At 60.8% G+C, this 227,823-nt stretch carries 215 protein-coding genes, 5 tRNA genes and 1 riboswitch (1 of these 221 only partly in view); of the genes, 117 read left to right on the top strand and 103 right to left on the bottom strand.

The features are described from left to right. The 55 genes from lolB to ISP18_RS11940 form a co-directional block, all read left to right on the top strand. Positions 1-152, top strand: partial view of a lipoprotein insertase outer membrane protein LolB gene (lolB, locus tag ISP18_RS12210; protein WP_380011998.1) — the final stretch only. It extends 460 nt beyond the left edge of the window; only the last 152 of its 612 coding nucleotides appear in the window; its start codon lies beyond the left edge, outside the window; it ends in the stop codon at positions 150-152. A gap of 41 nt (positions 153-193) precedes the next feature. Beyond that, on the top strand, positions 194-715 hold the full coding sequence (locus ISP18_RS12205) for a GNAT family N-acetyltransferase (protein WP_380011995.1): 522 nt from the start codon (positions 194-196) through the stop codon (positions 713-715). A gap of 152 nt (positions 716-867) precedes the next feature. Continuing rightward, positions 868-944, top strand: a tRNA-Gln gene (locus tag ISP18_RS12200). A 203-nt stretch (positions 945-1,147) separates the two neighbouring features. Next, positions 1,148-2,086 (top strand): ribose-phosphate diphosphokinase, encoded by a 939-nt coding sequence (locus tag ISP18_RS12195; protein ID WP_380015821.1) that lies wholly within the window; start codon positions 1,148-1,150, stop codon positions 2,084-2,086. 261 nt (positions 2,087-2,347) lie between these two features. Beyond that, on the top strand, positions 2,348-3,007 hold the full coding sequence (locus tag ISP18_RS12190) for a 50S ribosomal protein L25/general stress protein Ctc (RefSeq protein ID WP_380011992.1): 660 nt from the start codon (positions 2,348-2,350) through the stop codon (positions 3,005-3,007). An 84-nt stretch (positions 3,008-3,091) separates the two neighbouring features. After that, positions 3,092-3,676, top strand: coding sequence for an aminoacyl-tRNA hydrolase (pth, locus tag ISP18_RS12185; RefSeq protein WP_380011989.1), 585 nt, complete (start codon positions 3,092-3,094; stop codon positions 3,674-3,676). A 57-nt stretch (positions 3,677-3,733) separates the two neighbouring features. Next, positions 3,734-4,825 carry a redox-regulated ATPase YchF gene (gene ychF, locus ISP18_RS12180; RefSeq protein ID WP_380011986.1) on the top strand — a complete coding sequence of 364 codons (1,092 nt, stop codon included), beginning with the start codon at positions 3,734-3,736 and terminating at the stop codon, positions 4,823-4,825. 69 nt (positions 4,826-4,894) lie between these two features. Then, positions 4,895-5,392, top strand: a complete 498-nt coding sequence (locus ISP18_RS12175) for a GNAT family N-acetyltransferase (RefSeq protein WP_380011983.1) — start codon at positions 4,895-4,897, stop codon at positions 5,390-5,392. A gap of 37 nt (positions 5,393-5,429) precedes the next feature. Next, the gene (locus ISP18_RS12170) at positions 5,430-5,918 is read left to right on the top strand and encodes an acyl-CoA thioesterase (protein WP_380011980.1); all 489 of its coding nucleotides are present in this window, start codon (positions 5,430-5,432) and stop codon (positions 5,916-5,918) included. Between the two features lie 103 nt (positions 5,919-6,021). Further along, positions 6,022-6,107, top strand: a tRNA-Tyr gene (locus tag ISP18_RS12165). A 93-nt stretch (positions 6,108-6,200) separates the two neighbouring features. Beyond that, positions 6,201-6,274 (top strand) — tRNA-Gly (locus ISP18_RS12160). A 24-nt stretch (positions 6,275-6,298) separates the two neighbouring features. Continuing rightward, a tRNA-Thr gene (locus ISP18_RS12155) sits at positions 6,299-6,374 on the top strand. An 87-nt stretch (positions 6,375-6,461) separates the two neighbouring features. Further along, complete coding sequence (gene tuf, locus ISP18_RS12150) at positions 6,462-7,652, top strand: elongation factor Tu (RefSeq protein WP_404559524.1); 1,191 nt, start codon at positions 6,462-6,464, stop codon at positions 7,650-7,652. Between the two features lie 116 nt (positions 7,653-7,768). Then, positions 7,769-7,844, top strand: a tRNA-Trp gene (locus ISP18_RS12145). Positions 7,845-7,918: 74 nt separating this feature from the next. Beyond that, a complete protein-coding gene (gene secE / locus ISP18_RS12140; RefSeq protein WP_380006784.1) occupies positions 7,919-8,311 on the top strand; it encodes a preprotein translocase subunit SecE in 393 nt (130 codons plus the stop codon). An 11-nt stretch (positions 8,312-8,322) separates the two neighbouring features. Beyond that, positions 8,323-8,883: a transcription termination/antitermination protein NusG gene (gene nusG, locus ISP18_RS12135; RefSeq protein WP_380006787.1), complete on the top strand. Its 561-nt coding sequence runs from the start codon at positions 8,323-8,325 to the stop codon at positions 8,881-8,883. 185 nt (positions 8,884-9,068) lie between these two features. Further along, positions 9,069-9,497 (top strand): 50S ribosomal protein L11, encoded by a 429-nt coding sequence (gene rplK / locus ISP18_RS12130; protein ID WP_380006790.1) that lies wholly within the window; start codon positions 9,069-9,071, stop codon positions 9,495-9,497. A gap of 3 nt (positions 9,498-9,500) precedes the next feature. Further along, the gene (rplA, locus tag ISP18_RS12125) at positions 9,501-10,211 is read left to right on the top strand and encodes a 50S ribosomal protein L1 (protein WP_380006793.1); all 711 of its coding nucleotides are present in this window, start codon (positions 9,501-9,503) and stop codon (positions 10,209-10,211) included. 339 nt (positions 10,212-10,550) lie between these two features. Beyond that, complete coding sequence (gene rplJ / locus ISP18_RS12120) at positions 10,551-11,072, top strand: 50S ribosomal protein L10 (protein WP_380006796.1); 522 nt, start codon at positions 10,551-10,553, stop codon at positions 11,070-11,072. 44 nt (positions 11,073-11,116) lie between these two features. Further along, positions 11,117-11,488, top strand: a complete 372-nt coding sequence (gene rplL / locus ISP18_RS12115; RefSeq protein ID WP_284400503.1) for a 50S ribosomal protein L7/L12 — start codon at positions 11,117-11,119, stop codon at positions 11,486-11,488. 360 nt (positions 11,489-11,848) lie between these two features. Further along, positions 11,849-16,009 (top strand): DNA-directed RNA polymerase subunit beta, encoded by a 4,161-nt coding sequence (gene rpoB / locus ISP18_RS12110; RefSeq protein WP_380006800.1) that lies wholly within the window; start codon positions 11,849-11,851, stop codon positions 16,007-16,009. 25 nt (positions 16,010-16,034) lie between these two features. After that, the gene (rpoC, locus tag ISP18_RS12105) at positions 16,035-20,246 is read left to right on the top strand and encodes a DNA-directed RNA polymerase subunit beta' (RefSeq protein WP_380006802.1); all 4,212 of its coding nucleotides are present in this window, start codon (positions 16,035-16,037) and stop codon (positions 20,244-20,246) included. Positions 20,247-20,419: 173 nt separating this feature from the next. Beyond that, on the top strand, positions 20,420-20,794 hold the full coding sequence (rpsL, locus tag ISP18_RS12100) for a 30S ribosomal protein S12 (RefSeq protein ID WP_115479997.1): 375 nt from the start codon (positions 20,420-20,422) through the stop codon (positions 20,792-20,794). A 16-nt stretch (positions 20,795-20,810) separates the two neighbouring features. Further along, a complete protein-coding gene (gene rpsG, locus ISP18_RS12095) occupies positions 20,811-21,278 on the top strand; it encodes a 30S ribosomal protein S7 (protein WP_380006804.1) in 468 nt (155 codons plus the stop codon). Between the two features lie 38 nt (positions 21,279-21,316). Next, positions 21,317-23,443 carry an elongation factor G gene (fusA, locus tag ISP18_RS12090; protein ID WP_380006807.1) on the top strand — a complete coding sequence of 709 codons (2,127 nt, stop codon included), beginning with the start codon at positions 21,317-21,319 and terminating at the stop codon, positions 23,441-23,443. A 49-nt stretch (positions 23,444-23,492) separates the two neighbouring features. Beyond that, complete coding sequence (gene tuf / locus ISP18_RS12085; protein ID WP_404559524.1) at positions 23,493-24,683, top strand: elongation factor Tu; 1,191 nt, start codon at positions 23,493-23,495, stop codon at positions 24,681-24,683. A 387-nt stretch (positions 24,684-25,070) separates the two neighbouring features. Continuing rightward, on the top strand, positions 25,071-25,382 hold the full coding sequence (gene rpsJ, locus ISP18_RS12080) for a 30S ribosomal protein S10 (protein WP_014402136.1): 312 nt from the start codon (positions 25,071-25,073) through the stop codon (positions 25,380-25,382). 20 nt (positions 25,383-25,402) lie between these two features. Then, positions 25,403-26,044, top strand: coding sequence for a 50S ribosomal protein L3 (rplC, locus tag ISP18_RS12075; protein WP_380006235.1), 642 nt, complete (start codon positions 25,403-25,405; stop codon positions 26,042-26,044). Positions 26,045-26,055: 11 nt separating this feature from the next. Beyond that, positions 26,056-26,658: a 50S ribosomal protein L4 gene (gene rplD / locus ISP18_RS12070; RefSeq protein ID WP_380006238.1), complete on the top strand. Its 603-nt coding sequence runs from the start codon at positions 26,056-26,058 to the stop codon at positions 26,656-26,658. After that, on the top strand, positions 26,655-26,948 hold the full coding sequence (rplW, locus tag ISP18_RS12065; protein WP_380006241.1) for a 50S ribosomal protein L23: 294 nt from the start codon (positions 26,655-26,657) through the stop codon (positions 26,946-26,948). Before rplD ends, rplW begins: the two co-directional genes overlap by 4 nt. Before the next feature lie 17 nt (positions 26,949-26,965). After that, positions 26,966-27,787, top strand: a complete 822-nt coding sequence (gene rplB / locus ISP18_RS12060) for a 50S ribosomal protein L2 (protein ID WP_380006243.1) — start codon at positions 26,966-26,968, stop codon at positions 27,785-27,787. A 12-nt stretch (positions 27,788-27,799) separates the two neighbouring features. Beyond that, a complete protein-coding gene (gene rpsS / locus ISP18_RS12055; RefSeq protein ID WP_188792860.1) occupies positions 27,800-28,072 on the top strand; it encodes a 30S ribosomal protein S19 in 273 nt (90 codons plus the stop codon). A gap of 1 nt (position 28,073) precedes the next feature. Continuing rightward, positions 28,074-28,409, top strand: coding sequence for a 50S ribosomal protein L22 (gene rplV, locus ISP18_RS12050; protein WP_380006247.1), 336 nt, complete (start codon positions 28,074-28,076; stop codon positions 28,407-28,409). Positions 28,410-28,422: 13 nt separating this feature from the next. After that, a complete protein-coding gene (gene rpsC / locus ISP18_RS12045) occupies positions 28,423-29,184 on the top strand; it encodes a 30S ribosomal protein S3 (protein ID WP_380006249.1) in 762 nt (253 codons plus the stop codon). Between the two features lie 11 nt (positions 29,185-29,195). Beyond that, positions 29,196-29,609, top strand: coding sequence for a 50S ribosomal protein L16 (rplP, locus tag ISP18_RS12040; protein WP_380006252.1), 414 nt, complete (start codon positions 29,196-29,198; stop codon positions 29,607-29,609). Continuing rightward, positions 29,609-29,794 carry a 50S ribosomal protein L29 gene (gene rpmC / locus ISP18_RS12035; protein ID WP_128899626.1) on the top strand — a complete coding sequence of 62 codons (186 nt, stop codon included), beginning with the start codon at positions 29,609-29,611 and terminating at the stop codon, positions 29,792-29,794. Before rplP ends, rpmC begins: the two co-directional genes overlap by 1 nt. 12 nt (positions 29,795-29,806) lie before the next feature. Continuing rightward, positions 29,807-30,067 carry a 30S ribosomal protein S17 gene (rpsQ, locus tag ISP18_RS12030; RefSeq protein ID WP_284400476.1) on the top strand — a complete coding sequence of 87 codons (261 nt, stop codon included), beginning with the start codon at positions 29,807-29,809 and terminating at the stop codon, positions 30,065-30,067. Between the two features lie 15 nt (positions 30,068-30,082). Then, entirely contained in the window at positions 30,083-30,451 is a 369-nt protein-coding gene (gene rplN, locus ISP18_RS12025) for a 50S ribosomal protein L14 (protein WP_115477106.1), read from the top strand. Positions 30,452-30,465: 14 nt separating this feature from the next. Further along, positions 30,466-30,780 carry a 50S ribosomal protein L24 gene (rplX, locus tag ISP18_RS12020; protein ID WP_284319937.1) on the top strand — a complete coding sequence of 105 codons (315 nt, stop codon included), beginning with the start codon at positions 30,466-30,468 and terminating at the stop codon, positions 30,778-30,780. Between the two features lie 12 nt (positions 30,781-30,792). Next, entirely contained in the window at positions 30,793-31,332 is a 540-nt protein-coding gene (gene rplE, locus ISP18_RS12015; protein ID WP_126673165.1) for a 50S ribosomal protein L5, read from the top strand. 15 nt (positions 31,333-31,347) lie between these two features. After that, the gene (gene rpsN, locus ISP18_RS12010) at positions 31,348-31,653 is read left to right on the top strand and encodes a 30S ribosomal protein S14 (RefSeq protein ID WP_284400473.1); all 306 of its coding nucleotides are present in this window, start codon (positions 31,348-31,350) and stop codon (positions 31,651-31,653) included. Positions 31,654-31,964: 311 nt separating this feature from the next. Beyond that, positions 31,965-32,360 (top strand): 30S ribosomal protein S8, encoded by a 396-nt coding sequence (rpsH, locus tag ISP18_RS12005; protein ID WP_380006259.1) that lies wholly within the window; start codon positions 31,965-31,967, stop codon positions 32,358-32,360. 10 nt (positions 32,361-32,370) lie between these two features. Beyond that, complete coding sequence (rplF, locus tag ISP18_RS12000; RefSeq protein WP_380006262.1) at positions 32,371-32,898, top strand: 50S ribosomal protein L6; 528 nt, start codon at positions 32,371-32,373, stop codon at positions 32,896-32,898. Between the two features lie 49 nt (positions 32,899-32,947). Then, positions 32,948-33,301, top strand: a complete 354-nt coding sequence (gene rplR, locus ISP18_RS11995) for a 50S ribosomal protein L18 (protein ID WP_380006770.1) — start codon at positions 32,948-32,950, stop codon at positions 33,299-33,301. 84 nt (positions 33,302-33,385) lie between these two features. Next, positions 33,386-33,895, top strand: coding sequence for a 30S ribosomal protein S5 (gene rpsE, locus ISP18_RS11990; protein WP_380006266.1), 510 nt, complete (start codon positions 33,386-33,388; stop codon positions 33,893-33,895). Further along, a complete protein-coding gene (gene rpmD / locus ISP18_RS11985) occupies positions 33,888-34,076 on the top strand; it encodes a 50S ribosomal protein L30 (protein WP_380006269.1) in 189 nt (62 codons plus the stop codon). The genes rpsE and rpmD overlap by 8 nt, the downstream gene beginning before the upstream one ends. A gap of 5 nt (positions 34,077-34,081) precedes the next feature. Then, on the top strand, positions 34,082-34,513 hold the full coding sequence (gene rplO / locus ISP18_RS11980) for a 50S ribosomal protein L15 (protein ID WP_380006272.1): 432 nt from the start codon (positions 34,082-34,084) through the stop codon (positions 34,511-34,513). A gap of 3 nt (positions 34,514-34,516) precedes the next feature. Beyond that, positions 34,517-35,842 (top strand): preprotein translocase subunit SecY, encoded by a 1,326-nt coding sequence (gene secY, locus ISP18_RS11975; RefSeq protein WP_380006274.1) that lies wholly within the window; start codon positions 34,517-34,519, stop codon positions 35,840-35,842. Between the two features lie 121 nt (positions 35,843-35,963). Then, positions 35,964-36,320 carry a 30S ribosomal protein S13 gene (gene rpsM, locus ISP18_RS11970; protein ID WP_284333564.1) on the top strand — a complete coding sequence of 119 codons (357 nt, stop codon included), beginning with the start codon at positions 35,964-35,966 and terminating at the stop codon, positions 36,318-36,320. A gap of 12 nt (positions 36,321-36,332) precedes the next feature. Continuing rightward, complete coding sequence (gene rpsK / locus ISP18_RS11965) at positions 36,333-36,719, top strand: 30S ribosomal protein S11 (RefSeq protein ID WP_115495826.1); 387 nt, start codon at positions 36,333-36,335, stop codon at positions 36,717-36,719. Positions 36,720-36,730: 11 nt separating this feature from the next. Next, a complete protein-coding gene (rpsD, locus tag ISP18_RS11960; protein ID WP_380006279.1) occupies positions 36,731-37,357 on the top strand; it encodes a 30S ribosomal protein S4 in 627 nt (208 codons plus the stop codon). 16 nt (positions 37,358-37,373) lie between these two features. Continuing rightward, complete coding sequence (locus tag ISP18_RS11955) at positions 37,374-38,372, top strand: DNA-directed RNA polymerase subunit alpha (RefSeq protein ID WP_192678518.1); 999 nt, start codon at positions 37,374-37,376, stop codon at positions 38,370-38,372. A gap of 313 nt (positions 38,373-38,685) precedes the next feature. Then, positions 38,686-39,066 carry a 50S ribosomal protein L17 gene (gene rplQ, locus ISP18_RS11950; RefSeq protein WP_380006282.1) on the top strand — a complete coding sequence of 127 codons (381 nt, stop codon included), beginning with the start codon at positions 38,686-38,688 and terminating at the stop codon, positions 39,064-39,066. Positions 39,067-39,218: 152 nt separating this feature from the next. Then, a complete protein-coding gene (locus tag ISP18_RS11945) occupies positions 39,219-39,731 on the top strand; it encodes a disulfide bond formation protein B (RefSeq protein ID WP_380006285.1) in 513 nt (170 codons plus the stop codon). Continuing rightward, entirely contained in the window at positions 39,728-41,092 is a 1,365-nt protein-coding gene (locus tag ISP18_RS11940) for a class II 3-deoxy-7-phosphoheptulonate synthase (protein ID WP_380006287.1), read from the top strand. The genes ISP18_RS11945 and ISP18_RS11940 overlap by 4 nt, the downstream gene beginning before the upstream one ends. A 16-nt stretch (positions 41,093-41,108) precedes the next feature. Here the strand turns inward: ISP18_RS11940 and bla are convergent, their stop codons facing one another. Next, positions 41,109-41,999: a subclass B3 metallo-beta-lactamase gene (gene bla / locus ISP18_RS11935; protein WP_380006290.1), complete on the bottom strand. Its 891-nt coding sequence runs from the start codon at positions 41,997-41,999 to the stop codon at positions 41,109-41,111. A gap of 85 nt (positions 42,000-42,084) precedes the next feature. Continuing rightward, positions 42,085-43,701 carry an amidase gene (locus tag ISP18_RS11930; RefSeq protein ID WP_380006293.1) on the bottom strand — a complete coding sequence of 539 codons (1,617 nt, stop codon included), beginning with the start codon at positions 43,699-43,701 and terminating at the stop codon, positions 42,085-42,087. A gap of 93 nt (positions 43,702-43,794) precedes the next feature. Here ISP18_RS11930 and ISP18_RS11925 point away from each other — a divergent pair, with 93 nt between their 5' ends. Next, positions 43,795-44,538 (top strand): c-type cytochrome, encoded by a 744-nt coding sequence (locus ISP18_RS11925; RefSeq protein ID WP_380006772.1) that lies wholly within the window; start codon positions 43,795-43,797, stop codon positions 44,536-44,538. Further along, a complete protein-coding gene (locus tag ISP18_RS11920; RefSeq protein WP_380006296.1) occupies positions 44,535-45,827 on the top strand; it encodes a c-type cytochrome in 1,293 nt (430 codons plus the stop codon). Before ISP18_RS11925 ends, ISP18_RS11920 begins: the two co-directional genes overlap by 4 nt. Before the next feature lie 41 nt (positions 45,828-45,868). Here ISP18_RS11920 and ISP18_RS11915 read toward each other — a convergent pair whose 3' ends face one another. The 3 genes from ISP18_RS11915 to ISP18_RS11905 all read right to left on the bottom strand — a co-directional run bounded on the left by ISP18_RS11915 (position 45,869) and on the right by ISP18_RS11905 (position 51,004). After that, entirely contained in the window at positions 45,869-47,041 is a 1,173-nt protein-coding gene (locus ISP18_RS11915; RefSeq protein ID WP_380006299.1) for an efflux RND transporter periplasmic adaptor subunit, read from the bottom strand. Between the two features lie 9 nt (positions 47,042-47,050). Further along, positions 47,051-50,236, bottom strand: a complete 3,186-nt coding sequence (locus ISP18_RS11910) for an efflux RND transporter permease subunit (RefSeq protein ID WP_380006302.1) — start codon at positions 50,234-50,236, stop codon at positions 47,051-47,053. 243 nt (positions 50,237-50,479) lie between these two features. Next, positions 50,480-51,004: a mismatch-specific DNA-glycosylase gene (locus tag ISP18_RS11905; protein ID WP_380006305.1), complete on the bottom strand. Its 525-nt coding sequence runs from the start codon at positions 51,002-51,004 to the stop codon at positions 50,480-50,482. 106 nt (positions 51,005-51,110) lie between these two features. Here ISP18_RS11905 and rng point away from each other — a divergent pair, with 106 nt between their 5' ends. The 3 genes from rng to tldD all read left to right on the top strand — a co-directional run bounded on the left by rng (position 51,111) and on the right by tldD (position 58,253). Further along, positions 51,111-52,592, top strand: coding sequence for a ribonuclease G (rng, locus tag ISP18_RS11900; protein ID WP_380006308.1), 1,482 nt, complete (start codon positions 51,111-51,113; stop codon positions 52,590-52,592). Positions 52,593-52,874: 282 nt separating this feature from the next. Beyond that, a complete protein-coding gene (locus ISP18_RS11895) occupies positions 52,875-56,726 on the top strand; it encodes a YhdP family protein (RefSeq protein ID WP_380006311.1) in 3,852 nt (1,283 codons plus the stop codon). A gap of 87 nt (positions 56,727-56,813) precedes the next feature. Further along, complete coding sequence (gene tldD, locus ISP18_RS11890) at positions 56,814-58,253, top strand: metalloprotease TldD (RefSeq protein WP_380006314.1); 1,440 nt, start codon at positions 56,814-56,816, stop codon at positions 58,251-58,253. A 53-nt stretch (positions 58,254-58,306) separates the two neighbouring features. Here tldD and ISP18_RS11885 read toward each other — a convergent pair whose 3' ends face one another. The 4 genes from ISP18_RS11885 to ISP18_RS11870 all read right to left on the bottom strand — a co-directional run bounded on the left by ISP18_RS11885 (position 58,307) and on the right by ISP18_RS11870 (position 61,896). Then, positions 58,307-60,232 carry an AI-2E family transporter gene (locus ISP18_RS11885; RefSeq protein ID WP_380006316.1) on the bottom strand — a complete coding sequence of 642 codons (1,926 nt, stop codon included), beginning with the start codon at positions 60,230-60,232 and terminating at the stop codon, positions 58,307-58,309. Between the two features lie 174 nt (positions 60,233-60,406). Then, positions 60,407-60,676 carry a hypothetical protein gene (locus ISP18_RS11880; protein ID WP_380006319.1) on the bottom strand — a complete coding sequence of 90 codons (270 nt, stop codon included), beginning with the start codon at positions 60,674-60,676 and terminating at the stop codon, positions 60,407-60,409. A 438-nt stretch (positions 60,677-61,114) separates the two neighbouring features. Further along, positions 61,115-61,645: a ribosome biogenesis factor YjgA gene (gene yjgA, locus ISP18_RS11875; protein ID WP_380006322.1), complete on the bottom strand. Its 531-nt coding sequence runs from the start codon at positions 61,643-61,645 to the stop codon at positions 61,115-61,117. Continuing rightward, the gene (locus ISP18_RS11870; protein WP_380006325.1) at positions 61,642-61,896 is read right to left on the bottom strand and encodes a DUF1653 domain-containing protein; all 255 of its coding nucleotides are present in this window, start codon (positions 61,894-61,896) and stop codon (positions 61,642-61,644) included. Before ISP18_RS11870 ends, yjgA begins: the two co-directional genes overlap by 4 nt. A gap of 111 nt (positions 61,897-62,007) precedes the next feature. On the opposite strand from ISP18_RS11870, the gene pmbA reads away from it, so the two are divergent. After that, positions 62,008-63,378, top strand: a complete 1,371-nt coding sequence (gene pmbA / locus ISP18_RS11865; protein ID WP_380006328.1) for a metalloprotease PmbA — start codon at positions 62,008-62,010, stop codon at positions 63,376-63,378. A gap of 93 nt (positions 63,379-63,471) precedes the next feature. After that, a complete protein-coding gene (locus ISP18_RS11860; RefSeq protein ID WP_380006332.1) occupies positions 63,472-63,906 on the top strand; it encodes a DUF4870 domain-containing protein in 435 nt (144 codons plus the stop codon). A 97-nt stretch (positions 63,907-64,003) separates the two neighbouring features. Here ISP18_RS11860 and ISP18_RS11855 read toward each other — a convergent pair whose 3' ends face one another. Then, positions 64,004-64,261, bottom strand: coding sequence for an exodeoxyribonuclease VII small subunit (locus ISP18_RS11855; RefSeq protein ID WP_380006334.1), 258 nt, complete (start codon positions 64,259-64,261; stop codon positions 64,004-64,006). Positions 64,262-64,463: 202 nt separating this feature from the next. Here ISP18_RS11855 and ISP18_RS11850 point away from each other — a divergent pair, with 202 nt between their 5' ends. Next, positions 64,464-65,759, top strand: a complete 1,296-nt coding sequence (locus tag ISP18_RS11850; RefSeq protein ID WP_380006337.1) for an MFS transporter — start codon at positions 64,464-64,466, stop codon at positions 65,757-65,759. Positions 65,760-65,874: 115 nt separating this feature from the next. On the opposite strand, the gene ISP18_RS11845 is transcribed toward ISP18_RS11850, so the two are convergent. Both ISP18_RS11845 and ISP18_RS11840 read right to left on the bottom strand, forming a co-directional pair. Further along, positions 65,875-67,158: an MFS transporter gene (locus ISP18_RS11845; protein WP_380006340.1), complete on the bottom strand. Its 1,284-nt coding sequence runs from the start codon at positions 67,156-67,158 to the stop codon at positions 65,875-65,877. Between the two features lie 141 nt (positions 67,159-67,299). Continuing rightward, positions 67,300-68,454, bottom strand: a complete 1,155-nt coding sequence (locus ISP18_RS11840) for an ROK family transcriptional regulator (RefSeq protein WP_380006343.1) — start codon at positions 68,452-68,454, stop codon at positions 67,300-67,302. 169 nt (positions 68,455-68,623) lie between these two features. On the opposite strand from ISP18_RS11840, the gene ISP18_RS11835 reads away from it, so the two are divergent. From ISP18_RS11835 to ISP18_RS11825, 3 genes are all read left to right on the top strand, one after another. Beyond that, on the top strand, positions 68,624-71,194 hold the full coding sequence (locus ISP18_RS11835; RefSeq protein ID WP_380006346.1) for a TonB-dependent receptor: 2,571 nt from the start codon (positions 68,624-68,626) through the stop codon (positions 71,192-71,194). A gap of 182 nt (positions 71,195-71,376) precedes the next feature. Then, the gene (locus ISP18_RS11830) at positions 71,377-72,117 is read left to right on the top strand and encodes a DUF1868 domain-containing protein (RefSeq protein ID WP_380006349.1); all 741 of its coding nucleotides are present in this window, start codon (positions 71,377-71,379) and stop codon (positions 72,115-72,117) included. Positions 72,118-72,248: 131 nt separating this feature from the next. Next, positions 72,249-74,999 (top strand): glycosyl hydrolase family 18 protein, encoded by a 2,751-nt coding sequence (locus tag ISP18_RS11825; RefSeq protein ID WP_380006352.1) that lies wholly within the window; start codon positions 72,249-72,251, stop codon positions 74,997-74,999. A 161-nt stretch (positions 75,000-75,160) separates the two neighbouring features. Here ISP18_RS11825 and tilS read toward each other — a convergent pair whose 3' ends face one another. The 19 genes from tilS to pyrH all read right to left on the bottom strand — a co-directional run bounded on the left by tilS (position 75,161) and on the right by pyrH (position 96,820). After that, on the bottom strand, positions 75,161-76,465 hold the full coding sequence (gene tilS, locus ISP18_RS11820) for a tRNA lysidine(34) synthetase TilS (RefSeq protein ID WP_380006355.1): 1,305 nt from the start codon (positions 76,463-76,465) through the stop codon (positions 75,161-75,163). A 28-nt stretch (positions 76,466-76,493) separates the two neighbouring features. After that, positions 76,494-77,240, bottom strand: a complete 747-nt coding sequence (locus tag ISP18_RS11815; protein WP_380006358.1) for an NYN domain-containing protein — start codon at positions 77,238-77,240, stop codon at positions 76,494-76,496. Between the two features lie 51 nt (positions 77,241-77,291). Next, entirely contained in the window at positions 77,292-78,830 is a 1,539-nt protein-coding gene (locus ISP18_RS11810; RefSeq protein WP_380006361.1) for an adenosine deaminase family protein, read from the bottom strand. A 60-nt stretch (positions 78,831-78,890) separates the two neighbouring features. Continuing rightward, positions 78,891-79,847, bottom strand: coding sequence for an acetyl-CoA carboxylase carboxyltransferase subunit alpha (locus tag ISP18_RS11805; protein WP_380006364.1), 957 nt, complete (start codon positions 79,845-79,847; stop codon positions 78,891-78,893). Positions 79,848-79,949: 102 nt separating this feature from the next. After that, positions 79,950-80,252 carry a type II toxin-antitoxin system RelE/ParE family toxin gene (locus ISP18_RS11800; protein WP_380006367.1) on the bottom strand — a complete coding sequence of 101 codons (303 nt, stop codon included), beginning with the start codon at positions 80,250-80,252 and terminating at the stop codon, positions 79,950-79,952. Next, the gene (locus tag ISP18_RS11795; protein WP_380006370.1) at positions 80,249-80,539 is read right to left on the bottom strand and encodes a YlcI/YnfO family protein; all 291 of its coding nucleotides are present in this window, start codon (positions 80,537-80,539) and stop codon (positions 80,249-80,251) included. The genes ISP18_RS11800 and ISP18_RS11795 overlap by 4 nt, the downstream gene beginning before the upstream one ends. An 85-nt stretch (positions 80,540-80,624) precedes the next feature. Beyond that, positions 80,625-84,170: a DNA polymerase III subunit alpha gene (gene dnaE / locus ISP18_RS11790; RefSeq protein WP_380006373.1), complete on the bottom strand. Its 3,546-nt coding sequence runs from the start codon at positions 84,168-84,170 to the stop codon at positions 80,625-80,627. A 269-nt stretch (positions 84,171-84,439) separates the two neighbouring features. Then, positions 84,440-84,631: a hypothetical protein gene (locus ISP18_RS11785; protein ID WP_380006376.1), complete on the bottom strand. Its 192-nt coding sequence runs from the start codon at positions 84,629-84,631 to the stop codon at positions 84,440-84,442. A gap of 221 nt (positions 84,632-84,852) precedes the next feature. Then, complete coding sequence (rnhB, locus tag ISP18_RS11780; protein WP_380006379.1) at positions 84,853-85,515, bottom strand: ribonuclease HII; 663 nt, start codon at positions 85,513-85,515, stop codon at positions 84,853-84,855. Between the two features lie 99 nt (positions 85,516-85,614). Beyond that, positions 85,615-86,817: a lipid-A-disaccharide synthase gene (gene lpxB / locus ISP18_RS11775; RefSeq protein ID WP_380006382.1), complete on the bottom strand. Its 1,203-nt coding sequence runs from the start codon at positions 86,815-86,817 to the stop codon at positions 85,615-85,617. Between the two features lie 51 nt (positions 86,818-86,868). Continuing rightward, positions 86,869-87,642, bottom strand: coding sequence for an acyl-ACP--UDP-N-acetylglucosamine O-acyltransferase (gene lpxA, locus ISP18_RS11770; protein WP_380006385.1), 774 nt, complete (start codon positions 87,640-87,642; stop codon positions 86,869-86,871). Continuing rightward, a complete protein-coding gene (gene fabZ / locus ISP18_RS11765; RefSeq protein ID WP_380006388.1) occupies positions 87,639-88,112 on the bottom strand; it encodes a 3-hydroxyacyl-ACP dehydratase FabZ in 474 nt (157 codons plus the stop codon). Before fabZ ends, lpxA begins: the two co-directional genes overlap by 4 nt. Beyond that, positions 88,105-89,133 carry a UDP-3-O-(3-hydroxymyristoyl)glucosamine N-acyltransferase gene (gene lpxD / locus ISP18_RS11760; protein WP_380006391.1) on the bottom strand — a complete coding sequence of 343 codons (1,029 nt, stop codon included), beginning with the start codon at positions 89,131-89,133 and terminating at the stop codon, positions 88,105-88,107. The genes fabZ and lpxD overlap by 8 nt, the downstream gene beginning before the upstream one ends. A 134-nt stretch (positions 89,134-89,267) precedes the next feature. Continuing rightward, a complete protein-coding gene (gene bamA / locus ISP18_RS11755; RefSeq protein WP_380006394.1) occupies positions 89,268-91,712 on the bottom strand; it encodes an outer membrane protein assembly factor BamA in 2,445 nt (814 codons plus the stop codon). A 176-nt stretch (positions 91,713-91,888) separates the two neighbouring features. Then, a complete protein-coding gene (gene rseP, locus ISP18_RS11750; RefSeq protein WP_380006397.1) occupies positions 91,889-93,238 on the bottom strand; it encodes an RIP metalloprotease RseP in 1,350 nt (449 codons plus the stop codon). Positions 93,239-93,421: 183 nt separating this feature from the next. Further along, positions 93,422-94,249 (bottom strand): phosphatidate cytidylyltransferase, encoded by an 828-nt coding sequence (locus tag ISP18_RS11745; RefSeq protein WP_380006400.1) that lies wholly within the window; start codon positions 94,247-94,249, stop codon positions 93,422-93,424. A gap of 188 nt (positions 94,250-94,437) precedes the next feature. Then, positions 94,438-95,184 (bottom strand): polyprenyl diphosphate synthase, encoded by a 747-nt coding sequence (gene uppS, locus ISP18_RS11740; protein ID WP_380006403.1) that lies wholly within the window; start codon positions 95,182-95,184, stop codon positions 94,438-94,440. Positions 95,185-95,449: 265 nt separating this feature from the next. Then, positions 95,450-96,007, bottom strand: a complete 558-nt coding sequence (frr, locus tag ISP18_RS11735; RefSeq protein WP_380006406.1) for a ribosome recycling factor — start codon at positions 96,005-96,007, stop codon at positions 95,450-95,452. A 90-nt stretch (positions 96,008-96,097) separates the two neighbouring features. Next, positions 96,098-96,820, bottom strand: coding sequence for a UMP kinase (gene pyrH / locus ISP18_RS11730; protein WP_380006409.1), 723 nt, complete (start codon positions 96,818-96,820; stop codon positions 96,098-96,100). Between the two features lie 227 nt (positions 96,821-97,047). Between pyrH and ISP18_RS11725 the strand changes: the two genes are divergently transcribed. Then, the gene (locus tag ISP18_RS11725) at positions 97,048-97,443 is read left to right on the top strand and encodes a VOC family protein (protein ID WP_380006411.1); all 396 of its coding nucleotides are present in this window, start codon (positions 97,048-97,050) and stop codon (positions 97,441-97,443) included. 81 nt (positions 97,444-97,524) lie between these two features. Here ISP18_RS11725 and tsf read toward each other — a convergent pair whose 3' ends face one another. Next, on the bottom strand, positions 97,525-98,406 hold the full coding sequence (gene tsf, locus ISP18_RS11720; RefSeq protein ID WP_380006414.1) for a translation elongation factor Ts: 882 nt from the start codon (positions 98,404-98,406) through the stop codon (positions 97,525-97,527). Positions 98,407-98,469: 63 nt separating this feature from the next. Continuing rightward, positions 98,470-99,366, bottom strand: a complete 897-nt coding sequence (gene rpsB / locus ISP18_RS11715; RefSeq protein WP_380006417.1) for a 30S ribosomal protein S2 — start codon at positions 99,364-99,366, stop codon at positions 98,470-98,472. 309 nt (positions 99,367-99,675) lie between these two features. Here rpsB and map point away from each other — a divergent pair, with 309 nt between their 5' ends. The 6 genes from map (at position 99,676) to dapE (ending at position 106,384) form a co-directional block, all read left to right on the top strand. Continuing rightward, positions 99,676-100,440, top strand: a complete 765-nt coding sequence (gene map / locus ISP18_RS11710) for a type I methionyl aminopeptidase (RefSeq protein WP_380006420.1) — start codon at positions 99,676-99,678, stop codon at positions 100,438-100,440. A gap of 174 nt (positions 100,441-100,614) precedes the next feature. Next, on the top strand, positions 100,615-103,263 hold the full coding sequence (glnD, locus tag ISP18_RS11705; protein ID WP_380006423.1) for a [protein-PII] uridylyltransferase: 2,649 nt from the start codon (positions 100,615-100,617) through the stop codon (positions 103,261-103,263). 129 nt (positions 103,264-103,392) lie between these two features. Continuing rightward, positions 103,393-103,896, top strand: a complete 504-nt coding sequence (locus ISP18_RS11700; protein WP_380006425.1) for a PepSY domain-containing protein — start codon at positions 103,393-103,395, stop codon at positions 103,894-103,896. Positions 103,897-104,017: 121 nt separating this feature from the next. Then, a complete protein-coding gene (dapD, locus tag ISP18_RS11695) occupies positions 104,018-104,845 on the top strand; it encodes a 2,3,4,5-tetrahydropyridine-2,6-dicarboxylate N-succinyltransferase (protein WP_380006427.1) in 828 nt (275 codons plus the stop codon). A gap of 1 nt (position 104,846) precedes the next feature. After that, the gene (locus tag ISP18_RS11690; RefSeq protein ID WP_380006430.1) at positions 104,847-105,212 is read left to right on the top strand and encodes a Spx/MgsR family RNA polymerase-binding regulatory protein; all 366 of its coding nucleotides are present in this window, start codon (positions 104,847-104,849) and stop codon (positions 105,210-105,212) included. Positions 105,213-105,223: 11 nt separating this feature from the next. Further along, positions 105,224-106,384: a succinyl-diaminopimelate desuccinylase gene (gene dapE, locus ISP18_RS11685; RefSeq protein WP_380006433.1), complete on the top strand. Its 1,161-nt coding sequence runs from the start codon at positions 105,224-105,226 to the stop codon at positions 106,382-106,384. Between the two features lie 187 nt (positions 106,385-106,571). On the opposite strand, the gene ISP18_RS11680 is transcribed toward dapE, so the two are convergent. Further along, complete coding sequence (locus ISP18_RS11680) at positions 106,572-108,986, bottom strand: penicillin acylase family protein (RefSeq protein WP_380006436.1); 2,415 nt, start codon at positions 108,984-108,986, stop codon at positions 106,572-106,574. Next, positions 108,983-109,786, bottom strand: a complete 804-nt coding sequence (locus ISP18_RS11675; RefSeq protein ID WP_380006439.1) for a phosphodiester glycosidase family protein — start codon at positions 109,784-109,786, stop codon at positions 108,983-108,985. The genes ISP18_RS11680 and ISP18_RS11675 overlap by 4 nt, the downstream gene beginning before the upstream one ends. Before the next feature lie 95 nt (positions 109,787-109,881). Here ISP18_RS11675 and ISP18_RS11670 point away from each other — a divergent pair, with 95 nt between their 5' ends. Further along, on the top strand, positions 109,882-110,370 hold the full coding sequence (locus ISP18_RS11670; protein WP_380006442.1) for an NUDIX hydrolase: 489 nt from the start codon (positions 109,882-109,884) through the stop codon (positions 110,368-110,370). Positions 110,371-110,472: 102 nt separating this feature from the next. Here the strand turns inward: ISP18_RS11670 and ISP18_RS11665 are convergent, their stop codons facing one another. The 7 genes from ISP18_RS11665 to parC all read right to left on the bottom strand — a co-directional run bounded on the left by ISP18_RS11665 (position 110,473) and on the right by parC (position 116,977). Further along, complete coding sequence (locus ISP18_RS11665) at positions 110,473-111,687, bottom strand: beta-ketoacyl-[acyl-carrier-protein] synthase family protein (RefSeq protein ID WP_380006445.1); 1,215 nt, start codon at positions 111,685-111,687, stop codon at positions 110,473-110,475. A gap of 1 nt (position 111,688) precedes the next feature. Next, positions 111,689-111,943, bottom strand: coding sequence for an acyl carrier protein (locus ISP18_RS11660; protein WP_380006448.1), 255 nt, complete (start codon positions 111,941-111,943; stop codon positions 111,689-111,691). Positions 111,944-112,192: 249 nt separating this feature from the next. Continuing rightward, positions 112,193-112,627 (bottom strand): DMT family transporter, encoded by a 435-nt coding sequence (locus ISP18_RS11655; protein WP_380006451.1) that lies wholly within the window; start codon positions 112,625-112,627, stop codon positions 112,193-112,195. Beyond that, positions 112,624-112,983, bottom strand: coding sequence for an EamA family transporter (locus tag ISP18_RS11650; RefSeq protein ID WP_380006453.1), 360 nt, complete (start codon positions 112,981-112,983; stop codon positions 112,624-112,626). Before ISP18_RS11650 ends, ISP18_RS11655 begins: the two co-directional genes overlap by 4 nt. A 16-nt stretch (positions 112,984-112,999) precedes the next feature. Further along, positions 113,000-113,839: an alpha/beta hydrolase gene (locus tag ISP18_RS11645; RefSeq protein WP_380006456.1), complete on the bottom strand. Its 840-nt coding sequence runs from the start codon at positions 113,837-113,839 to the stop codon at positions 113,000-113,002. A gap of 132 nt (positions 113,840-113,971) precedes the next feature. Then, positions 113,972-114,460, bottom strand: coding sequence for a hypothetical protein (locus ISP18_RS11640; RefSeq protein WP_380006459.1), 489 nt, complete (start codon positions 114,458-114,460; stop codon positions 113,972-113,974). A 276-nt stretch (positions 114,461-114,736) separates the two neighbouring features. Next, a complete protein-coding gene (gene parC, locus ISP18_RS11635) occupies positions 114,737-116,977 on the bottom strand; it encodes a DNA topoisomerase IV subunit A (RefSeq protein ID WP_380006462.1) in 2,241 nt (746 codons plus the stop codon). A 105-nt stretch (positions 116,978-117,082) separates the two neighbouring features. On the opposite strand from parC, the gene ISP18_RS11630 reads away from it, so the two are divergent. After that, entirely contained in the window at positions 117,083-117,544 is a 462-nt protein-coding gene (locus tag ISP18_RS11630) for a hypothetical protein (RefSeq protein ID WP_380006465.1), read from the top strand. A 52-nt stretch (positions 117,545-117,596) separates the two neighbouring features. On the opposite strand, the gene ISP18_RS11625 is transcribed toward ISP18_RS11630, so the two are convergent. The 10 genes from ISP18_RS11625 to ISP18_RS11580 all read right to left on the bottom strand — a co-directional run bounded on the left by ISP18_RS11625 (position 117,597) and on the right by ISP18_RS11580 (position 124,784). Continuing rightward, positions 117,597-118,472, bottom strand: a complete 876-nt coding sequence (locus ISP18_RS11625) for a TraB/GumN family protein (RefSeq protein WP_380006467.1) — start codon at positions 118,470-118,472, stop codon at positions 117,597-117,599. An 8-nt stretch (positions 118,473-118,480) separates the two neighbouring features. Further along, positions 118,481-119,599 carry a cyclopropane fatty acyl phospholipid synthase gene (gene cfa / locus ISP18_RS11620; protein ID WP_380006470.1) on the bottom strand — a complete coding sequence of 373 codons (1,119 nt, stop codon included), beginning with the start codon at positions 119,597-119,599 and terminating at the stop codon, positions 118,481-118,483. Next, positions 119,596-119,958: a DUF190 domain-containing protein gene (locus ISP18_RS11615; protein ID WP_380006473.1), complete on the bottom strand. Its 363-nt coding sequence runs from the start codon at positions 119,956-119,958 to the stop codon at positions 119,596-119,598. The genes cfa and ISP18_RS11615 overlap by 4 nt, the downstream gene beginning before the upstream one ends. A gap of 19 nt (positions 119,959-119,977) precedes the next feature. Then, complete coding sequence (gene crcB / locus ISP18_RS11610; RefSeq protein ID WP_380006476.1) at positions 119,978-120,364, bottom strand: fluoride efflux transporter CrcB; 387 nt, start codon at positions 120,362-120,364, stop codon at positions 119,978-119,980. Between the two features lie 62 nt (positions 120,365-120,426). Next, a riboswitch (Fluoride riboswitch) is annotated at positions 120,427-120,514 on the bottom strand. A 92-nt stretch (positions 120,515-120,606) separates the two neighbouring features. After that, a complete protein-coding gene (locus tag ISP18_RS11605; RefSeq protein ID WP_380006479.1) occupies positions 120,607-121,698 on the bottom strand; it encodes a glycosyltransferase family 9 protein in 1,092 nt (363 codons plus the stop codon). A gap of 31 nt (positions 121,699-121,729) precedes the next feature. Further along, on the bottom strand, positions 121,730-122,200 hold the full coding sequence (locus ISP18_RS11600) for a hypothetical protein (protein ID WP_380006482.1): 471 nt from the start codon (positions 122,198-122,200) through the stop codon (positions 121,730-121,732). Between the two features lie 40 nt (positions 122,201-122,240). Beyond that, positions 122,241-122,516 carry a cell division topological specificity factor MinE gene (gene minE / locus ISP18_RS11595; RefSeq protein ID WP_380006485.1) on the bottom strand — a complete coding sequence of 92 codons (276 nt, stop codon included), beginning with the start codon at positions 122,514-122,516 and terminating at the stop codon, positions 122,241-122,243. A 5-nt stretch (positions 122,517-122,521) separates the two neighbouring features. Further along, positions 122,522-123,337 carry a septum site-determining protein MinD gene (gene minD / locus ISP18_RS11590; protein WP_380006488.1) on the bottom strand — a complete coding sequence of 272 codons (816 nt, stop codon included), beginning with the start codon at positions 123,335-123,337 and terminating at the stop codon, positions 122,522-122,524. A gap of 59 nt (positions 123,338-123,396) precedes the next feature. Then, positions 123,397-124,164, bottom strand: coding sequence for a septum site-determining protein MinC (minC, locus tag ISP18_RS11585; RefSeq protein ID WP_380006491.1), 768 nt, complete (start codon positions 124,162-124,164; stop codon positions 123,397-123,399). Then, positions 124,161-124,784, bottom strand: coding sequence for a GNAT family N-acetyltransferase (locus ISP18_RS11580; protein WP_380006494.1), 624 nt, complete (start codon positions 124,782-124,784; stop codon positions 124,161-124,163). Before ISP18_RS11580 ends, minC begins: the two co-directional genes overlap by 4 nt. A 233-nt stretch (positions 124,785-125,017) precedes the next feature. On the opposite strand from ISP18_RS11580, the gene ISP18_RS11575 reads away from it, so the two are divergent. The 4 genes from ISP18_RS11575 (at position 125,018) to ISP18_RS11560 (ending at position 129,693) form a co-directional block, all read left to right on the top strand. Beyond that, entirely contained in the window at positions 125,018-126,241 is a 1,224-nt protein-coding gene (locus ISP18_RS11575; RefSeq protein ID WP_380006497.1) for a sensor histidine kinase, read from the top strand. A 55-nt stretch (positions 126,242-126,296) separates the two neighbouring features. After that, positions 126,297-126,938 carry a response regulator gene (locus ISP18_RS11570; RefSeq protein ID WP_380006500.1) on the top strand — a complete coding sequence of 214 codons (642 nt, stop codon included), beginning with the start codon at positions 126,297-126,299 and terminating at the stop codon, positions 126,936-126,938. Between the two features lie 234 nt (positions 126,939-127,172). After that, entirely contained in the window at positions 127,173-128,564 is a 1,392-nt protein-coding gene (locus ISP18_RS11565; RefSeq protein ID WP_380006503.1) for an SRPBCC family protein, read from the top strand. Positions 128,565-128,748: 184 nt separating this feature from the next. Then, a complete protein-coding gene (locus tag ISP18_RS11560; RefSeq protein WP_380006506.1) occupies positions 128,749-129,693 on the top strand; it encodes an ABC transporter ATP-binding protein in 945 nt (314 codons plus the stop codon). On the opposite strand, the gene ISP18_RS11555 is transcribed toward ISP18_RS11560, so the two are convergent. Next, positions 129,585-129,812, bottom strand: coding sequence for a hypothetical protein (locus ISP18_RS11555; RefSeq protein ID WP_404559614.1), 228 nt, complete (start codon positions 129,810-129,812; stop codon positions 129,585-129,587). The genes ISP18_RS11560 and ISP18_RS11555 overlap by 109 nt on opposite strands. Between ISP18_RS11555 and ISP18_RS11550 the strand changes: the two genes are divergently transcribed. The 3 genes from ISP18_RS11550 to ISP18_RS11540 all read left to right on the top strand — a co-directional run bounded on the left by ISP18_RS11550 (position 129,711) and on the right by ISP18_RS11540 (position 133,645). Then, positions 129,711-130,424, top strand: coding sequence for an ABC transporter permease subunit (locus tag ISP18_RS11550; RefSeq protein WP_380006778.1), 714 nt, complete (start codon positions 129,711-129,713; stop codon positions 130,422-130,424). The genes ISP18_RS11555 and ISP18_RS11550 overlap by 102 nt on opposite strands. A 268-nt stretch (positions 130,425-130,692) precedes the next feature. Further along, the gene (locus ISP18_RS11545; protein WP_380006509.1) at positions 130,693-132,612 is read left to right on the top strand and encodes a GldG family protein; all 1,920 of its coding nucleotides are present in this window, start codon (positions 130,693-130,695) and stop codon (positions 132,610-132,612) included. 160 nt (positions 132,613-132,772) lie between these two features. Further along, the gene (locus ISP18_RS11540) at positions 132,773-133,645 is read left to right on the top strand and encodes a cytochrome c oxidase assembly protein (RefSeq protein ID WP_380006512.1); all 873 of its coding nucleotides are present in this window, start codon (positions 132,773-132,775) and stop codon (positions 133,643-133,645) included. 3 nt (positions 133,646-133,648) lie between these two features. On the opposite strand, the gene ISP18_RS11535 is transcribed toward ISP18_RS11540, so the two are convergent. Genes ISP18_RS11535 through ISP18_RS11525 form a run of 3 tightly spaced genes read right to left on the bottom strand, consistent with a single transcriptional unit; the run spans position 133,649 to position 135,480 of the window. Continuing rightward, positions 133,649-134,407: a metallophosphoesterase gene (locus tag ISP18_RS11535; RefSeq protein ID WP_380006515.1), complete on the bottom strand. Its 759-nt coding sequence runs from the start codon at positions 134,405-134,407 to the stop codon at positions 133,649-133,651. Positions 134,408-134,419: 12 nt separating this feature from the next. Beyond that, a complete protein-coding gene (locus ISP18_RS11530; protein ID WP_380006518.1) occupies positions 134,420-134,863 on the bottom strand; it encodes a copper chaperone PCu(A)C in 444 nt (147 codons plus the stop codon). Continuing rightward, a complete protein-coding gene (locus tag ISP18_RS11525; RefSeq protein ID WP_380006521.1) occupies positions 134,860-135,480 on the bottom strand; it encodes an SCO family protein in 621 nt (206 codons plus the stop codon). The genes ISP18_RS11530 and ISP18_RS11525 overlap by 4 nt, the downstream gene beginning before the upstream one ends. 84 nt (positions 135,481-135,564) lie before the next feature. Between ISP18_RS11525 and ISP18_RS11520 the strand changes: the two genes are divergently transcribed. Continuing rightward, entirely contained in the window at positions 135,565-135,942 is a 378-nt protein-coding gene (locus ISP18_RS11520; protein ID WP_380006524.1) for a DUF423 domain-containing protein, read from the top strand. 61 nt (positions 135,943-136,003) lie between these two features. On the opposite strand, the gene ISP18_RS11515 is transcribed toward ISP18_RS11520, so the two are convergent. Continuing rightward, a complete protein-coding gene (locus ISP18_RS11515) occupies positions 136,004-137,524 on the bottom strand; it encodes a transglutaminase domain-containing protein (protein WP_380006527.1) in 1,521 nt (506 codons plus the stop codon). A 113-nt stretch (positions 137,525-137,637) separates the two neighbouring features. Here ISP18_RS11515 and purT point away from each other — a divergent pair, with 113 nt between their 5' ends. Both purT and ISP18_RS11505 read left to right on the top strand, forming a co-directional pair. Continuing rightward, the gene (gene purT / locus ISP18_RS11510) at positions 137,638-138,819 is read left to right on the top strand and encodes a formate-dependent phosphoribosylglycinamide formyltransferase (RefSeq protein WP_380006530.1); all 1,182 of its coding nucleotides are present in this window, start codon (positions 137,638-137,640) and stop codon (positions 138,817-138,819) included. 68 nt (positions 138,820-138,887) lie between these two features. After that, positions 138,888-140,402 (top strand): FMN-binding glutamate synthase family protein, encoded by a 1,515-nt coding sequence (locus tag ISP18_RS11505; protein WP_380006533.1) that lies wholly within the window; start codon positions 138,888-138,890, stop codon positions 140,400-140,402. 16 nt (positions 140,403-140,418) lie between these two features. Here the strand turns inward: ISP18_RS11505 and ISP18_RS11500 are convergent, their stop codons facing one another. Genes ISP18_RS11500 through ISP18_RS11485 form a run of 4 tightly spaced genes read right to left on the bottom strand, consistent with a single transcriptional unit; the run spans position 140,419 to position 143,061 of the window. Further along, on the bottom strand, positions 140,419-141,129 hold the full coding sequence (locus ISP18_RS11500) for an arginyltransferase (RefSeq protein ID WP_380006536.1): 711 nt from the start codon (positions 141,127-141,129) through the stop codon (positions 140,419-140,421). A 49-nt stretch (positions 141,130-141,178) separates the two neighbouring features. Further along, positions 141,179-141,577: a hypothetical protein gene (locus ISP18_RS11495; RefSeq protein WP_380006539.1), complete on the bottom strand. Its 399-nt coding sequence runs from the start codon at positions 141,575-141,577 to the stop codon at positions 141,179-141,181. 9 nt (positions 141,578-141,586) lie between these two features. Next, positions 141,587-142,453 (bottom strand): acyl-CoA thioesterase, encoded by an 867-nt coding sequence (locus ISP18_RS11490; RefSeq protein WP_380006542.1) that lies wholly within the window; start codon positions 142,451-142,453, stop codon positions 141,587-141,589. 47 nt (positions 142,454-142,500) lie between these two features. Further along, on the bottom strand, positions 142,501-143,061 hold the full coding sequence (locus ISP18_RS11485) for an N-acetylmuramoyl-L-alanine amidase (RefSeq protein WP_380006546.1): 561 nt from the start codon (positions 143,059-143,061) through the stop codon (positions 142,501-142,503). A gap of 136 nt (positions 143,062-143,197) precedes the next feature. Here ISP18_RS11485 and ISP18_RS11480 point away from each other — a divergent pair, with 136 nt between their 5' ends. The 3 genes from ISP18_RS11480 (at position 143,198) to ISP18_RS11470 (ending at position 146,368) form a co-directional block, all read left to right on the top strand. Then, the gene (locus tag ISP18_RS11480; RefSeq protein ID WP_380006549.1) at positions 143,198-143,725 is read left to right on the top strand and encodes an alpha/beta hydrolase; all 528 of its coding nucleotides are present in this window, start codon (positions 143,198-143,200) and stop codon (positions 143,723-143,725) included. Continuing rightward, the gene (gene rlmKL, locus ISP18_RS11475) at positions 143,722-145,908 is read left to right on the top strand and encodes a bifunctional 23S rRNA (guanine(2069)-N(7))-methyltransferase RlmK/23S rRNA (guanine(2445)-N(2))-methyltransferase RlmL (RefSeq protein WP_380006552.1); all 2,187 of its coding nucleotides are present in this window, start codon (positions 143,722-143,724) and stop codon (positions 145,906-145,908) included. Before ISP18_RS11480 ends, rlmKL begins: the two co-directional genes overlap by 4 nt. A 64-nt stretch (positions 145,909-145,972) precedes the next feature. Continuing rightward, complete coding sequence (locus tag ISP18_RS11470; protein ID WP_380006555.1) at positions 145,973-146,368, top strand: hypothetical protein; 396 nt, start codon at positions 145,973-145,975, stop codon at positions 146,366-146,368. Between the two features lie 56 nt (positions 146,369-146,424). Here the strand turns inward: ISP18_RS11470 and ISP18_RS11465 are convergent, their stop codons facing one another. Continuing rightward, positions 146,425-146,868 (bottom strand): DUF6491 family protein, encoded by a 444-nt coding sequence (locus tag ISP18_RS11465; protein WP_380006558.1) that lies wholly within the window; start codon positions 146,866-146,868, stop codon positions 146,425-146,427. A 171-nt stretch (positions 146,869-147,039) separates the two neighbouring features. Between ISP18_RS11465 and egtB the strand changes: the two genes are divergently transcribed. Together egtB and egtD are read left to right on the top strand one after the other, a co-directional pair. Beyond that, on the top strand, positions 147,040-148,287 hold the full coding sequence (gene egtB / locus ISP18_RS11460) for an ergothioneine biosynthesis protein EgtB (RefSeq protein WP_380006561.1): 1,248 nt from the start codon (positions 147,040-147,042) through the stop codon (positions 148,285-148,287). Then, on the top strand, positions 148,284-149,255 hold the full coding sequence (gene egtD, locus ISP18_RS11455) for an L-histidine N(alpha)-methyltransferase (protein WP_380006564.1): 972 nt from the start codon (positions 148,284-148,286) through the stop codon (positions 149,253-149,255). Before egtB ends, egtD begins: the two co-directional genes overlap by 4 nt. Before the next feature lie 77 nt (positions 149,256-149,332). Here the strand turns inward: egtD and mfd are convergent, their stop codons facing one another. Beyond that, positions 149,333-152,782 (bottom strand): transcription-repair coupling factor, encoded by a 3,450-nt coding sequence (gene mfd, locus ISP18_RS11450; RefSeq protein ID WP_380006567.1) that lies wholly within the window; start codon positions 152,780-152,782, stop codon positions 149,333-149,335. Between the two features lie 208 nt (positions 152,783-152,990). Here mfd and ISP18_RS11445 point away from each other — a divergent pair, with 208 nt between their 5' ends. After that, positions 152,991-153,671, top strand: a complete 681-nt coding sequence (locus ISP18_RS11445) for a class I SAM-dependent methyltransferase (protein WP_380006570.1) — start codon at positions 152,991-152,993, stop codon at positions 153,669-153,671. 155 nt (positions 153,672-153,826) lie between these two features. Here the strand turns inward: ISP18_RS11445 and ISP18_RS11440 are convergent, their stop codons facing one another. The 5 genes from ISP18_RS11440 to ISP18_RS11420 form a co-directional block, all read right to left on the bottom strand. Further along, positions 153,827-154,432, bottom strand: a complete 606-nt coding sequence (locus ISP18_RS11440) for a GNAT family N-acetyltransferase (protein WP_380006573.1) — start codon at positions 154,430-154,432, stop codon at positions 153,827-153,829. 144 nt (positions 154,433-154,576) lie between these two features. Next, positions 154,577-155,485, bottom strand: coding sequence for a cation diffusion facilitator family transporter (locus ISP18_RS11435; RefSeq protein ID WP_380006576.1), 909 nt, complete (start codon positions 155,483-155,485; stop codon positions 154,577-154,579). A gap of 3 nt (positions 155,486-155,488) precedes the next feature. Beyond that, positions 155,489-155,998, bottom strand: coding sequence for a Slp family lipoprotein (locus ISP18_RS11430; protein WP_380006579.1), 510 nt, complete (start codon positions 155,996-155,998; stop codon positions 155,489-155,491). A 40-nt stretch (positions 155,999-156,038) separates the two neighbouring features. Next, a complete protein-coding gene (locus tag ISP18_RS11425; protein WP_380006582.1) occupies positions 156,039-156,971 on the bottom strand; it encodes a 23S rRNA (adenine(2030)-N(6))-methyltransferase RlmJ in 933 nt (310 codons plus the stop codon). Between the two features lie 197 nt (positions 156,972-157,168). Next, on the bottom strand, positions 157,169-157,810 hold the full coding sequence (locus tag ISP18_RS11420) for an NAD(P)-dependent oxidoreductase (protein ID WP_380006585.1): 642 nt from the start codon (positions 157,808-157,810) through the stop codon (positions 157,169-157,171). 111 nt (positions 157,811-157,921) lie between these two features. Here ISP18_RS11420 and ISP18_RS11415 point away from each other — a divergent pair, with 111 nt between their 5' ends. Then, positions 157,922-158,815: a LysR family transcriptional regulator gene (locus ISP18_RS11415; protein ID WP_380006588.1), complete on the top strand. Its 894-nt coding sequence runs from the start codon at positions 157,922-157,924 to the stop codon at positions 158,813-158,815. A gap of 66 nt (positions 158,816-158,881) precedes the next feature. On the opposite strand, the gene ISP18_RS11410 is transcribed toward ISP18_RS11415, so the two are convergent. The 4 genes from ISP18_RS11410 to ISP18_RS11395 form a co-directional block, all read right to left on the bottom strand. Then, a complete protein-coding gene (locus ISP18_RS11410; protein ID WP_380006591.1) occupies positions 158,882-159,808 on the bottom strand; it encodes a DMT family transporter in 927 nt (308 codons plus the stop codon). Positions 159,809-160,078: 270 nt separating this feature from the next. Continuing rightward, positions 160,079-162,193: an AsmA family protein gene (locus tag ISP18_RS11405; protein ID WP_380006594.1), complete on the bottom strand. Its 2,115-nt coding sequence runs from the start codon at positions 162,191-162,193 to the stop codon at positions 160,079-160,081. Positions 162,194-162,348: 155 nt separating this feature from the next. Further along, positions 162,349-163,296 (bottom strand): peptidylprolyl isomerase, encoded by a 948-nt coding sequence (locus ISP18_RS11400; protein ID WP_380006596.1) that lies wholly within the window; start codon positions 163,294-163,296, stop codon positions 162,349-162,351. 106 nt (positions 163,297-163,402) lie between these two features. After that, positions 163,403-164,041, bottom strand: coding sequence for an HD domain-containing protein (locus tag ISP18_RS11395; RefSeq protein WP_380006599.1), 639 nt, complete (start codon positions 164,039-164,041; stop codon positions 163,403-163,405). A 118-nt stretch (positions 164,042-164,159) separates the two neighbouring features. Between ISP18_RS11395 and ISP18_RS11390 the strand changes: the two genes are divergently transcribed. Then, complete coding sequence (locus ISP18_RS11390) at positions 164,160-165,143, top strand: GlxA family transcriptional regulator (protein WP_380006602.1); 984 nt, start codon at positions 164,160-164,162, stop codon at positions 165,141-165,143. A 104-nt stretch (positions 165,144-165,247) separates the two neighbouring features. Then, positions 165,248-166,510 (top strand): NAD(P)/FAD-dependent oxidoreductase, encoded by a 1,263-nt coding sequence (locus tag ISP18_RS11385; RefSeq protein ID WP_380006605.1) that lies wholly within the window; start codon positions 165,248-165,250, stop codon positions 166,508-166,510. Between the two features lie 119 nt (positions 166,511-166,629). Here the strand turns inward: ISP18_RS11385 and ISP18_RS11380 are convergent, their stop codons facing one another. Beyond that, on the bottom strand, positions 166,630-169,002 hold the full coding sequence (locus tag ISP18_RS11380; RefSeq protein ID WP_380006608.1) for a TonB-dependent receptor family protein: 2,373 nt from the start codon (positions 169,000-169,002) through the stop codon (positions 166,630-166,632). Positions 169,003-169,462: 460 nt separating this feature from the next. On the opposite strand from ISP18_RS11380, the gene ISP18_RS11375 reads away from it, so the two are divergent. From ISP18_RS11375 to ISP18_RS11365, 3 genes are all read left to right on the top strand, one after another. After that, positions 169,463-169,915: a DUF3574 domain-containing protein gene (locus ISP18_RS11375; RefSeq protein ID WP_380006611.1), complete on the top strand. Its 453-nt coding sequence runs from the start codon at positions 169,463-169,465 to the stop codon at positions 169,913-169,915. 205 nt (positions 169,916-170,120) lie between these two features. Beyond that, positions 170,121-171,716 (top strand): hypothetical protein, encoded by a 1,596-nt coding sequence (locus tag ISP18_RS11370; RefSeq protein WP_380006614.1) that lies wholly within the window; start codon positions 170,121-170,123, stop codon positions 171,714-171,716. Positions 171,717-171,952: 236 nt separating this feature from the next. After that, positions 171,953-172,945: a hypothetical protein gene (locus ISP18_RS11365; RefSeq protein ID WP_380006617.1), complete on the top strand. Its 993-nt coding sequence runs from the start codon at positions 171,953-171,955 to the stop codon at positions 172,943-172,945. A gap of 69 nt (positions 172,946-173,014) precedes the next feature. Here ISP18_RS11365 and ISP18_RS11360 read toward each other — a convergent pair whose 3' ends face one another. Beyond that, positions 173,015-175,384 carry a TonB-dependent receptor gene (locus ISP18_RS11360; protein ID WP_380006619.1) on the bottom strand — a complete coding sequence of 790 codons (2,370 nt, stop codon included), beginning with the start codon at positions 175,382-175,384 and terminating at the stop codon, positions 173,015-173,017. Between the two features lie 311 nt (positions 175,385-175,695). Then, the gene (locus ISP18_RS11355; protein WP_380006622.1) at positions 175,696-176,802 is read right to left on the bottom strand and encodes a hypothetical protein; all 1,107 of its coding nucleotides are present in this window, start codon (positions 176,800-176,802) and stop codon (positions 175,696-175,698) included. A 151-nt stretch (positions 176,803-176,953) separates the two neighbouring features. On the opposite strand from ISP18_RS11355, the gene ISP18_RS11350 reads away from it, so the two are divergent. Both ISP18_RS11350 and ISP18_RS11345 read left to right on the top strand, forming a co-directional pair. Beyond that, positions 176,954-177,853: a LysR family transcriptional regulator gene (locus tag ISP18_RS11350; protein WP_380006625.1), complete on the top strand. Its 900-nt coding sequence runs from the start codon at positions 176,954-176,956 to the stop codon at positions 177,851-177,853. A 138-nt stretch (positions 177,854-177,991) separates the two neighbouring features. Then, entirely contained in the window at positions 177,992-178,975 is a 984-nt protein-coding gene (locus ISP18_RS11345; protein ID WP_380006629.1) for an aldo/keto reductase, read from the top strand. A 267-nt stretch (positions 178,976-179,242) separates the two neighbouring features. Here ISP18_RS11345 and ISP18_RS11340 read toward each other — a convergent pair whose 3' ends face one another. From ISP18_RS11340 to ISP18_RS11315, 6 genes are all read right to left on the bottom strand, one after another. Continuing rightward, complete coding sequence (locus ISP18_RS11340) at positions 179,243-180,514, bottom strand: MFS transporter (RefSeq protein ID WP_380006632.1); 1,272 nt, start codon at positions 180,512-180,514, stop codon at positions 179,243-179,245. 54 nt (positions 180,515-180,568) lie between these two features. Further along, positions 180,569-180,802 (bottom strand): tautomerase family protein, encoded by a 234-nt coding sequence (locus ISP18_RS11335; protein WP_380006635.1) that lies wholly within the window; start codon positions 180,800-180,802, stop codon positions 180,569-180,571. Positions 180,803-180,837: 35 nt separating this feature from the next. Continuing rightward, entirely contained in the window at positions 180,838-181,548 is a 711-nt protein-coding gene (locus ISP18_RS11330) for an SDR family NAD(P)-dependent oxidoreductase (RefSeq protein ID WP_380006638.1), read from the bottom strand. A gap of 103 nt (positions 181,549-181,651) precedes the next feature. Then, entirely contained in the window at positions 181,652-182,623 is a 972-nt protein-coding gene (locus ISP18_RS11325) for a LysR family transcriptional regulator (RefSeq protein ID WP_380006641.1), read from the bottom strand. 272 nt (positions 182,624-182,895) lie between these two features. Further along, on the bottom strand, positions 182,896-183,969 hold the full coding sequence (locus ISP18_RS11320) for an NAD(P)H-dependent flavin oxidoreductase (protein ID WP_380006644.1): 1,074 nt from the start codon (positions 183,967-183,969) through the stop codon (positions 182,896-182,898). A 133-nt stretch (positions 183,970-184,102) separates the two neighbouring features. After that, complete coding sequence (locus ISP18_RS11315) at positions 184,103-185,023, bottom strand: LysR family transcriptional regulator (RefSeq protein ID WP_380006647.1); 921 nt, start codon at positions 185,021-185,023, stop codon at positions 184,103-184,105. Positions 185,024-185,129: 106 nt separating this feature from the next. Here ISP18_RS11315 and ISP18_RS11310 point away from each other — a divergent pair, with 106 nt between their 5' ends. From ISP18_RS11310 to ISP18_RS11300, 3 genes are all read left to right on the top strand, one after another. Then, positions 185,130-186,014, top strand: a complete 885-nt coding sequence (locus ISP18_RS11310; protein ID WP_380006650.1) for an aldo/keto reductase family oxidoreductase — start codon at positions 185,130-185,132, stop codon at positions 186,012-186,014. 106 nt (positions 186,015-186,120) lie between these two features. Beyond that, entirely contained in the window at positions 186,121-186,525 is a 405-nt protein-coding gene (locus ISP18_RS11305; protein WP_380006653.1) for a GFA family protein, read from the top strand. A 216-nt stretch (positions 186,526-186,741) separates the two neighbouring features. Further along, a complete protein-coding gene (locus ISP18_RS11300; protein WP_380006656.1) occupies positions 186,742-187,371 on the top strand; it encodes a phosphatase PAP2 family protein in 630 nt (209 codons plus the stop codon). Positions 187,372-187,397: 26 nt separating this feature from the next. Here ISP18_RS11300 and ISP18_RS11295 read toward each other — a convergent pair whose 3' ends face one another. The 6 genes from ISP18_RS11295 to ISP18_RS11270 all read right to left on the bottom strand — a co-directional run bounded on the left by ISP18_RS11295 (position 187,398) and on the right by ISP18_RS11270 (position 193,221). Continuing rightward, positions 187,398-189,107, bottom strand: a complete 1,710-nt coding sequence (locus ISP18_RS11295) for a hypothetical protein (protein ID WP_380006659.1) — start codon at positions 189,105-189,107, stop codon at positions 187,398-187,400. 183 nt (positions 189,108-189,290) lie between these two features. Further along, the gene (locus ISP18_RS11290; RefSeq protein WP_380006662.1) at positions 189,291-190,184 is read right to left on the bottom strand and encodes an SDR family oxidoreductase; all 894 of its coding nucleotides are present in this window, start codon (positions 190,182-190,184) and stop codon (positions 189,291-189,293) included. 239 nt (positions 190,185-190,423) lie between these two features. Next, positions 190,424-190,855 (bottom strand): hypothetical protein, encoded by a 432-nt coding sequence (locus ISP18_RS11285; protein ID WP_380006665.1) that lies wholly within the window; start codon positions 190,853-190,855, stop codon positions 190,424-190,426. A gap of 4 nt (positions 190,856-190,859) precedes the next feature. Continuing rightward, the gene (locus tag ISP18_RS11280; RefSeq protein ID WP_380006668.1) at positions 190,860-191,762 is read right to left on the bottom strand and encodes an FAD:protein FMN transferase; all 903 of its coding nucleotides are present in this window, start codon (positions 191,760-191,762) and stop codon (positions 190,860-190,862) included. Further along, positions 191,737-192,264, bottom strand: a complete 528-nt coding sequence (locus ISP18_RS11275) for an FMN-binding protein (protein ID WP_380006671.1) — start codon at positions 192,262-192,264, stop codon at positions 191,737-191,739. The genes ISP18_RS11280 and ISP18_RS11275 overlap by 26 nt, the downstream gene beginning before the upstream one ends. Positions 192,265-192,276: 12 nt before the next feature. Beyond that, complete coding sequence (locus ISP18_RS11270; protein WP_380006674.1) at positions 192,277-193,221, bottom strand: DUF6662 family protein; 945 nt, start codon at positions 193,219-193,221, stop codon at positions 192,277-192,279. Between the two features lie 502 nt (positions 193,222-193,723). Between ISP18_RS11270 and ISP18_RS11265 the strand changes: the two genes are divergently transcribed. Beyond that, complete coding sequence (locus ISP18_RS11265) at positions 193,724-194,170, top strand: hypothetical protein (RefSeq protein WP_380006677.1); 447 nt, start codon at positions 193,724-193,726, stop codon at positions 194,168-194,170. A gap of 13 nt (positions 194,171-194,183) precedes the next feature. On the opposite strand, the gene ISP18_RS11260 is transcribed toward ISP18_RS11265, so the two are convergent. After that, positions 194,184-197,060, bottom strand: coding sequence for a ligand-binding sensor domain-containing diguanylate cyclase (locus ISP18_RS11260; RefSeq protein WP_380006680.1), 2,877 nt, complete (start codon positions 197,058-197,060; stop codon positions 194,184-194,186). Between the two features lie 321 nt (positions 197,061-197,381). On the opposite strand from ISP18_RS11260, the gene ISP18_RS11255 reads away from it, so the two are divergent. Beyond that, complete coding sequence (locus ISP18_RS11255) at positions 197,382-197,570, top strand: DUF1737 domain-containing protein (protein WP_380006683.1); 189 nt, start codon at positions 197,382-197,384, stop codon at positions 197,568-197,570. Here ISP18_RS11255 and ISP18_RS11250 read toward each other — a convergent pair whose 3' ends face one another. Next, positions 197,571-198,359, bottom strand: coding sequence for a LytR/AlgR family response regulator transcription factor (locus ISP18_RS11250; RefSeq protein ID WP_380006686.1), 789 nt, complete (start codon positions 198,357-198,359; stop codon positions 197,571-197,573). Then, positions 198,356-199,471, bottom strand: a complete 1,116-nt coding sequence (locus tag ISP18_RS11245; protein ID WP_380006689.1) for a sensor histidine kinase — start codon at positions 199,469-199,471, stop codon at positions 198,356-198,358. Before ISP18_RS11245 ends, ISP18_RS11250 begins: the two co-directional genes overlap by 4 nt. Positions 199,472-199,688: 217 nt before the next feature. Between ISP18_RS11245 and ISP18_RS11240 the strand changes: the two genes are divergently transcribed. Then, positions 199,689-200,096, top strand: a complete 408-nt coding sequence (locus ISP18_RS11240) for a hypothetical protein (RefSeq protein WP_380006692.1) — start codon at positions 199,689-199,691, stop codon at positions 200,094-200,096. A 178-nt stretch (positions 200,097-200,274) separates the two neighbouring features. Then, positions 200,275-201,099: an alpha/beta fold hydrolase gene (locus ISP18_RS11235; RefSeq protein ID WP_380006696.1), complete on the top strand. Its 825-nt coding sequence runs from the start codon at positions 200,275-200,277 to the stop codon at positions 201,097-201,099. 278 nt (positions 201,100-201,377) lie between these two features. On the opposite strand, the gene ISP18_RS11230 is transcribed toward ISP18_RS11235, so the two are convergent. The 3 genes from ISP18_RS11230 to ISP18_RS11220 all read right to left on the bottom strand — a co-directional run bounded on the left by ISP18_RS11230 (position 201,378) and on the right by ISP18_RS11220 (position 205,818). After that, positions 201,378-203,219, bottom strand: coding sequence for a CHASE3 domain-containing protein (locus ISP18_RS11230; protein WP_380006699.1), 1,842 nt, complete (start codon positions 203,217-203,219; stop codon positions 201,378-201,380). A gap of 159 nt (positions 203,220-203,378) precedes the next feature. Next, positions 203,379-204,542, bottom strand: a complete 1,164-nt coding sequence (locus ISP18_RS11225; RefSeq protein ID WP_380006702.1) for a M23 family metallopeptidase — start codon at positions 204,540-204,542, stop codon at positions 203,379-203,381. A 226-nt stretch (positions 204,543-204,768) separates the two neighbouring features. Then, positions 204,769-205,818 carry a lactonase family protein gene (locus ISP18_RS11220; protein ID WP_380006705.1) on the bottom strand — a complete coding sequence of 350 codons (1,050 nt, stop codon included), beginning with the start codon at positions 205,816-205,818 and terminating at the stop codon, positions 204,769-204,771. Positions 205,819-206,349: 531 nt separating this feature from the next. Between ISP18_RS11220 and ISP18_RS11215 the strand changes: the two genes are divergently transcribed. Next, positions 206,350-207,015, top strand: coding sequence for a DUF1223 domain-containing protein (locus ISP18_RS11215; protein WP_380006708.1), 666 nt, complete (start codon positions 206,350-206,352; stop codon positions 207,013-207,015). A gap of 124 nt (positions 207,016-207,139) precedes the next feature. Next, a complete protein-coding gene (locus ISP18_RS11210) occupies positions 207,140-208,027 on the top strand; it encodes an EamA family transporter (RefSeq protein ID WP_380006711.1) in 888 nt (295 codons plus the stop codon). Positions 208,028-208,048: 21 nt separating this feature from the next. On the opposite strand, the gene ISP18_RS11205 is transcribed toward ISP18_RS11210, so the two are convergent. From ISP18_RS11205 to ISP18_RS11190, 4 genes are all read right to left on the bottom strand, one after another. Further along, the gene (locus ISP18_RS11205; protein WP_380006714.1) at positions 208,049-208,312 is read right to left on the bottom strand and encodes a hypothetical protein; all 264 of its coding nucleotides are present in this window, start codon (positions 208,310-208,312) and stop codon (positions 208,049-208,051) included. Between the two features lie 334 nt (positions 208,313-208,646). Further along, positions 208,647-210,422 carry a tetratricopeptide repeat-containing diguanylate cyclase gene (locus ISP18_RS11200; protein WP_380006717.1) on the bottom strand — a complete coding sequence of 592 codons (1,776 nt, stop codon included), beginning with the start codon at positions 210,420-210,422 and terminating at the stop codon, positions 208,647-208,649. A gap of 11 nt (positions 210,423-210,433) precedes the next feature. Beyond that, positions 210,434-210,730 (bottom strand): hypothetical protein, encoded by a 297-nt coding sequence (locus ISP18_RS11195; RefSeq protein WP_380006720.1) that lies wholly within the window; start codon positions 210,728-210,730, stop codon positions 210,434-210,436. 201 nt (positions 210,731-210,931) lie between these two features. Beyond that, a complete protein-coding gene (locus ISP18_RS11190; RefSeq protein ID WP_380006723.1) occupies positions 210,932-211,759 on the bottom strand; it encodes an SAM-dependent methyltransferase in 828 nt (275 codons plus the stop codon). A 283-nt stretch (positions 211,760-212,042) separates the two neighbouring features. Between ISP18_RS11190 and ISP18_RS11185 the strand changes: the two genes are divergently transcribed. Beyond that, positions 212,043-212,567 carry a hypothetical protein gene (locus ISP18_RS11185; RefSeq protein ID WP_380006726.1) on the top strand — a complete coding sequence of 175 codons (525 nt, stop codon included), beginning with the start codon at positions 212,043-212,045 and terminating at the stop codon, positions 212,565-212,567. 152 nt (positions 212,568-212,719) lie between these two features. Here ISP18_RS11185 and ISP18_RS11180 read toward each other — a convergent pair whose 3' ends face one another. The 3 genes from ISP18_RS11180 to ISP18_RS11170 form a co-directional block, all read right to left on the bottom strand. Beyond that, positions 212,720-212,896 (bottom strand): SDR family NAD(P)-dependent oxidoreductase, encoded by a 177-nt coding sequence (locus tag ISP18_RS11180; RefSeq protein WP_380006729.1) that lies wholly within the window; start codon positions 212,894-212,896, stop codon positions 212,720-212,722. 27 nt (positions 212,897-212,923) lie between these two features. Beyond that, positions 212,924-213,778: an alpha/beta fold hydrolase gene (locus tag ISP18_RS11175; protein ID WP_380006732.1), complete on the bottom strand. Its 855-nt coding sequence runs from the start codon at positions 213,776-213,778 to the stop codon at positions 212,924-212,926. A gap of 61 nt (positions 213,779-213,839) precedes the next feature. Next, on the bottom strand, positions 213,840-214,532 hold the full coding sequence (locus ISP18_RS11170; protein ID WP_380006736.1) for an alpha/beta fold hydrolase: 693 nt from the start codon (positions 214,530-214,532) through the stop codon (positions 213,840-213,842). Positions 214,533-214,686: 154 nt separating this feature from the next. Here ISP18_RS11170 and ISP18_RS11165 point away from each other — a divergent pair, with 154 nt between their 5' ends. Beyond that, positions 214,687-215,310, top strand: a complete 624-nt coding sequence (locus tag ISP18_RS11165) for a CGNR zinc finger domain-containing protein (RefSeq protein ID WP_380006739.1) — start codon at positions 214,687-214,689, stop codon at positions 215,308-215,310. Between the two features lie 124 nt (positions 215,311-215,434). Here the strand turns inward: ISP18_RS11165 and ISP18_RS11160 are convergent, their stop codons facing one another. Then, complete coding sequence (locus ISP18_RS11160; protein WP_380006743.1) at positions 215,435-216,199, bottom strand: SDR family oxidoreductase; 765 nt, start codon at positions 216,197-216,199, stop codon at positions 215,435-215,437. Between the two features lie 210 nt (positions 216,200-216,409). Here ISP18_RS11160 and ISP18_RS11155 point away from each other — a divergent pair, with 210 nt between their 5' ends. Continuing rightward, positions 216,410-217,315, top strand: coding sequence for a LysR family transcriptional regulator (locus ISP18_RS11155; RefSeq protein ID WP_380006746.1), 906 nt, complete (start codon positions 216,410-216,412; stop codon positions 217,313-217,315). Between the two features lie 33 nt (positions 217,316-217,348). Here the strand turns inward: ISP18_RS11155 and ISP18_RS11150 are convergent, their stop codons facing one another. Both ISP18_RS11150 and ISP18_RS11145 read right to left on the bottom strand, forming a co-directional pair. Then, on the bottom strand, positions 217,349-217,873 hold the full coding sequence (locus ISP18_RS11150) for a hypothetical protein (protein WP_380006748.1): 525 nt from the start codon (positions 217,871-217,873) through the stop codon (positions 217,349-217,351). A gap of 11 nt (positions 217,874-217,884) precedes the next feature. Then, the gene (locus ISP18_RS11145; RefSeq protein WP_380006751.1) at positions 217,885-218,715 is read right to left on the bottom strand and encodes a class I SAM-dependent methyltransferase; all 831 of its coding nucleotides are present in this window, start codon (positions 218,713-218,715) and stop codon (positions 217,885-217,887) included. Between the two features lie 130 nt (positions 218,716-218,845). On the opposite strand from ISP18_RS11145, the gene ISP18_RS11140 reads away from it, so the two are divergent. The 6 genes from ISP18_RS11140 to ISP18_RS11115 all read left to right on the top strand — a co-directional run. After that, complete coding sequence (locus tag ISP18_RS11140) at positions 218,846-219,817, top strand: LysR family transcriptional regulator (protein ID WP_380006754.1); 972 nt, start codon at positions 218,846-218,848, stop codon at positions 219,815-219,817. Positions 219,818-220,258: 441 nt separating this feature from the next. Continuing rightward, positions 220,259-220,960, top strand: coding sequence for a DUF4386 domain-containing protein (locus ISP18_RS11135; RefSeq protein ID WP_380006757.1), 702 nt, complete (start codon positions 220,259-220,261; stop codon positions 220,958-220,960). A 25-nt stretch (positions 220,961-220,985) separates the two neighbouring features. Further along, on the top strand, positions 220,986-221,582 hold the full coding sequence (locus ISP18_RS11130) for a hypothetical protein (RefSeq protein WP_380006760.1): 597 nt from the start codon (positions 220,986-220,988) through the stop codon (positions 221,580-221,582). Positions 221,583-221,772: 190 nt separating this feature from the next. Next, on the top strand, positions 221,773-223,122 hold the full coding sequence (locus ISP18_RS11125) for a hypothetical protein (protein WP_380006763.1): 1,350 nt from the start codon (positions 221,773-221,775) through the stop codon (positions 223,120-223,122). Positions 223,123-223,577: 455 nt separating this feature from the next. Continuing rightward, positions 223,578-225,533: an alpha/beta hydrolase family protein gene (locus ISP18_RS11120; RefSeq protein ID WP_380006766.1), complete on the top strand. Its 1,956-nt coding sequence runs from the start codon at positions 223,578-223,580 to the stop codon at positions 225,531-225,533. 242 nt (positions 225,534-225,775) lie between these two features. Beyond that, positions 225,776-227,823 (top strand): hypothetical protein (locus ISP18_RS11115; RefSeq protein ID WP_404559523.1); only part of this gene is annotated, 2,048 nt, incomplete at its 3' end.

Genomic DNA, 227,823 nt, shown 5'->3' with positions numbered 1-227,823 from the left:
ACCGCCTGCCTTCGGCCTTGCAGCAGGACGGTTGGACGGTGACGTATCCCCTTTGGGATACCACGCGTCAACCGCCATTGCCGGCGAAGGTGTTTGCCGAGAAACCGCCGTACAAAGTGCGGCTGGCGATCGAGTCGTGGAGCATGCAATGAACGCTTTGCTTTTTGCTTTTCCATCCCGGGAAAACTGATCCGTGTCATTTCATATCCAACGCGCTACCGCTGCACATGTCGACGCCATCTGTGCCATCGAACGCACGGCCGTGGAGCTGTTTCGCGACCATCCGGCATGGCGGTTCTATTCCCGCATGTCGATTCCCGCGGACCTGCTGGCGGAGGAAATCCGGCGCGGCTTCGTGTGGGTAGCGGTGGATGAAGAAAGCAGCGAGCCGGTGGGTTTCATCTGGCTCGATGTGGAATTGCATGGCGATGTGGTCGGCATCGCCGAGATCGACGTGCTGCCGGCGTTTCATCGGCGGGGCATCGGCTCGGCGTTGCTCGAGCACGCCTGTGCCTGGGCGAGTGAGAAGGGCTATCGCCGCGTCGATCTGGGCACGCTGCCCGACGTGCCGTGGAACGCGCCGTTCTATACCCGGCATGGTTTCGTTGTCGTCGACAAGAATGATCCGGCGTACGCCTACGCACGCGAGCGCGATCGCGAAAATGGCTTTCCGGAAGCGTTGCGGGTGTTCATGTCGCGCACGCTTTCGCCCTGAATGCGTGGGCGGGCCAGTCGTGCGGAGTGTGTTTTTGAATTGACACGCATGGCGCTCCCCGCCACAATTTTCCTTCTTTGCTTCCGGCGGCTCCTGCTCGTCGCACCCGAGCGGGGCGGGCTGTGCTGGAGGCAAAATGCCAAAACGAATACTGGGGCGTCGCCAAGCTGGTTAAGGCACGGGATTTTGATTCCCGCATGCGTAGGTTCGAATCCTACCGCCCCAGCCATTTCGAACAGGGGCTAAGTGGCCCCCTGTTTGCGCAATCCGAAACGGATTGCCATCGTATCGGGCACTTGTGTGCCCGATGTTTTTCGAGCTCCACTCGGGCATGTACCGAAGGGGCAAGTTGAAAGGCGCAAAACACCTTTCATGCTGAGCTGACTCAATTGGCCTGGTTCTGAGGAAACAACCGTGGATACCTCCAGCCCGATGCTGTTTACCGGCAATGCGCACCGAGCCCTGGCCGAAGATATCGCTCACCGCCTGGGCATACCGCTGGGCAAGGCCCTGGTCGGCAAGTTCAGCGATGGCGAAGTGCAGATCGAGATCGAAGAGAACGTTCGTCGCCAGGAAGTGTTCGTGCTGCAGCCCACGGGCGCGCCGAGTGCGGAGAACCTGTTTGAGCTGCTGGCTTTGGTCGATGCGCTCAAGCGGGCCTCGGCAGCCAGCGTCACCGCGGTCATTCCCTACTTCGGCTATGCCCGTCAGGATCGTCGCCCACGCTCGGCGCGCGTGCCGATCACCGCCAAGCTGGTGGCCCGCCTGATCGGCACTGCCGGCGTGGATCGCGTGCTGACGGTAGACCTGCATGCCGACCAGATCCAGGGCTTCTTCGACGTGTCGGTGGACAACGTCTACGCCTCGCCGATTCTGCTGGCCGACATCTGGCGCAGCTACAGCATGGACGACCTGATCGTGGTCAGCCCGGACGTGGGTGGTGTGGTGCGTGCGCGCGCCATCGCCAAGCGCTTGGATGACGCCGATCTGGCCATCATCGACAAGCGCCGTCCCAAGGCCAACGTGGCCACGGTGATGAACATCATCGGTGACGTGGAAGGCAAGACCTGCGTGATGGTGGACGATATCGTCGATACCGCTGGCACCTTGTGCGCCGCCGCCGCCGCCCTGAAGGAGCGTGGCGCTCGCAAGGTCGTTGCCTATTGCGTGCATCCGGTGCTGTCCGGCGCGGCGATTCGCAATATCGAAGGTTCCCAGCTCGACCAGCTGGTGGTCACCAACACGTTGCCGCTGCGCGAGGATGCCCGGAACTGCGCCAAGATCCGCCAGCTTTCGGTGGCTGAACTGTTGGCCGAGACGATCCGCCGCATCGCCTTCGGTGAGTCGGTCAGCTCGCTCTACATCGACTGATTGCGTTGTCTTTCCTCCTCCCCCCTCCGGGGAGAGTGCCGAGGTGAGGGGCAAAGCTTTGCCCTCAACTCCCATGGCGCCGCGCTTCACATGCTTCCTGCTCTCCCTCCGACGGGGAGAGGGAGTGGGCCTCGGCCCCCCGATTTTCTGTATACTTACACGCTTTTCCGTCCGCATCCGCGGGCGTTCCGGCTCTTCTGGTCGCGGGAGAGTCAGTCCGGTCGCCGTGAGGCGGCTTTCAACACTCAAGGCAATACCAACATGGCCAAGACTCATGAAATCGCGGCACAGGCCCGCAAAGACGAGGGGAAAGGTGCGAGCCGCCGCCTGCGTCACGCGTCCTTCGTGCCCGCAGTAGTTTACGGTGCGGGTCAGCCCGCGCAGAGCATCCAGATCGAGCACAACACCATCCTGCTCGCCGCCAAGCACGAGTGGTTCTTCTCCTCGGTGCTCGACCTAAACGTCGACGGCAAGGTGCAGAAGGTGCTGGTGCGCGACTGGCAAAAGCACCCGTTCAAGCAGCAGATGCTGCACATGGACTTCCTGCGCATCAACGAGAACGAAGCGATTCGCGTGAATGTGCCGATCCACTTCCTGAATCAGGAAAAATCCCCGGCTGGCAAGACCGCTGGCGTGGTGATTTCGCACAACCTCAACGAAGTGGAAGTGTCCTGCCTGCCGAAGGATCTGCCGGAGTTCATCGAACTCGACCTGGCCGACCTGAAGCCCGGCGACATCATCCACCTGTCGCAGCTCAAGCTGCCGACGGATGTGGAAATTCCGGCGCTGCACCTGGGCGCCGACCACGACGTGACGGTGGTTTCGGCCGTGACCGTGCAGGAAGAAGTCGAAGAAGCTCCGGCTGCCGAAGGCGACGCTGCTCAGCCTGCTGCTGACGCTTCTAAAGAAACCAAGAAGTAAGCCGTTTTGGCCTCCCGCCCTCCCTCCTCTCCGGAGCGAGGGCCGGGTAGGGACCACATCTTGCGGCCAACTCAAACCTGATCCATGGCAGGTCTACGACTCATCGTCGGGCTGGGCAATCCCGGTACCGAATACCTCAGAACCCGGCACAACGCCGGGTTCTGGTTTGTTGACGCCCTAGCATCCGGCGCGGGCGAGCGCTTCGGTTTCGACGGCAAGCTGCATGGCGAAACCTGCAAGCTGCGCATCGGTGGCGAGCCGGTGTGGCTGCTCAAGCCCAGTACTTTCATGAACAAGAGCGGCGCCGCGGTCGCAGCGGCGCTGCGCTATTACAAGATCGAGCCAGAGGAATGCCTGGTTGCGCATGACGACCTGGACCTGCCTGCCGGTACGGTGCGCCTGAAGTTCGATGGCGGCCACGGCGGCCAGAACGGCTTGCGCGATATCGTGGCTCATCTGGGCCACGGCAAATTCCATCGACTGCGTCTGGGCATTGGCCATCCTGGCCACAAGGATCAAGTCACGCCGTGGGTATTGGGTCGCCCTTCGGCCAAGGACGAAGACGCCATGCTTGAGGGTGTCGCGCGCGCGCTGAACGTGCTGCCGATGGCAGTCGAAGGGCAGTTCGACAAGGCCATGCAGCAGTTGCACACGCCAGCGAAGCCCTGAACAGCCCGTTGCCGTTTACTATTTCGTTTTTTACTTCCATTTCCGGATCAAGAAACCATGGGCATCAAATGCGGCATCGTCGGCTTGCCTAACGTCGGCAAATCCACCTTGTTCAACGCGCTGACCAAGGCGGGCATTGCCGCAGCCAACTTCCCGTTCTGCACAATCGAGCCGAACGTAGGCGTGGTGCCGGTACCCGATCTGCGCCTCAACGAGTTGGCCGCCATCGTCAAACCGCAGAAGCTGGTGCCGACCGCGGTGGAATTCGTCGACATCGCCGGCCTGGTTGCCGGCGCGTCGAAGGGCGAGGGCCTCGGCAACAAGTTCCTTTCGCACATTCGCGAGGTGGATGCGATCGCGCACGTAGTCCGTTGCTTCGAACACACAGATATCGTGCACGTGGCCGGCAAGGTTGATCCCATCGCTGACATCGAAACCATCGATACCGAACTGGCGCTGGCGGATCTGGATTCGGTCGAAAAGGCGCTCAATCGCGCCGAACGCGCCGCGAAGGCCAACGATAAGGAAGCGCTGGCCAAGAAGCCCGTGCTGCAGAAACTTGCCGCCGCGCTCAACGAAGGCAAATCCGCACGCAGTCTCGGTTTGGATGACGAAGAAAAGGCGCTGGTACGTGATCTGTTCCTGCTCACGCTCAAGCCTCTGATGTACATCGCCAACGTGCGCGAGGACGGCTTCGAAAACAACCCGCATCTCGATGCCGTGCGTCAGCGCGCGGTAGAGGAGGGCGCTGAAGTGGTGCCGGTTTGCGCAGCCATCGAGGAAGAATTGGCTCAGCTCGAAGATGCCGACCGTGATGAATTCCTCAAGGATCTTGGTCTGGAAGAGCCTGGCCTCAACCGCGTAATCCGCGCTGGCTACAAGCTACTCAACCTGCAGACCTATTTCACCGCTGGCGAAAAAGAGGTGCGTGCCTGGACCGTAAAGCGCGGCTCCACCGCACCGCAAGCGGCGGGCGTCATTCATACCGATTTTGAACGCGGCTTCATCCGTGCCGAAACGGTCTCGTATGACGATTTCATCCAGTACAAGGGCGAAGCCGGTGCCGCCTCGGCCGGCAAGCTGCGCAAAGAAGGCAAGGACTACATCGTCAAGGATGGCGATGTGTTGCACTTCCTGTTCAATGTTTGAGTTCATGAGCCCCGCACAAGCGGGGCTTTTTTCATGCGAGCATGCGCGTGTTGCATGGAGCGGATGTTCATGTCTCAAGGTGTATTGCGCATGCGACTCGCGCGTGCTGATGATGCTCGCGCCATTGGCGTATTGAGCCGCCGCGTAGTGCGTCAATGGGTGTTGCCCGATCAGCCGCGCAAGGCCGGACGGGAATTGCTCATGCGCCTGACGGCCAAGGCGATTCGACAGAAGATCATCGAAGGCCAGCGGTCTCATCTGGCTTTTCTGGGTGAGGTGCTGGTTGGAGTCGCGAGCATGCGAGATGATCATCATCTTGTGCACTTTTTCGTGAGCACGCGCTACCAGGGACGGGGTATTGCCAAGCGCCTTTGGCAGCGTGCGTGGCGAGACGCAATGCATCGCGCAGGTACCTGTCGCTTCACGCTCAACTCTACACGCTGTGCGGTGCCGGTTTATCTTCGTCTGGGCTTTCGCGCGGATGGTCCGGAAAGACCTTCGCCAAACGGTGTACTCAGCACACCCATGACCCTGCGGCTGCCAGCGAAGGTGGTCAAGCGGGCATAATGTCGCCTTCACGTTGGGCGTATCCGCCGGAGACCGCATGTCAGGCCAGCAGCATGAAGTAACTTTCCGCTTCCTTGCCCAGCCTACCGATGTCAATTTCGGCGGCAAGGTGCACGGCGGCATGGTGATGAAGTGGATCGATCAGGCTGGCTACGCCTGCGCGGTGGGTTGGAGCGGGGCGTATTGCGTGACGGCGGCGGTGAGTGGCATTCAGTTCGTCAAGCCGATCTTGATTGGCGACCTGGTCAGCGTGCGGGCTAAGTTGATTTACACCGGCACGTCCAGCATGCAGATGGCGGTGGATGTGCTGGCTCGCGATCTGCGTACCGGCGAAGAACGTCTGGCCACCAGTTGCGTGATGGTGTTCGTGGCGCTGGACAAACCCGACGGCAAACCCACGGCGGTGCCGTCGTGGACACCGCGCGACGACAACGAACGCCGGCTGCAAGAGCAGGCGCGACACTTACTGGAGCTTTCCAAGAGCATGGGGCAGCTGGTGGATACGCGCGCTGCGGGAAACGACTGAATAGCACTTCGCTTCGTCCGGAAAATTCTCGAAAAACCGGCCGTTTCGCTCGTCAAGGTGTTGACACATCAAGCCCCGATCCACACAATAGCCGTTCTTTGTTGGAGGGATACCCAAGCGGCCAACGGGGGCAGACTGTAAATCTGCTGGCTTACGCCTTCGGTGGTTCGAATCCACCTCCCTCCACCAGCCGATTCTGCGGGTATCCGTGGTCAGGGCTGGAAGGCAGAACGCAAAAGCGGTTGTATGCTGATGCGGTTCGACAGACGAGTTCCGCGTTGGGCGGGAGTAGTTCAATGGTAGAACCTCAGCCTTCCAAGCTGATGGTGCGGGTTCGATTCCCGTCTCCCGCTCCATTGATCTCGTCGCTGTGTTTTTGTGCTCATGTAGCTCAGTCGGTAGAGCACTTCCTTGGTAAGGAAGAGGTCGCTGGTTCGATTCCAGTCATGAGCACCACCGCATGCGGCCACCGCGGTATCGCCTGATAGCTCGCTGGGTTTCCTTTAATCACTTCACTCATTGACTCCTTGGGATTTGGCGCTCATGGCAAAGGGTAAATTCGAACGCACCAAGCCGCACGTGAACGTGGGCACGATTGGTCACGTGGACCACGGCAAGACGACGCTGACGGCGGCGCTGACGAAGATCGGTGCAGAGCGTTTTGGTGGTGAATTCAAGGCGTACGATCAGATTGACGCGGCGCCGGAAGAGAAGGCGCGCGGGATTACGATCTCGACGGCGCACGTGGAATACGAATCGCCGACGCGCCACTACGCGCACGTGGATTGCCCAGGCCACGCCGACTACGTGAAGAACATGATCACGGGTGCGGCGCAGATGGATGGCGCGATCCTGGTGTGCTCGGCGGCCGACGGCCCGATGCCGCAGACGCGTGAACACATCCTGCTGAGCCGCCAGGTGGGCGTGCCGTACATCGTGGTGTTCCTGAACAAGGCCGACATGGTGGACGACGCCGAGCTGCTGGAGCTCGTCGAGATGGAAGTACGTGAGCTGCTGAGCAAGTACGACTTCCCGGGCGACGACACACCGATCATCAAGGGCTCGGCGCTGAAGGCGCTGGAAGGCGACCAGTCGGAGATTGGCGTGCCGGCGATCATTGCGCTGGTGGATGCGCTGGACACCTACATTCCCGAGCCGGTGCGCGTGCTGGACAAGGCGTTCCTGATGCCGGTGGAAGACGTGTTCTCGATCTCCGGTCGCGGCACGGTGGTAACCGGTCGCGTGGAGACGGGCATCATCAAGGTCGGCGATGAAGTCGAGATCGTGGGTCTCAAGGCCACCGTCAAGACCACGGTGACCGGCGTGGAAATGTTCCGCAAGCTGCTGGATCAGGGCCAGGCGGGCGACAACGTGGGCCTACTGCTGCGCGGTACGAAGCGTGAAGACGTGGAGCGCGGCCAGGTGCTGGCCAAGCCGGGTTCGATCACGCCGCACACGGACTTCGAAGGCGAGATCTACGTGCTGTCGAAGGAAGAGGGTGGCCGTCATACCCCGTTCTTCAGCAACTACCGCCCGCAGTTCTATTTCCGCACGACGGACGTGACCGGTGCGATCAAGCTGCCGGAAGGCACCGAGATGGTGATGCCGGGCGACAACGTGAAGATCACGGTGACCCTGATCGCCCCGATCGCGATGACCGAAGGCCTGCGTTTCGCGATTCGCGAAGGCGGCCGCACGGTGGGTGCGGGCGTCGTCGCCAAGATCGTCAAGTAATATCATTGCGGGAATCGGGGCTTGGGACTCGGGACTCGGAAGGTAGCGAAAGCCTTTACTCACGCCCTTCCGAGTCCTGGGTTCCGAGTCCCGGGTCCCGTTAACTTTTTTTACGTACGCCAGTAGCTCAATTGGCAGAGCAGCGGTCTCCAAAACCGCAGGTTGGGGGTTCGAGTCCCTCCTGGCGTGCCATCTTCTTCGAGGAATGATGGCGGATGTGTCGTAACGGCCTGATGGCCGGTGTTTGAGGCATCCGCTTGACGCGCATGAATACCAAGGCTGAACAGTCCAAAGGCACAAGCGGTGCCGATATCGGCAAGCTGGTGCTGGCCGTACTGGTGCTGGCGGCCGGTATCGTCGGCTACACCTACCTCGGCAACATCGGCGCCGCGTCGCCGCTGCGTCTGATCACGATCCTCGCCGCTGTGATCGTGGCCCTGGCTATTGCCGCCTTCACGGCGCCGGGCCGCCGCGCGCGTCATTTCCTTGCCGAGTCGCAGTTCGAAATGCGCAAGGTGGTCTGGCCCACGCGGGACGAGACCATCAAGACCACCGGTATCATCATTCTCGTGGTCATCGTGCTCTCGCTACTGCTGGGCCTGATTGACCTCATCCTGAAGTCAGTCGTGCTCGACTGGCTTCTAAAGCTGGGTTCATAAGGAGCGCCGCAATGAGCAAACGTTGGTACGTCGTCCATGCTTATTCCGGGTTCGAGAACCAGGTCAAGAAGTCCCTGACCGAACGCATTCACCGTGCTGGCATGGAAGAACGGTTCGGCGAAGTGCTGGTGCCCACCGAGGAAGTGGTGGAAATGCGCAGCGGCCAGAAGCGGCGCAGTGAGCGCAAGTTCTTCCCCGGCTACGTGCTTGTGCAGATCGAAACCGACACCGAGGGCAAGGCGCCGCGCATCGACGACGAGTGCTGGCATCTGGTCAAGGAAACCCCGAAAGTGATGGGTTTCATCGGCGGCACCGCTGATCGTCCCATGCCGATCCGCGACAGCGAGGCCGACACCATCCTCAGCCGCGTCCGTGAGGGCGTGGACAAGCCCAAGCCCAAGGTATTGTTCGAGCCGGGCGAAATGGTGCGAGTCATTGACGGTCCGTTCAATGATTTCAATGGCGTAGTCGAGGAAGTCAATTACGAGAAGAGTCGCCTGCGCGTGGCGGTGCTGATCTTCGGCCGTTCCACTCCGGTGGAGCTGGAATTCGGGCAGGTCGAGAAAGCCTGAGCGAGCCTTTCGGCACAGGGCTTGCTTAAAGTCCGTTTCATCTCTAAACTGCGCGGTTCACGCCGGAGTCTTTCGACTCGGCGTGTCCGTATTTCTGGAATCCGCAGGATCGCGGGTTTCCCTCTCACCATGGAATGTGCACGGCGAGGAGCCGCAAGGCGCTTGAACTCGCGAGGAAACCTCTAATGGCAAAGAAAGTTGTCGGTTATATCAAGCTGCAGGTCAAGGCCGGTCAGGCCAACCCGTCGCCGCCTGTGGGTCCGGCCCTCGGTCAGCGCGGCCTGAACATCATGGAGTTCTGCAAGGCGTTCAACGCCGCCACGCAGAAGATCGAGCCGGGTCTGCCGATTCCGGTGATCATCACGGCCTACTCGGACCGTACCTTCACCTTTATCACCAAGACCCCGCCGGCCACCGTGCTGATCAAGAAGGCCACTGGTGTCGCCAAGGGTTCGCCCAAGCCGAACACCGACAAGGTCGGCAAGATCACCCGCAAGCAGCTGGAAGACATCGCCAAGCAGAAGGAGCCGGATCTCACAGCAGCTGATCTGGACGCTGCAGTGCGCACCATCGCCGGTAGCGCGCGCAGCATGGGCCTGGTGGTGGAGGGTTAAGACATGGCAAAGCTCACGAAGCGTATGAAGGCGGCTCAGGCCGCGGTGCAGCCGGGCAAGATCTATGCCCTGGACGACGCCCTCAACATCATCAAGAACAACGCCAAGGCTAAGTTCGCCGAATCCGTCGACGTCGCAGTGCGTCTGGGTATCGATGCCAAGAAATCCGACCAGGGCGTGCGCGGTTCCTCGTTGCTGCCGCATGGTACCGGCAAAACCATCAAGGTCGCGGTGTTCTGCCCGGCCGGTGAAAAGGCTGAAGCTGCCAAGGCGGCCGGCGCCGACGCCGTCGGCATGGACGATCTCGCTGAGCGCATGCAAGCGGGCGACCTCGACTTTGGTCGCGTGATCGCCACGCCGGACGCGATGCGCGTGGTCGGCAAGCTGGGTCAGTTGCTCGGCCCCCGCGGCCTGATGCCGAACCCCAAGGATGGCTCGGTTACCGCCGACGTCGTCACGGCTGTGAAGAACGCCAAGGCCGGCCAGGTGAAGTTCCGCAATGACAAGGCGGGCATCATTCACGCCACCATTGGCAAGGCCAACTTCGAAGCCTCGCAGCTGGCTGACAACCTGAATGCGCTGATCGCCGACCTGATGAAGGCCAAGCCGTCTACGGCCAAGGGCCAGTACCTGCAGAAGGTTGCGCTGTCCAGCACGATGGGCGTGGGCGTACCGGTCGATACCTCGACCCTGGTTGCGGCCTCGGCCAAGTAAGCAAATTCAAGTCCTGCGTGGGCCTAGGTCCGCGCAGGCATCTTTTGAGGGTAGCCCGGTCGCGTGCCGGAGCCGCCGTCAAAGACCGCAGGTGCGATCCTGCAAGCAATGACGACGGGCAGGGAGCTCGTTATGGCAAAGGAATCGCCGTCACCGTTCGTTGGATCGCTTAATCGGGCCTTCGAGCCTCGCCTGCGTAGATGGTGTTGCCCCTTCTGGAATTGCGTTTTATCTGGAAAGGCCACCACCCGGGACTTTAAGTCCCCGACGTCACGGACGACGTTGCTCAGGACCGCAAGCGGCAGGAGCCGTAAGCGGAGTTCATAAGAGGAGTGAAACATGGCTCTGAATCTCTCTCAGAAGCAAGAAGTAGTCGCCGAACTGGCCGCTGTGGCCGCGAAGGCTCACTCCTTGGTCGCTGCCGAGTATGCGGGCACCACGGTCGAACAAATGACCGCGATGCGCAAGAAGGCTCGTGAATCCGGTGTGTTCTTGAAGGTTGTGAAGAACACGCTCGCTTCGCGCGCCGTGGTTGGTACCGAGTTTGAGGTCGTCAAGGACGCCCTTACCGGTCCGCTGCTGTACGCATTCTCGACCGAGGAACCCGGTGCTGCCGGGCGCCTGATCAAGGAATTCGCCAAGGGCAACGACAAGCTGAAGGCGAAAGTCGTGTCGGTGGAAGGCAAGCTGTTCCCGGCCGCGCACGTTGAAGTGCTGGCCTCGTTGCCGACCCGCGAGCAGGCCCTCGCCATGCTGGCCCGCGTGTTGGCCGAACCCGCTGCGATGTTCGCGCGCGCCGTCAAGGCCGTGGCCGACAAGCAGGGTGGCGGCGAAGCTCCGGCCGAAGCTGCGTCTGCCTAAGTTCGACGCGATCCAACTGAATCCATTTCCAGAGGTAAATCAAAATGTCCCTTACCAACGAACAGATCGTTGAAGCCGTTGCCGCGAAGTCGCTCATGGAAGTGATGGACTTGGTGAAGGCCATCGAAGAAAAGTTTGGCGTGTCCGCCGCTGCCCCGGTCACCGTGGCTGCTGGCCCGGCCGCTGCCGGCCCGGTTGCCGAAGCGCAGACCGAGTTCGACGTCATCCTGATCAACGCCGGCGAGAAGAAGGTCGACGTGATCAAGGCTGTCCGCGCGATCACCGGCCTGGGCCTGAAGGAAGCCAAGGACCTCACCGAAGCTGGTGGTGTCGTGAAGGAACAGGCTTCGAAGGAAGACGCCGAGAAGTTCAAGAAGGACCTCGAAGCCGCCGGCGCCAAGGTCGAACTGAAGTAATTGGCGCCCTTGCGCGCCGTCAGTTTGATCCAGCGTTACGCAAGCCTGGGGGCGTAAGTCCCCGGGCTTTGCCCGCTTCAGATGGTTGCATGGCAGTCATCTGAGAACCAAGGATGGCTCTTCGTGAATCAGGTGCCTGGCGCACCTGATTCATCGGAGCCAAGACCCTTGGATTTGGCGATTCAGAAAAGGGCAGGAGCCTTTTTCAGAACATTAGGCAAGGACGCATTGGATATAGGGCATCGCGAATAGGACTTTGTGACTCGAGAGTCTCTATTCACGATCCCCCAGATCCAAGTTTTCCCAATTTAGCCGGTGTGTGCACCACCGGCGCCACAGCGAACCGAGGCGTCACCGACCATGACCTACTCGTTTACCGAGAAGAAGCGCATCCGCAAGGATTTCGGCAAGCGTCCGCCCGTACTGGGCGTGCCCAACCTGCTGACAATCCAGACCGATTCCTACCGTGAATTCCTGCAGGAGGACGTTGCTCCCAAGCAGCGCGAAGACAAAGGTCTGCACGCCGCCTTGAAGTCCGTGTTCCCGATCGTGAGCTATTCGGGCAACGCGGCCCTTGAATACGTCGATTACCGCCTCGGTGAACCGCCGTTCGACGAACGCGAATGCCGCAACCGCGGCATGACCTTCGGCGCACCACTGCGCGTGACCGTGCGTCTAGTGATCTACGACAAGGACAGCCCGGCCTCGAGGAAGGCCGTCAAGTACGTGAAGGAACAGGAGGTCTACATGGGCGAAATTCCGCTCATGACCGACACCGGTACCTTCATCATCAACGGCACTGAGCGCGTGATCGTGTCGCAGCTGCATCGCTCGCCGGGCGTGTTCTTCGATCACGATCGCGGCAAGACGCACAGCTCGGGCAAGCTCTTGTTCTCCGCGCGCGTGATTCCTTATCGTGGTTCCTGGCTCGACTTCGAGTTCGACCCGAAGGATGCGCTGTTCACCCGTATCGATCGTCGCCGCAAGCTGCCGGTGACGGTGCTGCTGCGCGCGCTCGGTTATACCAACGAAGAGATGCTGTCGATCTTCTTCGAGCACAACGTATTTCATCTCGGCAAGAAGGGCGGCACCACGCTCGAACTGGTCGCTGAGCGCCTGCGCGGCGAAACGCTGAGCTTCGATCTGATGATCGGCGACAAGGTGCTGGTGGAAGCCGGCAAGCGCATCACGGCGCGTCATGTGCGCCAGCTCGCAGCCGAGAACATTACTGCGTTGGAAGTGCCGGACGACTATCCGATCGGCCGTATCCTGGCCATTGACATCGTCGATCCGAAGACCGGCGAGCTGCTGGCCTCGGCGAACGACGAAATCTCTGCCGAGCAGTTGGAAAACTTCCGCAAGGCCGGTATCGAAACGCTGCCCACGCTGTACGTGAACGATCTCGATCGTGGCGCGTACATCTCGCATACCCTGCGCATCGACAACACTAAGACGCAGCTCGAAGCGCTGGTGGAAATCTATCGCATGATGCGTCCGGGCGAACCGCCGACCAAGGAAGCTGCGCAGAATCTGTTCTTCAATCTGTTCTTCACCTTCGACCGTTACGACTTGTCGGGTGTAGGCCGTATGAAGTTCAACCGTCGCGTCGGCCGCAAGGAGATCCTCGGCCCCGGCGTGTTGTATGACCGCAAGTACTTCGGCGAGCTGAAGAATGAAGACGCACAGGCGCTAGTTGTTGCGCAGGGTGAACAGTCCGACATCCTCGATGTGCTCAAGGTGCTGATCGACATCAAAAACGGCCACGGCACGGTCGATGACATCGACCACCTCGGCAACCGTCGCGTGCGCTCGGTCGGCGAGATGGCCGAAAACACCTTCCGCATCGGCCTGGTGCGCGTGGAGCGCGCCGTGCGCGAGCGTCTGTCGCTGGCGGAGGCCGAAAGCCTCACGCCGCAGGATCTGATCAACGCCAAGCCGGTTGCGGCGGCGGTGAAGGAATTCTTCGGTTCCTCGCAGCTCTCGCAGTTCATGGATCAGAACAACCCGCTGTCGGAAGTGACGCACAAGCGTCGCGTGTCCGCGCTGGGGCCGGGCGGTCTGACGCGCGAGCGTGCGGGCTTCGAAGTGCGCGACGTGCATCCCACGCACTACGGTCGCGTCTGCACTATCGAAACGCCGGAAGGTCCGAACATCGGTCTGATCAACTCGCTCGCCGTGTACGCGCGCACCAATCAGTACGGCTTCCTCGAGACGCCGTACCGCAAGGTCGTGAACGGTAAGGTCACCAATCAGGTGGATTACCTGTCGGCGATCGAAGAAGGCGACCACGTGATCGCGCAGGCGAACTCGCCGCTCAGCAAGGATGGTGGCTTCGTCGAAGACTTCGTGTCTTGCCGTTTCCGTGGCGAATCCGAGCTGCGTCCGTCGTCCGAGATCAATTACATGGACGTCTCGCCGATGCAGACGGTGTCGGTCGCGGCGGCGTTGGTGCCGTTCCTGGAGCACGACGACGCAAACCGCGCGCTGATGGGCGCGAACATGCAGCGTCAGGCCGTGCCGACGCTGCGTTCGCAGACACCGCTGGTGGGTACGGGCATCGAGCGGGCCGTGGCGCGCGATTCGGGCGTCATCGTCACAGCCAAGCGCGGCGGTGTGATTGACCAGGTTGACGCGGGCCGTATCGTGGTGCGCGTTAACGAGAGCGAAGTCGGCGAAAGCGATGCCGGCGTCGATATCTATACGCTGACCAAGTACACCCGTTCCAACCAGAACACCAACCTCAACCAGCGCCCGTTGGTGAACGTGGGTGACGTGGTGGCGAAGGGCGACACGCTGGCCGACGGTTCGTCAACGGACCTCGGCGAGCTCGCGCTCGGCCAGAACATGCTGATCGCCTTCATGCCGTGGAACGGCTATAACTTCGAAGACTCGATCCTGCTCTCCGAGCGCGTCGTGCAGGAAGATCGCTACACCTCGATCCACATCGAGGAGCTGTCCTGCATCGCGCGCGACACCAAACTGGGTGCGGAAGAAATCACCGCCGACATCCCGAACGTGGGTGAACAGGCGCTGGCCCGTCTGGATGAATCCGGCATCGTGTACATCGGCGCAGAAGTGAAAGCCGGCGACATCATGGTCGGTAAGGTCACGCCGAAGGGTGAGAGCCAGCTCACGCCGGAAGAGAAGCTGTTGCGTGCGATCTTCGGTGAGAAGGCGTCCGACGTGAAGGACAGCTCGCTCCGCGTGCCACCTGGCATGGACGGCACGGTGATCGACGTGCAGGTGTTTACGCGCGATGGTATCGAGAAGGACAAGCGCGCGCGTCAGATCGAAGAAATGGAAATCAAGCGCATCCGCAAGGACTTCGACGACCAGTTCCGCATCCTCGAAGGCGCCATCTACAACCGTATGCGCGCGCAGCTCGTTGGCAAGGTCGCCAACAGCGGTCCGGCTGGCCTCAAGCGTGGTGTGGAAATCACCAACGACTACCTCGACGGCCTGAAGAAGGACGATTGGTTCAAGGTCAACGTCAAGGACGAGGACGTCACCGAATTCCTCGAGCGTGCGTCCGAGCAGGTCAAGCGCCACAAGGAAGAGTTCGACAAGCGCTTTAAGGAGAAGCAGGCGAAGATCACGCAAGGCGACGATCTCGCGCCGGGTGTGCTCAAGATGGTTAAGGTGTTCCTGGCCGTGAAACGCCGTATCCAGCCGGGCGACAAGATGGCTGGCCGCCACGGTAACAAGGGCGTGGTGTCCAACGTGGTGCCAGTGGAAGACATGCCGTACATGGCTGACGGTACGTCGATCGACATCTGCCTGAATCCGCTGGGCGTGCCTTCGCGTATGAACATCGGCCAGATTCTGGAAGTGCACTTGGGCTGGGCCGCAAAAGGCCTGGGCAAGAAGATCCAGCAGATGCTCGAAGCGCAGGAGAAGGTGGCGAAGGTCCGCGAGTTCCTCGACCAGATCTACAACCACCACGTTGCAGGCGCCGTGCAGCACGTCGACCTGAAGTCGCTCACCGATGGGGAAATCCTCACGCTGGCGAAGAATCTTCAGGAAGGTGTGCCGATGGCCACGCCGGTGTTCGACGGTGCCGAGGAGCAAGAAATCAAGGCAATGCTGAAGCTAGCGGATCTGCCCCAGTCGGGTCAGACCATGCTGTACGACGGCCGCACCGGCGAGGCGTTCGATCGTCCGGTCACCGTCGGCTACATGCATTACCTGAAACTCAACCACTTGGTCGACGACAAGATGCACGCCCGCTCGACCGGTCCGTACTCGCTCGTCACCCAGCAGCCGCTGGGCGGCAAGGCGCAGTTCGGCGGTCAGCGTTTCGGCGAAATGGAAGTCTGGGCACTGGAAGCTTACGGCGCGGCGTACACCCTGCAGGAAATGTTGACGGTGAAGTCCGACGACGTGCAGGGCCGCAACCAGATGTACAAGAACATCGTCGACGGCAACCACGAGATGGCGGCAGGCATGCCGGAATCCTTCAACGTGTTGGTGAAGGAAATCCGTTCGCTCTGCATCGACATCGACCTGGAAGAGATCAAGTAACCCGCGGGTTACAGGAGCTTATGCAATGAAAGATTTGCTCAATCTGTTCAATCAGCAGCGCACAACGCCGGAGTTCGATTCGATCAAGATCGCTCTGGCGTCGCCGGAGCTGATCCGTTCCTGGTCGTACGGCGAGGTGAAGAAGCCCGAAACGATCAACTACCGCACCTTCAAGCCGGAGCGTGACGGCCTGTTCTGCGCCGCCATCTTCGGTCCGGTGAAGGACTACGAGTGCCTGTGCGGCAAGTACAAGCGCATGAAGCACCGCGGCGTGGTCTGCGAAAAGTGCGGCACCGAAGTTACGCTGGCCAAGGTGCGCCGCGAGCGCATGGGCCATATCGAGCTGGCCAGCCCGGTCGCGCACATCTGGTTCCTCAAGTCGCTGCCCTCGCGCATCGGCCTGATGCTGGACATGACCCTGCGTGATATCGAGCGCATCCTGTACTTCGAAGCCTTCGTGGTGATCGATCCAGGTTTGACCGCGCTTGAGCGCGGTCAGCTGCTCAGCGAAGATCAGTATCTGGAAGCGGTGGAAGAGCACGGTGACGAGTTCGACGCTCGCATGGGTGCCGAGGCTGTCTTCGAGTTGTTGAAGTCGCTCGACCTGCCGGGCGAAGTGATCCGCCTAAAGGAAGAGATCGCTTCCACCAACTCCGAGACCAAGCTCAAGCGTCTTACCAAGCGCGTGAAGCTGATCGAGGCCTTCATCGAATCCGGCAATCGTCCGGAATGGATGGTTATGACCGTGCTGCCCGTGCTGCCGCCGGACTTGCGTCCGCTGGTGCCGCTGGATGGTGGCCGTTTCGCAACCTCAGATCTCAATGATCTGTATCGCCGCGTCATCAACCGCAACAACCGTCTGAAGCGTCTGCTCGAACTCAATGCACCCGACATCATCGTGCGCAACGAAAAGCGCATGCTGCAGGAATCGGTCGACGCGCTGATGGACAACGGCCGTCGCGGCCGCGCCATCACCGGCACCAACAAGCGCGCACTGAAGTCGCTCGCCGACATGATCAAGGGCAAGCAGGGACGTTTCCGCCAGAACCTGCTCGGCAAGCGCGTGGACTACTCCGGTCGTTCGGTGATCGTCGTCGGTCCGACGCTGCGCCTGCATCAGTGCGGCCTGCCGAAGAAGATGGCGCTGGAGCTGTTCAAGCCCTTCATCTTCGCCAAGCTGCAGGCGCGTGGCGAAGCCACCACCATTAAGGCGGCCAAGAAGCTGGTCGAGCGCGAAGAGCCGATGGTGTGGGATATCCTCGAAGAGGTGATCCGCGAACATCCGGTCCTGCTCAACCGCGCTCCGACGCTGCATCGTCTCGGTATCCAGGCGTTCGAGCCGAAGCTGATCGAAGGTAAGGCCATCCAGCTGCATCCGCTGGTGTGTACCGCGTTCAACGCCGACTTCGACGGCGACCAGATGGCCGTGCACGTGCCGCTGTCGATCGAAGCGCAGTTGGAAGCGCGCGCGCTGATGATGTCGTCCAACAACATCCTGTCGCCAGCGAACGGCGAGCCGATCATCGTGCCGACGCAGGACGTGGTGCTGGGTCTGTACTACATGACGCGCGAGCTGGTGAATGCGAAGGGCACTGGCATGGTGTTCTCCAGCATCACCGAAGTACGTCGTGCCTACGACAACCGCGTGATCGAACTGCACGCCAAGATCAAGGTGCGCCTGAAGCAGGTGCATGTGCACGAAAACGGTGAGCGCACCAGCAGCATCTCGCTGGTGGAAACCACCGTTGGTCGCGCGCTGCTGGCCGAAATCACGCCGGAAGGTCTGCCTTTCGAGCTGGCCAACACCGAGCTCACCAAGAAGAACATCTCGCGCCTGATCAACGCGTGCTATCGCCGTCTGGGTCTGAAGGACACGGTGATCTTCGCCGACCAGCTGATGTACACCGGCTTCCGTTTCGCGACGCGCGCCGGCATCTCCATCGGCATCGACGACATGATCATTCCGGACGAGAAGAAGCCGATCCTGGAAGAAGCCGAGAAGGAAGTGGTCGAGATCCAGGAGCAGTACCAGTCCGGTCTCGTCACCGCCGGCGAGCGTTACAACAAGGTCGTGGACATCTGGTCGCGCACTAACGAACTGGTCGCCAAGGCGATGATCGACGGTATCGGTACCGAGAAGGTGACCGATGCCGAAGGCAAGACGGTCAACCAGAAGTCGATGAACTCGCTGTACATCATGGCCGACTCGGGCGCGCGTGGTTCGGTGGCGCAGATTCGTCAGCTCGCCGGCATGCGCGGCCTGATGGCGCGTCCGGATGGCTCGATCATCGAGACGCCGATCAAGGCGAACTTCCGCGAAGGCTTGAACGTGCTGCAGTACTTCAACTCCACGCACGGTGCTCGTAAGGGCCTTGCGGATACGGCGTTGAAGACGGCGAACTCCGGTTACCTCACCCGTCGTCTGGTCGACGTGGCGCAGGACGTAGTCATCACCGAAACCGATTGCGGCACCGAAAACGGCCTCACCATGCAGCCGATCGTGGAAGGCGGCGACGTGGTCGAACCGCTGCGCGAGCGCGTGCTCGGCCGCGTGGTGGCCGAAGACGTATACGGTCCGGGCGAGAGCGACGAGCCAATCGTCACTCGCGACACGCTGCTGGACGAAGCGCTGGTCGAGAAGCTCGATAAGGCCGGCGTGCAGTCCATCCAGGTGCGTTCGTCCATCACCTGCGGAGCGCGTCACGGCGTTTGCGCGCTGTGCTACGGCCGCGACCTCGCGCGCGGTCACCTGGTGAACATGGGCGAAGCCGTGGGCGTAGTTGCCGCGCAGTCGATCGGTGAGCCGGGTACCCAGCTGACTATGCGTACGTTCCACATCGGTGGTGCGGCGTCGCGTGCGGCTGCGGTGGACAACGTGTCGGTGAAGACCACCGGCGCAGTAAAGTTCAACAACTTGAAGACCGTGCAGCACACCCAGGGTCATCTGGTGGCGGTGTCGCGTTCGGGCGAAGTGTCGGTCATCGACGCCAACGGCCGCGAACGTGAGCGCTACAAGGTGCCGTACGGCGCCACCATCACCGTCAAGGATGGTGCGCCGGTCAAAGCTGGTCAGACGATTGCCAACTGGGATCCGCATACCCATCCGATCGTGTCGGAAGTGGCGGGTGTGGTGCGCTTCATCGACTTCATCGATGGCGTCACCGTACAAAGCCAGACCGACGAGCTCACCGGCCTGGAATCGGCGGTGGTGACCGATCCGAAGCGTCGCGGTACCGCGGCCAAGGATCTGCGTCCGATCGTGCGTCTGGAAGACAGCAAGGGTCGCGAGCTCAAGCTGCCGGGCACCGACGTGTCGGCGCAGTACTTCCTGCCGGCCGGTGCGATTGTGTCGATTCAGAACGGTGCCGAAGTGGGTGTGGGTGACGTGGTCGCCCGTATCCCACAGGAAACCTCCAAGACCCGCGACATCACCGGTGGTCTGCCGCGCGTGGCTGACTTGTTCGAAGCGCGTAAACCGAAGGAGCCGGCGATCTTGGCCGAGCGTTCAGGTGTGATTAGCTTCGGCAAGGACACCAAGGGCAAGCAGCGCCTGATCATCAAGGACAGCGACGGCAACGAGCACGAAGAGCTGATTCCGAAGTGGCGTCAGGTCATCGTGTTCGAAGGCGAACACGTGGAGAAGGGCGAAACCGTGGTAGACGGCGAGCCGAATCCGCACGACATCCTGCGCCTCTTGGGTGTCGAGCAATTGGCTGCGTACCTGGTCAAGGAAATCCAGGACGTCTACCGCTTGCAGGGTGTGAAGATCAACGACAAGCACATCGAAACGATCATCCGTCAGATGTTGCGGAAGGTCGAGATCACCGAGACGGGCGAAAGCCACTACCTGCGTGGTGAGCAGGTGGAGCGTGTGCGGATCAACCTCGAGAATGATCGCGCAGCAGCCCGTAACGAGCGTCCGGCCGAGTTCCAGTCAGTGTTGCTGGGTATCACCAAGGCATCGTTGGCGACCGAGTCGTTTATTTCGGCAGCCTCGTTCCAAGAGACCACTCGCGTCCTCACCGAAGCGGCGGTCCGTGGTACGCGTGATACCTTGCGTGGTCTGAAGGAAAATGTTATTGTCGGCCGTCTGATTCCGGCAGGTACGGGTCTGGCTTATCACGCACAGCGTCATCGCCAGGGCGGGTTGACCGCCTCGGAACTGGAAACCCTTTCCGGTTCCTCTCAAGTCTCCTTCGCGGAGGCGCCGGTAGGCACTGATGCAGGTATCGAGTAAGCCACGCGGCTTACTCGCCGACATACGAAATGAGGCGCATGGAATGCGCCTCGTGTTCGAGTCAAGGATGGCGGGCGTTTTCTTGCCTGAGGTAAGGCGCCCATGTTAAATTCCCGCTTCTCGGCAGACCGGTTTATTCGGTCTGCCTTTATGTTTCCCAGGAATAGCTAGGCATGACGACAGTCAATCAGCTGGTGCGCAAATCCCGCAGCCCGAAGAGCTACAAGAGCGCTTCGCCGGCTCTGCAAAGCAGTCCGCAACGCCGCGGCGTCTGCACGCGCGTTTACACCACCACCCCCAAGAAGCCGAACTCGGCCCTGCGCAAGGTCGCCAAGGTGCGCCTGACCAACGGTTACGAGGTCATTAGCTACATCGGCGGTGAAGGTCACAACCTCCAGGAGCACTCGGTGGTGCTTATCCGCGGCGGCCGTGTGAAGGATCTGCCTGGTGTGCGTTACCACACCGTACGTGGCAGCCTCGACTGCGCCGGCGTCACCAAGCGCCGCCAGGCTCGTTCGAAGTATGGCGCCAAGCGCCCGAAGAGCTAATTGAAGGACATCTACTATGTCGCGTAAAGGTTCCCATCCCGCCCGTCTGGTCCTGCCCGATCCCAAGCATGGCAGCCAGCTTATCGCCCGCTTTATCAACATGGTGATGAAGAGCGGCAAGAAGTCCGTCGCTGAAGCCATCGTCTATGGCGCGCTGAATCACCTCGGCGAAAAGCACGCCGAGCCGGTGCAGCTGGTCGAGAAGGCGCTCGGCAACATCGCTCCTGCCGTCGAGGTGAAGTCCCGTCGCGTCGGTGGCGCCACCTATCAGGTGCCTGTCGAAGTGCGTCCGGGTCGCCGTATGGCGTTGGCCATGCGCTGGGCGATTGAGGCTGCGCGCAAGCGCGGTGAAACGTCCATGCCGCGCAAGCTGGCTGCCGAGTTGCTGGAAGCATCGGAAAACCGTGGTGGCGCCATCAAGAAGCGTGAAGAAACGCATCGCATGGCCGAGGCCAACAAGGCCTTCTCGCACTACCGCTGGTAAGCAAGGCAGCAAGACAGCACGGATTCGAGGTTAGTATCGTGGCACGCACTACTCCCATTGAGCGCTACCGCAACTTCGGCATCATGGCCCACATCGATGCTGGTAAGACCACCACCACGGAGCGCATCCTGTTTTACACTGGCGTCAGTCACAAGATTGGCGAGGTGCATGACGGTGCCGCGACCATGGACTGGATGGAGCAGGAGCAGGAGCGTGGCATCACCATCACGTCGGCGGCAACGACGGCGTTCTGGAAGGGTATGGATCGCTCTCTGCCCGAACACCGGTTCAACATCATCGACACGCCAGGCCACGTGGACTTCACCATCGAGGTGGAGCGTTCGTTGCGCGTGCTCGATGGTGCGGTGTTCGTGTTGTGCGCAGTGGGTGGTGTGCAGCCGCAATCCGAAACCGTGTGGCGCCAGGCTAACAAGTACGGCGTGCCGCGCCTTGCGTTCGTCAACAAGATGGACCGCACCGGCGCCAACTTCGAAAAGGTCGTGGACCAGCTGAAGTCGCGTCTGGGTGCCCATCCCGTACCGATGCAGGTGCCGATCGGCGCTGAAGAGAACTTCGAAGGCGTGATCGATCTGCTCAAGATGAAGGCGGTCGTCTGGGATATGGAATCCCAGGGTATGAAGTTTGAATACCAGGATATCCCTGCCAATCTGAAGGATGCTGCCGACAAGGCGCACAGCTTCATGGTGGAGTCGGCCGCCGAGACGTCCGAAGAGCTGATGAACAAATACCTGGAAGAGGGCGACCTCTCCGAGGCAGAAATCATAACCGGCCTGCGTGCGGGTACGCTGTCCAATGCCCTGATTCCGGTCTTCTGCGGTAGTGCGTTCAAGAACAAAGGCGTGCAGGCTATGCTGGACGCCGTGATTCAGTTGCTGCCGTCGCCGGCCGATCGTCCGCCGGTGAAGGGCATCGATGAGAGTGAGAAGGAGGCTAGTCGTCCTGCGGATGACAGCGCGCCGTTCTCCTCACTTGCGTTCAAGATCATGACCGACCCATTCGTCGGCTCGCTGACCTTCTTCCGCGTCTACTCCGGCACGCTCAATGCAGGCGACCAGGTGTACAACTCGGTCAAGGGCAAGAAAGAGCGCATCGGTCGCATCTTGCAGATGCACGCTAACGAACGCCAGGAAATTAAGGAAGTGCGCGCGGGCGACATTGCCGCTGCGGTGGGTCTGAAGGACGTCACCACTGGCGATACGCTGTGCGCACAGGACCACGTCATCACTCTGGAGCGTATGACGTTCCCGGAGCCGGTGATCTCCATGGCGGTCGAGCCGAAGACCAAGTCCGACCAGGAAAAGATGGGTATCGCGCTTAGCCGTTTGGCAGCGGAAGATCCGTCATTCCGCGTGCGCACCGACGAAGAGTCCGGCCAGACCATCATCTCCGGCATGGGCGAACTGCATCTGGACATCATCGTCGACCGTATGCGTCGCGAGTTCAACGTCGAGGCGAACGTCGGCAAGCCGCAGGTGGCCTATCGCGAAACGATCCAAGGCTCTTACAAGGCGGACTTCAAACACGCAAAGCAATCCGGTGGTAAGGGTCAGTACGGCCACGTGGTGATCGAGTTCTCGGCGATGACCGAGGATGATCGCAAGAACTCGGATGTGAAGGACGACTTCCTGTTTGTCAACGACATCACGGGTGGCGTAGTTCCGAAGGAGTACATCCCGTCTGTCGAGAAAGGCCTGCGCGAGTCCATCACCAGCGGACATCTGGCCGGCTTTCCGGTAGTGGGTGTGAAGGCAAAGCTGGTGTTCGGTTCGTACCACGACGTTGACTCGTCCGAAATGGCCTTCAAGATCGCTGCCTATGGCGCGTTCAGGGAGCTCTTCAAGGAAGGTGCGAAACAGTCTAAGCCGATCTTGCTTGAGCCGATCATGAAGGTGGAAGTCGTGACGCCGGAGGACTACCTCGGTGACGTCATGGGTGACATCAGTCGTCGTCGTGGCGTGTTGCAGGGCTCTGACGACACCCCGTCTGGCAAGGTCATCAATGCGATGGTCCCGCTGGGGGAAATGTTCGGTTACGCAACTGCGCTCCGTTCGCAGACGCAGGGCCGCGCCACCTTCACGATGGAATTCGATCATTACGAGCCGGCGCCGAACAATATCGCCGAACAAGTTATGAAGAAGGCCTGAGAAGGTTTTCTTTACTAAACAACATCGTTCTTTTTCAGAGGTTCAAACCATGGCAAAGGGTAAATTCGAACGCACCAAGCCGCACGTAAACGTGGGCACGATCGGTCACGTGGACCACGGCAAGACGACGCTGACGGCGGCGCTGACGAAGATCGGTGCAGAGCGTTTTGGTGGTGAATTCAAGGCGTACGATCAGATTGACGCGGCGCCGGAAGAGAAGGCGCGCGGGATTACGATCTCGACGGCGCACGTGGAATACGAATCGCCGACGCGCCACTACGCGCACGTGGATTGCCCAGGCCACGCCGACTACGTGAAGAACATGATCACGGGTGCGGCGCAGATGGATGGCGCGATCCTGGTGTGCTCGGCGGCCGACGGCCCGATGCCGCAGACGCGTGAACACATCCTGCTGAGCCGCCAGGTGGGCGTGCCGTACATCGTGGTGTTCCTGAACAAGGCCGACATGGTGGACGACGCCGAGCTGCTGGAGCTCGTCGAGATGGAAGTACGTGAGCTGCTGAGCAAGTACGACTTCCCGGGCGACGACACACCGATCATCAAGGGCTCGGCGCTGAAGGCGCTGGAAGGCGACCAGTCGGAGATTGGCGTGCCGGCGATCATTGCGCTGGTGGATGCGCTGGACACCTACATTCCCGAGCCGGTGCGCGTGCTGGACAAGGCGTTCCTGATGCCGGTGGAAGACGTGTTCTCGATCTCCGGTCGCGGCACGGTGGTAACCGGTCGCGTGGAGACGGGCATCATCAAGGTCGGCGATGAAGTCGAGATCGTGGGTCTCAAGGCCACCGTCAAGACCACGGTGACCGGCGTGGAAATGTTCCGCAAGCTGCTGGATCAGGGCCAGGCGGGCGACAACGTGGGCCTACTGCTGCGCGGTACGAAGCGTGAAGACGTGGAGCGCGGCCAGGTGCTGGCCAAGCCGGGTTCGATCACGCCGCACACGGACTTCGAAGGCGAGATCTACGTGCTGTCGAAGGAAGAGGGTGGCCGTCATACCCCGTTCTTCAGCAACTACCGCCCGCAGTTCTATTTCCGCACGACGGACGTGACCGGTGCGATCAAGCTGCCGGAAGGCACCGAGATGGTGATGCCGGGCGACAACGTGAAGATCACGGTGACCCTGATCGCCCCGATCGCGATGACCGAAGGCCTGCGTTTCGCGATTCGCGAAGGCGGCCGCACGGTGGGTGCGGGCGTCGTCGCCAAGATCGTCAAGTAAGTTGATGGTCGAAAGCCGCCCGCACGCGGGCGGCATTTCTTAAGATGCTTGTCACACGCCCGTAAATCGGCTATAGTTGTCAAGTTCTAGTTGCCGGATATGTCCGGCGACCTACCGCGAAATGAGGCACAGGAAGTGCTTCGAGTTCGCTAACAAGGATGTTGCGGGTCCCGGGGATTGAGTCTAAACCTCTGTCGCCAAATGGGTTCCGCATAACGTTACCTGTCTGGGCAGGCCGCAAAACGGCCTGCCCGGCGTTTTAAGGTCTCCTGAGCATCGAAATGCCTGGTGCTCCTTGTAGGGTTTGCAGTGCAATTAAGGGTTGTGCGAGGTGGTGAGAAGCCACTTCGATTCACAAATTCGTTCTTTAGATAACAGGACACGGTTATGGCGAACCAAAAGATTCGCATTCGACTCAAGGCGTTCGATCATCGTCTGATTGACCGTTCGGCCAGTGAAATCGTCGAGACGGCCAAGCGCACCGGCGCTACGGTTCTTGGTCCGATTCCGCTTCCGACCAAGATTGAGCGTTACACCATTCTGGTGTCGCCGCATGTCGACAAAGACGCTCGCGATCAGTACGAGACCCGCACCCACAAGCGTGTGCTGGATATCGTCGATCCCAACGACAAAACCGTGGACGCGCTTATGAAGCTCGATCTCGCCGCTGGCGTTGACGTTCAGATCAAGCTTGGTTAAGTGATAGACAGGATACGAACATGAGTATCGGACTGGTTGGCCGCAAATGCGGCATGAGCCGACTCTTCACTGAAGACGGGCGCTCGATTCCGGTGACGCTGATCGAGGCGACACCGAACCGCGTGACACAGGTGAAGACGGAAGATAACGATGGTTACAGCGCGGTGCAGGTCACCGCGGGCGTCAAGCGCGCCAGCCTGCTAACCAACCCGGAAAAGGGCCATTACGCCAAGGCGAAGGTCGAGCCGGGTCGTGGTTTGTGGGAATTTCGCCTGAATTCGGCTGACGCCGGCAAGTATGTCGTTGGCGCCGAAATCAAGGCTGAGGAAGTGTTCACGGTTGGCCAGGTCGTTGATGTGGCCGGTGTCAGCAAGGGTAAGGGCTTCCAGGGCACGATCAAGCGCCATGGTTTCACCATGGGCGACGCGACCCACGGTAATTCGCTGTCGCATCGCGCGCCGGGTTCGATCGGTCAGCGTCAGACCCCAGGTCGCGTGTTTCCGGGCAAGAAAATGTCGGGCCACATGGGTGCGGTGAACCGCACCGTGCAGGGTCTGGAAGTGGTCAAGGTTGACGCCGAGCGTCATCTGATCGCGGTGAAGGGCGCGGTGCCGGGTGCAACCGGCGGCGACGTCGTCATCCGCCCGACCACCAAAGGTTGAGGAGAGACGGCATGGAACTGAATGTTATTGGCGCCAAGCCGCTCAGCGTGTCGGACGAAGTGTTCGGCGGTGAGTTCAAGCAGGCCCTGGTGCACCAAGTCGTGGTTGCTTACCAGGCTGGTGGTCGTGCCGGTACGCAGTCGCAGCTTTCGCGCAGCGACGTGTCTGGTACTACCAAGAAATTCAAGAAGCAGAAGGGCGGCGGTGCTCGCCATGGCGACTATCGCGCTCCGATCTTTGTGGGCGGCGGTGTGACGTTCGCGGCCAAGCCTCGTAGCTATGAGCAAAAGGTCAACCGTAAGTCCTATCGCGTGGCGATCCGCTCCATCCTGTCGGAGCTAAACCGCCAGGGCCGTTTAAAGGTGGTCGAGGGCTTCGGCATCGACCACCCGAAGACCAAGGCGATGGTCGCCAAGCTGGCCGAACTCGAAGTATCCGGTCGCGTGCTGCTGGTGTCGGAAGACGCGAACGAAGCGCTGTACTTGGCCTCGCGCAATATCCCTTACCTGCATGTGCTGGATGTGCTCGCGCTGAACCCGGTCAGCCTGGTCGGCTCGGACTACGTGGTGATGACTGTTGAAGCGGTCAAGAAGGTCGAGGAGTGGCTGGCATGAGCAACGAACGCATTCTGAATACGCTGCGCGCGCCGCACATTTCCGAGAAGGCGGCCCGTTTGGCCGAGAACAACCAATACGTATTCGTGGTTGCCCCCGAAGCAACCAAGGCTGATGTCCGTGCAGCGGTCGAGAAAATGTTTGACGTGAAAGTCGAGCAGGTGAATCTCGTCAATGCCAAGGGTAAGGCCAAGTCCTTCCGTTTCCGCGCGGGCAGTCGTCAAGGCAAGCGCAAGGCATACGTTCGCCTTGTCGAAGGCCAAACGATCGACGTGGCGGCTAAGGCCTGAGCCAGGAGTTCCGACAGATGGCACTAATTAATCACAAGCCAACCTCGCCGGGTCGTCGTGACGCCGTCAGCGTCCGCACCGAGGGGCTGCACAAGGGCGCGCCGTACGCGCCGTTGACCGAAAGTCAGTCGAAGACGGGTGGCCGCAACCATTTCGGTCGCATTACTACGCGTCATCGCGGCGGCGGTCACAAACAGGCTTACCGCATCATCGATTTCAAGCGCGACAAAGAAGGCATCGCTGCCAAGGTCGAGCGTCTGGAATACGATCCGAACCGCACCGCGCACATCGCGCTGCTGTGCTACGCCGATGGCGAGCGCCGCTACATCATCGCGCCGGCTGGCGTGGCGGTGGGCGACCGTCTGGTCTCGGGTCACGATGCGCCGATCAAGGTCGGTAATAGCCTGCCACTGCGCAATATTCCCGTCGGTTCCACCGTACATTGCGTGGAAATGAAGCCTGGTAAGGGCGCACAGATTGCGCGTTCGGCCGGCGCCTCAGTGCAGCTGATCGCACGCGAATCCGGTTATGCCACCCTGCGTTTGCGCTCCGGCGAAATGCGTAAGGTGCCGGTGGATTGCCGCGCGACCATCGGTGAAGTCGGCAATGCCGAGCATAGTCTGCGCAAGCTGGGCAAGGCCGGTGCCACCCGCTGGAAGGGCATTCGCCCGACCGTTCGCGGTGTGGTGATGAACCCGGTTGACCATCCGCACGGCGGTGGTGAGGGCCGTACCTCCGGTGGCCGTCACCCGGTCAGTCCATGGGGTGTGCCGACCAAGGGCTACAAGACTCGTAACAACAAGCGCACACAGCAGTTCATTGTGCGTCGTCGCAAGTAATAGGAAACCGTCATGCCGCGTTCTTTGAAGAAAGGTCCCTTCGTTGACCTTCATCTCATTAAGAAAGTGGAAACTGCGGTTTCCACCAATTCCAAGCGTCCGATCAAGACTTGGTCGCGTCGCTCCATGATCCTGCCGGAAATGGTGGGATTGACCATCGCCATCCACAACGGTCGCCAGCACGTGCCGGTACTAGTGAACGAGAACATGGTCGGGCATAAGCTCGGCGAGTTCGCGGTCACTCGTACTTTCAAGGGCCATGGCGGCGATAAGAAGGGCAAGTGAGATGAGCACTGAAGCCAAAGCGATCCTGCGCAGCGCTCGCATTTCAGCGCAGAAGGCACGCCTGGTAGCTGACCTGGTCCGCGGTATGTCCGTGGGCCGAGCCAGTGACGTGCTCCAATTCACCAACAAGAAGGCCGCGCACATTGTTCGCAAGGTGCTGCTGTCGGCCGTCGCCAACGCCGAAAACAATCTCGGCGCCGATGTCGACGAGCTGAAGGTCTCGCGCATCTTCGTGGACGAAGGTCCGGCGATGAAGCGCATGTATGCCCGCGCCAAGGGGCGCGGTTCGCGCATCCTGAAGCGCACCAGCCACATCACCGTGGTCGTTGGTAACTAAGAGGACGTAGACGATGGGTCATAAAGTTCATCCCACCGGTATCCGCCTCGGCATTGCCAAGGACTGGAATTCGAAGTGGTACGCCAATAAGGGCGATTACGCCAAGTATCTCGCTGCTGACCTCAAGGTCCGCGAAATGCTCCGCAAGAAGCTGGCTGCTGCCGGTATCTCGAAGATCCAGATCGAGCGCCCAGCCAAGACCGCCCGCGTGACGATCCACACTGCCCGTCCGGGCGTGGTGATCGGCAAGAAGGGCGAGGACATCGAGAAGTTGCGTAAAGAAGTCAGCGATATGATGGGCGTTCCGGCGCACATCAACGTAAATGAAGTGCGCAAGCCCGAGCTCGATGCGCAGTTGGTGGCGGAGTCGATCGCACAGCAGCTTGAGCGCCGCATCATGTTCCGTCGTGCCATGAAGCGCGCAGTGGGCAATGCGATGCGCCTAGGTGCGCTGGGCATCAAGATCAATGTGTCCGGTCGTCTGAACGGCGCCGAGATCGCACGTTCCGAGTGGAGCCGCGAAGGTCGCGTGCCGCTGCACACCCTGCGTGCGGACATCGACTACGGCACCGCCGAGGCGAAGACCACCTACGGCATCATCGGCATCAAGGTCTGGGTCTACAAGGGCGAGATCTTCGACTTGTCCCAGGTCGGCCAGGAGCCGAAGGAAGAGCAGTCCGCGCAACCACGCCGTGAGCGTGAAGGTGGCGAAGGGCGTCGTGAATCGCGCCGCGATCGCGAGGGCGGCGAAGGCCGCCGCGAGCGGACGAAGTAAGGAGAGTTGCCATGTTGCAACCCAAGCGAACCAAATACCGCAAGCAGTTCAAGGGCCGCAATGACGGTCTGGCCTTCAGCGCCAATCTCGTCAGCTTCGGCGAGTACGGTCTCAAAGCCACCACACACGGTGCACTCACCGCGCGTCAGATCGAAGCAGCTCGTCGTTGCATCACGCGTTTCGTGAAGCGCGGCGGCAAGCTGTGGATCCGCGTGTTCCCGGACAAGCCGATCACCAAGAAGCCGATCGAAGTCCGAATGGGCGCCGGCAAGGGTGGCGTAGAGTTCTGGGTCGCCCCGATCCAGCCGGGCCGCATGCTTTATGAAATCGAGGGCGTCGACGAGACTACCGCGCGCGAGGCGTTCCGCCTGGCCGCTGCCAAGTTGTCGGTGCAGACCCAGTTTGTGACCAGAGCGGTGATGTGATGGCCATCAAAGACCTAACAACGAAGTCGGCCGAAGAGCTGAAGCAGCACCTGCTGGATCTGCGCAAGGAGCAGTTCAACCTGCGCATGCAGAAGGGCACCGGCCAGCTCAATCAGCCGCACCAACTGCGCCGTGTTCGGCGCGATATCGCCCGCACGAAGTTCGTGCTCGGCGGCAAGAAGTAAGGGACGGCCGACATGAGCGACAACCAAAAGCAGGCGCGCACCCTTGAGGGTCGCGTCATCAGCAACAAAATGGAAAAGACGGTCACCGTACTGATCGAGCGCCAGGTGCAGCATCCGCTGCTGGGCAAGATTGTACGCCGTTCCACCAAGCTCCATGCGCAGGATGACATCGGCGCGAACGAGGGCGACGTGGTCCGCATCGCGGAATGCCGTCCGCTGTCCAAAACTAAACATCACCGCGTGGTCGAAATCGTCACGCGCGCCGAAGCGTAAGGGGAGGGTGCAGACATGATCCAGATGCAAAGCACGCTTTCCGCCGCCGACAACAGTGGCGCCAAGGAACTGATGTGCATCAAGGTGCTCGGCGGCTCCAAGCGCCGTTACGCCGCGATCGGTGACGTAATCAAGGTCACCGTGAAGGATGCCATTCCGCGCGGCAAAGTGAAGAAGGGCGAGGTGTACAACGCCGTGGTGGTTCGCACCGCCAAGGGTGTGCGCCGCGCCGACGGCTCGCTGATCCGTTTCGACGGCAATGCGGCTGTTCTCCTCAACAACAAGCTCGAGCCAATCGGTACCCGTATCTTCGGGCCGGTCACTCGCGAGCTGCGCGGCGAGAAGTTCATGAAGATCGTCTCGCTTGCACCCGAAGTGCTCTGAGCGGAGATAGACCCATGAACCGTATCCGCAAGGGTGATCAGGTCATCGTGATCACCGGCAAAAACAAAGGTCAGCGCGGCGACGTGCTGCGCGTTGAAGGTGATCGCGTGTTCGTCTCCAACGTCAACCTGGTCAAGCGTCACACCAAGGCGAATCCGCAGGCCAACCAGCCGGGCGGCATCGTGGAGCGTGAAGCTTCGATCCATATTTCTAATGTGCAGCTGTTCAACCCCGCCACGAACAAGGGTGAACGCGTCGGCTTCAAAGTGCTCGCAGATGAGCGCAAAGTCCGCGTATACCGTTCTTCGGGCGAGGTCGTGGACGCGTAAGGAACACAAGTCATGACGCGCCTTGAAAACTTTTATAAAGAACAGGTCATCCAGAAGCTCACCGAGCGTTTTGGTTACCAGAATGTGATGCAGGTTCCCCGCATCACCAAGATCACGCTGAACATGGGCGTGGGCGAAGCCGCGGGCAACAAGAAAGTGCTCGAGAATGCCGTGGCGGATATGACCAAGATTGCCGGTCAGAAGCCGATCACGACCAAGGCGCGCGTGTCCGTGGCCTCGTTCAAGATCCGCGATGGCTGGCCGATCGGCTGCAAAGTCACCTTGCGCCGTGCCCAGATGTGGGAATTTCTGGATCGCCTGATCAACATCTCGCTGCCTCGCGTTCGCGACTTCCGCGGTGTGTCAGGTCGGGCCTTCGATGGCCGTGGTAACTACAACTTCGGCATCAAGGAACAGATTATCTTCCCGGAAATCGACTTTGACGCGATCGACGCGATGCGCGGTATGGACATCTCCATCACCACCACCGCTAAGTCCGACGAAGAAGCCAAGGCGCTGCTGGAAGCCTTTAGCTTCCCGTTCCGCAACTGATACGCGAGAGAATCCATGGCCAAGACCTCAATGGTTAACCGCGATATCAAGCGGACCAAAATCGTCAAGAAGTACGCCGCCAAACGCGCCGAACTGAAGGCGATCGTGCTGAACCCGAAGTCCTCCTACGAGGACAAGATGGAAGCGCAGACCAAGCTGCAGAAGCTGCCGCGTGACGCCAGCCCCAGTCGTCAGCGCAACCGTTGCGAACTGTCGGGCCGCCCGCGTGGCGTGTACCGCAAGTTCGGCCTCGGCCGTAACAAGCTGCGCGAAGCCACTATGCGCGGCGACGTTCCGGGCCTGCGCAAGGCCAGTTGGTAAGCCAGTCGCAATGATTCCTCTCCCGTCCAGGGAGAGGGATGAGCGAGGGATTGACCTCGCCAGTATTTGGTTGGCTCCGGGACTTCGCTTTGAGCCCAGGAATCAACAAGCCTGACTCCTTACCTCCCCAGCTCTCTCAGGAGAAACGGAAGTAAGGGTTACGACTACTTTGTCGCATCAGTATTCGCAAAAGCCGGAAAAGGCTGATAAGATTGACGGTCTGCACGTCGCAGGCTGGTCCGTCTGCCAGCTCACAATCTAAATTGATTTCCGGTTTTATCGGATATCGGTGCACTCTGAAGGAAGTTTTCATGAGCATGACTGATCCCATCGCCGATTTGTTTACGCGCATCCGCAATGCCCAGGCTACGGGCAAGCAGGCTGTCAGCGTACCGTCGTCGAAGCTGAAGGTGGCGCTGGCCGACCTTCTCAAGAACGAGGGCTACATCCTCGACGCCAAGACCTCCACTCAGGAGGGTAAGCCGGTGCTCGAGATCAAGCTCAAGTATTTCGAAGGCCGTCCGGCGATCGAGCGTATCGAGCGCATTAGTCGTTCGGGTCTGCGCGTGTACCGAGGCAAGGACGAACTGCCGAAAGTGCTCGGCGGCCTGGGCATTTCGATCATTTCGACGTCCGGCGGTCTGTTGACCGACGCGCAAGCTCGCGCCAGGGGCGTGGGCGGCGAAGTCATCGGCCTGGTCGCGTAAGGAGTTTTCGATGTCTCGTGTTGCCAAGAAACCCATCAATCTGCCCAAGGGCGTCGAGCTCAAGGTTGCCGAGGACAGCATTGCCGTGAAGGGCCCGAAGGGCACCTTGTCGGTTCATACGCTGCCGGGCGCTTCGGTGTCGGTCGAGAACGGCGTGGTCAACGTCCAGGTTGCCGAAGGCGCCGAGGATAAGTTCGGCGGCACCATCCGTGCACTGTTGGCCAACATGGTCAAGGGCGTCTCCGAAGGTTATGAGCGCAAGCTGGAATTGGTCGGCGTAGGTTACCGCGCGTCGATGGCCGGCAAGTCGCTCAATCTGAGCCTCGGCTTCTCCCACCCGGTCGTGTTCAACGCGCCGGAAGGCATCACCCTCGAGACCCCCTCGCAGACCGAAATCCTGATCAAGGGTTCGGACAAGCAGTTGGTCGGCGAGGTTGCCGCCAAGATTCGTGGCTATCGTCCGCCGGAACCCTACAAGGGCAAGGGCGTGCGCTATGCCGGCGAGAAGATCACCCTGAAGGAAGCCAAGAAGGCGTAATGGCGGGTTTGTACCGCTAACTAGCCGATCCGCTTTCTGGAGACACATGATGAACAAGAATGAAGCCCGTCTGCGCCGCGCCAAATCCACGCGCTCTCATATCCGTAAGCTCGGCGTGCCTCGTCTGTCGGTGCATCGCACCGGTCAGCACATCTACGCCCAAGTGTTCGATGCTTCGGGTGTGAACGTAGTGGCGGCTGCCTCCACCGTGCAGAAGTCGCTGGCCGAGGGCCTGAAGGGCACCAAGAACATCGAAGCTGCCGCTGCGGTAGGCAAGGCGGTTGCCGAGCGCGCGAAAGCTGCCGGTATCGAAGCCGTTGCGTTCGACCGCTCCGGGTTTCGCTATCACGGCCGCATCAAGGCGCTTGCCGATGCCGCTCGCGAAGCTGGTCTCAAGTTCTAAGTAGTAATCAGCAGTAACAACAACAACTCCAAGCGGCTCAGCCGCAAGTAAAAGTCCCGGATGGTCCGGGCACACGGAAAAGATATGTCCTCTACTGATCGCGAAAATTCAGACGGCCTGCTCGAGAAGCTGATCGCCGTCAACCGCGTGGCCAAGACCGTCAAGGGTGGCCGCCAGATGAGCTTCACCGCGCTGACCGTAGTCGGTGACGGCGAAGGCAAGGTCGGCTTCGGCTATGGCAAGGCGCGTGAAGTGCCGGTGGCCATCTCCAAGGCCATGGAGCGGGCACGTCGTAACATGGTGAGCATCGATTTGAACAACGGCACGCTCTGGTACGCCATCAAGGCTAACCACGGCGCGGCACGCGTGTACATGCAGCCGGCTTCCGAAGGTACTGGCGTGATCGCCGGCGGCGCCATGCGTGCCGTGCTGGAAGTGGTCGGCGTGAAGAACGTGCTGGCCAAGGCGGTTGGTTCGCGCAACCCTATCAACCTGGTGCGCGCCACCATCAAGGGCCTGCAGGCCGTTGCCTCGCCGAAGCAGATCGCTGCCAAGCGCGGCAAGACCGTGGAAGAGGTGCTGGGCAATGGCTAACAACGAAAAAATCATCCGCGTCCGCCTGGTCAAGGGGCTGCGCGGTGTACAGGCTCGTCATCGCCTTAGCGTAAAGGCGCTGGGCCTGAACAAAACCAACGACGTCCGTGAACTGAAGGACAGCCCGCAAGTGCGTGGTCTGATCAACACGGTCTACTACCTGGTGCGGGTCGAGGAGTAAGCATCATGCGTCTGAATGACATCAAGCCGGCTGCTGGTTCGCGCAAGACGCGTCTGCGTGTCGGTCGCGGTATCGGTTCGGGCCTCGGCAAAACCGCCGGTCGCGGCCACAAGGGTCAGCATGCCCGTACCGGTCGCACTCATCGCCTCGGTTTCGAAGGTGGTCAGATGCCGCTACAGCGCCGCCTGCCGAAGGTCGGCTTCCGTTCGCAGAAGAAGGCTGAGAGTCAGCAGGTCTTCCTGTATCAGCTCGCCAGTCTGAAGGCTGACGTGATCGACGCAGTCGTGCTGCATCAGGCTGGTCTGATTGACGGCCGCGCGAAGAAGGTCAAGGTCGTCGCCAAGGGCGAAATCGGTCGTGCGGTGAAGCTGTCCGGCTTGCTCGCTACAGCGGGTGCCAAGGCTGCCATCGAAGCTGCCGGCGGAAGCGTGGAGTAACTCGTGGCCGCAGCCAAGGGCACATCGGTCGGATCGCTCGGCAAATTGACCGAGCTGCGTCAGCGCATCTTCTTCGTGATCGGTGCGCTGATCGTGTACCGCCTCGGCTCGTTCATCCCGGTGCCGGGTGTTAACCCCGACGCCATGGCCAACCTGATTGGTCAGAGCGGCGGCATCCTGGACATGTTCAACATGTTCTCGGGTGGTTCGCTGGGCCGCTTCTCGGTGTTTGCGCTGGGCGTGGTGCCATACATCTCTGCTTCGATCGTGGTGCAGATGATGGGCTCAGTGATTCCTAGCTTGCAGGCGCTGCGTAAGGAAGGGCAGTCGGGACAGCGTCAGCTGACGATGTATACCCGAATCGGCACGGTCGGGTTATCTGCCTTCCAGGCCTTCGGTATCGCCGTGGCGCTCATGAAACAACAGACCGCGGGCGGCGTGCCGGTGGTCTACATGCCGGGTGTTGGGTTCATCCTGTCCTCGGTAGTCGGCTTGACGGCCGGCTCGCTGTTCCTGATGTGGCTGGGTGAGCAGATGACTGAACGAGGCATCGGCAACGGTATTTCGTTGCTGATCTTCGCAGGTATCGTGGCCGGTTTACCCAATGCGGTCGCGCATACCTTGTCGATGTCGAGTAACGGCGAGCTGAGCACGATCAAGCTGGTCATGGTGGTGGCGCTGGTGTTGGCGGTGACAGCGTTCGTGGTGTTCATGGAGCGTGCGCAACGGCGCATTACCGTGAACTACGCGCGGCGCTCGGGCGGACAACGGTCTTACATGAACCAGACTTCGCACCTGCCGCTCAAAATCAACATGTCGGGTGTGATCCCGCCTATCTTCGCGAACAGTATTCTGATGTTCCCGGCGATGGCGGCGACCTGGGGCAACGCCAGTCACCAGTCCCGCTGGTTGCAGAACGCGGTGCAGGTGCTGACCCCGGGCGAGCCACTCTACGACATCATCTATGCGGTTCTGGTGATTACCTTCGCCTTCTTCTATACAGCGATCGTCTTCAACTCCCAGGACACGGCCGACAATCTGAAACGCTCTGGCGCACTGATTCCGGGCATTCGCCCGGGTCGCTCGACCGCCGAGTACATCGATTCGGTCATGAGTCGTCTGACTGGCGTTGGCGCCCTCTACCTAGTGTTGGTCTGTTTGGTACCGACGTTCATGCAGAATGCTTGGCATGTTCCGTTTTACTTCGGCGGCACCTCGCTGTTGATCGTGGTGGTGGTGGTGATGGACTTCACGGCTCAGGTGCAGGCGCATCTGGTCAGCCACCAGTACGAAGGTTTACTCAAGAAGGCCAACCTGCGCCGCGGCTGAGGCGCAGGCAGGTCCCGGCGGAGAGCTGCGGCGCCCCAGGCACCGCAGGACTTTCCTGACAGTTTGATTAAGGTTAGAATTGCGCGTTTACCGCGCGAGAAAGCATCGGAGAAAGTACATCATGGCGCGCATTGCGGGTGTCAATTTGCCGGTCCAGAAACACGTCTGGGTTGGCCTGCAGAGCATCTACGGCATCGGCCGCAGCCGGGCCAAGAAGGTCTGCGTGGACGCGGGTGTGAACCCGAACGTACAAATCAAGTCGCTCAGCGAAGGCGAGGTGGAGAAGATCCGCCACGAAATCGCTAAGTACGTCGTGGAAGGCGATCTGCGCCGTGAAGTCGGTATCGCTATCAAGCGCCTGATGGATCTGGGTTGCTACCGTGGTCTGCGCCACCGCCGCGGCCTGCCGGTGCGCGGCCAGCGCACGCGTACCAATGCGCGCACCCGTAAGGGCCCGCGTCGCGCGATCAAGAAATAATTGGAATAAATCATGGCAAAGCCGGTTAAGACCAAGAAGAAAGTCAAGCGCGTTGTCACCGATGCAGTGGCTCACGTGCAGGCATCTTTCAACAACACCATCGTCACTATTACCGACCGCCAGGGCAACGCGCTCTCGTGGGCGACCGCTGGTGGCGCGGGTTTCCGCGGTTCGCGCAAGTCCACTCCGTTCGCTGCCCAGGTTGCCGCCGAAAAGGCCGGCCGTGCCGCTGGCGAATACGGTGTGAAGACGGTGGAAGTGCGGATCAAGGGCCCAGGCCCGGGCCGCGAGTCGGCAGTGCGTTCGCTGAACGCCCTCGGCTACAAGGTTCTCAACATCATCGACGTAACGCCGATTCCGCATAACGGCTGCCGTCCCCCCAAGAAGCGTCGCGTCTAAGGAGCATAACCATGGCACGTTATCGTGGAGCTACCTGCAAACTCGCGCGTCGCGAAGGTTCGGACCTGAGCCTGAAGAGCCCGGCGCGCGCGATTGACTCCAAGTGCAAGCTGGAGAACAAACCCGGTCAGCACGGCGCCAATAAGCGCATGCGCATGTCCGACTATGCTGTTCAGCTGCGTGAGAAGCAGAAGGTCAAGCGCATTTACGGTGTGCTTGAGCGTCAGTTCAGCAACTACTACACCAAGGCGTCCACCCTCAAGGGAAACACTGGCGAGAACCTGCTGCGCTTGCTGGAAAGCCGTCTGGACAACGTCGTTTACCGCATGGGTTTTGCGGTTACGCGTGCCCAGGCTCGCCAGCTCGTTTCGCACAAGGCCGTGCTGGTGAATGGCAAGAAGGTCAACATCCCGTCCTACCAGGTTCGCCCGGGCGACGAGATTGCGCTGACCGAGCGTGCGCGTACCCAACTGCGCGTGCAAGAAGCCGCCACCGTGTTCGACACGATGGACCTGCGTCCGCAGTGGATCGAAGTCGACGCCAAGAAGTTCGCCGGCACCTTCAAGTCTGTTCCGGATCGCGCCGATCTGCCGACCGACATCAATGAAGCGCTGATCGTCGAGCTTTACTCGAAGTAATCAACCGGAGCCCTGCATGGCAGTTTCGTCAACTAGCGTGCTGCGGCCTCGCGGCCTCAGCGTCGAGCAGCTCGGACCGAATCGCGCCAAGGTGGTGGTGGAGCCGCTAGAGCGCGGTTTCGGCCACACCCTGGGCAATGCGCTACGTCGCGTGCTGCTCTCTTCGATCCCTGGCAGCGCCATCGTCGAGGTCGAAATCGATGGCGTGCTGCACGAGTACACCACTCTGGAAGGTCTGCAGGAGGACGTTATCGAAGTCCTGCTCAACCTCAAGGAAGTGGCGATTCGTCAGCATACGGGTGATGAAGTCACCCTCACCCTGTCCAGGAAGGGCAAGGGCGTGGTCACGGCCGGCGACATCGCCGTGGACCACTCGGTGGAGATCATCAATCCGGAACATGTGATCTGCCATTTGACCAAGGACATCACGCTGAACATGCGTCTGAAGGTGCGTCGCGGCGTCGGCTACCAGCCGGCCAGCGCGCGCCAGCATCCGGACGATGAGGCACGTCCGATCGGTCGCCTGCAATTGGATGCCTCGTTTGCGCCGGTGTTGCGTGTGGCTTACGAAGTGGATGCGGCTCGCGTGGAGCAGCGCACCAACCTCGACAAGCTGATCCTCGACATCGAGACGAATGGCACCATCGGTGCGGAAGACGCGGTGCGCAAGGCCGCCGAAATCCTTAACGACCAGCTGTCTGTGTTCGGTGATTTCTCGCGTCGCGAGAGCGCTACGGACAAGGCGGAGAAGGGCGGTTTCGATCCGTTGCTGCTCCGTCCGATCGACGATCTGGAGCTCACCGTGCGTTCGGCGAACTGCCTGAAGGCCGAGAGCATCTACTACATCGGCGATCTGGTGCAGAAGACTGAGGTCGAGCTGCTGAAGACGCCGAATCTTGGCAAGAAGTCGCTCACCGAGATCAAGGATGTCCTGGGCGTACGTGGTCTTGCCCTGGGCATGAAGCTGGAAAACTGGCCGCCGCCGGGCTTGTCGCACGGCATGCAGCTGGGCTGATGATGTAATTTTGCGATCGTACTTGATCGCTGTACCAAGCAAGTCGTGGCGGGTAGGCGTCTAACGCCCCCGCCACGCAGCTGAAAAGGCCGTCTATGGCCACACAAGTTACTTTAGCGATCCTCTTTGATCGCTTATATGCAGCAAGTTTGGCGAGCGTGAAGTTCTCGCTCACCAAACACTAGAAGCGGTCATTCATGGCCGCGCTCTTATAAGAGCCCGTTTCACCAAGGGCTTTAACAGCGGGTAACCGCGGGAAGCCGGATTTAATCGCCAGCTTTTCATAACAATAGACAAAGAGAGAGTTTTAGCCATGCGCCACCAAAAATCTGGACGCAAACTTAACCGTACCAGCTCGCACCGCGAAGCGATGTTCCGCAACATGGCGTCGTCGCTGTTCAATCATGAACTGATCCGCACCACGCTGCCCAAGGCGAAGGAACTGCGTCGCGTCGCCGAGCCGCTGATCACGCTCGCCAAGAGCGATAGCGTCGCCAACCGCCGTCTTGCTTTCTCGCGTCTGCGCGACAAGCAGGCCGTGGGCAAACTGTTCGTGGAGCTGGGCCCGCGCTACCGCGAGCGTCCCGGCGGCTATCTGCGCATCCTCAAGTGCGGCTTCCGCCCTGGCGACAATGCGCCGATGGCGTACGTCGAACTGGTGGATCGTCCGCACGTCGAGGCAGCGGCCGAGTAATCCTCGTCTCAAACTTCGTTTGGACGTCCAAATGCAAACCCCGGCCAGGTCACCCGCCGGGGTTTGTTGCTTTCTGAAATCGGGCCGAGCGCCTGCTGACAGCGCCGCGGGGAGCGGGTAATGTCAGCATCCCATCCCTCGATCGTTCCGTCATGAATCCCCTTCGCTGGTCCTACCGCGTCAGCTTTCTCATCGGCTTCCTGATTTGCATGGGCCTGCTCGGTTTCGCGCTGTACGCCGAATATCAGTGGGGCCTGGAGCCGTGTCCGCTGTGCATCTTCCAGCGCATCGGCTTCATGGTCATGGGCGCGTTCTTTCTACTTGGTGCTATCCATGGGCCGCGAGCCGGTGGACGCTGGTTCTATACCGGGCTGGTGCTACTGGGTGCCTTGTTCGGCATCGTGGTGGCGGGGCGCCATCTGTGGATCATGTCCTTGCCGCCAGATGAGGTGCCCGCCTGCGGCCCTAACCTGGCATACATGTTTGATGCCTTTCCGTTCGCAAAGGTCTTGAAGATGGTGTTCACCGGCTCCGGTGAATGCGCCAAGATCCAGCCGATCCTGGGCCTACCCATTCCGTTGTGGGCCCTGTTGTGGTTCCTCCTTCTTTCGATACTTGCGATTCGCGCCACCCTGCAGCGCGCGAAGCCGAGGTTGCTCCTATGAGCCAGACTGCACGTTCCATCGAATCGTTGAATTGGGCACCCACCTCCTGGCAGCAGCGTGTCGCCCTGCAGCAACCGCAGTACGAAGACGCCGCCGAGCTTAGCCAGGCGATTGGCGAACTGTCGCACCTGCCGCCGCTGGTCACCTCGTGGGAGGTATTGGCGCTGAAACAGACACTTGCTGACGCACAGGAAGGCAAGCGCTTCCTGCTCCAAGGTGGCGACTGCGCCGAGAGTTTTGCGGACTGCACCAGCCCAATCATCTCCAATCGGCTCAAGGTGCTGTTGCAGATGAGCTTGGTGCTGGTGCACGGGCTCAAGCAGCCGGTACTGCGTGTCGGCCGGTTTGCCGGGCAATACGCCAAGCCGCGTTCGACCGATACCGAGACACGTGACGGCGTCACGCTGCCCAGCTTCCGCGGTGACGTGATCAACGGTCCAGAATTCACCACCGAAGCGCGCCGCCCGGACCCACAGCGTCTGATCCGTGCGCACGCGCATTCCGCGCTCACCATGAACTTCGTGCGCGCGCTGATTGATGGCGGTTTTGCCGATCTGCACCATCCCGAATACTGGGATCTGGCCTGGGTGGAGCACTCACCGCTGGCCGCCGAGTACCGCCGAATGGTGGCGGGCATCGGTGATTCGCTGCGCTTCATGGAAACGCTGGCCGGCCCGATCGCCGGCTTCACACGCGTGGATTTCTTCACCTCGCACGAAGCGCTGTTGCTGCATTACGAGCAGGCACTCACGCGCCAGGTGCCGCGCCATCATGGCTGGTTCAACCTCTCCACGCATTTCCCGTGGATCGGCATGCGCACGGCCGCACTTGATGGCGCACATGTGGAATATTTCCGCGGCATCCGCAATCCGATCGCGGTGAAGATCGGTCCCTCGGTCACGCCGGAACAACTGCTGCCGCTGATCGATGCGTTAAATCCGGAAGAAGAGCCGGGGCGCCTCACCCTGATTCACCGCATGGGCCATGCGCAGATCGCTGCCAAGCTGCCGTCGCTACTTGAAGCGGTGAAGCGCGAAGGCCGCCGCGTGCTGTGGGTGGCCGATCCCATGCACGGCAATACCGAAAGTACCTCCAATGGATTCAAGACACGGCGCTTCGACAATATTCGCGGTGAGCTTGAACAGGCGCTCGATATCCATGCTGCCGTCGGTACGCGACTGGGTGGCGTGCATCTGGAATTGACCGGCGAAGACGTCACCGAGTGCATGGGTGGTGCGCGTGATTTGAGCGAAGCCGATCTGCAGCGTGCTTACAAATCGATGGTCGATCCCCGCCTCAATTATGAGCAATCGCTGGAACTGGCGATGCTGATCGTGCGCAAATCCGGGCGCATAAGCTGATCACACAAGCCACGCCTCAGTGCGTGGCTTTTTGTGTTCCGGCTTCCTTCTGTACGCGCTGTTCGAGATTCTGTTGTCCTTCATCCGCGTAGGCTTTGCACGCCTGCGTGTCGATCAAAGGATTAGACTTACCCGGCGCGATGCCTGCCGCTTTTTCGAAAAAACCATCGCGGGGATGCGGCGTAAGCAGAATGTCGCACGGCAGTACCGCCAACATGGCAAGCGTATGCCGATAGCCCGCAAGGAGTTCTGGATGGGCAGGGTCGGTATAGCGATAGTCATCCGTACTCAGTAGCGAAATGCTGTCGGCATAGACAATCGACAGGCAACGGTTTTCTTCGCAAGAACGCCAGGTCCAACCGGTGCTGCCGGGCGTGTGTCCAGGCATGGCGTGCATGTGCAAAGCCAATGAGCCGATACGGACTGTTTCACCATTGGCCACGATACGAATCTTGGAGATTTTGGGATAGAACGGCGCCATGCCGTGCTGCGGATCATCGGGATCGTCTCCGCCAAGTTCCATCGCTTTTGCCGACTTTGCACTTGCGGCTACCGGTGCACCGCTGTCGTGCGCTAAGGCAGCAATGGCGCCTGCGTGGTCGCCGTGCGCATGGCTGTTGAGAATCAACTTGATGTCCTGCACGCGAAAACCCAACGCGCGGATGTTCGATTCGATCATCGCCGCGTTTTCCGGCAGCGTGCCATCGATCAGCACGTGACCTTTTGGCGAGGTGATCAGGATGGCGCTAAGGCCATGCGAACCGACGTAATAAGTATTGCCATAGATCTGAAACGGCTTTTGCGGCTGTGTCCAGGTCGCGCGGAAATCCGAATCGGCGGCAGTGGTATCGGCATGAGCCATCGCACATGCCAATACCATCGCGCAAAGAGCAGACAGCGGCTTCATGGAAACCTCCGTGTCGAGAAGGAGGCGCCACGTTACGTGATGGGGCTGGCCGAAGCGCGCGGTTTTCGGTCAGCCCGATGCACATTTAATGACTCTGCGCAGGCACCGGCGCATACGCGTTGCTATCCACCGTCGGCAAGAACTTAGGTGCCTGCCATGCATGCGTGTGCTGCTCGAAGCCATAGGCGATCGAAATCAGCGTGGGCTCGCTCCATTTTGTGCCAAAGAATACGATACCCACCGGCAGTTCATGCGCCCATCCCGCCGGTACCGTAATCGAGGGATAACCCGCTACCGCCGCAGGCTGAGACGCACCGCCGATAGTGGGATTACCGCTGACGATATGATCGCCGAGTACGAGATCCGTGAGATAAGCCGGTCCCCACGAGGGCGAGAGCAGCGCGTCCAGATGATTGGCCTGCAGCGCCGCATCGATACCTTGCGGCCCCGAGAACTGTTTCGCCTTGTTCAGCGCGTCCAGATAGGCCTTGTCGGTGAGCGGTCCTTTGGCTTGCGCTTGCTCGAACAGATCTTGCGCGAACCAGGTCATTTCGCGCGTCGCTTCTTGCTTGTTGAAGGCGATCAGGTCGGCAAGCGTCTTCACATGCAAACCTTTTCGGTTGGCGAGATACGCGTTGAGGTCATGCTTGAAGTCGTACAGCATCACGGTCATTTCCGGATCGCCGAGTTCGGCCAGATGCGGCAGCGTCACTGGATCGACGATGATCGCGCCTTGCGCCTTCATCGCCGCAATCGCTTCGTCCAGCACGCGATCTGCGTTGGGCTCGTTGCCGGCGAGCTGACGCACCACGCCGATGCGCTTGCCGCGCAACCCGTTCGGATCAAGAAAACGCGTGTAATCGGTTGCGTGTTTGTCCGCGTCGGTCGTGGCGGGATCGTGCGAATCGCTGCCAGCCATCGCGCTCAGCAGAATGGCCGCATCAGTCACGTTGCGCGCCATCGGTCCGGCTGTGTCCTGATTGTGGCTGATCGGGATGATGCCGCTACGGCTGACCAAACCCAGCGTCGGCTTGATGCCCACGATGCCGTTCATCGATGCCGGGCAAATGATCGAGCCGTCGGTTTCCGAGCCTACTGCCACCGGCACCAGGCCCGCTGCAACCGCCGCCGCGGAACCCGAGCTGGAGCCGCAGGGATTGCGATCCAGCGCATACGGATTGCGTGTCTGCCCGCCTCGGCCGGTCCAGCCGCTGCTGGCATGACTGGAGCGGAAATCCGCCCATTCGCTCAAATTGGTCTTGCCTAGAATCACCGCGCCCGCCTTGCGCAACCGCGTCACCAGGGCGGCATCCTGCGGCGCCGGTGCGTCCATCAGGGCGAGCGAGCCAGCAGTCGTCAGCGTGTGATCGCCGGTGTCTATGTTGTCCTTCAGCAGCACCGGAATGCTGTAAAGCGGGCCATGCGAAGACGTGCGTTTCGCATCGAGTTTCTCGGCGATCTTCAATGCATCGGGATTCAACTCCAGCACTGCGCGCAAGGTGGGGCCGCCCTGATCGATCTGCTTGATGCGTGCGATATCGTCCTGCACCAGCGTCTTGCCGGTGAGCTTGCCGGCATCCATGTCATGTTGCAGTTCGGTCACGCTTTGCCACGCCACGTCATGGTTGTCCTGGGCGAAAAGCGGAACGGCGGGCAGCAAGGCAAGCGTGAGTGCGGCGCACAACAATGACGGACGGAACATGGCAATCCTCCCCAAACAAGGATGTGTGGCGTGATGCCGCAGCATAACCGCAGGCGTCACGGTTGGCGCATGGCGCGCGCCTATACTTCCGGCATGGGTACTTGGGGCCGATCAATCTTGCCGAAGCACGTGGGTTGGGTAGTTGCTCTCGCGTGGCTGCTTTGTGCCGCCGTTGCGCATGCCGACCAACCAGCCGTGCCGGATACGCTGCAGCAGCGCATCGCCGCCTGCACCACCTGCCACGGCGTGCATGGCGAAGGTTCTTCCGGCAGCGGTTTCTTTCCGCGCCTTGCCGGCAAGCCGAGCGGTTATCTGGTCTTGCAGATGCAGAATTTCCAGCACGGACTGCGCAAGTACGCGCCGATGGAATACACCGTGCGCCTGCTCACGCCGCAATACATGCACGAGATCGCCGAATACTTCTCCGCCCAGCAGGTACCTTACGAACGTAAGCCGGTGCCCGCGCTGGCGCCATCGGCCATGCAGCGCGGCGAGCAATTGGTCACCGCCGGCGATCCGGCACGCCAGATACCACCCTGCCAGGCCTGCCACGGCAAGCAGCTCACCGGCACCGAGCCTTCGGTGCCAGGACTGGTCGGCCTCCCTTACGACTACATCAGCTCCCAGTTGGGTTCGTGGCGAACCCACACGCGTGCGTCTGCCGCGCCGGACTGCATGGCAGAAATCGCCAACCGCCTGGCGCCGGCGGATATCAGCGCTGTATCCGCCTGGCTGGCGAGCCGCGAGGTGCCTGCCGATACGCATCCGCAACCGGCAGGCTCGATTGCGCCGCCGTTGCATTGCGGCGTGCTGCAAGCGCAGGGCGGTGGCGCATGAAACGGCTCCGCTGGCTGTGGATGCTTCTGATGCTGCTGGTGATCGTGCTGGCCGGCGGATGGTGGCTGACGCCACAGCATCGGCAGATTGTTGTGTCGCCGGAAGATCCAGCCATCGCCGCGATGCTGAAGGATCCCGCCGTGATCGCCAAAGGCCGCTACCTTGCTACGGCCGGCGATTGCACCTCCTGCCATACCGTGCGCGGCGGTGAGCCCTATGCGGGAGGCCGGATGCTGCCCACGCCGTTCGGCAATATCCCGGCTCCCAACATCACGCCGGACGCGGATACCGGCATCGGCCAGTGGAATTTCAGCGATTTTTGGCGCGCTTTGCACGAAGGCATCGGGCGCAGCGGCGAGCCGCTTTATCCGGCGTTTTCGTATACCTCGTTCACCAAGGTCACGCGCGATGATGCGATCGCGATGTTCGCGTATCTGCGTTCGCTGCAGCCTGTTCATCAGTCGAATGCACCGCTGCAGCTGCACTTTCCTTACAACCAGCGCAGCGCGCTTACCGGATGGCGCGCGGTGTATTTCAAGGCGGGCGTGTATCAGGCCGATCCGTCGAAATCGGCATCGTGGAATCGCGGCGCGTATCTGGTGCAAGGTCTTGGGCACTGCAACGAATGTCACGCCGCGCGTGACGCATGGGGTGGCTTGAGCGCGAACACGGCTTTATCTGGCGGGCGGATTCCGGAGCAGGATTGGTATGCGCCGGATCTGAGCATGCAGGCCAACGGTGGTCTGCAAGGATGGAGCAAGCAGGACATTGTCGACGTGCTGAAAACGGGACAAGCCGCAAAAGGTGCCGCGGTCGGGCCGATGGCGGACGTCGTAGCAAGCAGCACGCAATACCTGCATGACGACGATCTGCAAGCCATCGCCGATTACTTGCTGTCCTTGCCTGCGCGCGCCACACCTGTACCCATGCAGGCAAGTTTCGACGGCAAATCGCTTGCCGATCGCGGCAATGCCGTCTACGCGGAACGTTGCGCAGATTGCCACGGCAAGAATGGTGCGGGTATACCGGGTGTGTATCCACCGCTGGATAACAATACATCGGTGGTGGAACCAACCGGTATCAATGCGATGCGCGTGGTATTGCTGGGTGGATTTCCGCCGGTGACCGCGGGCAATCCGCGGCCTTATTCCATGCCGCCGTATGCGCAGCAGCTGAGCGATGCGGATGTTGCCGCCGTAGTTACCTATATCCGGCAAGCGTGGTCGAATCATGCTTCGGCGGTACAAGAGCGTGATGTCGCCACGTATCGGCATACGCCGATCGATTGAATGGATGTATTCGCTCCTCTGCAGGCAGGGGAGAAGCTACATCACGGCATCCGTTGCTTCTGTGCTTGATTCGGCCCGGTGACATTCACCTGCTGCCCTTCGTACAGCGAATCGGACGGGCTAAGCACGATGCGGTCGTTGTCGTTCAAGCCCTCGGTAATCTCCACCGTGCTGCCGAAATCGCGCCCGAGCGTCACCGATTGCAGGTGAATGTGCTGTTGTCCGTCCACCAGGGCAACGCGCAAGCCTTCGCTGCGGAACAGCAGCGTGTTGGCCGGAACAATGTAATTGTGCGTGGCCGTCGACAACGCCAGCTTCACGTTGGCGTACACGCCGGGCACCAGTAACTGATCGCCATTGTCCACGTCGATTTCCGTGCGCAGCGTGCGCGTGTTCGGATCGAGAGCATCGGCCGTGCGCGCCACAGTGCCTACGATGGGTTTGGCACCGTAGGTGTTCAAGGTAACGTCGGCCGGCATGCTGATGTGCACGCTGGCGGCATAGGTTTCCGGCACATCCACGTACACGCGCAGCTTGCTGGTATCGGCGATCACGAACAAGTTGCTGCCGCTGGCGCCCGCATCGACCAGTGCGCCGATGTTCAAGTTGCGCTGCGTGACGATGCCGTCGTACGGCGCATCGATATGCTTGAAATCTTCCATATTCTGCAGGCGCGCCACGTTAGCCTGATCGGCCTGCACCGTAGCGACGTCCGCCCTGTACTGCGCCAAGTATTGATCGGCCGTCTGCTGCGCCACCAAACCTTGCGTTGCCAGTTTCGCGTAACGGTCCGCGGTAACTTTGGCGAACGTTTCATTGGCTTGGTCAGTGCGCATCTGGGCCTTGCCTTGCAGCAACTGGTTATCCACGTCGGGCGTATCCAGGTCGGCCAGGCGCTGGCCCTTCTTCACCTTGGCGCCGATATCGACGTACCACTTCGCGACGTAGCCGGTGGTGCGCGCATAAACCTGCGCGTCTTGCCAGGAGGCGACGGTGCCCGGCAAGGCCAGGGCCTGATCCTTGGGCGCGGCTTTCGGCGCGATCGTCGCCACCGTGGCGATGGCGTTGCGGTGCGTGTCCTCGGCCAGCTCGTGACGCGCATGCACACGCTTGGCGATGCCGAAGATCGCCAGCGCGGCCAGTACGACGCAGAGTCCGATGAGAACGAGTCGGGCACCGCGCGAAGGCTTGGCAGCAGAATGATTACTGGACATGATCGGTTCTCACGCTGCAGCCGCATCCCGACGCGCCTTGCGGCGCCGGTGCAGCAGACTGAAAAAGGTCGGTACGAAGAATAGGGTGGCAGCAGTGGCCAGCAGCAGGCCGCCGATCACGGCTCGACCCAGCGGCGCGTTCTGCTCGCCGCCTTCGCCCAAGCCAAGCGCCATCGGCACCATGCCGATGATCATCGCCAGCGCCGTCATCAGCACGGGGCGGAAACGCTGAAAGCCGGCTTCGATCGCAGCCCGTACCGGGTCGTCGTGATGGGCCAGCCGCTCGCGCGCAAAGCTGATCACCAGAATCGAGTTGGCGGTTGCCACCCCCATGCACATGATCGCACCCATCAGCGCCGGCACCGATAGCGTTGTACCGGTGAGGAACAACATCCACACCAGTCCGGCCAGCGCGGCGGGCAGGGCGGCAATGATGATCAACGGGTCCAGCCAGCTCTGGAAATTCACCACGATCAGCAGATACACCAGCACGATCGCGAACAAGAGACCACCGATCAGCCCGCGATAGGACGCCTGCATGGTCTGCACCTGACCGCGCACGTCGATGTTCACATCGCGCGGCAGATGCTTGGAATGTTCCGCCACCACGCGCTGCACGTCGCTGGCCACACTGCCCAGATCCGTGCGATCCACCGAGGCGTACAGATCCATGGTGGGACGCGTGCTGTAGTGCGTGACGACCGCGGGGCCCTGGCTGCGCGAGAAGCCGGCAAGATTCTGCAACGTCTGGCTTACGACTGAAGTGGACGAACTGCTGCTCGCCACGCTGCTGCCGGATGTGCTGCGTATCGGCAAGTTCTTCAACGCCTGCAAAGTATCGATGTTGTATTGCGGCGTTTGCGTGGCGATGGAGTAGCTGATGCCGGTCTTCGGATCCACCCAGAACGTAGGGCTGACTTGCGAGGAACCGGCCAGCGCGGTGAGCAGGTTGCTTGCCACATCCTGCGTGGTAAGCCCGATCAGGCTCGCGCGCGTGCGATCCACGTTCACGTTGATCTGCGGCAGATTGAGCGCCTGCTGGATGCGCAGGTCGACCAACCCGGGAATCTTCAGCAGATCGCCGTAAAGCTCCGTGGCGACCTTGGCCGATGCACTGGCATCGTGGCTGGATACCTCGACATCGATCGGCGCTGGTGCGCCGAAGTTCAGAATCTGCCCGACCATGTCCGCCGGCAGGAACGAGAAGATCACACCGGGATATTTCTGCGCGAGCTGCCGACGCAGGCTGCGCACGTAATCGACGGTGGGGTGATGATCCTCGTTGAGTGTCACGAAGATGTCGCCGTCGGACGTGCCCACCACACCGGTATTGCTATAGGAAAGATTGATACCGCTGTAGGGGATGCCGAGCGTATCGACGATGCTGGCCAGCTCCTGCTTGGGTACGGTATCGCGAATTACGCCTTCGATGCCGTCCGCCAGTCGTGCGGTTTCTTCGATGCGCAGACCGACCGGCGCACGGAAGTGCAGCTTGATCTGTCCGCCATCCACATAGGGGAAGAAATCGCGCCCCAGCCACGGCACCAGCAAACCTACCGACAGCGCGCAGCTAGCGAAGAACAGAATCGCGAACAGGCCGCGATGACGCTCCGTGGTTTCCAGCGCGCCGCGATAGCCTTCGCGCAGGCGCTCGAAGCGACGTTCGAACGCGAGCTGGAAGTGACTGAGAGGCCCGCTCGCCTGCTTGTTGTGCTCATGCTTCTTCAGCCAGAACAGCGAAAGCGTCGGCACCAGCGTTCGCGACAGCACGTAAGAGGCGAGCATCGCAAACACCACTGCCTCGGCCAACGGCGCGAACAGGTACTTCGCCACGCCGCCAAGGAAGAAGATCGGCACGAACACGATGCAGATCGACAAGGTCGACACAAACGCTGGTATCGCGATCTGGTGCGCGCCTTCCATGATCGCGTCGTAGACCTCCTTGCCTTCTTCCAAGTGCGAGTTGATGTTCTCGATCGTCACCGTGGCGTCGTCGACCAGGATGCCCACCGCCAGCGCCAAGCCGCCCAGTGTCATGATGTTGATCGTCTCGCCCAGCGCTGACAGTGCAATGATCGAGGCGAGAATGGACAGCGGAATGGAGATGGCGATGATCAGCGTCGAGCGCCACGAGCCCAGGAACAAGAGGATCATCAACCCGGTGAGCCCGGCCGCGATCACACCTTCACGGATCACACCGGAAATCGCCGCGCGCACGAAGATCGATTGATCGGATAGCGAATTGATCTCAAGGTTCTGCGGAATCGCCGCACGGATCGCCGGCAGCATGCCTTTCAGGCTATCGACGATATCCAGCGTGGACGCGTTGCCGATTTTCAGGATCGACATCAGCACGGCGCGTTGGCCGTCTACACGCACGATGTTGGTCTGCGGCGGCGAACCGTCGTGTACATGCGCCACGTCGCGGATATACGTAGTGATGCCGTTGACGGTGCGAATTGGAGCGTCATTCAGTTCCTCGATCTGCTGAGGACTGCCGTTCAACTTCACGCTGTATTCGGTGTCGCCGATCTTCTCCGTGCCGGCGGGCAGGATCAGATTCTGTGCGCCGATCGCCGTCACCACATCGCTGGGCGACAAGCCATGCGCGATTAGTGCCTGCGGGTTGATATCCACCTGCACCTGCCGCTGCTTGCCGCCGTACGGATAGGGCGTGGCCGCGCCGCGCACGGATGTCACGAAGGTGCGTACGATCTGGTTTGCGTCGTCGAAAATCGCGGTTTCCGACAATTCCTTCGACGACAGCGCGAACTGCAACACTGGCACGGTGGACGCGTTATAGACCAGGATCAGCGGTGGGTTGGTGCCTTGCGGCATGCCCCTCAGTACCGTCTGCGAAATCGCGGTGACCTGCGCCACTGCCATGTCGATTTTTACGTTCGGCTGGAAATACACCTTTACCAGGCCGACACCGTTGAGCGACTGCGTTTCGGTGTGTTCGATGTCGTTGACGGTGGTGGTCAGCGCGCGCTCGTACCCGGAGATGATGCGGTTGTTCATATCATCGGCGGGCAGGCCTGTATAACCCCACACCACCGAGACCACCGGGATATCGATGTTCGGAAAAATGTCCACCGGCGTGCGCAGAATCGCCAGCGGACCGAGGATCAGCAGCAGCAGCGCCAGAACGATAAAGGTGAGCGGCCGCTCAAGCGCGATTTTGACGATCCACATAACCGATGCTTTCCATCAGCCTCGCGAACGCAACGTGGTTCGCATCGACTGACTATAGGAGGTTGCCGGGAAGATAGCAGCCTAGACAATTTTCATGATGGCAACCATATGCCGGAGGCAATGCATGTTGTCGTACCTACTTGCGATGTCATGCTGCGCCTTGACGATCGACCTTCGACGATGCGCCTGCACGATCCGCATGTCGGTGCGGTAGGTTGAGGTGAGGCGCAGTCGAACCCTAACCTAAGTTGCTGCGTGTGCGGCCAACGTCACCCACGGTGCAAGATCCCAATGCCCACGTGCCTGGCCGGATGGCGAAGGCAGCACGAACACCGCTGTCGAACCGAATGCACGATGCTGCAAACCGTAGCCGATGTCAGCCCCGAGCACTGCACGCGCCGCGTGCTTGCTGGTGAAGGCCAACACGTTGGGTGCGTAGGTTTCGATCTTGGCTAGCAGCTCGGGAACGTCGAAGGCATCCTTGGGCAGTTCGTCGTCGTTGCCTACATGGCGCTTGGCCAGGTCGGTCAGGCCGATGCCGAATTCGGGCAGCAGAGGAAATTCTTGCGGCACCAGCAGCCGCGGTGTGAGTCTGGCCTGGAACAATGCGCGCCAGAACATGTTGCCCGGGTGGGCGTAATAGGCCCCTTCCTGAGCCGACCGCTTGCCCGCTGCGGTGCCGCAGAACACCAGGCGCAGCCCGGGTCGCAGAACATCAGGGAGGATCGGGCTGTCGGATGAAGGCGGAACGACTTTGGATATGCGCATGAGAACCACTTTACCGAACTCGGCAGTACAGCAGGAGGCGTGCACTACGCATCGACAGTTCTCTCAGCTAACGGCTATAAATGCCGGAATGCTTTGGGGAATTTAAGTGAGCGAAGAAATCCTGATCAATATGACCCCGCGCGAGACCCGGGTCGGCGTGGTAGAGAACGGCATGCTGCAGGAACTGCATGTCGAGCGGGCGTCCCGGCGCGGGTATGTCGGCAACGTCTACAAGGGACGGGTGCAACGGGTGATGCCCGGCATGCAGGCGGTGTTCGTCGACATCGGCCTGGAGCGGGCTGCCTTTCTGCACGCTTCGGACATCGTGCGGCCGCCGTTGCCGGAAGGCGCGGAGGTCAGCGCCAGCAATGGCAACGGTCACATGCCCTCGATCAGCGAGCTGGTGCACGAGGGGCAGGAGATCGTGGTGCAGGTGGTGAAAGACCCGATCGGCACCAAGGGCGCGCGGCTTTCTACGCATCTGTCGATTCCCTCGCGCTACCTGGTGCTGCTGCCGCATGCGCGCACGCTCGGCATCTCCACGCGCATCGAGGACGACAACGAACGGCTGCGCCTGAAGGAGGTGCTCACTCCGCTGATCGGCGAGAACCCTCTGGGCTACATCGTGCGCACCAATGCCGAAGGGCAGTCCGCCGAATCGCTGGCGTTCGACGTCACCTATCTTGGCAAAGTGTGGCGCGTCGTACAGGAAAATATTGCGAAATCGAAAGTGGGCGATCGCGTCTACGAAGAACTTTCGCTGCCGCTGCGCGCGCTGCGCGATCTGCTCAACGACGATATTGAGAAAGTGCGCGTGGATTCGCGCGAAACCTACGAGAAGGTCGCCAAGTTCGTGCACAAGTTCATGCCGAACCTGGACGACCGCGTGGAACATTACGCCGGCGAGCGGCCGATCTTCGATCTGTACGGCGTGGAAGACGAAATCCAGCGCGCGCTGCGCAAGGAAGTGCCGCTGAAATCTGGCGGCTATCTGATCGTCGACCAGACCGAGGCGATGACCACCATTGACGTGAACACCGGCGGCTATCTCGGTACACGTAATCTCGAGGAAACCGTTTATCGCACCAACCTGGAAGCCGCGCAGTCGGCTGCGCGCCAGCTGCGGCTGCGCAACCTCGGCGGCATCATCATCATCGACTTCATCGACATGACCGATGAGGAACACAAGCGTCAAGTCATCCGCATGCTCGAAAAAGGCCTTGCACGTGATCACGCCAAGACCACGGTATATCCGATGTCACAGTTGGGTCTGGTGGAGATGACGCGCAAGCGCACCACCGAAAGCCTGGAGCGCCAGCTGTGCGAACCGTGCCCTGCCTGCGCAGGACGTGGCACGGTGAAGACCGCCGAGACCGTTACCTACGAAATTTTCCGCGAAATCACCCGCGCCGTGCGACAGTTCAACGCGCAGAAACTTTTGGTGATGGCGAGCCCCAAAGTGGTGGGCCGCATTCTCGAAGAAGAGTCCGCCGCGGTAGCCGAATTGGAAGAGTTCATTTCCAAGAGCATTCGCTTTCAGGCGGAGGAGCATTACTCGCAGGAACAGTTCGATGTTGTACTACTTTAGAGTCGGTTCGGTGTCTCCGCGTGACCCGCGCCGAGACTGTTTACCCGCAAGCCAAGGAGGAGCGAGGGCGCGTATGTCGATACGTAACCGAGCGAGGACGCAGGATTGCGGGCAAACAGCCTCGGCCCTTCGGGTTGCGCCTGAGCGGCCGTCATGCGGCAGCCCGCGACTTGACCAGGCCAGTCTGGCCTGTGCCGCGCGCTACCACCTGACGGCCGCTCAGACGCAACGCGGGTTACGCGGAGACACCGAACCGACTCTTAGCGTGGGTATCCGGTGAGCATGCAGTGGAAAGCATGGACACGTCGTCTCACGCGCGTGCTTGGTTGGACGGTCGGCGTGGCGGTGATTGCACTCGCCATCTCTGCGGCACTGGCACAGGTGCTGCTGCCTCTGCTGGCAAAGCATCCACAGTGGGTGGCGCAGGAGCTTAGTGCCAGGTTGCAGCGGCCGGTGAGCTTCACCTCATTGGAAGGACGCTGGGAGCCATCCGGCCCGCGCTTCATGATGCGCGATGTCACCTTCGGAGCCGTCGAGGGCAGCACGCCCCTGCACGTGCCAGAGGTAGATCTAAAGCTGGATTTTGGCGGCTGGCTGCTGCCTTCGCGCCATCTGCTGAATATGCAGGCCAGTGGGCTTGAGGTGGATCTCACGCGCGATGCGGACGGCCGCTGGCATATCAACGGCATCGGCACCGCAGGCGGTGCACAGCGCCAGAACATTTCGTTGGGCCATCTATCGGTCGAACTGTGGCTGGACAACCTGCGGGTGGAGATCAACGACCAGCTCATTAATGAGCACTACACGCTGCTAGCCGATCAACTGCGCCTGACACACCAGGGCAGCCACATTCATGTGGGCGCGCGCGTGCATCGGCTCGGTGCCACCGGCGTGCTGCAGGCCGCCGGCCGCTTCCGCGATGACGGTGCCAGCGGGCAGCTTTGGTTTTCTACGAAGAACGCCGATCTGCATGGCATGGCGGCCGGTTTCGATATGGGCGGCTACGCCATCAACAGTGGCCAGGGCGACATTGCCGTGTGGATGGATTGGCACGACAGCCAGGTCGTGCGCGAGCTGTTCCAGCTCGATGTGCGCAATCTCGCTGTCACCAATCCGGAAGGCATCAAGGCGAGCGTCACGCAGTTGAACGGGCTGGCCGAACTGAGTCGCCATAGTGGTGGCTATACCGTGCGCTGGGCCGATCACGATGGCGGCGCGCTGCGCGTGGACATCAATCATCTCGGCACGCCGCAGGCGGAGATTACCGGCACCGCAAAGCAGCTGCAGCTTGCGCCACTGATGCCATGGCTGGGGCTACGCGCTTGGCTTCCGCCGGGATTGCTGCAATCGCTGGCGCAGGGACAGCCGCATGGTTTGCTGGAGCATGCCGTATTCCATTGGAGTGCTGCGGCGGGGACACAACAACTGGATGCCGTGTTCGACGACTTCGGTATTGCATCCGTCGGCAAGGTGCCGGGCGTGGATCACCTGCACGGTGAGGTACGCGGCGATGCGGAGGCCACATCGCTGGAGTTGCCTCCACAAGCCGTCACGATCAACGCTCCTCACACCTTCCGCAAACCGCTGGTGATGAGTCACCTGGCCGCCGACGTCGCAGCCTGGCGCGATGCGGAAGACACCCACATCGGCATTGCGAACCTGGATTTCGAAGGCGAGGGATATGGCGGCAACGCGCAGGGTGAGATCGCCACGCCCATCACGGGCGGGCGTCCCTTTGTCGATCTGTATCTCGCGTTGACGCACGGGGATATCACCGCGGCCAAGCTGTTCTGGCCTAGCGACTCGTTGAACCAGCACGTCATCGACTGGCTGGACCAGGCCTTCGTCGCCGGTCACCTCGATGACGCAGCGGTGCTGTTGCGCGGCAGCCTGGCCAACTGGCCGTTCCATCACAACGAGGGCCGCTTCGAGGCACGCCTCGACATTAGCGACCTTACGCTGAGCTATGGCAAGAACTGGCCCGTGGCCGAGCACGTGCAGGGCGTCGCCAACTTCATCGATGCGGGACTGCTGGTGGAAGCGAGTGGCAGCTCACTTGGCGCGAAAATAAATCGTGCCGTTGCGGTGATTCCCGAGCTGGCGCATTCCACGCTCGATCTCAACCTCAATGGCGAGGGCAATGCTTCGGATCTACTCAACTTCGTCAGTAACAGCCCTATCGCGAACAAGCATGCGGATGTGCTCGCCAAGTTGAAACTGGGCGGCACAGGCAGCTTCGATTTTCACCTGTCGCTGCCGATGAAGAGCATGCATGATTTTCTGCTTGACGGCACCGCGCAGTTTAAAGACGTGGATCTCAGCGCGCCGGAGTGGAAGCTGCAGCTCGACAAGCTCAACGGCCCGGCCACGTTCGATAAGCATGGTTTCCATGCCGGACCACTTGCAGGTGGATTCCACGGCGAACCCACGCAAGTGGATCTGGCAATCGCCGGCGCGACGGGCGATCCGAATGTGCCGCTGGTTGCCAAACTTGACGGCAGTTACACCGTGCCGGAACTGCTGCAGGACTATCCGCAATTGAACTGGCTGGGCAACGTGGCCAGCGGGCGCAGCCAGTTCACCATCGACTATCAGCTTGCGCATGGGAGTGATGGCGGTTCGGACGTCCAAACGCTCAGCATCGATTCGCCATTATCCGGCGTAACCCTGGATTTTCCGGTGCCGCTGAACAAGCCGGCGGATAGCACGCTGCCGCTGCATGTATCGCTCGGCTTGCCGACCGCAGGCACGGAAGTGCAAGTGGTACTGGGCTCGATGGTGCGCGGACGGTTGCGCCTGCCGAACAGTGCGCAATCACCGCTCGCCGCCACGTTCGCATTCGGCGACCAGATGCCCGACGAGCTTCCGGCCAAGGGGCTGCGTATTCGCGGCGATGCGCCGCAATTGGATGTGACCGGCTGGGTGAAGCAATCCATCGGCGGCAGCGCCCATGGTGACGGCATAAGTCTGGAGACGATCGATGTCACCACCGAGCATGCGGAAGTGTTCGGTCGCGATTTCGCGCAGATGCACGTCACTGCCGAGCCGAAGCTCGACACGCTGGAATTGGATGTGGATAGCACCGCTGCCTCCGGCCACTTCAGCGTGCCGACGGTGGATTTGAACAAGCGCGGCATCACCGCGCGTTTGCAACGCATGCACTGGCCCAAGCAGCCGACCGTGCCCGCTAAGAAACCGGGTGAAGCGCCGGTGCCCGTGCCTGTTACCGATCCGGCCAGCACGGGCATCGATCCGCGCAGCATTCCGCCGCTGCATTTCTGGGCGCACGATTTGCGTCTGGACGAAGCCAAGCTCGGCGAAGCGCGGCTGGAAACCTGGCCGACGCCCGACGGCATGCACATCGATCAGCTTTCCACGCAATCGCGGAGCGCGCAGGTCAGCGGCAGCGGCGACTGGAACGGCACGCCCACCAAGAGCAGCACGCATCTGCGCGTGGATTTCACCGCGAATAACCTGGGCGACATGCTGACTGCATTCGGCTTTGCTGGCATTTTCGACGGCGGCAAGACCAAGTCTCAGCTCAACGCCACTTGGCCCGGTGGGCCATGGACATTCGAGCTTGGCAATATGGACGGCACGCTCAGCGTGGATGTCACCAACGGCAACATTCCCAAGGCATCGCCCGGCGTCGGCCGTTTGTTCGGACTCGCATCCATCGTCGATCTGCCGCGCCGCCTGTCGTTCAATTTCAGCGACGTGTTTGGCAAAGGCTTCGGTTTTGACCTGATCAAGGGCGACTTCAAACTCGGCAATGGCAACGCCACGACCGACAACCTGAAAATCCACGGTCCTGCCGCGGAGATCCGCATCAACGGCCGCACCGGCTTGCGCAACAAGGATTACGACCAGCAGATGACTGTGATTCCGCACATCGGCAACAGCCTGCCGCTGGTCGGTGCGGTGGTCGGTGGTCCGATCGGTGCGGCGGCAGGTCTGGCGGTGCAGACCGTGCTGGGCAAGGGTCTCAATCACGTGGCCATCCAGCACTATCGCATCACGGGCAGCTGGGATAAGCCGGTGATTACGTCCGCCGGCGAGAGCCCGCAGAACACGCCGGCGTCGACCAGCTCGGTGAGCGCGCCAGCGAGCGCCAGTTCATCGGCGCAGCCGTGAGCTTGCTCTTCGTGAGTGTGCACTTTAAGCAGCCCGATTCGCCCATACTTTCATTCTTCCAGCATTGAACGCCACGGTGGCCCTCGCATGAATCCCCTTATCGCCCAAGCGGAAAGTCGCCTGCTCACTCCTGGCGGCCTGGCCACCGGCGACCTCGAGCGCGTGTTCACCCAGCTGATGGGGCCGTCCATCGACGCTGCCGACCTCTATTTCCAGCATTCGCGCAGCGAGTCGTGGGTGCTGGAGGAGGGCATCGTCAAGGACGGTAGCCATTCCATCGAGCAAGGTGTGGGCGTGCGCGCGATCAGCGGCGAGAAAACCGGCTTTGCTTACTCTGACGAGATCGTACTGCCGCAGTTGCTGGACGCTTCCAAGGCCGCGCGCGCCATCGCGCAGGGCGGCAACGGCGCAGGCCGGCCGCTGGCGGTGAACGGCGTGAAGCCGCTCTATCCGGCGATCGATCCAGTCGATAGCCTGCCTAACCCCGAGAAGATCGCCGTGCTGCGCGAGGTGGATGCCTATGCGCGCTCGCGCGACCCACGCGTGAAGCAAGTGATCGTGAGCCTGAACGCCACGCTCGACACGGTGCTCATTGCCGGCTCCGACGGCACGCTGGCGGCGGACGTGCGCCCGCTGGTGCGCCTTTCCGTGCAGGTGATCGTCGAGCAGAACGGACGCCGCGAGCAGGGTTATTCAGGCGGTGGCGGCCGTTATGGATATCGCGAATTGCTGGAAAACGGTCGTGCCCACGCCTTCGCAGAAGAGGCCGTGCGACAGGCGCTGGTGAACCTGGACGCCGTCGACGCACCGGCCGGCACCATGACCGTGGTGCTCGGCCCCGGTTGGCCCGGCGTGCTGCTGCACGAAGCGATCGGTCACGGCTTAGAAGGCGACTTCAACCGCAAGGGCAGTTCCGCCTTCGCTGGCCGCATGGGCCAGCGCGTCGCCGCGCCGGGCGTGACCGTGGTGGACGACGGCACCTTGCCGGGTCGTCGCGGTTCGTTGAGTGTGGACGACGAAGGCACGCCCACCTCGTGCACCACGCTGATCGAGGACGGTATTCTCAAGGGCTACATGCAGGACAAGCTCAACGCGCGCCTGATGGGCATGGCGCCTACCGGCAACGGTCGTCGCGAATCCTTCGCGCAACTGCCGATGCCGCGCATGACCAACACCTACATGTTGGCCGGCCAGCACGATCCGCAGGACATCATCCGCTCGGTGAAGAAGGGCTTGTACGCGGTGAACTTCGGCGGCGGCCAGGTCGACATCACCAACGGCAAGTTCGTGTTCTCCGCCAGCGAGGCCTATCTGATCGAAGATGGCAAAGTCACCGCACCGGTAAAAGGCGCCACCCTGATCGGCAGCGGCCCGGACGTGCTCACGCGCGTGTCGATGATCGGCAACGATCTCGCACTCGACGAAGGTATCGGCGTGTGCGGCAAGGACGGCCAGAGCGTACCGGTGGGCGTGGGCCAGCCGACGCTGCGCGTGGAGAGCATGACAGTGGGTGGCACTGCATCCTGATTCACGCGCATTGCGTGGATGAGTAACGTGGTGTCACCGACCACACGCGCCGATCAAGCTGCTCTCTTTGGTTGCTTGGTGTTATCGGGAAACCGGGCGATGGCCTGTTGCGCCGCTTCCTCAAACGAATGGGCAGCGTGGTTAACGGTGGCGAACGCCTCCTGTGCCGCGGGGATCGCCAGCAACTCTGGCAACAGCACGCTGATGAGGCACACGTCAGGGAATCGACGGCGCATATCGGCAGCCAGGTTGTCGCCCTTTTCCCATTCCTTGCTCGGCAAGGCGCTCACGACGTAAACCATCGATACGCTGTTGGGCGTGGCTTCCGGATGAGGCTCCGCCTCGTACGCGTTCATGTCCTCGACCGAGAGATGGCGGGCATCGATGCGTAGGCCGCGCAGGACGCGGGCGAGGATTTCCGTCGCCAAGTCATCCAGCGGCCCGCCTATTTCCACACAAAGCACGACCGATCCTGGCGCCACCGCAAGCGAGCCTTGCCAGCGTCCGCTCTCACTTTCGCGCCGCTGGCGCAGCACGCGGCCAACGCTGGAATCGCTCAGCACCGACGGGCGGGATCTTTTCCAGCGCGATGCCTTAGGCGTCTCGCCACTGAGCGACTCGATAACCCTCACGATGGCGCCGCGCAGCTTGACCTGCTGCGTGGGGCTGATGGTCTTGTGCGACAAATCCATCCAGCCGAGCTGCAACGCCGGCAGCAACACTGCATCGCAGTATGCGGCAAAGGTACGTCGCTTCAGGAACACACGCGCGCTGGCGATGATTTCATCCGAATCACCTGATAGCGCGCGTTGATAAAAGTGCTGCGGCATAGTGAGCGCCGGCATGTCGCCTAACAGAATATCCAGCATGCTTAGTGCTTTGACATGACGCCCTGCGACCACCAGGCACAGTGTCAGCGGCGTGGACACCACCAGCCCGACTGGCCCCCACAACCAGCTCCAGAAAATCGCCGCCACCACGACCGCAAGCGGCGACAGTCCAGTGTTGTGCCCATATAACTGCGGCTCTACGAGTTCTGCGGCAATCATCTCGATAACCACATACAGCCCCAGCGTCATAAGCATCAACGACCAATGTGGGCTGACGGCCGCCGCCAGCACGGTGGCGAGAATCGCCACCAGCCAGACACCCACATACGGCACGAATCGCATGATCGCGGTGAGCGTGGCCCACAACGGTGCGTTGGGCACGCCGATGATCTCCAAACCCACAAAGATCAGCACGCCCACGCCAAAATTGACGGCAAACTGCGACACGAAAAATCGCGAAAGCCGTGAACTGGCATCGTTGATGGCCATCGTCGTCGCCCGCAGATCGGTGCCGCCGGCGAGACGAATAAAACGATCCCGCAACGCTTCATATTCAAGCAGCACGAAGACGAGCACGACCAGCACAATGCCCGCCGTTTCCAGCGGCGCCCAAACCGAGGAAAAAACGCGTGTGATCATCTCCAGCGGACTGGGCTGCGGTGCATGTACTTCCACCGGCACGAGGCGAGTGGAAGAGACAAGATTCTGAGTTGCCGCCGTTGGCGCCGGCGTCCCGGTTTCCTCGCCGCTCCATTGGCGCAGGACCTTGCCTGCTTCGCCTTGCATCGCCTGCATGCGCCCCAGGGACATCTCGCGCAGGGTTTGCGCCTTGGCGCTGATCGTCGCCTCGTATTGCGGAAGGCTCATGGCCAGGCGCACAACTTGCGAGCCGATCGTGGTTGCAAGCCCGCCTACAAAGAGCGCCAGGGCGAGCACGGCGATCATGACGGAGAGCCCATGCCCGAGCCCGCCTTTGCGGAAGACACGAACCAGCGGAGCCATTAGCAGGCTGAACAGCAATGCAAGGGTGATCGGGATCAGCACCGCTCTGCCGACGTACAGCAGCGCCAAGATCGTTGCACTGGCAATGATGGTAAGCGCGTGCTCTCTTGCGGCAGCGATGGGTGATGAATCGTCTTCTGAAGACATCGAACAGCCCTTGGTCAAATGCTGTGTGGCGTCCATTACCGCGAGGCGGTACTCGCCAAGGCAAGCCCGTCACCCATCCCGCATGCATACCATCATTGCACGCGTTGCCTTGGCAGCCAGCCGCGATGTTTTACTCCATCGATCGGCGCGTCATCAACGACCGGGCGGGCGGACTCATGCTGACACGATTTGCGGCACGCGCGTCACCAGTGCCGTTAGTTCGTCGTTGAGCCAGGCGCGCATGGCAGGGTCGCGTACCTCAAGCAATTCGAACACACCCAGCGCGCGCAATACGGGGAGCTGTGCCAGCAACCTCGGCTCCATGGCCCGACATACGTGCTCGGGAGTGGCCGGATCGAGCATCTGGTGGGCACACGCTATGAAGGTTTCCAACGGGGACAGGCCGGGAGCAAGTTCCAAATCAAGCAGCTCGATCGGGGGCATGGAGCCATCCTTAGTAAGTCAACGTGCTACGGGCTTTTGAAAGCGTTATATCAAGGACAAGCGCCTGACGCTGTGCGTAACATCTACTTCGTCTGTATGGCGTTCATGTTGGTTTGTCCATGAAGGCGCCATAAAGTTCGCGAGCAAATTCATGCGGAGCTGAGTTAGCTCGGCATGACCATGTCGATGGAAACGACCGTCGCTGCAGGCGATGACTGCGATGCAGGGCTTGTTCGCATCGTGGTGGATGAATGAGTATCCGGCCATCGCGGAAGACATGCAGCGCGGCTGCGAGGCGCGCGCAAACGCACGTCACGTTCGGCCGCCATGAGCTGACACTGGCGCTTTATCACGCGCGTTTGGGTGATATATCCGTGTTGCGGTTTGCTGAGGATACGGCCGTGCGACGGGAGCTGATGCTATAGACGGCTGCGCTTGTTACGTATTGTCTGCTTCGTCGGCGAGCTGCTTCAGCAACTGGAAGATTTCACGATACGCCCGCGGCGATTTGTTTGCCTCGCGCTCGATGCGTGCCTGGCGGATCAGCGAGCGCAGGTGTTGGCGATCGATGTCGGGATGCTGATCGATCAGTTCCTGGAAAGCGTCGTCGCTATCCAGCAAGCGTTCGCGCAGCGCCTCCATGCGATGCATCGCCGCGGTTTCCTTGCGTTGCTGGTCGCGGTTTTCGCCGAGCAACGCACGCGCGCCATCGAATACTTCGTCGTCGTGCCGGCGCATCACCTTGGCAAGAAAGCCAAGCTGGCGCTTGCGAGCGATGTGCGAGGTGATGCGGCGCAGATGATCGATTTCCCGCAGCACGTCTTCCGGCAGGTTGGCGCGCGCGAGCTTGGTCGGCGGCAGCTCCACCAGTTGCGAGGCGAACGCCAGCACGGCCAACGCGTCGCGCCGCTGCTGTGTGCGTGTGGGGCCGTAGTCGTGTTCGGGATCGTCGGTGTAGGTGCGGTTCACGGGGTTTTCCGGTCAGCGTGAGCGACATCGCCCGGTGGCGTGGCCTCGATCAGGGCGAAGCGGGGAATCGGCTCGCCTTCCAGTTCTACCGATTCGGCGAACATCGCGGCCGGCCGCACCCATAGGCCGTAGTCGCCGTAGAGCGCCTGGTAGACGACTAGCTCTTCCATGGTTTCGCTGTGCCGGGCGGTGCCGATCACGCGATAACTCTGGCCTTTGTAGTGACGGTAGATGCCGGTGGTTATAGACATGGCCGCTCCTGTGGCAACCTTCTGGATTCGAACATTGGCAATGGGTCTGGGCGGCCCCATGTCCACATATTGTATCCATTTTGTAGCCACCAACCCGCAGGAAACACCCACGTGAGCGAAGTTGCCATTAGTCAGGACACCAGCCAGCGCGAACTCGACCGATTGGCCGAACTGGCCGAAGACGTGATCCGCCGTGCCCGTGCCGCTGGCGCCAGCCAGGCCGAGGTATCGGCCAGTATCGACGCCGGCCTCAACGTGAACGTGCGGCTGGGCGAGGTGGAAACGGTAGAGCACACGCGCGACCGCGGTTTCGGCCTGACCGTGTACTTTGGCAAGCGTAAGGGTTCGGCCAGCACGGCAGACCTCCATGCCGATTCCATCCAGGCCACCCTGGACCAGGCCTGTGCTATCGCGCGCTACACGGAAGAAGACCCGGCCTCCGGGCTGGCCGATGCCGCGCGCATGGCCACGCAATTTCCCGATCTGGATCTATGGCATCCGTGGGCGATCGACACCGCCGATGCGATCGAACTGGGCCAGACAATCGAAGCGGCCGGGCGCACGCACGCTGGCATCACCAATTCCGATGGCGCAAGCGTGCAGATGGGCGAGAGCCTGTCCGTATATGCCAACTCGCACGGCTTCGTGGGGCGCGAGCGCGGCACGCGACATTCGCTGTCGCTCGCGCTGATCGCCGGCGACGATGCCGGCATGCAGCGCGACTACTGGTATGACAGCGTGCGCAGCGCCGGCGATTTCATGAACGCGCAGGCGCTTGGCGATAAAGCCGCCGAGCGCACGCTGGCGCGCGTGGGCGCGCGACGCCTGTCTACGCGGCAATGTCCGGTGCTGTTCGCGCCGGAAATCGCGCGCAGCCTGATCGGCCACATGGTGAGCGCGGTGAGCGGCGGCGCGCTGTATCGCCGCGCCAGCTTCCTGCTCGACCACGCCGGCAAGCAGATCATGCCTGCATGGTTCAACATCGTGGAGCGCCCGCATCTGCAGCGCGGACAAGGCTCCGGCGCGTTCGATGCGGAAGGCGTCGCCACGCGTGACAACGTGCTGATCGAGAACGGTGTACTGGCCCGTTATGTCCTGGGCAGCTATTCCGCGCGCAAGCTCGGGCTGGAATCCACCGGCAACGCGGGTGGCATTCACAACCTGGTGGTCGAGCCGGGCCACGCCGACAGCGGCGCAGCGGACGACTTCAACGGCATGCTGCGCCGGCTCGGTACGGGGCTGCTGGTCACTGAGGTGATGGGGCAGGGCGTCAACACCATCACTGGCGATTACTCGCGCGGTGCCGCGGGCTTCTGGGTGGAGAACGGCGAGATCGCCTATCCGGTGGAAGAGATCACCATTGCCGCCAATCTGCGCGACATGTTGATGAGCATCGTGGCGGTGGGCAACGACGTCGATCAGCGCTCGCATCTGCTAACCGGCTCGATTCTGCTAGAGCGCATGACCATCGCGGGCGAATAGGTCGTAAGCATGACGGCAAGTTCCTGCGCACCCTGCTAGGATGCTTCGCACCGGCATGGGCCGGCGTTTGCACGACTTGAAAGGAGATGCGCCATGAGCGTTCCGCCCGAGTCCGTTGTACCGCCTCCACCGAGCGAGCCCATCGGTGGGGATGTTTCCGCCGAAGAGCGCACCTGGGCCATGTTCGCGCATCTGTCGGCCTTGCTTGGGGCTTTGCTCACCGCTTCGCTCGGCGCGGGCTGGGGATGTTTCATCGGCCCGCTTGTGATCTGGCTGGTGAAGAAGGACACCATGCCCTTCGTGGCTGATCAGGCCAAAGAGGCATTGAACTTCAATATCACCGTGGCGATCGCCACCCTGGTCTTGCTGATACTTTCGGTGATCACCTTCGGCATCGGTCTGATCATCGCGATTCCACTGTGGGTGATCATCGGCATCGCGTGGTTGGTGCTCACGATCATCGCCGGCGTGAAGGCGAACGAAGGCGTGCGTTATCGCTATCCGTATGCGTTGCGCTTGATCAAGTAGGCGAGGATCAGCAAGCGCGCCCAATCCTACATAGCCGTCATTCCCGCTTTCGCGGAATGGCGGCTATGCGTATGACGCAACCGGGGATAGGGCCGAATCAGGCTTCCGGCTCGAACGATTCGGCTGTGTCCGGTGCATCCGGATCCAGCAGCAAGCGCACGCGCAGTTCGGCCTGGTCGAGCGTCTGCTGACAATGGCGATACAGGCCGATGCCGCGTTCGAAGGCGCTGAGCGATTCGTCCAGGCTCATCTCGCCCCCTTCCATGCGTGCCACGAGTTGTTCCAGTTCGTCGAGCGAGTGCTCGAAGTCGGCGACCGAGGTGGTTTCAGCGGGAGCGGAAGTGGGCTTTGCCATGGCGGGCAACGCTAGCGCAGCGCAAGAGCGGAATCAATCGCCGCTGTGGACCAACGTGATGCAGCGGGTGTTTGTGTGGTGCAGGTATGCGGCAATCCGGTTCGGCCGGTCACGTGGCACTTGATTTCGATATATCTAAATTATATCTTACACCTTGTCCCCAACCGCTTGGCGCTCGACAGCAGTCGCCATAGGAGTCGTTGTGACCAGTTCTTCGTCGCTGCATGCCGCCGAACCGGGCGGCACGGGTTTTTCCGGCTATCAGAAATTCGTGGTGGCCGCGCTGGCCTTCCTGCAATTCACCATCGTGTTGGATTTCATGCTGCTGGCGCCATTGGGCGCGCTGGTGGTGCCGGCCCTGCACATCACGCCCGAGCAATTCGGTCGTGTCGTATCGGCCTATGCGTTCGCCGCAGGCGTGTCGGGCATTCTCGCGGCGGGCTTTGCCGATCGCTTTGACCGGAAAAAGCTGCTGCTGATCTTCTACAGCGGTTTTATGCTCGGCACCTTGTTCTGCGCGCTTGCCCACACCTACACGCTGCTGCTGCTGGCGCGCATGGTGACCGGCATGTTCGCGGGAGTAGTGGGCGCGGCATCGATGGCCATCGTCACCGACCTGTTTCCGCTGTCGATGCGCGGACGCGTGATGGGCTTCATCCAGTCGGCATTCGCGGCCAGCACGGTATTGGGCTTGCCGTTGAGCCTGTATCTGTCCAGCCATTGGGGCTGGAATGCGCCGTTCTTCCTAATCGTGGTGGTATGTACGGTGGTGGGTGGCGCGATCATCGGGCGCCTGCGTCCAGTCAATGCGCACTTGGCGTTGCGTCAGGACAAGAATCCACTGCATCACTTGCTGCATACCTTGACGACACGTTCCTATCTGATTGGTTTCATCACCACGGCGTTGCTGACCATGGGCGGCTTCATGCTGATGCCGTACTCCACTTTGTTTGTGGTGCACAACGTCGGTATTTCGATCGAGATGCTGTCGGTGGTGTATCTGATCACGGGCCTGGTGTCGGCGGTGATGGGGCCGTTGCTGGGGCGGGCCAGCGACACCTTCGGCAAGTTCCGCGTGTTCGCCTTCGGCTGCGCGATGACGATCGTGATGGTGCTGATCTACACGCGGCTTTCCAACGTGCCGCTGTGGACGCTGATCACGGTGAGCGCGCTGCTGCAGGTTGGCATTTTCTCGCGCATCATTTCCTCGTCCGCCTTGATGTCCGGTCTGCCGAAACCTTCCGATCGCGGCGCGTACATGTCGATCAGTTCTTCGTTGCAGCAGATGTCCGGTGGCCTTGCTGCGATGTTGGGCGGCATGGTCGTGGTCCAAACGGGCGACGGCAGGCTGCTGCACTTCGACGTGCTGGGTGACATTTTGGTGTTCACGACGCTGGCATCGTTCGTATTGATGTATTTCGTCAACCGTCAGGTGATGGGCGCGGCTGCCGCTGCTTCTTCGCAGGCATTGGAAAACAAGGTCAGTCAGGAGTTGTAACGCTGCATGATCTGCTGATGACCTTCCTGCACGTACTCCACGCGACGGTCATTCCAGCGAAAGCTGGAACCGCTTTTCGACAGCGAAGTTGGTCAATCCATCTTCGTTGATCGTGTTATTGGGGGCTGTGTTCGATGCCTATCGATCCGGCCCACGCGGTTTGGCGATGCTTCCAGCAAACCAACAGTACCAGCGCCACGCCGGCCACGATCGACGGCGTGGCCATCAAGGGCATCAGGTAATGGGCCTGTGTGGATTTGTAATCCAGCGACGAGAGCGTCGCGCCGATCAGGACTGCCGCCAGCAGCAATCCAGCTTTGGCCGAAGCGAGGAATTGCGCATAGTCGAAACTCACTGCACGCGTCTGCTTGCGCGAGATGGCATCGGCAAACCCTGACCAGCATAGAATGCAAAGGATGCCCCACGAAATGCCCAATGCGAAAGCGGCACCGTAAAGCACGTATGCGTCGACCCATCCCAAGCCCACGATGACGGCACTTACGGCCACCATGAAGAGCGCGGCGCGAACCATGACTAACCTGCGCGGCATCCCGTGCATGGCGCTCGCCAGTAAGGGAAAAGCCAAGGCGATGCCCAGCGAGTAAAGGGAGACCATGATGGTTCCCGCAAACCGTTGGTGCATTGCGTAGGTGCCGTAGTACGGCGCAACCTTCGCAAACATCGGGCCGCATAGCGCCAGCAAGAAAGTCAGCACGAAGTAGAACATCGGCGGTGCAGTGTCTTGATGCTGGCTGGATGAACGTATGAGTTCGCCCGAATTTTCTCCGGACCGCTTCAGATAGCTGCCAAGCTGCAAGGACGAAGCCAGCGCGCCGACGGAAAGGAGCGCTGCCAGCATGAAAAACTCGGCATGCGTCTTGCCGGCGTGCATAGCGGCCATCGGCGTCACGAGCGTCGCTACCGTGATGGATGCGATGCCACTGAAGGTGAAGTGCACGCCGGACAAATGCGAACGCTGGGCGCGCCCGTTCGTCGCCAGATTGACCAGCACGTCCTGGGCGATGTCATACAGTGCGTAGGTAAAGCGGAAACATAGCAGTGACGCCATGGCGTATTCGATGCGCCATGCTGACGGCATCCACACGCAGGCAAAGAAGCTCAGGATCGAGACGACGCTCAACGAGGCACCGACGATCTGGCAACGCCCAGCTCGGCGCGCGCTGGACAGGTAGCGCCGGCTCAGCCATCCAACGACAAGATCCGCCAACACGCTGAACATCAGGCTGGAGCCGATCACCAGGCCCATGATCCACCCGCTGAACAGGCCGATTTCCGTCAGGTAGAAAGGAAAAAGCAGCTCGCTTGCGTACCAGAACAAACTCTTTCCGTAATGAGCCAGCGCGTAGCGCCAGATGAAATGACGGTAGACGAGTTGCACGGGAGCTGCGGACGATGGCTTCGTTGAATAAGCAACCGTATCAGGTGCGTGTTGCCATTTTGCGGCATGGATTAGCGTCCGTGGTCGATCGGCTGATGCGTCTCGCCCCGCGCTTTTGGCTTGCCCGGTCCATGCTCGCCGCTATGCCTTGTGGGACGCCGCGGAGGTCATGAAGTGCAGCGGGAGGCTTGCCGCGCCCAGCTCAAGACCCGACTTGGCATGTTGCGAAACGATGATCTCCGGCACGCTCAGGCCAGGGGGCATGTTGCGCGGCAGTTGCTCGCGCAGCATGCGCGCGATATGGATAAATACGGGTAGCGGCAGTAGGCCATTGAACACGATGGCCTCGATATCAAGGGCGACGCTGAGATAGCGGGAAAGCTCAAGCAGTTGCGGCCCGACCCGTTCGACCCATTCGGCGATCAGCAAATCGGGAAGATGGGTTTGCGTGAGGTCGCGGATCAGCTTGGGCGGTTTGCTCATCCGCCCGGCCAGAAAAAGCAGCAGGTCGCGGCCGGACGGCCGGGGTTTGTCATAGGGATATAGCCCGCCGAATTCGGCCGCGCGTCCCAGGGTGCCGCGATAGTGGCGACGCTCCAGAATCAGGCCACCGCCGATGCCATATTCGATATGGATCACGGCGAAATTGCGCAGGCGTTGGCCTGCTCCAAAATACATATCGGCCAGGGCCGATGCCTTGGAGCTGTTTTCCAGCCAGCAAGGCAGCGCCAAGGCCTGTTCGAAGTGCTTGGAGATGTCGAGCGGCAGCCAAGCGCTGTATTCCGCCGGAAAGGAATGTTTGCTGGCCAACTTCAGGCCCGTGCCGTATTCACCCATGGCCGTGCCCGGCATACAGATGCCGGCGCCGAGCACGCGCTTGCGCGAGACGCCGGCATCACTGAGCAGTTGATCGAGCATGTTGGCCGAAAGCGTCGCCACGACATCCGGATCGGCCTCGGCCAGATTGTGAGTGACGGTGGCGCGCGGCTGGCCTTCGAAATCGATGATGCAGGCCGACAGGTATTCCGACTGCACGGCAATGCCCACGGCAAACGCGCCATCGGGATTGAGCTTGATGAGCTGCGCTGGCTTGCCGCGCTGGCCGTCGCGCACCTTGTGCAATTCCAACAGCAGTTGGTTATCCGAGAGCGTTTGGGCCAGCCGGGTCAGGCTTGGCGTGGTCAAAGCGGTCATGCGCGCCAGGTCGGCGCGTGACATCGGTCCACGGCTGCGCAGCAGGTCGAGGATCCGTCGCTCGTTGAAGCCCAGGTCGCAGTTCATCGTCATTTCGGTCATTTATCTACTTTTGTACGTAAATTATTGTGCCTATCGTTTGGATTTTCTACAAGTTGTCTAGATTTTAGCCCCGAAATGCTTGTCACGAAGCTGAAAAGTGTTGCTAATAATCTACTTAAAGTAGCTAAATATATTCGACTGACTTCAGCTTCTGACTTTGGGGATAACTATGACAAGGCTCGCCACTCGCGCGCTGCTTCCGCGAACCCTCTTTGCCGTCGCCATCCTGGGCGCCCTCAGCCCCGCCTGGGCGCAAGAGGCCGCATCGGTAAATACGGCATCACCGCAAGGCGATGCCCATAAGGATAAGAATCACCCTGCCGACACGGACAACGGCAATATCAAGGACTTGCAACAGGTCGTCGTCACCGGCAACGCAGCGTTCGGCGGCGTCAAGAAACTCGACGCCAGCTATTCGATCACCACGTTGAGCCTGGACCAGATCAACCAACTCAACACGACCAGCGCCAACGACGTGCTCAAGGCATCGCCGGGCCTCCACGTGGAATCGTCAGGTGGCCAGACCGGCGCCAACATTGAAGTGGCCGGCTTTCCTGGCAGCGGTGGCTCGCCTTACGTCACGATCGGTCTGCAGGGTGTGCCCTTCTATCCGATGGCAGGGCTCGGCAATCTGGAGCAAGGTTCGCTGCTGCGCCTGGACGACACCATCGAGCGCGCCGAACTGGTGCAGGGCGGCCCGGCTGTGTTGTACGGCACCGGCCAGCCTGGCTTGTTCGCCAATTTCATCCTGAAGCAAGGTACCGATGTACCTTCCGGTGACGTCGGCCTGACGGTGGGCTCGGAAGGCATGGTGCGCGTCGACGGTTTCGTCGGCTTTCCTCTCAGCAAAGGCAGCAACTGGTACGGCAGCGTCGGCGGCTTCTTTCGCCAGTCCGATGGCGTGCGCGATCCGCAATTCACCGCCGACAAAGGCGGCCAGTTGACAGCAACTCTGACGCGCGACTGGGACAACGGCTCGCTGATGTTCTTCGGACGCTATGTCAACGACAAAAACCAGTTCGTGGTCGATACGCCGATTCTCAATCCGAGCCGTGGCCAGTTCTCCGCGTATCCCGGGTTCAATCCGCTCACCGGCACCTTGGGCAGTAAGGCGGACCAATACGAATTCCTGCAAACCACGCCTTGCTACACCGCCGGCTGCACGCCAGGCGGCGTCAACGTCAATTTGGCCAATGGCCGCGGTCCCGAGGTGTTCTTCACTGGCGCCAATTTCGATTGGGATTTTGGCAACGGCTGGACGCTTTCCGACAAGCTTGGCTTCAATGGCGGCACCGAAGGAGTACTCGCGTTTTTCAGTACGGGCAGCAATCCATTGCCACTGTCCACCTACATCGCCAATGCCGAAAAAGCGGATCACTTACCAGCGGGTTTAGCCGCCACGGCCACCTACACCACCGGTGGCGCAGCGGCGATGAACCAGAACGTGGTGCCCATGGAGCTGCGCTACGTCCAGCAGCGCTTCCATGTTTTCAGCAATGAGTTCCACATCAGCAAGGAATTGTTCGACGGCAATACTTTGACGTTGGGCAATTACACCGCGAGCTACTCCGCTAACGAAACGGCTTTCCAGGGCAGCGACATGCTGCTGCAGGCCAAGAACAATCCCACGCCCATCGCGGTGAGCCTGAGCAATGGCGCTCAAACTTGGCAGCTTGCCAGTCCCCAAGGGTTTGTCACCGGCCCGACCTTCGTGCTCGACATGCAAGGTTCCGCCGTCAACACGGCCTTCTTCCTCACCGATAGCTGGAAAGTGGACAACTGGCTGTTCGATGCCGGTGTGCGCGACGAATACCAGTACGTCAAAGTCGTCCAGGCCAATACTGCCACCGGTGATCTGGATGATGATCCCTACACGCTCTACAACAACAATGCGCTGCATCTTACCCCGGGCACTCAGCATACCTATCTCGGCAAGACGGCGCCTTCCTGGACGATCGGTGCCAACTACACCTTCAATCCCAACATGAGCGCCTACGTGCGCGTGAACGACGGCGTGCACTTCCCGGCCTTTACGGATCTGCTCACCAGCCTCGATGTGCCGGTGCAAAAAATCCACAATATGGAAGTGGGCTTCAAGTATCAGGCTGACTGGATCTATGCCGACATCACCGCCTATCGCCGTATCTTCAGCGGTGCGCGCAACAGCCTGCTGGTGGCCGTGGGCAATACGACAGAAAACGTGTCGTATATCTATGGATCCGACGCCAAAGGCGTCAACTTCGATACCACGATCAAACCGCTCGAACATGTTTCGGTGACCTTGTCCGGTGATTACCAGGACTCGCACTACACGCACAGCGACGGTTGCTACACCTACCAGACATCAACGCTCGTAGTGGTGTGCAGTTCCAAGAACGATTTCAACGGCTATCAGCTGGCGCGCCAACCGACGTTCCAGGCGCGCCTGACACCTTCGTACGTCATGCCAACCAGTTGGGGTTCGTTGAGCGCATGGGTTACCTATGAATACATCGGCAGCCACTACAGCGATCAGCAGGAACTGCAGCCGCTAGGGCATTACTACGATCTTGCCGTCGGCGTCGTGGCCGACGTGGGCAAGCATTGGGAATACCGGCTGCAGGGCACCAATGTCACCAATCAGATCGGCCTGACCGAAGGCAACAGCCGTGTGCTCGGCGCTGCCAGCACCGGCGGTGTGATCCTCGCGCGCTCCATCGAAGGGCGAGAAGTCAATTTCCAGGCGAAATACAAGTTCTGACAGATCGGTCACCTGCGTCGTGCTTCGTGCGTCATCGTCCGGCGTACGCGCATGAGCGAATGCTAATGCCGTACGTCGCAGGTTGATGGTGCCGGAAAACAACAAAGACATTGGAGGATAGTGTGGATCGAACTCGGCGTAACTTTCTCGTTGGCAGTTCGCTGGCATGTGCGGGTGCCGTCATGATCGGGCGATGGAACCCTGCGAAGGCTGCGGAATGCCCGGAACAGTTTCCCGCCTGGCCTGCGGATGTCGGGCCAGGAAAAAAATTCAGCAGCGAAGGAAAAGTGCAGCACTATGCGGGCAACACCATCATCTGCCCGATCGCTGCGCCCAATCCCGCGTTTGCCGAACTATGCAAAGCCTATGAAGCGCTGCGCGCCAGCGTGAACGCAGCGAACTTAACGTGGCTGCCGAGCAGTTCATACCATTCGACCATTTTCGACGGCGCAGCGGACGCTTATCGCCGGCCGGGTGAGTGGCCGCAGATGCTACCACTCGATGCCAGCATGGATGCATGCAACAAGTATGTGGGAGAGCACCTGCAGCACATGCGCGCCGGTATCACGCCACCGATCCGCATGACGATCGATCTGGAAGAAGCGGACAGCGTTCGTACCGTGGTAATCCTGAAACCGGTCGACGCGGCGGAAAATCGCCGTTTAAGGATGTTGCGCGACGAGCTTTCGCTGGCGACCGGTATTCGGCATGCCAATCACGACGACTACCGGTTCCATACCAGCTTCGCTTATTACGTGCGCCGTTTCTCGGCGGCGGATGAGGCAGCTTACCTCGCGGCATACAGCAGGATGCTGCGCCAGCTCAGCAGCAAGCTGCCGGTCATTGAGCTGGGCTCTCCCGAATACTGCTTATTCAACGACATGTTTGCATTTCCGCCGCAGTTTGCGCTGAGGACGGCCTGATGCGGAGAAGTTGTTGGAAACCTCGCAACACCCATTTTCACTTCATCACGATCAACACCGCTCGCCCCATCGCCATTTTCTTCGGCGGTGGAACGTAGGCCTCGAAACTCAACTCAGAAAGAGGATATCCCATGCTGACTCGCTTTCGAAGTTTGCTGTGTTTACTCCTGCTATGCGTGCTTGGATCCAACGCCACCATGGCACAACAAGCGCCGCTTGCTTCCCCTCCTGCGGCGAATCCCAACCAGTGGCGTGCACGCTTTGTGGTTCAGGCTGTCGCATCGCCGTGGTGGAGCCAGACACTCGTTGCTGCGCATCGAGGTGGACACTCTCTTTATGGGCAATCCACCGGTGCGCATTGGGGTGTGCCGGAGAATTCTCTTAAAGCCATTCTCGGCGCTGCGACGGATGGTGCTGAAATCATCGAGGTCGATATCCGCTTGACCTCCGATGGTGTTCCCATTGTCAGTCATGACTCGAAATGGGGGCGCGAAACGAATATCGGGTGTGACACCAATAATGGGTATAACCCGAATACAAACACCGGACGGAATGACGCGGTCAATTCGTTGCCGCTCAGCTATGTGCAATCTGCGTCGATGCCAAGCAATTGCTCGCCCAATGGCGGAATTTTGCTCAGAGATGTCGTAAGCGGGTTTGACGGCGAAGTCAGTGAGACCCCCTCAACCTTGCAGCAGGTCATCGACTTCGTAAATCAAAATCAGATTGGTGCGGCTCTTGCATTGGATATCAAAGATCAAAATGCATTCAATGCCGCAGCGCAGGTAGTCCTCAATAACAAGGATACCTACGGTGGGAATTTCGTCGATGACGTGATCTTCAAGGTTCCTTCAACAGGCGTCAGCCCCGGCACCGTGGTAAACACCTTCAATACACATAAGATCAGCTTGTTCTTCTGGGACTGGCAGTACATGCACATCATGCCGGTCTATCAGACAAGCGCCATCGCGCCGTATGCGTATGGGTCTGAGCAAGATACGCCTGCAGCTGATCCCGAATATTGGGTGAGGAACAACTTTGACAGCTGGAACACTGGCTGGTACAGCGACATGCTTGTTGGCGCGGAGGTTGACCTGAAGCAACCAAACGGCATTCTGGCGGGAGCCCTTCAACACGTGGGCGCGCGAGGATTTACCGTCTCCAACTTTCAACCGGTTCCTGAAACGTCGACCGGATATTTCAACGATGGCAGTTGTGCTCCCTGCGCGCAGCTCAACAATTTCTTCTATGACGGTGTTCCGTACGGGCTGCCATCGGACACCGACGATCAGCGAGCGGATCTCACTTTCCAGCTGACCAGCGCGCCGTACACCATGATAACCACGGACGACTATCTGACCATGACCAAGGCGCTGCAGGACAATGGCAGACGCGCAAACCTGCTCTGCCTCACCTGGTACGGTAATGATCGGTGCCAGGGATTGTTCCAAAGCTGTAATGCTTCAGCAGCAGCCGGCAATGAGGTTCCATGCGGACAGGCAGTTCCATGCGAAGTCGGCATGACATGTATTCAACCGGCATCCAATGCTCCGGCGACTAGTCTGGACATCAGTGACGAATTGCTTTCATGGCCTATCCAGGCGCCACAAAATCGCGTGGCTTACTTTGACAGCTGGTCGGTGTACGCAAACAAGTTCTATATCAAGAATCTCGATACCCAGGGCATAGCATCGAGGCTCACGACGCTCATCTATGCCTTTGAGAACATCGATCCGGTGAACCTGACCTGCTTGGCGGCAAATCAACCAACCGGAACAGATCCCAATAGTCCGACCAACTACGACGGTGCTTCGGATGCATACGCCGACTATCAGATGGGGTTCACTTCGGCGAACAGCGTTGATGGGAGCACGGATCAGTGGGGACAGGCCTTGGAAGGAAACTTCAATCAGCTGAAGGAACTGAAGGCCAAGTATCCTAATCTGAAAATACTGCTCTCCATCGGTGGATGGACCTACTCCAAATTCTTCTCTGATGTAGCAGCAACCGATGCATCGAGGAAGAAATTCGTCAGTTCGTGTATTGCCATGTATATCAATGGCAATCTTCCTGTGCTTTCCACGAGTCCGGCCGGTGGTCAGGGTGCGGCTGCGGGCATCTTTGACGGTTTCGACATTGACTGGGAGTTCCCCGCAAGTGCGAACGGCAACGTCGGGAACCATTACAGTCCACAGGACACTGCAAATTACACCGCCCTGTTAGCGGAGTTCCGTTCGGAGCTCAATGCCCTGGGTGGGAGCCATATGCTTACGGCAGCAGTACCCGCGGGACCGAGCGATATCGCGAACGTGCAGGTGGGCAGTTTGAGCCAGTATCTGGATTTCGCCGATCTCATGGCCTATGACTACCATGGCGCCTTCGAAACCAACGGCCCTACCAACTTTCAGGCGCCGCTCTTCGACTCGCCGACAAGCCCGGCCCATGGCACGAAATTCACCATTGATGATTCGGTCAATAGTTGGATCAGTAACGGATTCCCCGCCAACAAGCTGAATCTCGGCATTGCTTTCTACGGGCGCGGATGGACCGGCGTGCCGGACAATGGGACGCACGGACTCTACCAAACCGTAACCGGGCCAACAGCTGCGTTCCAGTATTCCCAGCAGCCTGGCGTGGTTGATTACAAGGAACTTGAATCAGCAGGCACGTTTACCAATAACCTCTACTTCGATCCCACCAGCGATAGTTCCTGGGTTTATGACGGAACGAACTTCTGGAGCATCGAAACGCCGTTCTCTCTGAAGTACAAGTATGCGTACATCATGCAAAAGGGGCTGGGTGGCGTGATGATGTATTCGCTGGAAGACGATGACGCGAACAGCACGCTCATGAATGCAGCTACCGGCAGCTTCAGCAACTAAGGAGCTGCGCAGAAGGCTGTTCCAGCGCAACTATGCTGGGGCGCCAGGTCGAAGGAGGTTGCCGATAGGATGGCAACCTCTTTCGCTCTCCAGAGCGGCAATCACGTGAACATTTCCCCGAGCGACAGTGGGTCTTCGCAGGAATGACGGCCAGGGAGGAACTAGCGTCCAGGCCGCCAACGCGGCTGTACACCCACTTCGTTGAAGATGGTTTCAGCGCGAGCGCTCAGCCATCGATCCGCAACAGCAATGAGCTGATCGTCTTCGTACAGCAGTGGGCAGACATCTCGCTGCCACGGTGGAATCGCTCCGCTTTGAAATAACGCGCGGAGATCACGCGTATACCGGTCGCCGGCCGGCTTGATGCGCTCGCCTCCGCGACGCCAGCGCACTTCGAGCGCGATGGGGAGCTGCGCAGCAGGCTCCAAAGTCAGCGAGCCGCCATCAGGCAACGTTAGCGCTTCACCTTGCCACGACAGTTCAGCCGACGATGACGTCTTGTTGCGTGGAGCCATCGCCCACAAGCGGTTCTTCCACACGTGCACTTCGGTGCCGGGCCATTGAATGCATGGCAATTGACCATCCTGCGCCGTGCACTGCTGTTCAATCTGTTGACGCTGTGCAGTCGTAGGGGCGGATAGACCTTGCGCATGCAGCCAATGCGCCAGCAGCGGATCGCGCAGAGCTCGAGGCAGCGCCAGCCAGCCACGCGCATCGAGGCTGTTGGTGGTGTCGTCACGCAGGGTTTCGAGTGCGGCGAGCCAATCATTCTGCAGCGTGTCTGCAGCCGTGCGGCACAGCTTGGCACTGTGCGCGATGGAGATCGCGGCGTGCGGCCAATGCGCATCCAGCAGCGGAATGACTTCGTGACGTAAGTGATTGCGCGCAAGCAGCCGGTCGTCGTTGGAGGGATCGTGGATGCAGGGCAGGTTATGTGCCTTGACGTAGTCGCGCAGCACCTGCCGCGGTACGTCCAGCAGGGGCCGCCATAGCAGGCCGCGGCCGAGCGGGCGCTCTGCACGCATGCCGCCGAGGCCTTCCGGTCCGGCTCCGCGTAGCAGTTTCAGCAGTACGGTCTCCACCTGATCGTCCCGATGATGGCCGAAAACCAGCCGTTCGTTCGTGTGCAGATGGTCGGCAAAGATCGCGTAACGCGCATGCCGTGCTGCCGCTTCCAGACCGATACCACCGGTGCGATCCACCTTGACGACATGCACGTCGCACGGAAGTCCCAGCGCAGCGCAGAACGCACGGCAATGCGCTGCCCAGCGTGCGCTTTCCGCATGCAGGCCGTGATCCACGTGCAGCGCGCGCAACTCGCGTGCGCGTGCTTGCGGAAGATGTGCCAGTGCATGCAGCAGGGCAGTGGAATCCGGACCGCCGCTGTAGGCGACGCAGAGCTTGCCGTCGAGCTGCGCTTGGAGCGCTGCTGTGAGTGTGCTTGGCAGGATGTCGTTCCGGCTCATGCTCAGGTCGCAAGGTGTGCGAAAGACATCAGTTTTGCGCTGGTTTCCGCTTGTTGCGCACATAGATCGCCTTGGGTCGACCTTCCCCTGGACTGCGCCGATCGAGCTCAAACAGATCGATCGCGGCGATCAGATCGCTCAACTTGCCATAGCCATAACTGCGCGAATCGAAATTCGGTCGCTGCTTGGTGATGATGGAACCCACGCCGCCGAGACCCGCCCAACCTTCGTCGTCGGAAGCAGCATCGATGGCGTTGCGCAGCAGATTGATCAGGCCGCCGTCCTTTTTTAGTTGCGCGGGCGGGCGCGGTTTCAGCGGCTGTTCTTCGTCGGGCTTGGCCGCGAGAATTTCGGTGTAGATGAATTTGTCGCAGGCCGCGACGAAAGGTTCGGGCGTCTTGCGTTCACCGAAGCCGTAGACGATCAAACCCGATTCGCGAATGCGCGCCGCCAGGCGTGTGAAATCACTGTCGCTGGAGACGATGCAGAAGCCATCGAAACGACCGGAATAGAGCAGATCCATCGCATCGATGATCATGGCCGAATCGGTGGCGTTCTTGCCGCTGGTGTAGCTGAATTGCTGGATCGGCTGGATCGATTGCGTGAGCAGTTGTTCCTTCCAGCCCTTCAGCTGATTACCCGTCCAGTCGCCGTACGCGCGTTTCACGTGGGCGGTGCCGTATTTCGCCACTTCAGCGAGCAAGCCATCGGCGATGGCTGGCTGGGTATTGTCGGCATCGATCAAGACGGCGAGCTTGGGGCTGTCACTGGCCATGCAGGTGGCTCCCGGTGGCGGTAGCGAGATGGTATCGCCAATTCGCCACGTTCAGTGCGCTTCCTCGAACGCATGCAGGCGACGCTCCAGTTCCCACTGCGCCGTGGCTTTCTCGCTGCCAGCCAGGAATTGTTGGCAGGCGGCGCCGGGGTGATTGTCGCCAGGTGTCCTGCTTTGGCATGCCTTGGACGTCCACAGACTTTCGCCGGGAAGAAAGCTGTAGCTCAGGCTGTTGCGTGCCATCTGTTTCAGCGTGGAATAGTCCAGGCCGAAGTCTTCGGCGGCGCGCACGTATTCGTGAGTGAGGTCGATGCGCGAGACGCCTTCATCGTCGGTCGACAACGCTACGGGTACGCCATGCTTCAAATACATCGGCAGAGGATGATAGGTCCCGCTTACGCCGAGGATCACGTCATTACTGGTGAGGTTGATTTCCACCATCACGTGATGCGCGGCCATTTCGTCCAACAATGCCTCAGGGCGATCTTCGTACATCACGTCCACGCCGTGGCCGATGCGTTCGGCATGACCGAGCTCCACCGCCTGGCGAATGTGGAAGCGCAGGCCATCCGGCGGCACCAGGCCAGGGGCAAGTTCGCCGGCATGCAGGCTGATGTGCACCTTCGGATACAGGCGATGCAGGTAGTCGAGCATGTGCATCTGCAAACTGTAGTCGTGCATCGATAGGTAACCATCTTCGGGCATGACGAAGTTGATGCCGACCCAGCGCGGATCGGCCGAGGCGAGCTCAAAGCCGAGCAGGGTTTGCGCGAATACGCGTTCGGGAGCAGCGCCGCGCAGGACTTGATACAGAAAGCGAATCTGCATTTTGCAGCCGGCATCAGCGTGGACGCTGTCGCAATGTTGTTGCCGTTTGCGTTCGGTTAGGGCCAGGGTAAGCAATTGTTCGTCGACGGCCATTTCGTCTTTCAGGCCATGCGCAAGCAGCTGCCGGCGCATCGCGTCGAAATCGTCTTGCCAGCCCAGCGTGCGGGCGAGTTCCTTGGCATGCGCAAAGGGCGGCGTCACCATCAGTTCCAGGTATTGCTCGTTCTGCGTGGCAGCGCGTGCGCTCACCTCGTTGAGCCAGTCGCCCGTGTGCTGTTGCGGGGTGACAGCTTGGAAGCGGCCGAAGGTGTCAAAGAACTGATCGTGACCGGAGCGGCCGGCGGATGGCACGAAGCTGCGCATGGAAAAGGCATCGACCAGCGCGTCGTAGAAATGCTGATCGCTCAGCGCGTCGGCGGCGGGGCGTCGGCCATTGCCGCAGTTCGGCGCGCTGGCATCACGCTTGTCGACCAGGCTCGAGTTGGCGACGTCCACGCACAGGCCGTCGGCAGCCGCCTGGGCGATCCACGATTCGGCGTACACCGCGCCGCTGAGATGGTTGTGCAGATCACCGCCCTTGGGCATGGCGGCGAGAAAGGCGTGCAGCGCGAGCGGACCTTGCTGGCGCGCCGTCTCGAAAGCTTTGGCGGTGCGCGCCTCGGCGGTATCGGCAGGTACCGGCACGGCCTGCGCTGAAGCGTGGGCCGCACATGTCATTGCCGCGACGACGAGGACGCGGCGCAAAAGGGAGTGAGCCAGCATGGAGGAATCGCGTGAGTGAACTATCAGGCGATTCTTAAGCAAAAGCCGAAAGGCTGCCAGTTATTCCTGATACGCGCCGTAGCTGCGTAGGCGGTGGTAGCGCCGTTCCAGCAGCTCGGGCACCGGAACGGCTTCGAGCTTGTCCAGTTCGTTGAGCAGCACGGCCTTCAGGCGCACCGCCATCGAGTGCGGATTGCGATGGGCGCCGCCCAGAGGCTCGCGCACCATTTTGTCGATAAGGCCCAGTTCCAGCAGGCGCGGCGCGGTCATGCCCAATGCTTCGGCGGCGTCCTTGGTTTTTTCGCCGCTCTTCCACAGGATCGAGGCGCAGCCTTCGGGTGAGATCACCGAGTAGGTGGAATACTGCAGCATGATCGTGCGATCGCCCACGCCGATCGCCAGCGCGCCGCCCGAACCGCCTTCGCCGATCACCGTGCAGATGATCGGCACTTTCAGCTCAGCCATCTCCAGCAGATTGCGCGCGATGGCTTCACTCTGGCCGCGTTCTTCGGCACCGACACCGGGGTAGGCACCTGGCGTATCGATCAATGTCAGCAGCGGAAGTTTGAAACGTTCGGCCATCTTCATCAGGCGCAGCGCCTTGCGATAGCCCTCCGGTCGCGGCATACCGAAGTTGCGGCGCACCTTACCCTTGGTGTCGCGCGCTTTTTGGTGGCCGATGATCACCACGGAACGTCCGTTGATACGGCCAACACCGCCCACGATGGCGGCGTCGTCGGCAAAGGCGCGATCGCCTGCCAGCTCGTGGAATTCCTCGCATATCACGCCGATGTAATCGAGCGTGTAGGGGCGGCCGGGATGGCGCGAGAGCTGGGTAACCTGCCAGGGTGTGAGCGTGCGGAAGATGTCCGCCGTCTTCACCTTGAGCTTTTCGCGCAGACGGCCGACTTCTTCGTCGATATTGAACGCCTGGCCGGAGCTGGCATGCCGCAGCTCCTCGATCTTGGCCTCCAGCTCAGCAATCGGTTGTTCAAAATCGAGGAAATTGGGATTCATTCGGGCACTAGGTGGCACAGAAGCGGGGCAGTATACCCGGGGCGCGTGACGGGGCGGGAACGGTGGCGTATGGCAAGCCGGGACCGGGCGGGAGGCATTGGCTCAGATGTAGTAATCCCGTTCCCGCTGATGCCGAAATGCATGGACGGTAACCAAGGACTCCGTTTCTATCTCGTAGAGAGCCACATACCCTGACGAACCGAAGGCAATGATCAGCTCTCGCATCAAAGGATGGTCCCTGTCGATCATCCGGCCGACGTAAGGCATACCGGCCAGGACATCGATTGCCTTGTAGATGGCGTTCCGTGCGTGCTTGGCTGCTTCTTGGTCTTCATCGGCGAGGAACTGGTACAAGCGCAACAAATCCTCAAGGGCAATTTCGGTAAACCGGACCTCGCAACTCACCCTTTCTCCTTTTTTGCCTTCCTGTTGGCGAGGGTGTCATCGAGGCGGTCCATCACATGGTCGGCGCTGTAGTACACGCCCGTTTCCTCTGCTTGCGCCTTCGATTGCAGGCCGCGTTGCAGAAATGCCTGTCGCGTTAGACGTTCATGGATTTCGGAGCGGACTGACGCTTCGATAAAGCCCGACAAACTTTCATCGTCGGCCAACACTTTCTCGACCTGCTGCCGCAGTTCTGCGCCGACGCGGACGGACGGAAGTAGGCTATTTTTGGTGTTCGATCTGATCATGTGCGTGCCTCGCGTACTACATTTGCGCTACGTGTTACAAATGTAGCACATGGGGCGGAGGCTGGCCTTAATGCGAAAGCTGGGGCTATTCCCCGTTCCCTGTTTTGACGATCCGCACCCCAGCACCCAGCACCCCCGGCATTCCACGCACCGTGCGCAGTAGTTCGGGGATGGCGTGCACCTTCCACTCCTGCCCGAACTCGAAATCCGCCTGTGCGGTGGCGTTGTGATAGCCGCTGAGCAGCACGCTGGCGTTACCGCCGCGGTGACCGGCGAGGGCTTGGCGGAACTGGGCGATGAAGTCGGGGCCGATGCCGTTGACCTTCACGCGTAGCAAGCGGGCGAAGCGGCGGCAGGCGTCGGCAAGAGTGTAGGCGCTGCGCGCGCGGACTTGAAAGCCGCCGCCGGAGAAGTCGTCGATGCGCAGGCCGCCTTCGACGACCAGTAGTTCGTCGCGGGTAAGCAGCGGGGCAACCTGCTGGTACAACTCGCCAAAGAAGCTCACCTCGATGATGCCGGTGCCGTCTTCCAGGCGCACGAAGGCGTCGCTGTCACCGCGCTTGCGCACGGCCACCACCATGCCGGCTACAGTCCAGGGCGTATCGGGGCCGCGGCGGAAGCGGTTATCGTCGCCGTCGTTCTTACGCGGACGGGGCGGTTGGTAGCGGTCGGCGATTTCACCCAACGGGCAGGTGGCGAGCTGGGCCAGTTCTTCGCGCCAGGGATCGGTGGGGTGGCCGGAGAGGTAATGCCCAAGCGTGTCGCGTTCGCCCTGTAGCTTCTGCTCAAGCGGCCATTCCGGCGCGGTGGGAAGGTTCACCTGCACCACGGGGGCGGCAGCGCCGACCATCGCGCCGAACATGTCGTTCTGGCCGGACTGGCGATCGCGCAGATGCTGTTCGGCAGCCTTGATGGCATCCGGTAGTTGCAGCATCAGGCTGGCACGCGTGGGCGCCAGAGCGTCGAGCGAGCCAGAGAGGATCAGCGCTTCCAACACGCGCCGATTGAGCTTGGTGGGGTCGACACGGCGACAGAAGTCGGCCAGCTCCTTGTACGGACCGCCTTGCTGGCGTTCGGCGGCAATCGCTTCGCACGCGCCTTGGCCCACGCCTTTGATGGCGCCTAAACCGTAGCGGATGACCCTGGGTTCCACCGCTTCGAACATGAACACCGATGCGTTCACGTCTGGGGGCAGCACCTTCAGCCCGATCGCGCGCGACTCATCGAGGAAGGTCACCACCTTATCGGTGTTGTCCATGTCCGAGGAGATGGTCGCGGCCATGAATTCGGCGGGGTAGTGCGCCTTCAACCATGCCGTTTGATACGACACCAGCGCATAGGCGGCGGCATGCGATTTGTTGAAGCCGTAGCCGGCGAATTTTTCCATCAGGTCGAAGATGGCGTCGGCTTTGTCGCCGCTGAGTCCGTCCTTGGCGGCGCCTTCGCGGAACTTGGCGCGCTCCTTCGCCATTTCCTCGACTTTCTTCTTGCCCATCGCGCGGCGCAGCAAGTCGGCGCCGCCGAGCGAGTAGCCGCCGACGATCTGCGCCATCTGCATCACCTGCTCCTGGTAGACCATGATGCCGTAGGTCTCTTTCAGGACAGGCTCGACGCGCGGGTCGGGATATTCCACATCCTCGCGCCCATGTTTGCGCGCGACGAAGCTGGGGATCAGGTCCATCGGGCCGGGGCGATACAACGCGACCAGCGCGATGATGTCTTCGAAGCGATCGGGTTTTGCGTCCTTGAGCATGCGCTGCATGCCCGAGGATTCGAGCTGGAATACGGCGACCGTCTGCGCTTTTTTCAGCAGCTCATAAGGTGCGGGATCGTCGAGCGGCAGTGCAGCGATATCCAGCGGTAGTTCGCCGCTTTTCGCACGACGTTCGTTGATCGCCTTCACCGCCCAATCGATGATGGTGAGCGTGCGCAGGCCAAGGAAGTCGAACTTCACCAGGCCGACGGCTTCCACGTCGTCCTTGTCGTACTGGGTTACCACGCCGCCGCCGCCCTGTTCGCAGTAAAGCGGGGCGAAATCGGTGAGTGGTGTCGGTGCGATCACCACACCACCGGCATGCTTGCCAGCGTTACGGGTGAGACTCTCCAGTTTCAGCGCAAGGTCGATCAGCGACCTTGCTTCTTCATCCTGTTCGTAGAGATCGCAGAATTCCTTGACGACGCGATCGGTTTCTTTCTTCGACTTCTCCGAACGACCGAGCGCATCCGACAGTGTGAGATCGAGCGGACGCGGTGGAATCAGTTTCGCGATGCGGTCGACCTGGTTGTAGCCCATGCCGAGCACGCGACCGGAATCGCGCAGCACTGCCTTCGCGGCCATCGAGCCGTAAGTGATGATCTGGCTGACGTGATCGCGGCCGTACTTGCGCGCGACGTAGTCGATCACTTCGTCACGCCGATCCATGCAGAAGTCGATGTCGAAGTCCGGCATCGACACGCGCTCGGGATTGAGGAAGCGCTCGAACAGTAGGTTGAATTGCAGCGGATCGAGATCGGTGATCTTCAGCACCCATGCCACCAGCGAGCCCGCACCCGAGCCGCGTCCTGGCCCGACCGGGATGCCGTTCTGCTTACCCCAGTTGATGAAGTCCGCCACGATCAGGAAGTAGCCGGGGAAGCCCATCTCGATGATGACGTCCAGCTCGCGTTCCAGGCGTGCTTCGTAGTCGGCCAGCGTGTAACCGGCCGCGAGCGGCGCGTTGGTGAGGCGTTCCTTCAAACCTTCGCGCGCGATCTCGCGGATGTAGCTGGCCAGGTCGTGGCCTTCCGGCACCGGGAAATCGGGCAGGTAATAAGTGCCGAACGAAAGTTCGAGATTGCAGCGCTTGGCCAGCTCAACCGTGTTTTCCAGCGCTTCGGGAATATCCGCGAACAGCGCGGCCATTTCCTCCGGCGTTTTCAGGTACTGCTGATCGCTGTAGTCGCGCGGACGCTTGGGATCGGCCAGCACGCGGCCCTGGTGAATGCACACGCGCGCTTCGTGCGCTTCGAAATCCTCCTGCTTGAGGAAACGCACGTCGTTGCCGGCGATTACCGGCAGATCGTACCCGGTGGCGAGCGTCAGCGCGGCGTTGTTCCACGCTTCCTCGCCTTCACGGCCACAACGGGTGAGTTCGAGATACAGGCGATCGGGAAACAGATTCACCAGCATGCGCAGGCGCGGTGCGGCGGCATCCGTGCCCTGATTGACGGCGACGCGCCCGACTTCGCTTTCGCGACCAAGCAATGCGATCAGACCGTCCGTCGCACCGGGCGTGAGCCACGCGGCGTCGACCAAGGCGCGACCGCCATGCTGGCCTTCGCGCCAGGCACGCGAGATGAGGCGGGAGAGGTTGAGGTAGCCATCGCGGTTCTGGCACAGCACCGTTATGCGCCAGGGGCGCGGATCGTCCGGTGCGCTAATCCACAGGTCGCAGCCGCCGATCGGTTTGATGCCAGCCGCGCTGCATGCCTTGTAGAACTTCACCAGCGCGAACATGTTGCACTCGTCGGTGAGCGCAATCGCCGGCGTACCGGCCTGCACGGAAGCAGCCACCAGCGCTTTGATGCGGATGGTCGAGTCGACCAGCGAATATTCGCTGTGCAGATGCAGATGAGCGAAACGGACGGACATGGCTCGCACGCGAAGCAATGGCTCAGCCTAGCGGGGTGGGTGCGAGGGGGCAAGAATTGACAAGAGCGAGGGGAACGGGGAACAGGGAACAGGGAACAGGGAACAGGGAACAGGGAACAGGGAACAGGGAACAGGGAACAGGGAACAGGGAACAGGGAACAGGGAACAGGGAACAGGGAACAGGGAACAGGGAACAGGGAACAGGGAACATCAAGTTCACCGCGAGCTTCACGTTCCCTGTTCCCCGCTCCCCGTTCCCCGCTTTTGAATCAATGCACCCGGAACCTTTCGTCTTCCACGATCGGCTCGATGTAATGCGAAAGGCTTTCCACATTCAGCGGCTGCAGGTCGTAGTCGAGGCGCTTCAGGTGGAGCTTATCGGGCGGCGGCACGGCGACTTTGGGCGCGCGCTTCTTGGCGGTTGGTTTCGGCGTTGGGCGGCGGCGGAAAGGAAACATCATGACACCCTCCTCGGAAGTCCGATGTCTGATGGTTGTCGGGGCACCGGACGGTAATGGTGTGTCCCTGCGGAACGACCGCTATGCCTTGTTTCGCATGCTGGCGCAGTGGCTTTCCGAATCCATTCCTATACCTGCTCAGATGCGCGCGCAATAGGTAAGGTTGCAGGGTCTGAAGTACGTCGCGCAGTTTGAAAAAAACGTCACGCGAGCGTTCAGCGCGTTCAGAAAAGTCGACCTTGATCCAGCAGCAGCTTCACCGGTGCGAAGCTGCGCCGGTGTTCGGCGCATGGGCCGAGTCGTTGCAACGCGGCGAGATGGCTGGGGGTGGAATAGCCCTTGTGCGCGGCAAAGCCGTAGCCCGGAAACTGTGCATCCATCGCCACCATCAGCCGATCCCGGCTGACCTTGGCCAGGATGGACGCCGCGCTGATGGCCGGTTCCAGCGCGTCGCCACCGATGATGGCGTGGGCGGGGCAGGGCAGGCCCTTGGGCAGGTGGTTGCCGTCGATCAGCGCTTCGGTGGCGGCCGGTGTCAGGCCGAGTACCGCCCGCGTCATGCCCACCATGGTGGCCTGGAAGATATTGATGTTATCAATTTCCTCGCGCTCGATCACCACCACGCTGTAAGCCAGCGCGCGTTCCACGATCAGCGGATAAAGCGCTTCGCGCTTGGCTTCGGTAAGTTTCTTGGAATCGTCCAGGCCGTCGATGGGACGCTGCTCATCGAGGATGACGGCGGCAATCACCACGGGGCCAGCCAGTGGACCGCGGCCGGCTTCGTCGACGCCCGCCGTTCTTTGGATAACGTGTTCTTCGCGTTCGCCTCCTCTCCCCTTCGGGGAGAGGATTGAGGTGAGGGGGGCAAGGCTTGCCTCGATTTTCATACGAAGCACGCTCCGATGTATTGGCTAAGGCAAGGTTGGCCCCTCACCCCGGCCCTCTCCCCGAAGGGGAGAGGGAGTCGGTATGCGCAAAGTTTCATCTCATCGCTCGATCAATTCAACAATCGACGCCGCCGCATGATCGCCAGCATGTCCGGGCAAATGCCCGCGCAAGGCTTCATGCATTTGTTCGAACGCGGCAACGATGGCGCCGCGTCGCTCACTGTCGTGGAACAGTTGCAATGTGGCATGGGCCAGCTTGTCCGCTGTGAAATCATCCTGCATCAGCTCGGGGACCAGCATCGTGTCCTTGCCCATGCCGCAGGCGCGGGCAAGGATGTTGGGCAGCGCGTACACGTCCGTCTTGAGCATGTTGAACAGGCGCGCGATGCGGTAGCTCAATGGCGAGACGCGATAGCCCACCACCATCGGGCGCTTGGCCAGCATGGCTTCCAACGTCGCCGTGCCTGAGGCCAGCAGCACGACATCGGCAGCAAGCATGGCTTCATGGGCATGGCCATCGATCAGGATGGGTGCGGAGTCGTCGCGCGGCCCGCGCGCAAGCTGTGCCTTGAGCGTGGCGAGTGCGCGCGAATTCGCGGCGGGAATCACCACGCGCAATCCGGGCATCGCGGCGGTGACACGTCGCGCGGCATCCATGAAGGTTGCGCCCATGCGTTCCAGTTCGGAATGGCGACTGCCGGGCAGCAGCGCCAGCACCGGCGCATCCAACGGCAGTTGCAGCGCGCGCCGCGCCGGTACGCGATCGGAAACGAGCGGAAAGCGGTCGGCCAGCGGATGACCGACGAAGCGCGCATCGATGCCGTGCCGCGCGTAGATGGACGGCTCCATCGGAAACAGGCACAGCACGCGATGTACGCTCTGGCCGATCTTGTCCGCGCGCTTTTCGCGCCACGCCCAGATCGACGGACTCACGTAGTGCACCGTGCGCAGGCCCGCCTGTTTCAAGCGACGCTCCACGCCAAGATTGAAATCGGGTGCGTCGATGCCGACGACGATGGCGGGTTTTTCCGCCAGTAGGCGCGCGACCAGTTCCCTGCGCAGCTTGAGCAGTCGCGGCAGGTGGCTAATCACTTCCGCGAAGCCGAACAGCGACAGTTCGCGGATGTCGTACCAGGATTCGAAACCGTGCTCCTGCATGCGGCGGCCGCCGATGCCGACGAAGCGTGCCTGCGGATAATGCCGGCGCAGGGCAGCGATGAGATCGGCGCCGAGTTGGTCGCCAGAGTCTTCGCCGGCGATCAGAGCGATGGTTGGCGGTTTTATGCCCGTGGACATGGCCATGCAGCGGTTAAAAGCTCGTGCCTGATTTGACGATATGCGGGGCGCATATCGTTAGCGCGCCAACCCGCGCTCACTGCGATCCAGGAAATCTAGCATCGCGCGCACGTCCTCGCTGTCCTTGGCCTGCGCGACCAATTGCTCGCGCGCTTCGGCCAGCGACAGGCCGGAGGTATACAGCGTGCGGTAAGCGCGCTTGATCGCGGTGATGCGTTCCGGCTCGAAGCCGCGGCGCTTGAGGCCGGTGGTGTTCAGGCCGCGTGGGCGACCGCTCTGATCGTTGGCCATCATCAGGAACGGCGGCACGTCGGCGCCGAGCAGGCAGCCCATGGCAATGAAGGCATGGGGGCCGACCTTGCAGAACTGGTGCGCACCGGAATAGCCGGCGAATACCGTCCAATCGCCGACTTCGACGTGGCCGGCCAGTGCCGAATAGTTGGAGAAGATCGTGTGGTTGCCGATGTTGCAATCGTGCGCGACGTGCACGTAAGCCAGCAACCAGTTGTCGTTGCCGATGCGCGTGACGCCACCACCTTCGGCGGTGCCGCGGTTGATGGTGACGAATTCGCGAATCAAGTTGCGATCACCGATCACCAGCTCGGTGCGCTCGCCGCCGTATTTCATATCCTGCGGATCACCGCCGAGTGAGGCGAACTGCGCGATGCGATTGTCGCGGCCGATCTTGGTGGGGCCCTGGACCACCACGTGCGGGCCGATCACCGTGCCCTCGCCGATCTCCACATCGGCGCCGATCACGGTGAAGGCGCCGATGCTGACGTTCTTGCCGATGACGGCCGATGGGTCGATTTGCGCGGTGGGATGGATCATTTATCCGACCTCGCGGCGCACATCAATTCGCAGCTGGCCACTTCCTTGCCGTCGACCAGCGTGCGCGCCTCGAACAGGCCCATGCTGCGCAGCAAGCGCTTGAGCTTCACTTCCATGCGCAGTTGGTCGCCGGGCACTACAGGTGCATTGAAGCGCGCGTTGTCGACCTTGGCCAAGTAGAACAGGGGGCTGGCCGAAGCGCCTTTCAGGCGCGCGCTGATCTGCGTGAGCAGACCTGCGGACTGGGCCATGGCTTCCACGATCAGCACGCCGGGCATGACCGGATGACCGGGAAAGTGGCCGTCGAAAAACGGCTCGTTGATGGTGACGTTCTTCAGCGTTACCACGCTTTGCTCGGGCACGATCTCGATCACGCGATCCACCAGCAGGAACGGGTAGCGGTGCGGCAGCAATTGCCGGATCTGCTCCACGCCTACCGGCAGCGTGATCGGGGTGGTGTTGTCAGTCATCTTTCTTATCCTTTTCCAGCGCCGACAATCGGCGCGCGTACTCGTCCAGGTGCTTGAAGCGCGCAGCATTGCGGCGCCACTGTCGGTTCTCCTGCAGCGGCACTCCGGAGGAATACTCGCCAGCCTCCCGAATCGAATGAGTCACCAGGCTCTTGGCCGTTATGGTAACGCGGTCGGCCACCTCGAGATGGCCGAGCACACCGGCGTTGCCGCCGATCATGCAGTAGCGGCCAATTTTCGCACTACCGGCCACAGCGGCGCAGCCGGCCATGGCGGTGTGCGCACCGATGTGGACGTTGTGGGCGATCTGGATCTGGTTGTCCAGCCGCACGTCTTCTTCCAGCACGGTGTCATCCAGCGCGCCGCGATCGATGGTGGTGTTGGTGCCGATCTCGCAATCGTCACCGATGCGTACGCCACCGAGCTGTGGCAGCTTCACCCAATGATCGCGATCGAAGGCGAGGCCGAAGCCATCCGAACCGATTACCGCGCCGGGATGCACCAGCACGCGCTTGCCGAGCGTCACGCGCGTGACCAGGGTGACGCGCGCGACCAGCCGCGATTGCGCACCGACAATGCACTCCTGTCCGATGATGCAATGCGGGCCGAGTATGGCACCGTCTTCCACCACGGCACTTTCATCGATCACGCAGCACGGGCCGATGCTCGCCGATGGGCTCACGCGAGCGCCCGGCGCAACCACGGCTGTGGGATGCACGCCGGGTGCCGCGGATGGCAGGCGCTCGAACAAGGCGGCGATGTGGGCATAAGCGACGTACGGATCGCGTGCGATCAGCGCTGCAGTAGGACAGCTATCCGCGGCCTCGCTGTTCAAGACGACGACGCCCGCGTGTGTGCCGGCAAGTTGCGCGGTGTATTTGCTGTTGGAGAGAAAGCTGAGCTGGGTTAGGCCGGCTCCCGCGAGCGTGCCCACGCCGTCGATGAGGCGCTTACCGTCGCCCCGGAATTCGAGGGCGAAGCGTTCAGCGAGTTGGGCGACGCTGTATTGGATCGTGCTCATCCAAGGCTCCGTGGCAATCGCCGCATTGTAGGGGTTCGTTCCCGGCGGCGTGCATCATTTTGCGATTCCGCAGCGTCCCGCAAAAGAAAGCGCGGCATGGCCGCGCTTTCTGCAGAACTTCCGAGCGAGCCGGTTTAGAACTGGCTGCCGAAGGTGAACTGGATGCGTTCTTCGTATTGGCGATCCGCCGCCTGCGTGCGGAACGGGAAGCCGAGGCTGATGATCAGCGGACCGATCGGCGCCTGCCAGTGCAGCGAGACACCGGCCGACGCGTCGAGCTGGCTGGCGCTGAAGCTCTGCACGTTCTGGTAAGCCTGGCCCACGTCCATGAAGAGCGATACGCGCGCCGTGTTGATGTCCTTCAGGAATGGCAGCGGCAGGTACAGCTCGGCCGTGCCCAGCACCTTGAACGCGCCGCCGATCGGCTGTGCGTAGCTATAGGGACTGCCGGAGCAGTACCCGTTGGACAGGGGCACAATGGGTTTGCCGTTGGTGTCAGCGCCTGCGCAGGCGCGCGGACCGAGCGTGTTGTCCTGGAAGCCGCGTAGGTCGGTGACGCCGCCGGCGTAGAAGTTCATCCAGAACGGGAAGGCGATGGTCTGACCAGCCTTATAGCCAACTTGGGGATTCCCGCCACTGGCTGGGGTGTAATCAGCCGTGGTGTTGGCGTACTTCTGAGTGCCGTAGGTATCGCCGTAGCCGACCTTGCCATCCAGGTACAGCACGAAGCCCTTGTAGATCGGCCAGTAATGATTGGCCTCGGCGTTAAAGGTCCAGTACTGCACGGTGGAACCCGGCAGCGCCACGTTTACGCCGGCGGTGAGCTGGCCGCCGTGTGTCGGCGCCCAGTACGAGTTGCGCGTGTCGTGGACCCAGCTCAGCGAGCCGGTCCAGGTGTGTATGGTCTCGTGACCCAACGCGTTGATGTAATCGATCAGCACCTGCGGCGTGTAGCCGTAGTAGGTGTTGATCTTGGTGCTGCCGATGCCGAGGCTGCCGCTCAGGCGGTCGAAGTCGGTGACCGGAATGCCCAGCGTGGTGGAGAACGACTTGGTGCTGTTCGAGTAGCTGGCGTACTGGCTGCCCAGGCTGCTGTAGTCGGCTTTCGAGAACGTCGCGTTATAGCCGATGCTGACGCCGTTGTCGGTCAGGTACGGGTTGAGGTAGCCCGCGTTGATCGAGGTGAGGTAGTCGCTGCGCTGCGCGCCGATGCTGAAGTGGTCGCCGGTGCCGAGGAAATTGTTCTGCGACACCGAGGCGGACAGGATGATGCCCGAGTACTGCGAGTAACCCACGCCGAAGGTCAGGCTGCCGGCGGACTGTTCTTCCACCTTCACCGTCAGGTCGACTTCATCATCGCTGCCCGGCACGGTCTGTTTGTCGATGGTGACGGTCTTGAAGTAGCCGAGCTGCTGCAGGCGGATCTTCGAGCGGTCGATCGCCGCCTGCGAGTACCAGGAACCTTCCATCTGGCGCATTTCACGGCGCAGCACGTCATCTTCGGTACGGGTGTTGCCTTGGAATATCACGCGGCGCACGTACACGCGCTGACCCGGCTGGATATACCAGGTGACATCGACGGTCTTGTTCTGCTTATCCAGCTTGGGTACCGAGTTCACCTTGGCGAAGGCGTAACCGATATTGGCCAGCAATGCCTTGATCGAGTCCGACGTGGCTTCGATCGCGCGGCGGTTGAACAGGTCGCCATCCTTCACGAACACTAGCCTGCGCAGCGTGTCTTCCGGCAGGATCAGCTGGCCGAGCAGGTGCGTGCCGGAGATGTGGTAGATGTCGCCCTGTACGACATCGGCGGCGATGTACATCGCGCGCTTGTCCGGTGCGATGGTCACCTGGGTGGAGTCGATGCCGAAGTCGGCGTAGCCGCGGTCCATGTAGTAGGACTGCAGCTTTTTCAGGTCGCCCGAAAGCTTATCCTGCGAATACTGGTCGTTCTTCGAATACCACGACAGCAAGTTGGTGGTGCCCGATTCGAAGCCCTTCTCGATTTCCTTGTCGGTGAACGCCGTGTTGCCGACGATGTTCACTTCCTTGATCTTGGCGACCTTGCCTTCGCGAATTTCGATATCGATGGCCACGCGGTTGCGGTCGAGCGGTGTCACGTGCGGGCTCACGGACACGTTGTACTTGCCGCGGTTGTAGTACTGGCGGATCAGCTCCTGCTGCACGCGGTCCAGCGCGAGGCGGTCGAAGGTTTCGCCTTCAGAGAGGCCGATTTCCTTCAGGCCCTTCTTGAGATCGTCGGTCTTGATGTCACTGTTGCCGCGAATGGACAGCTTGGCAATGGACGGACGCTCCACCACCTTGATCACCAAGATGTTGCCGTCGCGCTCCAGCTCCACGTCGCTGAAGAACTTAGTGCCGTACAGGGCGCGGATTGCCTGCTGGGCCTCCTCGGCGGAGAGCTGGTCACCCTTGTTGATTTGCAGGTAGTTGAACACCGTACCGGCGGAAATGCGGTTGAGACCTTCGATGCGGATATCGGAAACGACGAAGGGTTCCAGCGCGAAAGCGCTCGAAGAAAGGGAGGCAAGCAGGATCAGGGCGGCGATACGCTTCATCGTCGATTCCGTTGTGTTATTCGGACGGGGCCGCCATACGGCTGCCCCGCTGCATTTTTTCCAAAGCCGGCATCATCCCGGCCTCGCGTTATTCCGCGCATGAAACATGGGTTCCCACGCAATAGGACGATCGCGGCCAGCATTCAACCGAAGGTTGCAAGCGGCGCGCATCCGTCTCACGAGGGCAGGATGATGCGGTGGATGTCGTTGTAGAACGCCAACCCCATCAGCGTGAACAGCAAGGCGATGCCCACGTACTGGCCCGCGATCATGGTCCGCTCGCTGACTGGGCTGCCTTTGATCAGCTCGATAAGGTAATACAGCAGATGGCCCCCATCCAAGACCGGGATGGGCAGCAGGTTGATGATTGCCAGGCTCAGCGAGACCAGACCGAGGAATTCCAGGAAGCGATCCAGCCCCAATTGCGCCGCGGCATTGGCCACCTGCGCAATGCCGATCACACCGGAAATGTTCCGCGTCGACGCCTCGCCGGAGATCATCTTGCCGACCATGCTGAAGGTGTCGGTGGTGCGCTGCCAGGTGAGGGAGACCGATTCGGCAAGTGCTTTGGCCGGGCCGTAATGCTGGATGGCCATCTCGGCCGCTGGCGCCGTCACGCCGATCACCCATTGCGGCGCGGCGCCTTCTATCGATGTCATGCGCGCCTTGACCGAGAAAGTCATCGGCTTGCCGTTCCGCTCTATGTCCACCGACAAGACTGGAGACTTCGCCGCGGCGGCTTTGATCTGGTCACCGAGATCGCCGAAATCCTTCACGGCGTGGCCGTTGATGCGCAGGATCTTGTCGCCCGCTTGCATGCCCGCCGATGCAGCCGGATCACCCGGCGACACGGTGGCAGCGATGGCCGGCGCGGGAGCGAGTTGCAACCCGAGCTTGTCCAGGTATTGCCCAATGTCTTCGCCGGGCGGCAAGCGGTTCAGCGGCAACACCAGCGTGCGCTGCGTGCCGTCCACGTCGCGCACGGTCACCGCTAGCGGTGAGCGGCTTAGCAGCGCATTGGCGACGGCATCGTAGGAGCCGCTCCAGGTGGTCACCGGTTCGCCGCCCACCGTCAGCAGCCGGTCGCCCGAATGGATGCCCGCCTCGGCGGCCAGGCTTTGCGGCGCTGCGGTGACGATCGGTGCGTAATCCGTGCGACCCAGCACGAACATCAACCAGAACGCGGCAATGGTAAAGATGATATTGAAGCCCGGGCCTGCGGCCACGATGGCGATACGCTTCCAGATCGGTTGCGCAGTGAATTCCTGGTGGCGCTCCGCCGGATCGACCTCGCCTTCGCGCGCATCGAGCATTTTGACGTAGCCGCCCAGCGGAATGGCAGCCACCTGGTACTCGGTGCCGTCACGGCCGACGCGTTTCCAGACGGCGCGGCCGAAGCCGACCGAGAAGCGCAGCACTTTCACGCCGCAGCGGCGCGCAACCCAGTAGTGTCCGAATTCGTGAAAGGTGACCAGCACGCCGAGCGTGACGAGCAGCCAGAACACCGAGCCGAGGAAAGGATTCATCAAAGCAAGTACGTCTCTTGGGAACTCAAAGCTTATCAGCAAGCGTTGCGAAGTACCCGCCGGGCAGTCCGGGAGACTGCGCGGTGGCGTACGCTCGGGGTTTGGATATCGACCGCGGCGCGGAGCCGCAGTTCCATTCGTGAATACAGCTGAATGCGGTTCCCTCTTCCCGAAGAGGGGCGCTCAAAGCCCCAGTAACAGTTTCCCCAGCGCAAACACCGGCAGGGCGGCGAACACGCTGTCCAGGCGGTCTAGCAGGCCGCCATGCCCGGGGAAAAGAGCACCAGAGTCCTTCACGTTCGCGTGCCGCTTCATCAGGCTTTCCAACAAGTCGCCGACGATCGAGCTGGCGACGGTCACGATCGTGACCACGATCAAGCCGAGCAGTCGCAAATCATGCACACCCAGCAGCCAGCCGGCCACTGCGGCCACCGCGGCGCTGGTGGCGAAAGCACCGTAGACGCCGGTCCAGGTCTTGCCAGGGCTGATCTGCGGTGCCAACTTGCGCTTGCCCTTACCGAAATAACTGCCGGCGAAGTAGGCGCCCGTGTCGGCGGCCCACACCAGCAGCATGGCCAGGAACGTCCATACATGACCGTACGACGGGCTACCGTGGATCTCCACGCCGGCCACCCAGGCCGGAAACACCACGAACGCGCCGGCCAGCAGCTTCAGGTTGCGATTCTCGGGCGTGGGCGCGGCGGCGAAGGCAAAGTGGCGAAGCCAGACGCATACCAATAGCCACCAGACCGTGCCGGCCACGATCAGCGCTGGCCACAGCCATGTCGATGTGCGCAGCGCCCACAGTGCGATGAAGACCAGCAATGCGACGCCGAGCAGAGCGCCGCGCGCGGGACGACTTTTCACGCCGGCCAGCCGTGTCCATTCCCAGATGGCGGCCAGGAACGCGGCGGCCAGCAGGCAGGCGAACACGCTGGTCGGCAGCAGCAGGATCAGCAGGATTACCAGTGGCGCAAGGAGCAGGGCGGTGAGAACACGCTGTCGCAGCATGGACTTTCCCTAATGCCTGTTCATGGCGCTGTCCGCGCAGCGTGAGCGCTGCGGGCACACGTGTGTGTGGCGGCTCGCATACTTGCCAGGATGTTCGTTAAGTCGCATGTCGGCATGCACGCCCTGGTTACTCCTTGCCCGGTGTACGAAAAGATCCGACACGGGCCTTGCGGACGTCGCAGGCCCGTTCAACGGACCGCTGCCTGGGCAACCTGGTCGCCGGTGCGGCCGAAGCGACGTTCGCGACGGGCAAAGTCATTGATGGCAAGCTGCAGCGAGGCCTGATTGAAGTCCGGCCACAGCGTCTCGGTGAAATACAGTTCCGCATAGGCTAACTGCCACAGCAAGAAATTGCTGATGCGGTGGTCGCCGCCAGTGCGGATGAAAAGATCCAGCGGCGGAACCTCGGACAGGCTGGTCCAGCCGTCGAACGCGGCTTCGTCAATGGCATCAACGGTCAGGTCGCCGCGTGCCACCGCCATGGCGGCCTTGCGCGCGGCCTGCACGATATCCCATCGGCCACCGTAATTCACGGCGATGTTCAAGTGCAGCTTGGTGTTGTCGGCGGTGCGCGTCATCGCATCGACCATGTGCTTCTGTAGCGTTTTGTCGAAGGCGGACAAATCGCCGATGAAGCGCAGGCGCACCTCGTTTTCGTCCAGCTCGTCCACTTCTTTGTTGAGCGCGCGCATGAACAGGTCCAGCAGGGCGCCGACCTCATCCGGCGGGCGCTGCCAGTTTTCGCTGGAGAACGCGAACAGGGTCAGCGCTTCCACGCCGTGACGTATGCAACCCTCCACTACTTCGCGCACGGCCTTGCGTCCAGCGTTGTGGCCGAAGCTGCGCGGACGGTGGCGGGCTTTCGCCCAGCGGCCATTGCCATCCATCACGATGCCGATATGGCGCGGTACGTAGTTGTGCGTGGTCGTGGTCATGGATGGAGAGTAACGGTGGCGGGGACGCCTGCTTCGTCGGAGCACATACCGAAAGCGCATTCGCCAGGGAAAGGCCACTTGTCGGCCCCTTCCTGCCTCGTTGCCGCGAGAATGATGGCGGAAGCGGGGCTCACTCGGCGAGTCTGCCCGGAGCCCGCATGGGGACGGTGGTAGTGCAAGATGGACCCCTCACCCTTCTTTGCCCCTCCGTCAGGTGGCATGGACGGCGTGTGCCGGTCGTACATTCCAGCGCGCGTCGATGGCCTTACATGGACATCAATTCTTCTTCTTTTGCTTTGGCAAGCTTGTCCACTTCCTTGACGAACTGGTCGGTGAGCTTTTGGATTTCTTCGTCCGCCCGACGTTCCTCGTCCTCGGTGATCTTCTTTTCCTTGAGCAGGTCTTTTACGTGCTGCAGCGCGTCGCGGCGCACGTTGCGGATGGCGATCTTTGCGTTCTCGGCCTCGTGCGATACGTGCTTGGCCAGCTCGCGGCGGCGCTCCTCAGTGAGCGGCGGCATGTTCAGGCGGATTACCGTGCCGGCGGTGGTGGGTGTGACGCCGAGGTCGGAAGCCAGCAGGGCTTTCTCGACTGGGGCGACCATGCTCTTCTCGAACGGCGTGATGACGATCGAGCGTCCATCGGCCAGGGAGATCGCCGCCACCTGATTCAGCGGCATGTCTGAGCCGTAATAGGGCACCTTTATGCTATCGACCAGCGTCGTGCTCGCGCGGCCGGTGCGCAGGCGCGACAGGTCATGCTTGAAGGCATCGATGCTCTTGCCCATGCGGGTCTGCGCATCGCGTTTAATATCGTTGAGCATGTGAAATCACCCGTTGGCGTGCAAGCCGGCAAGTATAGCAGTAACTCTTAACCCCCTCTCCACGAAGCGGAAGAGGGAGTAGGCGGGTGGTCAGCTGGCGTCCACCAGCGTGCCGATCGGCTCGCCGCGCATGATGCGCATCAGGTTACCCGGCACGGTCATGTCGTAGATGCGCAGCGGCATGCGATGGTCGCGACACAGGGCGATGGCGGCTGTGTCCATCACTGCCAGCTTGCGTTCGATCACCTGGTCGTAAGTGAGGCGCTCGAAACGTTTGGCATCGTGGTGCTTGGCCGGGTCGGCGGTGTAGACACCGTCGACCTTGGTGGCCTTGAGCAGCAGGTCTGCACCCAGTTCGACTGCACGCAGCGCGGCCGCCGAATCGGTGGTAAAGAAGGGATTGCCGGTGCCGGCGGCAAACAGCGCAATGCGGCCTTTCTCGATGTGGCGAATAGCGCGGCGGCGGATGAAATCCTCGGCGACGTCGTGGATCTGGATGGCACTCATCACGCGGGCGAAGCCACCGCGCTTTTCGATGGCGTCTTGCATGGCCAGCGCGTTCATCACCGTGGCCAGCATGCCCATATGATCGCCGGTGACGCGATCCATGCCGGCCGCTGCCAGGCCCGCGCCGCGGAAGATATTGCCACCGCCGATCACCACGCCGACTTGCACGCCAGCCTGTTGCACTTCGATGATTTCATCGGCCAATCGGCCGATGACCTTGGGGTCGATGCCGTAGTCGGCTTCACCCATCAATGCTTCGCCGGAGAGTTTGAGCAGGATGCGCTGATACTTTAACGGGTCGCTCATGAAGGCTCCGGATAGGTGAATGAAAGGCCGGAAACAGCTGGAAGGCAAGTTTTCCGGATCGCCAATCTGGCATGGATGTCTAGCAATGCAGGCGGCACGTCGACGCACCGTGAGGCAGGCGCGCGTTCGGATGCCTCAAGCAAAACGACCGCATTGTAGCGGAGCGCGTGGCGGACGTCAGCGCGTCATACTTCTGCCTCACCGCGTAGTCACTGCCGGAGTTCGCCATGCAGCACACCATTGCCGCTATCGCACTACTGGTGCGTGACTACGACGAGGCGATCGCGTTCTACACCGGTTGTCTGGATTTTGAGCTGATCGAAGATGCGCCACTGGGCGGCGGCAAGCGCTGGGTGCTGCTGGCGCCGCCCGGTTCGCGCGAGACGCGCCTGCTGCTGGCACAAGCGAGCACCGCCGAGCAGGATGTTTATGTGGGCGAGCAAGGTGGCGGACGCGTATTCCTGTTCCTGCACGTCGATGATTTCTACGCGCGCTACGAGGTGATGCGATCGCGCGGCGTGCGTTTTCTCGAATGGCCGCGCGAAGAGCCGTACGGCACGGTGGCGGTGTTCGAGGATCTGTATGGCAACAAGTGGGACCTGTTGCAGCCGCGGCGTACTTAGTTAGATATCTCTCCTCTGCGGAGAGGGAGTAAAAAAGGCCGCGGTTTCCCGCGGCCTTTCGTACAAACGAAGCGCAGCGATTTACGCCAGGCCCGCCTGCTTCATCACTTCGGCGGCGAAATCCTCTTCCACCTTCTCGATGCCTTCACCCACGGCCAGGCGCACCACCGAAACCACATCGGCGCCTTCTTTCTTCAGCGCGTCGGCGACGGTCACGTTAGTGTCCAGCACGTAGGCTTGGCCGAGCAGGGTGATCTCGGAAATGATCTTGGCGACCTTGCCGCTGACGATCTTCTCCAGGATTTCGGCCGGCTTGGCCTTTTCCTTCTCGGACATCTGGCTCAGCGCGATTTCCTTTTCCTTGGCCAGGAAATCTGCCGGTACATCTTCGGCGCGCACGAACTGCGGATTCATCGCGGCCACGTGCATGGCGATGCCCTTGGCCAGCTCCTCAGAGCCACCCTTCAGGGCTACCAGCACGCCGATGCGACCGCCGTGGATGTAGCTGGCGATGACGCCGTTGTTGGACACGACCGCCATGCGGCGCACCTGGATGTTCTCGCCGATGGTGGCGACCAGGGTCTTGGAGGCATCTTCAACCGTGCCGCCGCCCGGATAGGCGGCCGCCTTCAGCGCGTCGACATCCTTTGCGCCGGACTTCAGCGCGATCTCGGCGACGTTGTCGCTGAACTTCACGAAGTCGGGGTTCTTGGTAACGAAGTCGGTTTCACAGTTCACTTCGACCAGCACGGCGGTGCCGTCGGCCTGGCCAGTGACGATGCGACCTTCGGCCGCCACGCGGCTGGCCTTCTTGTCGGCCTTGGCGAGGCCCGACTTGCGCAGCCATTCCATCGCGGCGTCGATGTCGCCGTTGTTTTCGACCAGCGCCTTCTTGCATTCCATCATGCCGGCGCCGGAACGCTCGCGAAGTTCCTTGACCAGTTGGGCGGAAATATTGCTCATGGGATCCTCGGAAAACTTGGGGGCGCCGGGCGATCGTGCAGAACGCCCGGCGCAGGGTGAGACTTAGTCGGCGTCGGGGGCGTCATTCTGCACGCGGGGGCCACGACCACCGCGGTTGCCGCGGCCACCGTCGCGGTCGCCACGACCGGCGCCTTTCTTGGCCGGCGGGTTGCGGCGCGGTGCAGCGGCGCGGCGATCGTCGGCTTCCTTGGCAACGGGGTTGCCTTCCTCGTCCAACTCGACGAACTCGTTGGCGTCGCCCTGGGCGGCGGCCGGAGCGGCGGCCTTGCCTTCGAGGATCGAATCGGCAGCAGCGCGTGCGTAAAGCTGGATGGCGCGGATCGCGTCATCGTTGCCTGGGATGGGGTAGTCCACCAGCTCAGGGTTGTAGTTGGTGTCGACCACGGCGATCACCGGGATGCCGAGCTTCTTGGCTTCCTGCACGGCGATGTTTTCGTGGCCGATATCGATCACGAACAGTGCGTCGGGCAGACGGTTCATGTTCTTGATGCCGCCGAGGGAGTTTTCCAGCTTGGCACGTTCGCGGCGGCGGGCCAGCACTTCGTGCTTGACCAGCTTGTCGAAGCTGCCGTCGGTTTCGGCCGCTTCCAGTTCCTTCAGGCGACCCACCGACTGCTTCACGGTACGGAAGTTGGTGAGCATGCCGCCGAGCCAGCGGGCGGTAACGAAGGGCATGCCGACGCGGGCGGCTTCTTCGGCCAGGGCTTCGCGGGCGGAGCGCTTGGTACCCACGAACAGTACGGTGCCGCGCTTCTGCGCCAGACCCGACAGGAAGTTCATCGCGTCGGTGAACAGCGGCAGGGTCTTTTCGAGGTTGATGATGTGGATCTTGCCGCGGGCGCCAAAGATGTACGGAGCCATCTTCGGGTTCCAGTAGCGGGTCTGGTGACCGAAATGCACGCCAGCTTCCAGCATCTGGCGCATGGTGACTTGAGCCATGGTAGTACTCCTGCAGTGGGCCTTTTTCGATTGGCCCAGGGGTTGGGACCTCCACGTATCCCCGGCTTCGACCGTAGCGCCCGTGGCTTGAAGAAGGGCAGCTACAGCACCCCGAAGACGGTGCCGATACGTGTGTGGCGTTGGTTGGGGTTGTACCGCAGCGCGGTTACAATCCCGCTTCGCTTTGCGCCGTGCAGGCCATCAAGTGGCCGGAAGCGGTCTGCAAAACCCGGAAATTGTAGCCGGGATCACCGCTTCGCGGCAAGTTGGCTGGTTTTTGGCCGGCTTGCCGCCACATTTACAAAGACTATGGCCATTATCCTCAAATCCGCCCAAGACCTCGAAGGCATGCGCATCGCCGGCCAGTTGGCCGCGGAAGTGCTCGCCATGCTGAAGGAGCACGTCAAGCCCGGGGTCACCACCGAGGAACTGGACAGGCTGGCCTACGAGCACATCGTGAACGTACAGAAGGCGACTCCGGCCAACGTGGGCTACCACGGCTTTCCGAAGACACTATGCACCTCGGTCAACCACGTGATCTGCCATGGCATCCCCAGCCCCGGCAAGGTGCTGAAGGACGGCGACATCATCAATCTGGACGTCACCGTCATCAAGGACGGCTGGCACGGCGACACCAGCCGTATGTATTACGTCGGCACGCCCGGCGTGCTGGCCAAGCGCCTGGTCGAGACCACCTACGAGGCGATGATGCGCGGCATCCAGGCGGTGCGTCCGGGTGCGACCTTGGGCGACGTGGGCCACGCGATCCAGAAGCACGCCGAAGCGGCCGGCTTCTCGGTAGTGCGCGAGTACTGCGGCCACGGCATCGGCAAGGTCTACCACGACGAGCCGCAGGTGCTGCACTACGGCAAGCCCAGCACTGGCGTGGTGCTGCAGAAGGGCATGACCTTCACGGTCGAGCCGATGATCAACGCCGGCAAGCCGCAGACCAAGCAGTTGCCGGATGGCTGGACGGTTGTCACCAAGGATCACTCGCTGTCGGCGCAGTGGGAGCACACCATTGCGGTGACGGATGATGGGTTTGAGATTCTTACGCCCTGGCCGGATGCGTAATTTTTGCGTTGCCATCATTCCGGCGAAGACCGGAATCCAGTACAAACATGTTATGCGAGGCACTCGATATAAGGTTTTGAGTGCTGCGCACGACGTATTCAAACTGGATTCCGGCCTGCGCCGGAATGACGATATGGCAAGCTTCCGGATCGCGGATATACCTGACCATCGCCGATGACCTTATCCGCCGCTCCCCTTCCTCCATTACCCCGCCTCCCAGTCGCTGTCCCTCGTTCCGGCGTCTCCACCGAAGCGCGCATCGCACTGCGCCAACTGCTCGGCGACCTCAACCGCGCCATCGCTGTGGCCTTCCGGGACGGCGCCGACGCCACCGATCTCGCGCGCCGGCGCGGCGATTCGGTCACGCGCATCGTGGCGCACGTGTGGGGCGCGTGTCTGGGCGAGGTGAATGACGCGGCGCTGTTCGCGATCGGCGGTTTCGGGCGGGGACTGCTGTTTCCCTATTCGGATATCGACCTGCTGGCGCTGGTGCAGAACGCCGATGCTTCGCGCCTGCGTGCGCTCGAACAGTGCTTCGCGACGTTCTGGGATATCGGCCTGAAAGTCGGCCATGCGGTGCGTGATCCTGCGCAGTGCCGCACGCTGGCCGCATCCGAAGCCAGCGTGTTCACCAGTCTGCTCGACGCGCGGCGTTTGGCCGGCGATCCTGAGGTCGACGCAAGCCTGCGTTCGATCGTTGACGCGCCAGACATGTGGCCGCCACACGCCTACCTGCAGGCGCGCCTGGCTGAGCGCGATGCGCGCCACGCGCGCTTCGACGATACGGCCTACAACTTGGAGCCCAATCTCAAGGATGGCCCGGGCGGATTGCGCACGCTCGATTCGCTGCGCTGGCTCGGCAAACGCCTCGCGCATGCGCCAGATTTTCCGGACATGGTGACCGAAGGCCTGCTCGACCCGGCTGAATGCGAAACCCTGCTGCAGGCCGAAACCACACTGCGGCGCTATCGCTTCGCCTTGCACCTGGAAGCGGGGCGGGCGGAAGAGCGCCTGCTGTTCGACTACCAGCGCGCACTCGCCGCGCGCCTCGGCTTCGAAGACGAGCACGAGAAGAACCTCGGCGTCGAACAATTCATGCAAGGCTACTATCGCGCCGCCAGCCAGGTGGAACGACTGGGCATGCAGATCGCCGAGCGCTTCGAGGAAATGCTGGAGCCGCCGAGCAACGCACAACCCGTCGGTACGGACTTCGTGCGCTACGGCGGGCGCATGGCGGTGCGCGATCCAGACCTGTTCGTGAATCGTCCCGCGGCGCTCATCGATATTTTTATTGCACGTCTGGACCAGAAAGGCGTGATCGGTTTCACCGCCGACACCATGCGCCGCATCCACCAGGCGACGGCGGCGCTGGGTACACAGCTGGCCGATGACAACCAAGTACTCGCCTCTTTTCTGCAATTGCTGCGGCATGGCGCACCGGCCGTGGATGCGCTGTGGCGCATGAATCGCCATGGCCTGCTGGCCGCGATTTTGCCTGCCTTCGGCAAGGTGTTCGGCCGCATGCAGTACGACCTGTTTCACGTCTACACGGTGGACGAACACACGCTGCGCGTGCTGCGCAACGTCGCGCGTTTCGCCGATCCGGCCACGCAAGCGGAATTCCCGCTCGGCTGCGAAGTGTGGCAAACCCTGCCGAAGCCGGAAGTGCTGCTGCTGGCTGCGCTGTTCCACGACATCGCCAAAGGGCGCGGCGGTGATCACTCCGTGCTCGGCGAAGAAGACGCGCGCGCCTTCGGCAGGAAACTCGGCCTGCCGGAAGAAGACATCGAGCGCGTGGCGTGGCTGGTCCGCTGGCATCTGCTGATGAGCACCACCGCGCAACGCCAGGACATCACCGATCCCGATGTGGTGCATCGTTTCGCCGAAATCGTGGGTGGACGTGAGCGTCTAGCGCAGCTCTACCTGCTTACCATTGCCGACATCATCGGCACCAGCCCGCGCCTGTGGAACGCGTGGAAGGATCGCCTGCTCGCGGATCTCTACACGGCGACCCGCTACGCGCTGCGTCGTGATGCCAAGCCATCGCCAGGCGCCGCCGTGCGTGCGCAGGCGTGTCGCGAGCAGGCACTGGCCCTGCTCACGACCGATGGCAACGACCCGAACGTCGTCGCGCAGCTCTGGGACAGCTTCCCGATGGTGAGTTTTCTGCGCCACCGGCCGGAGCAGATCGCCTGGCAGACGTCGGAGATCCTGCGTGGGCAGGACAAGCTGCCGCTGATTGCAGTCAATCCGCTGTCGGTGCGCGGTGGCACTGAGTTGTTCGTTTACACACCCGATCGCGACGGTCTATTCGCGAACGTCACCGCGATGCTCGATCGTTTGCATTTTTCGGTGATGGAGGCGCGCGTGTTGAGTTCGCCGGACGGCAAGGCGATGGATACCTTCCTGCTGCTAGAGGCGGAAACCCAGAAGCACGCCAGCCCCGAACGCGCCGAGGAACTACAGCAGCGCCTGCATCGCGCGTTGTCGCAATCGGCGCCGATCATGCCGCCACGGCGCAGCATGTCGCGGCATCTGAAACACTTCCAGATGACGCCACGCATCGACTTCAAGCAGTCCGACGGCCGCACGCAGATGGCGCTTGTTTGCAGTGACCGCCCCGGCCTGCTCGCCGCCGTCACGCAGGTACTGGTGGCCTGCGAAGTGCGCGTGCACGATGCCCGCATTGCCACCTTCGGTGAACGCGTAGAAGACTTCTTTCAGCTCACCGATCGCCGCAATGCGCCGCTGAGCGAGACACAGCAACAGCGTTTGTGGCAGGCTTTGGTGGAGCGGATCGGACCACAGAGCCTCTCCGCATAGCCCAGGCATACACCCGGTGGCTATGCCGGCTTGCAGGGGATGATTTCCCGCGAGGCCGCGTCAGCGGTCGTCATCGTCAATCCTTTTTTCCGTTCTTGGCTGAAATATGCCAAGCAAGGCCGCGCAACCATGCCCGCATCTCATGCTTTTCTCAAACTCGCTCGACACATCCATCTTTACGTAGGCGTATTTATTGCACCCACGGTACTGTTTTTCGCCTTCACCGGCGGCCTGCAGGTTTTCGGCTTGCATGAAACCTCTCGCGGCAACGACTACAAGCCGCCGGTATGGTTGGTGATTGCCGCGCAGTTACACAAGAAACAAACCGACGTGTCGCCCGTGCACAAGCCGCGTCCGATGGAGGCGGAGAATCGTCAACTTGTGCCTGGTATGCCGAGGCCTACACAGTCAAGTAACGCGCCGGCATCGCCGCCGTCCAAACCGGAAGTGTCCGATGCGCCGATTCGGCATCCGCTGCCGCTAAAGATTTATTCCGCCTTCGTATCGTTCGGGTTGTTCGTGTCGACCTTGCTTGGCCTCTACATGGCCTATCGCTATACGCGCAAGCATGTGCTGATCAGCCTGTTGCTGGCGGCGGGAACGGTACTTCCCATCGTGCTGGCGCTCATCTGAGCTTTTCTGCTGTTACGGATACGTGACGCTTGCTCGTTCTCCACCCGAAGAAAATCGGTCATTTTGGGAAGATGCAGCTTGTGGGGTATCTTCGCATTGATCCATCTATGAGCCTCCCTCCATGCAGTCCATCGAAACCCTGATCAACGACACCTTCGAACGCCGCAACGACCTCACCCAGAGCGAAATCGAAACCCATCTGCGCCCTGCGCTGACCCAAGTGATGGATCTGCTCGAATCGGGCGAGCAGCGCGTGGCGGCACCAGACGGCAAGGGTGGCTGGTTGGTGAACCAGTGGCTGAAGAAAGCAGTGTTGCTGTATTTCCGTATCAACGGCAATCGCGTGGTGGATGGTGGTCCGGCGCTGGCGTTCGACAAGGTGCCGCTGCGCTTCGCGCACGGCAATGATTTGGACCTGGAGAACCTCGGCGCGCGCGTAGTGCCCGGCGCGTTGGTGCGTCGCGGTGCGCACATCGCAAAAGATGCGGTGCTGATGCCCAGCTACGTGAACATTGGCGCGTATGTGGGCGCAGGCACCATGGTCGACACCTGGGCCACCGTCGGCTCCTGCGCGCAGATCGGCGCTGGCGTGCATCTGTCCGGCGGCGTCGGCATCGGCGGCGTGCTGGAACCGCTGCAGGCCAATCCCACCATCATCGAAGACAATTGCTTTATCGGCGCGCGTTCCGAAGTGGTCGAAGGTGTGGTGGTGGAGCGCGGCAGTGTGATCGGCATGGGCGTATTCCTCGGCCAATCCACACGCATCTACAACCGCACCACCGGCGAAGTCAGCTACGGTCGTGTACCTGCAGGCAGCGTAGTGGTGGCCGGCAATCTCCCGGCGAAGGACGGTAGCCACAGTTTGTACGCGGCAATCATCGTCAAACAGGTGGACGAGAAGACCCGCAGCAAGACCGGTATCAACGAACTTCTGCGCAGCGGTGAGTGACATGAGTGCGAACACGATCACCCTCTATGGCCTGCCCAACTGCGATACCTGCAAGAAGGCGCGCAACTGGCTCGCTCGCTTCGAAGTTGCGCACGAATTCGTCGACTATCGCGCCCATCCCGTACCGCCCTCTACGCTGAAAATCTGGGCCGAGCAGATCGGAGGGTGGGAAAAGCTGGTCAATAAATCCAGCACCACATGGCGCAACCTGCTGCCGCAACGCAAGAACCCCGGCACCGATCCGGAGTGGACGCTGCTGTTGAAGGAATATCCCGCACTCGTTCGCCGCCCGGTCGTGGTACAGCCCGATGGCGCGGTCAGCGTGGGGTTCACCGATAACGGCTTCAAGAAACTGTTCGGGCGCTGAGGGCGTTGAGTATGTCCGAAGTATTCGATCTCGCTACCGATCTCATCAGCCGCCGCTCCATCACCCCGGAAGATGCCGGTTGTTTGCCGGTGATCGGTTCACGGCTGACGCGGCTGGGGTTTCGCATCGAGCATCTTCGTTATGGCGAGGTGGACAACTTCTGGGCGACGCACGGCGCGAACAATGTGCCTGGAGAAGGGCCGCTGCTGATTTTTCTCGGCCACACCGACGTGGTGCCCAGCGGGCCGGAGGAGGCATGGCAGAGTCCACCCTTCGAGCCGACCGTGCGTGATGGCCGTCTATACGGCCGTGGCGCCGCGGACATGAAGGGTGGTGTGGCAGCGATGACGGTGGCGCTGGAGCGTTTTGTCACGACGCACCCGGATCACCCCGGTCGCGTGGGCCTGCTGCTCACCAGCGACGAAGAAGGTCCGAGCAATCTCGACGGCGTGCGCCGCATTGCCGGTTACCTACGCGAAATCGGTGAGCACATCGACTGGTGCGTGGTGGGTGAACCTTCTTCCAAGGAAAAGCTAGGCGACTTGATTCGTGTCGGTCGGCGCGGTTCGCTATCGGGCACCTTGACGGTGCGTGGTGTGCAGGGCCACGTGGCGTATCCAGAGAAAGCGCTCAATCCGATTCACGCTTTTGCGCCTGCGCTGACGGAGTTGGCGATGGAGCGCTGGGATGAAGGCAATGCAGATTTTCCGCCTACCTCGTTTCAGGTTTCCAATCTCAATTCGGGCACGGGCGCGACCAATGTCATTCCCGGTTCGCTCGCCGCGTTGATCAATTTCCGCTACAGCACCGCGAGCACTGCAGAGGATTTGCGCAAACGTACCGAGGTCATTCTCGCCAAGCATGGTTTGGATTACTCGCTGGAGTGGTCGCTTTCAGGCGAACCCTTCCTGTGTCCCTCGGGCGGACGCCTGCGCGATACCGTGGTAACGGTGTGCCGCGAGCTGTGCGGCACCGAACCGGAGCAAAGTACCGGCGGCGGCACTTCGGATGGCCGCTTCATCGCGCCGATGGGTGCGGAAGTGGTGGAGCTTGGACCGGTCAACGCCACCATCCACAAGGTGGACGAGTGCATCGATGTGGCGGAGCTGGAGCGGTTGCCGGAGCTTTATCTGGCGATTTGCGAGCGGATGTTGTTGCGGCCGTGCTGTTGAATCGTTTGTAACCTTATGGCCGTCATTCCTGCGAAAGCAGGAATCCATTTGCTTTGATGCAAGGCGAGGATGGATTCCCGCTTTCGCGGGAATGACGGCCGTACATAGGTCAGGTGAGGCGAGGCTGGCCCCTCACCCCCCGACCCTCTCCCCGGAGGGGAGAGGGAGCGGGATGTCGCAAGCCCATTCATTGCGGCGAAGGCTCCAGCACCAACGTATGCCGATCTTCACCCGGCATCAGCCGCGTAGGCCGTCCGTGCACCCAATCCTCGTGACCAGCGCCATAGAACGGCGACAGCGGGTTGTCGCTCTGTCCGCCGGGCATTTCCAGAATGCCTTCGTCCTCATGGCCGGGTGAAACATCCAGACGCTCGGAAGCGCCAAAGCCCGGTGCGGCGACGCGCGGCATGTTGTGATCGCCGGGCAACGGTTCATCTGGCATGTCGAGCCAGTGCCCGATGAAGCCGGGCAGGGCGCGCGAGAGCGGGTGGCGCACGCCGGCGCGATTTTCTTCTCCCCAGGTGCGCGCGGCCAGTGCGCCCGGCTGTTTGCCGAGCGTGTCAGCGACGTTGCGCGCGGCCTGCAGCAGTAACGCGTGCCAGTCGTGATACGCGGGGTCGAGCAGATGCGCCGGTTGCTGCTGGATCAACATCCACACGGCCGCTTCCTGACTGCCGGGGCGGGGCCAGTCGAAATCCGGGAAGCGCTGCTGCATCTGTGCGGCGAACGGCGCCAGCACCAGCTTGTGCACTTCATCGCGGAACGCGTGCACCAAGCGGTAGTCCACGCTGTCCGGCGCGGCCTGATTGCGCCACGCCGCGGTGAGCTGGCGTAGCTGGTTGAGTGCGGGATCCTGCGCATTCGCTAGCGTGGTCTGCAACAACTGCTGCCAGCGGGAAAGAAACAGCGCGTGATCGTCGAGCTGGATGTCCAGCAGATTGCCGGGGCCGAAATCCGCGCGTGCGCGCAGGTCGTCGCGAATCTGCTGCGCACGCGCACCGACGTCGTGCCCGCCTTCGCCGAGCAAGGCCAGTTCGTCGCTGCCGACCGTGCGATTGTTGGCCGTCCACAGCCGTCCGTCGGCGGGATCGACGACACGAGGGTACTGCGACGCTGCGGCCCAGCCGGTCCAGCCTGTGTTCGGCTGCGACCAGTCGGCTGGCAACTGCGGATCGAAACCGGTGCGCATCGGAATGCTGTTGCCCGCGATGGTCCAGCCGATGTGGCCGGCGCTATCCGCGACCAAGAAATTCTGCGGCGGCATGCCGAAGGTCGGCGCCAAGTCCAACGCTGCGGATACGCTGCCGGTGTGCTCAAGCTGCATGAGGGCGATGTTGTAGGCGTGCGGCTGATCGCCGATCCAGGCCAGCGCGAGCGGCGTGCCGTCGGTGTCCTTCGCCAGCATCGGCCCCCAGCGCGTGTCCTCCACGTGTAAGGTATGCGGCGCGGCACCCTTGATGCCGATGATCTCGTCGTGCGGTTCGATGGCGGCCCAGCCATCTGGCACTTTGTAATGGTTCGCGTTTTTGGGATCACGCTGGATGCGCACCCAATCCATCCAGTCGCCGTAGCTGTTGGTGAAGCCCCAGGCGATCTGGCCGTTCGAGCCCGCCACCAGCGCCGGTGTTCCGGGCAGGGTGACACCCACAACGTCGCGTTCGCCCTTCGGCGCGCTAGCATCCGGATAGCGCAAGCGCGCGCGGAACCAGATATCGGGTACGCGCAAACTCAGATGCATGTCATTGGCGAGAATCGCCGAGCCGGTGCGCGAAATGCTACCCGCCACGGCGAAACTGTTGCTGCCGGGATAGGTGCGATCCACTGAAGAGATCGATGTGGCGGCGACTTTCGTACTCTCAGCTTGTGTCCCGACGTGGCGAAGATCGAACACGCCCGCCGCAGGAATGACGGGCGAGGGCGAAATGCCATCCTTCAACGGTGCTTCCCAATTCGGATCGGGCGAGATCAGAAAATTCACCAACGATTCGGGCAGCACCGCGCGCATCTGGGCGATGTGCAGCTCGCGCTCGTTGCGGCCGTCGTCGTTGAGATCCAGGTACATTGCCGCGACCACCAGCATGGTGTCTTCCGAGCGCCAGGGTCGCGGCTTGGCCTTGAGCAGCAGATATTCCCACGGCTTCTCACGCAGATTCGAAAGGCCGGCGTTCACGCCGTCGCGATAGAGATCCAGCGCTCGCTTCTGATCCGGTGCAAGCGCCGCATAGGCGGCTTCCGCCACCGCACGCAGACGATGAAGGCGATGTTTGATGTCGGTATCGAGCGCGGCAGGCCCTACCAGTTCCGACAGTTCGCCCGCCGACACGCGGCGCATCAGATCCATCGGAAAGAAGCGTTCCTGCGCATGCACGTAGCCGAGCGCATAGGTGACATCGTCGCGCGATTGGCCTGTGATGGTGGCCGTGCCCAGCGCGTCGCGGGTGATGGTCACTGCGTGTTGCGGCCCGTTCACCCGTTGACGGCCATCAAGCTGCGCGCGGCTGCCGGCGAGCAGCCACCAGCCGGTGACGACAAGGCCGATCACCGCGATCAGCAGCAGTATCGATAGCGCCTGGAACCAACGGAAGCGACGTTTCGTTGTCATTGCTCGGCAAACACCGCAAAGATGCCCGCGTAGGGCTTGACCATGAAGGTAGGAGCACCGGCGTAGCCCGTGCCATCGATGTAGAACTGCGAAATGGTGCCATCCAGATAAAGTGCGTCGCGGCAGCCGAGCTTGTCGCGGAACAGTTGTGCGAAGGTGTGGAAGTTCACCGGCGCTTCGCTCACCACGAATTCCACCTGGTACGGCGTACGCGCGCACACGCCGCTGCGCCACTTCGTGCTGTTGGAATCATGGATGAACTGATCGTTGATCTTGCCGTCGATCACCAGCATCGGGCCCGATTGCGTAGCCCAGTCCACCGGCTTGGCGTCCGCCTTGAAATCCGTGCTGGTGCGCACGGCGGCGCGGCCGTCTCGATAGATGGCGAACACGCCGTTGGGACGGATCGAGAAATTGCCTGCCGCCGGATTGCCTCGAACCAGGTTCAGCGGCACCAGCGTCTTGCCGTTTTCCACGTAAAGGCCGAGCGGTGCATACGACTGATCGTAGATGCCGGCGTTGGCCGCGAACATCAGTCGCTTGCCGTTGGCCGCGCCCCATTCCCGTAGGCTCTGGATGTCACCGAAGGGTTGGCCCGTATCGGTATTCTTCCAATGCAACGTCAGTGCTTCGCGGTGCAGGTCCAGGCTGACTACGGTGAAATCCTGACCTTGGAAGGTGACTTCGCGACTTTCCATGGGCTGCACCTGGCTGTTGCAGCCGGCAAGCAGCCATAGCGCGCTCAGCAGGGCGAGCGGCGGGCGGCGACGCAACCGTCGAATGTGGGTGGACGAGCGCATTCACGGATGGTCGCTGGCCGAGCGTGATGGATGCAAGAGCATCCGCAGCGCCTCAGCGCGTAAACTTCAGCTTTGAGCTCAGGAAAGTAGTGCCCATGCCCTACACACCCATCGTCGCTACGCTCGGTTACGTGCTTTCCTCGGATCGGCGCAAGGTGTTGATGATCCACCGCAATGCGCGCCCCGACGATCAGCACCTGGGCAAATACAACGGCCTGGGCGGCAAGATGGAGCCTGGCGAGGACATCGCCGCCTGCATGCGTCGCGAGATCCACGAAGAGGCCGGCATCGAATGCGAGACAATGCACCTGCGCGGCACGCTCAACTGGCCCGGCTTCGGCAAGCAGGGCGAGGATTGGCTGGGTTTCATCTTCGTCATCGACAGCTTCAGCGGCGAGCCGCATACGGACAACGCCGAAGGCACGCTGGAATGGATCGACCTGGATCGCCTCATGGAACTGCCGATGTGGGAAGGTGATCGGCACTTCCTGCCGCTGGTGTTCGACCGCGATCCGCGACCGTTCCACGGCGTGATGCCGTACAAGGACGGGCGCATGCAGTCGTGGTCGTTTACGCGGTTGTGAGCATGCGCCATCAAGCCATGTGCTTCGTTGTCCAGGGTGCAGCGCGCTTCATGACGCCATGAACTGCTCCCTCGCCTACGTGCAGTAAGGGAGGGCAAAGCATCAGGGCGCCTGGCGTACCGCTACCACCGCGTTCAATCCACCAAATGCGAACGAATTGCTCAACGCCGCACGCACAGGCATGGCACGCGCTTCATGTGGCACATAGTCCAGATCGCAGACTGGATCAGGCGCGAGGTAATTGAGTGTGGGCGGCACGATGCCATGCCGTAGCGCGCCGATTGTCGCGATCATTTCCAGCGCGCCTGCTGCGCCTAGCGCATGGCCATGCATGGGTTTGGTGGACGTGACTGCCAGGCGATCGGCATGCTCGCCGAACACGTTGCGGATGGCGCGCGTTTCGGTGCAGTCGTTCGCCACGGTGCCGGTGCCGTGCGCGTTGATGTAGTCGATCTCGCTCGGCTGCATGCCGGCGTCGTGCAGTGCCGCCTGAATTGCCGCTGCCGCCCCGACATCCGATGGTGCGGTGATGTCGCCGGCATCTGCGCTCATGCCCACGCCGGCGAGTTCCGCCAGGATGGTGGCGCCGCGCGCTTGCGCGCTTTCCAGCGTTTCCAGCACGAACATCGCTGCGCCTTCGCCGAGCACCAGTCCGCGACGGTTGGCGCTGAAGGGACGGCATGTGTCGGGTGCGAGCACGCGCATTGCTTCCCACGCCAGCATCACGCCGAGCGTCATGCAGGCTTCGGTGCCGCCCACGACCGCGGAGTCCACTAGGCCGGCGCGAATCATCATTGCAGCTTGTGCGAAGGCGTGATTGGACGACGCGCACGCGCTCGCCACGGTGAACGTGGGGCCGGTAATACCGTGCACCATGCTGATCTGGCTGGCCGGTGCGCTGCTCATGATGCGTACGATGCCCAGCGGGTGAAAGCGGCTGGCCTTTTCGGCGTAGAGCTTTCGATACAGCCCATCGCGCGTTTCCTCGCCGGCCGCGCCGGTACCGATCACCACGGCCGTGCGTGCGGCGCGCTCGTTGCGAAAATCCAGCCCCGATTGCCGAATTGCTTCGCCGGCGGCGACCAGGGCGTATTGAGCTAGCGGATCGAGAAACGGCAGTCGCGCTTCATCGATATAGGCCAGCGGCTCGAAATCGTTGATCTCAGCCCCGACAGGCTTGTTGCGCATCTGGCTGGTATCGAAGTGCTGCAGGGGCGCGATGCCGCTGCGGCCCTCGGTCATGGCTTGCCAGATGTCCGGAGCGTTGTGGCCGAGCGCGCAGATGCCGCCCATGCCGGTGATCACGATACGGCGCATGTCAGCTGTCGGTGGATTTTTGCGCAATCTGGCGCTCCACCGCCGCGATCAGGTGGCCGACGGTGCCATTCTCGAAGTCGACGTCATCATTGGGCAGGTTGATGTTGAAGTGTTCCTCGATGTCGAAGATCACTTCGATGGCATCCAGCGAAGCGATGCCGAGATCCTTGAGCGTCGATTCGGTCTTGATGGTGCCGATATCGATTTTTGCTTGTTTGCTGATGATCTCGAAAACTTCTTGCTGCACGTTGCTCATGAAAAACTTCCCCGATGATCCGCTGGCACAAGCGTGACGAAGCGCGAGTGCATTGTCCATATGAGCGGGCAGCGTAAAATTCCGTGCCGCGGCGCGATGGCGTCGCGCCTATCCTCGCGTGCGATAGGTGAACCTGGCAGTTCGCCAATGACTTAAGGATGCTCTGATCAAGCCTGCGTAGGCGGCATGATATCCAGAAGGCTCACAGGGTGTGTAGCGAGGCGCAGCCTGCGGGCGCTTCGGACATCCTTAATCGCAGGCCGCCGCATCCGGCGCCGCTACGGCTTCGATAGGCGTAGCGCCGCTTTCGGCCAAGGCCAGGCACACGATACCCAGCATGATCACGCCGGCGCCAAGCAACCGCATCGGCGTCAGCGACTCGTGGAACAGCCACGCGGACGCCAGCATCACGCTGACCACGTCAAGATGCGAGGCCGCGAATGCGGGGCCGATCGGCGCGTGCTTGAGCAGGCTCATCCAGGTGAAGAAGTTGCCGACGTAGCCGATCAGGGCGAGGTAGATCCATGGGTGGCTGACGATGCGCAACACCCAGGCCCAATTTGCTTCCGGCGGAAACGCGTGCGCGCCGGTCAGCTTGAAGCTGAGCTGCACCACGGTATCGAAAGCCAGCAGCAAGGCGAAGCCACCCAGATAGAAGCGCCATGTGTGCGGAGCGGCGCTCATCCGCCCGTTCCTACGATAGCCACGCCCGCACTCACGAGCAGAATGCCGGCCACGCGCAGCGGCGTAAATTTTTCCCGGAACAGCAGGCGTCCGCCGATCATGATCGCCACCATGTTGATCGACGCCAGCAGCATGCCCTGGGAGAGATCGACCAACGATAGAAAGGCGATCCACGACAACAGATGCAGTGCGTACGCCAGCAGTCCCAGCCACAACCACGGGCGGCTGGCCATATGACGCCATCGCGCCGCGCCATCGCCCGCGCGCGGATCGCTGGCCGCGGCCTTGAAGGCGAGTTGGCCGCCGGTATCGAGCGTGACATTGATCAACCACAGCGTGGCGACGAGTGGCGACACGTGCGGACCTTTGCGCTTAGGCTGCGGCGAGCGCAGCGGGCGTGCAGCTTGCCGCCACCTTGGAGAAGAAATCCGCCGAGCGATCCACCAGCAGGCGGCGTTCGCGATCGATGGTGATCATGTGATAGCTGTTTTTCAGCAGCAGCATATCCACCGGGCCGGATACCGAGCGCGCCACCAGGTGTGCATTTTCCAGGCTGGCCACGTCGTCTTCGGTGGCATGCGCGACCAGGCACGGCGCAGTCACCCTGGGCAGTTCGCGCCTCACCACCGTGGCCATGTTATACATCTCGGCCAGCGACGGCCAAGGATTGCCGGGCAGGCCGGCGGCCGCGCTGTCGCCGCCGAGCATCAGGCCACTGATCTGCGCGCGCAGACGTTCGTCGCGCAGGCCATAGGGTTCGTTCTCATGCACCATACGGTGCTTGCCGATGCCGAATCGCCCGATCAACGGCAACAGGAAGGAGAAACGGCTATACCACGGCATCGCCCAGCCGTCGTAGCGGAAGGTGGCGCCATACACGCCCACGCCGCGCACCCATTCCGGACGCTCCGCTGCGAGTTTCAACGCGAGGATCGCGCCCATCGACAGGCCGCCGACAAACAGGTGATCTACTTCATGCCGGAACTTGTCCGCCGCGGCTTCCACGCTGGCGTACCAATCCTTCCAGCCAGTGGCGAGCAAATCCTGCACATCGCCGCAGTGGCCCGCCAACTGCATGCCATAGACGCTGAAGCCAGCGCGGTTCAGCCCCTTGCCGACCAGGCGCATCTCGGTGGGCGTACCGGTGAGACCATGAATGAGCAGGACGCCGCTACGGCCACCCTCGAAGCGGAACTCGACGTTTTGAATCACTAGGGGTCTCGACTGCGGACTAAAGGGTGGAATAGTTCAGCAGTGTGTGGGGAGTGGCTTTCCATGCGCTTTCGCAAGCCCTCGCGATTCATGGGCTGCGTGGCTCTCTCCCGACGTGAGAGGGCTAAAGCATCAATGCCCGTTGAACCCACCCAACCGGCTTACCCCGATGGAAAAGCCTACCGAGCCCGTGGGATGGTCACAGCTGCCGGTGTTCTGCACCACGCTGACTGCACCTGATTGATAGCTGCCGGTGCCGATATGACTGCCGCTGACTACGCCCATACCGACCGAACCGTGCACCTGCGCCTTGTTGTAGGTGGAGTCGTCGCAAGCCGGTACCGCCGCTTCATCGTTGCCCCGCCTGCCGCTGGTATCACCGTAGTAGACGCCTGGCGCCGCGCTGATCGCGGCGGGATGGCCGTTCACGGTTACCGCACCTTTCGCGTTGCCGGCGGTTGAAGCGGACGAAGCCGGCTGTGCTGCGGTGGAACTCGAAGCCGGATAGCCCTGATAGCCGCCGGAAGGCAGCTTCAGATTCAGCGGCTGACTGGCCGTCTGCGCCCAGGCGGCAGAAACCAGCAGGCTGGTGGCCAGGGCGGTGAGGGCGCGTCTGTTCATCAAGGTGCTCCGAGGTACGTCATGCACATAACGCACGGCAATGCCTTGCCGTGCACATGTCCATTCGACGACTTGCGGGCGGATGAAGTTCCTTCAAGAGCAGGGAGCGGGGAACAGGGGCCGGGGAACATGGAGTGCATGCAAAGTATGGACGTTGAGGCCAGAAAAAATTGCCGGCGAGCTTGCAATGGGGATCAGCTTCACGAGACTTCCCCGTTCCCCGTTCCCCGTTCCCCGTTCCCCGTTCCCCGTTCCCCGTTCCCCGTTCCCCGCTTGTTAACCCGTTGTCTCGATCCGCTCCACCCGGCGCAGACCACGCGGCAACACGCCGCCGCGCGTGGCACGATTACCGCCGTACTCGACCAGGTCGGCCCAGCGCAGCGTGAGCTTGCGTTGACCTGCGAACATCGTCACTTCTCCTTTGCCTTCGGTGACGACGGCAATACCAACCACGCGTTCGTCACCGCTGCTCAGCTTCGCCTTGGGAATCTCGATCAGCTTGTTGCCCTTGCCCTTGTCCAGCTCAGGCAGTTCGGCCACGGAGAACATCAGCAGGTGCCCCTCGGTGGTCACGACCACGATGCGATCGCGCGCCGGATCGGCGCATATCTGCGGCGCCAGCACGCGCGCACCGTCGCCCAGCGTGATGATCTGCTTGCCGGCCTTGTTGCGGCCGGTGAGCGCTTCGAAGCGGGTGACGAAGCCGTAACCGAAGTCGGTGGCGAGCACCAGCCGCGTGTCGTTATCACCTGCGGTCACTGCATCGAAGCGTGCGCCGGCCGGCGGCGTGAAGCGGCCGGTAAGCGGTTCGCCGTTGCCGCGTGCAGAAGGCAGCGTGTGTGCCGGCGTGGAATAGCTGCGGCCGGTGGAATCGATCACGGCAATCTGCTGCGTGGTGCGCGCCTTCACCGTAGCGAACATGCTGTCGCCCTCGCGATACGACAAACCTTCGGCGTCGATGTCGTGTCCCTTCGCGGCGCGGATCCAGCCCTTCTGGCTCAGCACCACGGTGACCGGTTCGCTGACGACGAGCGCGCTTTCATCCAGCGCCTGCGCGGCTTCGCGTTGCACCAGTGGCGAGCGGCGATCGTCGCCGTATTTGGCGGCGTCGGCGCGCAGTTCTTCCTTGATCAAACCCTTAAGTTTGGCCGGTGACTTCAACAGCACGTTGATCTTGGCGCGTTCTTCTTCGAGTTGATCGCGCTCGGCGTTGATCTTCATCTCTTCCAGGCGGGCCAACTGGCGCAGCCTGGTTTCGAGGATGTAGTCGGCCTGCTCTTCGCTTAAGCGGAAGCGCGCCATCAGCACTGGCTTGGGTTCGTCTTCGGTGCGGACGATGCGGATCACTTCGTCCAGATTGAGGTAAGCGATGCGCAAACCTTCCAACAGATGCAGGCGGCGCTCGACCTTGGCCAGGCGATGGTTGAGGCGGCGCGTAACCGTGTCGATGCGGAAGTTCAGCCATTCGCTGAGAATGCGCTTGAGATCCTTCACCTGCGGGCGGCCGTCCAGGCCGATCATGTTGAGATTGACACGGAAGCTCTTTTCCAGATCGGTGGTGGCGAACAGGTGCTGCATCATCTCGTCCGCGTCGACGCGGTTGGAGCGTGGCACGATCACCAGGCGGATTGGATTTTCGTGATCGGATTCGTCGCGCAGGTCCTCGATCATCGGCAGCTTCTTCGCGCGCATCTGTGCGGCGATCTGCTCGAGGATCTTCGACGGGCTGACCTGGTGCGGTAGCGCGGTGATCACTATGTTGCCGTCTTCGCGCGCGTACACGGCGCGCGCGCGGATCGAGCCGCCGCCGCTCTGGTACATCGCCATCAGTTCGTTGCGCGAAGTGATGATTTCCGCTTCGGTCGGGTAATCCGGGCCGCGCACGTGTTCGCACAGGTCGGCGACGGTGGCGTCCGGGTCTTCCAGCAGGCGGATGCAGGCGCTGGCGACTTCGCGCAGGTTGTGCGGCGGAATGTCGGTGGCCATGCCGACCGCGATGCCCATCGAACCGTTGAGCAATACGTGCGGCAGGCGCGAAGGCAGCCAGCTCGGTTCTTCCAGCGTGCCATCGAAGTTCGGCACCCAATCCACCGTGCCGTGGGCCAGTTCGCCGAGCAATACATCGGCGATCGGGTTGAGCTTGGATTCGGTGTAACGCATCGCCGCGAAGCTTTTCGGATCGTCCGGCGAGCCGAAGTTGCCCTGGCCGTCGATCAACGGATAGCGATACGAGAACGGCTGCGCCATCAGCACCATTGCTTCGTAGCAGGCGCTGTCGCCGTGCGGATGGAATTTACCGATCACGTCACCGACGGTACGCGCGGATTTCTTCGGCTTGGCGCTGGCGGCCAGGCCCAGCTCGCTCATCGCATAGATGATGCGCCGCTGCACCGGCTTCAGGCCGTCGCCCACGAAGGGCAGGGCGCGATCCAGCACCACGTACATCGAATAATCGAGGTAGGCCCGCTCGGCGTATTCCTTGAGCGGGATCTGTTCGTAATTGGCTTGCAGGTTCATGGGGTTAGTCATCTGGGCGCAAGGGCGCCGCGGGCGGGGGAGATGGTGCCAGATGCGGAGGTGCTTGGGCTAGAATGCCCGCATTCCTGCATTCCCGGGTGAGTCATGCACTATCTACGCATTGCCGCGGTGGCCATGGCCTGCACGTTTGCGGTGGGTTGCTCGCATTTTGCGGGCCGGCGTCCGCTGATCGGATATACGGACAAGGATCATCCGCATGCGGATACCGCTCTGGTGGTCTGCGCCGAGCAGGAACAGTACATCTGCGGCATCACCGGCGTGAACCAGGTCGCTACCTGGGAGAAATACAACGGCGGCAAAACGCCGTGGGTGCGCGTGCTGCCAGGCAAGCAAGTAATCAAGCTTACGCTGTCGAACTCGCATCAGCTCAATCGGCAGCAGGTGACCATCGACAACGTGCAGGCGGGGCATGTGTACCGTATCGACGTTGGTTTTAACGGTGCGCTGTTGACAGGTTCGTACAAGGATCTGGGTCAGATGGATTCCTACACGATCCACATGCCGCAATTCCCGTTCCGGCCGAAGGCGATTACGGCGTCGTTCTGAGTGCGGCGCGTCTTCTCCCTCTTCCCTTCGGGGAGAGGGAGAAAAGCGGGCATCAATCCTGCTGCGCAGTCACACCAATCTTCGCCAATTGCGCCTGTACGCTGTCCAGCCCGGCCAAATGCGCTGCGCCCACCGCGACGAATATGGTGCTGCCGGGCTGCCTGATCATCATGTCCTTGATCCTGGCCGCCCAATCCTGATTCCGCTGCACCAGCAGCTTCTGATATAGCGCGGGTTCCTGGGTTTTCAGCTCGTCGTTTTCCAGCTTCGCAATCGCGGCAACGTCGCCGCGTTTCCAGGCATCGATCAGTGACAGCAGTTCGGCCTTGTCCTTTTCGACATCGCGCAAGGTGTCACGCAGGAACGCGAGCTGGAGTGAGTTCGGCAGGTCGGCGAGAAAGCGGATCTGCTGCTCCGCCGTTTCCAGGCCGTGCACTGGTTTGCTGGCACTGGTCATCTGCGTCTGCAATTGCTTGTCTACGCCGCCGGCGGGATCGAGGCCGGCCTTCATCAACGGGGCAACTGCGAGTGTCAAAGCGGCCAACCAGGGTTTCATCGGTTGCAGCGCTGTGGTGCCGCCGGGTAGTCCGGCCAATTGCGCGGCTTTCGCCAATGCGGCGTTGTCGCTTTCGCTCAGCTGCGTGGAAAGCGGGTGCTCCGTGTCCATGCCATAGCGCAGCACCAGCGAGGTCATGCTGGCCTGATCGTCGTCGATCAGTTCGATGTACAGCGTCTGGCTTTTCGACAAGGCTTCGTTCAGTGCCGGAAATCGCCAATCCGTATCGTTCGGCAACACATGCACGGTGCCGAACAGATACACCGTGCTGTCGCCGCTTTTGACATGCCACAGGGCAGGGTGCGCCCATGCGTTGCCGCACAGCAGGAACAGCAGCGAAAGAAGAACTAATAGACGTCGGAATGGGGGCATGGAGAGACTCAGCGCGGAACGCGGTAGCCGCCGGGCACGCCGTGCGGGCTTAAGGTGAGCTGCCAGAGCTGGTCGCGCCGGCTGCGGAAAACGGCGGTGGATACCGATAGGTAGAAACGCCACATACGACGGAAACGCTCGTCGTAGCGCTCGGAAAGCGATGGCCACGCCGCATCGAAATTCTCGCGCCACGCGCTGAGTGTGCGGTCGTAGTTCGCGCCGAAGTTGTGCCAGTCCTCCATCACAAACAAGCCTTCGAAAGCTGCGGCGACCTGGCTGGCGGCGGGAATCATCGAATTGGGAAAGATGTACTTCTCAATCCACGGATCGGGTCGCCCTGGCGATTGGTTGGTGCCGATGCTATGCAGCAGGAACAGACCGTCCTCCTTCAGGCAGCGGCGCGCGACTTCAAAATATTCGCGATAGTTCTTCCCGCCGACATGTTCGAACATGCCGATCGACATGATGGCGTCGAACGGTTCGTCGAGTTCGCGGTAATCCTGCAGGCGTATTTCGATCGGCAGGCCCTGACAGAGTTCGCGTGCGAATTCGGCCTGCTCGCTGGAAACGGTAATGCCGACGCCTTCCACGCCGTAGCGCTCCGCCGCGAACTTCAGCGCCTCGCCCCAGCCGCAGCCGATGTCGAGTACGCGCATGCCTGGCTTCAACCGCAACTTGCGGCAGACCAGGTCGAGCTTGGCCTCCTGCGCGTCGTCCAGGTTCGTGGCGTTCGCCCAGTAACCGCAGGAATACACCATGCGCTTGCCGAGCATCGCCTTGAACAGGTCGTTGCCGCGATCGTAGTGCACCTTGCCGATCTCAAACGCGTGCTGGCCGCGCTGCAGGTTGACGAAACGCGCCTTCAGATGCGCGAGCAACGTATCCAACGTCTTAAGGTGCTCATCCAGATGGCTGCAAAGTATCTTGGTGAAAAGGCCGGGAATATCCTCGGCATCCCACCAGCCGTCCATATAGGCTTCGCCAAAACCGAGTGACCCGTGTGCGAACACACGGGCGTAGAGCTGTTCGTCGTGCACACGGATGTCCGTGGGTGCCGGGCCGTTGATCTGCACGCCGGCCATTTCCAGCAATTCGGCGGCGCGCTGCCGCAGGGAATCCGAACTCATGCATCTGTTTCCTTGCTCAGGATGCCGAAATGTACCGGCGACCATGCATAGACCAGATCAACACCTGCTTCGCGTACCAGGCGCAGCAAGGTCTGCGCATTCGCTTCGCTGAGCAGGAATTCCACTTTCAAAGGCAAGTCGTCGGCGAGCTCGAAGAAGGCTTCATGATGCAGCACGCCGTGCCGGCCGAAGCCGGCGGTAGCGCGGAACACCGAGCCGCCGCCGAGCTTGTGGCGTTTGGCCAGTTCCAGCAGCCATTCGGACATCAGCAGTCCGTCGTGCCGGGCGTGCACGTGGGTGTAGAAACGCAGAAAGATGCCGTTGGCCGGTGTGTCACGGAAGGTGATGTCGATGCTCATGACGATGTCGACTCCGTATCTAGTGGCGCAACAGCCCGCGCGTCAGGAAGATGCCGAGGATCGTCATGGCAAGGCTGCCGATCAGATGCACGGCGATATGCGCGCCGAACCACGCGAGCTGCCCGCGCAGCAACAGCGTATCCGCTTCGGCAGAAAAGGTGGAGAAGGTGGTCAGGCCGCCGAGGAAGCCGGTCATCACGAACAGTCGCATTTCCGGCGGCAGCGCCTGGAAATGTTCGAACACGCCCATCATGCAACCCATGATCAGGCCGCCGATGAGATTGGCGGCCAGGGTGCCCAGGGGCAGGGTGGGGAAAACGGGATTGAGCAGGATGCCGAGTATCCAGCGCATCCAGCATCCGATGGCGCCGCCGAGGCCGACGGCAAGAAAGCCAGTCCAACTCATGCTGTGTTGTCTCCCATGTGCAAGGGTTTGGCAACACAGGCACGCCTGCGCCGCCGGAATCCGGTGGTGCAGGCATCATCAACCTTGCGGTGGTTCGTTCCACGGGAACCGGTCCTGGGGAACGGGAGGCATGCCATCTCCCTCATGTTGGGCATGCTAGCCGATGCGCAATCCGGAGGGTAGGCAGGGATGCCAATTCCAGCATCGACAAGCACATGGTGATGCTGGGTTTTCAACCCAGCCTACATGCCCAGCTCCGGCATTGCCGCAATGGTGCGAGCCACTTCTTCCGGCTCCTTATCCTGCGCGGCAATCACATGCCGGCTCGGCCCATACGGTCCCCACTCGCCGGCATTGGTCACGGTGAAGATGCCCATGGTCGGCACGTCCGAGGCGCAGGCCAAGTGCATGATGCCGCAGTCCGCGCTGATATAGACGTCCAAACCGGACAGCACGCTGGCGAGCTTGCGCAGGTCGCTGGAGTAATAGGCCGGGTAACGCGAGCCGATCATCGACTCGCCGGAGTGCGGCAGGATTTCCACGATACGGTGTTCGGGATGCGCCGCTTCCAGCACGGTGATCAGGCGCATCCACCACGTTTCGCTGAGCTGCTTAGGGCCAGTGGCATTTGCAAAGATGCCGATGATGCCGCGGCCCGGCGACGTGATGCCGTCGGCGGCAAGCGAACGCATCAGCGCCGCCCTACCTTGCTCGCGCTCGAGGGCGGCGAGGCGGATGTCCGGCACCGGGTAATCGGCCGTCACGTCGCGCCCCATTGCATGACGCAGGAGATACACCGGACGCCGTCCCTTGCTTTCCATATCTGTCGGCAGCGGTACCGGATGGGTGATCTCGCCATGCTTCTTCGGGCTGCTGAAGCCGAGCGTGTAAGTGGCGTTCGACAGCAGCATCAGCAGGCGGCCGGTCTGCGAGAGGGGATCGGCATCGATCGCCAGGTCGTAGCGAATCTTGCGCATACGCCGCAGCGTGCCGAAGAACTGGAGCGGATGACCCACGCCGTGCGCCGGCAGACGGAAGATGCGCTGCACGTTGAAGAAGTGGCCGTAGACGTCGTCCGCGATCGGGCTGCGCGTGAGAATGTCGATCTCCGCGGCGGGATAGATTTTTTCCAGCTCCGACAGCAGTGGCGTCAGCAGTAGCGTGTTGCCCAGACTGTGGCTGACGTGGCAGACCAGGATGCGATAGATGCCCTTGGTCGGTAGCGGTTCCGAAGTCGGCTGCCCATGGCTGCCGAACACCATGCGCATGAGCCGGCGCGCGATGCGGCGCCGAAAGTCGTTGACGGGATCGTAGTAACGCGTGTTCTTCAGCACGGTGAGCTTCGTTGCGGTAAGGCGACGGCGACTATACCGGTTCGGGAAGCAGTCCGCGTTCGATCAGCCACGCCCTGGCGTTCTCGGCATCCTGTTCGAACCAGGCGCGTGCGGAACCGAGCCGAAAGGAATAACCCCAGGCATCCATGTCGCTCATGATGCGTTTGCGACCGACGCCCGGCAGCGCGTCACCCAGCACGATCTGCAAGTAGCAGACGGCGTCTTCTTCCTCGATGGAATCGGTGGCATCGGTGTGCACCTCGGCGCGCTGTTCCGGCGGCAGCACGATCAAGTGGCCGGCTTCGTGCAGGATCGAGTGCACGGGTGTATCACCGCGCGCGTAAACGGTGTGGCCGATGATGCCGGCTTCGTCGTCACCCCAGAAACTGCCGGGGATAGCGTGGTCTTCCGGGACAAGCGCCAGACTCAACCCGTAGCGGGCGAGCAGGGATTCGATGGCGCTGCGGTTGATATCGGCGAGGCGGAGGATGGAACTAGCCATGGTGTATTCCCTCTCCCCGGCGAGGAGAGGGCGTAGCTGGTCAGGTTGCAGGATTGGCCGCCGGTTTGCCATCCGGCAACGCTACCGACAGCTCCAGCACTTCATGCCCGGCGTCGCGCTCGACATTGATGTTGATTGCTTCCAGGTCGACGTTGACGTATTTCTTAATGACCTCGAGCAGCTCGTTGCGTAGCAACGGCAGGTAGTCGGGCGCGCCGCGAGTGGAGCGCTCCTGCGCCACGATGATGCGCAGACGTTCCTTCGCCACGACGGCAGTCGGTTCCGGCTTGCGCTTTAGGAAATCGAGGATACCCATGGCGTTCAACCTCCGAATACGCGCTGGAAGAAGCCCTTCTTGGGTGCGTCGAGAAAGCGCATCGGGCGGGTTTCGCCGAGCAGGCGGGCCACAGTATCGCGATAGGCCTGACCGGCGAGGGAATTGTCGTCCAGGATCACCGGTACGCCGGAATTGGAGGCGGCCAGTACGTTTTCCGATTCGGGAATCACGCCGATGACGTTGATGCCGAGAATTTCTTCAACGTCTGTCACGCTGAGCATTTCGCCTTGTTCGACCCGCGCTGGGTTGTAGCGCGTCAGTAACAGGTGTTGGGTGACGCTGCCGTTATCGCGCTCGGCGCGGCGCGTCTTGCTAGCGAGCAGGCCCAGGATGCGATCGGAGTCGCGTACCGAGGACACTTCCGGATTCACCACCACCATTGCGTGATCGGCGAAGTACATCGCCAGGTGCGCACCTTTCTCGATGCCGGCGGGTGAATCGCAAACGATGTAGTCGAAGCCGTCCTTGCTCAGCTCGTCGAGCACTTTTTCCACGCCTTCCTGCGTCAGCGCATCTTTGTCGCGCGTCTGGCTGGCGGCGAGCACATAGAGATTTTCGTGGCGTTTGTCCTTGATCAACGCCTGCTTGATGTTGGCTTCACCCTGGATGACGTTGACGAAGTCGTACACCACGCGGCGCTCGCAGCCCATGATCAGGTCGAGGTTGCGCAGGCCGACGTCGAAGTCGATCACGGCCACTTTTTTGCCGTTCATCGCCAGGCCCGTGGCAAGTGATGCGCTGGTGGTGGTCTTGCCCACGCCGCCCTTGCCGGACGTCACAACGATAATCTCAGCACTCAAGGCTCATCTCCGGATATATATAATTTTTTTGGGATGTTCTGAACGAATCAGTACATCGATTACTTCAAAGGTGCAATCAAAAGCTTTTCGCCGTCGAGCCAGCATTGCACGGACTGGCCTTCCAGGTCTTTTGGTATCTGCTCGAACACGCGGTAGTGGCCCGCGATGGCCACCAGTTCCGCGCGGAAGTCCGAGATGAAAATACGTGCTTTCGCGTCGCCTTGCGCACCCGCCATCGCGCGGCCCTTCAGGCTGCCGTAAATATGGATGCTGCCGTCGGAGATCACTTCGGCGCCGTTGGCGATGGTGCCGACCACGACCAAATCGCGATCGCGCGCATAGACCTGTTGGCCCGAACGCACCGTGCCATCGTGACGCTGCGCGCCGACCGAAGCGGTAGGCTGCGACAGCACCGGTTCGCGCACTGGCGTCGCTGGCGCGGGTACTGCGGTGGGAGCGGACGGCGTGATGCTGCCGCCGTCGGCCGGCTCGTAGGCCGCGCGAAACTTGGCGATCAGCGGCAGCCCCATGCGCTGTGCCAGCGCTTCGGTGGCGCTGGTGCCGTAGGCCAGGCCCACCGGCAACATGCCGGCGCTGCGCACCGCTTCAAGCAGAGCGTCGACGATGCCGTCGTCCGGCAGATTAAGCAGGTGGCTCAGGTCGAGAACGACTGCCGCGCGCGAGAACAGTTGGGGGGCGGCGCGCACGCGGCGTTCGAGTTCCTCGCACAAGGCCGCCGCATCGGGCCGTCGCACGCGCACACAGGCAATCCCGACCTGCCCGAAACGCAGATCGCAGGCTTCAGAAGTATCCATCTTTGCATTCATGAACGCCGCTCTCCAGCGAGGCGGCGTGTCTTAGAGTCTTGATTGGCTAGGGGAAGATCGCGGCCAGCCAGCCAAGGCAGGTCCGGCAGGCCGCTATGTTCGAGATAGGTATCGCGCACGTAGGTGTAGCTGGGCAGGTCCTTGGCGAGCAGGCTCACCTGCGGCCCGCGTTCGCCCATGCGCTGCTGGCCCACTTCCTGGAAGCCGTAGGTGCCGTGAAACAGCACGACCACGTCGTCGGCCGGCTCCAGGAACACTTCGCAGGTGAGCAATGGCACGCGCACTTCGGCGTAGCTGTTCACGTCGCAATAGAAGATGCGGCCCAGACCGTGGCGGCGGTACGCGTTGGCGATCACGATGCGGTCGATGTAGACGAACGCCGGATAGTGCTCGCTGAACCAGCAGTAGTTGGGGCTTTTGTAATCGCGCCCGTCGCGCAGGGCGATCAGGAAACCGGCGAGATGACCGTCGATCTCGGCCACGCGGAAGTAATCGGCGTGATCGTAGAAATAGCGCAACTGCGCGGCATCCAGGACCAGAATGGAGCGACCGGCGGTGTTGTTGAGCGCCAGTACGGCATCCAGGTCGTGCTCCCGCACGTCGCGGATGGCAAGGGCCATTCGTTGCTCCGCAGTGATGGTGACTAGGTATGAAGACCGACTGACGGCCCAGCTCGAGGCGCATTATGGCATGCGACACCGGGTGGCACATCCCGTATTGCGGCATGAGTTCGCATGTAAAAGCTTTGTAAAACCGACGCCTAGGCGGGCGGTCGGGCCGGAGCGGGGCGGCGTACGATAGCGCATGACTTCCCGCGCATTCGGTCGGCCCAAGGCAGCCCTATGATGCAGGCATGGCAATGACCAATTTCAATCACACTCGGCTTTTGCGCATCACGGGGCTGATCGCTTACCTCTGCGATGGCACGCCGCTGTTTACCAACTGGGCGACCGAGCGGCTGGACCTGCTGCAGCGACCTAATTTCTCGCTGCTGCTGTGGACACTGTCCTACCTGCTATTCGGGGTGCTGTATCTGCTCATCACCAACAACCTGGGCGCGCGCACTCATATCTGGGCGCGGCTGATCGGTCTGTTGCTGCTTACGGCCACCGCGGTGATGGTGGGCTGGTATAGCCATAGTGGTTTGTCCGCCACACTGCTGGTGGTGGTAGCGGTGGTCTTGCCATGGCTGGTCCCGTTCTGGGCGGGCGTGGCCTGGATCGTGTTGCAGGCGCTCAGCATGGCCGTGTTGTTTTCCACCTTTGCCGAACTCAAACACAGCATCTTGCTGGGTACGCTGCAGGCATTCATCTATACCGCCTTCGCCATGCTCGGCTTCGTGGCTTCGCTGGTGGCCAGCCAATTGGCAGAGGAGCGCGAGGCGCAGCGGCGGCTCAATTCCGAGCTGCGCGCCACCCGCGCGCTGCTGGCCGAATCCACCCGCATCGCCGAGCGCATGCGCATCGCGCGCGAGCTGCATGATGTGATCGGACACCATCTGACCGCGCTTAGCCTCAACCTGGAAGTGGCTAGCCACCTCAGTAACGAGTCAGCTTCGGTGCACGTGCGCAAGGCGCAAAGCACGGCGCGGTTGCTGCTGACCGATGTGCGCGAGGCGGTGAGCGAGCTGCGCCAGGACGATGCGATCGACCTCACCCAAGCCCTGCAAAGCCTGATCGACGGCGTGCCGAGCCTGCGCGTGCACCTGAACATCCCGCCGCGTTTCAGCGTGGAAGACCCAGGCCGGGCACAGGTGCTGCTACGTTGCGTGCAGGAGATCATCACCAATACCGCACGGCATGCCGGCGCCCGCAATCTGTGGCTCACCTTTACCTATGAGGATGAGACCCTGCTCAGCCTGTGCGCGCGGGACGATGGCCGCGGCGTCAGCGACATCACGCCTGGCAATGGGCTTTCCGGTATGCGCGAGCGACTGGCCGAATTCGGCGGCAGCGTCACGATGGAGAGCGAAGCAGGGCAGGGTTTTGCCCTCAGCATCCGTCTTCCATTGGGCGAGCCGTCGGTGTTGGCGCATACGCCTTCCCGTTTCGAACCGCCTGCATTGAGCCTGACCTGATGACTTGCCAGAATGTTGCCAATGGCTGGAGTCATTCCTGCTGCGAGGATCCGCGATGATTTCCGTTTGTCTCGTCGACGACCAGAACCTGGTACGCCAGGGTGTGCGTTCCCTGCTCGATCTGGCGGAGGATATTCGCGTGGTGGCCGAGTGCGCCGATGGCGTGCAGGCCGTGCAGGATATTCCGCGCATCAAGCCCGACGTGGTGCTGCTAGATCTGCGCATGCCCAACATGAGCGGTCTGGAAGTGCTGCAAGCCCTGTCGGCGCGCAGTGAGCTGCCGCCCACCATCATCCTCACCACCTTCGACGACGATCAGCTCGTGCTGCAGGGCCTGAAGGCCGGCGCGCGCGGTTATCTGCTTAAGGATGTGTCGCTGGAGCAACTGGTGGAAGCGGTGCGCACCGTCGCCAACGGCGGTTCGCTGGTGGCGCCGATGGTCACCCAACGCCTGCTGGCCGGCGTCAGCCGCATCCATAACCAGTTCACCAGCCTGGAGCAGCCCGATCCGCTGACCGAACGCGAGACGGAGATCCTGCGACTGCTGTCCGGTGGCTACAGCAATAAGGAAATTGCCAATTCTCTAAAGGTGGCTGAGGGCACCGTCAAAAACCACGTCTCCAACATCCTGTCCAAGCTCGGCGTGCGTGATCGAACGCGCGCGGTACTCAAGGCTTTGGAGCTGGGTATCGTCTGATCGGGCGATTGCTTTAGCCCATCTTTAGCCCATCGGGAAATGCTGCTTCGCAACGCGGCTGCGGGCTGTCTCGGCCCGTAGCGTTCCTGCGCGTGAGCAAGTACCATCGGCAGCTTAGGCGCCGGCCGAACCCCCGTCCTGATGCGGTTTCCCTCGAGGGAAGACTCCTTATGGCGGTCCCGTTCCGACCTGCGCTTTCCACCGCTTTAGAGAGACGTCTCGGAGAACCCTGGAATGACGCGTGTTCTGGAATTCATCGTTGCCCTCATCATCGTCGTCGTTGTCGGCGTCGTGGTGGGCATCATCATGCCCGGCAGTGGCCACGTTGAGCGGTCATTGGTGGTCAGCAAAGACCTCCGCCAGGTCTACGACGTGGTGGCTAATTTCCGCACCTTCCCCGACTACGCCGTGTTGCGCGCGTACGACCCGAAAACCCAGTACACCCTTTCCGGCAATGCCTATGGTCCCGGTTCCGAGATCAGCTGGGCCAGCCAGGACGAGAAAGTCGGCAACGGCAAGCTGACGATCGCCAGCACCCAGCCGGACTTCAGCAAGATCGACCCCACCGTCAACAACGCCCAGATCATCTGGAACTTGGACAACGAGTGGCGTGGTAGCGACAAGCACTTCACCCTGGATCTGCTGCGTCAGGGCAACACCGGCAAGCTGACCAAGATCACCTGGTCGTATGACGTAAGCTACGGCTTCAACCTGCTGGATCGCTATTCCAATCTGTACATCCATGGCCAGCCTGACGCCTTCATCCAGTACAGCTTGAACAGCCTGCAGAACGTGCTGGCCGGCGTGCCGAACATCGACTACAGCGCGCTCGATCCGTACGTCCAGCAGACCAAGCCGACGCCGGTGCTGCTGGTGTCCACCTCGATGAAGCGCAAGGACGGTCTGGATGGCCTGAACGAAGCCACCGACGCCGCCATCAAAGAGATCCAGGATGCCGCCAAGAAGCTGGGCGTGCATACCAATGGTCCGCGCATCATCTTCACCACCAACTATGGTGACGAGACCTACACCTTCGACGTGGCCGAGCCGATCGACACCGATACGCTCAACGTGGCCGGTCAGAGTGTGACGCTCACCCCGCCGACGCCGCCTTCGTTGAACGAGCAGTTGCAGCCAGCTTCCAGCAGCACCGCCGCTGCGCCGGCCAATGCTGACAACAACGCCCAACCTGGCAGCAAGGATCGCTTCGGCCGCGTGATCGTGGACAACAACGTGCGCGCCACGCTGGCGTTCAGCGGTCCGGCACTGGAAGCGGTGTGGAACGGTACCGCCGCCGGCGTGCCCCAGACGCGCGACATGCTGAAGGCTTATGCGCAGACGCATGGCTACAAGTTCGATGAAGTGACCAACCGCCTGTACGACATCCTCGTGCAGCCGGAAGTGAAGGACAACGGCGGTAACATCCAGACCTACGCACAGTTCGCCGTGTACCTGCCGCTGCAGGATGCGTCGAACGGTGCCACCGTGCCGCAGCAGACGCCTGAGCAGCAGACCGGCATCAAGCAGCCGGGCGTGCTCAATGCGAACGGTCAGCCGGCTTCCAGTAGCACCGCTCCGGCACCGGCCAGCAGTGCGCCGGCTGCTGCTAGCAGCGCGGCGAAGTAAGCATCACGCTTCACCAAACAAACAGCCCTCCTCGCGGAGGGCTTTTTGTTGGGCGCGGAAATCGTGAAGCGGGAATCGTAAAAGCGCCGCGACTGCGCTTTTCACCATTCCCGATCTACGGCTCTCCAAGAACTTTCTCGCCCGCTTGCGGTACATTGCGTTGCGGTTCCTTTCGCGAGCGGACATGATCGAGACCGACAAGCTCACCAAGCGCTACGGCCATTTGACCGCGGTAGATGCGCTAAGCATCTACGCCGAACCGGGCCAGGTGCTCGGGCTGCTGGGCCCCAACGGTGCAGGCAAGACGACGGCGATGCGCATGATCGCCGGCTTCCTCACGCCTAGTTCCGGCACCGCGCGTGTCTGCGGTCATGACGTGACTCGCGAACCGCTCAAGGCCAAGCGCGCCCTCGGCTATCTGCCGGAAGGCGCGCCCAGCTACGGCGAAATGACAGTGCGAGAGTTTCTGGTGTTCATCATGCGCATGCGCGGGTTGCGTTCCGATGTGGGCCGTCGTCGCTTTGACGAAGTGGTGAGCCATCTGCAGTTGGACGAAGCGCTAAACGTGAGCGTGGATACCTTGTCCAAAGGTCTACGTCGGCGCGTGGGCTTGGCACAGGCGATCCTGCACGATCCACCGGTGCTGATGCTGGACGAACCCACCGACGGCCTCGATCCTAACCAGAAACATGCCGTGCGCCGGCTCATCGATGCGATGGCGCGCGAGCGCACGATCCTGATCTCCACGCACCTGCTCGAGGAAGTGCACGCGCTGTGCAATCGCGTGGTGATCATCGCCGGCGGCCAGTTGCGCGCCGACGCTACACCGGCGGAACTGGAAGCGCGTTCGCGCTATCACGGCGCTGTGTCTTTCAGCGCGCAGGGCAGCGGCGTGTCGCAGGAAATGCTCGGGCGCCTGCCGCAGGTAGCCGGTATCGAGGTGGATCCGTTGGACGGCCGCATCACAGTGTTCCCCAAGCCGGGCGAACGCATCCTGGAGCCGGTTGAAGCACTGCTGCGTCAGCAGGGACTGGAGATTTCCGAGATCCAGCTCGAACGTGGTCGACTCGACGAGGTGTTTCGCCAGATCACTCTCGGCGAGGAAGAAAAAACGGAGGCGCAGCCATGAACGCGGCCATAGCGGTCATGCGCCGAGAACTGCGCAGTTACTTCGTGACGCCGGTGGCGTACGTGTTCCTGGTGATCTTCCTGGTGCTGTCGGGCATCCTCACGTTCTACGTCGGTGATTTCTACGATCGCGGCATCGCCGACTTGCAGCCGTTTTTTGCGATGCACCCATGGCTCTACCTGATCCTGGTGCCGGCGGTATCGATGCGCCTGTGGGCCGAGGAAGCCAAAGCCGGCACGCTGGAATTGCTGCTGACGCTGCCGATCACGCTATGGCAGGCGATGCTGGGCAAATTTCTGGCGGCGTGGTTTTTCGTCGGCCTCGCGCTGCTGCTCACGTTTCCGGTGTGGATCACCGTCAACTACTTGGGCTCGCCGGACAACGGCATCATCGTCGCCGGCTACGTCGGCAGTTGGCTGATGGCGGGGGCCTTCCTGGCAATCGGCGCGTGCCTTTCGACAGTGACCAGCAGCCAGGTGGTGGCCTTCATTCTCACCGCCGTGGTGTGCGTGCTGCTGATTCTTGCTGGCCAGACGCAGGTGCTGGATTTTTTCCAAGGCACTTTGCCGCGCCGATTGGTGAACGGCGTGGCGCATCTGTCCATGCTGCGACATTACGAAGCGATCGCACGCGGCGTGCTCGATGTGCGTGATCTCTTGTATTTCGTACTCACCATCGTGGCGTGGCTGACTGCCGGCGTGCTGGTGATCGATATGAAGCGGAGCCGTTAAGAGCCTGCCTACGGTTTCGGCGTGGCCCGCGCCGGGATCTGTTTGCCTGACGGGCAAGGAGGAACGAAGGCGTGTATGTCGATACACAACTGAGTGAGGACGCTGCCCGGCGGGCAAACAGCCCCGGCCCGAAGGGTTGCCACGGTGCGGCCGCCATGCGGCAGCGCGCGGCTTGGCTTGCCAGCCAGGCAAGCGCTGCGCCACGCACTACCACCTGGCGAACGCACTGTGACAACGCGGGCTACGCCGAAACCGTAGGCAGGCTCTGATGTTCGGTCTCCCTTTGCGTCGACGCACCGTGCTGATCAGCGGATTGATCGCGCTGATCGTGGCCTATTGCAGCCTTACGCTGGTCACCAGCCGCTGGCTTGCGCCGGAACGTTTCGACCTGACCCAGGATCGCCTGTATACGCTCTCGCCGGGCACGCGGCAGATCGTGGACAGTGTGGACCGTCCGCTCTGGTTGACGTTGTACTTCTCCCAGCACGCCACGAAAGATCTGCCGACGTTGCGCAGCTACGAACAGCGCGTAGCGGAGATGCTGCAGGAAATCGTCGCGCGTTCGCACGGCCGCATCCGTCTGCAGATCGCCGATCCGGTGCCTTACTCCGACGACGAGGCCAGCGCGGAAGGTAACGGCCTCACTGCGGTGAACGGCGGCAGCAATGGTGAGCGCATCTTCTTCGGCCTGGTCGGCACCACGCGTCCGCCCAGCAACGAAGCGGCGGCGGATTACAGGGCTGATTATCCGCAGCAGGCCCGCGAAAAACGCATCGATCGCACGTTGGCGATTCCGTTCTTTGATCCGAATCGCGAAACCTTCCTCGAATACGACGCCGCCAAGCTGCTGTATCAGCTGAGTGAGCCGGAAAAGCCGCGCATCGGCGTGATTACCGAACTGCCGGTGATGGGCAGCGTCGGGCAGGGCACGCAGCCATGGGCAGTGATGCGTCAGCTGCAGCAGCTGTTCGACGTGGAAATGATCGATACGGACAAGCTCAAGCACATCGACAAGAACATCCAGGTACTGCTGCTGATCCATCCCAAGAACCTGCCTGTCAACGTACAGTACGCGATTGATCAGTACGTGCTCGGCGGCGGGCATCTAGTGGCGTTCGTGGACCCCTACTCCGAATCCGATCCCACGCCGCTGGTCGACGACACCACCAGCGCCACCAACAACCACAGCTCGAACCTGCCGCGCCTGTTCACCGACTGGGGCGTATCGTTCAATCCGGACCAGGTCGTGCTCGATCGTGCGCGTGCGCTGCCGATCGAACTGGCGGGCGTCAATCTCGCACATCCGGCGATGCTGGGCTTGGGCACGTCCGAACTCAATCGCGACGATGTGATCACCGCCAGCCTGCAACGGGTCAATGTTTCCACTCCCGGGCATTTCGATCTGCTGCCGGATGCGACCACACGGCTGATCCCGCTGATGCAAAGCAGCTCGGATGCTGAGGTGGTGCCCACGCAGCGTGTGATCGAAGCCAGTACCAATCCTTCCAGCCTGCTGGACGGCTATCAACCACAGAACCAGAACTACGTGATCGCCGCGCGCCTGCGCGGGACGTTCGCCAGCGCCTTTCCGGAATTCGCCAAGCGGCCGGGTCACCTGTCGGCTTCGCCGCCGAACGCGGAGGTGATCTTGGTGGCCGACACCGATCTGCTTACCGATCGCCTGTGGGTGGAAACGCAGAGCTTCCTCGGCCAGCCGATGCTCAGCGCGTTCGCCAACAACGGCGACTTCATCAGCAACATGGTCGACAACCTCAGCGGTTCATCGGCGCTGCTGTCCATTCGCGGACGTTCCACCTCGCAGCGCCCCTTCACGCGCGTGCAAGCGCTGCGGCGCGCCGCCGACCGCAAGTTCCTGCAGAAGGAACAAGAACTGGAAAGCGAGCTGGCTGACACCAAGCGCCGCCTGGAGGAACTGCAACCGGGCAAGGGCACACGCGACACGTCGACCAGTGCTGAGCAAAAGCAGGAAATCGAACAGTTCTTGCAGCGCCAGCTCGCCATCAGCAAGGAGCTGCGCGATGTGCAGCATCAACTCAATGCCGAGATCGATGCGCTGGGCACGCGGTTGAAGGTGATCAATATCGTGATGTTGCCGGTGCTGATTACGCTGTTTGGATTGATGTATGGCTGGAAGCGCACGCGGCGGAATCGGCGGCAGCGGGGGTGAGGGCGATATGCCGCAGGAGTATTGTTCTACGTCGTTACGCTGAAACAATTCATTTGCGCTATGTTCAACGTCGTCATTCCGGCTTTCGCCGGAATGACGACAAGGCTTTGATGTTGCTTTGCAGCCAACGAGTAGCTGCTCGGGGACGATGTAAGTATCGATGACCGCCACCTTGCTCAAATGGATCGTCCCCTGGGAGTTCTCGTGGGTCTTCCTGCTGAGCTTCCTGGCCGCCTGCGTCTTGTACTGGCGTGGCTGCCGCAAGCTGCCGGTGAGCGTGGGGCGCAAGCTGGCGTTCTGGTCAGGCTTGGCGATCGTCTACCTTTGCCTGCACACTTATTTCGATTTCTACGCCGAGCATGAATTCTTCATGCATCGCATCCAGCAATTGCTGCTGCATCACCTGGCGCCGTTGATGATCGTCGCGTCCTATCCGGGTTCGGTGCTGCGCGCCGGTTTGCCGTTGCGGTGGCGCATTCGCATGCTGCGTCCGGCGCTACGCTCTTGGCCATGGCGGCTGGTAAGCGCGGTGCTGCTCAACCCCGCTGTCGCCACCGTCCTGTTCGTGGCCTTTGTGCTGATCTGGCTGGTGCCGTCGATGCAGACCATGGCGATGCTCGACTGGCGTATTTATCGTTTCATGAACTGGTCGATGATCGTCAGCGGTTTCGTGTACTGGTGGCTGGTGCTGGATCATCGGCCGCGTCCGCCGGGGCGCATGATTCCCGGCCTGCGCGTGCTGTCGCCCGGCTTCACCATGGCGCCGCAGATTTTGGCAGGCGCCATCATCACCTTCTCCAAGGCCGACCTTTATCCGATCTTCGAGATCTGCGGACGCGCGTTCAACTTCAACGTTTTCACGGGTCAGTTGATCGGCGGCATCATCATCTGGGTGCCGGCTGCAACGATCGAAACCATCGGCGGCCTGCTGGCCATGCGCCAATGGCTTCGGCTTTCGCGCAGCGGGCGCATTCGGCGCCAGGCGCGGGCGCAAGCACTTTCCAACGTGGCGGCCGGTGGCGTGAGCCGCTGAGCGTTACAACACCTGCGTGAGTTGGCGTGTGGTGAAGTGCGCCTCCGCTGGATAGCCGAAGGCATTGTTGATGTAGGTGACGCCGTCGATCGTCACGCGGCGGTTGACGTGGCTATGTCCGTAGATGTGCATGCACGAACCGAGTGCACGAAGCTGCGCATCGAGCACGGTCGTGCCCAGCACCGGATAGATCTTCCGGTGTTTGTGAGGAATGCGTTCTGGCATCAGGTCGATGCGCGGCAGGAAGTGCGAAAAGGTAATGATCTGTTTCGCATCCTGCAGCGAAGGGGAAGATGAGCTGGGATTGCGGTCCGTGAAATACCGCGTCAGCGCGACGTCGTCGTAGTCCGGCCAGCGGCAGGCGCGAAAATCGGCCCAGGCGGCTTTGAGATAGTCGTCGGCTTCACCGAATGAATAGTCGTACCAGCCCAGCAGCGGGACGATGGCGAGATCCGCATCGCGAAAGATGTCCGTGCGAACACCGTGTTCGCCGGCCGCGGCGGCTACAGCATCGAGCTTCTCGAAAGAGCTGTGCACGCGCTCGCGGTTAATCCACAGATCGTGGTTGCCGGGCACATACAGCACGGTGGCGAAGCGTTTTGTCAGAGCCTTGAACGCTTCGTCGAGCAGGGTGAGGCGATCGGAAACGTCGCCGGCAAGCATCAGTACATCGTCGTTGTATTCGTGCAGCGGCAATTGCTGCAGCCATTCGTGATTGGCCGCATAGTCCAGGTGCAGGTCGGAAATCGCGAAAATGCGCATGCTCTTTACAGTTCAATCGACCGCGTTGGCCGGGCGAATCAGGAATGGCACCTGCAGATGGCTGCCATCGGCGAAATTCAGCGTGACATCGATCTTGTCGCCCGGCTTCAAGGGATGCGCTGCCTGTTGCAGCATTAAATGGTAGCCGGCCGGCGCCAATGCAACCCCGCCATGCGCAGGGATGGTCAGCCGATCGAGCACGCGCATGGCGCTGTTACCAGCCTGATCCATGGCGCTTTGATGAAGCATCACCGACACATACGCAGCGCTTTGCACGGAGACCAGCGTTGCGGCGGAGGCGCCCTGGTTGTCGAGCCTGACGTAACCGCCAGCTGGCAGATCGCCCGGTAGCAGCCGGATCCATGCATGGCTGGCCTTGATCTGATCCGCCTGTGCTGCCAGCGCATAGTGTGGAAGCAGCGCCATCAGCAGCACAAGCAGCATGACGCGCTTCACGTGGCACCTCCAGGGCTTAGTAGCAGATGCAGATCGTGCACCAGCTTGTCCTGTGCATCGTCCGGCGTGGCAAGCAGGCGTGCGTGGCCGCTGGTGTCGAAGATATAGATGCCCGAACTGTGGCTGACGTCGTAGCTGCCGCCCGATTTGTCCGGCTCACGACTGAAAGCTGCACGGTAGCGCTTGGTGAGCGCTTCGATATCCGCCGGCGTGCCCGTCAAGCCGATCGCGTGAGGATCGAACGCGGTGACGTAGGCATGCAGCGCTTCGGGTGTGTCGCGCGCCGGATCCACGCTGACGAACAGAATACGCGCGCCATCCGCCAGCTTGCCGAGCCGCTGCATCACTACATGCAGATGTGCCAGCGTCAACGGGCACACGTCCGGGCAATGCGTGTAGCCGAAGTAGAGCAGGGTGACTTTGCCACTGTAGTCGGTTGCCGTGACCGTCTTGCCTTGGTCGTCGGTAAGCCGGAACGAAAGATCGGGCATGTGTCCCGAAATATCGGTGAGCTGCCATGGCGCTGCTTCGTCGTGTTGCTGGCAGGCGGCGAGTAGCATGCCGGCAGTGAGCGCGATCGAGAAACAGACTATGCGGGCGAAACGCGAGAGCTTCATGCAAGAATCCCGTGCGGTAGAACCTGCTCAGGATACGCCACATGCGGCGGTTCCATTCCTTGCCATGCAACCGGAAAGCACGCGATGCGACAACTTGCCCAAAACCGTGATGGTCTGATCGTCGGCTTGACCGGCGCGAGCGCCGTGCTACTCGGTGCGTTCGGCGCGCATGCGCTTAAAGGTACGCTCGATACGTCACATAGCGAGCTTTGGCACACCGCGGTGCAATATCACTTCTGGCATGCCTTGGCTTTGGCGGGCACGGCGTTGTGCGATGCCGGCAAGGCACGCCGCGTTGCGATGCTGGCATTCGTCGTCGGCATCGCGATGTTCTCGGGCAGCCTGTACGCGCTGGCGTTGGGCGCGCCGCGGTGGATGGGAATCGTGACACCGTTTGGTGGCGTGGCCTTCATCCTGGGTTGGATTGCGTTGGGTACGGCACTAAAGCAGCGTTTGAGTTAACGCACGCTAGCGAAGACGCAGTCGATCATCGCGTCAGGATAAGGTTTCCAGTCGATAGCGGTTACCTCGAACTGCGGCCCGCCGCTCCCGCAGCGCCTCCCGAGATATTTGCCGGCGAAATTTCGTACATCTCGGCAAACGTATACACCTCGTCGATCTGGATGCTGCCGAATTCATTAGCGGCGTTGAAGAAATGCCACGGGTTGCCGTCGCCGATATCGAGCGCGATGTGACCGCTGTCGAAACTCGAGGCGGCCGGGTCGAAACTGCGCCAGCGCCGGCCCACCCAGGCGATCACCCAAGCGTGCGGCACGAACACGCGCATCTTGTTGTTGTAGTGATCGGTGTAAAGCATGCCTATGACGACGCGAGTCGGAATATTCTGGGCGCGAGCCATGGCGGCAAGCAGCACGGCGAACTGGGCGCAGTCGCCTCGACGATCCCGCGCCACGTCAAGCGCGGAGACATAGCCGATATCCAGCCCTCGTTGTGTGACATAGCGGCTGACGAAGCTGTTGAGGTTGCCCATCACGTGCAGCTTATTTTTCGTATCGCCCGCAGCGATGGCCGCAAGCCGCCTGATTTCCGGCGCATCGGATTGTAGCCAGGCGTTGGGCTGTGTATCCGCAGGCGTGGGAGGACTCTGTGCGTCGAGCAATCCGCGGTAGACGTTGATCTGCCATTCGCCGTTGCCGAGATCGGCCACCGATTGCTCGTCCGTGGTGATGAACGGCTTGATGATGGCCTTGTTGGTGACATGCAGGCGATAGCTGAGGAAATCGGCCAGCATTCTCGGCGTGATCAGTCGCGGCGAATCGACCATCGCCGAGTCCATCATGTCCAAGCTCTGCGTGGGTGCCAAAGCGCAAGTTTCGCTGCAGGCGATCATGTCCATCGGCCGGCCCAGCATGGTGGCCGAGCCTTTGCGGATATTGCCTTGCGCGTCCAGCCATAAATCGACACTTTGCGTGTTCTGAGGGCTGCGCAGCGTTTCCCGCTGATGGCTTAGCGTCTCGATGCGGTCAGGAAGTTCCACGCGCTCATTGCCGATGACCTCGACGGCAAGATCCATGGCTTCCAGGCTGGCCTGGTTGTACACAAGCAAGTGGTAATGCTTGCCGGGGTACGGAATGGCGGCTTGCAGGGCTTCGCGCTGACCTTCTACCAACAGGGCGCCGGCCGGCCATTCGGTGGTCGAATGCTGACTGTTTCCGGCTGCGGTGGTGATCAACTCCAGGCTACCGTCGGGCAGCCGCTTGCCTTCCACGCTTGTCTCGGTGCTGGACTGCGTCGTCATGCTGAAACTGATCGGTTTCCCGTCGATCGTTTCCACGCTGCGGCTGACGTTGGTGTAGGGCGCCCGCTTGTAATTGCGCTCGATATCCATCACCAGTGTCTGCGTGGTGATCACGGTATCGCCGACCTGTTCGCGCTGAATTTCCTCATGGCCGACCTTGCGGCCGTTGAGCAGCACGGTCATCCATGTGGTGGCGGGGGACACAGCCTCCGCAGCAGCCCTGGCCGGGCTGGGGGCAAAGCACAACACCGGCACCAGCAAAAGCGGGGCGAGCCTGTTGCGCATAAGCGATCCGTGGGGAGCGGAGTCGAAGCTACTGAATACCTGCTTATGCGCCATGTCAATCTGCGGTGCGGCAAGCTCAGCCGCGTACAATGGCGTTTTGTCTGGAGCCCACTATGAAGCCCTTCGGCACGCCCCATTCCGACCATGCCCTGAAAGTGCTGTTGCTCGGCGCGGGCGAGCTTGGCAAGGAGGTGGCGATCGAGCTGCAGCGCTTTGCCGTGGAAGTGATCGCGGTGGACCGCTACGCGCTTGCGCCGGCCATGCAGGTAGCGCATCGCAGTCACGTGATCGACATGCTCGACGGCAACGCCTTGCGCGCCCTGATTGCACAGGAAAAGCCGGATCTGGTGGTGCCCGAAATCGAAGCTATCCACACGCCCACCCTTGTCGAGCTGGAACAGCAGGGTCTGAAGGTGATCCCGACCGCGCGCGCTGCCTGGCTGACCATGGATCGCGAAGGCATCCGCCGGCTCGCCGCTGAGGAACTTGGCCTGCCCACCTCCCCGTACCGCTTTTGTGACAGCGAGGCCGAATACCGCGAGGCGGTGGCGGCGATCGGCTATCCGTTCGTCATCAAGCCGGTGATGAGCTCTTCCGGCAAAGGCCAGAGCATCGTGCGCGACGCAGCTGATGCGCAGCACGCGTGGGATTACGCGCAATCCGGCGGTCGTGCCGGCAAGGGCCGTGCGATTGTCGAGGGTTTCATTCCCTTCGATTACGAGATCACCCTGCTCACCGTGCGGCACAAGGACGGCACCTGTTTTTGCGCGCCGATCGGACATCGCCAGGAAGACGGCGATTACCGCGAATCCTGGCAGCCGCAACCGATGAGCCCGGCGGCCCTCGCCGAAGCGCAGCGTCAGGCCGAAGCGATCACCGGCGCACTGGGCGGTTGGGGCGTATTCGGCGTGGAGTTCTTCGTGAAAGGCGACAGCGTGATCTTTTCCGAAGTGAGTCCGCGACCGCACGATACTGGCCTGGTCACACTGATTTCCCAGGATCTGTCGGAGTTTGCTTTGCATGCCCGCGCGATTCTCGGTCTGCCGATTCCGGCAATTCGCCAGCAGGGACCTTCCGCCTCGTGCGCGGTACTGATGGAAGGCGAGGGCCGCGCGCCGCGCTATTTCGGCATGGCCGAAGCTCTGGCCGAATCGGATACGCAATTGCGTATCTTCGGCAAACCCGAGGTGAAAGGACGTCGCCGCATGGCGGTCACACTGGCGCGCGATAACGATATCGAGGCGGCCAAGGCCAAGGCGATCCGGGCGGCGAAGGCGATTCGGATCGAGTTGTAGAATCGGCGATACCTATCCACTCCCTCTCCCCTCGTGGAGAGGAAGTAAAAACACAACGGAGCACAACGATGGAATCAACTGGCTTCGCGCACTGGCTGGTCGTGCTGGTAGAAACCTTCGCGGTGCTGTTCCTGATGCTGCTGGTGATCGCCATCCTAGTCGTGCTGGTGACGTGGGTGATCGACCGCAACCAGACGCACAACTCCGTGCTGCGCAATTACCCGGTGATTGGGCACTTCCGTTACTGGTTCCTGCATCTGGGCGAATTCTTCCGCCAATACCTATATTCCAGCGACCGCGAGGAAATGCCGTTCAATCGCGCGCAACGCATGTGGGTGTATCGCGCGGCGAAGAATTCCGAGAACACCAATGCGTTCGGTTCCACGCGCGATCTGCACCTGGAAGGCGTACCGTTCTTCGTCAATGCTGCGTTTCCCTCGTTGGGCGAAACGCACGTGAAACCACAGCCGGTGCGCATCGGGCCGTATACGCGCGAGCCGTACGATCATGCGGCGTTCTTCAACATCTCCGCGATGAGCTTCGGCGCGCTGTCCGCGCCGGCCGTGCGCGCGCTGTCTATCGGCGCTGCCAAGGCGGGCATCTGGATGGACACGGGCGAAGGTGGTCTTGCGCCGTATCACCTCGAAGGCGGTTGCGACATCGTGTTCGAGATTGGCACCGCCAAGTACGGTGTGCGTACGCCGGATGGCAAGCTGGATGATCAAAAGTTGCTGGCGATCTGCGCGCACAAACAGGTGAAGATGGTGAGTATCAAGCTCGGCCAGGGCGCCAAGCCCGGCATGGGCGGCCTGCTGCCGGCGGCCAAGGTGACGCCGGAAATCGCCCAGATCCGCGGCATTCCGGCAGGCCAGGATTCGCAGAGTCCGAACCGCCACCTGGACATCGCCAACGTGCCACAGCTGATGGATGCCGTACGGCACATCCGTGATCTCACCGGCAAGCCCACCGGCTTCAAGGCGGTGTTCGGCGGCATGGAATGGATCGAGGAAGTGTGCGATGAAGTGAGCAAGCGCGGTATCGAAAGCGCGCCAGATTTCATCATCGTCGACGGTTCGGAAGGCGGTACCGGCGCTGCGCCGCAGACCTTGATGGAAGGTGTGGGTCTGCCACTGCGCGAAGCGCTGCCGGCGCTGGTCAACACTTTGATCGAACGCGGCCTGCGGGATCGCATCAAGGTGATCTGCTCAGGCAAATGCATTACCGCGTACGACGTGGCGTGGGCGCTGTCGATGGGCGCGGATTTCGTCAACTCCGCGCGCGGCTTCATGCTTGCGTTGGGTTGCATTCAATCGCTGCAGTGCAATCGCAATACATGCCCCACCGGCATCACCACGCAGAACCCACGCTTGCAGCGTGGCTTGGTGGTGATGGACAAGAGCGAGCGCGTGGCGCATTACGCGCACAACGTGATGCACGAAGTGGGCATCATCGCGCACAGCTGCGGCGTGGACGATCCGCGCGAGTTGGATCGCACACATTGTCGCGTCATGGGCGATGACGGGGTTTCGGTGCCGTTGGTGAAGCTGTTTCCGTATCCGGAAATGGCCGCTGAAAAGGTTTGATGTCTCCCCGGGGCCGTCAACCCTGCCGCAAGGCCACCCAACCTTCCGCCGTGCGCACCTGCAACGGCTTGAAGCGCCGCTTGTAATCCATCTTCGGATGCCCTTCGATCCAGAACCCCAGGTATACCCACGGAATGCCGCGTCGTTTCGCCAGCTCGATCTGCTGCAGGATGGCGAAGGTGCCCAGGCTGCGATCCTGTTCATCCGGATCGTAGAACGTATAGACGGCTGAAATGCCGGTGATACACACGTCCGTTACGGCCACCGCGAGCAGGCGATCACCCTTGTGCAGTTCCAGGAATACCGTGGGGCTCCATGGCGCGGTGAGGAAGCGGCGGAAGTCGCTGGCTTCGGCCTCGTCCATGCCGCCGCCAGGGTGGCGCGTACGCAGATAGCGCGAATACAGCGCATGGCGCTCGCTGTTGTAGCCGGCCATGCACTCGCGCACGATCAGGTCGTCGTTGCGTTTCAGGCAGCGGCGCTGCGAACGGTCCGGCTTGAAGTTGGCCACATCGATGCGGCACGGCGTGCATGCGTGGCAGCTAGGGCAGTGCGGAAAGTACAGGTGTCCGCCCGCGCGGCGGAAGCCATGATCCAGCGCCGCGCCATACAGCCGATCCAGCTGCGGGGCAGCTGGATCGATCACCAGATTCTGTGCGGTACGCCCCGGGTAATAACCGCAGGCGTGCGGCAGCGTCTGGAACAGGCGGACGTGGTCGGAGCGCATGGCCTGATTCTATGACCGCCGCCGCCTGCCGTGGCAAGGTTTTTGAAAGTTAAATGATGTGGAGGTAATGCAGCGCCAGCACCATGAACACGCCCAGGATCGACAGCAGCACGATGCGTCGCGCCCTGGTGACAGTATGTTCACGGCGGACATACAAGGAGGCCACGGGATCGCGTGAAATCCTCAGTTCCTCGGCGTGACGGACTTCCGGCTCAATGCCGAGCTTGCGCAGCAGCTCGCGCGCCCGAGTGTAGTCGTCCGCCTTGCTCACCCAGACCTGGGGCCAGCTGTCCCGGTTTTCGCTGCGCTGGGAGTAACTGAAGCGCTGATAGCTGGGTCGATTCCAGTTGGAGCGGTTGGTGATGGTCGTCTCGACGCCGTTTTCGGCCATGAAGGCCGCCACGCGATCGATGTTTTCTTGCCGGGGAGAGGTATAGAGAAGTCGCATGGGGCGATTTTACTCGTCACGCAACCGGATCAAGCCTTCCTGCGCGGTGGAGGCCACCAGTTGGCCGTCGCGGCTGAAGATCTGCCCGCGCGCCAGTCCGCGCGCACCCTGTGCGGTGGGGCTGTCGAACGAATACAGCAGCCATTCGTCCACCCGGAACGGGCGGTGGAACCACAGCGCGTGATCGAGACTGGCCATCTGCAGGTTGGGCGTGAGGTAGGAAATGCCGTGCGGCAGGGTGGCCGTGCCGATCAGGTGGAAATCCGACGCGTAGGCCAGCAGCGCGCGGTGCAGGATGGCCGAGTCGCTGACCGGTGCGGTGAGCCGGAACCAGATGTGCTGGATCGGCGGGAGTTTGGCCGGATGCAGCTCGTCGCGCGGCCATACCTGGCGGAATTCGAACGGACCGTCGCTGCCTAGCCAGCGCTGCAGCTTCACCGGCAGGCGGGCGAGCTCTTCGGTCGGTATGCGATGCATGGGCTCCACGTCTTCCGGTTCCGGCACTTCGGGCATGCCGGACTGGTGCTCTACGCCTTTTTCCGGAACCTGGAACGAAATGGAGCCATTGAGGATGGGCTGGCCGTGCTGGATCGCCACCACACGGCGGGACGAGAACGTACCGCCATCGCGCGCGCGCTCCACGCTGTAGACGATTGGCGCGTCGATATCCCCCGCACGCAGGAAATACGCGTGCAGCGAATGCGCCTCGCGCGACGGGTCCACCGTCTGCTGTGCCGCCGACAGCGCCTGGCCCAGCACCTGGCCACCGAACACGAAGCGCGTGCCGATGTCGCGGCTCTGGCCGCGGAAGAGGTTGTCTTCCAGTCGTTCGAGCTGCAGCAGCTCAACCAGTTCCTGCACGTGTGTCTCCCGCATGCGGCTAACCCCTGAACGAAATGGCGGAAAGTATAGCCGGCGCGTTTCTAGTGACGGGTGTCGATCCGCTGCAAACCGCTTCCGGCCAACACGTCCGTCCATGGAAACAGCGGACCAGGGTCGAGCTTGCGCGGCACTTCCAGGTTCGGATCGTCGCTGGCTGGCACGCGGGCGGTATCCAGATCCTCGTGGCCGGCTATTTCGCGCAGGTTCGGGAATTCCGTTCGCAACTGCGCCAGCAGCGCGCGTAGTGCGGCGATCTGCGCGACGGTGTACGGCTCGGTCATGGTCTGCCGATGCGAGTCGTACCACTCGGGATAGCGGCCGTGGTTCACCAACTCGATGCCGATCGATTGGGGGTTGTAACCGCGCACGTGATTGGCCGCGCGGATACCTGGCACGTAGCGGTAGATCGAGCCATCGCGATCGATGTAGTAATGGCCACTGGCGCCCGTGCCGGTTTCGTACAGCACGCGTTCGCCGTACTCGCGCGCCGTCGCCAGGTCGGGCAGTTCGGTGCAGTGGATCACCACCAGCGTCACTGCGCTGGCCGGGCGTTCCGGTAGCTTGGCGACGTAGGGCAGGGGCTGGTCGTGGATGGTCAACATGGACATGACCGCAGTATGGCGTAGGCTGGGATGGCAATCCCAGCCATTCGGGATGACAGCTGAGATTGTCATCCCAGCCTACCGACTGCACCTACGGCTATCATGCACGTCCCGCTGAGCACACATGGAGGCTGCCATGCCCGGACACGTCATACTTTCCCATGGCTCGGATACAGGTCCGGATGCCACCAAGGTCAGCGCGCTGGCGAAAATCGCCGAATCGATGGGCTGGAGCACAGAGCGGCCGGATTATCGCGAGGACGACAAGCTGGGCCATGCCGGCTCGGTCGAACCGCGTATCGCCCGCCTGCATCAGCGCATCGCCGCGTGCGCCGCGCCGCCGGTGCTGGTCGGCTCCAGCATGGGCGCGTTCGTTTCCGGCCAGGCTTCGCTGGAGTTGCCAGTGGCGGGCCTGTTTCTGCTGGCCACGCCGGCGCTGATTCCGGGCCACGACCTGGCGTTCGATGTGCGCCTGGATGTGTCGACGCTGTTGATCCATGGCTGGCGCGACGAAGTTTGTCCGCTGGATGAGATCTACGAATTTGCAGGCCGTCGTGAACTACCGCTGCTGATCGTGAATGACGATCACCGCCTGAGCGAGCACGTCGATGCCATCGGCCGGCAGTTCGGATTCTTTTTGGAACAGCTGGCGAAACAACGTTGAAGCAGTTCTTTGCAAGCTGCCCGAAAGGGCTCGAATACCTGTTGCGCGATGAGTTGATGTCGCTGGACGCCACCGACGTGCACGAGATGCTGGCAGGAGTGCGTTTTTCCGGTGACCTGGAAACGGCCTATCGCGCCTGCCTGTGGTCGCGCCTGGCCAGTCGCGTTCTGCTGCCTATCGCCGAATTCGATGCCGCGACCGACGATGCGTTATACGCGGGCGTGCAATCGATCGACTGGTCGGAACATCTGGCACCAAACGCCACGCTGGCGGTGGATGCCAACACGTCGCAAAGCAAGCTCACGCACAGTCAGTACCTGGCGCAGCGCGTGAAGGATGCGGTGGTCGATCAGTTCCGTCAGCGCGATCAGAAGCGTCCGGACGTTGATACGGAAGAGCCTGATGTGCGCATCAACCTGCACCTGCGCCGGGATCGTGCCACCGTGTCGATCGATCTGGCCGGTGCGCCGCTGCATCGCCGTGGCTGGCGGCAAACCCAGGGCGAAGCACCGCTGAAGGAAAACCTCGCCGCGGCCATGCTGCTACGCGCAGGCTGGCCGGCGGGCTATGCGCAAGGCGGCGCCTTGCTCGATCCGATGTGTGGCTCGGGCACCTTGCTGATTGAAGGCGCGCTGATGGTGGCGGATGTCGCGCCGGGTTTGCGTCGCGACTATTACGGCTTCCTTGGTTGGAAGCAGCATGACATTGCCTTGTGGCGCAACCTGCTCGACGAAGCGAACAGTCGCGCGGAAGCCGGCTTGCCAGCGCTGCGCAGTTGCTTCTTCGGTTCCGACTCGGATCCGCGCATGGTGCAGATGGCCAAGCGCAATGCGCAGGAAGCCGGTGTTGCCGGCTTCTTCACGCTGGACAAGCACGACGCACAGCACGTACGGCCACCGGCTGGCTTCACGCACGGCCTGGTGATCACCAATCCGCCTTACGGCGAACGGCTGGGCGAACGCGAAACCCTGCCCAAGCTTTATCGCGCTCTAGGCGAAACCCTGCGCGACCACTTCACTGGTTGGCGCGCAGCCGTGCTAGCAGGCGATGCGGAACTTGGGCGCGCCACTACCCTGCGCGCGGAAAAGAAATACGCGCTCTACAACGGTGCTCTGGAAACGGTGCTGTTGATCTTCGAACTGCATCCGCGCGATGAAACACCACGCGAAAAGCCGCCGCTCTCGCCCGGCGCGCAAATGCTAAAGAACCGGCTGGAGAAAAATCTCAAGCATCTGCGCAAGCGATTGGAACGCGAAGGCATCCATGCATGGCGTGCGTACGATCAGGATCTACCGGAATACGTCGCCGCCATTGACGTATACGCCGATACATCCGACGCCACGCATTTGCATATCCAGGAATATCGCGCGCCGGCCGATGTGCCGGTGGATGTGGCGCGCACGCGCATGCGAGAGATCGCGCGTGTGGCCAGCGAAGTGTTCGACACGCCGCGCGCGCGCATCGCCGTCAAGACGCGCGAGCGCGGCAAGGGTGGTTCCAAGTATGGTCAGTTCGATCAGCGCGGCGAATTCATCGAAGTGGAAGAAGGTGGCCTGACGTTTCTGGTCAATCTCTACGATTACCTGGATACCGGCCTGTTTCTCGATCACCGGCTGGTGCGCGCCAAAGTGCGCGAGCTGGCTTCTGGCAGGCGTTTTCTCAATCTATTCGCCTATACCGCGACCGCCAGCGTCTATGCCGCCGCGGGCGGTGCGCGCGATACCACCAGTGTCGACCTGTCGGGCACGTACCTGGAATGGGCCTCGCGCAATCTTGCGTTGAACGGATTCAGCGGCGAAAAACATCGACTGGTGCAAGAGGATGCTGCCAGTTTTCTCAAGCACGCGCGTGAGCGCTATGGCTTGATCTATGTCGATCCGCCGACCTTTTCCAACTCCAAGCGCGCCGAGGATTTCGACGTGCAACGCGATCACGTGAAGCTGCTGCTGGCGTGCGCGGATCGGCTCACGCACGATGGCGTGATCCTATTTTCAAACAACTTTCGCCGCTTCTCGCTCGATCGCGAAGCACTCGAATCGCAACTCACCATCGAGAACTGGGGTGCGGGCAGCATTCCGTTTGATTTTACGCGGCGCGCAAATATTCACGACTGCTGGCTGCTACGTCCGCATGCGGCTGAGGTTCAAGTAAATCCCTGGGATCACGCCCGGATTAAGAAATGAAACCCTTCAGTACAGATTAAGCGCTCGAGGACCACCATTCACGCCGTACTGACGGAGGTGTGTCATGTTCAAACGTAGTGTCGGCAAGATGGTTGCGCTGGGCCTGGCGATTGCCGGTGTTGCGGCTGTGCCGGTCGGCGCATCGGCGCATCCTTGGGGTGGCCCGGGTTGGCATGGTGGTTACGGATATCACGGTGGCTATTACCGTGGTGGCTGCTGCTATCGCGGTGGTGGTTACTGGAGCGGTGGACGCTGGATTGCCGGCGCGATCGTCGGCGGTGCGGTAGCTGGTTTGGTTGCCGGCGCTGTGGCTGGTCCGCCGGTGTATTACGCGCCGCCGCCGACCGTGGTGTACGCCCCGGGCACAGTGGTCTATCAGGGCGCCCCGCCGCCGGTAGTGACCACCACGGTGATCACGAACGATCCGTACCAGACGCGCTACATCGGTCCGGCTTACTGATTGCAGCTTGATTCAAAAAGAGCCCGGCATGGCCGGGCTCTTTTTTTATGTGCGCCTCAAGGATTTTTGCTGGGCTGCTGCGTTCTCACGCTGTGATGCAGCGCCTTGGCACGGTAACCATCGAACGCGGCTTGGTCGATCAGGCTGACCGAGTCGATCGCGCAAGGTGGTTGAATTTTCGATCGCACCTTTTCTCCGACACCGCCACAGATACGAAGTGGCGCACTGGCTTTGTCCGCCTCGCTCGGCACGAACTGCACGCCCGGATTGCCGATGCCCAATTTGTCGCAGCTTGCCTTTAATTTCACCAGATAACGCTGATACGGTCCGGTGCGCACGATCACGGTTTGCGGGTCGACCACGTGCCACTCGTTGATCTGGTCAAGGCGAATGCAGTCCTTATACGGCAAGGAGTTACGTGCAGGCGCTGATTGCGCGAACGCAGATAGTGCGGTTGCTGCAAGAGTAAAGGCCAGCGCTGCAGAAATGACAGTTTTCATGGAAAGTCACCTCAAGGCTGTGTTGAGTATGGGATTGCCTTCGCCATATTCCCGCCATACGCATATCACAAAATGTGAACAACGCCTGCGGCATGGTGGCTGTATGATCGTCCGCTGTCTCGCGCTCCACAAGGTGTCTCGCAGCAAGTCCGTTCCTGCCGAGCCTGCGCCATGAGTGTCTCTGCATTCGTATATACCGAGGACGTCCTTGCGCGGTTCATGCGTATCCGCCGGCAGACGCTTGCGCTGTGCGCGGGGCTGAGCGGCGAAGACCTGCAGGTGCAGTCGATGCCCGATGCCAGTCCGGGCAAATGGCACTTGGCCCATACCACCTGGTTCTTTGAGCAGTTCGTGCTGGGTCACGACCCAGCCTACCGATCGCCGAATCCTGAGTGGCATTACCTGTTTAATTCCTACTACGAATCGGTAGGGCCGATGCATGCGCGACCGCAGCGCGGTCTATTGTCGCGGCCGCCACTCGACGAGATCCGCGACTACCGCGCGCGCATCGACGAAGCGATCGGCGAGCACCTGGCGCGTGGCGTCGATGCCGCGCTGACGGCCAGGATCGAACTGGGCCTGCAGCACGAACAACAACACCAGGAGCTGCTGCTTACCGACATCAAACACGCGCTCTGGTGCAATCCGCTGAAGCCGGCATATCGCCAAGGGCCGGCAGCGGGCGAAAGCCGTACCTCGTCGATGCGCTTTCTTCCCGGGCGGCAAGGGCCGGTCGACATCGGTCACGAAGGCGACGGTTTTGCCTACGACAATGAAACGCCGCGCCATACGACGTGGTTGTCCGCGCATGCGCTCGCCAATCGCCTGGTCACCAACGACGAATACCTCGCCTTCGTCCGCGACGGCGGTTACCAGGAAGCAGGGCTTTGGCTCTCCGACGGTTGGGCAAGAGTGCAGTGCGAGGGCTGGCAACGGCCGCTGTACTGGCAGGAAGACCTGGCCAGCGAATTCACGCTCGCTGGCGTTCGGGCATTGGATCCGCACGCGCCGGTCTGCCATATCAGTTACTTCGAAGCAGATGCGTTCTCGCGCTGGGCCGGCGCGCGCTTGCCTACCGAAGCGGAGTGGGAAGATGCCGCGACGCGACTGCCGGCGCACGGCAATTTCCAGGAGAGCCAGCACTTCCACCCCTGCGCCGTGCCGGTAGGCGATGGCCTACTGCAGATGTATGGCGATGCGTGGGAATGGACCGCCTCGCCTTACGTCAGCTATCCCGGCTTCAAACCTTTGCCGGGCGCGCTGGGCGAATACAACGGCAAGTTCATGAATGGCCAATGGGTGCTGCGCGGCGGCTCGTGTGCGACGCCGCGCGACCACATCCGCGCCAGTTATCGTAATTTTTTTCCGCCCCATGCCCGTTGGCAATTCGCGGGCATCCGACTGGGACAGGACCGATGAGTGTGCAAGCTTATGCAGTGCGGGACGAACAGCGCCCGCCGGATAACGTGTTATTGCAAGTGGTGCAACGCGGCCTGCGTTCGCAGCCCAAGCGACTGCCTTCGTGGTTGTTCTATGACGAACAGGGTTCGGCCTTGTTCGAGCAAATCTGCGAGCAGCCGGAGTACTACCTCACGCGCGCCGAGATCGCGCTGTTGAACCAGCATGCTGGTGATATCGCGCAAGTGCTCGGTCCGGACGTGAGGCTGGTCGAATACGGCAGCGGTCATGCGGTCAAGACGCGCCTGTTGCTGGAGCATCTGGCCACGCCCGTGGCGTGGGTGCCGATCGAACTTTCCACCGAACCGTTGCGACGCAGCATGGAAGGGATGGCCAAGCATTTTCCGCAGTTGCCGATCCAGCCGCTGGCGGTGGATTTCACTCGGCCACTGCGGCTGCCGGTGCCGCCGCGCGCGCCGCGCCGCACGGTGGTGTATTTCCCCGGTTCCACCATCGGCAATTTCGAAGAGCGCGAAGCCGCGCAACTGCTGCGCAAGATGCGCGGCGAAATGGGTGACAACGGCGGCATTCTGGTCGGTGCGGACTTGAAGAAAGATCGCGCGACGATCGAGGCCGCCTACAACGATCGCGCGGGCATCACCACCGCTTTCACTCTCAACATGCTCACGCGCTTGAATCGCGAACTGGGCTGCAATTTCGAGTTGAGCGCGTTTCGTCACCGCGCGCGATACAACGCCATGGCCGGGCGCATCGAAACGCATATCATCAGCCAGCGCGAACAGCGTGTGCGCGTGGGGCGCCTGCAGGTGCTGTTCCGTGAGGACGAGGCGATGCTGGTGGAATACAGCTGCAAGTATTCGCTGGAGGATTTTGCGGCGCTGGCGGCAACGGCAGGACTGGCCGTGCAGCGTGTGTGGTTTGATCCGGAAGCCATGTTTAGTCTGCAATATCTCACGCGAGCGATATAGCCACGTGCAACCTGACGGCCATGATTGTGGCCTCATCGCGAGGTTGGTCCCTCTCCCCGGTTGGGAGAGGGAGCAGATCACGCAGCTTTGCGCGCCCCAAGCCTTCCAAGCAGATCCTGCGCCGCGCGAATCCGCTCGTTGGCACCAGGCAGTTCCAGACTGATCTTCAGCTTGTCTTGTCCATCCAACTTGTACGCGCGCGGAGAGCTCTGGATCAGGCGAATGATCGCCATCGGGTCCACGTCGGGCTTGTCGCGGAAGGTGATGCGCCCGCCGTTCGCGCCGAAATCCAGTTTGCGAATGCCCAGCGGCGTGGCCATCAATTTAAGGCCGGCCACCGCGAACAGGTTCTTCACCGCGTCCGGTAGCAAGCCAAAGCGGTCGATCATTTCCACTTGCAGCTCGCGCAGCGTTTCCTCATCGCGCGCGCTGGCGATGCGCTTGTACAGCGTCAGACGCGCGTGCACGTCGGGCAAGTAATCGTCTGGAATCAGTGCGGGAAGATGCAGTTCCACTTCGGTTTCATGCTCGCTGGAAAGATCGAAGTCCGGCACCTTGCCGGATTTCAGCGCGCGCACGGCGCGTTCCAGCAATTCGGTGTAAAGGCCGAAGCCGATTTCCTGGATCTGGCCCGATTGCTCGTCACCCAACAGTTCGCCCGCGCCGCGGATTTCCAGATCGTGCGTGGCCAGCGTGAACCCTGCGCCGAGTTCTTCCAGCGAGGCTAGTGCTTCCAAGCGCTTCTCCGCATCTGCAGTGATGGCTCGGCGATCCGGCACGATCAGGTACGCATACGCGCGATGGTGCGAACGCCCCACGCGACCACGCAGCTGATGCAACTGCGCCAGCCCGAAGCGATCGGCACGATTGATGATGATGGTGTTGGCGGTGGGAATGTCGATGCCGGTTTCAATGATGGTGGTACACACCAGCACGTTGAAGCGCTGGCGATGGAAATCCGCCATCACCTGTTCCAGTTCGCGCTCCGGCATCTGGCCGTGGGCAATGCCGACGCGCGCGTCGGGAATGAGCTCCTGTACTTCGCGCACGGTGCGCTCGATGCTTTCCACTTCGTTGTGCAGAAAATACACCTGGCCGCCGCGCTGCAGTTCACGCTGGAAGGCTTCGCGAATTAGCGCAGGTTCCCACGCGGAAACGAAAGTGCGTACCGCCATGCGATGCGCGGGCGGCGTGGCGATGATCGAGAGATCACGTAGACCGCTCATCGCCATGTTCAACGTGCGCGGAATCGGCGTGGCGGTCATGGTGAGCAGGTCGACTTCGGCGCGCAGCTTTTTCAGCTGTTCTTTTTGACGCACACCGAAGCGCTGTTCTTCGTCGACGATTACCAGGCCGAGATTCTTGAATTTCACATCCGACTGCAGCAGCTTGTGCGTGCCGATGATCACGTCGATCTGGCCATCGGCCATGCGCTTGAGTGCTTCGTTTACGTCTTTGGTGGAGCGGAAGCGCGATAGCACATCGACTTTCACGGGCCAGTCGGCGAAGCGGTCGGCGAAATTGCGGTAATGCTGCTGCGCGAGCAGGGTGGTCGGCACAAGCAGGGCTACCTGCTTGCCGGCAGTGGCCGCGGCGAAGGCAGCGCGCAATGCGACTTCGGTTTTGCCGAAGCCCACGTCGCCGCAGATCACGCGATCCATCGCGCGCGGCTTGGCGAGATCGCCCAGTACCGCATCGATCGCTTGCTGTTGATCGGGTGTTTCCTCGAACGGGAAGCTGCTGCCGAATTCCTCGACGAGTTGTCGATCGATCGGCAATGACTCACCGCCGCGCGCTTCGCGTTGTGCATAGATCGCCAGCAGCTCGGCAGCCACGTCGCGCACTTTCTCGGCGGCTTTCTTGCGCGCGCGTTCCCACGCGTCGCCGCCTAGCGAATGCAGTGGCGCCAGTTCCGGCGCTGTGCCGGAATAACGGCTGACCAGGCCGAGTTGCGCCACCGGCACGTAGAGCTTGTCGCCCTTGGCGTACTCGATGACTAGGAACTCGCCCGTCATGCCACCCAGTTCCATCGACACCAGGCCCTGGTAGCGGCCGACGCCGTGATCGATGTGCACGATCGGCGAGCCGATGGAGAGCTCAGTCAGATCGCGAATCACCGCGTCAGGATCGCGCGCCGCGCCACGACGGCGACGACGCTCGGTACGCACGCGCTCGCCGAATAGCTCGCGCTCGGTGAGCACGGTGATGGCCGGCTGCTTCAGCGCAAAGCCTTGCTCCATCGGCGCGATGGTGATTGCGAGCTTGTTCGCATCGTTGAGAAAAGCCTGCCAGCCGTCGACGTTGTGCGGACGCAGGCCTGTCGTGGCCAGTTGTTCGAGTAGCGCCTCGCGGCGGCCGGCCGAATCGGCGGCGATCAGCGTGCGCCCTGGATACGCTTCGAAGAAATGACGCAGCGAGGTGCCGGGTTCCTCGCCCTTACGGTTGAGCGGAACCTCCGGCGCGGGCTGTGTGCCGGCGTTGACGGCATGTTCGTGGCCGCTGTCGACTACTTCCACGCGCAGGCGCCGGTTGAGCTGTTCGCGCAATTGCTCGGGCGAAAGGTACAGCTCAGCGGGCGGCAGCACAGGGCGTTCGATGTCGTGCGCGCGCTGGTCGTAGCGTTCGGCCGTCTGCGTCAAGAACTGCTCGGAGGCTTCGCGCGCGCCTTCGCCGAGCACGAACAGCGCGTCATCGCCGAGGTAATCGAACAGCGTCGCGGTGTTGTCGAAGAACAACGGCAGGTAATACTCGATGCCACCGGGCGTGACGCCCTCCTTCATGTCCTGATAGAGCGGACAGCGGCGCACATCGATGGGAAAGCGCTCGCGGAGGCGATTGCGGAAGGCTTTGGCGGCATCGTCGGTGACGGGGAATTCGCGTGCGGGCAGCAGTTCTACTTTTTCCACTTGCTGCTGCGAGCGCTGCGTTTCCGGATCGAAGCTGCGGATCGATTCCACTTCGTCATCGAATAGCTCGATGCGATATGGCTCGCTCGCGCCCATCGGATAGATGTCGATCAAGGCACCGCGTACGGCGAAGTCACCGGGCTCGGCCACCTGCGGCACATGCCGATAGCCGCAGGCCTCCAGGCGACGTTGCTCGGTAGCGATATCGAGCTTTTGCCCTTTGCGCAGCATCAGGCCGGAACCGGTGATGTGTGAGCGCGGCGCGATGCGTTGCATCAGCGTGGCCGCCGACACCACCAGCACGCCGCGCTTCACGCCGGGCAGCTGGTAGAGCGTGGCGACGCGCTGGGAGACGATGTCCGGATGCGGGCTGAAGACGTCGTAGGGCAGGGTTTCCCAGTCCGGGAAATGCAGCACCGGCAGCGTGCCCGCGAAAATGCGCAGCTCGTCTTCCAGCGCATGCGCGCGCTGCGTGTCGCGCGTCACCACGACCACCAGGCCTTCGTGCGACCTGGCAGCCTCGGCGACCAGCAGGGCGCGCGCTGAGCCGTGTGGGGGCGTCCAGAAGCGGCGTTGCTTGGGGCTGGTGGGGAGCGGTGGATGACTGATCGGGGTCGGCATGAGGGATCTTGCGTGGGAGGGCGCAGGGCAGGGGCGCCAATTGAGCGCGCAAGTTTAGCGCGTTGGCCGATGGCTACTCATCAAGCGGGCGGCACGAGACCCTTTCCCGGTGGGAAAGGAGCGCTCTGAGGACATTGCGCTCCACCGCATCACATGCGAAATTTCACCGGCTTCCCGCAGCCAACGCTCCGAAAGCAGGAATCTTTCCATGACCACCGACGAAACCACACTCGACACCCAGGCCGGCGCCGGCGTGTACTCACCGTGGGTACTGAAGCTCTATGACTGGTGGGTGCTGGGTGTTTCTAACCGCTGGGCATGGAAATGCTCCACCGCGGATGTATTGCTGCCGTTCTACCGCCGGCATATCGGGGCGCGACATCTGGATGTTGGCGTGGGCACGGGCTTCTATCTGGAGCATGCGGGGTTCGGGCCGGATCAGGATCTGGCCTTGCTCGATCTGAACGAGAACAGCCTGCACACTGCGGCCGCCAGGCTGGGACGCGCGGACGTGAGCTGGTTCGTGCAGGACGTGATGCAGCCGTTGACGGCCCTGGGCGATCGCAAGTATGACTCGATCGCGCTGTTCTATCTGCTGCATTGCCTGCCCGGCGAGATGGCGGACAAGGCCCACGCGTTCGACCATCTGAAACAGCATCTCGCGCAAGGCGGCGTGGTGTACGGCGCCACCATCCTGGGCGACGCTGCCGGTCACAAAGGGCTCGGCCGCAAACTGATGGACGTCTATAACAAGAAAGGTATTTTCGGAAACCGGGCCGACACGCTGGAAGGTTTGGAGCAGGCATTACGCCAGCATTTTGTTGATGTCGAACTCATGCAGCATGGCAAAGTGGCATGTTTTACGGCGCGACAGCCGCGTATGGGTTAATTGCACACTGCAGCGCTTGCTCATCCCCATGTGCAATATCCCTCACGGCCGTCATTCCCGCGAAAGCGGGAATCCATTTTGCTTTTCGCCCCAGAGCAAGATGGATTCCCGCTTTCGCGGGAATGACGGCCATGCAAAAAGGGTGAGGGGGCAGCTCAAAGCTTCAGCCTGATCTGCGCCGTGCCCGCTTCGCCAGGCATCATCTTGGCGATGAAACCCAGTTCCTTGCACAGCTCCAGCATGGGGCGGTTTTCCATCAGCACGTAGCCCCAGATTTCGCTCAGGCCGCGGCGGCGGCATTCGTCGACCAGCCGTTGCATCAACAGCGCACCAAGACCGATGCGTGTCCACTCGCGTTCCACCAGTACCGAGAACTCGGCGCTGTTGCTGGCGACGTCGACGAAGACGCGACCCACGCCGCGTAGTTCGGTCGGCTTCACGGTTTCGTCGATCAGCACGAAGGCGGCTTCCAGCTCCGGGTCGATGCGGCACAGGCGCTGTGCCATCGACGTAGGCAGCTCCGACATGGCGTGCATGAAGCGGCGGCGTACGTCCTGCAGCGGTAGGCGCTTGAAGCAGCGCTGCACGGCAGCCACGTCGCCGGGCTCGATATCGCGCAAGATCAGTTCGCGTCCATCGGCGGTATGCACCACCTCGCCATGACGCGAACCGGAACGCGGCGAAGGCGCAAAGCGCTCGCGGCTGCGCGGCGGCGGCTGGGCATGGCGGGTATAGGCGTCGAAATCGCGGGCAGGGGTCATGTTCATCCCCATACTATAGCGTATTGTTTGCACTGCAGCATGAATATGCGGCGACCTATTTTGCCTGATCAAGCAGTGTCAATGGCTAATGAAGGTTACACGCTGTCGTCAATATCCCGCAGTGCAGCAAAGTGTCGCGGACAGTCAATCAGCCACGTCGGGCTCGAAAAAGCTCCAGCGGACTTCAGCGAAGTGAGCTTTCATCTCGCGCTCCACCGTGTTGATGGCCTCGATCAAACTGAGATTGTCGGGTGTCGGCGCCATGCGTGCCTTCACCGCCACCATCACGTCCGGCCCCATTTGCAGCGTGATCAGATTGAGCACCTCGGCCACTTCCGGCCTGCCGCGCAGGAAGACGAGCAGTTCCGTGCGGCGGCGCGGCTCCACACCTTGGCCGATCAGCAGGGCCTTCACCTCGATGGCCAGCAGGAATGCCACTACCACTAGCAACACGCCGATGGCGATGGTGCCCAGTGCGTCGAACAGCAGATTGCCGGTGAGCATGGTGGCGCCGATGGCCAGCGCGGCAAGGCACAGGCCGAGCAGGGCGGCGAGGTCTTCGCCGAAGATCACCAGCAGCTCGCTGGAGCGCGTTTCGCGGAACCAGCGCCACAGACTTTGCTCGCCACGCGCCTGGTTCACCTCGTGTAGGCAACCGCGCATGGAGATGCTTTCCATCACGATGCCGAACAGCAGCACGCCCAACGCCACCCATGGCCAGCGCAAGGGTTCGGGATGGGCAAGCTTGTGCACACCTTCGTAGATCGAGAACAGCCCACCCACCGCGAAGAGCAGCAGCGCTACCACGAACGACCAGAAATACAGCGCGCGTCCCCACCCCAGCGGATAGTCATCGGACGGCGGCCTTTTTGCCTGGCGCATGCCGAGCAGCAGCAAACCTTGATTACCACAATCGGCCAGCGAATGGACCGCCTCGGCCAGCATCGCGCCGGAGCCGGTCACCACCGCGGCAGCTAGCTTGGAAACGAAGATCGCGAAGTTCGCGCCCAGCGCCAGCAGAATGGGCTTGAGCGCGTTGGCGTGACCGGCCATACCTCAGTGAATACCCACGCCTACGCCCACACCAAAGCTGACGTTGGGATGTCCCTGGCGCAGCTCGTCGGGTGTCCAAAGATGCGACTGCGCCACGGTCACCAGCGGATAGGTGTAGGGCGCCTGATCCACCGTGCCCGCACGGCTGCCGCTGAGTTGGCCGGTGAGTGTGACCAGCCTACCGTTGGGATAGTTGAAGGATTCCAGATAGCCCGGGAAAACCGCGATGAAGCGTCCCAGTCCCTGCGCATTCGGCTGCGGACGCTGTGAGGAATCCAGTGGATAGGCGAGGATCTCCATCTCCGTGTGATCCGGGAAATTGCGTACGCTGACCACGCTGCCGCCCCAGATCACCGAGCCGTTGCCGTATTGCTCCGGTGTGTGCGCCACTTGCGCCGGCACCGCGGTGATCGTCGTACCTGGCGCGGCTTTGTAGATCGGCGCTGGCGCGCAGGCGGCCAACAGCAAAAGTGCTAGCGGCGCGAGTGGACGGAAAGCGGTGCGGATGTTCATGGCGATGTCCCTTCAGCGAACGTGCAAACCTGCTTTGAGCTTAGCGGGGACGTTGCGGTCGCGGTAGCGGCCTTGCGTGATGCACATGTGAGGCGGGCGTGTCGTCTTCGTGCGCCAGCCAGTCCAACCGCCACGTTGCCGCGCGTTCCTGCGATAGCAGGCGTGCCATGGCCTGCAACGGTTCGCGCAGCACCTGATCGAGATTCCATGGCGCGTTGAGAACGACCATGCCCGATCCGTTGAGACGCAATGGCGAATCGTCCGGACGCACCAGCAGCTCCGCCTGCAGCACCCGCCGTGCGCCGCAGCGCTGAAGCCAGCGCAGAAACGGCTGCACTTGGCTGCGCAGCTTGATCGGATACCACACTGCATAGATGCCGTTCGGCCAGCGCTGCAAGGCTGCTTTCAACGCTTCTTCGATCACGCGGAATTCGCTTTCCTGCGCTTCGTAAGGCGGATCGATCAGTACCAGGCCGCGCTTTTCCTTCGGCGGAAGCAATGCCTTCAACGCTTCGTAACCGTTGCGATGATGCACGTGTACGCGGCGATCGTGGTGGAATAGTTCACGCAGTTGCGAAGCCTCCTCCGGATGCCATTCGCACAGTTGAGCGCTGTCCGTTGCGCGCATCGCGAGCGCCGCCTGCAATGGCGACCCGGGATACAGCTTCAGGCCGTGTTCGTTGCCGGGCAGCGCGAGGATGCTATCGAGCCAATGACGCAGCAGCGGCGGCAGCGCACTTTGTTCGGCATGTTGTTGCAAATCGGGAAACAGCAGACGTGCAATGCCGTCGCGGTATTCGCCGGTCTTGCCGGCTTCTTCGCTGTCGAGCGCGTAGCAGCCGCTGCCGGCATGCGTATCGATCAGCGCGAACGGCGTGTCCTTCGCCTTCAGTGCCTGGATCAGCGCAAACAGCACACTGTGCTTGAGGACGTCGGCGAAGTTGCCTGCGTGATAGGCGTGGCGGTAGTTCATGGCGGGCAGCGTACTCGCATGAGGGACGTGTATGTCGCCATGCTCCCTCCCCTGCGTGCAGGGGAGGGTTGGGGTGGGGTGAGTACTTGCGACGAACTTTCCCGCAAGTGTTCACCCCCTCCCAACCTCCCCCTGCAAGCAGGGGGAGGAGAAGAGCATGCTCCCCTGCGTGCAGGAGAATGGCGTACTTCGGAAGTTTAATACGCCACCGTAATGCGCTGCCGAAGCGCATCGTTCTTCTCCAGCCGATCGAGCACCGCAACCGCATAGTCGGGCACGGTAATGCGGCTGACGCCCTTGTCATCCACCAGCAATTGCTCGCCGCCGACGCGGTATTTGCCGGTGCGTTCGCCATCCTCGATCAGCGCGGCGGGACTGATATAGGTCCAATCCACATTGGCCTTGCTGGCGCGGAACACTTCCAGCGCGCGGGCCTGCGCCTGCGCTTCGGGCTTCCAGGCTTCGGGGAAGTGTGGGTCATCGATCACTTTCACGCCCGGTGCAACCTCCAGGCTGCCGGCGCCACCTACCCATAGCAAGCGCTTGAGATTGGTGCCGTTGAGCGTTTCGAGCAGCGTCTGCGCAGCATTTGGAATAGTGTCCACATGGCCGTCGCGGCGGGCGGAAAGGCTGGCGATCACCGCATCGGCATGCTTGGCGTAGGCCAACCAGATGGCCGATTCCTCGACGGTACCCACCACCACATGCAGCTTCTCGTGCTGCTGCGTGAGCCGGCCGGCGTCGCGCACGATCGCCATGACGTCGTGGCCACGCGCCAGGGCTTCGTCGAGGATGGCGTGACCGATGTGGCCGGTGGCGCCGAAAAGAACCAGTTTCATGCGTTGTCTCCGTGGGAAAGCGATGGAGCGGAAGCATGCGCTTTTCACATTGGATCGATAAGCGGACTAATACGCAATTGACTGTCAAGATAAGGTTGACAATCATAGGGCATGGGACGCGACGTCAATCTCAATCGCCTGGCCGTTTTCGTGGCGCTAGTGCGCGCCGGCTCGTTCACCGCGGCGGCGGTGCAACTAGGTATGACCAAGGCCATGGTCAGCCAGCACCTGTTGAGGCTAGAGCGTGAACTGGGCATCACGCTGATCGTGCGCAGCACGCGGCGCATGGCGCTGACCGAAGCAGGCGCGGCTTTTCATGCCGATTGCGTGCCATTGCTCGAACAGGCGGAAGCCGCGATCGAGCGCGTTGGCACTCAGCGCAGCACGCCCACCGGCACGCTGCGCCTCACTACTTCAACGGATTACGGCACCGCGGTGCTCGCGCCGGCACTGGCGGAATTTCGCCGCCTGCATCCGCTGCTGCATGTGGACCTGGTGATCAACGACCAGATCAACGATCTCATTGCCGAGCGTTTCGATATGGCAGTCCGCATCGGCTGGCTGCGCGATTCCAGCTTGCGTGCGACTCGCCTAGGAGGTTTCCGCCAGTTCGTGATGGCTTCTCCGGCTTATCTGGTCGAGCACGGCACGCCGCGCCGACCGGAGGACCTGTCTGTGCACGGATGGATCGCCATGTCGGCGCTGGCCACGCCTTTGCGCTGGACCTTCACCCGTGGTCGCACGCGTCGCATCGTCCGTATGCGCCAGGTGATGCAGGCCAACAATGCAGCGGCGATTCGCGGACTGGTACTCGCCGGCGCAGGCGTATCCGTATTGCCGGATTATCTGGCGGAAGACGACATCCGCGCCGGCCGCCTGCAGGTGCTGCTGCCGCAGTATCACTTGCTGGAGGGCGGCATCCACGCGGTCTATCCGGATCCGCAGCCGCCGGCGAAGGTGCGGGCGTTTATCGACTTCATGCGGGATCGTTTGGCGAAGCGCTGATCTGTATGTCGGTGAAAGCTTTCGAGTGAGTCCCTCTCCCTCCGGGAGAGGGGCTCGTCGGAGCGTTCAATCGAGATTGTGACTCTCCGCCGTCCCCAGCAATTCCGCCTGCACCGGCATCTGCTCTTTGCGATGCAGTAGCGGATGCGCGAATACCGCGGCAAGAATCACCGCCACGCCCGCGTAGAACCAGCCATCCAACTGGCGTTGCTCGCCCAACAGCAACATCGCCAATACGATGGCGTAGACGGGCTCCAGGTTGGTGATCATCTGCATCGCAAACGCACTCACATGACGCAGCGCGACCAGCGCCAGCGAAAACGGCAACAGCGTGCAGCCGAACGACAGCAGCAACAGCAGCAGCGAATCGTGCAGATCGGGAAGCTGGAACGCCGCGCCATCGTGCGGCAGCAGCGGCGCCAGTAAGGTGAGCAGGAGCGTGCCGGTGCCCAGCTCGATGCAGGTGACGGTGAGCGGATCACCGTGATCGACCATGCGCTTGTTGAGCGCGCCGAACAGCGCCACGAACAGCGCCGACAGCACGCCCACCGCGATGCCAATACGCATATGGCCCGGCACGCCTCCAGCGACCATCGCTACGCCCGGCACCACCGCAATGGCGATCAGCAACTCGCGTGCGTCAAAGCGCCGTCCGGCGATCCACGGTTCGACGAACGCAAGAAACGCTGGCCCCAACGCGATGCACGTGGCACCCACGGATGCATTGGCCAGTTTGATCGCCGCGTAGAACGTCAGCCAATGCAGCGCCACCAGCATGCCGATACCGGCATACGCCAAACGCAACCTGGCCGGCATGGCGCGCAGGCCGTGCCGCACGCGAGGTATCAGCAACAGGGCGCCAGCCACCAGCAGCATGCGCCACCACACCAGCGCCATCGCCGGCAAGGTGATCAGCTTGCCGAGGATGGCGGTGAAGCCCCATAGCAGCACGCAGAAATGAATTTGCAGGCGGGCCTTGGTGACGGGCTGCATGGGCGGCGGGGAGAGTGGGGAAGGCGCTCAGTTTAGCCGGGCGGGAAGTATCGATGAGGGAAACAGACGTAAGGAAAAGTCTCCTTAGTGAATCCCTCTCCCTCCGGGAGAGGGTGCCGAGAAGCCTGCCCTCGACTCGATCGGGGGGCGGGTGAGGGTTCGGGCGGAGCGCAAGGCTGGCTTCTTGCGCAAGTCGTTGTGATCGCGCGCTGATCGCACCCTCACCCCAGCCCCTCTCCCGGAGGGCGAGGGGCTATGAGCACAAAGCAGTCAATGCGAAGGTTTCTTGTCGCCACTCGCAGGCGGCGCATTGCGCAGCTCCGTCAACACTTGCTGACACTGATTTAGCTGCTCACCGCGACTAGGCACGATCACCGCGAGCAAAGCCGCCACAGGTGCAGCGAACACCGCCAGCGCCACCGCGCCGCCGCCGCGCAAGATCAGCGGCCCAGGCTGTACGCCCACGTCCGGATCCTTGAAAGTGCCTTTCACGTACAGCGGCGAGCGCAGTGAGAAGATCCGCAAGCCTTTCGTGTGCGGCACCACGTCCAGGTCCAGGTGCTCGTTGTTGAAATTGATCGTGCCGGTCACGTTGATGGTGGCATCGCTCGTATCGAGCACGAACAGGCGACTGGTGAACACGCCGTTGATGCCGACCATGTCGGTGGCAGCGCAATGGATTTGTACTGTCTTGTCGCCGAACAGTTTGCCCATCACCACGTTCGCCACGTTCAGTCCCGCCGTTTCCAGCAGCGTCTTGCTGATCGCGCCATTGTTCATCAGCAGCTTCAGCTCCCCATTCGCATTGCTGAGCAAGCCAGATACGGAGCTGCCGTTGCCGCTCAGGCTTGCATCACCGTTGATCTCGCCGAAGCTGGTCTGCATGGATTGCACGGTCGGAAACAAGCGTTTCAGTTGCAGATGGCGCGCTCCTAGATTGATGTTTGTATGCATGGGCTGGGTGTTGCTGTCCATGCTGAGATTTCCCCCGACGCTGCCGCCGGCCACACTTGCATGCAGCGGATCGAGCTTCAGCACGCCGTTGTCCAGATGGACATGCGTACTGAGCGCATCGATCGGCAATGAGGCCGGATGCTCGATGTGCGCCGCATCGAAAACCACGTCGGCATCCATGCTGCGCAGACGATCGGTGTGGAATTGCTCCACCGGCAGCACTTTTTCGTTGGGCTGCGGTGTGGTGTCGCCGCGTTCCTGCTTCTGCGCCTGGTTGTCGGCACCCACCAGCGGACCCAGGTCGGCAAAGCGCAGCAGTTGCGAATGCAGATCCCCGCTCAGTTTCATGCGCGGGCCGCCAGTGACCACTTCCAGGTTGCCGCTCAGATCACTTTCGCCGACGCGGCCCCTGAAATCGCGATAGCTGAAACGACTGCCCTGCGCATGCAACTCCGCCGACAGATGACCTTCCGTTGCGTAAGGCGGCGTATCGGGCAGGGTAATACCGAGAATCGGATACAGCTTGGCCATGCTGGTGCCGGCGAACCATACACGCAGATTCAACGCGCCCAGATGCGTGGGATCGGTCAGCGTGCCGACCAGCGCGATCTTGCTATCGCCCACGTGTAGGCGCGCCTGCACCGGAAACGGCTGATCGGTCTGCTGCAAGGCGAGCACTGCGCCGGTCTTGCCGCTACCGTTCACCGGCGCGCCCTGATAGCTGCCGGTGGCGGACCATGCGAACTGGTAGCTGCTGCGCTTGGCGTTGGCGGAAACGTCAGGATTGGTCTGCTGGGTGTTCACCATCCTGCCCACGTCATGTCCCACATCCGCGCGTGCCTCGCTGGTGGCTTGCGCGATGAGCTGGTCGTAAGGGATGGCTTGCTGCAGCGGCGTGACGGCAACGTGCAGGTTCAGGTGGTTCTTGGCATCGTCCAGCGCGATCTCGCCCTTGTCGAAGCCGATAGTGCCTAGAGTGAGCTTCCAGCGTGACGGCTGCTGATCTTGTGCAAAGGCAAGCTGCCAGTTGGCTTGGCCCTGGCTGTTGCGTTCCAGATCCACGCGCGGGCCAGAGAGCTGCACCGTAGGCACATAGATGTGGTGCAGCAATAGCGGTAGCGGAGAGATCCGGAACTCGATCGCATCGAGCTGCACGAACTGCGATTGCGTGGCCCACGGCGGATTGCCGATATGGATGTCGCGCGCGGTGAACGTGGGCCATGGCATCAGCCCGCGCAGGCCGGGTTCGCTCGGCTCGCGCCGCCATGCCGCGCTCAGGTCACCGCCGATCACGAAGGATCGGCCGATAGCTGCGCTGACTTTGTCGTCGATCGTGGGCTTGAGCCGGTTCCAGTCGAACAGCGCCACTAGCAGAACCAGTGCGATCACCAGCACCAGCAGCACACCCACCATCCAGGTCAGTATTTTCAAGCTGAGCCGCATTACTTTCCGCCTTTTCGCCAACTGTTGCGCAGGATACGGTTGACGTCGGCCCAAGTAACTATGAGCGGGGCGAAAACCGCGTATATCCCTGCCGCGGCGCTTAGCACGGATTCATCTGCCCGGACCGCTCGCCGGGCACCTCATCAATGCGCGGTGTTCGCGGCAGGCGATTCCGTACGCACCGGAACATCGATATTGCAGACATCGATCTTTCCGGCCGGCAGTGTGTAGAACGCGTCGTGACGATTGCGTTTGGCTTCGATGATGGAAGCGAAAGTGCTGCTGTCAGTGCGCAGCACCTGAAGCTTCTCGCGTTGGGCGGGTGGCAGGTCCGCGGCCAGTTTCACCGACAGAATCGGCACACGTTGCGATGCCTGCGTGTAGAACCCCAAGGGCCCCGTGCCGCGCGGCAACCCGGAGAGATAAGGCATGCCTTCGATCACGCGACCAGCGATGGCGAGATTATGATCGATCTGGCGCGGTGCCTGGCCAATCGCCACGTACAGCGAACTGCCGTTGCCGCTGTCCGGCGCCACGTCGCGCGCCACGCCGACCATGCCATAGCAGTGCACCAGCCATTCGCGGTTGCTGGCCGGATCGCGCGCTGTGGGGAAGCCTTCGCTGAAACCCACCTGCGGCGCGTAGACGTCGCCATCGGGCAACGGCGTCCACGGCAGCTTGGCATCGATCGCGCGCGTGTATTCCGATGGAAGCGTGTGCTTGGCGCTGCCCAGCGGCTTGATCTTGCTCTTGTCGCCGTTATCGTCGTCGTTGGGATCGCCCCACTGCGTGACGAAATTGTCCTGCACGCGAATGATCGCCAGCCCATCGAAGTAATGTTCGCGCACCAGCGTGCGGATATTGGCGGCGTGCAGCGGCGTGAAGTCGGGCGCCAGTTCGATCACCACGCGACCCTGTGGCAATTGCATGTACAGCAGGTTCTCCGGGTCTGGCGTGCGCCACTCTTCCGGCTTGGATTTCGCGATGAGTTCCTTCGCGGTAGGCGTGGCCTTGGGCGTGTCGGCAACGACGGGCAGTACGAGCAGACTGGTCGCGATGGCGAACCAGACACGAAGATGGCGCAATTGCATGAGCTCCCCCACATGGTCGGCAGAGCTTGACGGTAACAGACACCTCCGTTGGTGCGTAGTCCCTTTGGTCTACGCACCGCGCCTGCAGGAGCTCATCGGTCGGCGCTTATCCGGGCCACGCCGAGCCGCGGATCACACTGCAGAAATTGCCGGGATGGAAGCCAGGTTGCTTGTCAGCGAGCACATCGCCTTTCACATTGCCGAACGTGGTAGTGGGCTTGTGCTGGATGCCATCGTAGAAGGCCTGAATGATGTCTTCCTTGAAGTGGCTGCTACGCGGATGCGCATGGACCACGGCTTCGCGCTCCTGTTCGCTGAAGCCGTGGTAGTCCAGGCCCAACACATCCATTTCCACGCCTGCAGTCACCAGCGCGATCACCGGATGCATGTGCTCCGGAATGCCCGGCGTGGTGTGAAGCGCAATAGCCGTCCAGACGGTATCGATGTCTGCCTGGGCAATGCCATGGCTGCGCAAAAAGTCGCGCGCTGCATTGGCTCCGTCGACTTCGAAGCGCAGATCGGCGCTTCGGTGCTCCTGCGTAAGTCCCATATCGTGGAACATCGCACCGGCATACAGCAGCTCGGGGTCGAACGGCAGGCCACGGCGCTTGCCGGCCAATGCGCCGAAATAATAGACGCGGCTTGAATGGTGGAAAAGCAGAGGCGATGCGGTATCCCGCACCAGGTCGGTGATCTCGCGTGCGAGCTGGCTGTCGGGGATGTCGACGCCGTTGATGCGTGTCATGAGCAGTTTCCAAAGGTGAGGCGACTTCAGTGTCAGCCCCGACAGCCATGGCATCAAACGGCGCAATACGTCATATACTGCCATTCTCCGCGCATCACGGACATCGGAGGACGCAGCCGTGGCAAAGAAGATTTCGATCCTGGCGCTGCCGGGCGTGCAGTTGCTGGATGTTTCCGGACCGCTCGATGTGTTTGCCCAGGCCAATATCGAAACTGGCAGCACGTTCTATGAGCTGGAGATCGTCGCCTGTAAACGCGGTCCGCTCACGAGCTCGTCCGGTGTGCGCTTGCTGCCGGATCGGGTGGCGGGGGAGTCGGATGATCGTGTCGATACCCTGCTGGTGGCGGGAGCGCCGCATGCCGCCGAGTATTCGCTGTCTGCGCCTGCACTCGCCTGGTTGCGCCGTACTTCGGTTCGGGCTCGCCGATATGGCTCGGTATGCACCGGCGCATTCGTGCTTGCCGCCACCGGCCTGCTGAAGGGCAAGCGCATCACCACACACTGGGCTGCCGCGGATCGCTTTAGAAGCGCCTACCCTTCGGTGACAGTGAACGACGACGCGCTATACGTGCGTGACGGCAAGTTGCGCACCGCGGCAGGTGTCACCGCCGGGCTCGATTTGTCGCTTTCCCTTGTGGAAGAGGATCTGGGCCGCGATGTGGCGATGGAAGTGGCCTCGCAATTGGTCATGTTCTTCAAGCGGCCGGGCGGGCAAATGCAGTTCAGCCGAAAGGGCGAGACACGTCCTGCCGGGCGCTCCGTCTTGCAGGAGGTGCAGCGCTGGGTGGTGGCGCATCCCGCGCTGGACCACGGCGTGTCCGAGCTTGCGGAGCGCGCGGGTTTGAGTCCGCGCCATTTCGCGCGGCTATTCCATGCCGAGGTAGGCGTCACGCCTGCGGCCTGGGTCGAAGCGGCGCGTGTCGATGCAGCGCGTGCGCTGTTCGAGGCGGGATATTCCGCGCCCAAGCAAGTCGCTGCCAAGTGCGGCTTCCACAGCGTCGATACGTTTCGGCGCGTGTTCGCAAAACACGTTGGCGTCACACCGGCCGAATATCGCAAGCGCTACATGCCAGTGGCCGAGCATCAAATTGCAGGTGCATGACATCGCGTGCATGACCTATTGTTCAAGCATGTCATGTGATGCCATATAGCATCGCAGGAATGACGAACCAGTTTTTCGCGAGCGGCCACCTAAGGAGAATTGCATTGAACGCAACCACGCACCGTCATCGCGTAGTGATCGTGGGCGCCGGCTTCGGTGGTCTCGAGGCGGCCAGGCGTCTTGGCGGGGAAGAGGTCGATGTCACGATCATCGATCGCAGCAATCACCACGTCTTTCAGCCGCTGCTCTACCAGGTGGCGGGTGCGGCGCTGGATATCTCACAGATCGCATGGCCGATCCGGCACGTGCTGCATCGCTTCAAGAACGTCACCACGCTGATGGCCGAAGTGAATGGCGTCGATGTCGCTGCCAGGACGGTGCTGCTCACCGATGACTCGCGCATTCCCTACGACACGCTGGTGCTCGCCACCGGTTCCACGCATGCGTATTTCGGTCACGACGAATGGGCACAGTACGCGCCGGGGCTCAAAACCTTGGGCGACGCGCTATCGATACGGCAGCATTTGCTGACGATATTCGAGCAGGCCGAGCGCGAGCCTGATCCGGATAAGCGACAGACATTGCAGACCATTGTGGTGATCGGTGCAGGCGCCACAGGCGTGGAGCTGGCTTGCACCATCGCGGAACTGGCGCATGAAGAAATGCCTGGGGAATTTCGCCATATCGATACGCGCACAGCGCGAGTGATAGTGGTCGAAGCCGCTCCGCGTGTGTTGTCTGGCTTTCCGGAGACGTTGGCCGATTACGCGCTGCGCACCATGGAACGCCTGGGCGTCACGGTGCTGCTCAATCACCCAGTAACCGAATGCCGTGCCGATGGCGTCGTCTGCAAGGACCAATACATCGGCGCCGGCGCCATCTTCTGGGCGGCCGGTGTGCGCGCATCGCCGGCTGCACAATGGTTGAACGTTCCGGCGGACAAGGCTGGCCGCGTGAAAGTGGAGCGCGATCTCAGCGTTCCTGCGCATACGGAAATTTTCGTGGTCGGCGACGCAGCCCTGCTTGAACAGGAAAATGGCAAGCCGGTGCCGGGCCTCGCTCCGGCGGCCAAACAGGAAGGGCGTTATGTGGCGGAGGTGATCAAAACGCGTCTTCGCAACAGGGCGCCACCGAGACCGTTCCGCTATCGCAACTACGGCAACCTTTCCACCATCGGCAAACACACGGCCGTCGTGGATTTTGGAAAGGTAACGCTGCGCGGTCGGATCGCGTGGGGGATATGGGCAGTTGCGCACATCTATTTCCTGATCGGCGTGCGCAATCGGCTGCTGGTGGCACTGAACTGGTTTTGGCTTTACATCAAGGGCGAGCGTGCGGCGCGCATCATCATCAGTCGCAAGACGTGAAAGAAGTGGCGTGAGGGTTAGCTTCGCCGATAACTGCATCTCCTACGGCCGTCATTCCCGCTTTCGCGGGAATGACGGCAAGGTAAAGTTACGCATTCCTTCCGCGAGACATCGAGCTGTTAGAACAACTCCGTACTCAACGTCAGATACCACTGCCGCGGCGCACCCACGTAATAAGTCGGCGATGACACCTCCGCCGAAATCGTCGTGCTCGACGGCAGCATCAGATAGCGACGATTGAGCAGGTTCAGCGCATTGAGCGCGATGGTCGGCTTATGCAGCACGCTGAAATCCGGTAGCTCATAGCTGGCGCTGCCGTTGAGCGTGAAGTTCGACGCCACGCGCTCGGAGTTCATGAAGTCGCCGTATTCGCTGCCGGTGAACTTGCCGTTGAGGTTCAAGGTCAGGCCGTTCGCGGAATAGCGCGCGCCGAGATACGCCATGTTGCGTGGCGTACCGGGAAACTGCTTGCCCTTGGTGGCATAGGACGCGGCTGCTGTGTCGGCGGTGGCTGGCAGGTTGAGATCCTGCTGCACCTTCGCCTGCGTATACGTGTAGGAGCTGTAGAGGCTGAAGCCTTGGCCCAGATCCAGCGTGCCTTCTGCATTGAGGCCGGCCATGCGCACTCGCCCGGCGTTGATGTAGTAGTTGATGAAAGTGTTCGGGTCGAGGCCTACCGCCGTGCGATTGCCCATGTTGGCGACGTACGCATCGGTGTGCAGGGCGAGCGGTCCCTTGGTGAAGCGCCAACCTAGTTCATTGGACCAGGCGCTTTCCGGCAGCGGCGCCGGCAGGCCGAGCCGCGAATTGCCAAATGTGGCGGCATCCGGCGGCGCGCGGAAAGTGCGCGTGATGCTGTAGTAGAGCTGGTTGCTGTCATCCAGCTTCCACGAAGCGCCGAGCGTCGGAAGAAAGCGGTGATAGCGTTGATCGGAGTTCTGGTCGGACGTCCAATCCGCAGCGTCGGGATTGCCGGGATAGAGCACGAACTGGTTGTTGCGCTCGGTGTGCAGATAAGCCACGCCGACGTTGAAGGTCCACGCATCGTTGAGTGTCCAACTGTCTTCCACGAACGCTTTCTCGACCGTGGTGACGTCGTATTCGGAATAGTTCTTCCAGATCTGCCCGTTGCTGTAGGTGAGCAGATTCTTGTCGCCCCAGATGGATTCGGGAATACCGGTCTGCGGATCGACATAGGCGCCGTCGATGTATTCGAGCTGGCGCGAGCGTTCGTACCAAATGCCCCAATCGAGCGTGTTGTCCAGGCCCAGTTCCAGTGTGAACTTGGCATTGATGCCCGGGCGATAGGTGATCGGCCGATACGCTTCGTACACCGCGTATTGGCCGTCCGCATACTGGTTCGCCTGCACCACCGGCTTGCCGTTGACGAATTGCAGCGGCAGGAATCCGGCAAAGCTGCCGTTGCCGTCGCCAAACTGGAAGTAGGGGATCACCGAAAGCGAGAGGTTGCTGCCGAACTTGAATTCACCATCAAGATTGGCCACCCACGACTTGAATGGGTTCTGGAACAGCCGGTAATAATTGACCTGCGCAAGCGTAGCGGGCGCGCTGTACAGATCGCTGGCGGCGAAACCGCCGGCCGGCGTGGGCACCCAGGTGGTGTTGTAGTCGTAGTTGTAGCCGTACTGCGCCGCCTGCGCCTTGGTCAGCGGCATGTAGAAATAGTTACGCTCGCGATTGAGGTTGAAGTTGGCGGTAAGGCTGTTGTTGTCGTCGATCGTCCACACCGATTTCGCCTGTATGCGATCGATGTTGTTGTCGCCGCCGCCGCGCCACTTGTCGTCGGAATTGCGCGATATCGAGATCCAACTGCGTACCGGCCCGATGGCGCCGGTATTGACCCGTAGGAAGGTGCTCAGCGCGTTGTTGCTGCCGACAGTCTGTCCCAAGTAAACGTTGAAATCATCGGTCGGCTTCTTGGTGATGAAGCTGATGTGGCCACCGACGGCACCCAGATCCGGCATGTCCAGATCGGCCGAACCCTGCGAGACGTTGATCGATTCGTAGTTGCGCGCCTCGCCGTACTCCGAAGCGTAGGGAATGTAGTTGCCGGCATCGTTCACCGGCACGCCATCGAGCGTGACGCCGATTTCGCTCGCGTTGAACCCGCGGATGGTGTAACTGCTGGCATCGGTCAGCCCAAAGCCGTCGCCGGAGGCGGAGTTGACACCCGGCGCGCTGTTGATGATCTGCGTGTAGTCGGCAGTGATCGGCACCTGCGCGATCGCCTGCGCAGTGATCGTCGACACTTGCTTAGGCTGATCCTGCACCGCCATCAGGCCGCCGGCCAGTGCCTGCGCGTTGACGTTGACCGTGGAAAGCGTGGTGCTCTTGTGCGTCTTGTCGTTCGCGTCGTTGCTGCTGGGCGCCTGCGTGTTGTCGGCGTGCACCGCGCCGGCTGTATTCAGTGCCAGGGCTGCGCTCAATGCGAGCCAGAGTGTTTTGTGACGACGAACTTCGGATGTATGCATGCCTGGTCTTCCCCCGGAAAGTAAAAAAATACCGACCAACGCCGCGTACCCAGTCTTTGCCGGCGCTTCTGTTGGCCTTTGATGACAAGCAAAAACACCGCAGAAGCCGCTTGAAACACCGGCTCCCTCCCTATGCTGCGATGTAACAATTTGTTTATCGTAATGACGCGATCTTGTCTAGATCATGCGTGTCGCACGGTGCGGCATGTACAGAGATGTAGGAGTAAAGCCTTTGAATTTACGGAATAAATGCTTGATAAGATTTTTTGTCGCCTAGACAGGATGGAAATGCCTACAAGAAGGCTTACGTTGTGCTTACGCAACATTTTGCGAATGATGCGTTTGAAACACGGATGCCGGCTAGGAGCATGCTCAGGTTGCTAAAGCGTCGATCCGTCATGAATACTCGCGTGCAGGCCGTACGCATCTGGACGTCCAAACGTTTCGCCAAGGGGAGTGCATGAAAACCCATCGTTTGCTGCTTGCCGCAGTGCTTGCGCTGCAGCTCGTTGCCTGTGCGACCGCGCCGGCGCCTTCCACTTCTTCCACCTTGCACGGCGATGCGGCACATCCGACGCAAACGCAGAACTGGGTGGATACCAAGCTTTACTTCGGCCTGGGGCCAGCCGATCAATCGGAGCACGGCATCAGCGAAGCACAATGGCGCGCCTTCCTGGATAAGGAAGTCACGCCGCGTTTTCCGGATGGATTGAGCGTGATCGACGTCTACGGGCAGTGGCAAGGCAAGCAGGAAAGCACACCCGAACGCCTGCATTCAAAACTGCTGGTGATCTATTACCCCGATACGCCGGACAACCGCAGCAAGATCGAAGCGATTCGCGCGGCGTGGAAACAGCGCACAGGCGATCAATCGGTATTGCGGGTGACGCAGCCGGCGGATGTGTCGTTCTGAAGATGTCCTTGTTTTCCTAGATGTCTGTTACAGCGCGCACGTCATTCCGGCGAAGGCCGGAATCCAGTACAAACACGTTGTGCGAAGCACTCCAAATCGACGTTGTGTGCTTCGCACGCATGTTTTGACTGGATTCCGGCCTTCGCCGGAATGACGCCGAGGTTCCTTTCTCTATTTCACGCAAGAGCAACTTGAGACATCACTAGTGAGCAAATCCACCAACAAACTTCCTCTCTTCGTCAGCGCCGACTTCAACGGCTTTCTGGGTTTGCTGGTGGACAATCTGTCCGTGATGGCTTTTCTTGCCACCGCCTTGATCGGCATCTTCGGGTTCCCCGCCGATCTCGTGTACACACGAATGTTTCCCGGCACCACGCTGGGCATTCTGCTCGGCAATCTTGCGTATACGGTGATGGCGCGTCGCGTGGCGCGACGTGCCGGCAAGGCGGATACCACTGCCATGCCGCTGGGCGTGGATGCGCCGACCACCATCGGCATGGCGCTGTTGGTGCTGGGTCCGGCGTTTCTCAGCTACAAGCAGGCGGGCATGGATGAGCATGCGGCGGCAATCGCCACCTGGCAGTTGGGCATGGCGTCGCTGGTGGTGATGGGCGTGTTCAAGACCGTGCTTTCCTTTTTCGGCGCGATGGTGCAGCGGCATGTTCCGCGCGCAGGTTTGCTGGGTTCGATCGCGGGCATTGCGCTGGTGCTGATGGGTTTTCTACCGCTGGTGGAAATCATGAAGGTGCCGGTGGTCGGCTTTGCGGGTCTCGGTGTGGTGCTGTACGCGCTGGTGGCGCGCGGGCACATGCCGTGGAATCTGCCGGGCGTGCTGGTTGCTTTTGTTGTCGGCGTGCTGTTGTACGTCGTGCTGGGTCCGCTCGGTTTGCTGGGCCATGGTTATCATCCGATGGCGGCATGGCAGTGGCGCTTCGCGCTGCCGTGGCCGACCTTGCAGTGGCTGCCCGGCCTGCCGCTGACGGTGCCGTATCTGCCGCTGATTCTTCCGTTCGGCCTGCTGATGGTGGTGGGCGGCATCAACGTCACCGAAAGCGCGCGCGCCGCCGGCGACGACTACAACACCCGCGACATTTTGCTGGTGGAAGCGCTGGCGACCTTGATCGCCGGCTTCTGCGGTGGTGTCGCGCAAACCACGCCATACATCGGTCAGCCGGCGTATCGCACGATGGGTGCGCGCACGGGTTATACCCTCGTTACCGGCATCGTGATCGGCCTGGGCGGCATCTTTGGTTATCTGTCCAATCTGGTGGAAATGCTGCCGCTGGCGGTGCTTGCACCGATCCTGATCTTCGTCGCCATCGGCATCACCGCACAGGCGTTCGAGGCGACACCGGTGCGTCATGCCGCGGCCGTGGTGTTCAGTTTCTTTCCGGCCATTGCGCGCATGGTCGCGATCAAGCTGGGTGATCCCACGTATGTCTCGCCTGATCATTTCACCGCGCTGTACAACGATGCGTCACAAGGCATTTCCGAGCTGGCGGTGATCAATGTGCTCGGCAACGGGTTCATCATCACCTCGATGGTCTGGGCCAGCTTTGTCGTGGCGATGATTGACGGCAAACCTCGCCGGGCGGCGTGGATCGCTCTGCTGGGCGGAGCGCTGACGCTGTTCGGCGTGATTCATTCGGTCACGCCGGCCGGCAATTTGTATCTGCCGTGGACGCTTGAACCGGCCATGCGTTCGATCGCCCTGCAGTTCGCCGGCGCGTACCTGGCGCTGGCATCGGTGCTATTGGTGTTTTCCTTCTGGCGCGGTGAACACGGGCCGGCGCACGCTTAAAAAAGTCCGCGCATCGATCGCCCTCGGCCTGAAAACGGCCGACGATGGCGCTTTATATGCATGGCCGAGGGAACGATCGGACAGGCGTTGGCCTCAAGAGACGGGTTCTGGCATGGTGTGCGCCATGCGCGATCGAGCGCCTGCATGCGGCTTGAGACGTATCACGGTAATTTCCGGCGAAATCATTCATACTTTTGGCCTTCACTCAATCACCAGCATCGACACAGGGGGGCCTAATGATCGAGCTGGAACTTCAGGCGCTCTCGCTTTCGCGAGAGGGTCTGCTTATGGACGTCGGACGAGTCGCCGCCGCGTGCGGCTTCGCTTTGGTGCGGCAGCGCCTGGCAGATGATCCGCATGGCGTGCTGTTGACCATGATCGTGCGTGGACCCGAGCGCAAGCAGCGTGCGCTGGAGACTGCGCTGGATGCGCACGAGCGTATCGTCAGCTTCGAGGTCTCGCCGTTTGTGGAAGGATCGCCGAAACCGCATTTCGCGGCATCGCGTTCCGTGGCCAAGGACTACGTGCCGCCACCGCCACCCGCGCCGGCACCTGCGCCAGCTGCGGAGAAGCCAGCGGCCAAACCGGATATCTTCGCAACGGCCGGCGTGCCGCAAGTTCGTCCCGCGCCACCGGTAGCGGAAGTCGTATTGCCGGAAGCAAAGCCGCAACCCGTGCCGGAACCGGAACCCGAACCCGAACCGGAGTTCGTCTTTATCCGCACTCCTGCGCCTGCGCCCGTATCAGCGCCGGTGTTGGAGCCTTTCGTGGAACTGGTCCAACTCGATGCGGACGTGGCAGCGGTGGAAAAACTGCTGCCCAAGCTGATGGGCGATTACCCGCAGATCTTCCCCGGGATGAAAAAGCTGGAGCAGTCGGTGGAGGCGGGTGCGCGTGAATCGTCGCTCCTGCTGGCTGGTCAGCGCATCGGCGCGTGGGTGTTCGAACGCCAGCATGCGCTGAATACGAAAATGGATCTGGAAGCGGCCATGACGCGCGTAGGCGTTCCTGCGTTGAGCGCGTTACTTGAGGTCGAATACGCCGGCAACCAGTTGCACATCCGCAACAGTCCGTTGTGCGCCGAAGATGGACATTCCGGCTGCAAGTTCCTCAGCGGTTACTTGGAGGGTTTGCTTGGACCGGTTGTTGCATCGCAGGGTTTGTCGATCTTCGAAGTGTGCTGCCGCAGTTTTGGTGCGGATGAGTGCGTGTTGGCGGTGATGGATTGAGTGAAGTGTTTATGCTCGCCACGAGCTACTCCCTCCCCTGCTTGCAGGGGAGGGTTTATCTCAGCAAGCTCAAAAATCGACGTCAATACTTCCCGTAATCGTCCGCGGCGGCGCGATGATCCCGCGAATGAAACTGTTGCCGAAGTAATCCGTATCCGTATACGCCGTATTCAAATACTCGCGATTCAGCAGATTGTCGACATTCAAGCCGACGCGGATTTGTTTGCCGAAGCCCGAGTCCCGCAAACGAATCGTATCGCTGACCCCGAGGTTGACCACCGCAAACGGTTTGATCGTGGATGCCGTCGGCGTGCCCGCATACAGCTGGTCGACGTACTGCTTGCCGACAAAGCGCGCATCCAGATTGAAACGCCAGCCTTCGTACTTCCACACGAATCCGGCGCTGATCAGATCCTGCGGCACGCCCGCTAACGGCTGGCCGGCGTTCACCGTTCCCGCGTAATCGGAGGTGAAGCTGGAAGTGAACTTGGCCTGGTTGTGCGCATAGTTGAAGTACGCACTGAAGTCACCGAATGCTGTGGCACCAAAGTTGTTTTGCAACTGCAGCTCCCCACCTTGGTAGCGCGAGCTGCCGCCATTGGTGAATGTGCTGAGCAAAGTGACAGGATCGGTGACGGTGACGAAGGTGTTCTGGAAGTTTTCGCGATAGCCGTTAATCGCCACGCTGAAACCGTCTTGCTGATAGCGCACACCGATTTCGTAATCCTGCACGTACTCGGGTTTCACGTGGGGCGGAGCGATGGTGTTGTTGCCGTTGGCATCCGTCTGGAAGGCGCCGTAGTAGGCAGAGATATCCGGCAGCTTGAAATTTTTGCCGTAGGAGGCATAGACGTTCAAGCCATCCACGATCTGGTAATTGATGCCGAAGGTGGGCGACACGAAATGTTCCGTGTCGTGCACTTCGCCGGCTATCGGGTAGTAGATGCCGACTGCATCACGATCAGTCGTGCTGGCGTAGATGTATTTCACGCCCGGCGTGAGGTGCAGGGTGTTATCGAACAGGCTGATGGTGTCTTGCGCGAAGAAGGACGTCAGCGTGCGGCGGTCGTGTTCGTCCCAGGTGTCGTTGTAGCCAAGGATCTTCGGTACCGGGGCTGAGCCGTACCAGTATTCGCGCGAGTAAAGCTCGCCGTAGGTGGCATTCGCACCGATGACGATTTCGTTCTGCGGCAGCTTGAGCGTAAGCGTTGGCGTATCGCCGACGCCTTTCGTGGTGTAGCCATAGAAATGGTAGGCGGTGCCGTTTTGAACAGAGCCGAATACTGACGCCGGATCGTAAGTGGGGCCGTTGGGATTGCTCAGCCAGAACGCGAAGGAGCTCGGCGTATCTTCCAGGCCATAAGGCTGTGTCGCGCTCTCCTGGAAGAGCGGGTTCGAAAACGAGGTGCGCAGATAGTCGTTGCGGCCGAAGAAAAACTTGTTCTGGAACAGGATGTCATCGCTGAATTTCGATTTGAAGTCGACGATGTCCATCCAGTTGGTGTCTTTGATGGGCGAGTTGGTCCAGCTGAGCGGCCATTGGTAATTGCGACCGTATTGCTGCTGCAGCGGCGCTGGCATGTTGAAGGGTGAGAAACCCTTGTTGTTGTTGAACAGCAGATAGTTCGACAGGCGGTTGTTGTCGTTGAAGTCGTAAGTCAGACCCCAATAGAAGTTGTTGTTGTGATCACCGGTATTGTCGATCCAGCCACGACTGGCCGAATGCTCGAACGAGAACACCTGCTTGATGCCGTTCCAATCGCCGGTATTGAAGGTGCCGTGATAGTCCCAGCTCTTGAAGCTGCCGTAGCTGGCGCCAACGCTGCCACCCATCGTGTCGTCAGGTTGGCGCGGCACGAAATTGATGGTGCCGCCGAGCGAGTTGTAGGAGTTCACGGCGGGGTTGTTGATACCGCGATAGATTTCCACCGTCTGCAGATTGCCAGGAATCAGCAGCACATTGTTGCGGTTTTCCGCCTGATTGGTCACGCCGCCGTTGAACAAGTCATTGAGCGCCACGCCATCGAATGTTTCGGAGAACTGGCTGGAATTGAACGCGCGCAGGTAGATGGTGGTTTCGACGCCGTTCGGGCCGTTGGCGTAAGCGAACACTGACGGTTGCTGATTCAGCATGGTCTGCACGGTCAGGGTAGGCCCGGGCGATAGATTGCGGATCGTGTCTTCGTCGATCAGGCTTTGCGTGTACGCCGCGGTCGGGGGAACGTTCTGTACGTTGGCGCTCACCGATATGCCACCAAGCTGCTTAACCTTGTCCTTGGACGAGGTCTGCACCGACGAGCTGTTCTGATCCGATGCGGTGTCCTGGGACTGTGGTGCACTGCCTTGGTCGTTGGTGGAAGGTGCAGCGATAACATCGCCCATCAGGCCGATGGCAATGAGGGCGGCCAGAATCTTTCGGCCATGCGTGCATGTGCTCATTTAAGAAAATCCCCTTCAAAGACGCAGTACAGTGATGGTTGTGTACGAATCCGATCGTCATGCGCGCGGTGCCGATGGCTGCATTGCGAGCAGCGTGTTTTGTTGCAACACGGTGACATGCGGGCGTTGTTTGGCGTCGTGCCAGCGGCCCGATTGCGCCTTTTCTATATAGAGTGACCAAGCGAGTCGGGGCTAGCTCACTTGTGTTTCAAGTCTTAGTTATTGCTTAGTGGCCGCATGAAAAAGGCCATAGCGCATCAGAACGCTATGGCCTTGTCAGGTAGATGCAAGCTACACCCGTCGCGGGTGTTTCAGGAATGTTGCTGTGTCGCCAACGAACAAGCGTTGTAGAAATCGTTGAGCACCTTCCGTACGCCGCCTACTTCGAAGGCAAAGCCGTAACGAAGGCCGGTGCGATCACGTACCCATGCACCCATTGCCTGCGCGGATGCTACTCTCTGCAATTGATCCAGCGGATAGATGCGTTGAAGCACTACGGACTGGTCGACCGCGGTGGCGCCGGCCTGCTGTGGCAGCGTTTCCTGCTGGTTGATTTCGAAATACGAGTGCGTCGTGCGGGCTACGGTTTCCCGCGCACGCACAGTGCCGATCGTGTCATAGGTGGTGAGTTCCGCGCCGCCTGGTTTGCACAAGAACGTGATCTTGTGCTCGCCGTTGCGATCGTCCTGCTTGAGCTCGAGATACGGTGCGTCTTGCATGAATTTATAGGTGGCGACCAGGTTGAGCCGGCCGTTGTTGGCCAGGCCCTTGGCGATCATCTCGTCCGCATTCGGCCATAGCGCTGGGTCGGCCGCTCCTGTCGCTGAAACTGCAGCGAGCGCTGCGGAATCGATGCCCATGTCTTTCAAATAAGCGTCGACCTGTTCGGGTGCGCGCTGCGCCGGATAGGTGGGAAAGCCAATGCGATCGCTGCCGCTGGCGGCCCAGCGGTACAGCCCGCCCAGATAGGCGTAGGCGCAGGCGCCTTCGCAGATGGCGGATTTGTTGACGATGGTCTTGGAGCCCTTGGGCAGTCGCGGCGTGCCCAGATGCGTCACCATCGAGCCTTGCCGAAACAACCGACCCAATGCCATGCCCGCGTCAACGCTTCCGCCGGGCGAATTCAAATAGATGTCCGAACCAGTCGGAATCTTTCCCGATTTCATCAGCGCTTCGAACCGGTGCGGCGCATCAATGTCGATCGGGCCATAGAGATAAACCTGCGGCACTCGCGCCATGCTCAGCGTCATGCGGTCGTCGTTCACCTGCGTGGCGAGCTGATTGGGCGCCGCGTCGTGCGACGCGCTTTTTAGTGCATAAGCCGGGCGAGTTGCGCCGAGACAGGCTACCGTCAGCGAGAGGCTTGCCACGTTCCGGCAAAGAGTGCGTCGAAAGGTATTGCGGTACGGCACGAGCATTCCCTGTTTTCTGGATGATACGGTGCTTTGAAACCATGAAGTCTCACCGGTTCCGGATGTCCTGCGGGTGAATGCAGGCCGTCGGGCGCTCGAGTCCGCCCGCCAGGGTAGCGCCGTATAATCCGGCCTCGCCCATGAAAGGGGTTCATGAATGCCGCGCGAGACCTTCAGTGATCTGCTCGCCTTCCTCGCGGTGGCGCGGGAGGGCAGCTTTACGCGCGCGGCGGCACAGCTTGGCGTGTCCCAGTCGGCGTTGAGCCATACCATTCGCGCGCTGGAAACGCGGCTTGGGTTGCGGTTGCTGACCCGCACTACGCGCAGCGTGTCGCCCACTGAAGCCGGCGAGCGATTGCTGCGCACCGTCGGTCCGCGCTTCGAAGAGATCGAAGCGGAGCTGTCTGCCTTGAGCGAACTCCGCGACAAACCCGCGGGCACCGTGCGTATCACCACCGCCGAACATGCCGTCAATTCCGTGCTATGGCCCAAGCTAGCGAAGGTGCTGCCGGACTATCCCGACATCAAGGTGGAAATCAGTGTCGACTACGGTCTCACCGATATCGTGGCGCAGCGCTACGACGCCGGCGTGCGGCTGGGCGATCAGGTGGAGAAGGACATGATTGCCGTGCGTATCGCACCGGACATGCGCATGGCGGTGGTCGGTGCGCCGGCCTATTTCGCGCGCCGGACGCGTCCGCAGAAGCCACAAGACTTGGCGGCGCACGATTGCATCAATCTTCGGTTGCCCACGCATGGCGGCTTGATGGCGTGGGAATTCGCGCGCAAAGGACACGAACTCAAGGCGCGCGTGGAAGGGCAGTGGGTGTTCAACACCAGCAGCGCGATCCTCCGCGCGGCACTGGCCGGATTCGGGCTGGCCTATCTGCCGGACGACATGGTGCAGCGGCACGTGAGCGAGGGACATCTCGAGCGCGTGCTGGAAAACTGGTGCCCCACGTTTCCCGGTTATCACCTGTATTACCCGAGTCGCCGCCAATCCGCGCGCGCTCTTGCGGTGGTGATCGAAGCGTTGCGCTACAACGGGCCGTTGTAAACTGATCAAACCGGAATTGATGAACGCCACACATAAGGCCATGCGGTCTGGCGATCTTAATCGCCGCAGTTCTCCTCCGTAGCATGTGTGCATCAAACGACGCTTCTTCGCGTCGTGCATCGCTTGGAGAACATGGTCATGCAAAAGCGCACACTCGGTAACAGCGGCCTGGAAGTCTCGGCGATCGGCCTGGGCTGCATGGGCTTGAGCTTCGGCTATGGCCCAGCGGTTGAAAAATCCACGGGCGTCCAACTCATTCGTAGCGCATTCGAGCGCGGCGTCACCTTCTTCGATACCGCCGAAGTCTACGGCCCGTTCACGAACGAGGAACTGCTCGGCGAAGCGGTGGCACCGTTTCGCGACCAAGTGGTGATCGCCACCAAATTCGGCTTCAAGGAAGGCTACCCGAACCAAGGTCTCGACAGCCGCCCCGAGCGCATCCGCGCTGTGGCCGAGGCATCGCTGAAGCGCCTGAAGACGGATCGCATCGACCTGTTTTATCAACATCGCGTCGATCCGAACGTACCGATCGAAGACGTAGCCGGTACCGTCAAGGAGCTGATCCAGCAAGGTAAGGTGAAGCACTTCGGCATGTCCGAAGCCGGCGCGCAATCGATTCGCCGCGCCCACGCCGTGCAGCCGGTTACCGCGTTGCAGAGCGAATACTCGCTGTGGTGGCGTGAGCCGGAGCAGGACATCCTGCCGACGCTGGAAGAACTGGGCATCGGCTTCGTGCCGTTCAGCCCGCTCGGCAAGGGTTTTCTCACCGGCGCCATCAACGAAAACACCACCTTCGACCAGAGCGATTTCCGCAATATCGTGCCGCGCTTCTCCGAGGAAAACCGCAAAGCCAATGCTGGCCTGGTGGATGTGCTCGGCCACATTGCCGAGCGCAAAGGTGGCACGCGCGCGCAAATCGCCATTGCCTGGTTGTTGGCACAGAATCGGTGGATCGTGCCAATTCCGGGTACGACCAAGTTGCATCGACTGGAAGAGAACATCGGTGCTGCCGGCGTCGAATTGACGGAGGATGATCTGATTGCCATCCAGTCGGCGCTTACGCAGATCACGGTGGTGGGTGAGCGTTACCCGGCGCAGTTGCAACAGCTTGTGGGGCGTTGATGGCTTTTCTCGTCGTCCCGGCGAAAGCCGGACATAGCGCGAAGCGCGAAGAACGTCCGAAGGACGGCCCCGAAGGGGTGAGCGAAGCGAATCATCCAGTGTCTTTGCACATCAAAGTCGCTGGGCCCCGGCTTTCGCCGGGGTGACGAACTCTCGCAAGAATTCAACATTGTGCTCGCATTCCTACCCGCGTTCGGCCACCCGATGCCATCGATTAGGCGCGCTAGCCGCGTCGAATCTTCCATTGAGTACTAGGTGGATGGCGGATCAGGAACGCAAAGCCTTTGTCTCCCGCACGCGCATCCATTGAGTGAGCGCTGCGCATAAGATCAGCAGCAATGCGGTGAAGAAAAATACTTCACGCAAGCCGGCGTATGCACCGATCTGGCCGCCGATCAGCGGGCCGACCACCTGGCCGGCAAATTGCGCGGATTGCAGATAACCGAGCGTCTTGCCGGTGCTGTGTTCGTGCACCATCTGACGTACTAGTTTTGCGATGGACGGAAGCAGGCCGGCCAGCGTCATGCCCATCAACGCGCGCAACACCGCCAGCTGCCACCACTGCGTTACGAACGCCTGCGGCACCATCACCAAACCGGTCGCCACCAAGCCACCGATGATCACCTTCCAACTGCCCACGCGATCGGCGAGTGCACCCAGTCGTGAGGCGGTCAGCATGCTGCCGAACGCGGAAGCGGCCATGACGATACCCGCGATGCGCGCCAGGTGATCGTCGGGGACGCCGAGTTGACCGATGTACACCGTGATGATCGGTTCGATCGACATGTTGGCCAGCAGCACCATCATGGCGGTGATCAACAGGGCGATGACGAGCGCGCGATGGGCAGGCGCGGTCGCCTCCGCATGTTGGGCAACCTGCGGCTTGGCATCCGACTCGCGATCGAAATCTTCCCGAACCAGCAATATCGTCGCTGCGGCTGCGATGGCGATCAGCGCGCCGCCGATGAAAAAACTGCCACGTATGCCGACCCATGTCGGCAGAAAGCCGCCAACGAGCGGACCGACCAGACTGCCGGTCAACCCACCGGTGGACAGCACGCCCAGCGCCCAGCCCGAACGTTCGCGTGGTGCCTGCGTGCCGATCATGACGATCGATGCCGCGGCATAGCCACCGATTAAGCCCGCTACCAGGCGTAGCACCACTAATTCCACTACATTGTGGGCCAAGCCGATCAAGGACATCATCACCGCCATGCCGATAGCCGCGCGCACCAGCATGGGCTTGCGTCCGTAGCGATCGGCGAGATGGCCCCAGAGTGGCGCGGTGACAGCGGTGCCAAGAAACGTAGCGCCGAAGGCGACACCGGACCACTGGATGACGGCAGCCGTCGATGTCACGCCAAGCTGCTGCACGTACAGCGGTAGAAAGGGAAGCAACATGCTGAGGCTCACCAGCGTAGTAAACGAGCCGAACACGCACACCACCAAATTGCGTTGCCAATACGATGCATTGCGTTCCACATAACTGGCTCGCTTGGTGCTCAGCTCATACATGCTTGAACCTACTTGCGCTGACATGTGCATGATCCTCAGATAGCAGTTGCGCAGCCTCTGGCTGCGCAACTGTATGCGTTACTTCTTGTTCGCCTGCTGCTTGCGGAATTCGGGCACAGGCAAGCCGCCCCACCCGAAGTTCTCAAGCTCCACTTCCTCGATGACCACGAAAGTGGAATCGAGCGGCTTGTTCAGCACGTCCAGCAGCACCTGACTGACGCCCTTGATCACGGCCGCCTTTTCCTCGGCGGTGGCGGCGTTGCGGGCGGGACTCGTGCCTTCGCGGGTGATCTGAATGTTGATGATAGGCATGATGGTTCTCCTCGTAGTTATGGAAGCGAACGTGCTCAGTGACCGGCGCTCTGGCCGCCGTCGACGTGCAGGATCTCGCCGGTGACGAAGCCCGCGGATTCGAGATAAAGCACGGCATCGGTGATGTCGCTGATTTCGCCGAGGCGGCCGACGGGATGCAGTGACGCCAGTGCGGCATGTGTTTTAGGTGCATGCATCGGCGTCTTGATGACGCCCGGTGCCACCGCATTCACGCGAATGCCGCGCTTGGCGTATTCGATGGCCAGCGACTTGGTCGCCGAATTCAGGCCGCCCTTGGTCAGCGAGGCCAGCACAGAAGGCACGCCATCAATGGCGTATTCGGCCAGCGTGGTGGTGATGCTGACGATGTGGCCGCTACCTTGCTTTTCCATCTCAGCCACGGCGAGTTGCGTGATGTGGAAAAAGCCGTGGAGGTTCACCGCCAGAATGCTGGCGTAGTCTTCCGTGGTGTACGCCGTAAACGGCTTGGCGACGAATAAGCCGGCATTGTTGACCAGCGTATCGATGCGGCCGAAACGGGACAGCGCTTCCTGGATGATGCGTTCGGCGACAGTGCGATCGGAAATATCGCCCGCTACTGTGACGACGTCGGGATCGCTCGACGGCTTGATGGAACGCGAATTGGCCACGACGCGGTAATCGCGATCGCGGAAGGCTTTAACCAGGCCTGCGCCGATGCCTTGCGAAGCGCCGGTGATGACAACGACTTTGCGTGAGTTGTTCATATGCGTATCTCTCGAGGAATGAAGGGAGTCAGTGAGAAACTGATCGGGCCAGTGGCGCCGACACCTTCAATCTAGGCTCTCGATACGCAATAGCGAATCCCTGCTATCCGGCAGACACTCTTCCGCGCCGCGGTGGAGTCGGCGGCTCGGGTGGCGTTTGGGCATCCTTGGCACGACGTGCAAACTCCGAGCGCAGACGCGGCAGGGCGAAGTCGACGAAGGCGCGTACCTTAGGCACGGAAAGCCGTCCAAACGGCGAAACGAGATGCACGGGAACTGGTGCGGGCTCCGCATCGGCCAGCACGATGTGCAGCAAGCCTTGCTTGATTTCCGCCGCCACGTGATAGGACAGCACACGTGTAACGCCATGGCCTTCCACCGCAGATGCCACCGCAGCACGCACGCTGTTGACCACCAGGCGCGGCGTGAAGGAAACGGCGCGCGGCACCGAGGATTTTTCCAACGGCGGAAAACTCCACGAATCCACGCCCGAGTGCTGCATGGCAATGACCGGGTGTTTGCTCAAGTCCGCCGGCTCCGCGATGCGCGGGTGGGTTGCCAGATAGCGCGGCGACGCCACGACGACACGGCGGACTTCGCCGATGCGATGCGCGACCAGTGTGGAATCAGCCAGATGCGTAATGCGAAGGGCCAGGTCCATGCCTTCATCGATCAAGTTCACCGGCCGTTCCAGCAGATGCATGCGCACGGTCACGGTTGGATATTGCTGCATGAAGGCATCGACGATCGGGCGCAGCAGCTCCACGCCGGAATACACAGTCGCGGTGATCATCAAGGTGCCATGCGGCACGGATCGCTCGCCTACTGCCTGCCGCTCCGCTTCCTCCAGATCCATCAGCAGTTTTCTGCACGCGATCGCATAGCGTTCGCCGGCTTCGCTCAGCTTGATGGAGCGTGTCGTCCGGTGCAGCAGCGGTACGCCCACGTGCGTTTCCAGAAAGGCGATGGCCCGGCTTACTGCGGCGGCCGATCGCCCAGTCTTGCGACTGGCACCGGCGAGGCTGCCTTCGTCCAAGGCCGCGACGAAGATTTTCATGGCGTCGATGCGGTCCATGGGTAGGCCTCGCGGGTTGATAGGTAGCGCGTTGAGGAGTGTGCTACAGGTGGCCACGTCCGCGGGATATGCAATTTCTCCCTAATCCTTAAAGTGGCGAGAAGCATTTGCTCCCTCCCCTGCTTGCAGGGGAGGGCCGGGGTGGGGTGAACACTTGCCTGAGACTTTCCCGCAAGGGTTCACCCCCTCCTGACCTCCCCCTGCAAGCAGGGGGAGGGACCGCACAGGAAGCTGATCGCGAGATACAGAAGACAAAAGCGCGGCTAACACTCTCAACCCAACGCCTGCTCCAATTCACTCTTCAACACCCGCATCAACGCCTGCGTCGACATCGCCCGCGCCAGCGGCGCACCTTGCCCGGCCCAGTGCGCGCCGTAACCGTATTGCCCAGCCACCTTGCCCGCTGCGTTGAGCGATTTGCCGGCGTCATAAGTAATCGGATAGTCGGGCACCGCATCGTCAGGCACATCGGCACCCCAGCGCGTGAATGCATTGGCGAGACTGCGTGCGGGGCGTCCGGAAATGACGCGCGTCATCACGGTGTGATGCGCGGCATCGCTGAAGAGCAGTTCGCGAAATCTCGCATCCGCGAGCGATTCGTCGGTGGCGATGAACGCTGTGCCCAATTGCGCGGCAGACGCACCTAGCTTCAGTGCAGCCGCGATACCGACACCGTCCATGATGCCGCCTGCGGCGATCACCGGAATGTTGAGCGTGCGCACCAGCAACCGCGTCAGCGCGAAGGTGCCAAGGCGGCTGTCTTCACCGTCCGGATCGAAGATGCCGCGATGGCCGCCTGCTTCGTAACCTTGCGCAACGACGGCATCGACGCCTGCCGCCTCAAGCAAGCGGGCTTCCTGCACCGTCGTGGCGCTTGCCAGCAGCACGATGCCTGCCTTGCGCAGCGCTGCGATCTGCTCGGGGCGCGGCGCGCCGAAGTGGAAACTCACCACCTTGGGCTTTTCTTCTACGAGCATGGCCAGCATGTCGTCGTCGACAAGGAAAGAGGTATAGATCTCGCGCAATGCCTCCGGCGGTTTGGCGTTGGAGTGCTCGAATTCGGGGCGCAATCGCTCGATCCACGCCGCTTCTTTTTGCGCATTGGCCTGCGCCGGCCGATGCACGAACACGTTCACGTTGAGCGGTCCGCTGCTGTGTTCGCGAAACTGCCCAATGGCTTCCCGTGCTTGCTTCGCCGTCATGGCGCCTACGCCTAGCGATCCGAGGCCGCCGCTGTTGCTGACGGCCGCAGCCATTGCCGGTGAAGACACGCCGGCCATGGGCGCCTGGATGATTGGCAGCTCGATGCCAAGCAGATCGAGCAGGGGCGAAGGGGAAGTCGCCATGATGAGGGCTCCTGTACGGTTGAAACGTAGTCGCTGCGCGCGAATCATCGATCACTTTACGCGCGTCGGCATGCTCTTCGAAGCGATGCCATGCGGCAGTCAATCTTCCGAGAAGTGAAAGAATCGTCGCTACTCAAGACAACGAAGTGTTCGATGCATGGCTTTCCTTCACGAAATCCACAAACGCCCGCAACGGGGTGGGCAAATGGCGGTGTCCCGGGTAATAGAGAAACGGCCCCGAGAAGTTCTGCCACCATGGTTCGAGAATGGGTTCCAGTTCGCCGCTGTCCAGATGCGGACGCAGCATGTCTTCATAAAGATGGATGATGCCGAGCCCGGCGACCGCGGTCTTGATCGCCAAATCGATGGCGGCGCCGAGCCTGACCAGCAGTTGCCCGGAAGGATCGACGTGTACGACTTCGCCATCGCGCTCGAATTCCCAGATCGGTATTGTGCCGCTGGCGAATTGCCCCCGCATGCACACGTGGGAAAGCAGTTCACGCGGATGCTGCGGGCGGCCATGGGTATCCAGGTAACTGGGCGCCGCGGCGGTGGCGAAACGTTGCACGCGAGGCCCGATCGGAATCGCGATCATGTCCTTCTCGAGCCGCTCGTCGTAGCGGATGCCGGCATCGCACCCTGCGGATAGCAGGTCGACGAAGCTGTCCTCCACGGTGACTTCCACGCGGATGTCGGGATAGGTTTTCAGGAACCCGGCCAGAATGGACGGCAGTATGATGCGCGCGGCACCAGCCGGTACATTGAGCTTCAGCGTGCCGGCTGGCCGGTCGCGAAAGCCGTTCAATACGTCCAGCGCTGCTTCCATTTCGGCGAGCGCCGGCGCGAGGCGTTCGATGAGAAGCGAACCTGCTTCGGTCGGTGCCACACTGCGCGTGGTGCGATTGAGCAGGCGTACACCCAGCTTCGATTCGAGCCGGCGCACGGCGATACTGAGGCCGGAAGGGGATACGCCGCTCAAGCGGGCCGCGTCGCGGAAACCGCCGGCCCGAGCCACGGCAACGAAAGCGGCGAGATCGTTGATCTCCACGGCCATTGTTTAATCCTTTGCACAGCCTGTGCACATTGAGGGGGATTATCTAACAAACGGGCTGGCCGCATAGTGATCTCCGCACCCCACCCATCCATCTATGGAGACCGTCATGTCCAAGCTTCTCTCTGCCGCAGGTACCTTTTCACTCGGCGGTCGCGCCGTGAATCGCATGGGTTACGGAGCCATGCAGTTGGCCGGTCCCGGCGTGTTCGGGCCGCCGAAAGATCGTGACACCGCGATCGCCGTGCTGCGCGAAGCGGTGGCTTCCGGCGTCAATCACATCGACACCAGCGATTTCTACGGGCCGCACGTCACCAACCAGATCATTCGCGAGGCGCTGCATCCGTACTCGGATGACCTGACGATCGTGACGAAGGTCGGTGCCGTCCGCGGCAGCGACAGCTCGTGGCTTCCCGCGCAGGAGCCGAAGGAGATCGAGCGGGGTGTCCATGACAACCTTCGCAATCTGGGGCTGGAGCGGTTGGATGTTGTCAACATGCGGATTATGGGCAACGTTCATGCACCGTCCGAAGGATCGATCGCCAAGCAGGTCGCGGCGCTCGCCGAACTTCAGCAGCAAGGACTGGTTCGTCACATCGGGCTGAGCAATGTGACGTCGACGCAAATTGCCGAAGCGCAGGGCATCGCGAAAATCGTCTGCGTGCAGAACCATTACAACCTGGTGCAGCGTGGCGATGAGGCACTGGTCGACGAACTGGCGAGCAAAGGCATCGCTTATGTACCGTTCTTTCCGCTTGGTGGCTTCACGCCGCTGCAGTCATCGACGCTGTCCAGCATAGCCGCGTCGCTCGGCGCCACGCCGATGCAGGTTGCACTTGCCTGGCTGCTGCATCGCGCGCCCAATATCCTGCTGATTCCCGGCACGTCTTCGTTGGCGCATTTGCGCGAGAACCTGCAGGCCGCCTCATTGAAGCTATCGGATGAAGTGCTTGCCGAGCTCGATGCGATCGGTGAGCGCGTCGAACAGCATTGATCGGAATGTCGAAGACACCGGCCCGGTTTGACCGGGCCGGTGCTGTATATCCCCGTGTCGATGAGTCGTACCATCCGCGAAGTCTTGGATACTATTGGGGATAGCCATGTCTGGCAAAACCGCTTCCTGCTGCTGCGGGCAGCTTCGCATTGAAGTACAGGGCGAAACATTGGGGGCGGGCGTTTGCCACTGCCTTGCCTGCCAGCAGCGCACCGGCAGCGTTTTCGCGGCGCTGGCTGCCTACGCCGCTCCGTATAAAGTCACCGGCACTGCTACCGAATACGTGCGCACCGGAGACCTGGGTGCAAAGTTTCGTTTCCGTTTCTGTCCCGTCTGCGGAAGCAACGTGTTTCACACCGAGGAAGGGGAAGACAAGTACGTGATGGTAGCGGTGGGTGCCTTTGCCGATCCGGATTTTCCTGCGCCGCAAGATTCCGTATACGAGTGCCGGCGGCACGCATGGGTGCAGTTGCCGGAGGGGATCACGCGTTACGAGAAAGATCCACCGTGAGAGGCCGTTTGCCACGCAGAAACAGTGCCAAATTCTGCTGCGTCGTCATTCTGAAAGGTACTCGTCGCAGCGTTTTCACATTTGGACGACGGGGCAGTCAGTACATGGAAGGTGTCATGGCCTTGTAGCAATCCTTGCCTTCCAGTGAATAACTTCGATCTCAGCATCCTCCGATTTATCAACCACTTTGCATTTCGCTCCGCCATGCTCGATTACATGGCGATGGCCATCGAGAAATTTTATTTCACGCGCGGTCTGGGCTTGATATGTCTGCTGTGGTGGATCTGGTTCCGCAACGGTCCAACGGCGCGCCGCGATCGGGAGATCGTCGTCTCGACTGCAGTCGCCACAATCGTTGCGCTTTTCGTAGGAAGGCTGCTTGCGCATTACCTGCCTTTCCGGGTTCGCCCCTTTGCCAACCCGGAGCTGATGATGCGCTTCCCGTCGGAACTCTCCGCCTGCAAGGCGCCGATGATGCGCACGTGGAGTTCATTTCCCAGCGACCACGCGATGATGTGGTGCGCCGTGGCCACCGGCATTTACCTGGCTTCCAGGCGACTTGGCATCATTGCGTTTATCTTTACGATCGTTTTCATCTGTTTTCCGCGTGTTTACTTAGGGATGCACTATCCAACGGACGTGCTAGCCGGCGCCTTCCTCGGCATCGTCATATGTTTAATCTTCAATCACGCCATGTTCCGGGAGCGCATTGCCAGGCCAGTGCTGGACTGGTCCGTCAAATACCAGGGCGCGTTCTACGTCGGCATTTTTCTGCTCAGCTTCGAGCTGGCCAGCCAGTTCGATGAGCTGCGCAAGTTGAGCGAGTTCCTCTGGAAGAACGTTTGAGCTTCTCCAGATACCTGCGCTCGCGCTCACCGTAAACTCAATGCTGACATGGGCGGTACGTTGACCACGACGACTCCCCGGTCCACGTGTTGCATCCACGGCAAGCCTGAAATGGCATTCGTAAGCGACGCCGGCGTCTTGGGTCCAATCAGAATGTAATCGACGTTGTGCGACAGGCAGAACGCCTGCAAGTGATTTTTGAAATCCGGCGAAAGTTCGCCATGGCGAAGTTCGTTCAACGTATCGCCATCTTCCTGCTGCGGATCCGGCCCCAGATAGCCGGCGGCTTGGGTGAGTGCCATACCGGTATCGACTTGCCATCCCATGCCGGGCCCTTGATCGGAGAAGGGCAGAATCAGCACATTCGGGTCTTTGCCCAGCACTTGCTTGATGTGATCGCCCTGAAAGAACGCTTGCGCTGGCCAGGGCGTCCACGCGAATGCCGCGGGATCGGGCAACAGGGTAACGATGGCCAATAGTGCAATAGCGACACGGCCGGCCATTTGCGTGCGTGTCTTTGCGTCTGATAACCACAGCCCCGCTACCATCGCTGCGCAGAGCGCTACGTACATCATGAAGCGTATGGGCAGCGCTTCGCTGACCAGGGGCGCCTTCATGAACAAATGCCAGGGAAGGCGAAGCCAGGTAATGTGGCGTTCGATTTGTAGCCGGGGGCCGAAACTCATCAGGGCCAGCGCGCACGTTGTAACCAGCAGCGCCTTGGTGACGCGATCTCGATAGTGATCGCGGAAGTACCAGATCATCAGCACGAGCAACGGCAAGCCCAGATAAGCGCCTTGTTCCGATGCGTTGCCGGCGAATTTCTCGGCCCATCCCGAAGTGACTCTGCCCAACAAAGAGACGCGCGTGGGAACAAGAAGGTTCAGCGGATCTGCCGAGTAGGCTGTTGGCGACGTGTGGAACGGTTGGCCATGCGCCATACCTTTCACCATGTAGATGAGATAGGGCGCGGTGAGTATCAGCACGACTGGCGCCGTGATGGCGATGTCCTTGGCGAGCCGCCACAGCGGAGCTCGTTGCGACGGATGCGTAAAGAGGAGAAAGATCCCCCATGCTATCGCCCCGAACACGCACAGGCTAGCGAGTATTTCTGTGGCAATACCGAGTTGAATGGTCAGCACGAGGGCGAGTGCTGCAACGAACGTGTAGCGTCGAAGATCTCCACGAACATGTGCGATGCAAAGCAACACCGCAACAGGAACCAGAAAGATGAGATCCAGGTTGAGGTGTCCAAGCAGTTGGCCCAGCTCATAGGAAGAAAAGCCGAAGAAATAGCCGGCGAACAGCGAAGACAGCCATCGGCGCGAGAGATACATGGCCAGCAAGAAAGCCGTCCAGGCGGAAAGAGCCGGTGCCATGATGCTGACGACATTGAAGGCCATCACCGGCCCGGCCGCGGCCGTAATGGGCCACAGAAGCAGTGCGACGAATGGGATGGACGTCGTCCATGAAAGGTTTACGCCATTCGGATGCCATACGTAGTGGCTGAAAAATGGATTCAGATGGTGCTGAATGGCAAACGGCCACCAATGGATATACCAGACAAAGCTGACCGGATCGTTGCCTTCACCCAGATAGTGGTGCGTCCAGGCGCCCGATGTTCCGAAATAGCAGAGTGCCAGGACGAGATAGATGAGTAGTGCTACCAGGCATGCAAGCTTGTGCGAGGCCGTCGTTCTTACGTACGACGCACCTCGGCTTTTGAGAGGAAACATGATTTACATCGGCGGAACGGATCAACGCACGCTACTGCAATCGGTAACGTGCGCCGCCTATCTGGGTGGGACATGTTTCAGTGAATTGAGGCCATTTGCGCGTAGTTGTTAAAGCAATTGGCAATTGGGGCAAGCTCGTGCACGCCTGATGACAAAAATAGTCGGAAGTCTGTGCTTCTTTCTTCAATGCTCGAAATAAGCCGGCCGATCAACGTCGGCAATCAAGCCTGGCTGCTTTGGCTGCCAGCCCAGCACGTCGCGCGTCTTTTGGCTGGAGCCATGCATATCCAAGCCCGTGAACAGTGCGAACCAAGCGAAGTGCTCTTGAGCTTCTTCGGGTGACATGCTGACGACGGGCAGGTTGAGCCGACGGCCGATCACTTCGGCGATATGCTTGAACGGCACGCCTTCATCAGCGATTGCGTGATAGCGGGCTCCCGCAATGCCTTTTTCGAGCGCCAGCCGGTAAACGACGGCTGCATCGAACCGATGGACGGCGGCCCAGCGATTGTGACCTTCGCCCACGTAAGCGGAGACGCCTTTTTCGCGCGCGAAGTTGATTACACGCGGCACGAAGCCATGGTCGCCATCGCCATGCGTCGATGGAGGAAGGCGGACGACCGAAGCGTTCACGCCACGCGCCGCCAATGCTTCGGCCATTGCTTCCGAAGCGCGAGGATACGAACTTGAAGGAACAGGTGAGCCGTCATCTTCCGTCACCAATCGGTCTTTAGCCAGCAAGGCAATGCCGGAGGTAACCAGTAGCGGGCGGTTCGAGCCGGCAATCGCGTCGCCGAGTGCTTCAATCGCGCGCCGGTCCAGCTCGCAGTTCTCGACGAATTTCGAGAAGTCATGGTTGAAGGCGGTATGGATCACGCCATCTGCGGCCTCCGCGCCGATGCGCAGGCTCTCGAGGTCTTCGAGTGAGCCGCGATGCACTTCGGCACCCGCTGCGGCTAGCGCGGCGGCTCCCGTATCCGAACGCACAAGCCCGAGCACTTTGTGCCCGGCGCTGAGCAGTTCCTTCACGACAGCAGATCCAACGAAACCGGTAGCACCTGTAACAAAAACACGCATGAAAATTTCTCCCAATCCGATGTGGACAGAGATACTTTTGAGCGTGGATCTATCGGGGTAAAGTAGTGGCGTTATACAGGTATAAAAACTACGGGTATAACTACTAACGGGACGAGCATGTCGATCGCGAACGACAACCCTGCAACGCCGGAGGATGCGGAGCGGATTCGCTTGCTGATCAGCTCACAGGTTGAAGCTGTTGTGTAATTGAGGTGCGGTCAGCGCATTGCGCTGTGGCGCTAATCCCGCCCCTTATGGGACGGTCGCCAAAAGCGATGCAGCAGGAATGGAATCACTAGAGAAAGACCAATCGACCAGTGCAACACCGCGATGACTGGAAGTGAGCTGTCACTTGGCGGGTAATACAAGAAGTAGCCCGATAGCACGAGCAGGAGAAGTAGGAGAAAAAGTAATCCCCCCGTTACGCGATGACGCTTGGCTTTCCACCCCCAGATGATGTGACGTCCCCACAGCCAACCGAACATCCAAAGCGTGAGGAAGCCAAAAAGCCCATGCAGCGAAAGCCACCAATGCTCCAATGGATGTGGTGATGGCCCGAATGCTGTTTGCTGCACCATGAAGTAATGGAAGACAAGCCAAAGCGCACCGGTCAGCCAGAGGCCGATACTGATGACATACAGAGTCAGGCGAATGGGATGTGTAAGGCGCATCAGGTCATGGATCGCTAGGGGCCATCATCGGGGCGCTGGCGCCGATGGAAGTCCAAGTGGTTCCCTCCAGCATGAAAGCCAGCGCCTGATAACGCTCAAGAATGGAGCTCGACGCTGCTCCGGCGGCCATCACAACCTTGGTGAGCGCATCGGCATCTATGCAACGGGGCGCAATCACGGTGACGAAGCGATCCGTTCTGCAATGATTTCCGGTGCGAGGGTCGATATGGGGGCTGACTAACTGTTGGCTTCTCATTTCATCGTGCAGCACTTGGCTGCCAGAACTGGCTACTGAAGCATTTTCAATTCGGACCGCAGGGATGGCTTCCTGCATGTAGGGTGCGGCGAGGTACACAAGCTCTGGCTCAGGACCAGTCAGTCGCAAATCTCCTCCAGCCTCGACAACGATGCGCGTGGGATGGTGAGACGCGATGTATTCGAAGGCGCAGTCGACAGCGTAGCCTTTCGCAATGCCACCAAGGTCCAGCCAAAGTGGTTTGCCAAAAGAAACCTCGCCATCGGAAGACACGGCGACATCTTTCCAACTCGCATTGGAAGATGGCGGTATGCCCGTCAAAGTCGGGAGAAGTCCATCCCTGGCAAGAACATGTGCGATCGTCGGGTCGAAGAGTCCTTCCGAAACCTCAGCGAGTTTCAATGCATGATCCAGCACCGCATGAGTGTGTGGACTGACATGGATCGGATGACACGAAGCATCGCGGTTCAAATGCGAAAGTTCGCTTTCAGGCTCGTGAAAACTCATCAAGCGATGAATCTCGGCAATGAGATCAAACGCACCGCTGATGACTTCATTCGCTAGGGGCGATGGCAGGCCATCGACCCTGATACGAACAATCGTGCCTAGCAGCGGCTTGGCTCGTTCAATGGGAGGCGATGGCAATGGCATAGGTCGCCAAAAGCCTGCGCACGCCATCCGTGATGTGCTTGGACGAAAGAGTCGCTCCCGAAATGTTCTGGATGTCCTTGGTCAGCGTGAGCGTGGCGCCATTGCGCTTACCGTAAAACTGGGCAAGCCATTGCGGATTGCGTACCTGGTCCCCGAAAGCCTCGCGATATTCGAGGATTTCGATGCTCTTCACCGCGCCCGAATCATCCAGCCCCACGGCGATAGGGATGAACTCATGTTTGCCCACGACCTGATCGACGATGACCCATCCACCCGTGGAAACTTTCCACAGCTGAACCTGATGGCTCAACACATCCGTCTGACTCGCCTTCTCGATGGCATGCACCTGGTCGTCGGTCAGCGTCAACGGCTGCTGCGTAAAAGTGGCACCAGGAAACATCAGTTGTTGGGCTTGTTCAACACTGAGGAACACCTTGGCGTAGGCAGGCGTCGCTACGGCGACAATCGCGACGGCAGGCACCAACAGGAACTGGGCTTTCATGTTTTGTTTCCATCAGAAGTAATAGCCGATTTTCAGGCGAACGCGGGTATGTTCGAAATCGACGTCGTCGTCGTAGCCATGGACGATCATGCTGGAGTCCATATAGTTGTGCGCAATGGGAAGCTGCTGCCACCACGTCAACGTCGCGAAGAAGTGCTGATTCGCGTAATGAATCGTGGGTCCGGTATATACGGCGTTGCCCATCCATTGGCTATGGTCGAACAGATCGAATCGGTTGATCTCTCGCTCGTTCTGTACTTCCCAACCAACGGCCCAGTTGGAAGTGAAGCGGTAGGAGGCGCCGACACCAAAATTCACGTCGGTCTCGATATTGGTGTTAGGGCGATCGACGCCGCTGCCAGGAGCAGCGGACGGATTGCCGGGAAGCTCGCGGACTTCCGGTGCCCAAGTGGCGTTGCCGACGAGCACCAGGCGATCGTCGAGGAAGTTCTTCTGGAAGATGGCTCTCACCTGCAACTCCTGGAAGCGCGGGCCGATCTCCGGCTCGAACAGGAAGGCAATGCCGACGGGATCTGTATAAGGGCTGCGCACGCGCCAGATCGCCTCGAACGCCGCGCCTATGAACTTGGTGCTGTTGAAATGGCTATACGGGTTCGGGAAATAGGCAGAGTACGGTTCCGGCGGCGTGGTCGTCCCATCCGGCCCGTTGCGATAGGCTTGCGTCCAGTCATAGATGAGATAACCGGACAGCTGCAGCGAATCCGTGGCGCCGTAAGAATATTCGGTCTGTCCTTCAAGCAGGTCGAACTGCCCGCCGGCCTTCTGGTGGCGCCACGTTACCCATTGCTCCATTTCCTGGGCATTCTTGGGCAGTAAGTCGGTGGTGTAGAGAAAGCCGAGCAGAGGTTCATCCGCGTGCGCGGTAGTGGTGATACCGAGCGTGGCAACGGCCGCCAGCAGGCACACCGGCAGTCTTCCTTTCAAAACGCGATGCATGCGGCCCCTGAGCTATCCGAAGATGAGAGTAGGTCGCATTCTCATACATTTTCTTGCGCGATTCAATACGAATGGTTCTCATCTGAAGGCAGCCTGCCGCACTCCGACCGTGCTGGCGGGAGGCCATTCGCTTACCCCGAGAGAGGGCACCCGGACGTTCTGCGCGCTTTGCGCTGGTCCGGCTTTCGTCGGGACAACGAATCATCAAGCATTACAGCGAATCGGGTCGTTGTTTTTCCGGGGAGCAATGGGCGAACGCCGCGGCGCTTTTCAACAGCGAAGCTGGGCAATCCAGTACAAACATGTTGTGCGAAACACTGCAACATAAAAACGTTCTGTGTGACGAGTGAAAATCACCCCCCTCGGTAAAGAACGTACTGATCGGTGCTAGGCGACTGTCGCGTGTACGAAGTGTGAGAGCTGCGTCTTCTAATCGCGTTCGTTGCGTCATGAATAGATGAATGTCGCGTGCAAGTTGACGTCATTCACTTCGGCTTGCCTTGTGAAGATCAAGCATGCGCATAACATTGCTTCTTCGTCGCATCCCATGGACATAGGCGCAGGGGTTTACATACATCCGACGGTCCGCACGGCGATCGCCGCCTTACAAGCCGGCGACAAGCTTGCCTGGCTAACCTGCTTTACGGCGGGCGCCAAGTTGTTCGACAGCGGTAAGCGAAAGAGCATATTCAACTTCACGCGCGACAACATCGGCTTGATGCATTTCACCGATATCGAGCGTGTCGACAACGACGGGCGCGATGTGTATGGCATGCTTCGCCTCCGCGACGAGGAAACCATTCACGCCTATTTCAAATTTCGCTTGGACGCCGCTGCCATGTGCAGCCGGCTCGATATCGGTCCTGTGGATGGCGACCAACCTCTTTCCCTGTTGCCTTATTCCCTCTACCTTGCATTGCTGCCCGATCCCGGTGAAACGCTGACGTGACGGCATCGATGCGTCACGTCATCTCCCAGCGCTTGCCGGCGACCACTACGCGGTTGCGCCCGGACGTCTTGGCCACGTATAGCGCGGCGTCCGCGCGGCGTATCACGTCAAAGCCGTCGCGATCCTGCTGTTGCAGCCAGGCGATGCCGATCGAGCAGGTAATTTCTACATGGCTTCCGTCACCGCTGAAAGGCCGGTCGGCAATATGCCGACGCAGCGTTTCGAAGGGAGCGGGATCGTCGCACGATACGCCCGGTATCACAGCCAGGATTTCCTCGCCGCCATAGCGACCCAGGGAGGCGCCGATTGGCAGCGCATCATGCAAGCGCGTCGAAGCTTCGATCAGTACCGCGTCGCCGGCCAGGTGGCCATGGCGATCGTTGATGTGTTTGAAGTGATCCAGATCGATCAGTGCTACAGCCAATGGTTCGTCATGTTTGCGTGCGTGAGCAATGGCCTCGGTAAGGATTTCCAACACATGGGAACGATTGGGCAAGCTGGTCAGCGCATCGTGTGTGGCCTGTTGCCATAGCGCGGCGCGCGCTTGCTCCAGCGCCTGCTTGTCCACTTCCAGTTCGCGCGTGCGCAGTGCCACCAGGCGTTCAAGCGTGCGTGCGCGAGCACGCAGATTCTGCGTGCGCAACTGCCAGACCAGCGCAATACCCAGTACAAGCAGCAACAAACCACCCAGCACCGCCGGTGTCCGTTGCCACCATGGCGGAACGATGTGCAGCGGTAATTGCACGACAGGCGAGAGCTGGCGGCTATCCGGATCGTAGGCAGCTAGTTCGAACACGAAATCGCCCGGCGGAAGCGGCGGATAGTCGATTTGTGGCCGATCTGAATTCACCCAGTTGTGTTCCAGGCCTTGCAGGCGATAGCGATATTGCAAGGTGCGACGCGTAGGCGCGCCCAGCGTGGCGAGATGCAAGGTAAGTGGCTGCTCGGGTGCGTAGTCGAAGCGATAGGTGGACGCCGGCGCTTGCGCCACGCCACCCAGGTTCAGGCCGGCGATACTCACGGTCAACGGATCGGGTGCCGCCAGCGAGGCCGGGTGCAGGATGTGTGAGACGCCATTGGTGGTACCGATCCACACCGAGCCGTCGCTGTCCTCGAAGAAGGCGTTCTCGCCGATGTCGTCCCAGATCAGGCCATCGTCTTCGGTAAGACGACGCCAGCGCTGGCCGTTAAAGAGTTCCACGCCGTCAGTCCCGCCGATCCACAGCCAGCCGCGGCGGTCGTGCTCGATGAAATAGACGCGTGTATCGTCGAGCAAGTTGTCCGCAACATGTTGCACCGTGATCGTGTCATCGCTGGTTACGCGACCACGCCACAGACCGTTGAAATTGCCGGACAGGTAGAGACCACCATCAGGTGGTGCATCCAAATGCCTGAAGTCCCCATCGGATGGCGCGCCGATGACGCGTATACGCGTCCATCGACCGTGCTCGAGGCGAAACAAACCGGTATCGCCAGCGAACCACAGCCGGCCTTGTGCATCTTCCGTCATATCGGAAAACACATCGTCCGGAACCACGTTGTCGCCCGCATGTCGCAGTGTGTGGCCGTCATAGACGTACAACCCGCGCTCGGTGCAAAGCCATATCAGCCCATGGCTGTCTTGCTCCATGTCGCGGATGTAGGCGGGCGAATGCGCGACTTCCTCGGTGATGCCCTGTCGAGCGTGATAACGCAGCAATTCGCCCGAGTAATAGGCGACCAGCATGTCGCCATCGGGCAGTTTTTGCAGCCCAGTGGTCTCCTGCGCCAACGGCGGCGCTTTCAAGGGCCAAGGTACGAGCCGCGACGCACCCGGTGCGAGCATGCTGCCGCCCAGCTCATTGCCAATCCATAGTGCACCATCGGAGGCGCGTGCGATCGCCCAACTGGGGCTGCTATCCAAACCCTGCGCGCCCTGCCAGCTTTCGATCTGTTCATAGCCACGCCACTGCAATACGCCGCGACCGTAGGTGCCGATCCACAACACGTGGCTGCGGTCGTACAGCAATGCATCGATGCCAATGTCGGGCAGACCGTTGCCCGTACCGAAGATGCGCCAACTGTGGCCGTCCCAACGCGCCAGGCCGTCGTTGGCGCGAGTAAGCAGGCGGCCCTGGTCATCCTCGATCATGTCCAGGTACGCAGTAACCACGCGTGCGCCGGACAGATCATGGTTCGTAAAAGTGACGCTGCCAGGATACAGCGTGCGGATGTAACGCGGACTGCGTACCCATAGCGTGCCGTCGTGAGTACGAAGGTAGGATGTCCAGGTGTCCGCGGGAATGCCTTTGCGTTCATCCCAAACACGCAGTTGCGTGCCGACCAGTTGGCACAGCGATTTACCGCAGCCGAACCACAACGCATGTCCATCACTGAAGACGCTGGTGATGTCCGCTAGCGCCGGTGTCGCGTGCAGAGCCGCTGCATCGAAGCGTGGACGCACGCGCCATCCCGTCGCCGTGGATTCGATCACCCACAGGTGATGCTGACTCACCGCATACAAATGGCCGTCCAAATCGGCGAGCATGGCGCCTGGATCGGTCGACAGGAGGTGTGCCGGTTCGTCGGCGGAAGCGAAGTGCTGGCCATCGCCTACGTAGAGTCCCGACCGCGTGCCCACCCACAGGCGACCTGCGCTGTCCTGGTGCAGTGCCGAAATGAAGTTGCCGTGCAAACCGCTTGCCGCACCGATGCGTTGAAAAGCATGGCCGTCGAAGCGGAACAGCCCGTTCTCCGTGCACACGTACACGAAGCCTTGGCGATCCTGCAGCAGGCAGTTGTCTTCCAGGCTGCCCAGGCCCTGGGCCTGGGTGAAGGAGGCGAGGCTGATGGCTTGGCCATGCGCGCACGCGGCCAACCCCAGCATGAGGAACCAGGCAACGATTACCACCGCTCTACGCCAGCGGCTCCGAACCCGCCAAGATTCGATCGCTGAGCTATCCGACCCTACTTTCAACGTCCCCTGGCCTCCTGTTCGCTCATGCTTTTCGCCTGAACGTCCCTGTGTATGGCGCGTCCGCGCGCGCTACAGGTATGGGGCGAACAATAGCGCAGGTTTGTGTTTCGAAGCAGATGCCACGTGCTCAGGGCGTCAGGCCGGCTTCGCGGCGCGGTAATGTAGAAGGCTGCTGGGGTCAGGGTAGGAAGGGCCAATGGCCGTTCTTGACCCCAAGTAGACGCCAATGACTCAAAGCAACGTAGAGGAATCCCAATGACAGACTTGCCCCCTGACGGTCTTCCGCGCTATCGATTGTTGACAGGCAACGACGACGCAACGTTTTGCCAACGCGTTTCCGAAGCTTTGAGCCTTGGCTACCAGCTGTATGGCTCCCCGGCGGCGACGTTCAATGGCGAGCATGTCATCGTGGCCCAGGCGATACTCTGGCCCGGAAGCGGCTAGCTATTCTTCCCGCTTCGTGTCCCTGGTCGAAACAAGCTGTAAAAACGCCTCATGCTGATAACGGCTCATGCGCAGCTTCTGGCCGGTATCCATCGTGACGACGTGGTAACCGTTGAACCATGGGTGGATGGCCTGGACGCGGCGTACGTTGATGATGGCCGAGCGATGCACGCGTGCGAAGTGGCGGGGATCGAGGCGTGCGGACAGCGCGGTCATGGTTTCCCGCAGCTCATGGACGCGGTCGGCCAAGTGAAGCAGTACGGTGTTGCCGCTGGCCTTGATCCATACGATGTCGTCGACGTCGACGAAAACAATGTGCTCGTCAATGCGCACGGGAACGCGTTCGAGATAATTGTCGCGCTGGCGTAAGGCTTGTAGTGCCTGCAGGATGCGCGCGGAAGATAATTCCCCATCGCTATCGCGAGCGGCAAGTCGTTGCTTTACGCGCGATAGCGAATCGGCGAAGCGTTCGCGGCTGAAGGGTTTTACCAGGTAATCCACGGCATTCGCTTCGAACGCGCGCACGGCGTATTGCTCGTAGGCCGTGACGAACACGATGGCCGGCATGCGCGCGGCGCCGATGGTTTCTACCACTTCGATACCCGTGATCGCAGGCATCTGCACGTCCAGAAACACCAGGTCGGGGGAATACTGGCGGATCGCCTGCACGGCCGAGGCCCCATCGCCGCATTCGCCGGCCAGTTCAATGTCCGGATCGTTGCGCAACAAGCGAACGATCGCGTGTCGTGCGATCGGCTCATCGTCCACGACGAGCGTGGTGATCGTCATGCCGTGACCACCTCGGGCGCGTCGTCGGGCTCTTCCATTTCACGGAAGGGCAGGCGCAAGCGGCAGACCACGCCTTGTGGCCAAATCATCTCCAGGCGCACCTGCGCGGCATCGCCATACAGTTCGCGTAGACGCAGCGCCGTATTGGAAAGGCCAATGCCGTGCCCGGATGTCGATGTCTTCTCGGTTTCCAGAACGCTGTTGCGGTTGCGCACGTCGATACAGAGGCTGTCGTTCTCGCGGCAGCTTTCGATCTCGATGCAGTCCACGCCGATGCGTTCGCCGATGCCATGGCGAATGGCGTTTTCCACGATCGGTTGCAGAATCAAACTGGGCACGGCGCAATGCAGCGTGTCAGGGCTGATGTAGATCTGCGTGGTCAGGCGGTCCTTGAAGCGCATACGCTGGATGCCGAGGTAGAGGTCCAGCAGCACCAGCTCTCGCCGCAGGCTGATTTCCTGGCCGTCGTAATCTTCCAGGAAGGCGCGCAGCAGATCACTCAGGCGCAGCAGCATGTCTTCGGCCGACAGCGTATCTTCGTCCAGCAAGGTGGCGATGGCGTGCAGCGTGTTGAACAGGAAATGCGGCTGCAGTTGCGACTTGAGTGCCTGCAAGCGCGATTGCGCGAGTTCGGTTGCCAGCTTGCTCGCTTCCAGTTCGCGGCGCGCTTTCTCGGCGTAGAACGCCATGGCTTGTTGAATCGCAAACAGTGTCCAATAGGTAAGCAGCCCCGTGGCAAAGTGCTGGCCGAGGAATTGCCATATTTGTTCGATAAACGAGCTGGGTTCGAACAGCGTGGAAATGAGCGCGCCGATGATCATCGCCAGCATCGTCACGCCAAAGCTCAGCGGCAGTTGGATGCCGAGGCCGCGAAGGCGCACGGGCGCCTGGATGGGATATTTCTCGGCCAGGCGAAATACCAGCGGCGCGAGCGCGGCCCATGTGTACCACTGGATCATGGACCAGCGCAGATAATCCCAGGGTGACCAGAGCTGTCTGCTGATGAACAGATCATGCAAAAGTCCCTGCACGGCGAAGACCCCGACCATGGCCGTCCATAGGCCGAGGTAGCGGGCCAGGTCGATGTCCGTGTTGCCAAGGCGCACCTTCATCGCAGTCTGTCCTGGCGGATCGTCGCTACATCTTAGGCGTCGTGATCAGCGGAGAAAAGCAAGTCGCACGGCCACTACGATTCGTCACCGCGCTACGACGATTCGCCCCGGATCGCTTTCAAGGCGTAGCGGAAAACGGGTTCGATAACGGTGTCCGTCGTCCGTGCATGACGTATGGCACGCGGCGGCCACACCGCCATTTGCCCGGAGAGCCGCCATGCATGTCCCCCGTTTTACCGTGTCCATCACGGCCATTGCGGTCTTGGTCTGCACCATGCTCGCAACACTTTCCGCCTGTGCCACGCCTGCGGGCGACTCGCGCAAGCCCACGCGTCATTTCCATCTCGTCAACGCCACGTTCGACAGCGTGACGGCGCTGGCTTTCGCGCCGGCGCAGAGTGCGCCCTTTCAGGACACCGCGTTCAGCACGCCGCTGCAGGGTGGGCTCACGTCGATCATGGTGGAGGTGCCCGCCGGTGGATGCCTGCGCGATGTTCGCGTGACATTCCTCGATGGTCGGGAGATGGTCTATCCGAATCTCGATGTCTGTCGTTACGACGGCCTGCGTTTGACGGATGGTGGCGGGAAGTCCGGCCGGCTCGCGCCGTTGAGACATGGTCTTTGAAAGATCCTCGGGGATGAAGCCCGGCGCTTGCAAAGTGACCGCAACGTTTCGGGGTGTACATTGCATTGGCTCGGCGTCGGATCCGTTTTTATGGAGTGCCGCCGCTTGCTGCTCGCGTTGCATATCCCACCGATCGATGGTTCCGGCCTCGGCTTCCATCCTTGAAGGAAATCAGCTCATGAGTACGATCACTACGAAAGACGGCGTATCCATTTTCTACAAAGATTGGGGTCACGGTCAGCCCATTGTGTTTCACCACGGCTGGCCGCTCAGTTCCGATGACTGGGATGCGCAAATGATGTTCTTTGTGCTGCAGGGCTACCGTGTTATCGCTCACGATCGACGCGGACATGGCCGCTCCAGCCAGGTGTCGGACGGGCACGACATGGATCATTACGCGGCTGATGTAGCGGCGCTCGCAGAGGCACTCGATCTGAAAGATGCCATCCATATCGGTCATTCCACCGGTGGCGGCGAGGTGACGCGCTACGTTGCGCGGCACGGCAATGGACGCGTGGCCAAGGCGGTGCTTGTGTCGGCGGTACCGCCGCTCATGTTGAAAACCGCCAGCAATCCCGACGGACTGCCGATCGAGGTTTTCGACGGCTTTCGCAGGGATCTCGCCGCGAATCGCGCGCAATTCTATCGGGATGTGGCGGCGGGGCCTTTCTATGGATTCAATCGTCCCGGCGCGAAACCGCTCGAAGGCGTCATTCAGAACTGGTGGCGCCAGGGCATGAACGGTGGGGCCAAGGCCCATTACGAAGGCATCAAGGCGTTTTCGGAAACCGACTTCACGGAAGATCTAAAAGCTATCGACGTGCCCACACTGGTGTTGCAAGGCGACGATGACCAAATCGTCCCTTACAAGGATGCCGCTTTGCTGTCGGCTAAGTTGCTCAAGCATGGCAGCTTGAAGATCTATTCCGGGTATCCACATGGGATGCTTACTACCCATGCTGATGTGATCAATCAGGATTTGTTGGACTTCGTGCGCGGGTAGGGCGGTCTAATCTTGCCTGATCGCCGTTCCGGAAAGCCCACAGCCATCCGGGGAAGTTTGCAGCATGAACCCCTCTACCTCCGGGAGAGGGGTTGGGGTGAGGGTACGATCAGCGCGCGATCACAACGACTTGCAGAAGAAGTCAGCACCATGCGTCGCCCGAACCCTCACCCGCCTACCGGCACCCTCTCCGGGAGGGAGAGGAATTCACTCAGGGACTTTCTTTGCAAGTCTTCGCATCGGACGATGGTGTGAAAACGCTGTCTTGCCCAATGTGCCTAGACAACTTCCGCCGCAAAAGCGGATCTCAGCTCACGCGCAAGCTCCTGCATCGAGAAAGGCTTGGTGATCAGCCTGACATCGCTATCCAGTATGCCGTTGTGAACGATCGCATCCCTCGGATATCCGGTCATGTAGAGCACACGAAGCTTTGGATAGAAGGGACGAACAGTTTCGACCAGTTGTCTGCCGTTCTTGCCCGGCATGACGACGTCCGTCAGTAGCAGTTCAATATCAGGATGGGTCGCCAGCTTCTGTTGCGCCACATCGGCGCTTTCGGCCGGGATGGCGGCGTAGCCCAGCTCGTTGACGCAGGCCACCACGAAATGGCGTACCTCATCGTCGTCTTCCACCACCAGCACCTTCTTGGATGCATTGAGGGTGAAAACCATCGTCTCAGCGAACACTTCCGCATCTTGCTGTGCCGATGCACGCGGAAGATACATTTTTACCGTGGTGCCGATGCCAAGCTCGGAATAGATCTGGACGTGGCCGTGCGATTGCTTGATGAAACCATGCACCTGGCTCAAGCCAAGCCCCGTGCCTTGGCCGATTTCCTTGGTGGTGAAGAACGGATCGAAAGCGCGTCGGAGCACCTCCGGCGTCATGCCGCTGCCGGTGTCGGTGACAGCCACCATGACGTACTGTCCAGGTGTCACCTCGATGCGCGCATTCGCGAATGTCTGGTCGAGATACGTGTTGGAGGTTTCGATAGTCAGTTGCCCTTTGCCCTGCATGGCGTCGCGGCTGTTCACGGCCAGGTTGAGCAGGGCGCTTTCCAACTGCGGACGATCGATGAAGGCACGCCATAGCCCGGAGCCAAGCGTGTTTTCGATATGGATGTCCTCGCCGAGCGTGCGCTGCAGGATCATCAGCATGCTGCGCACGCAGTCATTCACATCCACCGATTTCGGCCGCAGCGCCTGCATGCGCGAAAACGCCAGCAGGCGCTTAGTCAAATCGGCACCGCGCATGGCCGCGCTCAGGGCACGCGACACCATGTCCCGCAGGTTTTCATCTCCTCTACCGAGTTGGCGAGTCGACATTTCCAGGTTGCCGACAATGATCGCCAGCATATTGTTGAAATCGTGCGCGATACCCCCGGTGAGCTGACCCATGGCTTCCATTTTCTGGACCTGCCGCAGCCGCATTTCGACAGTTTCGCGCTGCTGAATCTGTTCCTCCAGAGCCTGATTTTTCTCCTCGATCACCTGCTGGCGAGCTGCGCCTTCGCGGTGCACGCGATAGGCAAGCAAGCCGGCCAGCAGTGCGGAGAATAGCGTCGATATCAGAAGGATGAGCCGGGTGCGGCGTGATGTATTGAGCCGTTGATCAAGCAGAGCAGCTTCATTCTGATCCAGCTGTTGTGTCAGGGCTTGAATGTCGTCCATTAATTGGCGACCGGCGCCGGTCTTGACGAGATTCAATGCAGCGCCGTCGTCGCGCTGCGTATTCAGTTGTACCGTTTGTTGCAGCTCATCCAGCTTCTTGCCGATAAGTGTATGAAGCTGGGTGAGCAGGGCGGTTTGGGACGGGTTGTCGGATATCAGCGAGGACAGCAGCGATTCCGTTGCGGGGATATCCGCACGTGCTCGTGCGTACGGCTGCAGATAGTTCGGATCCTTCGTCAAGAGAAAACCGCGTTGCCCGGTTTCCGCATCGCGCACGTCGCTATAGAGCTTGATGATCGCCTCACGCACACGCAGCGTGTGGGTCACCCATTTGTCGGCCCGCTCGCTGCTGATCGTGGCGAACGTGGCTAGGCCGCATGCGATCAGCAGCAGCAGAAAGCCGGCGCGGATAAGCGGTTCCGCCCGTCTTTTCCCCTTCAAGCGCTCCATGTGCAGGCCCCTGTGTGGTTGCAGCACCGCTAGATAGCTTCATCGTCGTTCAACTGTCGTGAAACATGCAATATCAAGCTGGGTTGCAGCGCAACATGGGGGCGCTCATCCCTGAGCGCCCCGACACCGGTGTGAACTTGAACCACTATGCCGCGCTGGTCAATGCGCGGTGTCTTCGCCGAAGTCCACCACGGTGAGCGGCCCGGGAAATTCACTGCTGCGCGCATCGCCGCCCGCCTTGTTCGACGGCAACCAGGGTTTGCCTTGATCGAATGCCTCGATGGTGGGATAGACACCAAGCACGCGGAAATGGTCGAGTGCGTACGGCAGTCCCTCGGCATCGAGTGGCGCATTCGCATTGCTTACGTGGAAGTGCAGGTGCGGTCCGGTGGATTCGCCGGTAAAACCCAGTTGCGCTATCACCTGGCCGCGTCGTACGTGATCGCCTGTCTTCACGGTGATGCTGCCTGGCTTGAGGTGTTCATAGAGCGCGTAGCGCCCGTCGCCCAGTGCAAGCGCCACGTAGTTGCCTGCGGCATCTTCCAGCGGCACTTTGTGCGCAGCGCCTGCCGCGAGTGTGCTGGCTTCCGAAATGCCTTCGCCGATGGATGCCACCGTGGCGTCCGCCACGGCCAATACTTGGGCGCCATAGCCAAACCATTGTCCGGGCGTGGTCCCGTCGCCGCGGGCGTAACCGCCATGGCTGCTCAAGCGGATCCAATCGATGGCGAAGCGCGCAGGAATGTGCACGGCGCCGTTGATCGCATAGAGCACACGCCGATGACCGCGCTCCCAGCGTGCATCGTAGATGGCAACCCAGGGACCGCCACGCAGAGGTGGCCCCAACTCCAACGGTTTGCGTGTATCGGGCGCGAATGCGCCACCTTCGACACTGAAAGTCTGTCCCGAAGCCGTCGCGTACTGAATGCGATGGTTGAGATGAAGCGTAGCCGCTGCACCCTCGGCGAGCGGCACGGACAGATAGACCACTGCAGTCATTCCCGGCGGTAGCCGAGCGTAGTCATGATCGGCAGGATGGTCCGGGCGGCCGAGCGCATGGTTGAGTTGGTCTGCATCGAGCTCGACTAGCGCATGGTTTTGCTGATCGAGCACGATCAGACGCTGCAGTTGCAGCGGCGCCTGCGCATAGTTGGTGACATAAAGCTCATAAACCAGTGATGCCTTGCCGTCCACCAACACCGGTTGCGGTATCCACGGTACGCGCAGATCGAACGACTGCTGCAGCGGCGCGCGCTGGGCGATTGCGCCAGCAGACGCGAGGCTGAGCAATAAGACAACAAGGGACCGGCGCCATGCATCCACGGAGAAGCCCCGCAACGGGAAAGATGCAACCTAGCCTCGGCGGGTTCGATGGGCCATGCCAATGCCGGAGGTCATTGTTTGTGCGCGTGACTTCGGCGTGCGGCAGGCGCCGTGTCGCCCTATGTCGCGGAGGAATTCAACTGGGCCGAGCGCGTGGGCGGCTCAGAGACCGAAACGCACAGCGAGGCGTGATGTCACCACGCCTCGCTGCGGCTGTCAGTATGAATCAGTCGTTGGAATCACGGTCATAAGGCACGATGGCGATGCCGTTCGTTGCCACGTTGTTGATAGTGGCGCTGCTCTTCAGGTTGAAGTTGCCGTCGCCATCCACGTCGAACACGGAGACATGGGAAACCGATCCGTTTGCATCCACCACCGCGGCCAAACTATCGCGGTAGGTGATGTCGGTGGGGTTGCCATTGAATGTCGCCACTACCGCGGCATCTTGAATAATTTTCTGCCCATACACCGCGTAGCGGGATACGGAGTGGCTGGGCGAGTTCGCCGAGAACAGGAACGGGCCATCGAGCGTGACCCAGCAGGGCGCCATCTGCGTGCCGGAGCCGGTCACCGTCAACACCGCATCGTTGCGTATCAGGCTGATCTCGTTGGCGTGGGCGATCGTCACGTAGGCATCGTTGCCGCGCGTGGCGAGCCCGAATGGCGTGTTGACGTTGGCGGGAATGTTGGCGACTAGTTTCGTTGAGCCGGTGACGGCGCCGTCATCAGTCAAGTCGACGGTTTCGATCGCATTGCTCTTTTCAGCGACGACCAGTTGGCCGTTCAGCACACCTACCTGTGCTGCTGAACCGTCGGCGATGACTAACTGCGCTTCGCCATCGGCGGAGGAGGCCACACCAAAGCGATCGATGGAATGGGATTCAATATGCGTGGCGGTAAGGATGTAAAGGTGGCCGCGGCCGAAGGCAACGCTTACCGGATTGGTGATGGCCGGTACCTGCTTCTCCAGTTGCAGCAAGTGATGCTCCGGCGATTTCCGGAAGACCGAGACATTGCCCGATCCGAAATTCACCACAGCGAGAAGATCGTGATTCTGTGCGATACCGCCGGCATTGCCGCTGACACCGCCAGCGCCGCCCGTCGCGATCTGTTCGATCAATTTGCCGCTGGTGTCATAGACAAGAAGTTGGTTGCTGGCCGTGTTGGACGACGTAACGATGAGATCCCCGCTGTGCCAGCCGAAGCCGGGCTGCGCGTGGACAGCATTTGCCACCATCAGCGCCAGCAGCGCTGAGCCGTAAATTGCCTTTTTCATGGTTGGTCCTCGATATGAGCCTAGGTAATGGCGGCACCACGGGTTGCCGCGCATGGTTACTTCCGAACGACCGTGCGCATCGGCCTTCTAGTGCTTCGGGGGAACAGTCGAGGTGGTTACATCGATGGATGTATTTATGCGCAAGAACGGTGATGTGTTCTGCGTCGTCACGAAATCTCTACATATTGCGATGAGGCGATGTTTTTTTGCGGACGTATGCTTTGGCGGACGTAACCGTGTTTGGGGATGCGACGAAGGAACTTCAGTGCTTACTTTTTCTGATTAGGGTCGAGCTTCAGATCACCGTACTGTTTTGCTCGTCATCCCGGAGAAAGCCGGGACCCAGTGACTTTGAACTGCCCTCAATGGCGCTGGACCCCGGCGTTCGTCGGGGCGACGATAAAGCGTAACTGGGACTCGACACTAATCAGCAGTCTTTGAATCGCTGATCTCAGACCTCACGGCATCCTTATGAAAAACCGATCATTTAAAGCGCTAGTTTTCGCAGCACTCGCACTTTTGATGTTGCACATGACGGTGCACGCGCAGGACGTCGCTTCGTCTCCACAGCACAAGCTTGTGGTCGTTGAACTCTTCCAAAGTCAGGGCTGCTCATCGTGTCCGCCGGCCGAAGCAAATCTCAACGCCGTGGCGGACCATCCCGGTGTACTCGCCTTGTCGTTCGGCGTGACCTATTGGGATGATCTCGGCTGGAAAGACACTTTCGCCACCAGCACCTACACGGAGCGCCAGTGGAGCTACGCGCACTATCACCGGCGCGATACGGTCTGGACGCCGCAGATGTACGTCAATGGCCATGCGGACTTGGTGGGAACGGATCGGGCACAACTCGAAGCCGCCATCACTCAGGCGCAGAGCGATGGGCCTGCCATCGAATGGTCCGGAAACAGCGTTTCGATCAAGGCAAGTTCTCGCGCGAACAGTGCAGGCGACGTATGGCTGGTGCGATACGATCCACGGACTCAGAACGTTGCCATTGGGGGCGGGGAGAACAACGGCCGCACCTTGGCGCAACGCAATGTCGTACGTGAACTCGTCCATCTTGGAACCTGGAGCGGCAGCGAAAGAACATTTTCGCTTCCAGCTTCATCGGCATCAGAACTGAACACGGCGGCCCTTGTTCAAGTGCAAGGGGGCGGAGATATTCTGAGCGCCTCTGTGCAGGGCGGTCGCTGAACGTATCCCCCTGCACGACTCTAAAAAAGCCCCGGGAGTAGTCTTCCGGGGCTTTCGTCTTGCGCTGGCGCGCTCTGCTTTCCACAGGCATCATGAGCGGCCTTCGCGAGCTAGGCTTTTACGTATGCATCGGCCTCATGCTGCATCGCTTTCATCCTTGTTGCTGGCAGTTGGCGTGCTGCTGGTCGCCATGGCGTCGTATCAATGCGGCGCGGCCATCGCCAAGCAGTTGTTCCCATTGGTAGGTGCGCAAGGGGCAACCGCTTATCGATTGGGCCTAGGTGCGGTGATCCTGCTTTTGCTGCAAAGACCGTGGCGGTCTCGGCAGCCTGGTGGCGCCAGAGCTGTGCTGTGGGGTTACGGTTTGTCCATCGGGGTGATGAACCTGCTTTTTTATCTGGCTTTGCAGCGCATTCCGCTGGGCATTGCCGTGGCGGTGGAGTTCACCGGGCCGTTGGCGCTAGCGCTGTTTCATTCGCGCCGCTGGTTGGATGTGGTGTGGGTGGCGCTGGTAGTGGCAGGGTTGTTGTTGCTGATGCCGCCGGGAAGTTCGGCGCAACGGCTCGATCCGATTGGCGTGGGCTACGCGCTTGCGGCAGGCGTCGGCTGGGCGCTGTATATCGTCTTGGGGCAGAGGGCCGGCGCGGTCTACGGCAACAACGCGGTGGCATGGGGTACTTCGGTGGCTGCACTGGTTGCATTGCCGGTCGGCTTTGCACATGCGGGTCACGCACTGCTGTCACTCGCGTTGCTACCGTCCGCGCTGGGTATTGCAGTGTTGAGTTCAGCGTTGCCTTATACGCTGGAGATGATGGCGATGACCCGTCTGCCGGCACGCACCTTCGGCACCTTGCTGAGCCTGGAACCCGCCTTTGCTGCCATGGCCGGGATGATCTTTCTTGGCGAGCATCTGAGCGTGCTGCAGTGGTTTGCGATCGCGGCGGTTATCGTGGCTTCGGCTGGTACGGTATTGAGTGCGCGTCAGGTAGTGGACGTGCCGGTGGGGGCTTGATCGGAAAGCTCTGGTGGCGGCTTAGCAACGCAGCGAAATATTGACCATGGCCTGCGCGCACAGCATGCTCATCATGGCCAGGATCTGTGAGCCGGTCGCGCGCGGATGTACCAGCAGAAAGCGATTGCTGCCTGCACCAGTCGGGCGACGTGCGGCGGCAGCGCATACTGCTCCATCGCCGGATGCCAGGACAGGCGGAGCCGGATAATGCGGATCCCATAGTTGCCGTCGCACCAGGCCATGCTGGGGCCCGCCGGCAATAAGACATTCAACGATCTGTTCCATCCCTATTCCCCCTGCACATGGGCCTCTTCGGGCCTCGTAAGGTGGGAAGCATGCGTCACGCCACGTTCGCACTTGGAGTGTGCGCTGTTTCACGGTTTTGCGTTGAGTCAGAGGCTGGCAAGCCCGGAAATGGCGAAACTCGGCCGAGCACGGCCGGAAACAGGCGCCAAGTTGATAAGAGCAGCCCGTGAGCGAGGACCGCCCAGTCCATGCGGCAACACCTAGAGGACTGCACCATGCCGCGCTTTCGCCGCCATGGCGCTTGCGTTGCAAGAAGTGACGTTTCGCGGCACAAGAAGTCGGTCAAACCAGGGCGGCCTGGCGTTCCGGCGTTTCAGGCTTCCGCCAGGCTGCCGTCTTCGGTATCGGCGACGACGCGATTGCGCCCACCGCGCTTGGCTCGATAGAGCGCGGCATCCGCTTCCCGGCACAAGCGCTGCAGTCCGTAGCCGGATGTGTCGGTGGAGGCCAGGCCGAGGCTGGCGGAAAACGACACGACGCATCCGTCCGCTTCAATCGGCAACGCTTCGATGGCCATGCGGACGCGATCGGCGATCACCATACCCTGCTCGCGGGAGCACTCCACCAGCAGCAGACAGAACTCCTCGCCGCCCAGGCGGCCGAACAGGTCGGCTGGGCGCAATTGCTTCTGGCAGAGGGCAACAGTGCGCCTCAGCACGGCGTCCCCCACGGCATGGCCATGGGTATCGTTGACCTGTTTGAAATGGTCCAGATCGATGAACACCAGGCAGGCGGCGCTGTGTTTTTTCTCCAGCAGGCGCAGAGTGCGATCGGCTTCACTGATGAAGTGCTGGTGGTTGAAGATGCCGGTAAGCCCATCCAGACACGACAGCTCCTTGAAGCGAAGCTGCGAGCGCTTGAGCCGGAACACCCAGAACACGATGGATACCAGCACAACGAGCAGCAGGGCGATATAAAGCCGGCTGGTTTCGACGGCCTTGGTGTTGAGGGCCTGTTGCAAGCGCAGGATGTTGTTTTGCTTGCTTAGACTTTCTGTTTCGAGTTTTTGGGCAAGCATGTGTTGCTGGGCGACCTCGTAAGCTTCCGTCCTCGCACTGATGTCATTGAGATCACCCTTGTCCTGGATGACGTAGTGCTCGTGGTACGCAAGTGCGGCGGCGGCATTGCCTTGCTTTTTCTCGATCTGATAGAGCACCTCATAGGCTTCCTTCAGCCATATGCTGATATCGCCTGGATTGCCCATGGAAATGGCCGCGAGGGCGGCTTTTCTGGCTTCGGTGTCGTTGCCCAGTTTTGCGTAGGCCTGTGCCCGTTGTACCTGCGCTGACAGCATGTGGGGGTAGTAATGGTTAATGCGGATGCTTGGGGCAATCTGGTTGAGCAGGGCCATAGCCTTGCCTGGTTGGTTTTCATCCAGATAGAGGCTGCCCAGGGTGAGCCACATGGCGTTGGCGAAGATCGGTTCTTGCGCGGCTACACAGGTATCGATGGCTCGTTGCAGTTCCGGGCTAGATGATGTGAGTCGTTTGCCGTTGTAGAGCGCCGCGGCTTGGAAGTAGAGGGGGCGGCACAGGGTCTCGCCAGAAGGAATGGCGCTCTCCATCATGCGTGCGTACTGAATGGCAAGATCGGTTTGGCCGGCCAAATCCAGCATCTGCGAGAGATGCATCAACAGCATGAAACGAGCCTTCGGATCTTTAACTCCGGGTAGCCCAGTCGTCGCGCGATTGGCCAATGCGAACGCCTCCTCATAGCGTCGATTGGCTGCCAAGTTAGTCAAGAGCAACGCCGAGGCCTTAGTTGCCAGGGTTGCGTCACCGGAGTGATCGATCACATCGTGAAGCTGGGCCTCGGACTTGGCATAGTCGCCCTCGAACATAGTCTCCCATGCATCGAGATAATGCAGATGCCATTGCTCCTCCGGGGTCAGGCGGATCGCTTCGTGATGGATCTGCTGCAACATCCGGACGAACTGTGGGTGATCTTTCGTGTCCAGGCTTTCTGCCTGGTATAGAAATGCTGCCGGATCTGTAATAGGTGCGGCGGCATGGCCAGACTGCAGAAGTACGATCCAAGCTATGGCCGTTAATACAGGCCATGACCAGAAGCGGCTCTGCAGCCGGCGCATGCTGACGTCGCCTATCGACAGGAAGACGAGTTGCTGCGGTCGGAAGCCGGGCTATCTAGTGGCTCCCCGATATCGTCTTCTTCCGGCTCGTCGTCCTCGCGAGCGGGAGCCTGGACGATTTGCGGCGCCTGCATGGGCTTGGGGCCGAACTCCTGGGACAGTTGCGAGCTGTCGCTGAGTGCTACGGCGGCTGAGAGAGCCTCGGAAGCCTTTACCTGCTTAAGCACCTTTGTCAGTTCTTCCGTCGATGCGTAACGCAACGACGCGTCTTGGCCGATGGCCTCTAATAATTCAATCGTGTCTGCCATGTGTTTTTCCCCCTTAGTTTGCTTCGATCGTCATAAAGCAGCTTGATAGAGCTGGCGCGTCGACGCTGTACTGTCATCGGCGTGACAAAGCATGATGACCGCAGTCATCAATACTTATAAGTTGCGCAGGCTGTTGCCGAAGCCTGCCTTCCCCGAGGCGGGCATTGCATGAAAGATCTTTGCCCTCGTTGCCTCTTCACATCACTCCAAGGCGTCCGCCTTGTCCAGTGCCTCCAGCCGCTCTTGAATGGCGAGGTTTGGCTTCAAGGCTTCTGCAGGTGGCACCACCACCGTTTCCTCGACAGCCAATTGGACCAGAGGTAGATCGCACAGAGGGATGCGACGGATGCGTGGTTTCTCGATAGGTAGCGTTGCGCCGCGGTAGATTATCACCTCGTGGTCGAGCGGATAGTCCCGGCTCAGCAGATCCACCAACACCTGCCGGTACGCCGGCCCAGTCTGCAAGCGAGCCAGCGACCGATCGCCGACCAACCCGACCTGCCATAGCACCAGGTAGCCGGCGGGATCGATGCGCCGCTCATAGAAAAGCAGCTGGCTGGCCTCGAAATGCTGGCATCCGAAACGACCGGGATCGATCCCAAGATCTGCGTAGAGGCAATCCTCGGCGGAAATGCCTGGTTCCATGTGTGCCTCGAAACCTTCGGCGCGGGCAACCTCGATGGCCTTGTGCGGCGACCACGCAAAAATGCCGGGATGCCCGTAAAACACGCCGCAGACCCGCTTGCCGGCACGCACCTCGGTCATCATCAGATCGACCCACTGACGGTAAGTCTTCATCCGCGACTTACCCTCCTGGTAATAGGGCTGAAGACTGCGCACATCCGGGTGCATGCGCTCCAGCCACATTTCCACGATGCCATCGGAAAGTCCGGCGAATATGACATCCGCCTGCGCGATATGGCTGCGTGCCAGCGGCGTAAGGTGGGAGCCTAGCGTCATGCCCAGGCCGACGCAGGCCAGACTGCCGCGTCGGATGTCATTCGGTAGCGATAGGGACGGTGTTTTCATCGCGGGGTACCAAGGCAAGTTCCGTGCCTAAAAGCGGTCGAGGGGACGGCCGGCAGATCGGAGCTCGCTTGCAACGCCATGGATTCACCTCCTGATATCAAAGCGTGCAAAGCTGTGGAAATCGGAGTCCCATTGCCGATCCGATCGAAGGCAGCAATAAGAGCAGTCGCCGGAATATACCAGCTTGCTTATTCGGGAAGCCGTCTCTGTAAAAACGCCCAAAGCTAACAGCGAAATGTCCGCTTTTCTCGTCTTCTAAATCACGCGCAAAAAAGGACAGCGTATGAAAACCAGGCAGACGTCCGGCACCTTGAACGATTGCGTTCAGATGATGGTGAACAAATCACTGAGTCAAAGGCGACTTTATTATCTCAATATCCAGCAAAAGGCACCTTATTTTCCAACCAGCAAGATGTTGGAGAATCATCAAGTGGATGTTTGCGGGCTTCGCGGTATTTGCGTGGGTATTGCCAGCTTTGCAAGCGACACGACCTACAAGACACCTTTGGTTTCCGATTCCTTCGGGCCTTGCGTACCTGTCATCGCCATCGGGAGAACGGGCACGCACCTTGCTCATTGCAATGGGAGCGGAGGCATCATGGAGTATTCCTCGAACTGGTTGCCAACCCATCGCGTCATGGTGATTCGGAAAACCAAGCACACCAAGCAAGCCGAGGTTGCTCAAGCGATACAAGACAATCTGAAGTCGAAGGGATTTACGCAGGCAGAGATGTTTGACGTGCCATTTTCCAGCTCTATTGGCATCATCGTCATCGGGTCCACTGCGTTGGTCTATCCCCAGAAATAAGTGCGGACTAGATGCTAGGGCGGATCAAGGCGATGACCGAAGATAAGCTCAAGGCGGCATAACTATATGTCGCTCATACCAATCACCTGTTGCGTATAAACCAAACTAAACAGATTTGACTTCTCCACCGTCCATGCGAAGCATAGAACCAGTCATCCAGCGAGTCGAACCTTAAAGCCATGCGCCTTTATGGACTCCGCGGTTTCCAAAAGATGCTCGCGGTTTCTCGCCACGAGTACCAACGAACTGAAGTCCAGGGCGAGACGAATCGCCGTGGCTCGACCAATACCTTGGCTTGCGCCTGTCACGATGGCGGTTGAGTTGGACATGCAGTTCTCCCGGTACCGAATTAGATTTCAGATAGCGAAAAATTGACGGATGGCCTGTGCGATCTCTTTCGCATGTGTCTCCAGTGCGAAATGGCCGGTATCGAAAAACTGGATCTGCGCTTGCGGAATATCGCGCTTGAAAGCCTCCGCGCCCGGCGGCAGGAAGAACGGATCATGCTTGCCCCACACCGCTAACAGTCGCGGCCGATGAGTCCGGAAATAAGTTTGAAACGTCGGATAAAGAGCAACGTTACTGCTGTAATCGAGGAACAGGTCCAACTGAACATCGTCAGATCCCTTGCGCGCAAGATAGTAGTTATCGAGCGCAATGCCGTCGGGCGATATAAGCGATTCGTCCGGAACACCGTGCGTGTATTGCCAGCGCGTGGCTTCCGGTGCCAGAAAGCCGCGCAAGGCTTCTCTGTTGGCATGCGACGGATTTTCCCAGTACGCGCGAATCGGATTCCAGCCGTCGCTCAGGCCTTCTTCGTAAGCGTTGCCGTTCTGGGAAATGATGGCGGTGATGCGCTCCGGATGTTTCACTGCTATACGAAAACCGGTGGGTGCGCCGTAGTCGAAAACATAGATCGCAAAGCGATCAAAACCCAGGATTTCGGTGAAGCGGTCGATGACATCCGCAATGTGGTCAAACGTATAGTTGAACTGCTCGCGTGAGGGCATATCGGATTGGCCGAATCCGGGCAAATCAGGTGCGACGATATGGAAGTCTTCGCTCAGCAACGGAATGAGATCGCGAAACATGTGTCCCGAACTCGGAAAGCCGTGTAGCAGCAGCAGTTTGGGTTTACCGGGCGAGCCGGACTCCCGATAGAAGATGTTCAGACCGTCGACGTCAGCATGACGATAGCGAATGGAAGACATGGCGACTTCTCCTTTGGATGAGAGAGGTAAGGGATATCGGGAAAGGACACGCGAAATGCGGTCAGACCTTGCTTTGCTTCACCGCATCGACAATGACGCTAGCGACCAGCTCCGGTGCAGTGACGCTGGGCATGTGATCGACGGGGTAAGCACTGATGCGCGCCTGCATGCGCTCTGCCATGAAGCGCTGGGTTCGCTCGGGAATCATGTGATCCTGCTCAGCCAGCAGATACCACGCTGGAACGCGCTTCCAGAGAGGTAGCCCAACAGGAACGGTGATGCACGCAGGTGAAATGGGTAGTTGCGCTGCGGCGAGTGCCTGCTGCTCTTGCGGTGTTGCATGTTGGGCAAACGCAGAGCTGAAAGCTTCGGCAGGAAGGCGGATCAACCCATCGCTGTCCGGAGCGAGCTTGGGCGCCTTGTCATCGTGTTCGTAGCGGTAGAACACGTCGGCCACCGTTTCCCCTTGGTCCGGTGCCAGGCCCGCGACGTAGACCAAGGCTCGGACCTTGGCGCTATGTGTTGAGGCGATCACGGCACCCGCATAGGCGTGACCGACCAGCACCACTGGCCCGTGGATGCGCTCCAGTACCTTGTCCAGCTCGGCCGTGTCATCGGAGAGCGACGAGAGCGGTAGTCGAAAAGTAACTGCTTTAATGTCATTAGACTGGAGAAGTCTGACGACCTTGTCCCAGCTCGATTCGTCGGCCCATGCGCCATGGGCAAACACTGTCGTGACCGTTTTAGCGCTCATTTTCTCTACTCCTCTGATCAGTATGGGCTGACTAGACGACGGCTGGGCTTGCGTTCGTCGTAACCGTCTATACGTTACTGAGGAGGTTATTGTGGAATAAGTAACTTGTCAAGAGCTATTTAGGCGGTTACTTTGATGGATAGGAGACAACCCTATGACACAGTCGATCCCCGCTCTTTTCCTGGCCGATTCACTCGGGCTGGACTTCCTCAATTCGGTAGCCACGCCGGTGGATACGCCGGTCGATTGGCTCGAGGACGGAGAAGGGCTGCTGAGCTGGCTTCAACAGGCGCGGCTGGTGCCGGACGAAGTGATCAGTGCGATGCGGCAGCGTGCGATTCCAGGCGAGATCGATCGACTGGCGGATCAGGCACGGGCGCTTAGGGAGTGGTTTCGGGCGTTCGTCCGCGAACACAAGGGACATCCGCTGAAGCCTGCGGATCTGATCGAACTCGAACCTCTCAACCAGCTACTGAAGCGCGACGAAAGGTATGGCGAAATCGTCGCTCAAGCGGACGAGTCGTTGCGCTTGATCCCAATGCGTCGCTGGACTTCGCCGGAGGCGTTGCTGCTTCCGATCGCAGATTCGATGGCGCAGTTGGTCTGTACGGAAGACTTCTCTTATGTAAAAGCGTGCGAGGGGCCTACTTGTACGTTGCTGTTTGCCGATCACACGCGAGGGCATGCGCGACGTTGGTGCAGCATGTCTCTTTGCGGCAATCGTGCGAAACAAGCTGCTCACAGGCATCGTCTTAGGAAGACGGCAAGTAGCACATAAATTTGCGTGGTGATGAGGTCAAATCCGAACCGATTTTGCAACGCACTTGGACATGTCCTTCCTGTGGTCATCGTTCGACGGAAACGATGACCACGGACGCACCTGCTTCGCAGTTATGCCGGCGTTATCCTTCCTGGCGCGTGGGCCGGAACAGTATCTCGTTCACATCAACGTCCGGCGGCTGACTGATCGCGAAGGCGACTGCCCGCGCAAAGGATTCGGACGGGATAGCGTATTGCTCGTAGAACTTTTGGATGTGGCCGGCGATATCGGGCTCGGTAACGCTGTGCGGGAGATCCGTAGCCACCGCGCCCGGCGAGATCACCGTCGTGCGGATGTCATAGGGCTTTACTTCCTGGCGCAGTCCTTCGGACAACATCAGCACGGCGCTTTTGGTGGCGGCATAGACGGCGCTACCGGGCCGGACGCTGCGGCCGGCAACAGATGAAACGTTGATGATGTGACCACTCTTTTGCTGCTTCATATACGGCAGCGCTGCGGCGATGCCGTACAGCACGCCCTTGATGTTCACGTCGATCGTCTGGTTCCAGTCGTCGATCTTGAGTCGCTCAAGGGGTGAGTGCGGCATCAGCCCAGCATTGTTGATCATGACGTCAACGCGTCCGAAGGTTTGGACTGCCGTATCGACCAGTGCTTTGACCTCTTCATGGCGAGTGACATCGGTTGCCACGGCGATGGCCTTGCCGCCACCGCGGACCAATTCATCCGCCAATGACTGAATGCGGTCGATGCGCCGTGCACCTAGCGCGACGAGGGCGCCCCGCGCGCTCAGATAGCGGGCGGTTGCCTCGCCCAGACCGCTGCTCGCGCCGGTGATTACGACAACTTTTCCGGCAATGTTGTTGCTCGCGGCGTTGTTCGTTTCCATGATCATTCCTCTTGAAATGTTGAAGGCGAACGATTGCCCGCTATCGAATCAGCAGGTCCGTTCTTGACTGAAATGGATGGGCCGGTGCGTGACGGATACCCCCGCTGCCGGTAACGCTGTGGTTGGCGTTCAACGTTTGAAAGGGTAGGGTGTTGTAAGTAACTCAACAATATGGCTAGCATTTCATGGGTTGTTGAGAGAAATTCAACTATGTTGCGCGCCGGCCTATCCGAACTGACGGCTTTCATCGCTATTGCCGAGGAGCGCAGCTTTCGCGCAGCCGCGCGCAAGCTAGGCGTTTCACCCTCGGCGCTTAGTCACGCGATGCGGAATCTCGAAGCAAGACTCAATGCGCGATTGTTTAACCGAACGACCCGATCGGTCGCGCTGACAGAGACTGGCGAAAAGCTTCTGCGACGCGCGCAGCCGGCCATTGCCGATCTCGAAGATGCAGTCAACGAAGTGGGCTCGGCCCGCAATCGGCCCTCGGGCTCGATACGGATCAGCGCGGCGGAAGCGGGAGCCAAGCCGCTCATCCAGCATGTTCTTCCGGATTTCCTGGCTACCTATCCCGACATACACGTTGAAATTGTTGTGGATACACGACTGGTGGATATCGTGGCCGATGGTTTCGATGCTGGCATCCGACTCTTCGATGATGTGCCACGTGACATGATCGCTATTCGGTTCGGACCCGACATGCGGTTGGCGGCCGTAGCATCGCCCGCTTATCTCTCGCGTTATGAGCCGCCGAAAACACCGCAAGATCTGGGCAAGCATCGGTGCATCCGCTTCCGGTTCCTCAGCGGCGCGCTTTACCGCTGGAACCTTGAGCGCCACGGTTCAAGTGTCGATATCGATGTCGACGGTCCGATGACGCTTGGCAATACAAACCTGATGGTGGATGCAGCATTGGCCGGTATCGGCATTGCTTGGCTTCCGGACTACCACGTGGCAGAACATCTGGCATCGGGTCGACTGATCCAGTTGCTTCCCGAGTGGAGTCCTTCATTACCTGGGGTATGCCTCTATTACCCCTCCAATCGGCATCCTCCGACTGCGCTCAGGTTGTTCACGCAGGCGGTGCGAGAGTGGGCGAACAGCCAGTCGACATAACGACAATCTGGATTGCCTCGAAATTAAGCCGATCTACGATTTGATCGCATCGCTGACGAGCGCCCGAGCCATCGTGGGTTGACGACGCAACAACAAATAGAACGCTGTGAAGTGCGTAATCATTAGCACCGGCACGTAAATGATCGGAATCGCGTACATGGAGCCAAACTCCCACGCGCGCGCAGGAAGGTCGGCCCGGATCGCGTGGTAGTAGTCGACGATGATGTCGATGGCCCCCATGAGATTGAAGGCGACGACGAACAGCCAAAAGAGCGGACGTATCCTTGCCGTGAGTAGCGCCAGGATGGCCAACACTCCCGTTGCCAAATCGCCATACGCGGCGAACGTAGCGAAGCTGGCAGGCAGATCGGGACTGACGATGCCCGGCAGGATGAAGGCCAGCCCGAAGAAACGGAAACTATGCAACGTGGCGATGGCGCGTTGCGCTTCGAACGGCTCCATCGACTTGAGTCTGGGCCAGACGTATACGCTGAAGCAAAGCAGCCACGCGACATAACCCAGAACAAGATGTAATTGAAAAATAGATTCCGGCGACATGTTGCCTCCTATCAGGTGTTGGCGGGCGCAGCCTCGAACACCGCGGTCAGGATGCCGAGTCGACCTTCCATCAGATTTCGACCCAAGTTGTTGGCGAGCTGCGCAAAATCTGTCCCCATCACCACGCTGAGATTGGGCGAAGGCGGCGGTCCCGACGCACGCAGTTGGGCGATCCACGCCTTTGCAGTCTCGGTATCGTCTTGCCATGCCAGCGTGCGGAAACCTGCTTGTTCGATCGCTTCCTGCGTTGCAGTGATGGTCAGGAGAAAGCTCGTTGCCGGCGTTCGCGCCCAGGGAACGGGGTAGTGCGGTTCGCTGCCGTTAGAAATAACGTCGAAGGTCGCAAACTTGCCGCCTGTCTTCAGCACGCGTCGGATCTCGCGGTAGAGCTGCGCCCGGTCGGAGATGTTCATCGCCACATGCTGCAGCAATACAACATCGAAACGACCGTCATCGAAAGGAAGTTCCAGCGCGCTTGCGGTATGGAACGACACCTGCTCGCTCTGTCCCGTGCGTTGGGTGAGATACCGCGCGGCGTCCACGAACGGCTCGCTGAGGTCGACACCTGTGACGCGACAGCCATACGTTGCAGCCAGAAAACGGGCCGGTCCGCCGACGCCTGAACCGACGTCCAGCACCGACATATCCGCGGTGATCCCAGCCAACTTGGCAAGCTCGGCGGTCGCAGCGAGCCCGCGAGTATGAAACTGGTCGAGAGCGCCCAATTGCTGCGGTGTGAGTTGCTGATCCTCCGGCCCGAGAACCGCAAGCACGGTCTTCAATCGCTCAGTCAGGCCGGTCGCGCGATAGTGGTCGCGTACGCCATCAAGTACATCGCTCATTGCTGGGTTCCTCTATGCCTCAACGGATTGTCTGGAGCTTGGGAGTCGATATCAGGCGTGACTCCGGAAGTAGGAGACAGGTGTACCATCGCTTCGCGTGAGCGACTATTCACCATAATGTTGACGGGCTATGAAGCAGAACTTCACAGTCAGGCAGGGCGCACTCGATGGCGTCGAGGCGTTCCTGAGCGTTGCCCAGCACCGTAGCTTTCGCCGGGCAGCGGCGGAACTCGGGGTGACCCCGTCCGCGATCAGCCAGGCGGTGCGCGTACTTGAGGCGCGCGTCGGCGCAGCGCTTTTCATGCGCACCACGCGCAGTGTCGGCCTGACCGAAGCCGGCGAACGATTTCTCTCGCGCGCAAAACCTGCTTTCGAAGAGCTTGTCGCCGCAGGCGAGGTCGCGCGCGGACTCGGCCAGCGGCCTGCCGGACTGTTGCGTCTTTCAGTGCCGCGCGCGGTGGTGCCGATCCTGCTGGAGCCACTCATCGCATCCTTTTGCCAAGCCTACCCCGAGGTGGAGGTGGAGATCGCCGCAAGCGAAGAGCTGATCGATCTTGCGGCGGAAGGATTCGACGCCGGCATCCGAATGGGCCAGTTCGTCGCCGCCGACATGGTCGCGGTTCCGCTCACGCCACCGTTTCGCTTCATCATCGTTGGCAGTCCCGTCTACTTAGCTCGCCGCGGTCGGCCCGAGTGCTTGGACGATTTGCGCCAACACGCATGCTTGCGATGGCGGCGATCCAACGGTGCGCTCGCACTATGGTCATTCGACGACAACGGCCGCGCGATCGAGATTGCCGTATCCGGCCCCTTCATCGCCAACGACTTTCCCACCATGCTTGGCGCAGCCGTCGAAGGCATGGGGCTTGCGCAGGTACCTGAGCCGATTGCCCGTGAATGGGTGAGCGCAGGAAAACTGGTGCGCGTGCTGGAGCCGTTCGAACCGGTGACGCCGGGAGTGTTTCTCTACTATCCCGATCGTCGACAAATCATGCCGAAGCTGCGGGCGTTTATTGATCACGTGAAGAGTCGTTCGGAGGCCAGGCGAAAAATCCGGGTTCAAGCCGATGACGAGCGCACCAGATCGCGCAAGAAAGATTGATGTTTGGTTTTCCTTGAGGAGCAGGGCATATATCTACACATCTCTTGTTAGGCTCGAACTAGCCCGGTCGTCATTCCGGCGAAGGCCGGAATCCAGTTTCAATAAGCCGTGCGAAGCACTCAAAAGCAGGTGTTGTGTCCTTCGGACGCGTATTTGAACTGGATTCCGGCCTTCGCCGGAATGACGACGAGGCAAGACGAGGTTTTACTCCAAGATGTGTAGATACCTATGGGAACAGGTGGAGGGTTCGGAAACTCATCCGTTTTCGACACAAGACATTCATTAAGAAGACACACGTTTTCTCTATCACGATGACCTCCGGCACTCCTTGCTGCGGGGAAGGCTGGCTAGCCTTGCGTAGTCGGTCGTGTTCCAAGTCCTCGTACGGAATGTTTTTACCCGTTGATAACGCGCCGATCGTCGGCGTCGTAGGGGAGCGTCATGGCAAGCACCGCAATCGATCAGTCCCAGCGCACGGCCGCAAAGGTGGCAGGCGTTCTGTATTTGCTGCTGATGGCCTGTGGTGTGTTCGGCGAATTCAACGGTCGCGGCAGTCTGATCGCGGATAACGACCCGGCGAAGACGGCGGCCCAAATCACCGGTCATCTGCTGCTGTTTCGTCTCGGTATTGTCAGCGATCTGATCGCCTTTACCGGTGATATCGCCATGGCGGTTGCGCTGTATGTGTTGCTTCGGCCGATCGGCCGGCATCTGGCCCTGCTTGCGGCGTTTTGGCGAGTAGCGGAAGCCGCGGTGCTTGGCGTCATTACGCTCAACAGCTTCACCATGTTGCAGCTGCTGACCGATGCGCGATATGCCACGGTGTTTTCAAGTCAGCAGCTACAGAATCTCGTCTGGCTATTCAATGACACGCACGATGCAGGCTACAACATCGGCCTGATCTTTCTATCGCTGGGTTGCATTGTTTTCAGCTGGCTGTTTTTTAAATCCCGTTATATACCCCGGCTGCTGTCGGGGTTCGGGCTGTTGACCTACATACTGATGTTAGTAGGGACAATCGCCGCCATCGTTTGGCCTGATAATCCGCTGGGCGCGAATTTCGACACTCCGGCAGGCCTGTACGAGATCATCATCGGCTTGTGGCTGCTGCTGCGTGGTATCAGGGAGCCGCGGACGCCGTAACATCTCCGCTGCATACAGGTGGCATATGAAAAAGTCGATTGTGTTTATCTGTTTTTTGTCCGTCATGCCTTGCATGGTTGCAGCTTCCCCTGCACCGATCAGCGATAAAACGTCGGCATCCGTTGCCTCGACGGCAACGAGCATGCCACCTCCGGAGATGTCCGCGCTTTACCCGCGAATCGGCAAATGGAACGTCACTATCCGCACAGAACCCGGAAAAACTTCGCCAAAAGGAGGCATCGATCATGGCGTCATGACCATGACGAAAGGTCCGGGTGGTTTCTCGGTCGTCCAGGACTTTTGGTCGCGCGGCACGAGCGGACACATCGTCGGCCAAAGCTATGCCTGGTGGGATCCTCAAGCCAAGCTCTACAAGAGCGTGTGGTGCGACAACATGCAAGGTTGCACCGAATTTACGACGACCATTGATGGCAACACATGGACTGTTGCGCTAGATAGCGAAGTCGACGGCCAGAAAGTGCACACAATCATTCATGCCACGATGAGTGCGGATCACAACACGATTCACGAAGAGGTCACGAACTCTTACAACGGCGGCCCCTCTCAGGTAGCGACGGTCAGCGACTATAAACGGGTTGTAACGGGTGCCAAGGTGAATTGACTTCGCGACGCTACGTTAGCGCGCGTCTGCGTACGACCTAAGGCGAAGTCCGATTTGCTGAACTGGGTATGCCTTCTGGCACTGTATATAGGCCACTTGCGCAATTACCGTAGCGACCGAGGCTAGGTTTCCCCACATCGATGCCACGCGCTTTTCGTGCCTGTTACGTATGCAGGCACGCCGGACGACTATGTCTCAGAATTCTTATCGTTTTGCGCTCGTGTTAGCAGGCGGATTGTTGCTGGGTTTATCAGCCGTTTGCGATGACGCGCACGCCAAGTATCTACTCCCGACGGACTCTACCGATCCAGGCGTCAGCACCGATGTTGCCCCTTGCCATCGGTATGACGGATTGCAGCCGCAAGGCACAACCAGCCCGGTGATCAGCAACTGCGAAACTCTGTCGCCGGGCTTAGGCGGATTTCGCGAGAAGCTGGCGGACCGAGGATGGTTGATTGAAGGAGGCGTTTACCTTGGTGGCACTTTCGATCTGCTGAACCACAGCGCCCATCCCCAACTCTATATTGGACAAGATTCAACCTACAGGGCTAATGCGTTTGTCTATGTGACCTACGATTTATCCCGGGTGGGTTTCGCTGGAGCATCGCAGTTGGTGTTCAACGCGAATGTGCAAGCGTTCTCCTACGCCCAAGAAAATCCGACCGGTTTCGCCATCAACAGTCTTTATGTCAGTCAACGTTTCAATGACGGGCGCGAGCAGGTGCAATATGGTTTTGACGAAATCGCAAACCAGTTTTATGGCTTTTCCCTAGGAACCAATTCGACGACGTCGCCGGCGGGTGTCGGAAGTTCCATCCCATACGAAGTCGGATTTATCTTTAACAAGGCTGCGCCCGAGATCAATGTACGCCTGGCGTCGGCGAGCAAGCACTTTTACGAGCGTTTCGGCGTCACCCGCAGCGTGGACCCCAAGGGGCCCCAAGCCGATTGGGACAGTAATAATTTCTTGGGACTGAAATGGCATATTCCCGGTGCTGAGGCGCTATATATCAATGAACTCGGTTACCAGATCGATGCCGCTCCTCACCAAAGAATGATGTGGATACGCCAGGGCGTGATGTACAACGAAAGCCGATTCCCCAACTTCCAAGGTGGCTACGCGGATAGTAACTATGCCTATTACCTGGTCGGAGACTATCAGTTGTCCCAAACCGATGCCGCACAACCGTTCCGCGGTTTTTACATCAATGTAAAGGCCGACTACGCGCCACCTGATCGAAACGTCTATGCCGGGGATGTCGGCGCTACGCTCTACGTATTAGGTCCTTTCGGGCAGCCCTATGACGTGTTAGCGCTGGGCTATACGTTTAATCAACTGAGTCGCTCCTTTCAGCGCATGCGACAGGCGAGTGGTTTCACCGCCGTGGATTTCAGCCGTAACTATGCGATGTCCTATGTCCATCGTATGGGACGGGGCATTTATCTGTCCAATCAGCTGAGTTATACCGTCAATCCGATTCCATCTCCGAAACAACCAGCGGCTTTAACTTGGATGAGTTCGTTGTCGTTGTCTTACTGAGTTCGAAATTCAGAAAGGAGTGGCACGATCCTCAGCGTTCGGCCTCAACGCATGATCGCCGTTGGTCGACTACGGACTCGGCTGATACCCATCGGCCGCGTTGCCGCCGGTGATGTGCCGGTGTTGCTCAGTCTGCCGCAGCAAAATGCGCCATCTGGTTTACGTGCGCTTTCACGAAAGGCGGGCAGGCCGTGGCGCGCGCGACATAGTCACGGCAATGCCAATGAATCTGGATCGGCCCCGGGTGAAGGGCCACGGGGTTGAAGTGCACGACAAAGGGCTGCGGCATGGCTGAGCCCGTGAGCATCAAAGGCGGCTGTGTAACCGGCCGCATGTTGTTACATCAGGACACTGTCAGCCTCCGATTGTTTGGCTACACTAGCCCCACGCGGGCGGCCCTGGGGAACAGGTTGGCCGAGCCGTATGACACATCGTGTGCAAACAGGGGATAAAACATGGGGAATGGACGTGCGCGCGCCTTGGCGGCCGCGCTGTGTTTGTTGATGCCTGTCGTCGCCGCAGCCGGCGACCGAGTACCGGTGGAAGCTTTCGCGCATCGAGGTGGTTTTTCGTTGCCCAGGCTTTCGCCCGACGGCAAGTATTTGGCGGTAGCCCTTGAGCAGGGCGAAGACCATGCCGTACTGATCTACCATCTCGACGACATGGGCCATCCGAAAAGTCTGCGGCTGCCCTGGAGTCAGCTTGCGTACGACATCCAGTGGACGGGGCCGGACCGCATATTGGTCGAACTGGCTAAATTTTGGGGTTCGCTCGATCGCCCGGAACGGTTGGGCGAAATCACCGCCGCCAACGCGGACGGCGCGCGGGTCCAGCCCATGTTCAATCGTGAATGGGGCCAGGCCGGGCGTGGTGGCTTGGAGCGCGCCGCCGACGACGGCTATGCCACCATCGCCGCCTTGCCATCGAAAGCCAACGGTCACTTCTACATGCAGACCTACATGTGGAACGACGAGAAGAACACCTGGCTGTACGACGTCAATGCCGACAACGGCGTCCGTCACCTGATAGGCCAGATCAATGTGGGCGACATGGACTTCACCATGGATCCGGACGGCAACGTGCGCTACGCGCAAGGCCGGGACATAGACAATAACTACGTCGTCTATCGCATGCAGAACGGTCAATGGGCGCAGCTTACCAATGGCGAACGCGGCGACCGCTTCGAACCCATCGCCTTCTCGCAAGACAAGCAGCATCTGTATGCGCTCACTAACGTCAAAGGCGGCCCGTTGTCTCTGGTGCAAACGAATGGGGACGGCACCCAAACACAGCTGCTAGCCAAAGACGACTTCGGCAGCATCGGCTACGTGCAATGGACGCCGCAAAACGAACCCATCGCCGCTGCGCCGACCACCGGCATTCCAAAGTCGATCGTCATCAACGGCGATCAGCAGCTGTCTCAGATTTATCAGGTATTGCTCAGCAAATTTCCAAACGAGTTCGTCAATTTTTCCAGCTTCAGCGAAGACGGAACCATACTGATTTTCGAAGTCAGCAGCGATCGCGAACCTGGCACGTATTACCTGTTCGACATGAAAGCCAGGAAGATAGGGAAATTATTCTCGGAGAACGCAAGCATCGATCCCGACAAGATGAGCTCGCGTGTGCCCATGCATTTTACTGCCAGTGACGGCATGCCGCTGGAAGCGATTCTTACCGTGCCGCGCGGCGCCACCATGAGCAACCTGCCCATGGTGCTGATGCCGCACGGTGGCCCATTCGACATCCACGACACCTGGTTTTTCGACACCGATGCGCAGTTTCTGGCAAGTCGCGGCTATCTGGTTTTGCAAGTTAACTACCGCGGATCGGGTGGTCGCGGTCCCGGGTTCGTCGACGCGGGATACGGCAAATGGGGAACGCGCATTCAGCAAGATCTGATCGACGGCGTGAAGTGGGCCGAAGCGCAACATTACGGCGATCCCAAGCGCGTCTGCGTTTACGGTGGAAGCTTTGGTGGCTATTCGGCGATGATGTCGGTGATCCGCGCGCCCGGCCTGTTCAAATGCGCGATCGGAGAGGCCGGTATCTACGATCTTTCCATGATGTACGACAAGGGTGACATCAAGGATCGGAAGGCCGGAAGAAATTACCTGGAGCAAGCCATTGGCAAGGATCCTTCCGAACTGGCGGCCAATTCACCCGATAAGCTTGCCGACAAGATCGACGTACCGGTGCTACTGATTCACGGCGAGGCAGACGAACGCGCCCCCTTTGCACAGGCCAAGGCAATGCGCGCCGCATTGGAAGCCGCGCATAAGCCGTACGAATGGCTGACCAAACCAAAGGAAGGACACGGCTTCTATAAGGAAGAGAATCTCGTGGACATGTACAACCACGTGCAGAGCTTTCTCGAAAAAAATATCGGGCCTGGCGTGCAAGTGAACTAACGATTTGGAACGATTCCCTCCGCTTTCACCCAAAGGGACCTATCGCGGTTAACGGCGTAATACCCAGGTATTATTAGTGGTTCCTCGGCTCTGCCGGGGAGCCAGTAGCAGTTTGGCGGCCATCGGCTCACACCAGTTGGGTCATGAGGCGGCAAGAATTTGCCTATTGACGATGCATGGGATCTCGCGTTATTGGTAAGAACATGCCTGCGCGCAATGAGCAGGGCCAAGGGGACAATTCGATGAGTGCACGTTGGCAAGGGAGCTGCCTGTGGGCGGCCGCGTTGTTGGTGCTGGCGGGATCGTGCCATGCCCAGTCGGCGACTCCGGATCAGGAATACCAAAAGCTCATCCAGGTCGATCAAAACATCGAACCTTTGGGCGAGCATCCGTTTGGTGAAACCATCAACACCTACGACGGAAGCTTTTCTTTCAATGCCACTGACGTCACCTTGCGTGGCACCGGCCCGACAATAACCTTGGGTCGAACGTTGCAATTTTGGCAGCGGATTCCCGATCCAAATATTGGTCCTGAACGTCCTCTTGGCGACTGGGATCTCGATATCCCACGCATTGAAACGATCACAGGGGCAAGTGGTGCTGTCTCAGCGGCCATCTGGCAAACGGGTGGGTTTCCGGACGCTACGCAGGGTACAACGCAGCGTTGCACGAACTTCAAACCACCGCCGGGTATCGCTCCCACAACCGGCGGCGCAGGATTTCCAGCGGAGCAATACTGGTACGGGTACAAATTGTTGGTGCCGGGCGAAGGTAGCCAACTTTTAATGCCACGAAGCACCGCGAATTCCCTCTCTCCGATAATGAGCGGGACACCTTTTTCCATTGTCACCAAGAACAATTGGATGATCGGTTGCGGCGTCACCGCCAGTGACGGCGGCGAAGGGTTCCTCGCTATTGCGCCCGATGGCACGCGCTATACCTTCGCGCATCTTGTCTATCGTCCGTATAACTCGCTTGTAGGCGGGGCCGGCGGTGGCACTCTGGCTGCCGCGGTGTCCTCACCTAAATCGGGCTCTGTCTCGGCACAGAACGTAACGCCCATGGTGGCCCCGGGAGGCGGGGTCAGCATATTGCTGCGGCAAGATGCTTTTATGTATGTCACGCAGATCCAGGATCGCTTTGGCAATACGCTGACCTACAACTACGATCCCAACACGGGGTATCTCTCCAGCATTACGGCCAGCGACGGACGTGAGGTGGACATCACCTACGTATCAGGGACACCGCTTATCCAGACGGTCACTGCCAAGACGACTAATGTTGCGTCACGCACCTGGACGTACAGCTATAGCGGCCCAACAACCGTAACGCCCGTGTTGACAGGCGTGCAATTACCCGACGGAAGTGCTTGGTCCTATAACCTTCCAATAGGCGAGGAGGTCATCTATCCCTCGAATAGCAACTGTCAACTCAACGAAATTCCGCCGATTCCTTACCCCGTAACAAGCGCGGGAACTGGCACAGTAACGGCGCCCTCCGGGCTCACGGGCACGTTCAGCTTTTCGGTGAAGCTGAGCGGCCGTTCTTACGTGCCTCAATATTGTTTCGGGAATTCGAACGGTACCGCTCCTTCGTCCTTCTATCCGGAGTGGTACATTCAGCCAGCGATCGTGGGCGAATCGCTCTCGGGTGCGGGGATGCCCACGCAAACCTGGAGCTATAGCTACTCGCCAGCGAATGAGAGTTGGAGTAGCGACGCCTGCGCGACCAGCGGCACATGCCCCGCGACGGTGTATACCGATGTCACCGATCCCAACGGTAACGACACCCGTTACACCTATAGCAATCGCTTCGATGCCACGGAAGGGCAACTGCTACGCACGGACACCTACAGCGGTGCCGCCGGCGGCACCTTGATGCGTTCGGAGGTCAACACCTACGCCAATCCCACGGGCGGCCCGTGGCCAACGGCTTATGGGACCGATCAGTTATTAAGAGATAACCAACCTCAAGTCACTGAGCTTTCGCCGGTGAGCATTCGCACGATCACGCAGGACGGCCAGAACTACACCTGGCAAGCGATGCTGTTCAACGCGTATGCGCAGCCTACGGATGTGAAGCGCTACAACGATATTGCCGGGCAGTCCTCGATCGAAGAAACCACGGTCTACGTCAACGACGCGAAGCTATGGGTGCTGGGTCTGCCGCTGACCGTGACCAATGTCGGCACCGGCGAGACGGAACTGTCCAACACCTACGACCCCAGCACCGATCTACTGCAATCGCGCTCGCGTTTCGGCGAGTTCATGATGAGCTACACCTACAACAG

Origin of the sequence: Dyella humi (assembly GCF_044904605.1) — a bacterium.
Lineage (GTDB): Bacteria > Pseudomonadota > Gammaproteobacteria > Xanthomonadales > Rhodanobacteraceae > Dyella_B > Dyella_B humi.
Note: the sequence above shows the minus strand (reverse complement) of the source record. Positions and strands in the feature narration are given on the sequence as shown.

Bases quoted from the DNA above. Each gene is read 5' to 3' on its own strand.
- ISP18_RS12195 (WP_380015821.1), top strand. From the start codon at position 1,148: ATGCTGTTTACCGGCAATGCGCACCGAGCCCTGGCCGAAGATATCGCT.
- ISP18_RS12190 (WP_380011992.1), top strand. From the start codon at position 2,348: ATGGCCAAGACTCATGAAATCGCGGCACAGGCCCGCAAAGACGAGGGG.
- pth (WP_380011989.1), top strand. From the start codon at position 3,092: ATGGCAGGTCTACGACTCATCGTCGGGCTGGGCAATCCCGGTACCGAA.
- ychF (WP_380011986.1), top strand. From the start codon at position 3,734: ATGGGCATCAAATGCGGCATCGTCGGCTTGCCTAACGTCGGCAAATCC.
- ISP18_RS12175 (WP_380011983.1), top strand. From the start codon at position 4,895: ATGTCTCAAGGTGTATTGCGCATGCGACTCGCGCGTGCTGATGATGCT.
- ISP18_RS12170 (WP_380011980.1), top strand. From the start codon at position 5,430: ATGTCAGGCCAGCAGCATGAAGTAACTTTCCGCTTCCTTGCCCAGCCT.
- tuf (WP_404559524.1), top strand. From the start codon at position 6,462: ATGGCAAAGGGTAAATTCGAACGCACCAAGCCGCACGTGAACGTGGGC.
- secE (WP_380006784.1), top strand. From the start codon at position 7,919: ATGAATACCAAGGCTGAACAGTCCAAAGGCACAAGCGGTGCCGATATC.
- nusG (WP_380006787.1), top strand. From the start codon at position 8,323: ATGAGCAAACGTTGGTACGTCGTCCATGCTTATTCCGGGTTCGAGAAC.
- rplK (WP_380006790.1), top strand. From the start codon at position 9,069: ATGGCAAAGAAAGTTGTCGGTTATATCAAGCTGCAGGTCAAGGCCGGT.
- rplA (WP_380006793.1), top strand. From the start codon at position 9,501: ATGGCAAAGCTCACGAAGCGTATGAAGGCGGCTCAGGCCGCGGTGCAG.
- rplJ (WP_380006796.1), top strand. From the start codon at position 10,551: ATGGCTCTGAATCTCTCTCAGAAGCAAGAAGTAGTCGCCGAACTGGCC.
- rplL (WP_284400503.1), top strand. From the start codon at position 11,117: ATGTCCCTTACCAACGAACAGATCGTTGAAGCCGTTGCCGCGAAGTCG.
- rpoB (WP_380006800.1), top strand. From the start codon at position 11,849: ATGACCTACTCGTTTACCGAGAAGAAGCGCATCCGCAAGGATTTCGGC.
- rpoC (WP_380006802.1), top strand. From the start codon at position 16,035: ATGAAAGATTTGCTCAATCTGTTCAATCAGCAGCGCACAACGCCGGAG.
- rpsL (WP_115479997.1), top strand. From the start codon at position 20,420: ATGACGACAGTCAATCAGCTGGTGCGCAAATCCCGCAGCCCGAAGAGC.
- rpsG (WP_380006804.1), top strand. From the start codon at position 20,811: ATGTCGCGTAAAGGTTCCCATCCCGCCCGTCTGGTCCTGCCCGATCCC.
- tuf (WP_404559524.1), top strand. From the start codon at position 23,493: ATGGCAAAGGGTAAATTCGAACGCACCAAGCCGCACGTAAACGTGGGC.
- rpsJ (WP_014402136.1), top strand. From the start codon at position 25,071: ATGGCGAACCAAAAGATTCGCATTCGACTCAAGGCGTTCGATCATCGT.
- rplC (WP_380006235.1), top strand. From the start codon at position 25,403: ATGAGTATCGGACTGGTTGGCCGCAAATGCGGCATGAGCCGACTCTTC.
- rplD (WP_380006238.1), top strand. From the start codon at position 26,056: ATGGAACTGAATGTTATTGGCGCCAAGCCGCTCAGCGTGTCGGACGAA.
- rplW (WP_380006241.1), top strand. From the start codon at position 26,655: ATGAGCAACGAACGCATTCTGAATACGCTGCGCGCGCCGCACATTTCC.
- rplB (WP_380006243.1), top strand. From the start codon at position 26,966: ATGGCACTAATTAATCACAAGCCAACCTCGCCGGGTCGTCGTGACGCC.
- rpsS (WP_188792860.1), top strand. From the start codon at position 27,800: ATGCCGCGTTCTTTGAAGAAAGGTCCCTTCGTTGACCTTCATCTCATT.
- rplV (WP_380006247.1), top strand. From the start codon at position 28,074: ATGAGCACTGAAGCCAAAGCGATCCTGCGCAGCGCTCGCATTTCAGCG.
- rpsC (WP_380006249.1), top strand. From the start codon at position 28,423: ATGGGTCATAAAGTTCATCCCACCGGTATCCGCCTCGGCATTGCCAAG.
- rplP (WP_380006252.1), top strand. From the start codon at position 29,196: ATGTTGCAACCCAAGCGAACCAAATACCGCAAGCAGTTCAAGGGCCGC.
- rpmC (WP_128899626.1), top strand. From the start codon at position 29,609: ATGGCCATCAAAGACCTAACAACGAAGTCGGCCGAAGAGCTGAAGCAG.
- rpsQ (WP_284400476.1), top strand. From the start codon at position 29,807: ATGAGCGACAACCAAAAGCAGGCGCGCACCCTTGAGGGTCGCGTCATC.
- rplN (WP_115477106.1), top strand. From the start codon at position 30,083: ATGATCCAGATGCAAAGCACGCTTTCCGCCGCCGACAACAGTGGCGCC.
- rplX (WP_284319937.1), top strand. From the start codon at position 30,466: ATGAACCGTATCCGCAAGGGTGATCAGGTCATCGTGATCACCGGCAAA.
- rplE (WP_126673165.1), top strand. From the start codon at position 30,793: ATGACGCGCCTTGAAAACTTTTATAAAGAACAGGTCATCCAGAAGCTC.
- rpsN (WP_284400473.1), top strand. From the start codon at position 31,348: ATGGCCAAGACCTCAATGGTTAACCGCGATATCAAGCGGACCAAAATC.
- rpsH (WP_380006259.1), top strand. From the start codon at position 31,965: ATGAGCATGACTGATCCCATCGCCGATTTGTTTACGCGCATCCGCAAT.
- rplF (WP_380006262.1), top strand. From the start codon at position 32,371: ATGTCTCGTGTTGCCAAGAAACCCATCAATCTGCCCAAGGGCGTCGAG.
- rplR (WP_380006770.1), top strand. From the start codon at position 32,948: ATGAACAAGAATGAAGCCCGTCTGCGCCGCGCCAAATCCACGCGCTCT.
- rpsE (WP_380006266.1), top strand. From the start codon at position 33,386: ATGTCCTCTACTGATCGCGAAAATTCAGACGGCCTGCTCGAGAAGCTG.
- rpmD (WP_380006269.1), top strand. From the start codon at position 33,888: ATGGCTAACAACGAAAAAATCATCCGCGTCCGCCTGGTCAAGGGGCTG.
- rplO (WP_380006272.1), top strand. From the start codon at position 34,082: ATGCGTCTGAATGACATCAAGCCGGCTGCTGGTTCGCGCAAGACGCGT.
- rpsM (WP_284333564.1), top strand. From the start codon at position 35,964: ATGGCGCGCATTGCGGGTGTCAATTTGCCGGTCCAGAAACACGTCTGG.
- rpsK (WP_115495826.1), top strand. From the start codon at position 36,333: ATGGCAAAGCCGGTTAAGACCAAGAAGAAAGTCAAGCGCGTTGTCACC.
- rpsD (WP_380006279.1), top strand. From the start codon at position 36,731: ATGGCACGTTATCGTGGAGCTACCTGCAAACTCGCGCGTCGCGAAGGT.
- ISP18_RS11955 (WP_192678518.1), top strand. From the start codon at position 37,374: ATGGCAGTTTCGTCAACTAGCGTGCTGCGGCCTCGCGGCCTCAGCGTC.
- rplQ (WP_380006282.1), top strand. From the start codon at position 38,686: ATGCGCCACCAAAAATCTGGACGCAAACTTAACCGTACCAGCTCGCAC.
- ISP18_RS11945 (WP_380006285.1), top strand. From the start codon at position 39,219: ATGAATCCCCTTCGCTGGTCCTACCGCGTCAGCTTTCTCATCGGCTTC.
- ISP18_RS11940 (WP_380006287.1), top strand. From the start codon at position 39,728: ATGAGCCAGACTGCACGTTCCATCGAATCGTTGAATTGGGCACCCACC.
- bla (WP_380006290.1), bottom strand. From the start codon at position 41,999: ATGAAGCCGCTGTCTGCTCTTTGCGCGATGGTATTGGCATGTGCGATG.
- ISP18_RS11930 (WP_380006293.1), bottom strand. From the start codon at position 43,701: ATGTTCCGTCCGTCATTGTTGTGCGCCGCACTCACGCTTGCCTTGCTG.
- ISP18_RS11925 (WP_380006772.1), top strand. From the start codon at position 43,795: ATGGGTACTTGGGGCCGATCAATCTTGCCGAAGCACGTGGGTTGGGTA.
- ISP18_RS11920 (WP_380006296.1), top strand. From the start codon at position 44,535: ATGAAACGGCTCCGCTGGCTGTGGATGCTTCTGATGCTGCTGGTGATC.
- ISP18_RS11915 (WP_380006299.1), bottom strand. From the start codon at position 47,041: ATGTCCAGTAATCATTCTGCTGCCAAGCCTTCGCGCGGTGCCCGACTC.
- ISP18_RS11910 (WP_380006302.1), bottom strand. From the start codon at position 50,236: ATGTGGATCGTCAAAATCGCGCTTGAGCGGCCGCTCACCTTTATCGTT.
- ISP18_RS11905 (WP_380006305.1), bottom strand. From the start codon at position 51,004: ATGCGCATATCCAAAGTCGTTCCGCCTTCATCCGACAGCCCGATCCTC.
- ISP18_RS11895 (WP_380006311.1), top strand. From the start codon at position 52,875: ATGCAGTGGAAAGCATGGACACGTCGTCTCACGCGCGTGCTTGGTTGG.
- tldD (WP_380006314.1), top strand. From the start codon at position 56,814: ATGAATCCCCTTATCGCCCAAGCGGAAAGTCGCCTGCTCACTCCTGGC.
- ISP18_RS11885 (WP_380006316.1), bottom strand. From the start codon at position 60,232: ATGTCTTCAGAAGACGATTCATCACCCATCGCTGCCGCAAGAGAGCAC.
- ISP18_RS11880 (WP_380006319.1), bottom strand. From the start codon at position 60,676: ATGCCCCCGATCGAGCTGCTTGATTTGGAACTTGCTCCCGGCCTGTCC.
- ISP18_RS11870 (WP_380006325.1), bottom strand. From the start codon at position 61,896: ATGTCTATAACCACCGGCATCTACCGTCACTACAAAGGCCAGAGTTAT.
- ISP18_RS11860 (WP_380006332.1), top strand. From the start codon at position 63,472: ATGAGCGTTCCGCCCGAGTCCGTTGTACCGCCTCCACCGAGCGAGCCC.
- ISP18_RS11855 (WP_380006334.1), bottom strand. From the start codon at position 64,261: ATGGCAAAGCCCACTTCCGCTCCCGCTGAAACCACCTCGGTCGCCGAC.
- ISP18_RS11840 (WP_380006343.1), bottom strand. From the start codon at position 68,454: ATGACCGAAATGACGATGAACTGCGACCTGGGCTTCAACGAGCGACGG.
- ISP18_RS11835 (WP_380006346.1), top strand. From the start codon at position 68,624: ATGACAAGGCTCGCCACTCGCGCGCTGCTTCCGCGAACCCTCTTTGCC.
- ISP18_RS11830 (WP_380006349.1), top strand. From the start codon at position 71,377: ATGATCGGGCGATGGAACCCTGCGAAGGCTGCGGAATGCCCGGAACAG.
- ISP18_RS11825 (WP_380006352.1), top strand. From the start codon at position 72,249: ATGCTGACTCGCTTTCGAAGTTTGCTGTGTTTACTCCTGCTATGCGTG.
- tilS (WP_380006355.1), bottom strand. From the start codon at position 76,465: ATGAGCCGGAACGACATCCTGCCAAGCACACTCACAGCAGCGCTCCAA.
- ISP18_RS11815 (WP_380006358.1), bottom strand. From the start codon at position 77,240: ATGGCCAGTGACAGCCCCAAGCTCGCCGTCTTGATCGATGCCGACAAT.
- ISP18_RS11810 (WP_380006361.1), bottom strand. From the start codon at position 78,830: ATGCTGGCTCACTCCCTTTTGCGCCGCGTCCTCGTCGTCGCGGCAATG.
- ISP18_RS11805 (WP_380006364.1), bottom strand. From the start codon at position 79,847: ATGAATCCCAATTTCCTCGATTTTGAACAACCGATTGCTGAGCTGGAG.
- ISP18_RS11795 (WP_380006370.1), bottom strand. From the start codon at position 80,539: ATGATCAGATCGAACACCAAAAATAGCCTACTTCCGTCCGTCCGCGTC.
- dnaE (WP_380006373.1), bottom strand. From the start codon at position 84,170: ATGTCCGTCCGTTTCGCTCATCTGCATCTGCACAGCGAATATTCGCTG.
- ISP18_RS11785 (WP_380006376.1), bottom strand. From the start codon at position 84,631: ATGATGTTTCCTTTCCGCCGCCGCCCAACGCCGAAACCAACCGCCAAG.
- rnhB (WP_380006379.1), bottom strand. From the start codon at position 85,515: ATGAAAATCGAGGCAAGCCTTGCCCCCCTCACCTCAATCCTCTCCCCG.
- lpxB (WP_380006382.1), bottom strand. From the start codon at position 86,817: ATGGCCATGTCCACGGGCATAAAACCGCCAACCATCGCTCTGATCGCC.
- lpxA (WP_380006385.1), bottom strand. From the start codon at position 87,642: ATGATCCATCCCACCGCGCAAATCGACCCATCGGCCGTCATCGGCAAG.
- fabZ (WP_380006388.1), bottom strand. From the start codon at position 88,112: ATGACTGACAACACCACCCCGATCACGCTGCCGGTAGGCGTGGAGCAG.
- lpxD (WP_380006391.1), bottom strand. From the start codon at position 89,133: ATGAGCACGATCCAATACAGCGTCGCCCAACTCGCTGAACGCTTCGCC.
- bamA (WP_380006394.1), bottom strand. From the start codon at position 91,712: ATGAAGCGTATCGCCGCCCTGATCCTGCTTGCCTCCCTTTCTTCGAGC.
- rseP (WP_380006397.1), bottom strand. From the start codon at position 93,238: ATGAATCCTTTCCTCGGCTCGGTGTTCTGGCTGCTCGTCACGCTCGGC.
- ISP18_RS11745 (WP_380006400.1), bottom strand. From the start codon at position 94,249: ATGCTGCGACAGCGTGTTCTCACCGCCCTGCTCCTTGCGCCACTGGTA.
- uppS (WP_380006403.1), bottom strand. From the start codon at position 95,184: ATGACCACGACCACGCACAACTACGTACCGCGCCATATCGGCATCGTG.
- frr (WP_380006406.1), bottom strand. From the start codon at position 96,007: ATGCTCAACGATATTAAACGCGATGCGCAGACCCGCATGGGCAAGAGC.
- pyrH (WP_380006409.1), bottom strand. From the start codon at position 96,820: ATGAGCGACCCGTTAAAGTATCAGCGCATCCTGCTCAAACTCTCCGGC.
- ISP18_RS11725 (WP_380006411.1), top strand. From the start codon at position 97,048: ATGCAGCACACCATTGCCGCTATCGCACTACTGGTGCGTGACTACGAC.
- tsf (WP_380006414.1), bottom strand. From the start codon at position 98,406: ATGAGCAATATTTCCGCCCAACTGGTCAAGGAACTTCGCGAGCGTTCC.
- rpsB (WP_380006417.1), bottom strand. From the start codon at position 99,366: ATGGCTCAAGTCACCATGCGCCAGATGCTGGAAGCTGGCGTGCATTTC.
- map (WP_380006420.1), top strand. From the start codon at position 99,676: ATGGCCATTATCCTCAAATCCGCCCAAGACCTCGAAGGCATGCGCATC.
- glnD (WP_380006423.1), top strand. From the start codon at position 100,615: ATGACCTTATCCGCCGCTCCCCTTCCTCCATTACCCCGCCTCCCAGTC.
- ISP18_RS11700 (WP_380006425.1), top strand. From the start codon at position 103,393: ATGCCCGCATCTCATGCTTTTCTCAAACTCGCTCGACACATCCATCTT.
- dapD (WP_380006427.1), top strand. From the start codon at position 104,018: ATGCAGTCCATCGAAACCCTGATCAACGACACCTTCGAACGCCGCAAC.
- ISP18_RS11690 (WP_380006430.1), top strand. From the start codon at position 104,847: ATGAGTGCGAACACGATCACCCTCTATGGCCTGCCCAACTGCGATACC.
- dapE (WP_380006433.1), top strand. From the start codon at position 105,224: ATGTCCGAAGTATTCGATCTCGCTACCGATCTCATCAGCCGCCGCTCC.
- ISP18_RS11680 (WP_380006436.1), bottom strand. From the start codon at position 108,986: ATGACAACGAAACGTCGCTTCCGTTGGTTCCAGGCGCTATCGATACTG.
- ISP18_RS11675 (WP_380006439.1), bottom strand. From the start codon at position 109,786: ATGCGCTCGTCCACCCACATTCGACGGTTGCGTCGCCGCCCGCCGCTC.
- ISP18_RS11670 (WP_380006442.1), top strand. From the start codon at position 109,882: ATGCCCTACACACCCATCGTCGCTACGCTCGGTTACGTGCTTTCCTCG.
- ISP18_RS11665 (WP_380006445.1), bottom strand. From the start codon at position 111,687: ATGCGCCGTATCGTGATCACCGGCATGGGCGGCATCTGCGCGCTCGGC.
- ISP18_RS11660 (WP_380006448.1), bottom strand. From the start codon at position 111,943: ATGAGCAACGTGCAGCAAGAAGTTTTCGAGATCATCAGCAAACAAGCA.
- ISP18_RS11655 (WP_380006451.1), bottom strand. From the start codon at position 112,627: ATGAGCGCCGCTCCGCACACATGGCGCTTCTATCTGGGTGGCTTCGCC.
- ISP18_RS11640 (WP_380006459.1), bottom strand. From the start codon at position 114,460: ATGAACAGACGCGCCCTCACCGCCCTGGCCACCAGCCTGCTGGTTTCT.
- parC (WP_380006462.1), bottom strand. From the start codon at position 116,977: ATGAACCTGCAAGCCAATTACGAACAGATCCCGCTCAAGGAATACGCC.
- ISP18_RS11630 (WP_380006465.1), top strand. From the start codon at position 117,083: ATGCACTATCTACGCATTGCCGCGGTGGCCATGGCCTGCACGTTTGCG.
- ISP18_RS11625 (WP_380006467.1), bottom strand. From the start codon at position 118,472: ATGCCCCCATTCCGACGTCTATTAGTTCTTCTTTCGCTGCTGTTCCTG.
- cfa (WP_380006470.1), bottom strand. From the start codon at position 119,599: ATGAGTTCGGATTCCCTGCGGCAGCGCGCCGCCGAATTGCTGGAAATG.
- ISP18_RS11615 (WP_380006473.1), bottom strand. From the start codon at position 119,958: ATGAGCATCGACATCACCTTCCGTGACACACCGGCCAACGGCATCTTT.
- crcB (WP_380006476.1), bottom strand. From the start codon at position 120,364: ATGAGTTGGACTGGCTTTCTTGCCGTCGGCCTCGGCGGCGCCATCGGA.
- ISP18_RS11600 (WP_380006482.1), bottom strand. From the start codon at position 122,200: ATGGCTAGTTCCATCCTCCGCCTCGCCGATATCAACCGCAGCGCCATC.
- minE (WP_380006485.1), bottom strand. From the start codon at position 122,516: ATGGGTATCCTCGATTTCCTAAAGCGCAAGCCGGAACCGACTGCCGTC.
- minC (WP_380006491.1), bottom strand. From the start codon at position 124,164: ATGAATGCAAAGATGGATACTTCTGAAGCCTGCGATCTGCGTTTCGGG.
- ISP18_RS11580 (WP_380006494.1), bottom strand. From the start codon at position 124,784: ATGGCCCTTGCCATCCGCGACGTGCGGGAGCACGACCTGGATGCCGTA.
- ISP18_RS11575 (WP_380006497.1), top strand. From the start codon at position 125,018: ATGGCAATGACCAATTTCAATCACACTCGGCTTTTGCGCATCACGGGG.
- ISP18_RS11570 (WP_380006500.1), top strand. From the start codon at position 126,297: ATGATTTCCGTTTGTCTCGTCGACGACCAGAACCTGGTACGCCAGGGT.
- ISP18_RS11565 (WP_380006503.1), top strand. From the start codon at position 127,173: ATGACGCGTGTTCTGGAATTCATCGTTGCCCTCATCATCGTCGTCGTT.
- ISP18_RS11560 (WP_380006506.1), top strand. From the start codon at position 128,749: ATGATCGAGACCGACAAGCTCACCAAGCGCTACGGCCATTTGACCGCG.
- ISP18_RS11550 (WP_380006778.1), top strand. From the start codon at position 129,711: ATGCGCCGAGAACTGCGCAGTTACTTCGTGACGCCGGTGGCGTACGTG.
- ISP18_RS11545 (WP_380006509.1), top strand. From the start codon at position 130,693: ATGTTCGGTCTCCCTTTGCGTCGACGCACCGTGCTGATCAGCGGATTG.
- ISP18_RS11540 (WP_380006512.1), top strand. From the start codon at position 132,773: ATGACCGCCACCTTGCTCAAATGGATCGTCCCCTGGGAGTTCTCGTGG.
- ISP18_RS11535 (WP_380006515.1), bottom strand. From the start codon at position 134,407: ATGCGCATTTTCGCGATTTCCGACCTGCACCTGGACTATGCGGCCAAT.
- ISP18_RS11525 (WP_380006521.1), bottom strand. From the start codon at position 135,480: ATGAAGCTCTCGCGTTTCGCCCGCATAGTCTGTTTCTCGATCGCGCTC.
- ISP18_RS11520 (WP_380006524.1), top strand. From the start codon at position 135,565: ATGCGACAACTTGCCCAAAACCGTGATGGTCTGATCGTCGGCTTGACC.
- ISP18_RS11515 (WP_380006527.1), bottom strand. From the start codon at position 137,524: ATGCGCAACAGGCTCGCCCCGCTTTTGCTGGTGCCGGTGTTGTGCTTT.
- purT (WP_380006530.1), top strand. From the start codon at position 137,638: ATGAAGCCCTTCGGCACGCCCCATTCCGACCATGCCCTGAAAGTGCTG.
- ISP18_RS11505 (WP_380006533.1), top strand. From the start codon at position 138,888: ATGGAATCAACTGGCTTCGCGCACTGGCTGGTCGTGCTGGTAGAAACC.
- ISP18_RS11500 (WP_380006536.1), bottom strand. From the start codon at position 141,129: ATGCGCTCCGACCACGTCCGCCTGTTCCAGACGCTGCCGCACGCCTGC.
- ISP18_RS11495 (WP_380006539.1), bottom strand. From the start codon at position 141,577: ATGCGACTTCTCTATACCTCTCCCCGGCAAGAAAACATCGATCGCGTG.
- ISP18_RS11490 (WP_380006542.1), bottom strand. From the start codon at position 142,453: ATGCGGGAGACACACGTGCAGGAACTGGTTGAGCTGCTGCAGCTCGAA.
- ISP18_RS11485 (WP_380006546.1), bottom strand. From the start codon at position 143,061: ATGTTGACCATCCACGACCAGCCCCTGCCCTACGTCGCCAAGCTACCG.
- ISP18_RS11480 (WP_380006549.1), top strand. From the start codon at position 143,198: ATGCCCGGACACGTCATACTTTCCCATGGCTCGGATACAGGTCCGGAT.
- ISP18_RS11470 (WP_380006555.1), top strand. From the start codon at position 145,973: ATGTTCAAACGTAGTGTCGGCAAGATGGTTGCGCTGGGCCTGGCGATT.
- ISP18_RS11465 (WP_380006558.1), bottom strand. From the start codon at position 146,868: ATGAAAACTGTCATTTCTGCAGCGCTGGCCTTTACTCTTGCAGCAACC.
- egtB (WP_380006561.1), top strand. From the start codon at position 147,040: ATGAGTGTCTCTGCATTCGTATATACCGAGGACGTCCTTGCGCGGTTC.
- egtD (WP_380006564.1), top strand. From the start codon at position 148,284: ATGAGTGTGCAAGCTTATGCAGTGCGGGACGAACAGCGCCCGCCGGAT.
- mfd (WP_380006567.1), bottom strand. From the start codon at position 152,782: ATGCCGACCCCGATCAGTCATCCACCGCTCCCCACCAGCCCCAAGCAA.
- ISP18_RS11445 (WP_380006570.1), top strand. From the start codon at position 152,991: ATGACCACCGACGAAACCACACTCGACACCCAGGCCGGCGCCGGCGTG.
- ISP18_RS11440 (WP_380006573.1), bottom strand. From the start codon at position 154,432: ATGACCCCTGCCCGCGATTTCGACGCCTATACCCGCCATGCCCAGCCG.
- ISP18_RS11435 (WP_380006576.1), bottom strand. From the start codon at position 155,485: ATGGCCGGTCACGCCAACGCGCTCAAGCCCATTCTGCTGGCGCTGGGC.
- ISP18_RS11430 (WP_380006579.1), bottom strand. From the start codon at position 155,998: ATGAACATCCGCACCGCTTTCCGTCCACTCGCGCCGCTAGCACTTTTG.
- ISP18_RS11425 (WP_380006582.1), bottom strand. From the start codon at position 156,971: ATGAACTACCGCCACGCCTATCACGCAGGCAACTTCGCCGACGTCCTC.
- ISP18_RS11420 (WP_380006585.1), bottom strand. From the start codon at position 157,810: ATGAAACTGGTTCTTTTCGGCGCCACCGGCCACATCGGTCACGCCATC.
- ISP18_RS11415 (WP_380006588.1), top strand. From the start codon at position 157,922: ATGGGACGCGACGTCAATCTCAATCGCCTGGCCGTTTTCGTGGCGCTA.
- ISP18_RS11410 (WP_380006591.1), bottom strand. From the start codon at position 159,808: ATGCAGCCCGTCACCAAGGCCCGCCTGCAAATTCATTTCTGCGTGCTG.
- ISP18_RS11400 (WP_380006596.1), bottom strand. From the start codon at position 163,296: ATGCAATTGCGCCATCTTCGTGTCTGGTTCGCCATCGCGACCAGTCTG.
- ISP18_RS11395 (WP_380006599.1), bottom strand. From the start codon at position 164,041: ATGACACGCATCAACGGCGTCGACATCCCCGACAGCCAGCTCGCACGC.
- ISP18_RS11380 (WP_380006608.1), bottom strand. From the start codon at position 169,002: ATGCATACATCCGAAGTTCGTCGTCACAAAACACTCTGGCTCGCATTG.
- ISP18_RS11375 (WP_380006611.1), top strand. From the start codon at position 169,463: ATGAAAACCCATCGTTTGCTGCTTGCCGCAGTGCTTGCGCTGCAGCTC.
- ISP18_RS11365 (WP_380006617.1), top strand. From the start codon at position 171,953: ATGATCGAGCTGGAACTTCAGGCGCTCTCGCTTTCGCGAGAGGGTCTG.
- ISP18_RS11360 (WP_380006619.1), bottom strand. From the start codon at position 175,384: ATGAGCACATGCACGCATGGCCGAAAGATTCTGGCCGCCCTCATTGCC.
- ISP18_RS11355 (WP_380006622.1), bottom strand. From the start codon at position 176,802: ATGCTCGTGCCGTACCGCAATACCTTTCGACGCACTCTTTGCCGGAAC.
- ISP18_RS11350 (WP_380006625.1), top strand. From the start codon at position 176,954: ATGCCGCGCGAGACCTTCAGTGATCTGCTCGCCTTCCTCGCGGTGGCG.
- ISP18_RS11345 (WP_380006629.1), top strand. From the start codon at position 177,992: ATGCAAAAGCGCACACTCGGTAACAGCGGCCTGGAAGTCTCGGCGATC.
- ISP18_RS11340 (WP_380006632.1), bottom strand. From the start codon at position 180,514: ATGTCAGCGCAAGTAGGTTCAAGCATGTATGAGCTGAGCACCAAGCGA.
- ISP18_RS11335 (WP_380006635.1), bottom strand. From the start codon at position 180,802: ATGCCTATCATCAACATTCAGATCACCCGCGAAGGCACGAGTCCCGCC.
- ISP18_RS11330 (WP_380006638.1), bottom strand. From the start codon at position 181,548: ATGAACAACTCACGCAAAGTCGTTGTCATCACCGGCGCTTCGCAAGGC.
- ISP18_RS11325 (WP_380006641.1), bottom strand. From the start codon at position 182,623: ATGGACCGCATCGACGCCATGAAAATCTTCGTCGCGGCCTTGGACGAA.
- ISP18_RS11320 (WP_380006644.1), bottom strand. From the start codon at position 183,969: ATGGCGACTTCCCCTTCGCCCCTGCTCGATCTGCTTGGCATCGAGCTG.
- ISP18_RS11315 (WP_380006647.1), bottom strand. From the start codon at position 185,023: ATGGCCGTGGAGATCAACGATCTCGCCGCTTTCGTTGCCGTGGCTCGG.
- ISP18_RS11310 (WP_380006650.1), top strand. From the start codon at position 185,130: ATGTCCAAGCTTCTCTCTGCCGCAGGTACCTTTTCACTCGGCGGTCGC.
- ISP18_RS11305 (WP_380006653.1), top strand. From the start codon at position 186,121: ATGTCTGGCAAAACCGCTTCCTGCTGCTGCGGGCAGCTTCGCATTGAA.
- ISP18_RS11300 (WP_380006656.1), top strand. From the start codon at position 186,742: ATGGCGATGGCCATCGAGAAATTTTATTTCACGCGCGGTCTGGGCTTG.
- ISP18_RS11295 (WP_380006659.1), bottom strand. From the start codon at position 189,107: ATGTTTCCTCTCAAAAGCCGAGGTGCGTCGTACGTAAGAACGACGGCC.
- ISP18_RS11290 (WP_380006662.1), bottom strand. From the start codon at position 190,184: ATGCGTGTTTTTGTTACAGGTGCTACCGGTTTCGTTGGATCTGCTGTC.
- ISP18_RS11285 (WP_380006665.1), bottom strand. From the start codon at position 190,855: ATGCGCCTTACACATCCCATTCGCCTGACTCTGTATGTCATCAGTATC.
- ISP18_RS11280 (WP_380006668.1), bottom strand. From the start codon at position 191,762: ATGCCATTGCCATCGCCTCCCATTGAACGAGCCAAGCCGCTGCTAGGC.
- ISP18_RS11275 (WP_380006671.1), bottom strand. From the start codon at position 192,264: ATGAAAGCCCAGTTCCTGTTGGTGCCTGCCGTCGCGATTGTCGCCGTA.
- ISP18_RS11270 (WP_380006674.1), bottom strand. From the start codon at position 193,221: ATGCATCGCGTTTTGAAAGGAAGACTGCCGGTGTGCCTGCTGGCGGCC.
- ISP18_RS11255 (WP_380006683.1), top strand. From the start codon at position 197,382: ATGACAGACTTGCCCCCTGACGGTCTTCCGCGCTATCGATTGTTGACA.
- ISP18_RS11250 (WP_380006686.1), bottom strand. From the start codon at position 198,359: ATGACGATCACCACGCTCGTCGTGGACGATGAGCCGATCGCACGACAC.
- ISP18_RS11245 (WP_380006689.1), bottom strand. From the start codon at position 199,471: ATGAAGGTGCGCCTTGGCAACACGGACATCGACCTGGCCCGCTACCTC.
- ISP18_RS11240 (WP_380006692.1), top strand. From the start codon at position 199,689: ATGCATGTCCCCCGTTTTACCGTGTCCATCACGGCCATTGCGGTCTTG.
- ISP18_RS11235 (WP_380006696.1), top strand. From the start codon at position 200,275: ATGAGTACGATCACTACGAAAGACGGCGTATCCATTTTCTACAAAGAT.
- ISP18_RS11230 (WP_380006699.1), bottom strand. From the start codon at position 203,219: ATGGAGCGCTTGAAGGGGAAAAGACGGGCGGAACCGCTTATCCGCGCC.
- ISP18_RS11220 (WP_380006705.1), bottom strand. From the start codon at position 205,818: ATGAAAAAGGCAATTTACGGCTCAGCGCTGCTGGCGCTGATGGTGGCA.
- ISP18_RS11215 (WP_380006708.1), top strand. From the start codon at position 206,350: ATGACGGTGCACGCGCAGGACGTCGCTTCGTCTCCACAGCACAAGCTT.
- ISP18_RS11210 (WP_380006711.1), top strand. From the start codon at position 207,140: ATGCATCGGCCTCATGCTGCATCGCTTTCATCCTTGTTGCTGGCAGTT.
- ISP18_RS11205 (WP_380006714.1), bottom strand. From the start codon at position 208,312: ATGGAACAGATCGTTGAATGTCTTATTGCCGGCGGGCCCCAGCATGGC.
- ISP18_RS11200 (WP_380006717.1), bottom strand. From the start codon at position 210,422: ATGCGCCGGCTGCAGAGCCGCTTCTGGTCATGGCCTGTATTAACGGCC.
- ISP18_RS11195 (WP_380006720.1), bottom strand. From the start codon at position 210,730: ATGGCAGACACGATTGAATTATTAGAGGCCATCGGCCAAGACGCGTCG.
- ISP18_RS11190 (WP_380006723.1), bottom strand. From the start codon at position 211,759: ATGAAAACACCGTCCCTATCGCTACCGAATGACATCCGACGCGGCAGT.
- ISP18_RS11185 (WP_380006726.1), top strand. From the start codon at position 212,043: ATGAAAACCAGGCAGACGTCCGGCACCTTGAACGATTGCGTTCAGATG.
- ISP18_RS11180 (WP_380006729.1), bottom strand. From the start codon at position 212,896: ATGTCCAACTCAACCGCCATCGTGACAGGCGCAAGCCAAGGTATTGGT.
- ISP18_RS11175 (WP_380006732.1), bottom strand. From the start codon at position 213,778: ATGTCTTCCATTCGCTATCGTCATGCTGACGTCGACGGTCTGAACATC.
- ISP18_RS11170 (WP_380006736.1), bottom strand. From the start codon at position 214,532: ATGAGCGCTAAAACGGTCACGACAGTGTTTGCCCATGGCGCATGGGCC.
- ISP18_RS11165 (WP_380006739.1), top strand. From the start codon at position 214,687: ATGACACAGTCGATCCCCGCTCTTTTCCTGGCCGATTCACTCGGGCTG.
- ISP18_RS11160 (WP_380006743.1), bottom strand. From the start codon at position 216,199: ATGGAAACGAACAACGCCGCGAGCAACAACATTGCCGGAAAAGTTGTC.
- ISP18_RS11155 (WP_380006746.1), top strand. From the start codon at position 216,410: ATGTTGCGCGCCGGCCTATCCGAACTGACGGCTTTCATCGCTATTGCC.
- ISP18_RS11150 (WP_380006748.1), bottom strand. From the start codon at position 217,873: ATGTCGCCGGAATCTATTTTTCAATTACATCTTGTTCTGGGTTATGTC.
- ISP18_RS11145 (WP_380006751.1), bottom strand. From the start codon at position 218,715: ATGAGCGATGTACTTGATGGCGTACGCGACCACTATCGCGCGACCGGC.
- ISP18_RS11140 (WP_380006754.1), top strand. From the start codon at position 218,846: ATGAAGCAGAACTTCACAGTCAGGCAGGGCGCACTCGATGGCGTCGAG.
- ISP18_RS11135 (WP_380006757.1), top strand. From the start codon at position 220,259: ATGGCAAGCACCGCAATCGATCAGTCCCAGCGCACGGCCGCAAAGGTG.
- ISP18_RS11130 (WP_380006760.1), top strand. From the start codon at position 220,986: ATGAAAAAGTCGATTGTGTTTATCTGTTTTTTGTCCGTCATGCCTTGC.
- ISP18_RS11125 (WP_380006763.1), top strand. From the start codon at position 221,773: ATGTCTCAGAATTCTTATCGTTTTGCGCTCGTGTTAGCAGGCGGATTG.
- ISP18_RS11120 (WP_380006766.1), top strand. From the start codon at position 223,578: ATGGGGAATGGACGTGCGCGCGCCTTGGCGGCCGCGCTGTGTTTGTTG.